The organism is Chryseobacterium gwangjuense, assembly GCF_021311115.1.
GTDB lineage: Bacteria > Bacteroidota > Bacteroidia > Flavobacteriales > Weeksellaceae > Chryseobacterium > Chryseobacterium gwangjuense.
In genome coordinates this window covers 57,672-246,579 of sequence record NZ_JAJTNP010000007.1, presented here as the reverse complement: position 1 = coordinate 246,579, position 188,908 = coordinate 57,672, and the positions used below count along the sequence as shown (strand labels likewise).

Below are 188,908 nucleotides of genomic sequence, written 5' to 3'. Positions count from 1 at the left end.
TGCTCTTAATTCTTCTGGTTTTGTAATGTCTGCTTTTTCGAAAACATAATTGGGTTCATTCTCAATGTCTTTCAGATTTTCAAGGTTTCCGGCATACGTCAAAGCATCAAGATTGATGATGGTAGTTTCCGGATTGTTTTTTACAAATTCTCTCACAACATGAGAACCGATAAAGCCGGCACCACCGGTAATAATTATATTTTTCATTGTAATGTTTTCAAAAAGGAATTTAGCGTCAAAGATATTAAAAGTATTATTAAAATAAGAAACGGACAATACCAAATAAAGAAATCTATATGTTTATGAATATGTGCATGCTGTTGAAACAAGATGAACCAACTGAAAGGCGCTAAAATGGAAAACCAGGTTGTGAAAATCAGTTTTCTGTCAATGTTTTTTATGTATAAATAAATTGAGCATACAATTCCTAACAATATAATTGCTGCAAACGGTATTTTCGTCAATGTAAAATCTTCATTAATGAAGGAATTTCCTAAATATCGGGTAATAATATCTAAATGAAACTTTTTTAATAGGATTAAATAATGTTGGCTTGGGTCATAAAAATAGTCACTGCTTGATCTCCGGGTAAAAGCATCTTGAAGATGATGAATTCCGGTTTGGATATTTCCTGTTAAAAGGTTGAACTGATACAGTAAAAACCCAATGTTAATAAGTAACGGAACAATTAAAATAATGAAATGTCTCCAAATGAAATTCCGGTAAAATGAAACTTTATTTTCAAAAAAATAGTAGAGGTAAGGAATTGAGGACGTGATTAAAAAAACAGTAACAAATTCAAATCCGGTAAACCAAAATTTTAAGAAGAACAAGAATGAAAAAACGAGGAGGTATTTCTTGAAATCTGGGTTTTTATTCCTTTCAAAAAATAGAAGACCATATACAAAAGGAAGGAAGTATACCCAATTGCACCACCAACTGCTTTTTCCATATAAAAATAGCCAATAATTAGGCAGGAGAAGTAGAAAAGTAATGAGTGAAACCGTAAAATTAAATTTCTTACTAATCCAATAAAGAAACAGTGTTAATAAAATACTTAATGAAAGAGAATTAAAGATTCTGAAAAACTCAATATTGATTGCATTATCAAGTCCGAAAGCTTTATCAAATAAACTGTACAGAATTGCCTGACCTCCAATTTGTGTTTTGTACGGATCATAAGCTGTTTTCTTTGGAACTTCGTTGTGAATGTACTTTTCGTAAACCTGCTTTCCGACTACAGATCTTCCGTTTCCGCTGTCTTTAAAATAATAGGTTCCGGTGAATCCACCGTCATCCATAATCTTTCCGTGCTCGGAATTCATGAGTTTCCCAATGACAAGGGTTTCTGATTCTTCAATTTTGCTATATTCAAACTTTTCTTTAGGAATAAGATGAAAGGTATTGAACTGGGTGTTCAAAAAGAAAAGCAGTGCAAAAAGTGAAAACCAGAATGCTTTTTTCATGCTAGTTGGTGTTGTTGTATCGTACTTTGAAATTCTTTTTATCAATAATGCTGATGTTATCCAAAATTAATCCAGTTGCAAGGGAAAGTATGGAGACAATGATGAGCATGATCGAAAAAATTAATGTCGGAACTTTGTATACGTATTGATATTCAAAATATTCTCTGATAGGGATGATCATAAAAAGAATGCCTATAACGAAGAGAATGATAGAAACCATTCCGAAAAATAAAAGAGGTTTGTAAAGTCTTACAAGATTGAAAAAAAGCTTGATCACCTTAAATCCGTCGGTAAATGTGTTCAGCTTTGAAACGCTGCCTTCCGGTCTGTCACGGTAATTGATGGAATATTCTTCTATGGTAAGCCCGTAATGCAAAGCATAAATGGAAAGATCGGTTTCCAATTCAAATCCTTTAATGGAGCTCGCATAGTTTTTAACAAATTTTCTTGAAAAAATTCTGTAGCCTGAAAGGATATCTTTAAGCTCTGAACCAAAGAAAATATTGATGAGATTTCGCACAAGATTGTTGCCAAAATTATGGAATGCCCTTTTGTTTTCTTTCTTATAGCTGTTATTAGAAAGCCGGTCTCCGACAAGCATGTCACATTTGTTTTCGGTGAACTGCTGTACCATTTCACGAATGCATTCTACAGGATAAGTATCGTCACCGTCGATCATGATGTAAAGATCCGCATCGATTTCCCTAAACATTCTGAAGACAACATTGGCTTTTCCCTGTTTTTTTTCATTTCCGATAAAGGCGCCTGTTTTGGTGGCAATCTCTACGGTTTCATCTTTTGAATTATTATCGTAAACAAAAATTTCCGCCTCAGGAATATGCTGCTGAAAATCCTTAACCACTTTTTCAATGGTTAAAGCTTCGTTGTAGCAGGGAACAAGAACTGCTATTTTAGAATTCATCTGTGCTGATATTTTGTTAGTTTTAAGGTGTTGATTCGTAAAATAATTTTAAGAATTAACACCTTATATATCTTTACGGTTTTGTATTTACCGTTTTTCTTCCTATACTTTTATAATAAAAACCATGCTGTTCAGGAATTTCCAATGGATACATATTTCTTCCGTCGAAAATAACCTTGTTTTTCATTTTTTCGCCCATCAGATTGAAGTTCGGATTTTTAAATTCCGGCCATTCTGTAGCAATAAATAAAGCATCTGCATTTTCAAGTGCGTCATACATTGTTTTTGCATATTCGATTTTGTTGCCCAGTACTTTTTGTACATTTTTTTCGGCAACGGAATCATAAGCAACAATTTTTGCTCCTTTTTTAAGTAAAAGTTCAATATTGTCTAGTGAAGATGCTTCTCTAATATCATCTGTATTAGCTTTGAAGGCAAGTCCCCATAAAGCGATGGTTTTCCCTTCAATATTTCCCCCGAAATATTTTTCGATCTCGGAAACCAAAATTACCTTCTGAGAAATGTTGACATTTTCTGTGGCTTCAAGGATTTGAAAATTAAATTCCTCCTCTTTTCCGGATTTAATTAAAGCTTTTACATCTTTCGGGAAACAGCTTCCTCCATACCCAATTCCTGGAAATAAAAAGCGGTGTCCGATTCTGTCGTCACTCCCCATTCCAAGACGTACCTTATCAACATCAGCGCCTACTTTCTCACAGTAATTAGCAATCTCATTCATGAAAGTGATTTTTACCGCTAAAAATGAATTGGCTGCATATTTTGTAAGCTCAGAAGACTTTTCATCCATGAAAATAATAGGAATCCCGGTATTGGTGAATGGCTGATAGATTTTTGCCATAACCTCTTTTGCCTTTTCCGAACTTGATCCTACAACAACTCTCGCAGGATTCATTGAATCTTCAACAGCAAAACCTTCACGCAAAAATTCAGGATTAGAAACGACATCAAAAGGAAGATTGGTTTTTGTTGCAATAACATTTCTTACTTTATCCGCTGTTCCTACCGGTACTGTACTTTTATTAACAATGACTTTGTATTCGGTCATCATTTCGCCAATAGAATTGGCAACCTGCAATACATAAGAAAGATCTGCAGAGCCGTCTTCGCCAGGAGGTGTCGGCAAAGCAAGATAGATGACTTCACTTTTATCTAGTGCTTCCTTTAAATTGGTAGTAAAAAATAAACGTTCTGCCTGTATATTTCTAAGGAACATTTCCTCGAGATTCGGTTCGTAGATAGGAACGATGCCGTTTTTCATTCCCTCAACTTTCTTTTCATCAATATCAACGCAGTAAACCGAATTTCCCAATTCTGCAAGTGTAGTTCCTGTTACCAAGCCTACATATCCTGTTCCTACTATTGTAATATTCAAAGTATATGTTTTTAATAATTCATGACAAAAATAGTAAAAATACTTTCACGGTTTCCGATAATTACGATTTGCTCCTTTGTTCAGAGGTAATAAAGCTTATTGATCTGATTATTAGACTAATTTGTATTTTTAGTAAAAAAGTCTTATATTTGCAAAAGATTTACGGAAAAAATAATGGGAAGGCTTCTAAGGAAAGCCTTTTTTCGTACAGTAAATCATAAGAATTATGGAGTTTAGAAAAAGAATTGAAGAATTATTAAATGATTTCCTTGAGACCAGAAAGGATTTGTTTTTGGTAGATTTAAAAATTTCTGCAGGAGACGATATTACGGTGATTTTGGATGGTGATAATGGGGTTTCTCTTCAGGATTGTCTGGATGCAAGCCGCGCCATAGAGTTTAATATGGATCGTGAAGAACATGATTTTAGTTTGCAGGTAATGTCTGCGGGTTTGAGTGAGCCGTTGGTAACACCTCGACAATTTGCAAAAAATATTGGAAGAGATATTGATATTTTATTGAATGACTCTTCTAAAATTGAAGGTGAACTGGCAAAAGTAGATGAAGAAAAAATTACTTTGGTCCTACGTTACCGCAAACCGAAAGATATTGGTAAAGGTAAAGTAGATGTAGAGGAGGAAAAGGAAATTCCTTACTCTGAGATTAAGAAAGCTTTAGTAGTAATTAAATTTTAAATAAGAAAAAAAGATAAATGGATAATATAGCGTTGATTGAATCCTTTGGTGATTTTAAAGACGAAAAAGGGATCAGTAAGATCGATCTGATGGCAATTATTGAAGATTCTCTTAAGACTCTTTTGAGAAAAAGATATGATTCTGATGATCATTTTGATGTAATTGTAAACCCTGATAAAGGAGATTTTCAGATATTTTTAAATAAAACAATCGTTGAAGATGAAATGTCTGAAGATGATGATCTTGAAATCGAAATCTCTGAAGCAAAGAAAATCGATCCAACCTTTGAAGTAGGAGAAGATTTTACAATGGAGATTCCTGTAGCTCAATTGGGAAGAAGAAATATTCTTACCCTGAAGCAGATTTTGGCTACGAAACTTCAGGAGCATAACAATGCAATGCTTTACGAGCAGTTTAGAGATAAGATCGGAGAGATTGTGGTAGGAGAAATTCACCATATCCGTCACAAACATGTAATTCTTTTGGATGATGAAGGAAACGAATTTATCCTTCCTAAAGAAAACCAAATCCCTTCAGATTTCTTTAAAAAAGGTGAAAACATCAGAGCTATTGTAGAAACAGTAGATTTTAAAGGTTCAAAGCCGCAAATTATTATTTCCAGAACTGCACCAAAATTCCTAGAGAAATTATTGGAGCTGGAAATCCCTGAAATCCAGGACGGAACGATTATGCTGAAAAAGGTAGTGAGAATTCCTGGTGAAAAGGCGAAAATTGCAGTAGATGCTTATGACGACAGAATAGATCCGGTAGGAGCATGTGTGGGTGTGAAGGGATCAAGAATTCACGGAGTTGTAAGAGAGTTGAAAAATGAGAACATCGATGTGATTCAGTGGTCTAAAAACCCTGAGATTTTGGTAAAAAGAGCTTTAGGAAATGTTACCATCAATAAAATTGACATCAATGAGAATGCGAACTACGCGTTGGTTTACACTCCTGTTGAAGAGATTTCTAAAGTGATTGGAAAACAAGGACAGAATATCAGACTGGCTTCTTGGTTGTCCGGATATGAAATCGATGTATACAGAGAGTCTAGTGAAGATGATGATGTTGAATTGAGAGAATTTAATGACGACATCGAACAATGGATTTTGGATGAGTTTAAGAAAGTAGGTCTTACAACTGCTAAATCGGTGTTGGATAAAGATACTGAAAGTCTTCTGAATATGGTAGATCTTGAAGAGGAAACGATTGAAGATGTGAAGCGTGTTCTTAGAGAAGAATTTGAAGATTAAGATTTTGTAAATAAATTTTAATAAACAGTAAAATAAGAAATACTTTAATTTTAAGAATTAAAAAACAGTAAAAATAATAAATGCCAAAAATTAGATTAAATAAAGCGGTTAAGGAATTCAACATTTCGATGTCCAGATTAGTAGAGTTTTTACAATCAAAGGGTATTGAAGTTGAAAGCAATCCTAACGCTCAATTGGAAGAAGCGGCATATTCTGCATTGGAGGCTGAGTTTGCCAAAGACGGTGAACAACGTAAGGCTTCCCATGAGGTGGTAATCACAAAAGTTCCGGAAGAAAAGCTGGAAATTGAAGAGAAGAAAACCCCTGAAGTAATAAGAGCTAAAGCTAATAAACCAGAAACTAAAATTTTAGGTAAAATAGATCTAGAATCTAGTAAGCCTGAAGTGGAAGAGGCTCCTGTTGTTCCTGTGGCAGCAGTGGAAGAAAAGAAAGAAGAGGTTGTTGTACGTGAAGAGGAAGTAGAAGTGAAAGCTGCTCCTGCTGAAAAACAAGAATTCAAAGTTTTAGATAAAATTGATTTATCACAAATTGAATCTAGAAATAGACCTGTAAAAAAAGATAAACCAAAAGTGGAGGAGAAAAAAGCAGAGGAAAAGCCTGTTGAGGAAAAACCAGCAGCACCGGTAAAAGAAATTCCAAAGCCTGTTGTAAAAGAGGCTCCACAAAAAGTTGCAGAGGTGAAAGAAGAACCGAAAAAATCTGAGGAAGAAAGCCAAAACCAAGAACCTCAAAAAATTGAAACGGTCTATCAAAAACTAGATGGTCCTAAAATTGTTGGTGAAAAAATTGACTTGACTCAATTTGCACCAAAAACAGGTCCTGGAGCTAAAAAGAAAAGAAAAAGGATTGAAAAACCTGGAGGAAATAATAACCAACAGGGAGGTAACAATCAACAAGGCGGAAATAACAACCAAGGAGGAGGTCAAGGAAACCGTCCTCAAGGACAAGGTGGTCAAGGAAACCGTCCTCAAGGGCAAGGTGGTCAGGGAAATCGTCCACAAGGTCAGGGAGGTCAAGGTGGAAACCGTTTTGGAAACAATAATCAAGGAAACCGTCCGCCAGGTCAAGGAGGGCAAGGTGGAAACAGAGGAGGTTTCAACAGAGGAGGACAAAACAACAGACCTGGGCAAAGAACTATGCCTGTTGAATTAACCGACGAGCAAGTTAAAAACCAAATCAAGGAAACCCTTGAAAAATTAACGAATAAAGGAGGAAAGTCTAAATCTGCTAAACACAGAAAAGATAAGAGAAATTTCCGTAGAGAACAAGATGAGCGTCAGCAAGAGCTTGATGCGCAGGACAGAACATTAAAGGTTACTGAATTCATCACTGTTGGTGAATTGGCAAGCTTAATGAATGTTTCTCCAACGGAAGTGATTTCTGCTTGTTTCTCTTTAGGTGTTATGGTTACAATGAACCAGAGACTTGAAGCTGATACTTTATTGTTGGTTGCAGACGAATTTGGATACAAAATTGAATTCTCAGATGCGGATCTTGAAGATACAGATTCTGAAGAAGATATTGATACTGAAGAAAGCTTATTGCCTAGAGCACCAATTGTGACGGTAATGGGACACGTTGACCACGGTAAAACTTCATTGCTGGATTACGTAAGAAAAACTAACGTTATTGCAGGTGAATCCGGAGGAATTACTCAGCATATCGGTGCATATAATGTGAAATTGGAGAACGGTCAAAGAATTACATTCTTAGATACACCAGGTCACGAAGCCTTTACCGCCATGAGAGCGAGAGGAGCACAGGTTACCGATATCGCAATTATCGTAATTGCTGCCGATGATGACGTGATGCCTCAAACAAAAGAAGCTATTTCTCACGCACAAGCTGCGGGAGTTCCGATGATTATTGCTATCAACAAAGTGGATAAGCCGAATGCAAATCCGGATAATATCCGTCAGCAACTTTCGGGAATGAATATCTTGGTAGAAGAATGGGGAGGAAATGTTCAGGCTCAGGAAATTTCAGCTAAGTTTGGTAATAATGTAGACGTGTTATTGGAAAAAGTTTTATTACAGGCTGAAATGCTTGAACTAAAAGCAAATCCTGAGCGTGCTGCAAACGGAGTTGTCATTGAAGCTTCTTTAGATAAAGGTAGAGGATATGTTGCAACGATGTTGGTGCAAACAGGTACATTGAGAGTTGGTGATTATGTTGTAGCAGGAAAAAATCACGGTAAAGTAAAAGCATTACTTGATGAAAGAGGGAAGAATCTTACAGAAGCAGGGCCTTCTATTCCGGCAACGATTTTAGGTTTAGACGGAGCGCCTACAGCAGGTGATAAATTCCGTGTTTATGCTGATGAAAGTGAAGGTAAAGCTATCGCAAATAAGAGAGAGCAGCTTCAGAGAGAACTTTCGATCAGAACTAAAAAACATACTACGCTTGAAGAATTAGGTAGACGTATTGCTTTAGGTGAATTCAAAGAATTGAATATTATCCTTAAAGGTGATGTGGATGGTTCTGTAGAAGCACTTTCTGATCAGTTACAGAGACTTTCAACAGAAGAAATCAGTGTGAACATTCTTCACTCTGGTGTTGGACAGATTACAGAATCAGATATCAACCTAGCTGCTGCATCGGATGCGATTATTATCGGATTTAACGTAAGAGCGGGTGCAAACGCAAAAGATCTTGCAGATCGTGAAGAGATTGAAATCAGAACTTATTCTGTTATCTATAAAGCTATCGATGAGGTAAAAGAGGCGATGGAAGGAATGCTTTCTCCGGAAATTCAGGAGCAAGTAATTGGTAATGTTGAAATCCGTGAGGTATTCAAAATTTCTAAAGTGGGAACTATCGCAGGATGTATGGTTCTTACAGGAAAAGTTACCAGAAATTCTAAAGTACGTTTGTTAAGAGATGGTATCGTGAAATTCGACGGAGAACTGGAAAGTTTGAAACGTTTCAAAGATGACGTAAAAGAAGTTACCAAAGGCTATGAATGTGGATTGAACCTGAAAGGATATAATGATATCGAGCAAGGTGATATTCTTGAGGTGTATGAAGAGGTAGCAGTGAAGAAGAAACTGAAATAACTCTACTTTTTTGATATAAAAATTAAAGCCACTTTATTATAAAGTGGCTTTTTTATTTTTTTTGTCTAATTTATAATAATTCTAAACAAATATTGTCTTGCTATCAAAAAAATGTTAAACATAATTTATATGTGAGATTTTTTATAAACAACTTTAAAATTAAAATTTATTTTCTAATATGTTGTTTTTAGCATAATTATATATAATATTAAAAGTAAGTTCTAGTATTTTTTATATAAGTTAAAAAATTGGATATGTTAATATTTATTAACATATTTGCGTTTCTTAAATATTAAAATTTGTTAATATGAATGTTAAATTACGTGTATTAACGGCTGGAGTTTTGTTTTTTACAGGACAGGCTGTGATTGCTCAGAAAGCAAAGAAAGATACTGCTACGAAAGAGCAGCAGATTGAGGAAGTTGTAATGGTGGGATTTGGGCAGAAAAAAACTGTAAAAGAAATCACAGGGGCAACAAGTACAATGACAGCAAAATCTATTGAAGACGTACCAGTTGCTTCAGTAGATAAAATGCTACAGGGAAGAGTGACGGGTGTACAAACAGGAAGTGCATCTGGTCAACCAGGGGGATTTGCTAATGTAAGGGTTCGTGGAATTTCTTCAATTAATGGTGTGACTTCTCCAATTTATATTTTAGATGGAGTTAGAATTGCTAATGGAGACTTAACTACAGCTAGTACAACAGCCAATATTTTGGCTAACTTAAATCCAGATGATGTTGAGAGTATTACCGTATTAAAAGATGCTGTTTCTACGGCTGTTTATGGTGCAGATGCAGGTGCTGGGGTTATAGTAATTACTACAAAATCAGGTAAAAAAGGTAAAGCTAAATTTAATTTCTCTTTTAATTCTGGTTTCAATCAGCAGGCAGTAGATGGGTATAGAGGATATACTACTGATGAGTACAAGACTTATTTAAGAACGCAAGTAAATAATTATCTTGGAACAAACTATACAAATGAACAAATAGCTGGAGGTGCTGTAAATTCAACATTTACTGGTATATTTAATTCTCCGTATAGTACAGATTGGCAGGATATTGTAAGAAAAGATGGTTATCAACAAAATGCTGATTTTAGCATGTCTGGAGGTAATGATAAATTTACATATTATGCATCTGCAAATATGTTTGACCAAAACAGTATCATTAAGAATTCTTTTTTCAAAAGATTGTCTTATACTACAAAGTTAACATATCAGGCAACTGACAAATTGAAAATAAGTTCAGATTTCCAGATTTCACATGGTAAAACAAGAACATTAACTGATGGAGGAGCATTTTCAAACCCAATGCTAGCTCAGTATTTTAATAGACCAAGTGATCCTGCATATAATAACGATGGATCTTGGTATTGGATTCCTTCGACAAAAAGACTGAGCAATGGACAGTTCAATCCAGGATACTTGCTTGAAAACAATTATGTACAGGCAGGAACTTTAAGGGCTTTTGCTAATTTAAGTGCGGAGTATAAAATCCTAAAAAACTTAACTTACAGATTTGTTTTTTCACCTGAATATATAAATGTAGAAGAAGATACGTATTGGAATCCAGTACATGGTGATGGTAATAACTACGGAGGGTACCAAAGAACATCTAATAATAGATATTTCAATTTCAACATACAGAATATTTTAGATTATTCAGTTAAATTCGGAATGCACAACTTAGGGGCTTCATTTATTCAAGAAGCTTATAAGTCAGATAGAAAATTCTTAAGTGCAACAGGAATTACTGTAGGAAACCCAACACTTGAAACTCTTTCAAACTTTGTTGTTCCTTATGGATATGAAGGAAGCAAACTTATATCTTCAAGATATGGGTACGCAGTTACTGGTCACTATGATTATGATAAATTAATTTTAGTTGACGGATCTTATAGACGAGATGTATTGTCTCAATTTTTACCAGGCAAAAAAGCAGGTAATTTCTGGTCTTTAGGATTAGGAGTAGATTTAGCTAGAATTAATTTTGTAAAAGATATTGATGCTATTTCTATGGTTAAATTTAGAGCTTCTTATGGTAAATTAGGAAATCAGGTAACTGCTAATCCATTTGCTCTTTATTCATACACAACAAACTATAATGATTTTGCAGCAGCTACATATTCTGGAATGTTAAATCCTAACCTATCTTGGGAAACTGTTAATCCTCTAAATATTGGATTAGATTTAGGGTTCTTTAGAGATAGAGTAAGAGTAACAGCTGAATATTATAACAAGAAAACGAAGGATTTGATTTATAATCTTCCATTATCTGGTGCTCAAGGATTAACATCTTATGTGGATAATATTGGTAGTTTAGTAAACAAAGGTTTCGAATTTGCTGTGAATGCAGATATTTTTAAAGGTGGTAGAGATCAATTCAACTGGTCAGTTGGTGCGAATTTATCAACTTTAAAGAATGAAGTTACAGAGTTATATGGTGGAACTGTAAATACATCAACAACAACATTAAGAGTAGGAGAAGGTGTACGTACATTTTACTTAAGAAAATGGGCTGGCGTTGATCCTAAAAATGGAGATCCATTATGGTATTTGAATGGAGTTGATGGTGAAACTACTAATGACTATAATAAAGCTCAGCAAGCTGTTCAGGGATCTTTCCTTAGTGATGTTTTTGGAGGCTTTAATACAAGTTTAGCATACAAAGGCTTTAATTTAGATCTTCAGTTTACTTACGGATTCGGTGGGAAAATTTTTGACAACTGGTCTCAGTATACATTCAGTGATGGTCAATACAGTATTAACTATCCTGGTTATGGAGATGTTATGGGTGATTATTGGACTCCGGAAAACCCTAATGCTTCGAATCCAAAACCAGTATATGGAGGAAATAAACTTTCAAATAGAGCTTCTACTAGATTTTTATATGATGCTGATTTCATTAGATTAAGTAATGCAAGTTTTGGTTACACATTTGCAGGAGATATTCTGAAAGGATCAGGTTTGAATAGTGTAAAAGTATATGTTATGGCAAACAACGCTTGGACTCATATGTTTGATGATAGACTTAAATTTGATCCCGAAACGAACATTTCAGGGAATACTAACTTAAGTTTACCAGTATTGAAGACTTATCTATTTGGTGTTAACATTAACTTTTAAAAAAGAAAAAAATGAATAAATTTATAAAAATAGGATTACTGTCATTAGGGGTTGCTACAAGTACTATTGCATGCTCTGATGACTTTGTGGAGAGAGAGTTTTATCAGGATGTTGAACAAGCGCCATTACAAACTACTCAAGAAATGCAGGCTTTTGTTAGAGGTGTATATTCCTCAATGAGAGCTACCTCATATTATGGAGCTGATTTTTTAGCTTTCTCAGAAGTAAGATCTGACGAAATGTATAGTACATTAGCAGGTGGTTATTATCAAAATGTGTATAATTACACAATGTTGTCCAATGATCCATATACTGTAACGACTTATAATCAGATTTATACTGCAGTTGCAAAAGCAAACACTGTTATCAATACAGACTTAGCAGGGATTCAAGGGACTTCTCAAGATAAAGCTTATGCAAAGTTTGCTCAAGGTCAGGCTTATGGATTAAGAGCAATAGCTTTTTTTGATGCTTACAGATTATATGGTCAAAAATATATTCCAAGTGGAACATTGGGAATTGTCTTACCTTTAAAATTTGATCCGAAAGCTTTAATGCCAAGAGCAACAATAGCACAAACAGAAGCGCAAATCGATGCAGATTTTACAAAGGCATTACAAGTAATGACAGCTACTGATGCTGCAAACTATAGCTCGGAAAGTAATAAAACAGAACTTTCGGTAAATGCATTAAAAGGTATGATGTCGAGATATTACCTATATAAGGGTGATTATGCTAAAGTACGTTCATTAACAACAGAATTATATGGTAAATATACTGTAGCAAGTGCAGCGCTTTTACAAACTACATTTAATTTTGTAATGAATGGAGCGGCACCTAACTCTATATTTGAGTTGGCAGTTGGGACTAATGCATCATTATCAACAGGTTCTTACAGACAGAGACTTAATCCACTAGGATATGCTAATATTGCTGTTTCTCCAGCAGCCTTCAATTCGTATACAGCAAGTGATATTAGAAAAAACCTAATCACAACTTCAGGAGGTGTAAGATATATATCGAATAATAACGGTACTGGAAAATATACCAATACAGTTGGTGCGGATAATATTAGAATGCTACGTTATGAAGAAATTTTGTTGAATGGTGTTGAAGCTGAGTTAAATGGTGGTAGCGCAACAAAAGCTCGTGATTATTATAATGAAATTATAACAAATAGAGGATTAACAGCTGTTGCATCAGTAGATATGCAAATGCTTAAGGATGAGAGAAGAAGGGAGCTTTTAGGTGAAGGTTTAAGACAGTGGGATTTAAGAAGATGGGGAGATGCGGTTCCAAGACCTGCAGGTGCTAGTACAGATCAGAGGCTAAATGCCTTCCCAATTCCAAGGGGAGAAACTGATTTAGCGAACTCACCGATTGTGTCTAATCCAGGATATGATAATTAATAATTAGTTTATATAAACTAAAGCCACTTCTTTTAGAAGTGGCTTTTTATTTTTACATTTGTTTAAAATATTCTTTATGAAAAAAATAATTTTAGCTTTATTTGGTTTTATGTCTTTACTGACGAATGCTCAAGTCGGTAACGAAAATATCTCTTATTCTACAGGGAATTTTTTTATGAAAGCTAATAGACCTTCTACAAAAGAATACACTGTTGATGGTAATCCGTATAGCAATGGAGATCAGTTCAATAAAGTGATTATAAAAGATTATAGTAAAAATGTTCAGGATCTTCGATACAATGCGTATGAAGATGAAATGGAATTTAAAAATGGGGATGAATTGTTTTATGCAAACAAGGAAAATAATCTTAAAATACAATTTCCTACATTAAATAAGACATACAAATGTTTTAACTATAATTATGATGGCAAATTTAAATTAGGGTATTTAGTTGTTCTGGTAGATAGTCCAAAATATTCCTTTTTTAAAAGAGAAAAAGTAGAATTATTGAGAGGAGAGAAAAGTCCCAATGCTTATTCTAAAGATGCTAATGATTATTACGCTAAAGAAAAGGATCTATATTTAGTTTCAAAAAATAATACATTATTCAAATTTCCTAAAAATATTGGAGAGGCCTCAGAATTCTTCTCAGTAGATAAAAAAGAATTGGAAAACTTTGCGAAAACAAATAAAATTAATTTTAATAAAGAAGCTGACTTAATAAAGCTGGTTGAGTTTATTAATCAGCATTAATTATTAAAAAAAACATATGTATTTTTGTAACTCAAAATTATATAATGAAATACATATTTCTTATCATACTCTTTCTGGGTCTTACAACTCAAGCTCAAATAGTAAATAATAAAGATAAAAATCAAGCTCCCCAAAAAGAAGGAGACACTTTAATTGTTGATTCCGGGAAAAAAGATTCTTTGAAAATCTTTAAACCTACCATTAATGATTATTTGTATCAAAAACAGTATGCTGAAAAGAAGACTTTTGATACGGTGATGACGTTTGATAAAACGAATGTTTTTTCACAATACAATAATAGAGATAATTTTGGAAAAGCTCAGCTTGCGAATATAGGTTCCGGATTCAATCCATTGTCTTATGAAGTAAATGCTGAACAAAATCTTGCGCTGCTTCCAACAAACAAATCGTATGGTATTTTAGGTGTTGAGGATATTCATTACTATGATGTAAAAACTCCGACTGCAACATTTGTTTATCATAACGCAATGAAAAACGGTGCAGCTCTGAAATCTACATATACCCAAAATATTGGGAAGCGATTTAATTTTGCATTAGAATATATGGGGCTTCGTTCCCAAGGACTTTACAGAAATTCATTAGCAGCGAACAATAATACTTTGTTTTCAGGACATTATGTGTCTAAAAAAGGAAACTATGAATTATTTGCCCATTACTTGCACCAGAATGTAAATAATCAGGAAAACGGAGGAATTGCTATTGACAGTGTATTTCAAAATGGAGATAGTAACTCCAGCAATAGGCAGAATGTTCAGGTTAATTTAGCAACTTCGAGCTCTCAGTTTTCTTATAGAAGATATTATTTGACCCATCAGTTAACTCCATTTAATTCTGAGAAATTTCCGTTTAAAATAAGACATACAATTTCTCATCAGGGAAATAAATATTATTACGGACAGACTGCTTTAGAGTCTTACTGGTATAGCCTTCCTGCAGAGACCATCACTGGAGCACAATATGTTTCAAAAAAATATTCGGATAATTTCAGCAACACATTCAGTTTGGTTTTTGATAACGAAAAGTTTAAACTTGATGCGGGAGTTCGCTATCAAATGTTGAAATTTGGAACTTCGGACATCTCATTGGAAGACTTAGTAATTCCAACTGAGCTTAAAGAAAACAGAATTGGAGCAGTAGGGAATTTACAAGTTAAATTATTAGATAAAATTCAATTGAATTCATTTTTGGAGTTTTCCAATGGAAGCCAGTTTGGAACGTATCTTAAAACAACGAATAATTTAAAATTTGAACCGGTAAAAGATTACTTTGTCAATGCAAAAGTAAATTTCCAAAGTGTGTATCCGTCTTTCAATTATCTGTTGAATACTTCTGTCTATAAAAAGTTTAATTACTACCTTCAGGATGCTAAAAATCAAACGGTGACAGAGATTGGAGGAAATATTAATTTAAAATGGTTCAAAACAGAATTATTTGTCAATTATTTTAGAATTGATAATTATACCTACTTTGACAATACCGCAAAACCCAGACAAAGCGATAGCTCTCTGAATATTTCTCAAATCGGAGGTGATGCTACCTTTAGCTATGGTAAATTCCATTTAAATACAAGATTGCAGTTCCAAAATACACTTACGAATAAAGAACTGTTGCCAATGCCAAGTTTTATTGGGCGAGCGAATTTATTTTATCAGGCAAAAGCGTTCAATAAAGCAGCTGAAGTTCAGATGGGAATTAAAGCCTATTATTTCTCTGAATTTGCTTCAAGAGAATACTTCCCAATACTTAACGAATATATTTTACCGACAGCCAACGCATTTTCGATTGGAGGGCAGCCTATGATTGACGTTTACTTTAATATGAAAGTGAAAAAAATGTTCTTTTTTATAGAAGGGCAGCAAGTTGGGACTCTTCTGTCACATAATAAAGCTTATGCGTTTACACATTATCCAACCTATGATTTTAGATTGAATATTGGAATCGTATGGTATTTGTTCAACTAAAATTTACACCAAAGTTGAAAACTATTAATAAAATATCATTTCAAGATATACAAAGTATTCCTCAATTAGTAAAAGATTTTTTGAATCAGAATATTGAGGGTTTTGAAAATAAAACATTTTCTATTGAGAATTTTCGTCAACAGATTCATCTTAAGAATTCATCATTTTCATTAGAAAAAAGAAAAAACTTAGTTAATGTACTGGAACAACAGCTTGCAGATCTTAAGCTTTCTTCAAAGCAAAAAGAGAATGTAGAAAGTTTAAAACTTCCGAATACATTTACTATTACAACCGGTCATCAGTTGAACCTGTTCTCTGGTCCTGCTTTTTTTGTCTATAAAATTTTACAGACCGTAAAAACCTGTGCCTATTTAAAAGAAAATTTTCCGGATTTTAATTTTGTTCCGGTGTATTGGATGGCTTCGGAAGATCACGATTTTGCGGAGATTAACCATTTTAAAACAGAAGCTGATTATTATGAAATCAATGAAAAATCCGGTGGTGCGGTAGGGAGAATTCATATTAATGATACTTCTTTCATTTTAGAATTTGAAAAAGAATTTAAAGATTCTATTTTCGGAACGGAGCTGATTTTAATGTTAAAAGAATCCTATAAAGTAGGAAATACCTTAACCGATGCGATCAAAATTTTGGTCAACCGATTGTTTTCAGAATTCGGATTGTTGATTGTAGATGGAGATTCAAAAGAACTTAAAACTCAGGTTAAGGAAATTTTTAAAGATGAGCTTCTTAATTTTGGCTTACACAAAACGTCAAAAGAAAAAGTTGATTTTCTGACTGGGAAATACGGAAAAGTACAGGTAAATCCTCGTGAAATTAATTTGTTTTATCTTTCGGAAACCAGAGACAGGATTGATTTTGACGGTCAGAAATATAATATTGTAGATAAAAACAAATCATTTACAGAAGAAGAAATTCTAAGTGAGTTGGAAAATTCTCCTGAAAAATTTAGTCCGAATGCATTGATGCGCCCGGTTTATCAGGAATGTGTTTTGCCCAACTTAGCATACATCGGAGGAAATGCTGAAATCATGTATTGGTTGGAACTGAAAGATTATTTTGCCAAAATAAACATCCCTTTCCCTATTTTGATCCCGAGAAACTCTATGTTGTTTTTAAAAGAAAAAACATTGGGGAAAATTCAAAAGTTGGATCTTAAAATTGAAGATTTTTTTGAAAACTTCACCACGATTATCAATCATAAAATAATTGCAGATAATAGTATTCTGAAACTCTTGGATGAAAAAGAAAACCTATTGGTTACTAATTTTTCTGAATTAAAAGCTGTTGCAGAAACTACAGAAAAATCTTTTGGAAATATGGTGAAAGCAGAAGAAGTGAGGCAGTTGAAATCCTTCAACAGAATGAAAAAACGCCTTCTTCATGCAGAAAAAATAAAGCAAAACGAATTACTGGAAAGACTGGAAAATCTATTTCTGGATGTACATCCTTCCAAAAACTGGCAGGAAAGAGTATACAACTTTAGTGTATTTTTTGCTGACTTTGGATATTCGTGGCTTGAAACTTGTTTAGAAGAAATGGTGGTTCAGGAATCCAAATTGATTATTGTTGCCATTTAATTTTAAAGAAGTATTTTTGTAAATAATAACGATCTATTATGATAAAGAGGTTTTTTATTTTGTCCAGTTTATGTATGGTTTTGGGAGTATCTGCTCAAAAATCGCACACCGTTGTAAAAGGTGATACACCTTATAATATTGCTAAAAAATACGGGATAACTGTTGATGAATTACTTAAACTGAATCCTAAATTTAAAGAAGCGAAATTAGCAATTGGTGATGTTTTAACGGTAAAGTCAAATACCTCAGTTGCTAAAACTGCTGTGGTCGAAAAACCAAAAACAACTGCTTCTACTCAGCAAGGAAAAATCATATTACAGCCTAAGCAGACCATTTACGGAATTACAAAACAATATCATATTTCCGAAACAGATCTTAGAAAACTCAATCCAGATCTTGAGTCTCACATGAAGATTGGGGACGAAATCATTCTGCCTCTTGAAAGTATTAAAAAATATGGAGGAAATCAGCAACAAGTTGCGACGATAGCTCCAAAACCTGTTGAGAAATCTACAGAGGTAGCGGTAACAACAGCAGCTGCAGACGGAGAATATATTATACAGGCAAAAGATAATTATTACAGAGTTTCAAAACAATTCAATATTACCCAAAAAGAATTATTTGCTTTAAATCCGGGATTGGAAGAAAAAGGATTGAAACCGGGAGAAAAAATTATTGTAAAAAAATCAAATACGACTGTCATTTCAGAACCTGTTAACTCAAAAGAAAAAATGGATTCGGGAAGCGAAAAAACAATAGCGACTTCTGAAGCTGTTGCAGGGGATGACTTTGTTACTTATACTGTTCAGCAGGGAGACACCGTTTTTTCTATTGTAAATAAATTTGGAATTTCCATTGATGAATTAATTGCTCTCAATCCGGATTTATCTCACGGTTTAAAAACAGGAATGGTGTTGAAGATTAAAAAACTCGATCCAGCTTATATCAAGAAAAATGGTGATGCATTAAGTGTTGTTTTGATGCTTCCTTTTGGATACAGTACGAATGAAACACAGTACAGAACAATGGCGATGGATTTTCTGACAGGAGCGAAATTAGCAATTGAAAGAAATGCAAGAAACGGACAGAAGCTGGAAATAAAGATTGTGGATTCAGGAAACGAAGGGACATTTAAAAATTCTTTGACACAAATTAATACTGAAAACACAGATTTAATTATCGGTCCGTTCTTCAAGTCGAATGTGGTTGATGTTTTAGACTTTACAAAAAATCAAAAAATTCCTATTGTTGCTCCTTTTGCAAACTCTCCGGAATTATACAACTACAGCAATCTGATTATTGTAGAAACGAACGATCAGACCTATGCTGATAAAATCGTAGACGAAGTAAGAGCTACTTATTCTGACCAAAAAATCTATATTGTTGCAGACAGTAAAAAAACGAATGCAAATTATATTAAGAGCGGATTAGAAAAAGTACTGAAAAAATCTAATGTAGTTATCGTTAATTCCGCTTCTGAAATTCAGTTAGATCAGAATATGATGACAGGACAATCTGCTCCTGTGATTGCTATTTTGGCCAATGACAGTAATGACGTGGGAGAAGCGTTTGCTAGTAAAGTGATTTCACTTTCCAAAGACGTTCAGGGAGTAAAAGCATTCAGTATGTATTATGTTCCTGTTTTTGAGAAAAAAATAGATGAGCTTAGTCAGGCAAACTTAGTTTATCTGATGGATAGAAAAATCAATGCAGATGGTGGCTTCGAAAAAGAAATTTTAGCGGCATATAAAAACAAATATTGTAAAACACCTCCAAAGTATGCGATTATTGGCTTCGATGTAGTGAATGATATGCTAACAAGAGAAAACAGAAAAGGAGAGATTTTCAAACAAATGAATAAAGTACAGACTCAGTTGGCAACTAAATTTGAGTTTGTAAAATCAAAAGCAAACGGTGCTTACGTAAATACGGGGTACAGAGTTATTAGGTTAGTTCCTTAAATGATTTAATTCACTTAAAGGTATTCTTAATTATACTTATATTTGCAAAATATTTAAATCAATACATGAAAGCACTTGTATTTCCTGGGCAGGGTTCTCAGTTCGTAGGAATGGGAAAAGAATTGTATGATTCTCGCAAAGACATTAAGGACTTGATGGAATCTGCCAATGAAATTTTAGGGTTCGATATCCTTTCTATTATGTTTAATGGAACGGATGAAGATCTTAAAAAAACTGAGGTTACTCAACCTTCAATTTTTATACATTCAGTAGCTGCACTTAAAGCCGTAAATGGTCTTGGAGCAGAAATGGTTGCAGGCCACTCTTTAGGAGAGTTTTCAGCATTAGTTGCCAATGGAGTTTTATCTTTTGACGACGGCTTGAAATTGGTTTCTGAAAGAGCTAAAGCAATGCAGGCGGCTTGTGATGCTAATCCAAGCTCTATGGCAGCAATTTTAGGATTGGAAGATGCTAAAGTTGAAGAAATCTGTGCTCAGATCAGCGGAATCGTAGTTCCTGCTAATTACAATTGTCCTGGACAATTGGTGATTTCTGGTGAAACAGCGGCTGTTGAAGAAGCTTGTGCTAAATTAAAAGAAGCGGGAGCAAAAAGAGCATTGTTGTTGCCTGTAAACGGAGCGTTCCACTCACCATTGATGCAACCGGCGCAAGAAAGATTGGCGGCTGCAATTGAGCAGACAAAATTCAGAAAAGCTACAATTCCTGTATATCAGAATATTACGACAACTTCTATTTCTGATCCGGATGAAATTAAGAAAAACCTGATTGCACAATTAACAGGTCCTGTAAAATGGACGCAGTCAGTTCAAAATATGATTAAAGACGGTGCAACTAATTTCGTAGAAGTTGGACCTGGAAAAACGTTGCAAGGATTAATCAAGAAAATTGATGGTTCTGCAAACGTTGCTTCTGCAATCTAATTGAAAAAAATACCATGGGCGAGATATTTTCACCGGGAAAGCTAATGCTTACTTCAGAATATTTCGCAATGGACGGAGCTCTTGTCTTAGCGGTACCAACCAAGCTGGGACAAGAGTTTTCTTTTGATGAGCAGAACGATGAGAAATCATTGATCTTCTGGAATGCCTATCATCAAAACAAATTATGGTTACAGGCTGTCATCGATTACAAAAACTGGCAGATCATAGAAACCAACATTCCTTCAAGTGCTGAATTTATTTTAAAAACATTAAAAAACGTTCAGTCACTTTCTACAACTAAATTCAAAAGTAATTGTACCTATCATCTAAAAACTAACCTTCAGTTTCCTGCAGATTACGGTCTTGGAAGCAGTTCTACCTTAATGAACAATCTTGCGGAATGGGCGGAAATCGACCCTTTTCATTTAAATGCAATAAGTTTGGGAGGAAGTGGATATGATATTGCCGTGGCAAAAGAAAGATCTGCAGTTCTTTTTCAAAATAAACCGGAGATTAAATATGAAAAGGTAAATTTCAATCCTTCCTTTAAAAATGAACTTATTTTTATTCATTTAAATCAGAAGCAGGATAGCCGTGAAGGAATCTCTCTTTACAAGTCTAAAAATAAGTCCCAAAAACGGGTGGATGAATTTTCGAATCTTACAAAAAATATTTTAGTATGTAATGAATTGGAAAATTTTTCTCAGCTAATGTTGATTCATGAACAAAAAATCTCTAATTTTCTTGAAATTCCGACAGTTAAAGAAAGGTTTTTCGCTGATTGTCCGATATTTATCAAAAGTTTGGGCGCTTGGGGAGGAGATTTTGTGATGAGCTCAAAATTTGAAGGCTTTAGGGACTATTTTTGGGGAAAAGGTTTTAATACAATTTTTGAGTATTCCGATTTAATTTATTGATAAACAGTTTTTTATAAACTTGATTTTTTATTTGTCATTCTGACTTATATCATTATATTTAGACCACTTTTAACAAATAATTAATATTAATTTTGTTGAACAAAAAAAGAAATAGAAAATATAAGTAAAATGAAAAACGCTAAGATCATCCAAGATTTAGAAAAATTAGGGATTAAAGGAGACTATGAAGTAATTTATAATCCTTCGTACGAAGAATTATATCAAGCTGAAATTTCTCCTGAAAATCAGGGGTTTGAAGAAGCTGAGCTTACGGAATCTGGTGCAGTGTCGGTAAAAACGGGGATTTTTACAGGTCGTTCACCTAAAGACAGATATATAGTTCAGGATGATGTTACAAGAGAAACAATTTTCTGGGATGGTAAAGTAAATTTGCCAACAACACCGGATATTTTTACATCTTGTAAAGATTTAGTGCTTAACCAACTTTCTGCGTCTAAGAAAATTTATGTGGTTGATGCTTTCTGTGGTACCAATATCGATACAAGATTAAAAGTAAGATTCATTGTTGAAGTTGCTTGGCAGGCGCATTTCGTTACGAATATGTTCATCCGTCCTTCTCACTATGAATTGGAACACTTCGGAGAGCCTGATTTCACAGTAATCAATGGTTCTAAAACGACAAACCCGAACTGGGAAGCTCAAGGATTAAATTCTGAGAACTTTGTAATGTTCAACCTTACTGAAAAAATGCAGATTATTGGTGGAACTTGGTATGGAGGTGAAATGAAGAAAGGAATGTTCGCAATGATGAACTATTACCTTCCATTAAAAGGAATGGCTTCAATGCACTGTTCTGCAAACGTAGGTGAAGAAGGAGATGTTGCTCTATTCTTCGGTCTTTCTGGAACAGGAAAAACTACTTTATCTGCAGATCCGAAAAGATATTTGATCGGTGATGATGAGCATGGTTGGGATAACAATGGAGTTTTCAACTATGAAGGAGGTTGCTATGCTAAAGTAATCGACCTTTCTGCTGAGAAAGAACCGGATATCTTTGCTGCAATCAAGAGAGATGCATTGCTTGAGAATGTTGTGGTAAATAACGGTGTAGCTGATTACACAGACGGATCTATTACTGAGAATACAAGAGTTTCTTACCCTATCTATCATATCAACAAAATCGTTTTGCCTTCAAAAGCAGGACACGCTAAGAAGATTGTTTATCTTTCTGCAGATGCGTTTGGAGTATTGCCTCCGGTTTCTGTATTGAATGAAGATCAGGCTCAGTATCACTTCCTTTGTGGATATACTTCAAAATTAGCTGGAACTGAGAGAGGAATTACTTCTCCGGAACCTTCTTTCTCTCCTGCATTCGGAGAAGCGTTCCTAACATTACACCCAACAATGTATTCTAAGACATTGATCGGTAAAATGAAAGAACACGGAGCTAAAGCATACTTGGTAAATACAGGATGGAACGGTACTGGAAAAAGAATTTCTTTGAAAGATACAAGAGCAATTATTGATGCAATTATCGATGGATCTATCGAAAGCGCTCCTAAAACAATTGTTCCGATCATGAATCTTGAAATTCCTACAGCATTACCAAATGTTTCTGAAGGTATTTTAGATCCTAGAAATACGTATGCAGACGCTTCTGAATGGGAAGAAAAAGCTAAAGATCTAGCGGCAAGATATATCAAAAACTTCGATCAGTACTGCGATACTGAAGAAGGGAAGAAGCTGGTTGCTTCAGGTCCTCAATTACAGGAACAAACAACAAACTAAAAATATAAATCCTCATCAATTTGATGAGGATTTTTTTTATCATAATATTATTTAGATACTTCGTTTATTTCAAACTTAAAATCGCTAATCTATATCCTTCCATTCCAAAGCCGGATAATACCGCATCAGAATTTGCCGCCGTCACAGACTTCTGGCGAAACTCTTCTCTTTTGTAAATATTACTGATGTGTACCTCTATTTTCTGCTTCTGAATATTCTTCAAGCAATCTGCAATGGCATAAGAATAATGAGTGAATGCTCCAGGATTAATTATCAGTGCATCAAAATCATCTTCCTGAAGTCGGTTGATAATCTCTCCTTCAATATTGGATTGGTAATATCGTATTTCATGAGAAGAAAATTCAGATTTTAAATTTTCCAAATAATCCTCCATAGAAACAGTTCCGTAAATTTCGGGCTCTCTTGTGCCTAACAGATTGAGATTAGGACCGTTTACAATTAAAACTTTCATTCTATAAAATTAAAAAGTTTTTTCAATTAAAGCTTAAAAATTTAAATCAAAGTCAAAATTTGATCATTGCATTATTTTTAATGATATTTCTCATGTTTGAAAATTTAACATTTTTTATAACTGTCTATTTTTGTTGATTTTAAAATAAAATTACGTTAATTTTTATAAAAATTATATTTAAAATTTTAAAGTCTACTTGTTTTGTAGACTTTTTGTTTTTAGATTTGCAACGGCTTATAAAGAAAGATGGAGGGAACTGACCCTGTGAAATCTTAACAACCTGCTTAACGTAAGGTGTTACATTCAGCCTTGAAAAAGGAAAGATAAGTAAAGTGTTAATCATGATTATTGATGCTGTTTACTGTCTTTTTTATAAAAGGCTAAAATTTAAATAGTAATAAATAAAAAGGGTTATGATTAACAAAAATTTAATTAGTTCTAAAATTTGGATTCCGCCTGTTGCTGTATTTTTCTTAGGAATGATCAATGTAAAAGGACAGGAAGCAAAAAAAGATACACTTCGAGAAAAAGATATTGATGAAGTTGTGGTAGTGGCTTACGGAAAAGCTAAAAAAACAAGCTATACAGGTTCTGTAGCAACAATTTCGAGTGATAAAATTAACAACAGACCTGTTACGAATATAACAAAAGCATTGGAAGGGCAGGTTCCGGGACTTCAGGCAGTGAGTGCTTCAGGGCAACCGGGGGCTACAGCATCCATCAGAATTCGTGGGATCGGTTCTATAAGTGCTTCAAGCAATCCATTATTCGTGGTTGATGGAATTCCTTTTGACGGAAACATCAATTCCATAAGTCCAAACGATATCGAATCAATCAGTGTTCTTAAAGATGCTACGGCAAGTTCATTGTACGGTTCCAGAGGGGCAAACGGTGTGATCATTATTACCACAAAGTCCGGAAAAAAAGGTGAAGCAAGAGTAAACTTTAATATAAGCCAGGGTTTCTCAACCAGAGCGGTAAAGGATTATGAACAGGTAACGACAGACCAGTATTTTGAGCTGTATTGGGAAGCTTTGAGAAACGGATATAAATCTGGTCAGATTTCCTCTCAACAGGCTGCTCAAATGGCGACTGATAATTTGGTAAACTCATTAGGAATCAATCCTTACGGAGCAAATTATGCAAAACCTGTAGGAACAGATGGGAAACTTTTGCCGGGAGCAACTGCTTTATGGAATGACAACTGGAAAGATATTCTGCAAAGAGTAGCTTCAAGAAATCAGGTGGACCTGGATTTCAGCGGAGGAAGTGAAAAAAGTAATTATTTTTTCTCTCTGGGCTATTTGGATGATAAAGGAATTGCCATAGGATCTGGTTTTAGAAAGTATAACACAAGGTTGAAAATCAATTCTGAAGTTAAAAAATGGCTGAATGTAGGAGCAAACCTGGCGTATACAAACAGTCTTCAGGAAGCACCGCCTTCATCAGATTCCAGAACGGATAATATCATCAATGCAGCGAGAGTGATTCCGTCTTTTTATCCTTATTATGAAAGAAATGCGGACGGGAGTTACAAGCTGGATGCAAGTGGAAATTATATTTATGATTTCGGAAAGTACCGACCGACAAGTGCTTTGCAAAATGAAAATGCGGCGGCAACTTTACCTTTAGATAAAAATGAAAACCGGGAGGATAACTTCTCCGGGAAAGGTTTTGCTGAATTTACTTTTTTGCCTGAGTTAAAATTTAAAACAAGTTTTTCGGTTGATTTGGTGAATTACAACGGACATTATTATACCAATCCGTTGTTGGGACAAGGTGCAGAAATTGGTGGTTCTGTGACGAAAACAAACTCCAGAACGCTTTCCTATACGACGAGTAATATTTTAACCTACGATAAAAAATTTGGTCAGCACCACATTAATATTTTGGGAGGTCAGGAATTTTATCATTATGAATATCAAACGATTTCGGGGAGTAGAAGCCAGTTTTCATTGCCTTACTATTATGAACCGGATGCAGCTGCATTGTTGGGGAGTTTCAGCGGAAACAGTGATACATTAGGTTTATTAAGTTTTTTAGGAAAAGCAGAGTATGATTACCGGAATAAATATTTTGTTTCGGGATCGGTGAGAGCAGACGGTTCTTCGAGATTCTCTCCTGAAAACAGATGGGGAACTTTCTGGTCAGTAGGTGGTTCTTGGAAAGCATCTAATGAAGATTTTATTAAAAATTTAAACTTCTTTAACCAGTTGACGCTTCGTGCAAGTTACGGGGGACAAGGAAATGATAAACTGAGCACTTATTACGCTTACCAGAGTTTGTATGCATTTTACAATAATTTAGGAGAAGGTGGAACAGTTGCCAGTAAATTACCAACTCCGGATTTGAAATGGGAAACGAATTTAAACTTAAATGTTGGATTGGAATTCGCGATTCTGAAAAACAGAATTAAAGGGAATGTAGAATATTTCCAACGTCAGAGCAAGGATCTTTTATTTGATATGCCTTTGGCTCCGTCTCTTGGTTTTAGTGGATTTCAGGCCAATATTGGTGAATTAAAAAATACAGGTTTTGAATTTTCATTATTCACAACTCCGGTTAAAACGAAAGATTTCGAATGGAATGTTGATCTTAATTTGAGTACGTTAAAAAATGAAATTACAAAACTTCCGAAAGGCTCAATTGTAAGCGGAACGAAATTATTGCAAGTGGGTGGATCCATTTATGATTTCTTCATTCCGGAATGGGTAGGAGTAGATCCGACTAACGGAAAGCCGCTTTGGAAAACAATTACGACAGATGCAAGCGGAAATACAGTAGAAGGAACAACTTCAGAGTATGCAAAAGCAACAAAAACATTGCAGGGTTCATCGCTCCCGAAAGTAATGGGAGGAGTAACGACAAGTTTGGCGTATAAAAACTTTGATTTTTCAACATTGATAACATTCAGTATCGGAGGGAAAATTTTGGATAATGATTACACGATGATCATGCATAACGGAAGTTCAGCAGGTCGCTCATGGAGCTCGGAAATGCTGAATCGATGGACGCCAGAAAATCCTTACACGGATGTTCCTGCTTTGAGTACAACAACCAATAACTGGACTTCGGCATCATCAAGGTTTTTATATTCAGGAACGTATGCAAGAGTAAAAAATGTAAGCTTGGGATACACGCTTCCGACAGATTACTTTGAAAAAATAGGATTAAAGAAATTCAGAGTTTATGTTCAGGCAGAGAATCTTTTAACATTCTACAAGCATAAAGGAATGGATCCGGAACAGACCTTAGACGGAACAACCTATTACAGATACCCTGCGATGAGAACGATCACTTTCGGTTTACAGGCAACTCTTTAACATTTAAAATGAAAACAATGAAAAAATTAAAATACTTATCTTTTGCTTTAATCACAGTGTTGTACTTAGTGAGCTGTGCAAACGATCTGGAAACGGCTCCTACCAATCAGGCTAATGAAGCAGAGGTTTTTAAAACGGCAGAAAGTGGGGAAACAGTAATTAACGGAACCTGGGCTAAATTTAATGACGATGGTCCAACTTATGCCAACATCGGATATTCAACGGTATTGAGAACAAGCGACGCTATGGGAAGTGATGGTGCGGTTCTAACCAACAAATACGGATTTCCTGCAGCTTATGCTTTTACAGACCTGGTCAATAGTGCGGGAAGCAGACCGCTTTTCATCTGGAGTCTATTGTATTCTACCATCAATAATATGAATAATGTAATTACCAGAATTGATGGAGTAGAAGGAAGCCAGGATAAGAAAAACCAGGTGAAAGGCCAGGCAAAAGCGTTGAGAGCTTTTTGTTATCTGAATTTGGCAAGTTTTTATCAGTTCAGCTATTTGAAAGATAAAACGGCTTTAACAGCTCCGATTTACACAGAGCCGACCACGACAAATTCTGTAGGAAAGAAAAGAGCAAGTCTGGAAGAAATTTACACTTTAATTAAAAATGACTTAACGGATGCAGATCAATTGCTTCAAAATTACTCAAGAAACAACAAGGATAAAATCGACAGATCGGTTGTAAATGGTTTGTTGGCGAGAGTATATTTAAATACAGGTGACTGGACGAAAGCTGCAGCTTCTGCAAAATTGGCAAGAAACGGCTATGCTTTAATGACTCCGGAAAAATATAAAGACGGTTTCAATGACATCAGCAACGGAGAATGGATTTGGGGACACGGACAAACGCAGGAACAATCGGGTGAAAGTTATGCTTTCCACTTTTTAGACGTATCGTCTTCGGGAAGTTATTATTACAGCTTTATGGCAGATCCTTATTTCAAAGATTTGTTTGATACTAATGATATCCGCTACTCTCTGTTTTCTTGGGATGGACTTCCGGGAAGAGAAGGTTTGCTGAGATATGCTAAGTTTAAATTTAAAGCCAATTTAATTGCAGACATTGTTTACATGAGAGCGGCTGAAATGTATTTAATTGAGGCTGAAGCCGAAGCTAGAAACGGAAATGTGACCAATGCTGTAACGGTTTTAAATCAATTGAAATCGGTGAGAAATGCCAATCCATACAACGGATCTTTGGTGCAAAATGAAGTGATTAAAGAAGTTTTAATTGAGAGAAGAAAAGAATTGTTCGGTGAAGGATTTTCTTTGTCAGACATTATCAGAACACAAGGAAAAGTGGTGAGAAAGCCTTACACCAATTCGAGTGGTCAGCCGATTCAGGTACAGATCACAACTCCGGCGGGAACGGTGAAGAACGTTAACGGAAGAGGTCATTCTATTTTTGCTTTTCCTGATCAGTCAGCTTTTGCTTCGAACAGCAGATATTATTTATTCTCGATTCCGCAGAAGGAGGTGGAGAATAATCCAAACTTATAGTTTAGTTTTTTAAATTTTTAAAGGGAAGTCACTGCTTTATGCGGTGGCTTTTTTTGCTTATATTTTTGATAAATTGAGATAAGTCAAGAAAGAATTATTGAAAAAAAACTAACTTTAATGTGACATAAAAATCAGGCAAAATGAAAACAGATATTGAAAACAAACTCATCGATAAAAACACGAAACCTACAAGTATGAGGATTTTGGTGTACGACTTTTTGAGTTCTCAGGAAGCCGCTTTGTCCTTGTCTGAAATTGAAAATCATTTTGACAATGCTGATAGAACCACTATTTACCGAACGTTAAAAACTTTTGAGGAAAAAGGAATCGTTCACAGTATCCAGGAAAATACGACAACAAAATATAAACTTTGTCATGATGGTTGTGATGAACAAATGCATAAAGATTGGCATCTCCATTTTTACTGTAAAATATGTAAGCAGACTACTTGCAAAGAAGATATTTCTTTCCCTGAAAATATGCAGACCAATTTCAGGATTGATGAAATAAGGCTTTTTGCCAAAGGAATTTGTGAAAGCTGTCTCGAAAGTTTGCAATAGTATTGCATTGCGTTTACGTTTAATTTTGATAAAAATTTAAGTTATGGAAGAATGTTGCAGTACCAAACCTCAAAAAGAAAATCATCACAATTATGAAGGTCATGATCACGACCATTCTCATGACACGGGAGATCAATCTGTATTTCAGATGTTTCTTCCTGCGATCATCTCTTTTGTGTTGCTGATAACCGGGATCGCTTTAGATCATTACATAAAACCTGATTGGTTTACCGGCTGGATTCGTCTGGTTTGGTATTTAATCGCTTATCTTCCTGTTGGATTGCCCGTTTTAAAAGAAGCTTATGAAAGCATTGTAAAAGGTGATGTTTTCTCTGAGTTTTTCTTAATGGGAATTGCAACAGTAGGAGCTTTTGCTATTGGCGAATATCCTGAAGGTGTTGCCGTGATGCTTTTTTATTCAGTTGGGGAAGTTTTTCAGGCAATGGCAGTAACCAGAGCAAAAAGCAATATCAAATCGTTGCTCGACCAGCGTCCTGATGAAGTAACTATTTTAAAAGACGGAAAACCTCAAACCGTAAAAGCAGAAAAAGTAAATATTGGCGAGATTATCCAGTTGAAATCCGGTGAAAAGCTGGGATTGGACGGAGAACTGTTATCCGAAACGGCTTCTTTCAATACCGCTGCACTGACCGGTGAAAGTAAACCAGATACCAAAACCAAAGGTGAAACTGTGTTGGCTGGAATGATTAACCTGAATACTGTAAGTCAGGTAAAAGTGACAACAGCTTACAAGGACAGTAAGCTGAGTAAAATTTTAGAATTGGTTCAAAATGCAACCGCTCAAAAGGCTCCAACAGAACTGTTCATCCGGAAATTTGCAAAGATTTACACCCCGATTGTTGTATTTCTCGCTATCGGAATTACGTTGTTGCCGTATTTCTTCGTAGAAGATTATCAATTCAAAACATGGCTGTACAGAGCATTGGTGTTCTTGGTAATTTCTTGTCCTTGTGCATTGGTAATTTCCATTCCATTGGGATATTTTGGGGGAATCGGAGCGGGAAGCCGAAATGGAATTTTGTTTAAAGGGAGCAATTTTCTGGATGTTTTGGCCAATGTTCAAAATGTGGTAATGGATAAAACAGGAACCATGACGGAAGGCGTGTTTAAAGTTCAGGAAGTGAATTTCAAACATGATTTTAATAAAGATGAAATCCTGAAATTCGTTAATGCACTTGAAAGTAAAAGTTCGCATCCCGTTGCAACCGCTATTCATGAATATGTTGGAGAAATTGATCATTCGGTTCAGTTGGAAAATGTTGAAGAAATTGCAGGGCATGGTTTGAAAGCAACCATTAATGGAAAAGAATTGTTGGTTGGAAACTTCAAATTGTTGGATAAATTCAATATCGGTTATGACATCAACCCTGAAAATATTGTTTATACTTTAATTGCCGTAGCTTATGATCAAAAATTTGTCGGGTATCTTACGATTGCAGATTCTATCAAAGCCGATGCACAATTAACGATTAATAAATTAACCTCACTGAACGTAAAAACGACGATGCTGAGTGGTGATAAAATTTCTGTAGTGAGATACGTTGCAGAGACACTGGGAATTCAAAATGCATACGGAGATCTGCTTCCTGAAGACAAAGTAAATAAAGTCAAGGAAATTAAAGCCAAAAATCAAACGGTAGCTTTTGTCGGAGATGGAGTGAATGATGCTCCTGTAGTGGCTTTAAGTGATGTAGGAATTGCAATGGGCGGTTTGGGAAGCGATGCGACTATTGAAACTGCTGATGTGGTTATTCAGGATGATATGCCAAGCAAAATTCCTATGGCGATCAACATAGGAAAACAAACTAAAAAAATAGTTTGGCAGAATATTATTTTAGCGTTTGCCGTTAAAGCAGTAGTGCTTATTTTGGGAGCAGGAGGTTTGGCAACAATGTGGGAAGCTGTATTTGCTGATGTTGGAGTTGCTTTGCTCGCTATTTTAAATGCGGTCAGAATTCAACGAATGAAGTTTTGATGAGGTTGGAAGGCAGAAGATGGATGCTGGAAGTTTAAGAGATTTTGTTTCAAACTTAAATATAATATACAACTATTTTTAATCATCAATATGAACGGGCTAAGCCCGTTTTTTATTTGGATTTTAACCAAAAATTAAATTATTATAGGTAATTGCACAACCTCTTTTTAATGCAACATAAATATACGAGCAAATCTGTGTGAACTAAAATAACAATGACTTTCATCATGAATTAATCTCTAAAACAAAATTCAGTAGTATATTTGTAGAAGAGAATTAGCCGTTGAAGTTTTTCATTTCCATATTTATTATTTTCACGATCGCAATACGTCCTGTGTTGCCATTGATTAATTATGCGGTTAATTATGATTACATCGTGAAAAATCTTTGTGAAAACAGACAGGTTCCTCAATCTACGTGTAAGGGAAAATGTTACGTTGAAAAAGAACTTGCAAAAACAGAAAAACAATCCAACAATAATCAAAATGTGAAAATCACGGGAATGGATTTTTTTCTGGCCCATGAAATTCTTTTTGTTTCAGATAAAGATAAACTTGATCCTCTGATGAAAAATCCAAATTCGGATTGTATCAATTCTCATACTTCAGAGTTTTTCTCCAGAATATTCCATCCTCCTTTAGCTTAAATTTATTTTCAACTATATTCTTAGTTTGAATTTGACTGTTAAGATGTTCTTAATAGTTCAAGAATATATTTCGCTAATATCATATTGGTTTTAACATCAATCAATAGGTATTCAATACTATTATTAATTTCAATTTAAAAAAATGAAATCAAAAATTATTTTGACGGCATTATTGTCCGTTTCATTATTTGCATGTGCTCAGGAAACTCCTAAAGTAAAGCATAAAAAAAGTTTGACCCCTTCAAAATCAAATATGGCAAAAGTAAAATTTGCCAATGCAGTAGATCCTATTTGTAATATGCCAACAGAAGCAGACATGAAAGATACGGCAGTGTATAAAAATAAAACGTACGGTTTTTGCAGTTCATACTGTAAAGATGAGTTTAAGAAAAATCCTGAAAAATATGCCAAAAAATAAACAGGAAGTCAAAACAAAAAGTAAGGTGATAATTCCTTTAGTGGTTATTGCTTTGCTATTTCTGGGGATTGGTATAGGATTAGGGTATTTTAAAAAGAATCTTTATACCGTGATGAAAGTTCCTGATTTTGAATTGACAGATCAGAACAATAAAAAAATTACCAATAAAGAGATGTTGGGAAAGGTATATCTGGTAGAATTTTTCTTCAGTAAATGCCCGACAATCTGCCCGGTGATGAATACCAATATGAGAGCGATTGAGGATAAAATCAATAATCCTGATTTCGGAATCATCTCTATTAGCATAGATCCTGTAAACGATATTCCGGAATTATTAAAAGAACATGCTAAAAGAATCGGGGTGAAATCCCCGAATTGGCATTTTCTGACCGGAGACAGGGATTATATTGGGAAACTGGCAGATCAGTTTAATATCTATGTCGGAGATAAAGAAGATGAAAGCGAAAGTTTGAATCACAGCGGAATGATTGCACTTGTGGATAAAGAAGGCAATATCCGTTGCAGATACAATAAAGACAATATGCCTATCCTTTATTATTCAGGGTTAAATTACGAAGATCCGGAAGGGAAAACTCCCAAACTAACAGGGAAGTATCATCCTGACAGAGAAATTTTAATCGAGGACATTAAGAAATTATTGAAATAAAGGCTGGAAGCCAGGTGATGGAAGAGGGAAGTTGTTAACCATATTGATTATAAACTTCCAGCCTCCAACTTCAATCTTCCAGCCAAAACATAAACCAAAAAACAAAACGTTATGAAGATTATGAAAATTGCTGCCTTAAGTGCAGTATTTGCGGCGCAGTTTGCGTTTGGACAGTTTAAGCAGACGGCCTTACCTTACGCTTACAATGCGTTGGAAGGAAATATTGATGCGCAGACTATGGAAATTCATTATTCAAAACATGCGGCGGCGTATGTAGCCAATTTGAATAAGGCGATTGCCGGAACTCCACAGGAAAAGCAGACTTTGTTTCAGATTATGTCGAATGTTTCAAAATTGCCACCTGCAGTAAGAAATAATGCGGGAGGTCATTACAATCACGAATTGTTCTGGACGGTTTTAACCCCTGAAAAAAATACGCAGCCATCAGCAAAATTATCAAAAGCGATCAATGATGCTTTCGGAAGTATGGAGGCTTTTAAAGAAAAGATGTCTAAAGCTGGAGCAGATCGTTTTGGTTCAGGTTGGGCTTGGTTGTCTGTAGATAAGAATGGGAAATTATTTGTTTCTTCAACGCCGAATCAGGATAATCCTTTGATGGATGTGGTAGAAGAAAAAGGAACGCCGATTTTTGGAATTGACGTTTGGGAACATGCTTATTATTTAAAATATCAGAATAAAAGAGCGGATTATTTAGCTGCGATCTGGAACGTAACAAACTGGAAAGAAATCAGCAGAAGATACGAAGAGGCGATCAGCAAAAAATAATCATTGAATGAATTTAATTTGCAGCATATTTCTTACTTTATTTGTGGTATTCAGGCCTCTGATTCCACTGGTGGAATATGCTGTAAATTATGATTACATCTCCGGAGTATTGTGTATCAACAAAAGCAATCCTGAGCTTCACTGTAACGGAAAATGTTACCTGAGCAAAGAAATAGCTAAAACAAATGATACCGATTCTTCCCCTTTACATAAAACAAAAAATTCAGGACAGAAATTGTTGGATATCTACGTTCTTCCTGAAATTACAGCAATCTACATAACAGAAAACGCTTTCTTCTCAAATCCTGATTTTCTCTACGAAACGAGATATTCTTTTCTGTTTTTACGACCTATTTTCAGACCGCCGGTTTTTTAAGTCTTTTTCAAATTTTATTTTATCACAGAATTTTTGTGCTTGTTTTAAAATCAACGTGTAGCTGTCATTCCGTAGGAATCTCGGCAAAGTTGTTCACGGCATAATTTTTAAAACACGGCTTAGATTCCTATGGAATGACAAAGCGGGTGCTCTGTGTCACGCAAACTTTTGTGGTTAAAAAACTGAATGGTTTCTATTCAGTATACTTTCTATTAAAAATTTCAACTTAAAAAATCAACAATGAAAATTTATAAATTTTTGTCACTATCCTTTATTGCTTTTACTTTTTTTGCTTTTATCTCTTGCCGGAATAACGATGAGGATGATTCATCAACAGAAACGAAAGGAAATCTTCAGCTCAAGTTTGAGAACGGATTTAATAATCTCGGAGATATTGTTTTGAATCAAACGACACAAGTCTCTTCACAAGGGCAAAAACATCAGTTTTCCAATATCAAATATGTGATCAGCAACATTAGCTTGATCGATGAGAACGGAAATGAATTTAAGTATAACGAGAATAATCCCGATAAAGGAGCCTTCATTATCGACCAGGCCGATGCAGTTGCCGGAATTGTTTATGTGAATTTAAACGAAGTTCCAAAGAATAATTATAAGAAGGTGAAATTCGGATTGGGAATCAGCCAAAATGCTTATTTGCTGGGACAAGACGGACAGGCGGAATTCTGGAATAAAGCGAAACAAAAAGGAATGTCTTGGTCTTGGGCAGCAGGTTATGTTTTCGTGAAGCTGGAAGGGAAATACGGAACAAATTCTCCTGATGTAGCGTTTATGAATCACACAGGAAATATGGGGAATGTAACTGCAAACGGAACGCCGGATCTTTACCGGGAAGTTATACTAAACCTTCCGACAACAGCAAGGGTAACAAGCAAAATTACACCTTTAATTCATATTCTAGCGGATTTTAATCAATATTTAAGCGGAGAAACGTCTTTGGCTTTAAATACGAGCAATGATATGGATATGGGCTCCAGTCAGCATTTGGTGAATGTGACCAATAACTTAACGAAAATGTTTAAAGTAGACCATGTTCACAATGATTAAAATAGTTAAAACAGGTTTAGTCATTTTCTCTTTTCTAAGTTTGGTATCGTGTTCCGATGAGGTGATGGAGCCTTTGGAAAAGAATGAGGCTTATAGTCTTTCATTTCCGTCCTATTTTCCGGAAATGACTTTTGATACCTCCGGAAATCCGGTTACGAGAAATGGAGTAGAACTGGGAAGAAAGCTATTCTATGAAGGACGGCTTTCACGAAATAATACGATCTCTTGTGGTTTCTGTCATATTCAGGAAAATGCTTTTACCCATCACGGTCATACGGTGAGTCACGGAGTTGATGACAGAATAGGAATCCGGAATGCTCCGCCTATCCAAAATATGGCTTTTTTAAAAAGATATATGTGGGATGGAGTAATTCATAATTTGAATGAACAGCCTATTATTCCGATTACGAATGAAGATGAGATGGATAGCTCGATGCCGGAAGTGGTTTCGAAATTAAGCTCAGATGCTAAGTATAAAAAATTATTTAAAGCAGCTTATGGGGATGAAAATATTACGGGTGAAAGAGTATTGAAAGCGTTATCTCAATTTATGACAACAATGATTTCCGCAGATTCCAAATATGACAGAGTAAAACAGGGAAGAGAAAGTTTTTCCTCGGAAGAAACACAAGGAATGAGCTTACTTCAACAGAAATGTGCTTCCTGTCACAGTGGAGAATTATTTACAGACGAAAGCTTTAGGAATACAGGAATGTATTATAATGCACAGTTTAAAGATGCGGGAAGGTATCGTGTGACGCTTGATCAAAACGATTGGATGAAGTTTCGGGTGCCAAGCTTGAGAAATGTAGAATATACAGCTCCTTATATGCATGACGGGAGGTTTTATACGTTGGAAGCGGTTCTTAATCTCTATTCAGATAATGTAGAAAATAATCCTAATCTTGACCCGCAATTGAAACAAAACGGACATATAGGTATTGCAATGAATGCTCAGGAGAAACAATTGATCATTGCTTTTTTGAAAACACTGTCCGATAAGAATTTTATCACTAATCCAAAATTTGCTGAATAATATGAAGAAGGTATTTTCAATAATAAGTCTGAGTCTGTTGAATCTTTTTCAGGCTAAAGCAATCAATGATAGTCTTTGTATTTCCAAAAGTTTTGATCCGATCATTTTTGATGATTGTGATGCGTGTGGCTGTGCTGCGGGTAACGGTTCGTCCGGTTTTGAATCTTTATTGAATCCTCAGTTTATCGGAATTAAATATTTTGCTCAGCATTACAAAGCAAAGGAAAATTTATTTGTAAAAGATCTGACGCAGGATCAATATTTTAATACCCTTCAGATTTGGGTCAAAATTCCGATAACAAAAAAACTGAGTATATATGGAAGTCTTCCGTTTCATTTTCATGAAAAGAAAACCTTGCAAGGAAATATTAACATCAATGGGATCGGAGATTTAAATCTGATGGGAATTTATCAGGTGCTGAATTCAAAAGACAATATTCATCAATTGAATGGGGGAGTTGGGATAAAAGTTCCGTTGGGAAAATTTGATGAAAAAGGAATTTCAGGGGTGAACCCTAGTTTTCAGCTAGGAACTGGAAGTTGGGATTATCAGATGGTGTTGAATTATAAATTTCAGAAAGATAAAGTCGCTGTTTTGTTGAATACAGATTACACGGTTAAAACTGAAAATAAAAAATATTATCAATTCGGAAATCAGTGGAATTATGCTGCAACAGGTTTTTATCAACTTGTAGGAACTGATAAAATAGTTTTCTCAGGAAAGGCAGGTTTGCAGGGTGAAGTTTATGACAGGAACAAACAGTTTGATGAGGTTTTGCCCAATACGGCTGGAAGTGCTTTGTATGGGAAATTAGGTTTCGAAGCTTCTTATCAACGAATCAGCTTGGGAAGTGAGGTGATGCTTCCTGTGTATTCCAATTTGGCAGGAGGCGATATTGAAGCAAAATCACGTTTTAGTATTTTCCTGAATATTGGGATTTAAAATAAAAGTCGTGTGTCTGGAAAACACACGACTTTTAATTATATTTTAGAGTTTAATGCGATGAGTGGCAATTGGGAAAGTACTCAATAATTTGTAGCTTTATTACTATGAAGTATAAATGCAAAAAAGACAAATGATAAATCACTTGTCTTTGTAGCCCGTAGGGGAATCGAACCCCTCTTACCAGAATGAAAATCTGAGGTCCTAACCGATAGACGAACGGGCCCTCTATCTTCCATTAACCGAAATTAATGTGTTAGTTTTTGTTTTTATAAGTTTATCAACTCTTAGTTTTGTAGCCCGTAGGGGAATCGAACCCCTCTTACCAGAATGAAAATCTGAGGTCCTAACCGATAGACGAACGGGCCTACTATACTTATTAAGCTAGTTTATTAACGTGCTTAGTTAATTTGCTTTTCAAGTTAGCAGCTTTGTTTTTGTGGATAATGTTTTTCTTAGCTAATTTATCCAACAAAGAGATAACTTTTGGCAACTGCTCAGCAGCAGCAGCTTTGTCCTCTTCATTTCTTAATACTTTCAAAGCTGTTCTAGCAGTTTTGTGGTAGTATCTGTTACGAAGTTTTCTAGTTTCGTTTTGTCTGATTCTTTTTAATGCTGATTTATGATTTGCCATATCGTTCAAATGTGAGTGCAAAAGTATAAACTTTTTTTTTATCAACCAAATTTATTTTCAAAAATTTTCAAATATTTTGGTTTTTTAAATTTATTCTCTCGCGAGTTAATTTATTTCTTTATTTGGTAGCCTATAGGGGAATCGAACCCCTGTTGCAAGAATGAAAATCTTGAGTCCTAACCACTAGACGAATAGGCCAAATTTTGAGGTTGCAAAAGTATAAATAAACTTTTAAACTTCAAAATTATTTTTTAAACTATTTATAAACTTTTTGGATGACCGTATTCTTAATTCCTTTCTTTTCAAGGTCTTTCTGCAATTTTACAGTATCTTCCAAAGAGTCTTCTTTTCCGTAGGTATAGTAGAATATTCCGTTGGTTTTGGTTCTTTCCACGTCTTTTAGAGATTGAAGTATAAATGAGTTGCTGCTTAGTTTGTCTGAACCGGTATATATTTCAAGGGTATAATATCCTGTGCTTAATTTCTGATTAGGCATAAATCCGACTGCATAGGCATTCTTAAATCCGGCATCTTTAGCGGTTCTGAGGTTGATGTCTTTAACAGAAGCCATATTCGTAACGCCATAATAGTATTTGTAAATACCACCTTCTTTTATCGTAAGAATATAATTAAGCCCTTTTAAAGCAGGATCTCCATCATTATATTTTACGGAAGAAGTGATAAGAAGTATTCTGAAATCATTTTTTAATGCTACTTCTGCCGGTTTTTCCGGTTCCGGTTTTTTTACGATGGTGCCGGATGAAGTTTTTCTGTCGATCGCTTTTTTGTAATCGATGATTGCTTTGTAAATATTTTCAGCGGTTTCCTGTTGTCCTTGTTCGGAATTTAAAAAAGCAGCATCATCATAATTATTGACGAAACCTGTTTCAATTAAGATGGATGGCATGGCACTTCTTCTTAAGATGTGCAGGTTTTCTTGCTTTACTCCACGGGAATATCTGCCTGTTTTAGCAAAATTATCTTCCACAAAGGTTCCTATGATCAAACTATTCTCCAAATATTTACTTTGCTGTAATTTTAGAGCCATTAATGATTCCGGGGAAGACGGGTCGTAAGATGAAAATGTTTCTTTATCTTTTTCATCTAAATAGATTACACTGTTTTCTTGTTTGGCTACCTCCAGGTTTTCTCTGTTTTGAGCGGGTCCTTGTACGAAAGTTTCAGTTCCTCGTGCAGTGGCTGTTTTGCTTGGGGAAGAGTTAACGTGTACAGAGATGAATAAATCTGCCTTGCTTCTGTTGGCGATATTGGTTCTATCTGTTAAAGAAGGATATTCGTCGATCTTACGGGTGTAAATGACCTTAAAATCTTTGTTTTTTTCAAGCATAGCTCCCAGTTTCAGAACTACACCAAGTGTTACATTTTTTTCTTGTACAACACCTATGTCTGAATAATTTCTGTTGGCTCCTATATCACCCCCGCCATGACCTGCGTCTAAGACTACAGTGAATTTTTTTTGGGCAAAGGAAAAGTTGAAAAGGAGTATCGCAAGAAATGATAAAATTATTTTAAAATTTTGTTTGTACATCTTACAGTTTTAAAAATTATATTAATTTTGAACCTTAATTATATAACATAAAATTGGTCAAAACCGTCCCCAAAAATATATTACAAATTTTAATTATCCTAATTTTTAACAATTTTTTAGCACAGAAAACGCCTGAAAAATTGCCTAAAAGTGCGGTTAATGATACTATTATCCAAAAGGATACCATTGTTGTAAAAAAAGAGTCTTTAGATGATGTTCTTAGAACAAAAGCTGATGAAGAAAGAAATGATGTTCAGAAAAAGATGACCTATTTGCTGAGAAATGCTCAGGTGAAATATCAGGATATGCAAATAGATGCAGATTATATCTCGATAGATCATAACAGAAGCCTAATCTATGCAAGAGGAAAACAGGATGCTTCCGGAAAGATTATAGAAAATGTAATTACAAACCAAGGCGGGAAAAAATACGAAACTACCGAATTCAGCTATAATACCAAAACCAAGCAGGCTATTGCCTATAATGCACGTACGGAGGAAAGTGAAGGGGTAATTGTTGCTCAGAAAACGAAAAAATACAGTGATACTGTATTTGCCATGAGAAATGGAGATTATACTACGGATGAGTATTTCATTAAGAAAAAAGACAGTTTGCCCGATTATAAAATGAGGGCTTCGAATATTAAATTAATCAAGACAAAAACCAATTCTCAGATTGTAACAGGCCCGATCAGGATGTATATTGAGGAGATTCCTACTCCTTTGATTATGCCTTTTGCGATTCTTCCGTTTTCCTCTAAAAGATCTGCCGGAATTTTGATTCCGAGTTTTGGAGAGAGGCAAGATGTGGGATTCTTTTTAAATGGTATTGGTTACTATCAGCCGATTGGTGAACATTTTGATTTGAAGGTTTTAGCAGATATTTATACAAAAGGAAGCTGGAATTTACATCCTGAAATGCATTATTTGAAAAAATATAGGTATTCAGGGAATTTCTCGGCAGATGTAGGGAAAACCATAAGAGGAATAAAAGGACTTGATAATTACAGTGAAACAGGAACTTACAGAATTGCCTGGACACACACACAAGATACAAAAGCGAATCCTTTTCTAACGTTTTCTGCTTCGGTAAATGCGACGAGTGAAACATTTTATAATAATACAGTCAATAATAATTATATCATGGATCAGAGTGTTTTAAGAACACAGCAGAATTCTACGTTGACGCTTACCAAAAGATTTCTGAAATTACCGATTACGATTACGGGAACTGCTTCGTATTCTCAAAATTTTGCAACAGGATTTTCTGATTTGAGATTGCCTCAAATGAATGTGGCGGTTAATCAGTTTTACTTATTCAAATCCAAAACAGGAATGAGACAAGGTCTCCTTGAAAATATTACTGTGAATACAGGTTTGAATCTTAATAACTATGTTCAGACAGAAGGAGGGGAGTTATTCAAAAAAGAGATGTGGGATAAAATGCAGACCGGCATAAAGAATAATATTACGCTGGGAACCAATACAACGATTGCCAAATACTTTACTTTCAGCTTAGGAGCTAATATTGATAATGCATTAACGACAAAAACGCTTACAAAGTATTACGATCCTATTGAAAATGTAGAAGTAAACCAGATTAATAATAAAGTGGCAGGATATTCTACTTTTTCTACCACAGCAAGTATTCAGACGACTTTATATGGGATGCTGAATTTTAAAAAAGGTTCCGTAATTGAAGCGGTACGTCACATGGTGATACCAAGTATAGGATTTACCTATTCTCCGGATTTTGGAGATGCAAAGTATGGGTATTATAAAAATTACTACACAGCTAATGGAGCTTTAACGCCATATTCTATCTTCGAGAAAGGAATTGTGGGGTCTCCAACTACGGGAATGGTAGGTGCACTTGGTTATAGTATCGGAAACAATGTGGAGATGAAAATAAGATCAAAAAGTGACTCTACAGGCGTAAAAAAAATAAAAATATTTGAATCCTTAAATATTTCAGGGAATTATAATTTTGCAGCAAAGGATCATCCGTGGTCTATTATTTCGGTGAGTGGACAGTCGTCTTTCTTTAATAATAAACTGAGTGTAAATACAAGTTTATCATTGGATCCTTATAGAATTTTATTTGTACCGGGAGAAGAGACAGGAATCAGAACGGAAGATTTCGGACATTTTAACTTGCAAGGGTTTAATGTACAAATGTCTTACCCTCTAAGTAGTGAAGTTTTTGGTGAAAAGGAAGATAATGCTAAAAAATATCCTTCCAAGGGAGAAATCCGAAATGAAGTGTATTATTTTGATAATGATAATTATGCTCATTTTGATCAGCCATGGACGTTGAATATCAGTGCGAATTATCAATATTCAAAAGGGCTATCAAGAACACCGACTAAAATGGCTTCGTTAGGATTGGACGGAAGTATCAAGCTTACTCCATATTGGAATATTACAGGAAGTACGCATTATGATATGGTGACTAAGGATCTTGCTTATACCCGTATTGGTTTTTCAAGAGATCAGAGAAGTTTTACCATTAATTTTAACTGGGTTCCTTTTGGACAGTATAAAGTGTATGATTTCTTTATCGGGATAAAAGCCAACATCTTAAGTGATGCATTGAAGTATAAAGACAGAAGTTTTACACAGCCTAATGCACCTTTCTAAGATAGAAATGAGATTCGGGAAGAGAAATGGAATATAAATTTTATATTTGCACCCAAAATAAATTCTAATGAAAAAAATAATCAACACAGTTAATGCACCTGCAGCTATCGGACCTTATTCACAAGCTAACTTTGCAAATGGTGTTTTGTATATCTCAGGTCAGATCCCTGTAGATCCTGCAACTGGTAAATTGGTAGAAGGAATTGAAAAAGAAACACATCAGGTGATGAAGAACCTTGAGGCTATTCTTACAGAGGCTGGAATGACATTTAAAAATGTTGTAAAAGCGAGCATCTTCCTTAAAAATATGGATGATTTTGCAGTAATGAATGATATTTATGCTTCTTATTTGGATGCGGATACCTATCCTGCTCGTGAGACCGTTCAAGTGTCTTGCTTGCCAAAGAACGTTGATGTCGAAATTTCTATGATTGCACATCAGGATTAAGAATTCATGAATTTTTTTAGAAATACATTGGCGGTTATTGTAGGGCTCGGTATTGCGGGACTTATTATTACTCTTGGTATAAGAGTGTTTCCACAATGGGTTACTTTCGAAGCTTTTGCTCCGTTTGAGCATTGGCAAAGATTTCTTCAGAGCATGCAGAATGATAAAGCTTTTTTTGGCTTTCTTTTATTTATTTCCGGCTTGGGAACTACAATAGGAGGAGTAGCCACTGCAATTATCGTTAAATATGCCAAAGTAGCTTATGCTATTCTTATCGGTTTTATTATGCTGTTTATAGCGATGTTGGATGTTATTATTTTTCCGTACCATCCTACATTTTATAAGATTTCGATTTTTCTTACCTTTTTCCCGTTTTCCTGGATTGGAGGGAAAATTGTTGAAGTTTTTTATGAACGAAGTAAGAAAAAAAGAATTGCTGAAAAAATGAATAAATCATAACAATAAATCAAAAAAAGCGCTGCAGTTTGCAGCGCTTTTTTTGATATGAATTTAAATTTAGCTCTTTAATTAAGGCATTTTAAATCCTCTCGTATAAATTTGTCCGTAAGCATCTACAAATTTCACCTGTACGTTTCCGGAGTATTTGTCAAGAATTTTCTCAACGTCTTTTTGTGAATTGATCGGTTTACCATTAATTTCGATAACGATGTAATTGTCTACAATTCCAATTTTAGCAATTTCGCTTCCTTCTGCTACATTTTTCGCTACAACACCACTGTTTAATCCGTAATCTGTTTTGAATCTATCGCTTAATGGTTCAAACTCTGCTCCAATTTTTTCAGTAACGCTAAGATCAGCTTTTGTTCTTGTAGAAGTACCTCCTTTTTGGTCTCTAAGAGTAGCAGTCGTTACATTTTCTTTTCCGTTTCTTAAATAAGTAACCTGTACTTTATCTCCCGGTCTTTTGCTTCCGATAGCAGCGGAAAGATCAGCGAAATCTGTGATAGCATACGTGTCAATTTTAGTGATAATATCTCCTTTTTTGATACCTGCGTCTTCAGCCCCGCTATTTTCTCCGAATCCTGTAACATACATTCCAGATCCTGCTTTTATATTGGTCTTCTGATCCTTATTATAAGCTGCGATTAATTGATCGTTAGAAAGATCTAAAGTCGTTACTCCTAAGAATCCTCTTTGTACGATACCGAACTTCTTAATGTCCTCAACAATCTTTCTTGCCAGGTTTGCTGGAACAGCAAATCCATACCCTTGATAATATCCTGTTGTAGATTGAATGGCAGAGTTGATACCAATTAGATCTCCGTTTGTATTTACCAAAGCTCCTCCGGAGTTTCCTGGATTAATGGCAGCATCCGTCTGAATAAAACTTTCAATCGGGTTGGCTGCTTTTCCTTGCGAGCTTAAAATTCCGATTCCTCTGCCTTTAGCCGAAACAATACCTGCCGTTACCGTAGAATTCAATCCAAGTGGATTTCCTACCGCAAGAACCCATTGTCCGACATCAATATTGTCAGAATTCGCAAAGTTTAAATAGGGAAGTCCCTTTTCTTCAATTTTTAATAACGAAATATCTGTATTCGGGTCCGTTCCTATTAATGTTGCGATATAAGACTTTTTGTTGCTTAGAACAACCTCAAGTTTATTGGCTCCTGCAACAACGTGGTTGTTGGAAATAATATACCCGTCCGGCGAAATAATCACTCCTGATCCCATTCCTGAAGGCATATTGTCAGGTGCTTGCTGTTGTTTCTGTCTTTGTTGTCCTCTTCCTCCGAACGGATCTCCGAAGAAGAAATCGAACATATCCTGTTCAGAAGCTCTGCTTGTTGTTCTGGACTGATAGTTTTTAATGGTTACTACAGCCGGAACAGTTGTTTTAGCTGCTTTTACGAAATCATCACCTACCACCGCAGAATTCATTCCTGCGAAGGAAACGTTGGATGCTTTTGTAAAGTATGATTGATCTGTGCTGTTGGAATCATGATTGATGTATTGTAATGCTCCAACGGTAGTAGCTCCTGACATTACGCCTACTACTGCAAATGGTAATAGTTTTTTTAAAGTACTCTTCATTGTATATCTTTCTTTGTTATTTATTGAAGTTATGTTTTCGTTTTACTGTAAACAAATTTAATGCTAAATAGGTATGCAATCGGTATGGAATGTTTCAGTTTTAACTAAAATTTAACAGCAATTGTAATAATTTATATATTATGCCATAATTTTTAAATTCTCAATTAACAAACCTTAAAAATTTATTAAAGATAATATGACCTATAGATGACTGTATGGTAACAAAAGTTAAATTTAATTTCTAATAAAGTTAAGCTAATCAACAAAAATTACGCATGGCTTATAATTCATTATCTCTATCGAAGAGTTTGTGACATTACTCATAATACACTCAATTAAAAATTATTATCTTTGCAAAAATTTTTCTCACTTAAAACGTTTATAGCATGCAACTGTACAACACCTTAAGCGCAGAAGAAAGAGCTCAACTTATTGATGAAGCTGGTAAGGAACGTCTTACATTGTCTTTCTATGCGTATGCCAAAATTGAAGATCCAAAAAAGTTTCGCGACGAATTATTTATAGCTTGGAATGCACTTGATGCATTAGGTCGTATCTATGTTGCTCACGAAGGAATTAATGCTCAGATGAGTGTTCCTGCGGATCATTTTGAAGCATTTCGCGATACGCTGGAAGTCTACGATTTCATGAAAGGAATCCGTTTGAACGTAGCGGTAGATCAGGACAATCATTCTTTTTTAAAGTTGACAATTAAAGTCAGAAACAAAATCGTTGCTGACGGTTTAAATGATGATACTTTTGACGTTACGAACAAAGGAATTCATTTGAAAGCACAGGAATTCAATTCGATGCTTGCAGACCCGAATACGATTGTGGTAGATTTTAGAAATCACTACGAAAGCGAAGTAGGGCATTTTGAAGGAGCGATTACTCCTGATGTAGAAAACTTCAGAGAAAGCTTACCGATTATCAACGATCAGTTACAGGATTTTAAAGAAGATAAAAACCTTTTGATGTATTGTACTGGTGGAATCCGTTGTGAAAAGGCGAGTGCCTATTTCAAACATCAAGGTTTTAAAAACGTATTCCAGCTGGAAGGTGGAATTATCGAATATACCCGCCAGATAAAAGAAGAAGGGATAGAAAGTAAGTTTATTGGTAAAAACTTTGTGTTTGACCATAGACTGGGTGAAAGAATTACAGACGATATTATTGCGCAATGTCACCAATGTGGAAAACCTTGCGATAACCATACGAATTGTGCGAATGATGCTTGCCATTTATTGTTTATTCAGTGTGATGAATGTAAAGAAGCTATGGAAAACACGTGTTCTACAGAATGTCTTGAAACCATTCATTTGCCTTTGGATGAGCAGTTGAAATTGAGAAAAGGACTTCAGGTTGGAAACAAAGTGTTTAGAAAAGGGAAATCTGAAGCTTTGAAATTTAAAAATTCCGGAGATCTTTCTACTCAAACTTTAGCAAAAGCAACAAAAGCTGAAACGAAAGATATCCGTCAGAAAATAAAAGTTAAAAAGACATTAATAGGAAAAGCTGAGCATTATTATTCAAAATCAAAAATTGCGCAGTTTTTAATTGAATCTAAAGAACTTGCTGTTGGAGATAAAGTTTTAATTTCAGGACCTACAACTGGAGATCAGGAAATTACAATTACTCAGATTTTTGTTGATGGAAATTTCAGCGATACTGCAAAAGAAGGGGATCAAATTACTTTTGAACTTCCGTTCAGAGTTCGTTTGTCAGATAAATTATATAAAATTCTGGAAGCTTAAAAACACATAATTACGATGTTAAAAGCTGAGCTTAGAAAAAAATATATGCAAAAAAGAAAAGCCTTGTCAACTGATGAGGCTTTCTTGTTATCTGAAAAGATTTTTGAACATTTCATTACTTATTTTAAACCTAAAGAAGGAGAGAAAGTGCATATTTTTATCCCGATTTTGGAAAGAAAAGAAATTGATACACAAATCTTCATTGATTATTTTTTAGCACATAATATCCGTGTTTTTGTACCGAAGATTGTAGCAGATGAATTAATCAATATCGAAATTTTTACTGATACCGTTTTTGAAACCAGCAATTGGGGGATTTCTGAGCCGGTTTCCAATGAAGATTCCGGAGAGACTTTTTTTCAGTATGTAATTACGCCGCTGTTGTATTGCGATGCAAATGGGAATAGAGTAGGTTATGGAAAAGGTTTTTATGACGGTTTCTTTGAAACTGTTTCTGATGAGGTAAAAAAAATCGGAGTTAATTACTTTAACCCCGATGAAAATATCGATGATGTCTGGGAAAATGATATTCCGCTTGACTATTTAGTGACTCCTGCTGATGTACTGTCTTTCGGTAAAGGTTTGGAATAGAAATTTAAGAAATAAAACTTAAATTCTTTTTTAAACTTTACGGGAGATGATTGTAAAATATACTGTGCGTTTTTCTCAAAAACTCCTATAGACTTGTTTTTATTATCAAAATATTCTACACTGAATTTGGCGAAATCTAAGGTGTCTTTTTTATGAACATCTTTATAGACCTCCAAGTTGTTTACTTTTACTGCTTTTACCTTTAAACTGTCCAGTTCACGAAATAATTTCTTGAAGGTAAGACTGTCTGGTTTATCGAAATAACTTTCCATCTGAGAATAAATGACCGTGTCGATTTCAGTGTCTTTATTTCCTGAAAGATAAAGTGTGGAAAGATCCAGCAATTCCTGAACTTTTTGTTTGGTAATAAAGTTGATAGCTTGTGCGCTATCCATTTGTATTGCAGGATATGTTTTTCTGTTATTACTGTTTCTTAATTTATCTAAATCACTTACTTCTGTGTTCTTTTTGTTACATGATGCTAAACTAAAAAGCATTACTGCCAAGACTAAAAGATTATTTATTGTTTTCATCTGTATTAGCAATTTTAAATTTGATAGATACTATTTTCCCTTTTTCTCTCTTCATTTCAATTACACTTAGGTTTTTAAGAGAAGTCGTAGGTGTGGTTACTAGTGTGATATATTTTTGCTTGTCTAAAGTTTCAATACCATAGGTTGCATTGTCATAAACCTGATAAATGATAGCATTGTTGCTGATGAGGTTGTCAAGCTGTTTACGTTTTTGTTTTAAAAGTTCAGGATTGCCATTAGCGTCTTTTATCGAAAAATAATTGGCTGCCATTTTGTAGTCATCCGGTTTTAGTTCTATCATTTCCTCTTCTGGCGCATTTTCAAGGTTTCTATTGACCTCCAGATCTTCGTAGAAAGGAGCTGTTATTCTTAATTTCAGATTTTTATCTTTAGTAGAATAGCGGAAACATTCACCGGGTTTTATTTTGTACAGAATAGGAGACTCATTTTCTTTGATAACTTTGATCTCAATGGTGTTCATTACAGAAACAGCACGATCAGCATCCGTAAAACAATAAGTATATGTTTTTTGAAAAATAGCATCTTTAAACCCAAGTACTCCTGTAATTAAAATCAAAATTGAAGTAATAATCGCCCAAGCGTTCTTTTTTAAAAAGTTTTTCTTTGGGTTTTGAATTTCAAAAGTAGAAGATTGTGAAATTTCAGTATTTTTATTAATTATCTGATTGTCAGTGTTTGATTTTTGTAAATCAATGTTTTCAGGACTCCTAAACTCTGTTTTTTCTGGTGAAAGTACTTCTTGAGGTAAATTAGGTGACATTGAAACTGTTTTCTCTAATTCTTTAATCTCATTCTCTGTTAAATTCTCATCTTCTGTGAGCAATTCTCCGGCAAAAAGATGTTGCTTTTTGAATTCGTACCAAGACTCATAACCAGTATAAATACTCAATAAATTGAGCATGTCTATACGTGGTAATTTGGTGACGGGAGAAGTTTTGAAGTAAGTGTAAAAAGACTTTTCGCTGATGTTCCCTTTTGCTTTTTTACGAAGATCTTCCTGAAAATATATGATGTCAATACCTTTCCATTTTGAAATATCTTCAAAGGAAGGGGTGTGTTGTTCCAAATATTGAGCCTGTACGTCCTTTTTTAGTTGCTCAAAATGCAATAGATCTAAATCTGTCAATTTTTATTTAAATGATTAAGTTATTGGAATTCAGTTGTGTTTATTTGTAAAATTGTTTTACAAAAGTATTACAATTATTTTTCATAAACAAATTTTCTATCTACTATACCTTTGCCTTGTTCAAATAACAGAACAGAAAAGAGTTTTATAAAACAATATTAACAAAATTAAATTTAATTTATTATGAAAAAGTCATTATTCGTAGCTGCTATCGCTGCTATCTCTTTGGTTGCTTGTAAAAAAGGTGAAGCTACAACTGAAACTACAGATTCTACAGCTGTAACTACAGATTCTACTGCAGTTGCTCCTACTACAGATTCTACAGCTGTTGCTCCTACTGATTCTACAGCTACTAAAGCTGCTGACTCTACTAAAGTAACTACTGAAGTTAAAAAAGAAGAAGTAAAAAAAGAAGAAGTTAAGAAATAATTCTAAACTTATCTTACAATAAAAGAACCGTTTCATTTATGAAGCGGTTTTTTTATGCGTTTAAAATATAAAAAGATGATTTTTAAATCATCTTTTGTCTTAAAGCCTCATAACAAGTAATAGCGACAGCATTGCTCAGGTTTAAAGAATCTATGCTTCCGCTCATCGGAATTAAGGTATTCTGTCCCTTTTGATACCAAAAATCACTCAGTCCTGAATGTTCCGTTCCGAAAAGTATCGCAGACTTCTGCTTAAAATCTCTCAAAGGTAGATTTTCGGCAGTTTCATCCATAATCGTGGTGTAGATATTAAACTTGTTTTTTTCTAAAAATGCTAATGTTTCCTGGTTGTCTGCCTGAAATACATTCATGCCGAATAAACAGCCAACACTGGATCTGATTACATTCGGGTTATAGAAATCTGTTTTTCCGTCAGAAACAATTAGTGCATCAATTCCGAAAGCTTCACAACTTCTTAAAATTGCACCCAGATTTCCGGGCTTTTCTATACCTTCAACAATAATTATGGTAGAGTCTTCTTTCGGTGTGAATGATTGCAGATTTTCATCTTTGGTTTTATAAACACCGATGATTCCTTCAGAACTTCCTCTGTATGCTATTTTTTCATAAACCTTTTCATTCACAAAGTGAATTTTTCCAATAGGTGTTTTGCCTTTGAAAATACTTTCACAGATATAGAATTCCACAGGTTCGAAGTTGAATTTCTGAGCTCTTTCATTTTCCTGATCACCTTCTACCACAAAAACATTCGATTTTTTTCTGTGGCGATTATCAGTAATAAGTTTAGTAAGACTTTTTATCTTTTCGTTTTGAAAGCTTTCTATCATGATAGTTTAAGATTCTAAAGGGTTTTGGGAATTGTCGATCAAGCTTTGAGGAAGTTCTTTTTTATTTTTGATTCCTAAAGATTTCAGTTTTTGGGTCTGGACAATTAAATTGTCGTTTCCTGTATATAATTGTTTGAAGGCATCATTGTAAACATTCTTTGCCTGATCTATATTTTTGCCAACTTTTTCAAGATTTTCTACAAAACTGGAGAATTTATCGTAAAGTTTTGCCCCACGTTCAGCAATTTCAATCGAGTTTCTGTTTTGATATTCTCTTTTCCAAAGATCAGCAATGAGTTTCAAAGAAGTGATTAAATTACTCGGATTTAATAGCAAAATTCTCTTTTCATAGGCAAAATTCCATAAATTTTGATCGGCTTGCATCGCTGCAATATAAGCCGGTTCACTTGGAATGAACATCATCACAAAATCTAATGATTTGCCATAATCATCATATGCTTTCTGACTCAGTTGGGTAATATGATTTTTAATGGACGAAATATGCTGATTAAGCTTTATCTGATAAATCTCGGTATCGGTTTCATCCACAAGTTCTGTAAAAGCGGTTAAAGAAACTTTTGAATCAATAATCACATTTCTTTCATCCGGATATTTTACAACAGCATCAGGACGCATTTTTTTGCCTGAAAATTCCGAAAAAAGAGCTTTGTTATCTTCGTCGCGAAGTTCATGTTCAAGAAAATATTCACGACCTTTTACTAAGCCGGATTTTTCTAAAATACTTTCTAAAATCATTTCACCCCAGTTTCCTTGGGTTTTGCTTTCTCCTTTTAATGCTTTGGTCAGTTTTTTGGCATCTTCAGAAATTTGCTGATTCAGCAGGGCGAGTTCCTTTACTTTTTCAGCCAAAGAAAAACGTTCTTTATTTTCCTTTTCATAGGCTTCATTCACCTTATTCTTAAGGTCGTTGATTTTTTCCTGGAAAGGTTCAAGGATTGTTTTTAACTGAGTATGGTTTAAAGTTGTAAATTTTTCTGTCTTTTCCTCTAAAATTTTATTGGCTAAGTTTTCAAACTGCAATTTCCCTTCCTCCTGAATTTTTGAAATTTCTTCTTTTTGGGTTTCCAGAGATTGTTTTAAATTTAGGTTTAATGCAGAAAGCTCCGCATTTTTAGCAATAAGATCTTGTTTTTCAATGGAAAGCTTTTCAATGTGATTGATTTGGCTGGAAAGAACGGATTTTTGATCCTCGAATTGAGACTGAATAGAAGAGTGTTCTGCCGAAACTTTTGCAAATTCACTTTTCAAATCATCCAAAAGATCGGTTTGAAGTAGATAAGAATCTTTTTCCTTTGAAATTTGAGTCTGAAGATCCTGGATTTTTTCAAGTGAATTTTCAAGATCAGAAGAAATTTTGATGTTTTGACGAGTAAGCTCATCATGAGAAGCTCTGGAAACCATAGATGATTTCATCATGAAATACAGAATGACACCACCTAAAATTCCTCCAACAATACATCCGATGATCAAATAACTCATTTCCATTCGTCAAAATTACAAAAAGAAAAGTAAAATAGAGTTTATTAAACTGTCTCAACTATTTTTTGTCGCTTGAAGAATTTCAATGTTTTTAACAACATCCGTACTCTCACATTTTTTTAATTCTTTTAATAAAGCCGGAGTCAGAATTTTAGGATTTAAAATTTGGGAAGCTACTTTGGCAGCAGCGTAATCTACAATTCCGATCACAGATTCTCTTAGAAAGTTGGGAGTGTTTGAAGCAATCACGGCTGTTGCCCAGGAAGTGTCTCTTGCTTTGGAAATGGCAAAATCTAAAACGATATTGTCTTTTCCATTTGATATTTTATCGATTAATTCTACCGGATAACAGATTTTGTTCAAAGAGTCCTGAACTTTTTGATTGATAGAAGCAATGACATTGTTGATGTTCTCAAAGTCTTTTTTCAGAGGATTTATTTTTCTGTAAGGCATGATAGATGCTGCGGAAATTCCCAGATCCAGATTAATGTGCGCATTCATTCCTAGGAAAATATGCTGTAAAATGAGAAGGTCTTTGTTTTTTGTGGCTTCAAAAGCCAAATACCAAGCATTAGTACATTTTTTGCCTTTCCGGTAATTTTCCCAGGCTTCAAGATATCTTTGAGCAAAGGCAAGATCCAGCAAAGTCATTCTTGGATTGTCTTCAAATTTTTTCTGCTGTATTCCTTTTAAAACCTGTGCAGTCATAATTCTGTACGTGCAGGCGAAATATCCAACCGGACTTTTGTTTTCTTTACTCCAAATAATGATCTCGTCTAATTTTTTCAGAACTTCTTCGATGGTTTTCATATTGGGTTTTTGTTTTTATAAATATAATAAAACCCTACAGATTCTGTGAGGTTAAAAGATTGATAATATTGAGTTTTAAAACTATTGGCTAATTAAAAGAATAAAAAAGATAAAATTTAAAACTGTTGCTAAAAAAGTTGCGATAAAAACAGCCAGATTATCCCTTGTTTTGTTTGTAATTAAACGGATGATAAAATAATTGATGATATAAGCAGGGATAAGTAGAAAGAAATTAAATACAAGAAATGAATTGACAAAATAAAGTAGTAAAATAATTGCAAATGAGCTGAGAACTGATGCTACAATTATTCCTAAAAAACTTTTCAATATGGTGTCCGAATCAACTTTTAAATTTTCAATGTTTTGATGAATGTCTGTATACTTTGTTTCAACAAGCATTTTGATTTCTGTTAGTGAAAGGAATTCTGAATGTAATAGTGAAAAGCATTCCTCTTGTGATGATTTATTTAAATAATGTTGATGAATTTCTCTGATGATTCTATTCCGTTCATTTAATAAGGTTTTCTGATTTTCAATTTTAGCTTGAAAATCTTCAAAAGAACTTCTGGAAGTAATTTCCTCTAAAAGTTCTTTTGTTGCTCTGCCTTGATAGTCAATCTGATTATTGTAAGACTCGATTAAATCTTGGTCAGAAAATTTGGTGTAAAATCCCATTGCTATGGATTCTCTTTTGAAATTTCCTTATGATGTTCAAGGTACATTGGCAATGCGGCAGAACCGTACCAAGGGAAAATCTCATATCCGAAAACTCCTGCCTGAACTGCCGGATCGGTTTTTACCCATTGTTCTGCTTCTTCTTTAGATTTGGTGTTAAAAATAAACATTCCTTCAAAATTTTGTTTATTGTCTTCTCTGAATGGACCAGCGACGATAATCTTTCCTTCGTCTGCTAGTTTTCCAATATTAGCTAAGTGTCCTTTCATCAATTCACCCATTTTAGCTTTGTCTTCGATTTTGGTAGTTCCGGTTGTCAGCATTACGATGGTGTACGCTTTCATTCCGTATTTGTCTGCACCCAATTTTGCGGCAAGCTGCTGATTGAATTTTGGTTTTTCTGGAGTTTTTTGAGCAAATGAAAAAAATGCTGTAAAAAGAGAAAATGCTAAGATGATTTTTGTTTTCATGTGGTTAGTTTTTAATTCTTAAAAATTCTTTGGCCAATTCGATCATTTTTGGATCTCCGGTATATTTTCCGTGTTCATCAGAAAGTTTTACGGTTGGAATCCATTCTTGATTTGGAGCTTGAACGCCTATTAGTTTCATGACGATATTCATTGGTTTTAAGCCGACATCGTTGGTGAGGTTGGTTCCGATCCCGAAAGAAATTCCGATTTTTCCTCTGCAATAATTGGTGATTTCTTCTACTTTTTCCAGATTTAAAGCATCCGAGAAAATGATATATTTAAACAAAGGGTTGATTCCGTGTCTTTGATAATGCGCAATTGTTTTGTCTGCAAATTCTAAGGCATCTCCGCTGTCATGACGAACGCCATCGAAAAGTTTTGCGAATTTTTTATCAAACTGCTGAAAGAAAACATCTGTAGTGTAAGTGTCAGAAAGGGCAACTCCTAAATCCCCTCTGTAAACATCTACCCAATGTTCCAGTGCCAATTCGTTGGCCATTTTAAAACCATATTCCGCTGCATGGAACATAAACCATTCGTGAGCATGGGTTCCGATAGGTTTTACTCCGTATTTCATGGCGAAGTGTACGTTTGAACTTCCGATAAATGTGGAATCTTTTTTTTGATTCAAAGCTTCCATTACCAAATTCTGTACTTTATAAGAATGCCTTCTTCGGGTTCCGAACTCTGCGAAATTGACTCCCAATGTTGCTAATGCATCTGCTTTTTCCAGGGTTTTCTGCATTACAACTTCGTTGGAGTCTCTCTCCATGTGATTCATTTCGTAATGAAGTTCACTGATTAAGGCTAATAAAGGTACTTCCCAAAGAATAGTTCTGTACCAAAGACCTTCTACACTGACTGAAAGTTCACTTCCGGTTTGAACGATTTTTACTTCGGACGGATCATAATGATAGCCTTCAAGAAAATCGAGATAAGGGAGATCTATATATGGACAGGTTCTTGCCATGAATTTTTTTTCTTCCTTCGTCAGTTTAAGTTCTGCCATTTTGTTTACGGCTTCTCTTAAAGCAATGTCAAAGCCTTCCGGAAATTCATGTTTGCCTCTGTTGATGAATTCATATTTTACGATAGAGCCGGGAAATAATTTTACGACTGCATTCTGCATGGTTATTTTGTAAAAATCATTGTCTAGAATGGAGTTTAAACGTACATCGTGCATAATTGTGTTGTTTTAACGCAAATTTATTAATTAAAAATAAAAATCGCCTAAATGTAAGGCGATTTTTTTATACTATTTTGAAGTTTCTGAACGGTTTATTTCCCTAAATATGAATTATACATCCAGACTTCTTTTTCCTGTTCTGTGATGTAGTCGCTCATTTGAGAGTTTGTACCTTCGTCTCCGGCTTTATCGGTGATATCTAAAAGCTCTCTTTGAAGATCGATAACCACTTTAAAGGAATCTAAAATAATTTCTACACTTTTGGTTCCGTTACTTACTTCCTGACTTTCTTTAATGGTTGCAACTTTTAAATAATCGGAATAATTATGTGCCGGTGTTGCTCCTAATGTTAGAATTCTTTCTGCAATTTCATCTATTTTCAGGACTAAACTATTGTAAAGCTCTTCAAATTTCGGATGCAGGGTGAAAAATTGTTCCCCTTTAATGTTCCAGTGAGAACCTCTTGTGTTTTGGTAAAAAACAGAATAGTTGGCCAAAAGGATATTTAATTTTTCTGCAATTTTCTTGCAATCGGCTTCTTTTAATCCAATAATACTTGCGTTTTTCATAGGTTTATTATTTATATACCACAAAGGTAGGAAATACTGTGCCGAACTCTGGTTAAATGTAATAGATGATACTTATCTTTGATATTTTTATAATGTATAAAAAATATGAGGGTAGTTTTTGGAGTACACTTAAAGAGCTTTTTGATAATAGGTATTGTATTCTTTGGGATTTGCTTGGGATATTATCTGAATGTACTTTTGAAAACAGATGCTCATTATGTATACCCTATTGATGATGCTTATATTCATTTGGCGATAGCAAAGAATTTTGCATTATATGATGTTTGGGGAGTGACGAAGTATCAATTTTCTTCCACTTCTTCTTCTCCTTTGTTTACTTATCTCTTAAGTGTCCTGATTAAGATCTTTGGAAATAGCGATCAGATTCCTTTGTATTTTAATGTGGTTTTCGGGATAGGAACTGTTTATTTTCTTAATGAATATTTCTCCGGGATTTTTGAAAAAACAAGAAGTGTTGTTTGTGCTGTCCTTTTCACTTTGTTTTTTTCTGTTTTACATCTGCAGGTGTTGTCGGGAATGGAGCATGTGTTTCATGTCTTTTTGATTGTGCTCAATATTTTCTGTTTTTCAAAAATTCAAAATAAATGGGCTGTTTTCGGATTTTATTCTTCGTTATTATTAATGGGGTTGGTTCGTTTTGAAAGTATGTTTTATTTTGTAATGTTGGCTTTTGTATTTGCTTTAACGAAAAAATGGAAAGAAGCCATTATGGTTTTGTTGGTCGGATTTATTCCGATTTTAATTTTTGGTTATTTTAATGAGCAGCATGACGGGTATTTCTTTCCCAATTCGGTTGTAGTAAAAGGAACGAAACTTAGCTTTGATTCCAATTTATCTGTTCAATTAAAATCAATTCTTTTAGATAACTTTTTATTCAATATAAGCTTTTATAAAATAGGTTTCTTTCCTGTTGTGATAAGTTTAATCCTGATCTTGAGAGATTCTAAGAACAAAAGAAGCTTTAATGAGTTTGTTAAAGATCATTTTCTGATTATCGTATTCTCTTTACTGGTAGTCTGTCATTCAATGTTTGCTGATCTCAAAGGAATGTTTAGGTATGAAGCTTATATTCTTGTTGGTTTTTGTATGGCACTGATTCCTATAATGAAACCTTTTTTTGTGAACTTCAAATACAAGGTGAGGAATGAAAAATTGATTTCCGGATTAATAATAATGAATGTTGTTCTGCTGGGCTACAAATGTTGGGTGGCTCATATGATGTTAGAGAAAGGTGGTAAAAATGTGTACGAACAGCAGTTTCAATCTGCAAGATTTCTTCATACCTATTATAATACATCAAAAGTAGTGGCCAATGATATTGGTGCAATTACTTATTATACAGATATTCATTTATTAGATATTGCAGGGTTGGGATCGGTTGAGACTATCCGTTTTAATGAATCTAAAAAACAGTTTGATCAAAGCTTTAAGATTTTTCTTACAGAATATTGTGATAAAAATAAATATGAAATAGCGGTTGTCTATGAAAACTGGCTTCAGGGAGAAGTTCCGGATGGATGGAAGAAAGCGGCTGTTTTGAAAATCCAGGATAAGTTTAGTGTTGCTCAGGATGAAGTCTCTTTCTATTCTATTGATCATCATAATCTGCAACAGCTTAAGAAGAACATTAAGGCTTTTAATTGGAATAAGAATGTGCAGGTCACAATTGTTGATTAAATCTAAGTGTCTGTTAATTAATTTTTAAATAAAAAGATTATTTCTTCATAACTGCTTGTTAATTAAAAAAATATTGCTATTTTTGCACCCTAAAATAAAAAGCAATTAAATGCCTACTATTCAACAATTAGTAAGAAAAGGAAGAGCCACGCTTGCCAAGAAGAGCAAATCGGCTGCCCTTGATTCTTGTCCACAAAGACGTGGTGTATGTACGAGAGTATATACAACTACACCTAAGAAACCTAACTCTGCACTTAGAAAAGTAGCAAGGGTAAGACTTTCAAACGGTAAAGAAGTTAACGCCTATATCCCGGGCGAAGGACATAATCTTCAAGAGCACTCGATAGTATTGGTTAGAGGCGGAAGGGTGAAAGACCTACCGGGAGTACGTTACCACATCGTAAGAGGTGCTTTAGACACAGCTGGTGTAAATGGAAGAACACAGAGAAGATCTAAGTACGGAGCTAAGAGACCTAAACCAGGACAAGCAGCTGCTGCTCCTGCAAAAGGAAAGAAAAAATAATCATTAAATAAGGTACAAAAGCAATGAGAAAGACAAAAGCGAAAAAAAGACCGTTGTTACCAGATCCGAAGTTTAATGATCAATTGGTAACAAGATTCGTAAACAACTTAATGCTTGACGGTAAGAAGTCAATCGCATTCAAAATTTTCTATGATGCATTAGATATCGTAGAAACTAAAAAAGGAGAAACTGAAAAAACTGCACTAGAAATCTGGAAAGATGCATTAACAAACGTTATGCCTCACGTAGAAGTACGTTCTAGAAGAGTAGGTGGAGCTAACTTCCAGATCCCTATGCCAATCAGAGCTGATAGAAAAATTTCTATGGCAATGAAATGGTTAATTAGCTACTCTAAAAAGAGAAATGATAAGTCTATGGCTTTGAAATTAGCTAATGAAGTAGTAGCTGCTTCTAGAGAAGAAGGTGCTGCTTTCAAGAAAAAATCTGATACTCACAAAATGGCGGAAGCTAACAAAGCTTTCTCACACTTTAAATTCTAATTAGAAATGAGTAGAGATCTTAAATTTACAAGAAACATTGGTATTGCTGCGCACATTGATGCTGGTAAAACTACGACTACAGAAAGAATCTTATTCTATACAGGAGTAAACCACAAAATTGGAGAAGTTCACGATGGTGCTTCTACAATGGACTGGATGGAGCAGGAAGCAGAAAGAGGTATTACAATTACTTCTGCTGCGACTACTTGTTCTTGGAACTTTCCAACAGACCAAGGTAAGCCATTAGCTGATACTAAACCTTATCACTTCAACATTATCGATACACCGGGACACGTTGACTTCACTGTAGAAGTAAACAGATCTTTAAGAGTATTGGATGGATTGGTATTCTTATTCTCTGCAGTAGATGGAGTAGAGCCTCAGTCTGAAACAAACTGGAGACTTGCTGACAACTACAAAGTTGCTAGAATGGGATTCGTAAACAAAATGGACAGACAAGGTGCTGACTTCCTTAACGTGGTAAACCAGGTTAAAGAGATGTTAGGATCAAATGCAGTTCCAATCGTTTTACCAATCGGTGCTGAAGAAGATTTCAAAGGTGTTGTTGACTTAATTAAAAACAGAGCGATCATCTGGGATGAAGCTGGACAAGGTGCTACTTTCGAAGTAGTTCCAATTCCTGAAGACATGAAAGATGAAGTTCTTGAATACAGAGAGAAACTAGTAGAAGCTGTTTCTGAATATGACGAAACTTTGATGGAGAAATTCTTCGAAGATCCAGATTCAATTACAGAAGAAGAAATCAATGCTGCATTGAGAGCTGCTACTATCGATTTATCTATTATCCCAATGACTTGTGGTTCTTCATTCAAGAATAAAGGAGTACAGTTTATGTTGGATGCAGTATGTAAATACTTGCCTTCTCCATTGGATAAAGATGATATCAAAGGTACTGACCCAAGAACTGACGCTGAAATTACAAGAAAGCCATCTGTAGATGAGCCTTTCTCTGCTCTAGCATTTAAGATTGCTACTGACCCGTTCGTGGGAAGATTAGCATTCTTCAGAGCATACTCAGGAAGACTAGATGCTGGTTCTTATATCTTGAACACTCGTTCAGGAGATAAAGAAAGAATCTCTAGAATCTATCAGATGCACGCTAACAAGCAAAACCCAGTAGAATATATTGAAGCTGGTGATATTGGTGCAGCGGTAGGATTCAAGTCTATCAAAACTGGTGATACTATGTGTGACGAGAAAAACCCAATCGTTCTAGAATCGATGGTTTTCCCTGATCCGGTAATTGGTATCGCTGTTGAGCCTAAAACTAAAGCTGACCAGGATAAAATGGGTAACGCTTTAGCTAAATTGGCTGAAGAAGATCCAACGTTTACTGTAAGAACTGACGAGGCTTCTGGACAAACGATCATCTCTGGTATGGGTGAGCTTCACTTAGATATCATTGTAGACCGTATGAAGAGAGAATTCAAGGTTGAAGTAAACCAAGGACAACCTCAGGTAGAGTACAAAGAAAACTTAACAAAAGTTGCTCAACACAGAGAAGTTTACAAAAAACAATCTGGTGGTAAAGGTAAATTTGCTGACATTGTATTTGAACTAGGACCTGCAGACGAAGGTAAAGTTGGTTTAGAATTCATCAATGAGATCAAAGGTGGTAACGTTCCTAGAGAATTTGTTCCTGCAATTGAAAAAGGATTTAAAGCTGCAATGAAGAACGGTCCTTTGGCTGGTTTCGAAGTTGAAGGTATTAAAGTTACTCTTAAAGATGGATCTTTCCACGCAGTGGATTCTGATGCTCTTTCTTTTGAAATGGCTGCTAAATTAGGATTTAAAGAAGCGGGACGTGCTGCTAAGCCAGTAATTATGGAGCCTATTATGAAACTGGAAGTTGTAACTCCGGAAGAATATATGGGTAACATCATTGGTGACCTTAACAAGAGAAGAGGTACTATCAGTGGTCAGGAAGAGAAAAACGGTGCTGTTGTAATCAAAGGTTCTGTTCCACTTTCTGAAATGTTTGGATATGTAACAACTCTAAGAACACTTTCATCAGGAAGAGCTACTTCTTCTATGGAATTAGAGAAGTACCAAGCTACTCCTCAAAACGTTGCTGACGATATCATCGCTAAAGCAAAAGGTTAATTTTTAAATTAAAGAAATGTCACAAAGAATCAGAATAAAACTAAAATCTTACGATTACAACTTGGTAGACAAGTCTGCTGAGAAAATCGTAAAAACGGTAAAGGCTACTGGTGCTGTTGTAAACGGACCAATTCCATTGCCAACGAATAAGAGAATCTTCACTGTGTTGAGATCTCCGCACGTAAACAAGAAAGCAAGAGAGCAGTTCCAATTATCAGCTCACAAGAGACTAATGGATATCTACTCTTCTTCTTCTAAAACTGTTGATGCTCTAATGAAATTAGAACTTCCTTCAGGAGTTGACGTTGAAATTAAAGTGTGATAATTGCATACTTTGCATGATTATAAAAAATCCGTTCCTTTTTGGGACGGATTTTTCATTTATAATACATTTTCATCTTCTTAAAATTGAATTAAAAAACAATTAATACGATGTATTACTGGGTTCAGTTTGTTTTGTATATTTAGTAAAAATATGATCATGAAAAAAATACTTTCATTGTTGGTAATAATAAGTTGCTGCGTAAATGCACAAACACAGAGATTTATTTATGAACTTCAATTCAAAATGGATTCTACTAAAAGCCAGCATGAAAAGGTGAATTTCGTATTAGACGTTAACCCTAAAGATGTAAAATATTATGAATACGATTACTTAAAGTCAGATTCCATTAATAAAGCTACAGGAAATTACGGACGTCGGTATGGGAGTTGGTTTCCCTCATTAAAACATGAAAGAAATTCCTTTAAAAATCAGAATTATGAATTGATAGGCCATGATATGTTTACCTTTCCAACGGAAGATAAAATGTCTTGGAACCTATCGAATGAAACCAAAAAGTTTGGAGAATATACCTTACAAAAGGCGACTACGAATTTCGGAGGAAGAAGTTGGGTGGCGTGGTTCAACAAAAATGTAGCTATTTCTGAAGGACCTTATAAATTTCGCGGACTTCCGGGATTGATTTTTCAACTGGAAGACTCAAGTTCTAATTTCATTTTCACTTTAATTAAAAACACTAATTTGAAGGAGACTTACGATACACTAGGATTTGTGGAAACTTATTATGGAACAAAACCTTTGGAAGTGTCCGAAAAAATAAGAATTAAGAAAAAGCTGGATTTCTATAACGATCCTCTTCAGGATATGAGAAAAGATTTTAAAGAAAATATGCAAGGGGAAATGTTTGTCATGGGAACGAAAATTACCAAAGCAGAACAATTCAATGATCTTAGTAAAAAACTTCAGGAAATGCTTCGCAAAACCAATAACCCGATCGAAAGGGATAAAGCAATGAAATACGAATAAGGAACCAATCAAATTAACCCAGACTCTGCCAACTTCGGCGGAGTTTTTGATATTTATAACCTACCAAAACTAATACAATGGGTAAATCAAACAAAAGTATTTTCGAGAAATTTTCAGATTGGGCAACAAAATTTACAGGCAGTCCTTATGCTTTTATAGGAGCCACGGTTATTGTAATTGCCTGGGCGTTTTCAGGACCTGTTTTTGATTATTCAGAAACCTGGCAATTGGTCATCAATACCGGAACGACCATTATTACTTTTTTGATGGTTTTTCTCATTCAGAAATCACAAAATAAAGATTCGAAAGCCATTCAGATAAAGCTGAACGAATTGATTGCGGCGCATGGAAAAGCAAGTAATAGAATTGTAGATATTGAAGAACTGACAGAAAAAGAATTGGATCAGCTGCACTGCTTCTATGAAAACTTGGCAAAGCTCGCCAAAAACGATGCGGATATCCACACTTCACACTCCATAGATGCAGCAGAGCATAATCAGCATAATAAACATGAAGCCTTCAAAACGAGACATGAAGAATGGCTTCAGAAACAAAATGAAAAAAAGGAATCGAATTGATTCCTTTTCTATTTTAAAAAACTATTTCATAAAGTAACCGAAATAAGAGCAGCTTCCCATAAGATTTTTAGCAGTCTCTGTATTTGCATACTGTGTTCTCAGTAAAGCAAAATAGGTTCTGTATTTTTGATTTTTAATCTGATCCAATTGCTTTTGATGCTCATCTGTTTTTTCAGACCATTGAGGATCGGAATAATCAATATTTGCCTGGTTCTTGGCTTCATATTGATAATATTTTCCTTGTTCGGCACTTGCCATCTGGAAAAGTATTCTTGCTTTTTCTTCTTTGTTAGCAGAAAGAGATAAGGCTTTTTTGTAATAATTAATGGCAAGGTCAAAATTATCTGGCTCGATGAAAGATCTGTCCAGGAAGTTTTTATAATAATACTGATACGGATTTTTTTGTTCCGTTTGCCAGAAATCATACTTTCCTCCATTGCTGTTGTCAATATCCATTACGAAAACTTCTCTGTAATATCCCAAAATAGAAGTATTGTACAAGAGATTTCCAATCAGCTGATTTGCTTTTGCCGATTTCTCATCTTTTCCATTTCCTGCTTTTTTAAGCTGAATTAAAGCATCGGCAAGTTGCAGCTTATTCATTTTAGGTTTAATGAAAGGAAATGCAGTGTAGTTTTCAGCTTTCATACTTTGTTCATCCGGACTTCCGAAGCTTTCCCAAACATTATGTCCGAAAATATAATCAGGAATATTATTGAAACCATCATAATTGGTTCCGTCGTAAACCAGTTTTTCATATTTTCCTGTTTCCTGATTATATGTTTCATAATTTTCTCTAGGAATTCCAGTAAAATTCTGTGCTTTCTGATAATAGGATTTCGCTTTTTCAAAATCGGCAGTTCTCATCGCTCTGTCACCATAAATGGTGGCAAAAAATGCTTCGATATTACCTACATCATCCATGTTTTTGGCAATGATCTGCTGCTCAAGCTGGGTTTTATTTGGTTTTCGGTAGAAGTCTTCCACGCTTTTAACCAAGCTTGAATTCGGATTGTACTGAAGGTCGGAAAGCTTATTATTCATCAGGAACGATTTTCCGTCTTCTCCCTGAAGAAAATAACGATTTGCCAAAACATCTTTCAGGAAGTCGGCAGTTGACGGAACAGAACCGTAATAATCATATTCCTCTGTATTTGTGCTGTCTTTTTTGGCTTCTTTTTCAATAAAATATTCTGCATAGTCTTTCATTAAATGATCTTCATACTCCGCATCTATTTTAGGCTGTGAAACAATATCATTGAGTATTTTCATTCTTTTGATCTGCTCAAGATATTCCGGATTGGTGGTTTCAATGTCTTCTAAAATTTCAGTACTTCCTTTGTAATCCTTTTTCAAAAATTTCAGATAGGCATCTGCAATTTGCCAATATTCGTCTTTAGATTTTTCTTTGGTTTTAGTAGTGAACTTTTCCAAGTCATCCAAATAGTCTTTTGTCTTTTCATCAAACCAATAATTGCTTTTTGTGAAAACCGGAATCCTGTTTGGGTTTTCCAACAATTCATCATCACTCTGATCAGCTTTGTTGTTCTCTTTATTTTTATCAGACTTCGAACCTCCGAAAAGATTTTTAAAAAAGCGAACAATTTTTTGCCAGATAGAAAGTTTCTCTTCTTTTACAACTTTCGTTTCGGATGAAGTTGTAGGAGCTGTGGTTTTTTGAACTGCAGAATTATTATCGTCAGAATAATAATAAATGGGTAGGTAACTTCTTTCAAGTTCATTGATACTCCTTACCGCCATTACTTTTAATATTTCAGAATTCGGATCGATCTCAAACATCTTTTCCATGATCGGAATAGGGTTGTTGAAATCTTCATATCCTAAAAGAAAGTACGCCATGTTTTTCTCTTCATTCGTTCCTGCTCTTTTCATGATATTATTAAAAGAAGCGGTGTCGGAAAGTTTCATGGAGACGAATGCAGATTCCTTACGGCTTTTACTGTTCATGAAAACCTGAAAGAAATTCCAGTTGGCATCGCTGTTCATTTCAAGTCCTCTTTGTGCGCCTGCAAGCTGATCCAAAGCCATAAAATAAGGAGTTCCTTTCAATTTAACCGGTTGAACGTATGTTTTGAAAGCCTGTGTTGCAGCATCGTAATTTCTTGTATAATGATTAAAACGAACGATTTGGTAACCGTAACGCTGCTTGATTTCAGGATTTCTTGCGGCGTTATATAATGAAGTTAATGCAGCAATGGTTTTGTTGTAATCAAGATTCGTAGCATTTTTATCGTTGCCACTTCCACCATAATAAAATGAATTTTCATTCTCTACAAAATTGATCCTCATATAAGGTTCTAAATATTTAGCCTCAATTAAATAATCAATTCCTTCTTTGTATTTCTGATAAAATCCTGTCCCCAGTTTTTTAAGCAACTGATTATTAGGATTTCCTTTTTTTAAATCATTAAGATCGTTCAGGCTGATCTTATGAACAAGGTAATCTGTTTCTGAATAGGAAAGCTGATTGTTGAAGAACTTCTTCCAGGATTCTATATTTTCATCGGGAATCATTCCGGATTTGTATTGGTCATAAAATCTGGTAGAGTAGCTGTGAAGAAACGGTAAGTAAGATTTGTCCTTAATAATACTTTGTGTGAATAAGTTGAAATACTCATAATCCGGATCAGACCATGCACACGCGCTTGACTTTGTATAGAAAAGGGATAAAACTGTAAGTGAAAGAATGTACTTTTTCATTGTATTGTGGTGTTTTTTAGTTTGATTTTAAAAATTAAAATCTTGGTTGATTACAAATTTACTATCTAATTGATAATATATAATGTTAAAATTAGGGATTTTGTTTTCCAAAAACTGAATCACCTCTTTAAGTTGATCATCAGAAATTTCTTCAATCTTTATCATGAAGCCTTTGTTGAAGTAATGCCCGAAATAAAATCCGTCTTTTTGTACTTCGGCTTCATTTTCGGATATTCTTTTGAAATCTGGGTTTTCGAGATCTTTTTTAGATAAAGCATTGATGAGTTTATGCTTTTCTAAATGATTGGTAATAATTCCCCAGGAGTAAATGGGAAGCGCTACTTCAATTTTTTTGATCGGGTATTCATCAATCTTGGAAAGGTATGCTTTCAGGGTATTTACATCCAGAATTGAATTTTTATCAGAGTTCTCTAATGGCGAAGAAGTAGAATAGCACATCAGATATACTTTTTCCACGGGTGGAATTCCGGTCTGGTTTTTATCTTTCACCTGATGAAGCCGGAGCGTACAGGTGATTTCTTTTCCAGATATTTTTTTTAATTCTTTTAAAAATGTAAAGTAATCATCACGGGTTCCGACCGTCCAGTCACAATCGATCTGAATTTCGTTATGAGTTGTAAGATGATATTCTGAAGTTTTCTTTTGAATAAGATCATGAACACTTTTAGCGAGAAAGGTTATTTCTTCCTTTTTGATGTAAAGAAAAGTCCGGTTGGTGATGAAAACCGTGGGGACGATTTTTTTCTGTGTTTCAAAACTTTTGTCTTTGGTAATAATTCCAACAGGCTGAAACTTGTTGTCAATTTTGTCTACATCAAAAAAACGTGTATATAAATAGGGTAATGTTGCTTGGCTCAGTGTTTTCTTTTCCGTATCATTCAAAGCCAGCTTTGTTTTCCAGTAATAGAAACCATACAAATGATTTTCTTTCTTGTTGCAGGAAGTGATCAGGAAGATAAAAAAGAGAAGTAGTATTTTGATGAATTTCATGATGTGGATAGATTATTTTCTTTTCATAAATGATAAAGAGTAAGAAAAATAGAAGATAGAAATTTTGAACAAATATTTAAACCTAGATATTTATTCAAAATTAAAAATATCCTTGCAAAAATTACACCGTAAAATTACGGAGATTGATCTTCAAGAATTGAAATTTTTCCTTATTCTAAGCTTTTTTGTGAATTTTTCTGAAGCTTTTAAAGCAGGGCTCAAATACCAGTATTAAATTAAAATGAACCTATTTTTAAATTTCTCATAAAACAAAAAATAATGTAGCGAAGTTTAAACGAAAATTTTCAGAAAACATCTAAATGATTAAAAATCAAAATATTTTGCTAGAAATATTTGTAGGTTGCAAAATTATTCATACATTTGCACACTCATTTTAGGGGCGTAGTATGCCTATATCAAAAGTAGAAATTACTTCAGACTTCCGAAAAATGGGGATAAATAAAGGATAAATTTTATTATAACATAAACAATGTCAGGTATTATTGGTAAAAAAATCGGTATGACGTCTTTGTTTAACGAAGAAGGAAAAAACATTCCTTGTACAGTTATTCAAGCTGGTCCATGCTCGATTTTACAGGTCAGAACCTTAGAAGTTGACGGTTATTCAGCTGTTCAATTAGGTTTCGATGACAAGAGTGAGAAGAACGTTGGTAAAGCGTTAGCTGGTCATTTCAAAAAGGCTGGTTCTGCTCCTAAAGCTAAATTAGTAGAATTCCACGACGGATTTGCTGAAGCAAAAGTAGGAGAGGAAGTGAAAGTTGATCTATTCATCGAAGGTGAATATGTAGATGTAACTGGTACTTCTAAAGGTAAAGGTTTCCAAGGTGTTGTTAAAAGACACGGATTTGGAGGTGTAATGCAGGCAACTCATGGTCAGCACAACAGACTTAGAGCTCCAGGTTCTATCGGTGCTGGATCTGACCCTTCAAGAGTATTCAAAGGGATGAGAATGGCTGGAAGAATGGGAGGTAAGCAGGTAACTGTTCAAAACCTTCAAGTATTAAAAGTGGATCAAGAACAAAATCTTTTAGTAGTAAAAGGTGCTGTTCCGGGAGCTAAAAATTCTTATGTAATTATCAGAAAATGGAACTAGTAGTATTAAATACATCAGGAAAAGAGACCGGAAGAAAAGTAACTCTAGACGAAACAGTATTCGGAATTGAGCCAAATCAGCACGCGGTTTACTTAGAAGTAAAACAGTACCTTGCTGCACAAAGACAAGGGACTCATAAAGCAAAAGAAAGAAGCGAAATTACTGCTTCTACTAAAAAACTTAAGAAGCAAAAAGGATCTGGATCTGCTAGATATGGTGATATTAAATCTCCAACTTTCAGAGGTGGAGGTAGAGTATTCGGACCAAAACCAAGAGACTACAGATTCAAATTGAACAAAGCTCTTAAGAGATTAGCTAAAAAATCTGTTTTATCTCAGAAAATGAGAGACAACAGCATCAGAGTTTTAGAAGATATGAGCTTAAATGCTCCTAAGACTAAAGATTTCATTACTTTATTAGATGCATTGACATTGAACGGTAAAAAATCTTTGTTCATTCTTCCTGAAGCTAACAAGAATGTGTATTTGTCTTCAAGAAACTTACCTAAAACTAAAGTAATGAACTTCAACGAAGTTAGCTCTTACGATTTAGTAAATGCAGGTGAGATTGTATTCTTCGAAGGTGCAGTTGAAAAATTCCAGGAAAATTTAAAGAAATAAATCATGTCAGTTATTATTAAACCAGTTATCTCAGAAAAGGCTAATTACCTTACAGATTTAAGAGGTTCTTATTCTTTCTTAGTAAACACTAAGGCGAATAAAATCCAAATCAAAAAAGCTGTTGAAGAAGCTTATGGTGTAAAAGTAGCAGACGTTAACACAATGATTTATGCTCCGAAGGTTTCTTCGAAATACACTAAAAAAGGTCTTCAAGTAGGAAAGACAAACAAATTGAAAAAAGCGGTAATCAAACTTGCTGAAGGTGAGGTTATCGATATTTTTGCTGTAAATTAATTATTAATTATAAATAATAGTAATGTCTGTTAGAAAATTAAAACCTATCACCCCGGGACAGAGATTCAGAGTTGTAAACAATTTTGAGGAAATTACTACTAACAAACCAGAGAAATCTCTAACAGTTGGTATTAAAAAGTCAGGTGGACGTAACCAAACAGGTAAAATGACCATGCGTTACACCGGAGGTGGACACAAAAAGAAATACAGAATTATTGACTTCAAAAGAAACAAAGCAAACGTTGAAGCAACTGTAAAATCTGTAGAATACGATCCAAACAGAACTGCATTTATCGCTTTATTAGAGTACGCAGATGGAGAGAAGAGATATATCATCGCTCCAAACGGTATCAAAGTAGATCAGAAAGTAGTTTCAGGTGAAAGCGTAGAACCAAACGTAGGTAACGCAATGAAATTGAAAAATATTCCATTGGGTACTGTAATTTCTTGTGTTGAAATGAAGCCTGGTCAAGGTGCTATTTTAGCAAGAAGTGCTGGTTCTTCAGCTCAATTAACTTCAAGAGATGGAAAATATGCAATCATTAAATTGCCTTCAGGAGAATCTAGAATGATCCTTACTGAATGTATGGCTATGATTGGTTCAGTTTCTAACTCAGATCACCAATTAACGGTATCAGGTAAAGCTGGTAGAAGCAGATGGTTAGGTAGAAGACCAAGAACAAGAGCGGTTGTAATGAACCCTGTAGATCACCCAATGGGAGGTGGTGAAGGACGTTCTTCTGGAGGTCACCCAAGATCTAGAAATGGTATGCCATCTAAAGGTTACAAAACTAGAAAGAAAAACAAAGTGTCTAACCGTTACATCGTATCTAAAAGAAAATAATTATGGCAAGATCACTTAAGAAAGGACCGTTCATTCATCATACTTTAGATAAGAAGGTTCAGGCAAATATAGAAGCTAATAAGAAAACAGTTATCAAAACTTGGTCTAGAGCATCAATGATTTCTCCAGACTTCGTAGGGCAAACTATTGCGGTACACAACGGGAAATCTTTTATCCCTGTTTATGTTACAGAAAACATGGTTGGTCACAAGTTAGGCGAATTTTCTCCAACAAGATCTTTCAGAGGTCATGGTGGTAACAAAAACAAAGGTAGCAGATAATCATGGGATCAAGAAAAAGAGAAAGTGCATTAGCACGTAAATTAACAAATCAGGATGTAGTAAAAGCATTACATAATGATTGCCCGTCTTCTCCAAGAAAAATGAGATTAGTAGCTGATATCATCAGAGGAGTAGAAGTAGAAAAAGCTTTAAGCATTCTAAAATATTCTAAAAAAGATGCGTCAAACAAATTGGAGAAAGTTTTACTTTCTGCAATGGCAAACTGGCAAACTAAAAACGAGGGTGCTGATATTGAAGAAGCAAACCTTATCGTTAAAGAAATTTTTGTAGACAGTGCAAGACAATTGAAGAGACTAAGACCAGCTCCACAAGGTAGAGGGTATAGAATCAGAAAAAGATCAAACCACATTACATTAATCTTAGGTAAAAAAGAAAATTAATCAAGGTATGGGACAGAAGACAAATCCAATTGGTAATAGATTAGGTATCATCAGAGGATGGGATTCTAACTGGTTTGGTGGAAACGATTATGGAGACAGAATCGCTGAAGACTACAAAATCAGAAGATACCTTGAAGCTAGATTATCTAAAGGTGGTATTTCAAAAATTTATATTGAGAGAACACTTAAATTAGTAACAGTTACAATCACTACTGCAAGACCAGGACTTATCATCGGTAAAGGAGGTCAGGAAGTTGATAAATTGAAAGAAGAATTGAAGAAACTTACAGGTAAGGATATTCAAATCAATATTTTCGAAATCAAAAGACCTGAACTAGATGCTGTATTAGTTGCTGATAGTATCGCTAAGCAAATTGAAAACAGAATTTCTTATAGAAGAGCTGTTAAAATGGCAATGGCAGGTACAATGAGAATGGGTGCAGAAGGTATCAAAGTTCAAATCTCAGGAAGATTGAATGGTGCAGAAATGGCAAGAAGCGAATCTTTCAAAGAAGGAAGAATTCCATTGTCTACTTTCAGAGCAGATATCGATTATCATATCGGTGAAGCATTAACTCAATACGGTAAGTTAGGAGTTAAAGTTTGGATCATGAAAGGAGAAGTTTACGGTAAAAGAGAACTTTCTCCACTAGTGGGACAACAGAAGAAAGGACCTGCAGGAGGAGGAAACAGAGAGAGAGGAGACAGAGACAACAGAAAACCAAGAAGAAACAATAATAATTAAAAATTTTAGATTGCAAATTTTGAATTTTAAATTGCCGTTACTTTTTTAAAATCTAAAATCTAAAATCTAAAATCTAAAATTTAGAAAATTATGTTACAACCAAAAAGAACCAAATTCCGTAGAGTTCATAAGATGAAGATGAAGGGGATTGCTCAGAGAGGTAATCAACTTGCTTATGGAACTTTCGGAATCAAAGCAACAGAAGGTGCTTGGATCACTGCAAGACAAATTGAAGCTGCGCGTATCGCTGCGACAAGATATATGAAGAGAGAAGGTCAACTATGGATCAAAATCTTCCCAGATAAGCCAATTACTAAAAAACCTGCGGAAGTACGTATGGGTAAAGGTAAAGGTGCTGTGGAATATTGGGTAGCTGTAGTAAAACCAGGTAAAATTATGTTCGAAATCGGAGGTGTTCCTTACGACGTAGCAAAAGAAGCTCTTAGGCTTGCTGCACAGAAATTACCAGTAGTTACTAAATTTGTAGTTGCTAACGATTTTGTTAAACCTCTATAATCTTTGAATACAATGAAAAAAGCTGATATTAAAAATTTAAGCGCGGGAGATATTCAAACTCAGTTGACTGAAGCTAAAGCTCAATACCAAAAATTGAAATTGGCTCACAAAATCAGCCCAATTGAAAACCCGATTCAAATCAAAGATTTGAGAAAGACGATCGCAAGATTAAATACAGAGTTAACTAACAAACAATAATTTCATTTTAAAATGGAAAGAAACTTAAGAAAAGAAAGAATCGGAATAGTTTCCAGCAATAAAATGGAAAAAACCATTGTTGTAAGTGAGACTACTAGAATCAAACACCCGATGTACGGTAAATTCGTATTAAAAACGAAAAAATATACTGCACACGACGAGAACAACGAATGCAACGAAGGAGATACAGTTCTTATCCAAGAAACTAGACCTTTGAGCAAGAATAAGAGATGGAGATTAGTAAGAATCATTGAAAAAGCTAAGTAATAATGTTACAAACAGAATCAAGATTAAAAGTTGCTGATAACACAGGTGCTAAAGAGGTATTGGTTATCAGAGTTCTGGGAGGAACCAGAAGAAGATATGCTTCAGTTGGTGATAAAATCGTTGTTACTATCAAAGATTCTACACCATCAGGAAACGCTAAAAAAGGTCAGGTATCTAAAGCTGTAGTAGTAAGAACTAAAAAAGCAGTTAGAAGAAAAGATGGTTCATACATCAAATTCGAAGACAATGCTTGTGTATTACTAAACGCAGCAGGAGAAATGAGAGGAACACGTGTTTTCGGACCAGTTGCTCGTGAGTTGAGAGACAAAGAATATATGAAAATCATTTCATTAGCTCCTGAAGTACTTTAATTTTAAAAATTTTTAAAAGAAAATGTCAAAGTTAAAAATAAAAAGAGGAGATAACGTAATCGTAACTACAGGTAAGAAAGGTCTTAAAGGTGGTACAGGTGAAGTTATTGAAGTGATCAAAAAAGAAGGAAAAGACCCTAGAGTAGTTGTTGCAGGACTTAACATCATCAAAAAGCACGTTAAGCCTTCAGCTTCAAATCCTCAAGGAGGAATCGTTGAAAGAGAAGCTTCTATTCATATCTCAAACGTAGCTTTAGTTGGTAAAGACGGAAAAGCTATCAAAATCGGTTACAAAATCGAAGGAGATAAAAAAGTAAGAATCAACAAAAAAACGGGTGAAACTTTATAATTTTAAATAACACATGGAATATATAGCAAGACCCAAAAAAGCATATAAAGAAACGATTGTTCCTGCAATGATGGAAGAATTCGGGTACAAGTCAGTAATGCAAGTGCCTAAATTGGAAAAAATCATCTTATCTCAAGGTTTAGGTGATGCTACTGCAGACAAAAAAATCATTGATTATGCTGTTGAAGAATTAACAAACATCACTGGTCAGAAGGCTGTAGGTACTATCTCTAAGAAAGACGAAGCTGCTTTCAAATTGAGAAAAGGTATGCCTGTAGGTGCTAAAGTTACTCTTAGAGCTAATAAAATGTATGAGTTCTTAGATAGATTAACTTCTTCTGCATTGCCACGTATTAGAGATTTCTCTGGTATCAAAGCTGACGGATTTGATGGTAGAGGTAACTATAACTTAGGTATCACTGAGCAAATTATCTTCCCTGAGATCGTAATCGACAAAGTGAAAAAAATCCAAGGGATGGACATCACTTTCGTTACAACTGCGAAAACAGATAAAGAAGCAAAAGCATTATTAACTCACTTCGGTTTACCATTTAAAAAGAACTAAGAAATGGCTAAAGAATCAATGAAAGCGCGTGAGCGCAAAAGAGAAGCACTAGTTGCTAAATACGCTGCTAAAAGACAAGCTCTTAAAGAAGCTGGTGATTACGAAGGACTTCAAAAATTGCCTAAAAATGCTTCTCCTGTAAGATTACACAACAGATGTAAACTAACAGGTAGACCAAGAGGGTACATGAGAACGTTTGGTATTTCCAGAGTAACTTTCAGAGAAATGGCAAACAACGGTCTTATCCCGGGAGTTAAAAAAGCTAGTTGGTAATAATTACTAATTAAAAATCGGGACAATTAAGTTGTCTAGATACTAAAGATAAAAAATATCAGACCGAAGATTTCTGAAGTCTGATATTTTACTCTTCAAGTCTTTACAATACTGATTGTTCTTTAACCAATAATTTATAAAAGAAAAATGGTAACAGATCCAATTTCAGATTTCCTAACAAGAGTAAGGAACGCACAAAGCGCAGGCCACAAAGTGGTGGAAATTCCTGCATCGAAAATCAAAAAGGAGATTACTAAGATCTTATTTGATCAAGGGTATATCTTAAACTACAAGTTTGAAGATAGCGCTGTTCAAGGTACGATCAAAATCGCTTTGAAGTACGATAAGCAAACTAACAAACCAGCTATTAAGTCTATCCAAAGAGCTTCTAGACCAGGTTTGAGACAGTACAAAGGTTCAGGAGAACTTCCAAGAGTACTAAACGGTTTGGGTATTTCTATCATCTCTACTTCTAAAGGAGTAATGACTGACAAGAAAGCTAGAGAAGAAAAAGTAGGCGGTGAAGTAATCTGCTATGTTTATTAATTTTTAATCAGAGGAAAATGTCAAGAATTGGTAAAGCAATTATAACAATTCCAGCAGGAGTTACAATCACTGAAAACAACGGTGTGGTAACTGTAAAAGGTCCTAAAGGAGAACTTTCTCAGGAACTTACAGCAGGAATTACTATAGAACAGAAAGATGGTGAACTGAATGTAAACAGACCATCTGATGCTAAACAACACAAAGCGCTTCACGGTTTATACAGAGCGTTAATCAACAACATGATTGTTGGTGTAAATACAGGTTTCGAAAAGAAACTAGAACTAGTAGGGGTAGGATACAGAGCTTCACACGCAGGTCAAAAACTTGAGTTAGCTTTAGGATTCTCTCACGGTATTGTACTAGAACTTCCAGGTGAAGTAAAAGTAGATACATTGACTGAAAAAGGTAAAAACCCAATTATTACTTTAACGTCTCACGACAACCAACTTCTAGGGATGGTAGCTGCAAAGATCCGTTCTTTCAGAAAGCCTGAGCCATACAAAGGAAAAGGTGTAAGATTCGTAGGAGAAATTGTTAGACGTAAAGCTGGTAAATCTGCTTAATAAATTATAAGTATTATGGCATTAAGTAAATTAGAAAAAAGAATAAGAATAAAAAGAAGAGTAAGAGGGAAAATCTCTGGATCTTCTGAATTGCCAAGATTATCTGTATACAAAAGTAATAAGGAAATTTACGCTCAGTTAATCGACGATAACAGTGGAAAAACTTTAGCTTCTGCTTCTTCTAGAGAGAAAGGAGTTGACGCTAACGGAACTAAAACTGAAGTTTCTGCTGCTGTAGGTAAAGCTATCGCTACAAAAGCTATCGCTGCAGGAATTGAAAATATTGTATTTGATAGAAACGGTTTCGTATATCACGGAAGAGTTAAGGCTCTAGCTGATGGTGCGAGAGAAGGTGGACTTAAATTCTAATCATTAAATTTCGGAAATATGTTAGGACTAGATAATATAGAAAGAGTAAAACCGGGAGGATTAGAACTTAAAGATCGTCTCGTAGCTGTTAACAGAGTAACAAAAGTAACTAAAGGAGGTAGAGCTTTCGGATTCTCTGCTATCGTAGTTGTAGGTAACGAAGATGGAGTGATCGGTTACGGATTAGGAAAATCTAAAGAGGTTGCTTCTGCAATTGCTAAAGCAGTTGAAGACGCTAAGAAAAACCTTGTGAAAGTTCCTGTAATGAACCACACAATTCCTCACCAAACTACTGCTAGATACGGAGGTGCAGATATCTTCTTAAGACCTGCTTCTCATGGTACAGGACTTATCGCCGGAGGTGCGGTAAGAGCGGTACTTGAGTCTGCTGGTATTCACGATATCCTTTCAAAATCTAAAGGATCTTCAAACCCTCACAACGTGGTGAAAGCTACTTTCAAAGCGTTATTGGATATCAGAAGACCTGAAGAAATTGCTAGAATGAGAGGAGTTTCTCTAACTAAAGTGTTTAACGGTTAATATATAAAACAATGGCAACAATCAAAGTAAAGCAAGTAAGAAGCGCTATTGGAAGAACAAAAACCCAAAAGAGAACGCTTGAAGCATTAGGATTTAAGAAACTTCATCAAGTTGTAGAACACGAAGCTACTCCTTCTATCTTAGGAATGATAGCTGCAGTTAGTCATTTACTTGAAGTTCAAAAATAATTTTTAACAAAAGAAATTAAAATGAATTTAAATAACATAAAACCTGCTGCAGGATCTACTTTCAATTCAAAAAGAATTGGTAGAGGTCAAGGTAGTGGAAAAGGAGGTACTGCTACAAAAGGACATAAAGGACAGAAAGCAAGAGCTGGTTATTCTCAGAAGATCGGTTTTGAAGGAGGTCAGATGCCTTTACAAAGAAGATTACCGAAATTCGGATTCAAAAACGTAAACAGAAAAGAGTTTAGAGGAATTAACCTTGATACAATTCAAACTTTAATCGAGAATAAATCTATCACTGGAGATATTACAAGAGAAGTTATGATTGAGAACGGATTAATTACTAAAAACGAATTAGTGAAAATTATGGGTAGAGGAGAGTTGAAATCTGCGGTTTCAATCTCTGCTGACAAATTCACTAAATCTGCTGAAGAGCTTATTGCTAAAGCAGGTGGAAAAGCAATTACCTTATAATAGTTACTAATGAAAGAATTTATACAAACATTAAAAAATATTTGGAGCTTAAAGGAACTTAGAGATAAAATTATCTTTACTTTAGGTATTATCCTTGTGTATAGATTCGCATCTTATATCTCTTTACCTGCAATTAACCTTGCAGAAGTAGGAGATCTCTTAGAGCATTATAAAAATCAAGGCGGTAACAAGCAAGGAGCAGGTCTCCTTGGCTTGCTTTCGTCGTTTACGGGGGGAGCTTTCAGCCACGCTTCCGTAATGGCGTTAGGTATCATGCCTTATATTTCTGCTTCTATTATTGTTCAGTTGATGGGGATGGCTATTCCTTATCTTCAGAAGCTTCAGAAAGATGGAGAGTCAGGTAGAAATACATTGAACCAAATTACTAGATGGTTGACTATAGGGGTTTGTCTTGTACAAGCACCTTCTTATTTAACTTCTATTACTCAATTATTCTTACCGTATGCTCAATTCGGAACTGCATATTATGTAGAGCCAAATTCTATCATGTTCTGGTTACCAAGTATTGTTATTTTGGTAGCTGGTTCAGTATTCGCAATGTGGTTAGGTGAGAAAATCACCGACAAAGGTATCGGGAACGGTATTTCTATCCTTATTATGGTAGGAATCCTTTCAAGATTACCAGAAGCATTCGTACAGGAAATGGCCGTGCAGAACGGAAAAGGAGGAATGGGATCTATCATGATCCTTATTGAAGTGATTTTCTGGATGTTGGTTGTTCTATTGGCAGTGGTATTATCCGTTGCTGTTAGAAAAATTCCAATTCAGTATGTTAGCAGAGCTCAAGCAAGAGGAGGTGTAAACAGAAATCTTATGCAAGGAGCAAGACAGTGGATTCCATTGAAAGTTAATGCTGCCGGTGTAATGCCGATCATCTTTGCTCAGGCATTGATGTTCGTACCTGGTTTGTTAACAAAAGTAGATGAGTCTAACACTTTTCTTGCAGGTTTCAAGAATGTTTTTAGCTGGCAGTACAATGTATTGTTCGCACTATTAATTATTATCTTCTCATTCTTCTATACTGCGATTACTATTCCTGTAAACCAAATGGCTGATGATTTGAAGAGAAACGGAGGTTTAGTACCGAAAGTAAGACCCGGAAAAGAGACCGCTGATTATTTAGATGATATTTTATCAAAAATTACCTTGCCTGGTGCAATATTTTTATCTATCTTTGCAGTCCTTCCAGCAATTGTGCATGGAAGCTTTGTTCAGACAGATGCGTTCGCCCTATTTTTCGGGGGGACATCATTATTGATTATGGTTGGAGTAATTTTAGATACTGTTCAACAGATTAATACATATCTGCTGAACCATCATTATGATGGCTTAATGCAGTCTAAATTATCAAGAACGACTGGATATTAATTTATGGCAAAACAAAAACATATTGAACAAGACGGCGTTATTACGGAAGCACTTTCGAACGCTCAGTTCCGTGTAGAGCTAGAGAATGGGCATATACTTATTGCTCATATTTCTGGTAAAATGCGAATGCATTATATTAAACTTTTGCCTGGTGATAAGGTAAAATTAGAAATGTCTCCCTATGATTTAACAAAAGGGAGAATCACATTTAGATATTAAAAACAATCTGCCAAATGGAGCGTAAGTTCCATTTGGCTATTGTTAAAAAATAAATACTATCAAAATGAAAGTAAGAGCATCAATTAAAAAAAGAAGCGCTGATTGCAAAATCGTACGCAGAAAAGGTGTACTGTTTGTAATCAACAAGAAAAACCCAAAATTTAAACAAAGACAAGGCTAAAATTAAATTATGGCGAGAATTTCAGGTATTGATTTACCAAAAAACAAAAGAGGCGTTATCGGTTTAACTTACATCTACGGAGTTGGAAGAAGTACTTCTTCTGAAATCCTTAAAGCTGCCGGTATCAGCGAAGACAAGAAAGTCAACGAATGGAATGACGATGAATTGGCTGCAATCAGAACGTATATCTCAGAAAACGTAAAAGTAGAAGGAGAATTAAGATCTGAAGTGCAATTGAACATCAAGAGATTGATGGACATAGGATGCCAACGAGGAATACGTCACAGACTTGGATTACCTTTAAGAGGCCAGAGAACGAAAAACAACTCTAGAACCCGTAAAGGAAAGAGAAAAACTGTTGCTAACAAGAAAAAAGCTAGTAAATAATCGTTAGGAATTATGGCAAAACAAACTAAAGTAGTTAAAAAAAGAAAAGTAAAAGTTGAAGCTATTGGTGAAGCACATATTCAGGCTTCTTTCAATAACATCATCATTTCTTTAACAAATAAAAACGGAGAGGTTATCTCTTGGGCTTCTGCCGGTAAAATGGGATTCAGAGGTTCTAAAAAGAATACTCCATTTGCTGCTCAGATGGCAGCTGAAAATTGCTCTGCTGTAGCTCACGAAGCTGGTTTAAGAAGAGTAAAGGTGTTTGTGAAAGGTCCAGGTGCAGGTAGAGAATCTGCAATCAGAACTATTCACAATTCAGGAATTGAAGTTAGCGAAATCATTGATGTGACTCCTATGCCACACAATGGATGTAGACCACCAAAAAGAAGAAGAGTTTAATTTTTAGAATTTACCCATTATGGCAAGATATATTGGACCTAAAACTAAGATTGCTAGAAAGTTTGGTGCTGCAATCTACGGAGATGACAAAAACTTCGAGAAAAGAAAAAACCAACCGCCAGGACAACACGGTCCTAACAAAAGAAGAGGTGCTAAAAAATCAGAATATGCAGTTCAGTTAGCTGAAAAACAAAAAGCTAAATATACTTACGGTATTTTAGAAAGACAGTTTGCTAATCTATTTGAAAAAGCACACAGAAGTAAAGGTGTAACAGGTGAGGTTCTATTACAGCTTTGCGAATCAAGATTGGATAACGTTGTATACAGATTAGGTTTTGCTAAAACTAGATCTGCTGCAAGACAGTTAACTTCTCACAGACACATCACTGTGAATGGTGAGATCCTTAACATTCCATCTTATTTAGTAAAAGCTGGTGATGTAATCGCTGTAAGAGAAAAATCTAAGTCTCTAGAAGTTGTAGCTGACGCTTTGGCATCAAAGTCAAACTACGAGTGGTTACAATTCAACGATGAGAAGAAAGAAGGTACTTTCGTATCTGCTCCTGAGAGAATCCAAATTCCGGAAGACATCAAGGAACAGCTTATCGTCGAACTTTACTCTAAATAATTTTTTAATCAAATTTTTGCTCAACCCAATAATATGGCAATTTTACAATTCATAAAACCCGATAAAGTAATTTTACTTAACTCTGATGAATTTAAAGGTCAATTCGAATTCAGACCTTTAGAACCAGGTTTCGGGCTTACAATCGGTAATGCTTTGAGAAGAGTGTTGCTTTCTTCTCTGGAAGGATATGCTATTTCATCTATCAAAATAGAAGGTGTAGAGCACGAATTTTCAACTATTCCGGGAGTAATCGAAGATGTTACCGAAATTATTCTTAACCTTAAGCAGGTAAGATTAAAAGCTGCGGCAGAAAACCAGGCTAATGAGCAGGTAGTTGCTAAAGTTTCGGGGCAAACGATCATCACTGCTGGAGATTTAGGTAAAGCAATTAGCGGATTTGGGGTGTTAAACCCGGATCTAGTAATTTGTAACCTGAATTCTGATGTTACTTTCGAAATTACTTTCAATATTGAAAAAGGTAGAGGATATGTTCCTTCAGAACAAAATAAGTCAAACAATGCACCTGTAGGTACTATTGCTATTGACTCTATTTTCACGCCGATCAAGAAAGTACAATACAGCATTGAAAATTATCGTGTAGAGCAAAAAACAGACTACGAAAAACTTGTATTAGATATAGAAACTGACGGATCTATCAGTCCTCAGAACGCTTTAACAGAAGCTTCTAAGATATTAATTTATCACTTCATGTTGTTCTCTGATGAGAGAATCACTTTGGAGACTGAAGCTGTAAAAGCATCTATTCAATATGACGAGGAAACTCTTCACACAAGACAATTACTTAAGTCTAAATTAGCAGATATGGATCTTTCTGTAAGAGCCCTAAACTGTCTAAAAGCAGCTGAAGTAGAAACTCTTGGAGAATTGGTTTCTTACAGTAAGTCTGATTTGATGAAATTCAGAAATTTTGGTAAAAAATCTTTGACAGAACTAGAAGAATTAGTGCATTCAAAAGGTCTTAACTTCGGTTTCGACGTTGCAAAATATAAATTAGACGCTGATAATTAATTAATAATGAGACACGGTAAAAAATTCAATCACTTAGGAAGAACGGCTTCTCACAGAAGCGCTTTACTTTCTAATATGGCTTGTTCTCTAATTGAGCATAAAAGAATCAACACTACTGTAGCTAAAGCTAAGGCTTTAAGAGTATATGTTGAGCCTCTATTAACAAAAGCAAAAGAAGATACTACACACAACAGAAGAATTGTTTTTTCATATCTTCAAAATAAAGAAGCAGTTACAGAATTATTCAGAACTGTAGCTCCTAAAATCGCTGAGAGAAACGGTGGTTATACAAGAATCATCAAGACAGGATTCAGACCAGGTGATGCTGCTGATACTGCTCTTATCGAATTGGTAGACTTCAATGAGCTTTATAATCCTAATGCTGAAGAGAAGAAGACTACAAGAAGAAGCAGAAGATCTACAACAGCTAAAACTGCTGTAGTTGCTGAAGCTCCTGTAGTAGAAGAAAAAGCTGCTGAGCCTACGGCTGAAGCTGCTGATTCTACAGAAGAAAAAACTGAAGAATAATATTCATTCAGGTATAAATAAAAAACCGTTCAGATTTCTGAACGGTTTTTTTATGCCTTAGATTTTGGTCTTTGCCAGTTCTATGATATTGCTTCCCTGATCAAGAATAAGACTATCTTTTGTTACTTTGGCTTTCATATCCATTTTTTCGTAAGTCGTTTCGTTTCCTTTAGATTCAATTTTATTCAGAATGAATGTTTTATTATTGCTTCTGATATTCATTGTTTTTTCCTCATAATCAAATACCACTTTCACCAAGCTTCCGTCAGTCGCTTTATAAACATAATCTGTCTTTATACTTTTCTTCCCGTTGATATCTGTATTGTAACTGATGGTTGAATCAACTTTTCCGTTGTCTGCTAAAATAGCACTTGACTCTCCTGCTTTTAATACATCTTTATTTCCACTTTCGCTCTTTTTACAGCTGATTACCGATAATGCAATAGTCGAAATTGCTATGATAAGACCTTTTTTCATGATGATTATTTTTAATGTATTGATAATTATTATTCTACTATAATAAGAGAATTTTTTGTTAAATTTAATAAAAACAAAAACTAAACCAATACCAGGAAACTCAAAACTTTAAAATTACCCAAACGTGTAATTGTTTCAGCTTTGTTTTCTGTAGAAATTTGTCTTAAACAAAATTCCAAAACATGAGCATTTCCATAGCCATAGTAGAAGATGAAAAAAACTACAACAATGCGTTGAAGAAGGTCATTAATTATCAGGAAGACATGAAAGTTGTGGCTCAGTTTTTTGACGGCAACGATGCTTTAAAAAATCTAACTGATATTTCTCCGGATGTAGTGATGATGGATATCCAATTGCAGGATATGCTTGGAATAGAAATTATCGAGAAGCTGCGCAAGGAAATGCCAAAAACACAGTTCATCATGTGTACAAGTTTTGAGGACGACGACAAAATTTTCAACTCTCTAAAAGCCGGAGCCACCGGTTATCTCATCAAAGGTGAAAGTATGGATAAAATATTGACTTCCATCCGTGATGTATATAACGGAGGTGCACCCATGAGCTTTTCTATTGCCCGGAAAGTCTTAAATCATTTCGAAAGAAAATTACCGGAAATAAAAGGTTTCGATGAGCTTACCGAACGAGAGAAAGAAATTTTGGAACTTTTATCTGAAGGTCTTCTTTACAAAGAAATTGCCGATCAAAAATGTATCAGCATCGATACCGTAAAAAAACATGTCGGAAACATCTACAGAAAACTTCACGTCAATAATAAAGTGGAGGCTATTAATAAATTTAACCATTTTAAAAACTAAAAGCCATGAACAAAAATCAAAATGAACTAAATTCAGTTGTTGATGTAAACGAACAAAATGAGAACCGTTACCGCAATAAGCCGGATAATATTGATTGGAAAAAAATGAAAATTTATGAACAGGTTAGTGATAAAGAGGCTGACTTTGATATCTATCGAAATAAAGGAGGTCAAAAAGGAAACTGGAACGATCCTATAACAAGTAAAATGCCTGCAGAAGATGCTTTTCAAATGCTTCAAGAATTTTATTCAACAGTTTCTGATAAGTATGAAAAACGTATGTTCATAACAAGTGAAGTAGCACGTGATCTTTTTGAAAACAATGAGACTATAAAAATATTTTTAGGGGAGAATAATGACGGTTTATTTTTTATGTCTCAGGATGCCAATGAAAATTACTCTATTATTAGCAATTGCGAAGCAAAAGAAGACATTACAGAAGATGAGTTTTCAAATTATAAATCTGTTTATGATGCAAATCTAAAGGCAACCTTAGATGAATATATTCAGGAAAAACGAAATGATGAGACTGCTCGTAATACAAAACGTTTTATTTTAGGGAATATCGTTTATAATGAATTACTGACACAGCAGGAAGAAAAACCTACGGCTAATATTGTTATTTCCTTTTATCCAGCGATACATATGAGAGATATTGATTCTGAAAGTTTATCGTACAAAAATAGATTTACATTTATTATGATACTGGAAGAGCGAAATGGAACAGAGTTTACACCAATGGGCGAAACAGGAGTTTTTGACAGAAACGGACTTTGCCCTCCTCCGAATGAATCAAATTGTTAGAAAATGAGTTTTTTAGATGCTTTATATTATATAGTTATCTTCTCGAGCTTAGTTGTTTCCATAGTTTTTAAAAAATTATGGAAACACTATTTTTGGCTCTATTTTGCGGTAACTATTATTATAGAATTACTTGTTCAGTGTAAAGTTTCCTTTATAACATCAAGAATTTATAATTATTTAGATATATTTTGTATTGGTTATTTTGGTTTTATTTTTTTTCATGAACTTAAACGAGATGAAATTATTAAAATAGGATCTATTCTATGCATTGTTTTAGGGATCATAGGTATGCTTTTTTCTAAGACACATTATTCTATATTAACAGGTTTTTTATATTCTATCTTTTTGATTTTTATCTCACTATTCTGGTTTTATAGAAAAATATCAGATGAAAACAGAGAAAACAATATTTTAAAACTTGTTTTTTTTTGGATAAGCAGTTCTTTATTGCTTTGGGCTATTTTTTACATTTTCAGAATGTTCCCGATGTACTTTTTTGTAGTCTCAGATTTAGAATTTTCAAATATGCTAAAAATAATCTTTCAGATAGCTACCATTGTTTCTTACATCATTTTTTTTAAAGGTTTAATGTGTGAAAAATGAAAGAACTACCCTTTGAAATAAAATTTATATACCTCACCGCTATCGTTATCATGATATGCTTTGTCATTTTTATTGTATTTGTCGTTTTGATGTACAATAGAAAACAACTTCTTCACTTAAAAGAAAGGCAACTCAAAGAATCTGAGCACCAAAACCAGCTTCTTCAAAAAGAACTTGAAAAGCAAAGATCAATAGAAAAAGAACGGGAAAGAATTTCCCATGATATGCATGATGATCTAGGAGCCGGAATTTCAGCGTTAAAACTTCAGGCAGAATTTTTAAAACAACGAGCACAAGATGAAGATTTGCAAAACGACATCGACGAACTTTTGAAAACCTCAGAAGAAATGAATCTCTCTATGCGTGAAATGCTTTGGAGTTTGAACTCAGGAAACGATACCTTAGGAAGCTTCATTGACTACTCAAAAATATATGCCTATAATTTTCTTAAGAAAACAAAAATTCAGTTGAGTACAGAAAGTGAAAATGTAGTTGCTGAAACAATGATTTCTACAGAGCAAAGAAGAAATTTGTTCTTATGTTTAAAAGAAGCTTTGAATAATGCATACAAACACAGCCAATCCAATCAATTAAAACTTTCGTTCGTTCAAAATGACAAAGAATTCATGATGAAAATCTCCGACAATGGTGTTGGAATCAATCATGAAAAACCTGATGGAAACGGACTTCGAAATATGAAACGAAGAATGCAGGAACAAAACGGACATTGTGAAGTCACCACTGAAAACGGAACTCATTTGTTTTTCAGGATAGATTTGTAAGAATTTTTGACTTTAAATAATCACAGCATCATAAAAATGATGCTGTTTTTTTGTTATAAGAATCACCCATTTGTGTAATTGACATGGCTTTCTATTAAGCGGAACTTTGAGGTAGAAAACTAAAAACTAGTAACCATGAAAACTACAATTGAAAACACGTTTGATGACTTTAAGGCGGCATTAAATAATAATCCGGCGCTTCAGGAACAATTTAGAGAAAATCCTGTTAGAGCTGCAGAAAATCTGGTCACTACAAATCCAAAAGATACAGATTACTGGATATACAGGATTATAGTGATTATGCTTGGATTAGCTATTATAGCTATCATAGCAGGACTTATTCTTCTGTCCTTTTGGAGCGAAGGAGAACCTGATAGTCAGTTGGTAACTATTTTTGCTACTATTTCTTCAGGAGCAATTGGTGCATTAGCTGGTCTTTTGTCTCCTTCACCTAGAAAATAATAAATTAATAACTAAAAACTAATTATCATGGCAAATTTAACATTACAAGTAATAGTTTCAGGAGGTAGCTCTGCTTTCGGAATTACATATGAACTTTATTCTGGCAATCATTTACTGACAGCAGAAACAAAAAGAAAAAGTTTTGTAAAAAGCTTCAATAATCTCAGCGGAAGATATCAGCTTTATATCTACGGCTCAGGACCGAATTCTGATGATAAAAAAGTTGAAATAGAGGTGAGTGGTGATAATATTAATATACTTTCAGGGTCTTCTGTAAATCCTCTAATAGTAACTGATTATGAAGTTAGTGGACATTATTACCTTAAAACAAGTTAATCATGAGAAACATAATACTTTTTTTATTAATTGTTTCAAGTTGCTCTTTTTTTGGACAAAATAATAATCTTAAAAAAGATAGCCTTGAAAAAGATGTTACTAAAAAAGAAATTTTAGAAAATCTGAATGAAAAGAACTCTGCGAACTGGAAAGATGTTTTAACGAACTATTTTCAGATTGCATTAAAAGACTTGGGAGGAGAAGATAAAAAAGTTGAATTCAAGACGACTTTATTTAATCTAAAAGCTCAGGTGAACAAAGACCTCTGGATAGACTATAATTATGAAAAAGAAAGTTTTACCCGAAACTTTCAGATTGATGCTGGGCTATCTCTTAAAGATGATTATAGTCTTAAAGGATTTACATATGGTTTGGGATGGGCTTATAACAAGCGAGACAAAAGCATAAATACACTTGTAGACACAAAATCTGGTGAAATATACAATAAATATAGACATACTTTTACCAAAGCAATTGATTCATATCGTGAAGAGCTCCTTAAAACAAATGATGAAACGAAGACCAATGAAAAATTGAAAGTTATTTTTGATATTGAAAGTAAATACAAATCACCGGATAAAATAATGATTATTCCTTTTAAAGAATTTCCTGAGGAGTTTAGAAAATATTTACCCAAAAATTTCAATAGTTTTTATGAAATTTTTGATGAACAATATGAGGAAGATATAGCTGAAATAGAACGAAAACCATATTTGTTTTTAGGGTTTAATAGTTCTTTCAGTGAGACATCCAAATTTTTAGAAGAGTATAAGATAGAAACTGTTTTTTTGAAAGGAATAAAAACCAAGAACATTAAAATGGAAATTGATTTTAGAAATTCCTTAAATTCTTCCAAGGACTCATTAAATATCAATGAGCGATTTTTTGAATCTCAATTAGGATTGAATATTTCATTTTTAAGTAAAGAAAGATCTGTACTGGAAGTTAAGCCGTCTTTTGAGTTTAGAAGGAATTTTAATAACGAAATTAAAACTCAATCAGAAGGTTTTTATGCTACTTCAGACATAAGAATAAGAGCATATAAAGATGTTTGGATTCCGTTGATCTTGAAGTATGATATTAAAAATGGAAATCTATTTGGATTTTTAAATCTAAGTATTAATTTTAATACAGTAAAAAAAGAATAGCAAATAAAATTATAAGTGAATAAACCTTTTTTGAAACAAATCAAAGAAGGTTTTTTTATGATCTCAAACTAAGAATTATGAGAGTCTTAAAATTAACTAAAATTTAACTGCGAATAAAATAGATAAATTGCCTCTCTATTGCCCTCAAAAGTTAAAAATTGATTAAATTTGTCCGAACTATAAAACAATAAAAAATGAGTTACATTTCTTACATAGAAGCGAGACAAATTTTGGATTCAAGAGGAAATCCTACAGTTGAAGTGGATGTATTTACAGAAAGTGGTGCGATGGGTCGTGCTGCGGTACCTTCTGGAGCATCTACCGGAGAACATGAAGCAGTTGAATTGCGTGATGGTGGTTCAGAATGGATGGGGAAAGGTGTTTCTAAAGCTGTAGAAAATGTAAGAGAAGTAATTGCTCCTGAATTGGTAGGTCTTCCGGTTTTTGATCAAAATCTTATCGATCAGATTATGATTGATCTTGACGGAACTAAAAATAAAGGAAATTTAGGTGCTAATGCAATTTTAGGAGTTTCTTTGGCTGCTGCAAAAGCTGCTGCAACTGAACTAAGATTGCCGTTATATAAATATGTAGGAGGAGTAAATGCAAATACACTTCCGGTTCCGATGATGAACGTAATCAATGGTGGTTCTCACTCAGATGCTCCGATTGCTTTCCAGGAATTTATGGTAATGCCGGTAAAAGCAGATTCTTTCTCTCATGCATTGAGAAAAGGAACTGAGATCTTCCATAATCTTAAGTCTATTCTTCATTCAAGAGGTTTGTCTACTGCTGTAGGTGATGAAGGTGGTTTTGCTCCTACATTTACAGGAACTGAAGATGCTTTGGATACTTTGCTTCAGGCAATTGAAAAAGCAGGGTATAAACCAGGTGATGATGTAATGATCGCACTAGATTGTGCTGCTTCAGAATTCTATAAAGACGGAATTTACGATTACAGAAAATTCCAGACTGCGGATGCAGCTCAGTTTACAAGCAGTGAGCAGGTTTCTTACCTGGCTGAATTGGTAAATAAATATCCGATCATCTCTATTGAAGACGGTATGCAGGAAAATGACTGGGATGGATGGAAAATGTTAACTGAAAAAATCGGTGACAGAGTACAGCTTGTTGGTGATGATTTATTCGTAACCAACGTAGACAGATTATCAAGAGGGGTAAAAGAAGGAATTGCAAACTCAATCCTTGTAAAAGTAAACCAGATTGGTTCTCTTTCTGAAACAATGGCGGCAGTACAGATGGCTCAGCATAACAAATTTACATCAGTAATGTCTCACAGATCTGGAGAAACTGAAGACTCTACAATTGCTGATTTAGCAGTAGCAATGAATTGCGGGCAAATCAAAACTGGTTCTGCTTCAAGATCAGATAGAATGGCAAAATACAACCAGCTATTAAGAATTGAAGAAGCTTTAGGAGAAACTGCAATTTTCCCAGGATTAGAAGCATTTAAAGTAAAAAGATAATTGAATTTATAAATAACGGCGAGCGAAATTTTTTGTTTGCCGTATTTTGTAATAAGTAGTATATTTAAAAAAAATAAATTAAATAATGTCAGACAACAAAGTAATATTGAATTACGAGGGTAATTCATATGAATACCCAATCGTAGACAGTACGATCGGGGACAGAGGAATAGATATTTCAAAATTAAGAGACCAAACAGGTCTTATTACTCTAGATTTAGGGTACAAAAATACAGGAGCAACACTTAGTGATATCACTTATCTTGATGGAGATAAAGGTGAATTATTCTACAGAGGTTATCCTATTGAGCAGGTTGCTGAGAAATCAAACTTCACAGAGGTAATGTATTTATTATTACACGGTGAATTGCCAACTCAGAATCAGTTCAACGGATTCGAAAACAATATCAAAAAATATAACTTCGTAGCAGAAGAGATGAAAAAAATCATCGACGCTTTCCCTCGTTCTGCTCACCCAATGGGAGTTTTATCTTCTTTAACGTCTGCTTTAACGGCTTTCAATCCTAAAGCAGTGAATGTTAATTCAAAAGAAGAGATGGATCATGCAGCAGAATTAATGATTGCTAAATTCTCCCATCTTTGTGCTTGGACTTACAGAAAAACTCTAGGTCTTCCACTTAACCACGGAGATAATAGCTTAAACTACGTAGAGAACTTCTACAAAATGGCGTTCAGAATGCCAAATCAGGAATTCGAAATCGATCCTGTTGTAGTTGGTGCTTTAGATAAATTATTGATCCTTCACGCAGACCACGAACAAAACTGTTCTACATCTACCGTAAGAATGGTAGGTTCTGCTCATACAGGTCTTTTTGCATCTGTTTCTGCAGGGGTTTCTGCACTTTGGGGACCACTTCACGGTGGAGCAAACCAAGCGGTTATCGAAATGCTTGAATTGATTGAAAAAGACGGTGGAGATGTTAACAAATGGGTAGCTAAAGCAAAAGATAAAAACGATAGCTTCCGTTTAATGGGATTCGGACACAGAGTGTACAAAAACTTCGACCCAAGAGCGAAAATTATCAAGAAAGCTGCTGACGATATCCTTAGTGCATTAGGAATTCAGGACAAAGCTCTTGATATTGCAATGCAATTAGAAAAAGTAGCTCTTGAAGACGATTACTTCGTAGAAAGAAAACTATATCCAAACGTAGATTTCTATTCTGGAATTATTTACAGAGCATTAGGAATTCCTACAGAAATGTTTACAGTAATGTTTGCATTAGGAAGACTTCCAGGATGGATTTCTCAATGGAAAGAAATGAGATTGAAAGGAGACCCGATCGGAAGACCAAGACAGGTTTACCAAGGAGCTCAACAAAGAGATTATATCAATATCGGAAACAGATAATATTGACTTTTCATATAAATAAAAATCCCAAAGTTTTTTGCTTTGGGATTTTTTATTGCTGAGAAACTTCAAATTTTTCCAATCACAACATTAGAAATTGAAATTTTTTCGAAAAGATTTTGTATTGTGCAATAGTGGAAATTCAGGTTAATTATATCTGCTAATTTTCATCAAATCAGATGAATTAATTAGGGTTCTGAGAATGTACAAAAGTTATTCAAAATATTCTATTCATGGTGTTTAACTAAAAATTTTTCACTTCAAAGGCGTTTGATTATATTTGCTTAATTCTCATTCTTTATGAAATTAAATATAAAAAACGAAACAGGGCGATTGAGATCTGTGGTTCTGGGACAACCCAATTCAATGGGAGCAGTTCCTACATTGGAAGAAAGCTATGATGCTAAATCATATTATACGATAGAGCACAATATGTATCCGAAAGAAGCAGATATTATCCATGAAATGAGTGCTTTTGAAGCAGTATTGAAAAAATATGATGTCGAAGTTCTTCGCCCGGAAATTATAAAAGATTACAATCAGGTATTTGCCAGAGATGTAGCCTTTGTGATTGATGATAAAATGATCATTTCAAATGTAATTGCAGACAGAGCAGACGAACAGGAAGCTTATAATAAAGTTTATGAGAAAGTAGAATGGCGAAAAATCATTAACCTTCCTGAAACTGCTCATATTGAAGGAGGTGATGTTATTGTCTGGGATGACTTCCTTTTCATAGGTACATGTTTTAGCGAGGATTACAGAAACTATAAGACTGCAAGAACGAACGAATATGCCATCGAAATTCTTAAAGAATATTTTCCGAAGAAAAGAATTATCGATCTTGAATTAAAAAAGAATGATAGAGTTCCGTTTGAAGGAATCTTACATTTGGATTGTACATTTAATCCTGTTGGAAAAGATAAATGTATTATTTACAAAAATGGGTTCGTGGATGAAAGCGATTATCGTCTGATCATTGATATTTTTGGGGAAGAAAACTGCTTCCATGTAACGGATGAAGAAATGTTTGAAATGTTTCCGAATATTTTCTCCATTTCACCGGAAATTGTGGTTTCAGACAAAGCATTTACAAGAATGAATAATCACCTTAGAAACGAATGGGGAATGACTGTCGAAGAGATTCCATATAGAGAGATTTCTAAAATGGGAGGCTTATTGAGATGCTCTACAATGCCGTTGGTGAGAGACTAATAATGTTGAAGAACATAAGATAACTTTAAATCAGATTAAAATGCAAACAACAGATACAGTATTAATGATAGAGCCGATTGCATTCGGTTATAATGCAGAAACGGCAGAGAATAATTATTTTCAGGTTGAACAGAAGGGAGCTGACATTCAATCTAAGGCTTTAGCAGAGTTCAATACTTTTGTTGGGAAGTTAAGAAGTAAAGGAATTAATGTAATTACGATAAAAGATACATTGGATCCACATACTCCGGATTCTATTTTCCCAAATAACTGGGTAAGTTTCCATAAAGACGGAAAAGTGGTTCTATATCCTATGTTTGCTTCAAACCGAAGAGTAGAAAGAAGAGACGATATTATAGAAAGTATCCGAAACCAGGGTTTTGACGTCACTGAAATTGATGATTGGTCTTTACCGGAAATTCAGGGGCATTTTTTGGAAGGAACTGGAAGTATGATTTTCGATCACGATAATAAAATTGCTTATGGATCGGTTTCTTTGAGATTGGATGAAAATTTATTCAGAAAATTTTGTGAAAAGTATGGCTTTACCCCAGTCGTTTTCCACTCGTTTCAAACAGTTGGAGAGGAGAGACTTCCGATTTATCATACCAATGTAATGATGTGTGTTGCCGATAAATTTGTAGTCATTTGTCTTGACTGTATTGATGATGAAGGCGAAAGAAACCATGTAATCGAAACGATTAAAAATTCAGGAAAAGAAATTATTGAGATTTCGGAAGCACAAATGCAGCAATTTGCAGGAAATATGCTTCAGGTTCAAAATAAAGAAGGTGAAAAGTTTTTAGTAATGAGCGAAACAGCTTACAAATCTTTGCACGAAAACCAGGTTTCTGCCATAGAAAAATATTGTGAAATTATTTACTCAGATCTAAATACGATTGAAGTAAACGGTGGTGGAAGCGCACGTTGTATGCTTGCCGAAGTTTTCTTACCAAAAAAATAATTTATATTTGTGTAAAATATAATAATCAATTGGAATCATCAACCAGTAAAGGTTTACATATTCTTCTGACTTTGGAAACAGAGTCAGAAGCTTTGTTATTAGACAGTGAGGGTTTTTTAACATTTACCAAAAGTATTCTTGCAATAAAAGACGTGGAAATTGTAGGAGTTACAAATCATGTTTTTGAAAATCAAAGTTTTACTTCGGCTGTTTGTCTTAAAGAATCTCACCTTTGCATTCATACTTGGCCAGAATTTAAACAGTTCACTTTTGATATATTTCTGTGTAATTACTTACAGGATAATACAGAAAAGGTTGAAAAAATTGCCGATGAAGTTGTAGAATATTTTAGAGCTAAAACCATTCAGAAACACAAAATTTATAGATAAATGCATTACGTTTGCCCGGTCTGTAAAGTTGAAAATAAACATGAGCTTACATTTTCCATTAAGGAATATGTTTGCAAATCCTGTTCAAATCTTATCAATACCGATAAAAATATTTCCGAAAAAGTTGTAAAAAAACCTATTGAAAGTGTAGTTCTGGAAATAGGACAAAAAGGAACTATTGATGATGTAGAATATAGTGTTGTTGGACTTGTTATCAGAAAATATGGATCACATACATTTTGGCGAGAATATTATTTAAAAGACAAAAAAGGAGAAGATGCTTTTTTAAGTGAGAGCGACGGACATTGGATCTTATTACATGAGGTTAATAGAGAAGATGCGAATAAAAAGACTTGGAGCACTATATTTGTAGAGTTCAATTCTATCAATTACCGCAGGTACGAAACTACAGAATGTACAATTTATGCAGCAGCAGGTTTTTTTGAAGATAAACTAAGCTTTGGAGTTGCTACTTATAGAGAATATGTAAACGGAATCCATATGATTTCAGAAGAAAAATCGGCGGGGAATACCCAATATTTTTCTGGAAAACATATTTCTAAATATAAAATAAAAAGGGCTTTCAAGATTAATAACCTACCCAATTATTCAGGAATTGGGATTGTTCAGCCGTTTTATGTCAATTTTACACAAGCGTTGAATATAATGGCCGTAGCAGCATTGATGGTTTGCTTGGTTCAATTATACGTTGTTGTTTCAAGAACCAATAAAACGATTTTTTCACAAGAAGTAAATTTTGCAGATGTAAAAGATAAAGAACTGGTAAGTAAAAGCTTTGAACTATCGGGAGGTTCTGCACCTTTAAAAGTAGCCGTTTCTTCAGAGGTTGATAATTCCTGGGCAAATGTAGGATTGGGCCTAGTGAATGAAAGGACGAATGAAATTACTTTTGCCTCAAAAGACATTGAACAATATCACGGATATGAAGATGGCGAAAACTGGAGTGAAGGAAATCAAAAAGAAGAATTTAATTTCTGTGGAGTTGCTCCGGGAAAATATCACTTTTTAGTCTCTGCTGAAAGACAAGAACCCTTACAGACTTTTGCACCATCAACATTCTTATCTTCAGATGGTCAACTGACTTTATCAAGAGATGCGTATGGAATTATTAATGTTACCAACAACAATACTGCAACAACAACTAGTCAAACTTTTGGAGATTCAAAACTTATAAAACAAGATACTGTAAGTGAGCTCGGAAAACTGGTTCACCAAACTTTGGGAAAAGCAGACATAGATTCTTTGCTAAATGCTAATGCTTTCTTAGGAATTTCCGATGCTGTTCTTGCTGATAACAAATCTGTAAAAATAAAAGCAGAATGGCTTCCTGTGTCTTTCTGGAACTTCGGAATTATTTTGGCACTTATCGTCGGATTTGTAGTAGCATGCTTTTTCGGAAGAAGGTCTTTTGAAAGATCGAAGTGGTTTAACAGTTCAAATTCACCTTACACCTATTCATAAGCAATGGCAAATGTTATTAACTATATAAAAGAAAATTGGATTCTGTGTCTTATCGGAGTTTTTTTTATAGGTTACTTTACCTATCTTACTTTCGATGGAAATCAGTTCTGTGATTGTGAAAAAACAGAAACTTACCGAGATGGAACCACAAGAAGACATCATTCTTCAGGAGCAGGATATTACAGATATTATCACAAATAAAAATATAAACTATGAACCAAATAAACTTTTTCCCAATCATAAACTCTGTGATTTATTCATTTTTAGGAATCGCAATCTTACTTATTTGCTATTTAATCATTGAGAAGCTGACACCGGAAAAAACCTGGCAGGAGATTGTCCGAAACGGAAATACAGCAGTAGCCATTGTTTTCGGAGCTTTTATCATCGGAATTTCAATCATTATAAGTGCAGCAATCCATGGATAATAAAAAGAGGATTCCTCTTGAGTTATTATTGATGTTTTCTGTGTTTGTCATTGCAACTTGCGGACTGATTTACGAATTGGTGGCAGGAGCTTTGGCGAGCTATCTTTTGGGAGATTCTGTAAAACAATTTTCCTTTATCATCGGAGTTTATCTTTTCTCGATGGGGGTGGGATCATATTTTGCAAAATTCATTAAAGGAAATTTAATTGATAAATTCATAGAAATTGAAATTTTAGTCGGAATTATTGGTGGAATAAGTTCTGTAGTCCTATTCATACTGTTTAATACCTTAGCTCATTTTGAAGCGGTTCTGTATCTTTTTGTTTTTTTTACAGGATGTTTGGTAGGGGTGGAAATTCCACTCCTGATGAATATTTTAAAGGACAGGGTTCAGTTTAAAGATTTAGTTTCAAATGTTTTTGCTTTCGACTATATAGGTGCTTTATTGGCTTCCATTTTATTCCCTTTGGTTTTAATTCCTAATCTGGGCATTGTAAAAACACCGTTGTTTTTTGGATTGATCAATATTTCGATTGCTATATTCTTATGTTTCTATCTTAAAAAGGAACTGTCAAAATCTTTTTCTTTAAGAGTAAAATCAATCGGAGCATTTCTTTTGCTCGTTGCTCTTTTTATTTTTTCAGACAAGATTTTATCATTTTCGGAAGAGAAGTTGTATGGAGAAAATGTGGTATATACAAAAAGCTCCCCTTATCAACGAATTGTTTTAACAAGAAACAACCGCGAATTCAGATTATATTTAAATAACAATTTACAGTTCTCTTCCGTTGACGAATACCGTTACCACGAAGCTTTGGTTCATCCCGCAATGTCGATGGCAAAAAAGATCGACAATATTTTGATTTTAGGTGGAGGTGATGGTTTTGCAGTTCGTGAAGTTTTAAAATACAAAGAAGTTAAAAATATCACTCTTGTTGATTTAGATGGTGAAATGACTAATTTTTTCAAAAATAATGAAACGATGCGTCAGCTAAATCAAAGTTCTTTATCAAATCCAAAGCTGAAAGTAATCAATAAAGACGCTTATATTTGGGTAAAAGAGAATACTAAGAAATATGACGTGATCATTATTGACTTTCCGGATCCTTCGAATTATAGCTTAGGAAAACTCTACTCCTTGCAGTTTTACAAAGAACTCGAACGATTGACTACTTTAGAGACTAAAATCGTGGTACAAACAACTTCTCCTTATTTTGCTCCAAAATCTTTTTGGTGCATCGAGAAGACCATCAATCAGATTTTTCCGTTTACTTCGGCATATCATACATATGTACCTTCTTTTGGAGAATGGGGGTTTTCAATGGGGTCTTTTGAACCTATCAATAATAAGATGTACAGAAAAATTCCGGGGTTAAAATTCTACGATTACAATTTTTCTCAGCTTTCTTATTTCACCAAAGATATGAGAACCAAAGATATTGAAGTCAATCGTTTGGATAATCAAATTTTAGTACGCTATTTCGATGAAGAGTGGGGAAAAGTACAGTAGAAAAGATTTCCTGAAAACGATGTTGTTAGGGAGTCTCATGCTTCCTTTTTTACAATATTGCAGTAAAAAAGGAAAATCATTGCTGCTTAAGATTACAGGAACAAATCATATTCTCGGGCATAAACTTTGGGCAAAAGACTTTCCAAAACCTTCAGAAGAAATTTATACAAAATATCTCATCGTTGGTGGTGGGATTTCCGGGCTTTCAGCATGTCGATTTTTTAGTCAAAACAACGAAAATAATTACCTGCTATTGGAGATGGAAAATCATCTAGGAGGAAATTCATCAAACGGACAAAATAAGTTTTCAAAATTTCCTTTGGGAGCACATTATTTACCATTACCTAATAAGGAGAATGTAGAAGTTATCGAATTTTTAAAAGAATGTGGAATTTATCAGGGAAACGATGAGACTGGTGAACCTGTTTTAGATGAATATCAAATGACTTTTCCCCAACAGGAAAGATTGTTTTTTAAAAATGTTTGGCAAAATGATATCGTTCCTCAAAATGGAATTTCTTCAGAAACCAAAAAAGAATTGGATGCCTTTTTCAAAATGATGGATCATTTTCGGGATAAAAAAGATTCGGAAGGAAAATATTGGTTTTCAATTCCGGTTCATGATTCAAGTCAGGAAGATGAGGCTTTACAATTGGAAAAAATAGTTTTTAAAGATTGGCTTACACAGAAAAATTTTAAATCTGAAGAATTGCTTTGGCTGTTAGATTACTCCTGTCGTGATGACTATGGTTTGGGAATAAACTATGTTTCGGCTTGGGCGGGAGTTCATTATTTTGCAGGAAGAAAAAATAACTGGAGCAAAAAATACAAAGATCAGGTTTTCACGTGGCCGGAAGGAAATGCTCGATTAGCAAAGCATTTTTCAAAGTATACAAAACAGAAATTTTTACCGAATCATTTAGTTTTTGATATTAAAATTAATGAAAATGTTGAGGTTTTAAGTTTTGATAATGCTCAAAAAAAGACAAAGAAAATCATTGCAGAAAAAGTGTTGTTTGCAACACCGCAATTTGTGAACGAAAGAATTTTCAATACTAAAAAAACAAGCAATTTTCATAATGTTCCTTGGCTTTTAACTACCATTACATTACGAAATGAATTTGGGGGAGATGAAGAATTGGCTTGGGATAATGTGATTTTTGGTTCAGACGGATTAGGATATATTTATGATCAGCATCAGAATGTCGAACAAATTATGGGGGAAAAAGTAATCACTTATTATCGTAGTTTTTCGACAAGTGACTGTAAAAAAGCAAGAAAAAAGCTATATACTTTAACAGAAGATCAGTTAAAAACTTTGGTGCTGAACGATTTGAAAAAAGCACACCCATTAATTGAAGATTTTATTATTGAAATGCAGTTTCATAAAATAGGTCATGCAATGATTGCTCCGGTTCCTAATCAGATTTTTGGAAACCTTAAAGCTAAAGAGCCGATTGATGAGAAAGTTTTCTTTGCCCATTCTGATCTTTCGGGAATTTCGATTTTCGAAGAGGCTTTTTATCAGGGATTAAGGGCAGCAAAGCAAATGATATGATATCGTTTTATAATTAAAATAATGAACATTCATTTATGAAACAACCTTGGATACATAATGCAAAAATAGACGGTTGGTTTATTCTGTTACCTCCTTTTTTGATCTTGGGAATTATTTTACTTTTTCAGAAACAGGTTCAGGGATTGGAAAATCATTTTTCTTTTTATACATGGCTTTTTCTTATTGTTTTTGTAGATGTTGCTCACGTTTATTCCACCTTATTCAAAACATATTTTGTAAAAGAAGAGGTCAATAAAAGAAGGCTTTTATATTACGGAATTCCTATTTTGAGTTGGGTTTTAGGTTTATTTTTCTATCAATTCGGAAGTTTGGTTTTCTGGTCAGTATTAGCTTTAATTGCAGTTTTTCATTTTATCCGTCAGCAGTATGGTTTTATGAGAATTTATGCAAGATTTGAACCTAATAATTTAAGCAAAAGAATTGATGAGGTTGCCGTATATTCAGCCACAATTTTTCCGATGTTGTACTGGTTTAAAACACCAAGAGCTTTTACATGGTTTGTCGAAAATGAATTTCACTGGCTTCAGAATTTACCGGATTATGTACCATTAATCACGGTTTTATATTTTGTTATTTTAATCATCTGGGGTATAAAAACAGCTTTTGAAATCTTTAAGACAAGGCAATGGAATATTCCTAAAATCGCTTTAATTGCTGGAACTTATCTTTCATGGTATTTTGGGATCGTGTATTTTAACAATGATCTGCTTTTTACGTTTCTAAACGTAGTTTCACACGGAGTTCCTTATATTGCATTAATTTATATCCGGGAAATTAAGCAGAAAAAAAAGACGGAACTTAATACGCTTTCAATCTTTCAATCTAGTTTCGGGATATTTCTATTTATTGCAATCATCTTAGCGTTTGCATTTTTTGAAGAGTTTTTGTGGGAAGTTTTAGTGTGGAACGAACATTTTTCATTGAATCTAAGTCTTTCGAAAAACTGGTTTCAGTTTTTAATTCCGCTGTTAGTAGTTCCTCAATTAACACATTATTTATTAGATGGCTTTATTTGGAAAAACACCAAAAAAGTTACCTAATTTTGTCTCATAAATTAAAAAGTATGACTATGCAGAAGTTCTTTCTTTCATTAATGGTTTTGTTTGGACTATTGGGAGTAAAAGCCCAGCAAAAAACATTCTGTAATCCCATCAATATAGATTATGGATATACGCCTTTCGAGTCTTTTTCAAAACAAGGAAAACACCGTGCAACAGCCGATCCGGTAATTGTTAATTTTAAAAATAAGCTATTTCTTTTTTCTACCAATCAGGAAGGGTATTGGTATAGTGACGATATGCTCGATTGGAAGTTTGTAAAAAGAAAATTTCTCAGAGATAATAAATATATTCATGATCTGAATGCTCCTGCGGTTTGGGCCATGAAAGATACTTTGTATGTATTTGGTTCTACCTGGGAGCAGGATTTCCCGATCTGGAAAAGCACAAATCCAACAAAAGATGACTGGAAAATTGCTGTTGATACTCTAAAAGTGGGAGCTTGGGATCCTGCATTTCATTATGATGAAGACAAAAACAAATTATATCTGTATTGGGGATCAAGTAATGAATGGCCGCTTTTGGGAACAGAAGTAAAGGTAAAAACATTACAATCAGAAGGATTTGTAAAACCTATCTTAAGATTGAAACCGGAAGATCACGGTTGGGAAAGATTCGGGGAATATAATGATAATGTTTTTCTTCAGCCTTTTGTAGAAGGAGCATGGATGACGAAGTATAAAGATAAATATTATATGCAATACGGTGCTCCTGCAACGGAATTTAGCGGGTATTCAGATGGAGTGTATGTGAGTAAGAATCCTTTGGAAGGTTTTGAATATCAACAGCACAATCCGTTTTCGTATAAACCTGGAGGTTTTGCAAGAGGAGCGGGACACGGCGCAACTTTTGAAGACAATTACAAAAATTGGTGGCACATTTCAACGATTTTTATTTCTACCAAGAATAATTTTGAAAGAAGATTGGGAATCTGGCCGGCCGGATTTGATAAAGATGATGTCATGTATTGTAACACCGCCTACGGAGATTATCCGACGTTTCTTCCTCAATATGCTCAAGGCAAAGATTTTTCTAAGGGGTTGTTTGCTGGTTGGATGCTACTGAATTATAACAAACCTGTTCAGGTTTCATCAACTTTGGGAGGATATCATTCGAATTATGCAGTGGATGAAGATATTAAAACCTATTGGAGTGCAAAGACAGGGAACTCAGGAGAATGGTTTCAGACTGACTTAGGAGAAGTATCTACCATTAATGCTATTCAGATCAATTATGCGGATCAGGATGTTGAGTTTTTAGGAAAAACTCTGGGTAAAATGCATCAATATAAAATCTATGGTTCCAACGACGGTAAAAAATGGAATGTTATTGTAGATAAAAGTAAAAATACAAAAGACGTTCCCCACGATTATGTTGAGTTAGAAAAACCGACAAAAGCAAGATTTCTGAAAATGGAAAATCTGAAAATGCCGACAGGAAAATTTGCATTAAGTGGTTTCAGGGTTTTTGGAAAAGGGGCTGGAACTGTTCCTGCGAAAGTCCAGAATTTTGTTCCTCTAAGATCTGATCCTAAAAAATACGGAGAAAGAAGAAGTATATGGATGAAGTGGCAGCAAAATTCTGATGCAGACGGATATGTTATCTATTGGGGAAAATCTCCTGACAAATTATACGGAAGCATCATGGTTTACGGCAAAAACGAGTACTTCTTTACCGGAGCAGACAGAGCGGATTCGTATTATTTCCAGATTGAAGCTTTTAATGCGAATGGAGTTTCTGAGAGAACGGAAGTTGTAAAGTCAGAATAAATTAAGAATATAAACGCCTTGATCATTTCAAGGCGTTTTTGTTTTTATCAATCTGTTTTAGAAATTCATAGATTGAATTGATCACAGAAGAAGCGTTTTTCTCATTACTCCAATCTAAATGATCACCGGAAAACTTATAAGAACGATTATAAACTTTATTCTTATTTAGAACAGAATCTAAAATGTTTTTCTGTGATAAAGGAATAACTTGATCGCGATTTCCATAAAAAGAAATAGTAGGAGGTGAGCTTTCATTGATCCAGAAAACCGGATTAGGGATGTCTTGATTAGTAATATCTGTTGGGGTAGGCTTGGTTAAATCAATCATATGTTTTTCAACAAAAGGATAATCAGTATAATTGGTGAAATCGGGATGAAGTAAATCAGCTGGTCCTACAATATTGACAATAGCTCTTACTTTTGTTCTGTACTTGTTATCAAAAAGATTATTATAGCTATACAACATTGATAGATGTGCACCTGCACTGTTTCCAAGTAAAATAAAGTTAGGATTAAGTTTTATTTCTAATGATTTTTTTACCAGAAAACCTAAAGCACTATCAATATCATCTGTTTGATTGGGAAGAATAAAAGTGTTATTACTGGCTAATCTGTAATTGATATTAGCAAAAGCATAATTAGGAAACTTTTCCATCATAGAAAAAGCAAAATAATTGAGATTTGATTTGTCACCGGCTTTCCAACCTCCACCATGAATAAGGACAAAAATTCCTTTTATTGAATCTTTATGTATTGGAAGATAGAAATCCAATTTTTGTTCAGAGTTATTACCATAAGAGAGATTCTTCTCAACAATAAATGAAACATTGTTTCCAATATAAATAGTTTTTTCTTTTTTACAATTAAAAAGAAGAAGTATGAGAAATGAGAATAACCAATATTTTTTCATAATCTTAAATGTAATAAAAAACCCGCCAATTTCTCGACGGGTCGTTGTACAAAATAATTTATATGAAGAATGATTGTTGTTTTATCGGGTTCTGTTTTTTATTTCGTCTGATGCGCTTTCAATATTTCTTACCTTTTTCACTTTTTGGTTTCCGAAATTATAAGTGATACTAAAAGTTCCTCCTCTTCTGAACTGATCGTTTCTTACAAAATTGTAGTTTCCATCAGCTTGATAATCTTCGATTTCTACGATATTAGTTCTTAAAACATCCGTTAGGTTCAACGCGAACGTCCAGTCGTTCCAGTTTTTCTTAAGACTTACGTCTAAACTCATCAGGTTTTTCAGCATTCCCAGCTCGATTTGTTGCTTGTCTACGAAGAAATAATTGACTCCTAAAAACCATGTTTTATTTTTATCCAATCGAAGAGTGTTATTGGATTGAATCACAATGCTTGATGATTTTTTGTTATTTACATAATTATCAAACACCTGACCTGTTGTTGGGTCTGTATTTAACGTTCCGTCATTAATATTACGTTGAACACCGATATTAAAATTTGTCATTAAATACTGTTTGAAGAATGTTTTTTGTACTCCCACCATGGCAGACATTTCCTGCTTCGTTCCAAAATTAGTTCTGATGTAGGCCAATGATACTTTTTTGATCCCATTTTCCATATATTCTCTCTGCAAAGGAACCTGAGTGATTACATCTTTAAATAAAGAATGGTTCAGGATCAGGAAATAAGAGTTTTTATACATATAAGTCAGTTCCTGATTATAAGTAGAAGAAGCTTTTACAAAAGGGTTATTCTGTGTGTAGTTATCTTGTGTGATGATATTTTTCACAGGATTAAGCTCCCAAAAACTTGGTCTTCTCATTCTGCTTGAAAATGAATAGGAAATATTATTTTTATCATTAATGGCATAGTTGAAACTTGCATATGGTAAAAAATTGCTGTAATTTCTTTCAATTCTGCTATACTCCGGAGAAGCATTGTCTGAAGTTCCCAAACTGTTGGTAATCTCGTATCTTGCCCCTACTTTTCCTGAAAATTTATCAGAAAATTTCTTTTCAAATGTTACATACAGTCCGTAGATATTTTCATCATAAATAAAATGGTTGAAATCTTCTTTCGGTGCTAGTTGATTTCCATTTGTGTCGTAGTTATAAATGTAATTTTTTGTATCGTTATCCGTTTTGGTCTTATTATAATTTCCACCGGCAGAAAAAGTAAAATCTTTTTTAAATTTCTTGATATAATCTACAGTTCCGGAGAAATTATTGATAATTTGTGGTATATTTTGAGTGATTTTTAAGCTGTGTTGAGTGAAATCACTAAATGCACCCGGAACCATTGTATTGTTGTCAGAATACTGAAATCTTTTATAATTAAGATAAGCAGCATTTACATTCAGCTTACTTCCTAAAGAATCCAGTTTCACTTCATAATTTAAGTTGACAGAATTATTATAACTACGGGCATCCTCTTTATTTTTTGTTTGGGTATAAGTGGTTCCCATAATTCCATTTTTAGGCTGTGTTAAAGTATTTAATAAATCAATGGTTGAATTATAACTTTTATTTGCCGAAGAATTCCAAGACAGTGCTAAGTTGCTTTTTTCATTTAATTGATAATCAATGTTTAAATACCCTCCGATATTTTTATTTGGATCATCAATATTTCCTACAGATTCATTTCGGATATCTCCAATCCCGTTTCTAAGAACATACTCTTGTGCCTGAATATTTTCACCTCCATTCAGATTAGCATTGATTCCCAGTTTATCTTTTCTGTAATTGGCTGAAAAACTTGCGGAACTTGCGTTGTATTTATTTTGAGAATTTGCCATTCTCATGTTACCGTTTAAACCGTCACTCATTTTCTTTTTCAAAATGATATTGATGATTCCGTCAGAAGATTCTACCTGATACTCACTTCCTGGAACGGTAATGACTTCAATTTTCTGGATGTTTTCCGCAGGGGTGTTTTTTAAGAATTGTGTCAAAGATTCTGCATCCATATTGGTTTTTCTTCCGTTGATGTAGATCAGAGCGTTATTTTTTCCTGCGATTTTTAAAGTTTTATCGTCAGTTGTTGACAAAAGTGGGGTTTGTCTCAAAAGATCAAACGTGGTATTTCCTTTGGTTACTGGCGAAGCGGCTACATCATATACAAAACGATCGCTTTGTTTTTTGAATATCTGTTTTTTTAAAGTAACTGCTTCTATATCTTGAGTCTTTTCAGTTTCCTGCTTTTTCTGTTGGGCGAAAGCTAATCCGCTGAAAAATAAGGCTGCGATGAGAATTGGCGTTTTCATAATTTTATTTTTAAGAGTGGTTTTGTCTATTAGCTTGTATTTATTATTATTTAACATTGCAAAGATATATAATAAATTTAGTATCATGCAATACAAAGTACTTAAAATATTTTGAAATTAATTTTAACATTCTGATTTTCAGCTATTAAAATTTAATAATAAATTCTTTAAAATCTTGAGTATCTATATTACTAGACAATTATAACATAGATTTTGTTACAATAATGAGTTAAATTTTAGAAATTTTTAATGATTTTAAATAGAAAAGTAAAGATGTATTGATTTTATGATTAATTTAGTAAAAATCAAAAATTAGTAACTTATGAGAAAAATTTATCATTTATTTCTACTATTATTTATATTATTTTCATGCAAAAGTGATTATTATATGGATTCTGAGAATTCCCAAACCCTTCAGTCAAATTATAATTTTGGGAATACTGCTCAAAGAAATTTTCAAGGGCAGGTTTTGGCAACCAACGGAAGTCCTATTTCCGGAGCAACAGTTACGATAGGAGCCACTATGGTTCAAACCAATTCAGAAGGTTTTTTTGTTTTTAAAGATGCGCAGGTGAAAGAAAACTTTGCCCACATTAAAGTAAGCAAGTCAGGGTATATCAATGCTTCCCGTGTTTTGGTTCCTACTAATGGAAATAATAGAGTGAACATTATGATGATTCCGGCAACGGTTACCTCTACGATTGCTTCCGGAGCAACGGCAACGGTTACTTTATCCAATGGAACTAAAGTTAAATTTGATGGAAGTTTTAAAGATGCAAGTGGTAATGCATACAGCGGAAATATAAGCGTTGCTGTATATCATTTGAATCCTTCGAATCCATATCTGAATGAATTAATGCCTGGATCTTTCCTGGCGACCAATTCAAGCGGAGATTCCAGAGTAATGGAAACTTATGGAATGTTACATGTGCAACTAACCGGAAGTTCAGGACAAAATTTGCAAATTGCTTCTGGACATACCGCAGAAATTACTGTTCCTTTAGATGCTGCACAAGTAGCCGGATCACCTGCAACGATTCCTTTATGGTCATATAATGAAGATACGGGAATGTGGAATGAAGAAGGGGCGGCCACTAAAGTAGGAAATACTTATGTAGCTAATGTAGCCCATTTTTCGTGGTGGAATTGCGATGCACAGTTTGCGCAAAGTACTCTTAAAGTGAATGTTAAAAATGTAGCAGGACAAGCGGTAAGCAATATAAAAATTGGTTTAAAAAGGAACAATCAGACTTATGAAACGTATGCTTTAACGGATAATAATGGTTTGGCTTCCGGTATAGTTCCTGCCAATGAAACACTTACTATGAAAGTGTATGATGTATGTAATACAGTGCTTTCTACCACTACAATTGGACCTTTTACAGCAGGGGTTACTACTACATTACCAGATATTATCTTGCCTAATGCCAATACATTTTCCATTCAGGGAGTTTTGAAAACCTGTGCCGGAGCAAATGTTACAGATGGATTTGTAACGCTGAGGTATGCCGCCAGTTCAGGAAATTATTTTCAAACCGTTACTGCATTGGTTACAAATGGAAGCTTTACTATTAATACTTCCGGATGTTCAAGCAGTCAGCAGTTTGTATTACAGGGTTACGATCTTACGAACCTTCAGACGACTGGAGAAATTAATTTTACAGGAGTATCGCCGACTACCAATCTGGGAAATATCACGGTATGTATTGCGGTATCAGAATTTATAAGTTATCAGATCGATAGCCAAGCTGTAAAATATCTTATTTCAGGAATAAATGCCAGCTATGGGGCAAATGGTACAACAGTTCCTAATACTCTTCATATCAGTTCCCAGGCTGCCAATGCATTTTTTAGTTTAAATGCTACGATGAATCCTCCGGCTGTGGGAGCTTATACTACGGGCTTTGTTACAGAGTTTACAGGAGGTAGTTTTAGTGCGAATCCACCTAATAATGTTACATTGCAACTTAATAGCTTTGGGGCAGTAGGTCAGTATATAGACTTTACTATTAATGGAACTTATACAGATTCAACAGGTGCTCATACATTTACTGCAACAGGACATGTAAAGCGTGATTATTAAATAACTTTGATAAAATAAAAAGGACCGAAAGGTCCTTTTTTTATGTTTATTCTCTGTCAAATTGGGCAAGCTTCTTATCAATCCAAATCGTAGCGAACGGGAAAAAAGCTGAGATTAAAGAGAATACGAAATCTTCGTCATCCCAAGTAAATATTTTTCTTACAGAAGGTACAAATAAAAGATAAATGGTAAAGAATAACCCGTGAATACTGCCAATGGTACTAATGTAAACAATAGGAATAATACCGGTAGGATCTAAACGAATCCAGATCATGGCTGTAAATAGAAAAAACCAGGATATTGCTTCGGCTAAACATACTTGTCTAAACCATTTAATAACTCTTTCCTGAGGATATTTTGTGAAAATTTTTTCGAGAAAATTCATTGTATAATTTTATCAGACATCTATTTATAAAAACTACTCCCGTCCAGATATTCAAAAACTTCGGGAGGAAGCATAGGTCTTACATTTTTATTTTCTTTGATCATGTTGCGAATTTCTGTCGCAGAAAGTTCTATAATAGGAGCTTTGATCAAAGAGATGTTTTCATGTTGTTGATATTCAGTTGATTTTGCTTCATCTTCAGAAACTCTTGGGTAAACTATAATGTGATAATTCTTAATTAAATAATCAGCATTTTTCCATTTGTGAAGACCTTTTAAGTTGTCTTCCCCCATAATTAAGCTAAAAGAATATTTAGGATATTTTTCATTCAGATAAGTTAAAGTATCAATTGTATAGCTTGGTTTAGGAAGAGAAAATTCAACATTTGAAGCTTTAATATTAGGATAATTTTTAAGAGCGAGTTCTACCATATCAAGCCGGTTGTGGTCACTCAGTAATGTCTTTTTATCTTTAAAAGGATTTTGAGGGCTTACTACAAACCACACTTCGTTCATATCTGAATTTTCTAAAATATAATTAGCAAGAATCAGATGACCGATATGAATAGGATTAAAAGATCCAAAGAAAAGACCCACTTTTTTCATGATAAACAGAATGATTAATTATCTCTGAACTTTACATCTTTAATATTCAAATAATGGGTAACATTCCCTTTCCAGTGGTTTTCTTCTAAAGTAAAGGCAATGTCGAAACTTTTATTTTTAAACTCTTCTGCAAATTGCCCCAGTTTGAAGCCTACACACTCTATATTTCTGTTTGTAGATTCTTGTCTTATGTAAAATTTAAGATGATTATTATCTTTTCCCATTGTTTTCAAATAACCGGAAAGCATCTGATTACTCATGGAAAAGATTGGTTTCATATTATGTGGTCCGAATGGAGCCAGCTTTCTATGGAAATTGATGAATTCACGATTGATATCTTCAACTTGAATTTCCGTATCAATATTAATAGAAGGTTCTCTTTGATGTTCCTGAATCTTTTCCGAGACTATTTTTTCAAATTTTTCTTTAAAAGCTTCAAACTTTTCTTTCTCCATCGAGAGACCAGCTGCAGCATGATGTCCACCGAATTTTAAGAAAAATTCAGAACACATATCCAAAGCTTCATGTACATCAAAGTCAGAAACAGATCTTGCAGAAGCTACCATTTCGCCATTATTTCCGTCAGTAAAAACCAAAGTGGGTTTATAATACGTTTCAATCAGTCGGGAAGCAACAATTCCGATCACTCCTTTATTCCATTCAGGATGGTAAACAATGGTGCTGTGTTTGGTTTGCTGTTGAGATTCTATAATCTGATTGAGTGCGGAAAGAGTAGAATTCATGTCAAGCTCTCTTCTTTCATCATTAAGATTCATGATATCACTTACAATTTGATGGGCATGTTTCAAATTGTCAGAAACCATAAGTTCTACAGCAGCTCTTCCGTGAGAAATTCTCCCTGCTGCATTTATTTTTGGAGCAATTTCAAAAACAATATTTGAAATTTCAAAATGAGACAGCTTATCTTCAGGGATTAACAATCTTAAACCTAAATTTCTAGTTTTACGCAAGACCTTAAGACCCATTTTGGCTAAAACCCGATTTTCTCCGGTCATGGAAACAATATCTGCAGCAATAGAAATTGCCAGCAAATCTGTTAATTCAAACAACTCTGCCTCAGGAATTTTGTAGATGGTATTTAATCCTTGGCAAAGTTTAAACCCAACTCCGCAACCTGAAAGTTCTTTAAACGGATATCTGCAATCACTTCTTTTAGGATCAAGAACAGCAACTGCATTGGGAATTTCTTCACCTGGTAAATGATGGTCGCAAATGATAAAATCAATATTCAGATCCTTAGCATAGCTTATCATATCCAAAGCTTTGATCCCACAATCGAGAGCAATGATTAATGAGAAACCATTTTCTTTGGCAAAATCTATCCCTTCTGTTGAAATTCCGTAACCTTCAGAATTCCTGTCAGGAATGTAGTAATCCAAATATTTTTTTTCAACGATTTTGCTGAGGTACAGGTACATCAGTGCAACCGCTGTAGTTCCATCTACGTCGTAATCACCATATACCAATATTTTTTCACCATTTTCAATAGCGGTTGCAATACGCTCAACAGCTTTTTGCATATCTGCCATTAAAAACGGACTATGGATATCATTAAGATTAGGCTTGAAGAATTCTCGGGCCTTTTGATAATTGTCTATGCCTCTAAGAACAAGAAGTTTGGATTCAAAAGTTCCAAAACCAAGTGATGAACTTAATCTGTCTACAATATCTTCATCCGGTTCGGGTTTGTAAATCCATTTTTGACTCATTTCACAAAAATAAGGAAAAAAGTTCTAAAAGCCTAAGATAAAAAATACCCTTTCAGGTCTTTGTTGGGTAATTTTAACTTTAAAATTATCTTAGAAATAAGTATCTTCGCGGTCCACAAGTCAAAATAACAATTATGAAAAAAATTACATTCTGCCTGATGTTCATCGGGGCAATGCATTCGATCAATGCTCAAAAAATCAATCTTGGAAAAGCTGCGGGCATGGTATCTAACGGAGCGAAAGCTTTAACTTTCACTAATGAAGACGCTATTAAATTATCCAAAGAATCTGTAGAATGGATGGATAAAAATAACAAGGTTGCAGGTCCAAAAGATCCTTACACTGTTAGATTAAACAAGCTTTTCGGAAAACACAAAAGCCAGGATGGTCTTAATCTTAATTACAAGGTTTATTTAGTTAAAGACATTAATGCTTTTGCTTGTGCAGACGGAAGCGTACGTGTATTTTCATCATTAATGGATATCATGACGGATGATGAATTATTAGCGGTAATTGGTCACGAAATTGGACACGTAAAAAATCAGGATACAAAAGATGCGATGAAATCGGCCTACTTAAAAGCTGCGGCTTTGGATGCAGCTTCTTCGGCATCTAATGCAGTTGCAACTTTGAATGAAAGTCAGGTGGGGAAAATGGCAAACGCTTTTCTTGATGCTTCTCACAGTAAAAAACAGGAATCTGAAGCAGATACCTATTCTTATGATTTTATGAAGGCAAATAAATATAATATAGTAGGAGCCTATACAGCATTTAAGAAATTGGCTTTGCTTTCTGAAGGAGGAACACAACAATCAGGTTTCCAAAAAATGTTTAACTCACATCCGGATAGCAACAAAAGAGCTGAAGCTGTAAAAAAACGTGCTGAGAAAGATGGATTGTGGAAAGATCCAGGAACGGTTTCTTTGCCGACGACTAAGCTTACAAAATAGGTATAGATCAAATAATTAAAAATAAAAAATCCTCAAATTTAATTTGAGGATTTTTCTTTATATAAATTTTAATGTTGTCGAAGATTAAGAGTACATTTTCTCTTTTAATTCTTTTACTTTTTTATCTGCAAGATACTCATCGTAAGTCATTTCTCTGTCGATAATTCCTGTTGGAGTTAATTCGATGATTCTGTTACAGACTGTTGAAAGCATTTCGTGGTCATGAGACGCTAATAAAAGATTTCCTTTGAAGTTAGACAATGAATTGTTCAGCGTAGTGATACTTTCAAGGTCTAAGTGGTTCGTAGGTTCGTCAAGTAAAAGAACGTTAGCTTTCTGGAGCATCATTCTACTGAACATACATCTCATTTTTTCACCTCCGGAAAGTACTTTACAAGATTTTAACGCTTCATCACCAGAGAAAAGCATTCTTCCTAGGAATCCTCTTACGAATTCTTCGTGACGCTCTTCATCATTTTTTGTGAATTGTCTCAACCAGTCAACCAAGCTTAAATCTTCCTGGAAGAAGTTGGTGTTGTCTAAAGGCATATGAGATTGGTTTGTTGTAACTCCCCAAGCAACAGTTCCTTTGTCTGCTTCAACGTTTCCTGCTAAAATTTCAAAAAACTCTGTAATTGCCAATGAATTTTTAGACAAAACAGCAACTTTATCTCCTTTTTTAAGATTTAAATCAATGTTTGAGAACAACAATTCTCCGTCTTTCGTTTTTTCAAGACCTTTTACATCCAAGATCTGATCTCCTGCTTCTCTTTCCATTTCGAAAATAATTGCAGGATATCTTCTTGAAGATGGTTTAATATCATCGATGTTTAATTTATCGATCATTTTCTTTCTTGCAGTAGCCTGTTTAGCTTTTGCAACGTTTGAACTAAATCTCGCGATGAAATCCTGAAGCTCTTTCTTCTTTTCCTCCGCTTTTTTGTTAGCCTGAGCTCTTTGTCTCGTTGCTAACTGAGAAGCTTGATACCAGAAAGAGTAGTTACCCGTATAAAGGTTAAGTTTAGCATAATCAAGGTCACCGATGTGCGTACAAACCGTATCCAAGAAGTGACGGTCGTGAGATACAACGATTACTGTATTTTCATAATCAGCCAAGAAGTCTTCTAACCATGAAATTGTATCAATATCAAGGTCATTCGTAGGTTCATCCAAAATCAATACATCAGGATTTCCGAAAAGCGCCTGAGCCAAAAGAACTTTTACTTTGTCTTTGTTCTCCAGTTCGCTCATCATTTGCCAATGCATATCGTCTGTAATACCAACGTTTGAAAGCATTGTCTGTGCATCAGATTCTGCAGTCCAGCCTCCCATTTCGTCGTAGATTACACCTAGTTCTCCTGCCTTAATTCCGTCTTCGTCAGAGAAGTCTTCTTTCGCATAAAGCGCATCCATCTCTTCTTTTATCTCGAATAATTTTTTATTACCTCTCAAAACCGCTTCAAGTACAGTAAATTGATCATAAGCAAAGTGATCCTGCTCAAGAACTGACATTCTTTTTCCAGGTTCCAAAGATACGTGTCCTGTTGTTGGGTCTTGTTTTCCTGTTAATATTTTAAGGAACGTAGACTTTCCTGCACCATTTGCTCCGATAATCCCGTAGCAGTTTCCTTTCGTAAACATAATGTTTACCTCGTCAAAAAGAACTCTTTTCCCGAATTGTAAAGATAAGTTAGATACTGTTAACATATAGTTTTGTAAATTTGGCGCAAAAATACGAAAAGAATTTGGGTATTTCGTAATAATGTAATATTCAAGTTTTTAAATATGGGGTATTTTTTATATATTTCATTAATTAAATTTAATGAATATGGAGTCTCCATGAGACAACGTAATGAAGAATAGGGGGTAGCCTTATTGAATTATGATAGTATAGTAATTACACGAATTTTAAAATGAAGATTGAAAAGACAGTCAATATAGTAAACAGAAGAGCCAGATTTGAGTACGAAATTCTCGAAGAATATGAAGCCGGAATGGTTTTAACGGGTACGGAAATAAAATCTTTACGTTCTTCTAAAGCTTCTATTGCAGAATCGTTCTGTCAGTTTATTGATAGGGAATTATACATTATTAATATGATGATTGATGAATATAAATTGGGAACTTTTTATAATCACAAAACAAAAAGGGAACGGAAATTGCTCTTGCACAAAAAAGAATTACAAAAACTGGAAAAGAAATTAAAGGATGCAGGAAATACAATCATACCTTTAAAATTATATATCAACGACAGGGGAAAAGCAAAGGTCTTAATTGCCTTGGGTAGAGGGAAAAAACTCTTTGATAAAAGGGAAAGCATAAAAGATAGAGAAAATAAACGAAACCTGGATAGAATATTAAAGAAAAGTTAAAAATCATCTAAAAAACTTTGTATATAAAGAAAAATTATATTTATTTTGCATTATCAATTATTTAATCATTTAATTCTATGAAAAATCTAAAATTAGGAATTTCAGCATTGGCGCTTACTGTTGCTTCTACTGTGTTCGCTCAGACGACCAACAATCCTTGGTTGATCGGAGTTGGTGCTCATGCGGAGAACCACTTGGCACAAAGAGGAAACTTCAGTAATACGTTTTCTGCTAATAATTTGACGAAGACAATGTTCAATGTGAACAACTTCTCTATTACTCCACCATTGTCTAAGCTTACAGTAGCTAGAAACATTGGTAAAGGTTTAGTTATTGACTGGCAGACTTCTGTTGGGAATGTAGAAAACAAGAGATTCAACATGGGTAAAGAATTCATGTTAATGACTGGTCTTGGTTTCCAAGCTAAAGCAGCAGGTCTTTTATGGAATGAAGAATCTTGGTTCGATCCATATTTAAGAGTTGGTGCTAACTACTTAAGACATGACTATACAGGTCTTTCTTTCCCAAGAACAGATGCTAATGGGCAAGTTGTGTCTAACGGAGATAATGGGAATGAAAACGGTAAAGCAAACCACTTTACAGTTTCTACAGGTGCAGGTGTTAACTTTTGGGTAACTAAAAACTTCGGTTTAGGAGTTCAAGGTGACTATGTTTCAACTCCTGGAGATAAATCAACTGTTGCTAACTTCTGGCAAGCTTCAGCATCTTTGAACTTTAGATTTGGTAACAGAGATAGAGATAAGGATGGTATCTTAGATAAAGATGATCTTTGTCCTGATACACCAGGTTTACCAGAATTCCAAGGATGTCCTGATACAGATGGAGATGGTATTCCAGATAAAGACGATCAATGTCCAGAAGTTGCTGGTCCAGTAGAAAACAACGGTTGTCCTTGGCCAGATACAGATGGTGACGGTATTATCGATAAAGATGATGCTTGTCCTACAGTAGCAGGTCCTGCTGAAAACAATGGTTGTCCTTGGCCAGATACAGATGGTGACGGTATCTTAGATAAAGATGATGCTTGTCCTACAGTTCCTGGTTTACCAGAATACAACGGTTGTCCTAAACCAGCTGAACCACCAGTAGTGAAAATCAACGAGACATTGAAAGATATCTTATTTGATTTCAACAAAGCTACAATCAGACCAGAATCAAACGGTAAGTTAGATACTGCTGCTAGAATTATCAAAGAAGCTGATGAGGCTAACTTCCTAGTAGTAGGTATGACAGATGCTAAAGGTTCTGCTGCTTATAACTTGAACTTATCTAGACAAAGAGCTGCTGCTGTAGTAGGAGCATTAGAGGCTAGAGGTATTAACCCTAACACTCTTAAGTCTATCGGTATCGGTTCTCAAGAGGCTAAAGTTCCTGCAACTGCTACAGATGCAGAAAGACAAGCTGATAGAAAAGTTATCGTAAGAGCAATCTCAGGTGCTGATTGGGAAACTTACAAGAAAAATGATATCGTTGTAGCTACGAAACCAGCTAAAAAAGCGGTTAAGAAAAAAGCTCCAGCTAAAAAGAAAAAATAACTTATTTTTCTAAATAATAAATACCTCCATTTTTTTGGGGGTATTTTTTTTTCGTAGACTTTTAATTAATTTTGTGGAAAATTTAAAATAAAAATGGGAAGAGCGTTTGAATATAGAAAAGCTTCTAAAATGGCCAGATGGGACAAAATGGCTAAAACTTTTTCTAAAATAGGTAAAGACATTGCTTTAGCAGTTAAAGCAGGAGGAACTGACCCTGAGTCGAATCCGGCATTAAGAAGATGTATCCAGAATGCAAAAGGGGCAAACATGCCAAAAGATAATGTAGAAAGAGCAATTAAGAAGGCAAGTGGAGCAGATGCAGAAAACTATGAAGAAATTACGTATGAAGGATACGGACAAGGCGGTGTTGCTTTTTTCGTAGAATGTACTACAAACAATACAACAAGAACTGTTGCTAACGTTAGAGCCATTTTTAATAAGTTTGACGGAAATCTTGGAAAAAATGGTGAATTAGCATTTATTTTTGACAGAAAAGGAATTTTCACCATCGATTTATCTCTAATTAAAATGGATTGGGATGATTTTGAAATGGAAATGATTGACGGTGGAGCGGAAGATGTGGAAAAAGATGAAGAAGAAGTAATGATTACAACTGCTTTTGAAGATTTCGGGTCTTTGTCTCATAAATTGGATGAATTAGGTATAGAAGCAAAAAGTGCAGAGCTACAAAGAATTCCAAACAATACAAAAGAAGTGAACGAAGAGCAGTTCAAAGCAAATATGAAGATGCTTGAGCGTTTCGAAGATGATGATGATGTACAAAACGTTTATCACAATATGGAAATCACAGAAGAGTTGATGAACTCTCTATAAAAAATAACATAGCATTCATATACAGTTAATTTTCAATTAGTTTCTTTGCATAAAATCATCTATGAAGAGAAACATTGAGTTGGTTGTCATTTCGGATGTTCATTTGGGGACTTATGGATGTAAGGCTAAAGAATTATTACAATATCTGAATTCTATTCAGCCTAAAACTTTAGTTTTGAATGGAGATATCATTGATATTTGGCAGTTCAAAAAGTCTTACTTTCCTAAACCTCATTTAAAAGTCATTAAGAAAATTCTTTCTTTGGCTACAAAAAATACGGAAGTATTCTATATTACCGGAAACCACGATGAAATGTTCCGGAAATTTACAGATTTCGAGTTGGGAAAATTAAAAGTCTGTAATAAAATCTGCTTGGATATCAATAATAAAAAAACCTGGATTTTTCACGGAGATGTCTTCGATGCGTCAGTACAGCATTCCAAATGGATTGCAAAACTGGGCGGAAAAGGTTATGATTTGCTGATCGTCATCAATAATGTTGTAAATTGGTTTTTAGAGAAAATGGGTAAAGAAAAATATTCATTTTCAAAAAAGATTAAAAATAATGTGAAAAAAGCGGTCAAGTATATTGGCGATTTTGAATTAACGGCTTCTGAACTGGCGATTGACAATCATTATGATTATGTGGTTTGTGGACATATTCATCAACCTCAAATTCGTGAAGTGGTCACTAAAAAGGGATCCTGTACTTATCTCAATTCCGGAGATTGGATAGAAAATTTATCTGCTTTGGAATATCATGATAATGAATGGAAAATTTTTTATTATGATGAACATAAGCACCTGCTAAAAGATGATGAAACCGAAGAAATTCAGGATATTCCCAATGATGAGCTTTTGAAACTGGTAACCAATTTTTCTAAATGAAAATATTATATGCATTTCAGGGAACCGGAAACGGGCATGTAGCAAGAGCACAGGAAATTATTCCTATTCTTAAAAAATATGGAGAAATCGATACTTTAATCAGTGGACACCAATCGCAATTAAAGGCTGATTTTGATATTAATTTCCAACACAAAGGCATTTCCCTTCTTTACAATAAAACAGGCGGTTTATCATATAGAAAAACGTTTTTCGATAATGAATTCTTGAAAGCCGTAAAAACGATCAGAGAGATTGAGCTTTCACAATATGACTTAATCATCAATGATTATGAACCTATAACAGGTTGGGCTTGTAAGTTGAAAAAGCTTCCTATGATAGAACTGAGTCATCAAGCTTCAATGAGTTTTAAAGAAGCTCCAAAGCCTGAGAAAAGAGACTTTTTAGGAGAGTTGATCCTGGAATATTACGTTCCCAGTGAAAGGAAAATCGGGTTTCATTTTGAAAACTATCATCCTCAAATTAAAAAACCCGTTATCAGGAAGAAAATAAGAAATCTTAATCCGGATAAAAAAGGCTTTTACCTGGTATATCTTCCGAGTTTTTCAGATGAAAATATCATTAAAGTTTTAAAACAGATTCCGGTTGAATGGAAAGTCTTTTCCAAATACACGAAACTTCAGTTTAGAGACAGCAATGTTGAGGTGTATCCGATTGACGAAATTCAGTATTTAAGCAGTTTCGAAAATTGTGAAGGGATTTTGTGTAATGCAGGTTTTGAAAGTCCGGCTGAAGCTCTTTTTATGGATAAAAAACTATTCGTTATTCCTATTCATAATCAATATGAGCAAGAATGCAATGCATGTGCTTTAGACAAAATGGGAGTTCCCAATTCAAAGGTTTTACAGCTTGAAGAAATAGAAAACTGGGTGAATAACGACCAGCATCTGAAGGTAGATTATCCAAATGATATTGAAGAGATTCTTGTGAATGAAGTTTTAGTTCTTTAAAAAAATATCTTCCACATCATTCATTCTCATCATTATAGATCTCGCATACGAACAGTGAGGGTAAACTTTCCAATTATTTTCTCTGGCAAATTTAATGGCTTCTTCCACCAGAAACTTTCCCATTCCGCGACCTTCAAATTCAGGGTGAACCAGTACGAAAGAAATGATGAACCTGTTTTCTTCAGGGAAAATCGTGTAGGTCAATCTTCCGACTTCTTTAACCTCATTGTTTAAAGTGAGAACTCCACCGTTTCCGGATTTATGATTTTCAAATTGCATAACTGATGTTTTTTGATATTGATAAAAGTACAAAAATTACACCGTCGGAGTTTTGATGTAGATCAAGAAAAGAATATGAATTGGGGATGGTCAATTCGTTTCACTCGTCAATTTTAAAATCGAATTAAAAATTCACAATTCACTTGCGAAGCAAAATTGACATTAACTGTCTTTCCCAGTATAATAGTTATAATCTTTAATGATGATTCCTATAAATTGCCTCTCAGTCATTGTAGGATCTGTTTCCAGCTTCAGAATGCTTTTAATTTTCTCAGAAAGCTTATTGATAACCTGTCTGTCATCTATCCTTAATGCTTTTTGGTAATTGTCTTTAATGATTCTCATATCATTATCACTTAAAGCAATCACCTGTGGAAAAGTAGGAATATAATCTTCATGTATATTTTCCAGAATAGTATGAGAAATATTGATGCTGTTTTTCAATGAAATAACTGCCGTTCCTGAAGCAATGTCTCCCAAACGTTGATTGTTTTTAGAAACAATCATAGAAATCAAACCGATGACTCCTGCAAATAAGGTGTCAATAATTCTGAATACCCAGCGTATAAGATAATCTCCAAAACTTGCCTGATATCCATCAATTTTTACAACCCTTATTTTTACCACCTTTTTACCGGGAGTTTGCCCTTCCATAAGACTTTCCAGGACTAATGGATAAATGGATACGGGAAAAGTAAGAGCAATATAAATTGCCATTTGAGACCATCGATCCAGCCCATCCAGTAAGTAACCTAAATCCAGAACATTGAAAAATAAATAAAAGATAACGATCACATAAGCGATTTTTATAAGCAGGTCGATGATAAAAGCTAGCATTCTTTCGCCCACGCTTGCAACATTAAAATTAATGTTGACATTTTGTGAGGTGTTAATCGCAATTTGAGACATATTTTTTATTATTTTAGCCTTACAATTATGAGAGAGGTTTATTTCATTAAACAAAATAAAGAAAAATGGTTGGGAATTGAGCAGGTTATTCAGGGGAAAATAAAAAAAAATCCGGACGACCTTTCTTCGCTGTACATTAATCTCATCAATGATCTTTCTTTTGCACAAACGTATTATCCCAAAAGTAACACTACGGTTTACTTAAATCATCTCTCTTCTCAGATTTATCAGAAGATTTATAAAACGAAAAGAGTAGAAGAAAACCGTATTATATATTTCTTTACAACTGAAGTTCCTCTTTTAGTATTTCAATACAGAAGGTATCTTCTCTATGCTTTTCTCTTTTTTATTCTTTTTACTTCTATGGGAGTAGTTTCTGCCATTTATGATAAAGATTTTGCCAATATCATTTTGGGAGAAGATTATGTAAACATGACGGTTGAAAACATTAAAAAAGGAAATGCAGTAGGTGTGTATCAAAGCGGTTCTACATGGGGAAGTACCATCGGGATTATTTTTAATAACATCGGAGTAGGAGCCAAACTTTATCTGTACGGAATTTTCTGCGGGGTCGGAACTTTGTTCGCTTTGTTGTCGAACAGTATTATGCTGGGTTCTTTTCAGTATTTCTTTTATGAGTACGGAGCGTTGAAAGACAGTGCAAGAGGAATCTGGCTTCACGGAGTTTTTGAAATTTTTTCAATGGTTGTTGAGGCCATGTGCGGATTGATTTTAGGAGCTTCCATTTTGTTTCCGAAAACACTTTCCAGATTCAATTCTTTAAAAATAGGATTCAAAGATTCCTTTAAAATATTTCTGAGTACAGTTCCCTTTACCATTTGTGCCGGAATTATTGAAGGATATGTGACGAGACACGCGTTAAAAATGCCTTTGATACTGAATATCATTATTATTTTAGGATCATTGGGAATTATCGGGTTTTACTATTTTGTGTACCCTTCTATGGTGAATAAAAAAATTAATAAAAACATACATGATGCAGTTTTATAAAAAAAGAGATTTTGGAGCATTTATCAGCGATAGCTTCTCTTTCTTTAAACTTTACGGTAAAAATTATTTCAAAAACTATATTTTACTGAACGGACTTCTTATGATCTTGATGGTCGTTGTGTTCATTTTCGGTTTTAAAGAACTTTTTGGGCAGGTTTTAGGTTCCAATATTAGTGGACAGAGTTATTTCCTTGAAAATTATTTTGAGGATAATTTAGGAATGTTTTTAACGGTAGGGATTATCACATTCGTGCTGTTTATCATTTTAATGATTATCAATTATCTCTATCCGGTTTTTTACCTGAAAAGATTGGCAGCAGGAGAAAGCAAAATAAAAACAGACGATATTTTAGGAGATTTTAAAAAGAACTTCAAAAAAATAATCATTTTATGTCTGGGAATGACTTTCATCGTTATGCCTTTGTCATTGATTGTTTTTGGAGTGTCTTATGCATTGATGATTATTGTTATAGGTTTTTTTCTTATGCTCTTTGTAGGACCTACATTGTTTAATGCAATCACATTTTTAATGTATGATTATTTCAACTCTACACGAGGTTTTTTTGAAAGCTTAAGCTATTCTATACGAGCTCAGTTCTCCTATTCAAACGCAAGAGAAGGATCTCCTTATTGGAAATATTGGGGAAGTACTCTTATTATTTCCATCATTTTGTATGTTATTTCGATGATCTTTACGGCTATACCAATGATGATGTTTTTTGCTACATTAACGACTACGGCTCCGGATGGAAACTTTGAACAGAATCCTCTTAGTGGGAATTTCGGAATAGTGTTTTTTATACTTTACGGAATTTCATTATTGGTTTCGTTATTTACTTCAAATCTACTGTATATAAACGCAGGGTTGATGTATTATGATAACAGAACAGATCTTCACCAGAAAATGGAATTGGCAGAAATTGATACGATTGGAGTTAATGAATAAGATCCTTCTTTTTTTACTTCTTATTACGACCGGGTTTTCTTTTGCACAGGAAAGCGAACCTACGTCTGTTGTAGATGTAGAAGCAATCGATTCGTTAAGCGAGGAACATTATAGAGGCATGAATCGTGCAGATTCTGTGTTATTGAAACAGCCTGTTACGGAGAACACGGTTTATCCAAAGAAGATTAAAGAAAATATACAGTCGAGATACAAAGGGAATGAGTTTGATTATTCTACCTCGAAGCCCAGAGAATCTTTTTTTGAAAAGCTTCAGCGAAAAATTATCAAAATCATCGAAAGTATTTTTGGAAAAACCAGTGGGAGCAGCTCCGGAACAATTACAGAAGTGATTATACGCTTGTTTGCCATTGTGTTAATCGGATTTTTGTTATACTTCATCATCAGATACTTGATGGGTAAAGATGGCGGCTTTATTTTCGGCAAGAAAAATAAAAAGCTGGATATTGAAGCGAAAGAACTTCATGAAAATATTCATGAAATCAACTTCCCGGAAAGCATTGCCCGGTTTGAAAATAATGGAGATTATCGGTCTGCAGTTCGATATCAGTTCTTATTTATCCTGAAAAAACTGAGTGATCGTAAAATTATCGTCTGGAATCCTGAAAAAACAAATAAAGATTATGTGGCAGAATTAAAAGAAAACCTATTAAAGAATGAATTTTCAAATCTGTCTTATATTTTCGATTATGTTTGGTATGGTGAATTCAGTATCGATAAAGAAGATTATTCCAGATTTAAACAGCAATATCAATCTTTCAAACTGTAATTAATTTAGAATAAATGAACAAGACTTTCAAAATATATGCTTTGATATTCATCATTATTATGGTGATATTGGCATTGCTTGAAGTGAATAAAAAAGAAGTTACGGATTGGCGCAAAAATTTTGATGTAGATGAAAAATCCCCTTTCGGACTATTCGTTTTCAACCATGAAAGCAAAGATCTTTTTAAAGGAAAACTGAAGAAAGTTGATATTTCAGCTTATGAGTTTTACAATCAGAATAAAAATAAACCGGCTCATAATATTCTTGTCATCGAAAGCGAAATTGATATGGAATCCTGGAAAAAAATAATGGATCAGGTTTCCAAAGGTTCCGATGCGATGATTATTACAAGCCAACTTCCTAAACCCGTTTCAGATAGCATTGGTTATTATGATTCTCAGATTTCTTTCGAAGATGAAAACTATATAAAGCTTACCGATAAAAAATATCAAGGAGACTTTATCCATTTAGATAAATTCCCTTCAGGAAGAGGCTTTTCTTACATAAAACCCGGAGTTGAGGTTCTGGGTAAGACTGTAGAGAAAAATAACTCAGATCAAGCAAACTTTATCAAAGCGAAATTTGGAAAAGGTAATTTCTATGTGCATTGTGAACCGTTGTTCCTCACCAATTATTATTTGCTTAAAAAAGGAAATGTAAAATATTTTCAGGATGTATTTTCTTATCTTCAGGACAGAGATACGCTTTGGTTTGTAGAAAGCAACACGAAAGAATCTAGGTTTTTTATGAGGTTTATCCTATCAAAACCTGCATTGAAATACGCTTGGTGGGTACTTTTAGGAGGCTTGGTATTATTTATTTTCTTTAATGCTAAAAGAAAACAGAGAATAGTTCCAATCATAGAACCGTTGAGAAATACCTCTGCAGAATTTGTAAAAAGTATTGGTAATTTATACCTTCAGGAAGGAGATTTCCATGATATGATGGCGAAAAAAGCCCAATATTTTTTAAATAAAGTAAGACTCGATCTTTTAATAGATACTCAGAATCTGGATGAGGATTTTGCCAAAAAACTTTATTTAAAAACAGGAAAACCTATAGAAATGATTGCTGAGGCAATTACACTGATCAAAAAAGGACAGGATCCTTATTCCAGTGTGATGAAGGAAGACCTTGTGAGGATGAATAAGCTGCTGGATGAAATCATTAAAATATAACAATCTAATAATCTAGTAATGTAACAATATTGAAAAACGTATTCCATTCAATTGGTAAACCGTTAAATTGATACATTGTTAGATTGAAAAACATAATAGTATGGATAATTTTGAAAACCCAAATTTAGACACTCAGATTTCTGTAGATATTGAAAAAAAAGAAGGGAATTTTCAGTCTCGCTTAGACATGATCGAACTTCGTACAAGTTTAGAAAAAGTAAAAACTGAAATTGCTAAAGTGATTGTCGGTCAGGAAGATATGGTCGAACATCTTTTGGCGGCGCTTTTATCGAATGGTCATGTTCTTATAGAAGGTGTTCCGGGAGTGGCGAAAACCATTACTGCAAAATTACTGGCAAAAACAATTGATGTGGATTTCAGCAGAATTCAGTTTACTCCGGATTTAATGCCTTCAGATATTTTGGGAACCTCAGTTTTTAGTGTGAAAAATTCAGAATTTGAATTTAAAAAAGGACCTATTTTTTCAAACTTCGTGTTGATTGATGAGATCAACAGATCACCGGCAAAGACACAGTCGGCTCTTTTTGAAGTAATGGAGGAAAGACAGATCACAATGGACGGAACCCGCTATGTAATGGATGAACCATTCTTGGTTGTTGCGACTCAAAATCCGATCGAACATGAAGGAACGTATCGACTTCCTGAAGCTCAGTTAGACCGTTTTCTTTTCAAGATCAATGTAAAATATCCGAATCTTGAGCAGGAAATAGCGATCATTAAAAATCAGCACGAAAGTAAAAAAGAAGATAAAACAGAAGTTGTAGAGCGTGTGATTACGGCTCAACAGCTTAAAAATTATCAACATCTGGTAAAAGAGATCATTGTAGAATCTCAGTTGATAGAATATATTGCTAAAATCATCATCAATACCAGAGAAAACCAGTTTTTATACTTAGGAGCTTCTCCAAGAGCGAGTTTAGCGTTGTTGACGGCTTCAAAAGCTTTTGCAGCATTAAGAGGAAGAGATTTTGTAACTCCGGAAGACATCAAAGAAGCAAGCTATGCAGTATTAAGACACAGAGTTATTGTTTCTCCTGAAAGAGAAATGGAAGGATTGACTGCCGATGAGATCATTCGACAAATTTTAGAAGGAATAGAGATTCCTAGGTAGGTAGCAGGTAAAAGGTTGTAGATTATAGATTATAGTTTTGCAATTCGACGTTTAAAAGTTTCATGTATGGCTAATTTTAAAGAGCTTTTAGTTTGGCAGAAATCAATTGATTTTGTAACTGAAATTTACAGAATAAGTGAAGCTTTTCCTAAAGATGAAACTTTTGGTCTAAAATCTCAAATTAGAAGAGCAGCAGTTTCGATTCCGTCAAATATTGCTGAAGGAAACTCTAGAAGAAGTAAGCCGGATTACCTTCAGTTCTTAAAAATTTCGAGAGGAAGTTGTGCCGAAGTTGAAACTCAATTAATTATTTCCAGAAATCTTAAATTTTTAGAAGAAGAAAATTATATAAAATTAAATCAGGACATTATAGAAATCTCAAAAATGCTGAACGGACTTATTAATTCATTGAAAGAAACTTAAAACAAGCACTAAAAAACTGCAACCTAAAATCTAAGACCTGCAACCTTAAAAATGAAAAACCTATACATCAATACACGCTTTTTCTTCACACTCATCGGAGTGGGGATTATTTATGTTTTTGCATTTTTCTTTCCTTTCCTGATGATCGTTGCGCATGCTTTATTGTTGATCTGTTTTTTAGCGGTAATGGTAGATTATCTGTTTGTTTTTAATAAAAAAGAAGGAGTCTTATCACAGAGAATATTGCCGGAAAAACTGTCAAACGGTGATGAAAACCCTGTGAAAATTGATATTAAAAACAACTATCGGTTTAAAATTCATGTAAAAGTGATTGATGAAATTCCTTTTCAGTTTCAGAAAAGAGATTTCATGATCGAAAAAAATATTGAAGCAGGCAGGAATTCATTTTTTGAATACATTTTAGAGCCTAAAGAACGAGGTGAATATAGTTTTGGAGCTTTAAATATTTTTGTCTCTTCATCGATAGGTTTAGTTGCGAAAAGATTTACTTTTCAGAAAGATGCGATGCTTCCTTCCTATCCTTCATTTATTCATTTAAGAAAATATGAATTGATGGCGCTTCAAAACGAATTTTTATTGGGAGGAATCAAAAAAATACGAAAACTGGGACATACCATGGAATTTGAGCAGATCAAAGAATATGTTCCCGGAGACGATGTAAGAACGATCAACTGGAAAGCGACTTCCAAAGCCAATAGATTGATGGTGAATCAGTTTCAGGATGAAAAGGCACAACGTATTTTTATGCTGGTTGATAAAGGAAGAACGATGAAAATGCCGTTTAACGGATTAAGCCTTCTTGATTATTCGATCAATGCGACGATGGCCTTGTCACATATCATTCTGAAAAAAGGAGATAGAGCAGGAATGATGACTTTCTCTAAAAAAGCCGAAAACAGAGTTGCTGCAGATAATAAATCCGGACAGCTAAAGAAAATTTCTGAAGCTTTATATAACGTTAAAACAGATTTCTTTGAAAGTGATTTCAACAGGTTATATCAGGATGTAAAATATTCTCTCAATCAAAGAAGCTTGGTTTTGTTATTTACCAACTTTGAAACGTTAGACGGACTGAACAGGCAGTTAAAATATCTTCGTGGAATTGCTAAAAACCATTTGCTGGTTGTAGTATTCTTTAAAAACTCAGAGATACAGACATTGATGCATAAAAATCCTGAAAATATGCAGGAGATCTATGATGAAATTGTCGCTGAAAAATTTGAATTTGAGAAAAAACTAATCATTCAGGAGCTTAGAAAATATGGTATTTATTCAGTCTATACACTTCCTGAAAATTTAAATATTGATGTGATCAATAAGTATCTTGAGATAAAAGCGAGAGGGATTTTGTAATTTTGTACAAATATACTTAAGTGAAAAAGCTCGTTTTACTTTTTCTAATAACATTTTCAACTAGTTTGTGGTCTCAGTCATTAGGCGGAACGATTAATGATACATTAGTTAAAAAAATATATTTGCCCCAGTTTATTTTAAAATTAGTTAATATTTCTAGTAATAATACTTACAAAACCAAAACTGATAGTGAAGGGAAATTTGATTTTGGAGAGATAGAAAAGGGTAAATATAAACTAAACATTATCGAAAATGATGATTATATCAAAAATGAATTTGATATCGAAATTAATGGAGATACGAAAGTGGAGCTAATTGCTAATAAATTTTGTAAATACCGAGAAAATAAAAGCTCAACTTGCCCAATTTGTAACACAAATAAAAATGTTCTTTCTATTTTTTATGGATTAGTTACTACAAGTTTTATGAAAAAAAATAAAAAGAAGTATTATTTCGCAGGCTGTGAAATTACAAATTGTGATCCTAAATTTTATTGCAAGACAGACGACATAAAATTCTAAATGCAGATGTTAGCAGAAATTTAAAACAAACACTCATCAAAAATGAAATTTATAATATTTTTTCTTGGAATTTCTACCTTTTGCTTCTCACAAAAATTTAGTTTTATTTACGAAACAAAATACAAACTGAATTCAGAAAAAGCAGATGATGTTTATTCCGAGAATATGATTTTGGATTTAAAAAATAATATTTCAGTTTTTAGAGATTCACTAGACAAAAAAAACGATTCAATAAAGTTGAATAATGGAAACGGAAGGTATAATATGGGTGTTGAAAATAAATTCTATGTCAAAAAGAATCTTGCTCAAAAAAGAATTGAAAAAGTAATAACTTATTTGGGAACAGATTATTTTCTTCCGATTGAGGAAATATTAGATTGGAAAATAACTTCCGAACAAAAAATTATTGGAAAATATAAATCTCAAAAAGCAGAAACCAATTATGGAGGAAGAAACTGGATTGCTTGGTTTACTACAGAATTACCTTTTGGAGATGGTCCCTATATTTTTAATGGTTTACCTGGACTGATTATTTCTATTCAAGATTTAAACAATGAATATTCATTTAATTTGATAGAAGTCAAAAAAGGCGGGAATATTTTTGACGCACGCAAAAAAGCAATAAAAATTGATTGGGAAAAATATGAAATACTTGCAAAATCATATTATAATGATCCATTTGATATAAATTCAAAAGGTTGGAAAACCGCTACATTTACCGACGCGAAAGGTAATACAGTGGATATTTCTATAAAGAATAAAGAAATGCAAAATAATATTTTACAAGAAAATAATCCAATTGAATTAAATCATAAAATAAACTACAAGTAAAAACTCCCGCTAACATTGCATTGGCAAAATGCTGGACTACGGTTTGAATTGAAAAGTAGAAATATTTATCCACAAATGCTTTTTCGATATAAGAATAAATATTTAAAAATTAAAATTATAAAATGAAAATAACACTTAACAGAATCAACGACGATTTTTTATTTGAATGTACCAACTCTCAAGGGAATTCAATCTTATTAGATAATACTTCTCAGCCGGGAGCAAAAGGAGTTTCTCCCATGGAAAGTGTTCTGATGGCAGTGGCAGGATGTAGTGGAATCGACGTAGTTTCTATCCTGAAAAAACAAAGACAGGAAATTACCGGTTTTAAAGCTGAGGTAGAAGGAGAGCGTGTTCCTGTTGAAGATGCAAAACCATTCAAAGCGATTAAGGTTAAATTTCTTTTAGAAGGAAATATTGATCCTAAAAAAGCACAGAAAGCAGCTCAGCTATCTTTTGAAAAATACTGTTCTGTTTCAAAAACATTAGAGCCTAATGTAGAAATAGGATATGAAGTTTTTGTAAACGGAGAAGAGGTAACTAATTAGAATAAAATTACTAATATTTTAGGGTATCAGAATTTGAACATTTTGTTCGGTTCTGATACCCTAATTTTTTTAATTTATTTACATTAATCTCGGCTTCATCAGCTTTGCCACCGTTGCAGTCCATCCTGTCTGATGCGATGCGCCGACTCCACGACCATTGTCACCATGGAAATATTCAAAAAAGGTGATATAATCTTTAAAATTTTCGTCAAAATTAAACTTCGCATTTCCTCCGTTGAACGGACGCTGTCCGCTTCCATCCTTCAAGAAAATAGAACATAATCTATTGCTGATATTCTGAGCGACTTCATCAAGATTTCGTTTGTCACCGCTTCCGGTCGGGAATTCTACTTTCAAACTGTTTCCGTAATAATAGTGAAAACGCTGTAAACTTTCCACAATCAGGAAATTGATGGGGAACCAAATCGGTCCTCTCCAGTTGCTGTTGCCTCCAAACATTCGGCTGTCACTTTCTGCAGGCGTATAATACACAACATTTTCAACACCATGAACAGAAAATATAAACGGATTTTCTTCATACACTTTCGACATGGCACGGATTCCGTAAGTACTTAAAAACTCTTTTTCATCAAGCATTCTTGTTAATACTTTGCTTAATCTGTTCTTACGGAGAATACTCATAAGATGTTTTCTTCCTTGCCCTTCTTCATCCCAGTGAGAAACGAGCTTGGTAAGCTCAGGTTTATTTTTCAGGATCCATTCCATTCTTGCAGTGAAGTTGGGCATGCTTTCCAATAATTTATGATCAACAATTTCCACAGCAAACATTGGAATCAGGCCCACAATACTTCTTAATCTTAAAGAAACGCTGTCACCATTTCCAAGCTGAAGCACATCATAGAAAAATCCGTCTTCCTCATTCCATAGTCCTTTTGTCCCTTCACCCAGGTTTTCCATCGCTTCTGCGATATAAAGATAATGTTCAAAAAACTTAATGGCCATATCTTCGTAAACCTGATAATACTGAGCCAGTTCCATTGCAATTCGCATCATATTTAAAGCGTACATTGCCATCCAGCTTGTTCCGTCGGCTTGCTCAAGATGTTGTCCGTCCTTTAAAATCATATTTCGGTCAAAAGCTCCGATATTATCGAGACCCAGGAAACCTCCTCCAAAAATGTTTTTACCGTTTTTATCCTTTCGGTTGACCCACCAGGTGAAATTCAGAAGAAGCTTTTGGAAAACTTTTTCTAAAAATAAGAGGTCAGGTTTTCCATTTTGTTTTTCATCAATTTTAAAAACACGGAAACAAGACCATGCATGAACAGGAGGGTTTACATCACTTAAATTCCATTCATACGCAGGAAGCTGCCCGTTCGGATGCATATACCATTCCTTTGTCAATAAAAGAAGTTGTCCCTTAGCGAACTCAGCATCAATAATGGCAAAAGGAACACAGTGAAATGCTAAATCCCAAGTCGCATACCAAGGATATTCCCATTTGTCGGGCATGGAAATGATGTCTTTGTTATGCATGTGATTCCATTCCGTATTTCGAACATAATTGCTGAAATCTCTCGGAGCATCAAAATTAGGATCGCCTTTCAGCCATTTTCCGACATTGTAATGATAAAACTGTTTGTTCCAAAGTAAACCTGCAAAAGCCTGTCGCTGAACATTTCTTTCATCGTTATCCACTACATCACTCTGAATTTCATTATAAAATTCATTAGCTTCATCCAATCTCTGTGTAAATATTTGATCAAACTGATCAAATGGTTCATCCAGCTCATTTGGAGATAATCTGAAATCAAAAGCTTTAGAGGCTCCCGCTTCGATAGTTTCATCGATCAGGAATGAAGCTTTAGTTCCTGTTTTTTCAGGATTTATAGTATTGCTTCCAGAAACGATGTAGTCATTAATCCCATCTTTGAAATAAGTACTTCCCGGATAAGGGGTACCGTACAATTTAGGATTGTTGGTTTCATTATCACAAAAAACACTTTGGGTATTATTGCTTCTTGAATAAAACTTTTTAATGGAAATGCTGTCATGGCTTATGTTGATAGTTCCGTCATTACCTGCATTTAATTGAGCTTTATAGGTATTATATCCCCATTTCCAATTATTTCTAAACCAGATAGTTGGTGCAATCACAAGAGGAGCATTGATCTCACTTCTGTTGCAGACTGTGATTCTTACTAAAATATCGTTATGATCCGCTTTGGCATATTCAATGAAAATATCAAAGTATTCATCCTTGTCAAAAATTTCGGTATCAATGATTTCATATTCGGGTTCTTTATTGCTTCTCTTTGCATTTTCTGAACGAATTTTATCATAAGGGAAAGCATTGATAGGATATTTGTACACCATCTTCATATAACTGTGCGTAGGTGTATTATCCAGATAATAAAAAATTTCTTTGATGTCTTCCCCATGATTTCCTTCAGGGTTGCTCAAACCAAAGAAACGTTCTTTTACGATCTTATCTTTTTTGTTCCAAAAAGAAAAAGCAAAACAGAAAAGCTGCTTTACATCAGAGATTCCGGCAATTCCTTCTTCTCCCCAACGGAAGGCATAGCTTTCTGCAGTGTTATGATTGGCAAAATTCCATGCATCACCGTTTGAGCTGTAGTCTTCGCGTACATTTCCCCATTGTCGGTTGCTTACGTATGGACCCCAGTTTTTCCAGTTCGAATCTTTTAGTCTTTGTTTTTCAGCAGTCATAGTTCAGCATTTTTCAATACGAAGTTAGTTTTTTTAAGAAAAAATTCCAACATGTTGAATCTGAAGAAAAATTAATATTATGTTGTATATCTTTTGCTTAAAGGAATTCTGGCTTTAAAATAATTTTTTTTAATATGTAAAAGAAATGTTCTATCTTTGCACCATTCGTTCATTCAAATATTGAAAATGTTATCAAGAAAGGTTGAGGGATTAGACCCTATGAAACCTTAGCAACCCTTTGTGAAAGCAAAGAAGGTGCTACGTTCTACCGAATTTATTTTTGGACAGATAACTTACTGAAGTTCTTTTCAGCCATTTCCTGTGGCATTTTCAATTGTATTAAAACATAATAGAATTGAAAACAGAACTAAACTATATTAATTTTACGTATCAGACAGATTCTCTAAAGGAATACAATATCTCGTTGAGCTATCAGCTTTTCGGGAAAGACTTGTTTGCTGCACCGATCATTTTAGTGAACCACGCTTTAACCGGAAATTCTAATGTTTCTGGTGAAAATGGCTGGTGGAAACAATTGATCAGAGAAAATCAGGTCATTGATACAAATACATACACGGTTCTATGTTTCAATATTCCCGGAAACGGTTACGATGATTTTTTTATTGATGAATATGAAGATTTCACGCCTTCGGATATTGCGAATATCTTTTTAAAAGGTCTTGAAATTTTAAATATTAAAAGTTTACACGCCATTATTGGAGGTTCTTTAGGTGGTGGAATCGGTTGGGAAATGCTTGCGAAAAATCCGCAATTAACCGAAATTTTTATACCTATTGCCTGCGATTTTAAAACTCATGACTGGCTTCATGCACAATGTCTGGTTCAGAAATTCTTATTAAATCAGGATGATGAACCTTTACAAAAAGCAAGAATCCATGCGATGCTTTGTTACAGAACACCGGAATCTTTAAATAACAGATTTCAAAATAAATATAATCAGGAAAAACAACAATTAGAGTCAGAAGATTGGCTTGTTTATCATGGAAATTCATTAAACGAAAGATTTAGTTTGAAATCTTATAAGCTGATGAACCATTTACTGATGAATATAAATGCTGATGAACAAAAACTGGAGAAAATACAAGCGCGAATGCACCTGATCTCAGTAGATACAGATTTGTTTTTTCCGGCATCAGAGATTCGAATGTGCTTTGAAAAACTGAAAGCGAAAAAAGAAAATGTTTTCTATCACGAGATACAATCAATTCATGGGCACGATGCCTTTTTAATGGAGTATAAACAATTAAATAATATAATAAAACCTATTCTGAAAATATGACAACATCAGATATTATCAACATCTATCAAAACAAAGCATTAGTAAATTTTGAAGGAAAAGACTTCCTTGGACACATCGGAGTGGATTCAAGAATTTTTAGAGTGTTGAACGATACAGGAATTAGTGTAGGAGTGATTTCTCAACAGGCAATTGAGAACGGAATTTCTGTTTTGGTAGATGAAAATGATGCGGAAGATGCAGTACGTGTTCTTTCTGAAGAATTTAAAAACGAAAAAGCAAAAGGAACGGTAAGTAATATCTACAGTATCAATAACGTAGCGGTAATCGGATTTGTATCTGAAAATTACAATAAAATACTTTCCGAACTTCAAAGAAACAAAATTTTCCCATTGTTATTAAACCAAATAGCATCTGCAGGAAGAGTAAATATAGTAGTAACCGATAATCAGACGGAGATTGCAAAAAATATCGTAGAAACTGAAATCTATGGAAAACCAAAAGTAGTTCATCTAGCTTTAATCGGACACGGAAATGTGGGCGGAACCTTGGTAGAACAGATTTTGGATTCTTCACACGATATTTTGACGAGAAAAAGATTGCAGCTGAAAATCGTTGCGATTGCCAATTCTAAAAAAATGGCTTTGAACAAAGGTGGTTTTGGAAGTGACTGGAGACAGAAAGTGAATTACTCCCAAACAGAATCCAGTGTAGAAGGTCTTATTGATTATGCAAAAGAACATCATCTGGAAAATCTTGTGATGGTAGATAACACGGCGAGTAAGGATTTTGTAAAGCATTATGATGTGTTTGTGGATAATGGTTTTGATATTGTTTCATCCAATAAAATCTATAATACACTTCCTATAGCAAGCTATAGAAACTTAAGAAAATCATTAGAGAAAAATAAAAAACAATATTTGTACGAGACTAATGTAGGTGCTGGTTTACCGTTAATTGATACCATAAAATTATTACACCTTTCAGGAGAAAATATTACAAGAATCAAAGGCGTTTTCTCAGGAACATTGAGCTATGTTTTCAATAATTTTTCTTTGAGAAACGATAAATTTTCGACCATTATCAATGAAGCACTGGAAAAAGGATTTACAGAACCTGATCCAAGAGAAGACTTATCCGGAAGTGATGTCGCAAGAAAATTATTGATTTTGGCAAGAGAATTAGATCTGATCAATGAATTTGAAGATATTAACATTCAGAATTTAGTTCCGGAAAGTTTGCTTTCAGTTTCAAAATCAGAATTCCTTTCAAGATTGGAAGAACTGGATGAAGAATATCAAAAAATTAAGGATAATCAGGAACCGGGACACGTGTTAAGATATGTTGGAGATTTACACGGAGACTTACAGAAAGAAAAAGGTGAACTTGATGTGAACTTGGTTTCTGTTCCTGCAACTTCTGCTTTAGGACAGCTGAAAGGTTCAGATTCGATCTTCGAGATTTATACCGAAAGTTATGGTGAAAACCCAATCGTGATCATGGGAGCCGGAGCCGGAGCAAAAGTAACGGCAAGAGGAGTTTTCGGAGATATTTTAAGACTAAGTGAAAAAAAATAAATTAATATAACAATTTAATAATGTTACAGTTGATCAAATATTAATTACTATTGTCATTCTGAATAAAGTGAAAAATCTCATTGCTAAACTGAACATTGCTACATTTTAAAACTATATGGAAAATTTTGAAACCTTCGCGATAAGAACCCAAACTGAAAGAACTCAGTTTGACGAACATTCAACGCCTTTATATCTTACGTCCAGCTTTATTTTTCAGGATGCGGAAGATATGAGAGCGAGTTTTGCTGAAGAAAAACCGAAGAACCTTTACAGCCGATTTTCAAACCCAAATGTAACGGAATTCACAGATAAAATTGCCAAAATGGAAGGTGCAGAAGCTGGATATGCTTTCGCAACAGGAATGGCAGCCATTTATTCAACTTTTGCTACGCTTTTAAATGCAGGAGATCATATCGTAAGCTGTCAGTCGGTTTTCGGTTCTACCCATACGTTGTTTACCAAATATTTCCCGAAATGGAATATCGAAACCACTTATTTCAAAGCCGAAGATGCGGAAAACGTAGAAAAATATATTCAACCGAATACTAAGATTTTATATCTGGAAACACCGACTAATCCTGCGATTGAAGTGTTAGACCTAGAATTTTTCGGACAGATTGCAAAGAAACACAATCTGATTTTCATTGTAGATAACTGTTTTGCAACACCATATTTACAACAACCTCTTAAATACGGAGCAGACATCGTAGTGCATTCCGCTACAAAACTGATTGACGGACAAGGTCGTGTTTTAGGCGGAGTAGCAGTCGGTAGAGAAGATCTGATTCGTGAAATTTACCTTTTTGCAAGAAATACAGGTCCTGCAATGTCCCCTTTCAATGCATGGGTGTTGTCAAAAAGTTTAGAAACATTGGCAATACGAGTTGAAAAACATTGCGAAAACGCTTTAAAAGTAGCCGAGTTTTTAGAAAGCCATCCGAATGTGGAGCTGGTAAAATATCCATTCTTACCATCTCATCCAAGCTATGAAATTGCAAAAAAACAGATGAAGTTAGGAGGAAATATTGTGGCATTCGAAATTAAAGGAGGAATTGAAGGTGGAAGAAACTTTTTAGATAAAATTAAAATGTGTTCACTTTCTGCCAATTTGGGAGATACGAGAACGATTGTAACCCATCCTGCTTCTACAACCCATTCAAAATTGTCTGATGACGAAAGAAATGAAGTTGGAATTACCGCCGGATTGGTTCGTTGTTCAGTAGGTCTGGAGAATGTAGAAGATGTTATTGCAGACTTAAAACAAGCACTGGATTAGTAGGTTCTAAGGTTTGAAAGATTTGATAAAAAGAAAAGAAAATGAAAAATTCAGAACAACTATACAAAGCATTATCCGAAAGAATTTTAATTCTTGACGGAGCAATGGGAACGATGCTTCAGCGATATAAATTTGAAGAAGAAGATTATCGTGGCGAGCGTTTCAAAGATTGGGCACATCCGGTAAAAGGAAACAATGATTTGTTGTCATTAACGCAGCCTCAGGCGATTGAAGAAGTTCACAAAAAATATCTCGAAGCAGGAGCAGATATCATCGAAACCAATACGTTTTCGGGAACTACAATTGCAATGGCGGATTATCATATGGAAGAGCTGGTGTATGAATTGAACTATGAATCTGCAAAAATCGCAAGAAAAGCTTGTGACGAATTCACCGCTCAAAATCCGGATAAACCAAGATTTGTAGCAGGTTCTATCGGTCCGACAAACAGAACGGCAAGCTTAAGTCCTGATGTAAACGATCCTGGTTACAGAGCAATTACGTTTGAGGAATTGAGAGTTGCTTACAAACAACAATGTGAGGCTTTATTAGACGGAGGTTCAGATATTCTTTTGGTAGAAACCATTTTCGATACACTAAATGCAAAAGCAGCACTTTTTGCAATCGATGAACTTCAGGACGAAAGAGGAATCAAAATTCCGATCATGGTTTCAGGAACCATTACCGATGCATCAGGAAGAACGTTGAGCGGACAAACTGCGGAAGCATTTTTAATCTCCGTTTCCCACTTGAATTTATTAAGTGTAGGTTTCAATTGTGCTTTGGGAGCAAATCAATTGACTCCGTATTTGGAAACATTGGCTCACAATTCAGAATTCCATATTTCGGCATATCCGAATGCGGGTCTTCCAAACGCTTTTGGAAAATATGATGAAACGCCGGAAGATATGGCGAGTCAAGTAAAGGAATATGTGGAAAAAGGATTAATCAATATTATCGGAGGCTGTTGCGGAACGACACCGGAGCATATCAAAGCGATTGCAGATTTGGTAGCACAATATCCACCAAGAAAATTGAAGGAATTTGTCTGATTTGATAGAATTTTTTCATTGAATTGATAAGAAAAGGAACGGTTTTTTGTGTTATCTTTAATTACATCGCAAAATGTACGATAATGGAAAAGCCGATTTACTTAAAAGATTCAGAGGATGCAAAGCTGTTTAATGAATTAAGAAAAAAAGTGAACCAGCGTGTAGAAGCCATTCCCGAAAACAGGGACCTGTATATTCAGATCAAAGCTATTCTTTTGCCTTTGGTCTATTTTGGCTTGTATGCGTTTGCTCTTTTGAATGCCGAAAAACCATGGATTTATATTTTGAGTTTTGTGTTGATGGGGATTTCTTTGGTGTTGATTTATTTAAATCTAATTCACGAAGCTGCCCACAACAATATTTATAAAAGCAAAAAATTAAACAGTCTGGTTTTACAGATTTTCGATTTTGTGGGAGCTAATTCCTACATCTGGAAAAAAAGACACATTGCTGCGCATCACGCTTATCCGAATGTTGACGGTTGGGATACAGATATTGAGCAGAGCGGACTTCTGTTAATCGTTCCTTGGATTAAGGCAAAAGGAGTTCAGAAATATCAGCATTTCTTTTTCTTTTTGGTGTATCCTTTATATCTGTTCAATTGGATGTTTATCCGTGATTTTAGAGACTTTTTTGATAATGAAAGAGTGATTCTGAAAACCCAGGGAGCCATTCCTGTACAAGAAAAAATTAAAATGGTGACTTTTAAACTGTTTTACTTTTTCTATCAGATTGCAGTTCCGGTTTTGTTTTTTAAAGTATCTGTTGGTTTGGCGTTGGGAGCTTGGTTTTTACAGGTGATTGCGGCAAGTATTTTTGCCCTTTTTGTACTGTTACCATTACATCCGCTTCCTGATAATGCCTTTCCAAAATTGGATGAAAAGAATGGGCTGCCTTTCAGTTGGCTTCATCATCAGTTTGAAGTCACTAATGATTTACAAGAAAATAATTGGTTCGTACGAAATGTATTGGGGAATTTCAACTTTCATGTTGCCCATCATCTTTTCCCGAACTACAGCTATTTATATTATAATGAAATTACAGAGGAAATCGAAGAATTTGCCAGAGAACATCATTTGGCTTACAAACGGTTTCCGATTTTCACCGCTTTGGGCAAACATGTGGATTTGCTGAAGCAGAATGCGAATAACGCATACTATATTTTAGAAGAATAAGTTGATGAAATATTTAAGATTATCAGGGCTCGAGCCTTTGATTATTACGCCGGAAAGTAACTTTATCAATGTTGGGGAAAGAACCAATGTTGCCGGGTCGAAGAAATTTTTGAGGTTAATAAAAGAAGAGAAATTCGGGGAAGCACTCGATATTGCACGTCATCAGGTTGAAGGCGGTGCCCAAATTCTTGATGTCAATTTCGACGACGGACTGATTGACGGGAAAGCTTCCATGATTAAATTTTTGAATTTAATTGCTTCCGAACCGGATATCGCAAGAATCCCAATCATGGTCGACTCTTCGAAGTGGGAAATCTTAGAAGCTGGATTACAGGTTGCTCAAGGAAAATGTGTGGTGAATTCCATCAGTTTAAAAGGTGGAGAAGAAGAATTCATCAAACAGGCAAAAGCCATTAAAAGATATGGTGCTGCAATGATTGTGATGGCATTTGATGAGGTAGGACAAGCCGATACGTATGAACGTAGAATTGAGATTTCAAAACGTTCTTATGATCTTTTGGTGAATGAATTACATTTCCCTGCAGAAGATATTATTTTCGATTTAAATATTTTCCCTGTTGCGACGGGAATGGATGAGCACAGAAAAAATGCAATCGACTTCATTGAAGCAACAAGATGGGTTCGTCAGAACTTGCCTTACGCTTCTGTGAGTGGAGGAGTGAGTAATGTTTCCTTCTCTTTTAGAGGAAATGATACGGTAAGAGAAGCGATGCACTCGGTTTTCCTGTACCACGCAATCCAGGCGGGAATGAATATGGGAATTGTAAACCCTGCCATGTTGGAGGTTTATGATGAAATTAATAAAGAACTTCTCGAATTAGTTGAAGACGTAATACTTGACAGAAGAGAAGATGCTACCGAGCGACTTTTGGATTATTCTGAAAGACATAAATCTGTTAAAAAAGAAAAAGTTGAAGATCTGGAATGGAGAACAAAGCCATTACAGGATAGAATTACCCACGCTTTGGTAAAAGGGATCGACCGTTTTATCGAAGAAGATGTGGAAGAAGCGAGACAGCAGGCTGCAAAACCGCTTCACGTTATTGAAATTAATCTAATGACCGGAATGGGCGTTGTAGGAGATTTATTTGGAAGTGGAAAAATGTTCTTGCCACAAGTTGTAAAATCGGCAAGGGTAATGAAAAAAGCGGTGGCTTACTTACAACCCTATATCGAAGCTGAAAAAGACGGATCAAAACCAGCCAATGGGAAAATCCTGATGGCCACTGTAAAAGGTGATGTTCATGATATTGGTAAAAATATTGTGAGCGTAGTTTTAGGATGTAACAACTACGAAATTGTTGATTTGGGAGTAATGGTTCCTGCCGAAAAAATTATTCAGACTGCAATAGAGGAAAAAGTAGATGTTATCGGATTAAGCGGATTGATTACACCTAGTTTGGATGAAATGGTGTATATCGCTCAGGAACTGGAGAGACAGAATTTAGATTTTCCTTTATTAATTGGTGGTGCAACAACCTCAAAAGCGCATACCGCCGTGAAAATCGATTTAAAATATAAAAATGCAGTTGTTCACGTAAATGATGCTTCCAGAGCGGTAAACGTGGTAAGTTCATTGTTGGGGGACAGAAATAAAGAGTATGTTGAAGATTTAAAAAGCGACTATTCGGAGTTTAGAGAAAAATTCCTGAATAGACAGGTAGATAAAGACTATGTTTCGATTGAAGATGCCCGAAAAGATAAGTTTAAAATCAACTGGGAAAATGAAGAAATTTTCACTCCGAATCAATTAGGTGTTACGGTTATTGAAAATCAGGATTTGAGAGAATTGCTGTCTTTCATCGATTGGTCTCCTTTTTTCAGAAGCTGGGATCTTCATGGGAAATACCCGAATATTTTAGAAGATGAGGTGGTCGGAGTTCAGGCAAAAGAACTCTTTAAAGATGCACAGGTTATTTTAAACAGAATTTTAGAAGAAAAATTACTAACTGCAAAAGCCATTTTTGGAATTTTTAAAGCAAATTCTAATGAAACGGATGATATTTTGATCTTCAACGAAAATAATGAACAGCAAGTAAAATTCCTGACATTAAGACAACAGGCTCAACGTTCGAAAGGAAAAGATTATCTGGCTTTAAGTGATTTTATTGCTCCTCAAAGTTCAGGAAAAACCGATTATATGGGAGCTTTTTGTGTAACCACAGGTTTCGGGACCGATGAATTGGCCGAAGAATACGAAAAAGCAAATGACGACTACAATGCAATTATGGTAAAAGCTTTGGCTGACCGTTTTGCAGAAGCTTATGCCGAATTTTTACATAAAAAAATCAGAACTGAATATTGGGGATATGCGAATCAGGAAAATTTAAGCAATGAAGAATTAATTGCTGAAAAATACAAAGGAATTCGTCCGGCTCCTGGCTATCCTGCATGTCCTGATCACTTAGAAAAACATGCGATCTGGGACTTATTAAAAGTAGAAGAAAATATCGGGGTGTATTTAACTGAAAGTTTAGCCATGTTCCCAACAGCTGCGGTTTCCGGATATTATTTCGGAAGTCCACACGCAAAGTATTTTGGGTTGGGAAAAATTGCGGAGGATCAGTTAAAAGATTATTCAGAGAGAAAAGGAATTTCTTTACAGGAAGCGAGAAAATGGTTGTCACCGAATTTAGCAGATTAATTTAGTTTCCGTTTTGGGCGGCGGCAAAGCCGCCGCCCAAAACGGAAACCTCATAAATATTAAAAAAAAGACTATAAAATAGATAATGAAAATTACCGACCATATAAAAAACGCAAACGGAAAAACGTTATTCTCCTTGGAAGTGGTTCCTCCTCAAAAAGGAATAGGGATCGAAGATTTATATAGGAATATTGATCCTTTAATGGAATTTAAACCTCCATTTATCGATGTGACGACTTCCAGAGAAGAATATATTTACATTGACAAAGGAAATGGTTTGATGGAGCGTCGTATCACAAGAATGCGTCCCGGAACACTGGGGATTTGTGCAGCGATTCAGCATAAATATAATGTAGATACCGTTCCGCATTTGCTTTGCGGAGGTTTTACAAAAGAAGAGACAGAATATCTTTTGGTAGATTGTATGTACCTTGGAATTGATAATATCATGGCCTTAAGAGGGGATGCAATGAAAGGGTATCAATATTTTGAACCCACTCAGGGAGGTCATGCAAGTGCAATGGACTTGGTTCATCAGATCAATGATTTGGGAAGAGGAAGATATCTGCACAATCAAGACGAAGAATGTGAAGCGCATAATAAATTTTGCATTGGAGTTGCAGGGTATCCGGAAAAACATATGGAGGCGCCTTCCATGAATTATGATTTAAAATGGTTAAAACAAAAAGTAGATGCCGGAGCAGATTATATTGTTACCCAAATGTTTTTTGATAATAAAAAGTATATTGAGTTCGTAAAAAAAGCTCGTGAAATGGGAATTACAGTTCCGATTATTCCGGGAATTAAACCGATTGCTACGAAAAAACATTTAAAAGTTTTACCCCAAATTTTTAAAATTGATTTGCCTGAAGAGTTAATTAATGAAGTTGAAAATGCTAAAAACAATGAAGCTGTAAAACAGATCGGAATTGAATGGGCAATCAATCAATGCAGAGAATTATTGGATTTTGGAGTTCCTGTTCTGCATTTTTACTCAATGGGAAAAAGTGATAATATCAAGAGAGTAGCTGGAGAATTATTTTAAAGCTACTTGTTTTGATGAATTTTTAATCTTGTTTACATTTTCGGCGGCACCAAAGGTGCCGCCGAAAATATATCTTACAATATTGGATGCCTTTCAAATTCCTTATCCCTATCAAACAGATAACGATAAGTCGCTAATTTTCTTGTCACAGTTGTATCCAGATTTTCAGCAATCCTTATCATTTTAGGATTAAAATCACCGATCCACTGCATCTCCGTAACTTTAAAATCGGTATGTTTTCTTAAATGCTGAGTTCCTTCCCAGATCATATACCCTTCAATTCCTTTCCTTTGCCATTCGGGAATGACTCCAAAAACAATTCCGATCATTTTTTCATTTTTCTTAAATCTTTTAACCCAAAGAAATTTAAGTTTTTCCCAAATTCCGAATTTTCCGTTTAGATATTTGAACCATTGATTGGTGTCGGGAAGATTCATCCACATGGCGATTGGCTTTTCGTTTTCATAGACAAACCATGAAATATGTTCATTAATGATGGGTTTCATTATTTTAAACATTTTCAGAGTTTTTGCTTCATCTAAACATTTTCCCTCACCGTGCGCTGCCCATGCTTTATTATAAATTTCTGTGAAATCTTTGGCAAATTTTTCCAGATTACTTTTCGTCATTGGTCGTGCTGAAATATCCGGATTTTTGCTGTGTTTTGCGTGCATTACCGTGAACACTCTTGAAACTTCTGCGAAAATAGGTCTCGAAAAACAAAGCTGTTCAAAGTAAATTTTAAAACCATAATTTTCAAAAAGATCTTTGTAATAAGGAAAGTTATAGTTCATTCCGAATAAAGGTTCTACAAATCCTTCAATGACGAGTCCCCAAAATTTATCACGTTCTCCAAAATTGATAGGACCATCCATTGCTTCTATTTCTCTTTGTTGGAACCAGTTTTTGCAATAATCAAAAATAAAATTGGACGTTTCCTGATCATTAATACAATCGAAGAAGCCGAATCCGCCGGTCGGTTGTTTCTGCTGATAAGTCTCATTAATAAAAACAGCAACTTTTCCTACGGTCTCATTGTGTTTGTTTTTAAATAAAAACCTGGAGCATTCACCACTTTTAAAGAACTTATTTTTTTCAGGATTAAAAACATCTTCAATATCGATATTTCTAGGTCTGATATAGTTTTTGTCATGTTGATAAAGTCTAGCCGGAAATTCTAAAAATTCCTTTTTTTGGTTTTTGTTTTGTACTTCTTCAACAATAATCATAGCTTATAATGAAAGTGGAGGTTAAAAGATGATTTTTTCGACCGGATTCAAATAAATAAAACAGATTTTATCCGTATTTTTGTGCAAATTAAATAAAAATGGTTGATTTTACTGATAACGACGATGATATTTTCACTGGAAAAGAACATACGCCTATAAGGAAAGATGCTTTTGATAAATCGCCACAGGAAAAAATAGAAAAAATTACCGGACTTTTTGGGGAAATTATGGAAACCCTAGGTTTGGATATGACTGATGATTCGTTGAAAGACTCGCCGAAACGTGTTGCCAAGATGTATGTAAATGAAATTTTCGGAGGACTTCTTCCTGAAAATAAACCGGGAATTTCTACATTTTCAAACAAATACAAATACCGCCAGATGCTGGTGGAAAAAGATATTACGGTATATTCATTCTGTGAACATCACTTTTTGCCAATTATCGGAAGAGCACACGTTGCTTATATTTCGAATGGAGAAGTAATTGGACTTTCAAAAATCAACAGAATTGTTGATTATTATGCAAAAAGACCACAAGTTCAGGAAAGACTGACCATGCAGATTGTAGATGCTTTAAAAGAAGCGTTGGGAACAAAAGATGTTGCTTGTATTATTGATGCAAAACATCTTTGCGTAAATTGCAGAGGAATTAAGGATACAGCAAGTTCTACGATTACAGCAGAATTGAGTGGAATTTTCAGAACCAATCCTATTACAAGACAGGAGTTCTTACATTACGTAGGAAGCCATGCTAAACTGGATTATTAATTAAGATAATTATGGACTACCAGATTCTTAAAAATATTGTTAATGAAGAGTTTCAAAGGTTTGAAAATATTTCAGAGAAACAATGGTCAGCTAAAATTTCTCCTGAAAAATGGTCAAAAAAAGAAATTTTAGGCCATCTTTGTGATAGTGCTTTATCAAATATCAGAAGATTTGTAATTACTCAGTATAAAGAAAATGAGAATATTGTCTATGATCAGAATTTTTGGGTGAAAGCGCAGAACTATCAGAATGTTGAGACTTCAGATATTATCAATCTTTGGAAGTTTTTAAATCTTCAGATTGTAAATGTTGTGGAAAATATTCCTGATGAGGATTTGCAAAGAACCTGTGATATGACAAAGACGGAGACTAAAATATTCACATTGGAATATATCATCAATGATTATATTGATCATTTACAACATCATTTAAAAGCAATTTAATAATGATAAAATTTAAAAAAGTTTCAGATAAGATTTTTGTAACAACCATTATTTGTTGTTGCTGTAAATGCTGTAGTTAAAAGATTTAAATCTTTTAATTATTAAAACTTTAAACTAAATTTATAAATCATTACATCTTTTAATTTAAATCAATGCAATTAAAAATATACAACTCGCTTGCAGGCGAAAAAGAAATATTTAAACCCATTTTAGAAGGAAATGTTGGAATGTATGTTTGTGGGCCTACCGTTTACAGCAACGTACATTTGGGAAATGTAAGAACTTTCCTTTCCTTCGATTTCATTTACAGGAGCTTAATGCATCTTGGTTATAAGGTGAGGTATGTAAGAAATATCACTGATGCAGGTCACCTTACTGATGACGGAGATGTAAATAACGATAGATTCGTTAAACAAACCCGTCTTGAAAAGCTGGAACCAATGGAAATCGTACAAAAATATACAGTAGATTTTCATAAAGTTTTGGATATGTTCAATTTATTGCCACCAAATATAGAACCTACAGCAACAGGTCATATCGTTGAGCAAATCGAATTAACTCAAAAATTAATTGAAAGGGGATTTGCTTACGAGAGCAATGGTTCTGTGTATTTCGATGTGTTGGAATACAACAGAAGAGGCTTGAACTATGGTGAACTCTCAAAAAGAAATATTGAAGAACTTTTTGCAAATACCCGTGACTTAGACGGACAAGGTGAAAAGAAAAATCCACAGGATTTTGCATTGTGGAAAAAAGCTTCTCCGGCACACATCATGAGATGGAATTCGCCTTGGGGAGAAGGTTTCCCGGGATGGCATCTTGAATGTACAGCGATGAGTACAAAATATTTAGGAGAGACTTTCGATATTCACGGAGGTGGAATGGACTTGAAATTCCCTCACCACGAATGTGAAATTGCTCAGGGAAAAGCTTGCAATGATGCATCGCCGGTAAATTACTGGATGCACGCCAATATGTTGACGATGAATGCTCAGCGTATGAGTAAATCTACAGGGAATTATATCCTGCCAATGCAATTAGTTACTGGTGAAAATGATTTCTTTGAAAAACCTTTTCATCCGTCGATTGTACGTTTTTGCTTCCTGCAGGCTCATTACAGAAGTGTTTTGGATATTTCTAATGATGCGATGCTGGCAAGTGAAAAAGGATTTATCCGATTAATGGAAGCGATTAAAGTATTGAATTCAATCACTCCGAATGATGAAAAACAATCAGGTTTCAGTCTGGAAGAGTGGAAAAATAAAGCGTACGATGCTTTAACGGATGATTTTAATTCTCCGGTTCTGATTGCTCACTTATTTGAAGCTGTAAAATATATCTTCGCTTTAAATGATGCTAAAGAAACCATCTCAACTAAGGATTTAGAGGACTTGAAATCTACTTTAAATGCCCTTGTTTTCGATGTGTTAGGATTGCAGGCCATTGAAGAAAATAACAATGAAAAACTAGATCAGACATTACAGGTTTTAATTGAATTGAGAAATCAGGCGAGAAAATCTAAGAATTTTGAACTTTCAGATCAAATTAGAGACAGACTTCTTGCTGAAGGGATCGAATTGAAAGACGGAAGAGACGGAACTTTTTATGTTTTGAACTAATATTTTAAAAATAGTTATAGAAACTCTCACAATTTGTGGGAGTTTTTTTTGCGCTATTGTCATTCTGAATGGAGCAACGCGTAATGAAGAATCTGTAAGCTCAAATAGATTCTTCCTTCGTTAGAATGACATACAATACCAGTTAAATAATTTTGTAACCTTAAAATTTTATAATTCAATTTAAAAATTGCGTAACTTAGTCATAATAAAATGATTAAAACAAAATTTATATATTATGAAAAAACATTTATTCCCTTTGTTTTTGCTTTTAATAGGAGCAAACGTTTCAGCGCAACAGGACTTTTTTGCTTTAGTGGGGAAAGAAACTCCCAATATTGTTTTTAATGATTTCCGTGCAATCGATGGAACAAGCGGTATCTCCGGAGAGCAAATCTTTACAGAAACTTCGTCTGCGAGAGTTTTTTCCCAAGGAAGAAATGGAGTGATCACTGAGGATAAAAACTCTTACAACAATTCTCAGGCAGTTTCAATGGCTACATTAGCGTATGATTCTTTCAATAATAATTTGGTATATATGCCAATGTATTCTTCTAATATTTATGTTTTAAATGCCAAAACAAAAGAAATTACATTAGTAGAAAATAATGTTACCAGAGTGACCTCATGTGATATCAATTCTCATATTACAAGAATGGCGACCGGCTATGACGGAAATATCTATGCAATCAACAATGCAGGAACTCAATTTTTACAAATCAGCAGAAAAGGAAACCAATATGTGGTGAATGATCTCGGGATTATTAAAGATGATGCTTCCAATGGTAAAGATTCTTTCACCATGCTGGAAACCGGTTTTGGAGGTGATATGATTGCAGATGCAGATAATAATTTTTATGTTTTTTCCGCTTCGGGCAATGTTTTCAAAGTTTCAACTCAAGAATTAAAAGCAAAATTTGTAGGCAAAATTTCTGGAATTCCTGAAAATTATTCAGTGAATGGTGCTGCAGTGAATTCACAAGGAAAAGTAGTTGTTGCCAGTGCAAAAGGAGCTGCTTTTTACGAAGTTGATCTGAAAAGCTTACAGGCAAAACCGATGGCAGGAGAGCAGAATCTGCATATTTATGATCTGGCGAGTAAATATTTTGCAAATGACAGAATAGCTTCAGGCAATATGCTTGCAAATCTTGATATTTATCCGACTCGTGTAGATGAGCAATATATTAATGTTAACGTTAATGATAAATCGGTAAAAGGAACTCTTAAAATGACTGTCTTTGATTTGTCTGGTAAAAGTATATTGAAACAAAACTTATCCGTAAAAGATGGCTCTTTGAATCAACAGGTATATCTTAAAAATCTGGTGAGTGGAGCTTATTTGGTAAATATTACCGATGAATCCGGAAAAGTATTATTAAACAAGAAAATTTTGGTTACAGAATAATTTTTAACTTTATTTACAACGTAAAAACCTTTTCAAATATCTTGAAAAGGTTTTTTTAATGAATATTTGATATTCAAGAAATTTTATTTTTGAGATTATAATGTACTTTTATAAAAAAATATAAATGAAGCTATACTTTAATGTAGGTTATAGTGTAAAAGTTGGAGAAAAATTACAGTTGGTGATTCATGAAGAGGGTGTTGTATCTCAGACTCATACTATGTTTTGTGTAGAAAACGATTTATGGAAATGTGAAGTTGACTACTTTTCCAAATCGGTTTCTTACCAATATCAGCTTGTGGATGAAAGAGGGAATCTTCTGAGAACAGAGTTTGTTCAGCATCATCTTAACTTTCCTCACAATTATAAAGAATTTATAATTTTTGATGAGTGGAATAACAAAAATTTTCCGGAAAATTATCTGAATAATAAAATTCTTTACAATAAGCTGAATCAGTTTTTTCCGGAGAAAATTTCGGTGTTAAAAAAACATACTCATTTATTCAGAATTGAAGCCCCAATTTATAATCCGAACTGGAAAATTGTACTATTTGGAAGTACAAATTCTTTGGGGAATTGGGAGTATGAGAAAGTGATTCATTTATCTCAGACGGATTTTGGAGTTTGGGAAACATCGATTGAAATTCCGGAGAATGAATTTATTCAGTTCAAATATTGCATTTATGATATTACTGAAGATAAAGTAATTGATGTGGAAAACGGAGAAAACAGATTCGCGGTTCCTAATCAGTCAAAGGATATTCTGCAGATTGTTTCCAATCATTATTTTAAATTTAAATTGTATCAGATGTACCATGATGCCGGAGTTGCAGTTCCGATCTTTTCATTAAGAACGGAGGATGGTTTTGGCGTCGGAGAATTTTCTGATATGAAAAAATTAGCAGATTGGGCAAAAGAAACCAATCTAGGAATCATCCAGATTTTACCGATTAATGATACCACTGCTAATTATTCGTGGACGGATTCTTATCCTTACGCGGCTATTTCCGTATATGCATTACATCCACAATATATTTCTCTTGAAAATCTTGATTTTAAATTACCGAAATATTTAGTTGAAGAATTTCAGGCTGAAAAACAATTACTTAATTCTTTAGAGTTAATTGATTATGAAAAAATGATTTCCGCAAAATGGAAATATTTGAAAGTGGTTTTTAATGAAGATAAAGACCAAATTTATAAGGATAAAGGCTTCAAAAAGTTCATTAAAGATACTCAGAGCTGGCTTCTTCCATACGTTGCATTTTGTGTGTTGAGAGACAAAAATAAAACACCGAACTTTAATGAATGGAAAACTCACAAAAAGTATATTGCAGGAAAAATAACTCCGTTTTTTAGTGTAAAAAGCAAGGATTATGATATCTCAATGCTTCATGCATGGGTGCAATATCAACTTCATAAACAGTTAAAAGAGGCAATCGATTATACCCATAGTTTGGGAATTTCCGTGAAAGGAGATTTACCGATCGGAATTTACCGATATTCTGTGGAAGCCTGGACAGAGCCTGAACTTTTCGGAATGGATTTCCAAACCGGATCACCGCCGGATCAGTTTACAGAATTAGGACAGAACTGGGAGTTTCCGACCTATAATTGGGAAGCTATGAAAGCAGACGATTATACATGGTGGAAAAACAGATTTAAGGCATTGGAACAATATTTTGATGCCATGAGAATTGATCATATTTTAGGGTTTTTCAGAATCTGGAGAATGCCAATTTCGGCAGTGCAGGGAATTCTGGGATATTTTTATCCTGCTGTTCCGGTTACACTGGAAGAGTTCAAAGCATGGAATATTCCTTTTAATTTTGATCGATATTGTAAGCCGTTTATTAATGATCAGATTCTTTGGAATTATTTAGGAGAAAATAGTGGTAAGGCGCTTGAATTCATTCATAATAATCATGACGGTACCTATTCATTCAAAGAAGAATTTGATACCCAGAGAAAATTAGTCGATTTCTTTAAGAAAAATCCACATGGTTTGCTTGAAGAGCAATTGATTTCCCTTTGTGCAAATGTATTGTTTTTAGAGGAAGAAAGAGATGGTGAGAAAGTGTATCATCCAAGATTTAGTGTTTATAGTATAGATTCTTATCAATATTTGTCTGAAGAGGAGAAGAAATCTATTTATGATCTTTACCATGATTATTTTTTCAGAAGACAAGATCATCTTTGGTATGAGAAAGCAATGGAAAAACTTCCGATGATATTGAATGCAACAAAAATGTTGATTTGTGGAGAAGATTTAGGGCTGGTTCCTGCTTGTGTTCCTGTAGTGATGGACGAATTGGGAATTATTGCTCTGAAAATTCAACGTATGCCTTCAGAAAATATTCCTTTTTATAATCCGAAAAATGTCAGTTACCTGAATGTTGTTACGGCTTCTACTCATGACAGTTCTACCTTGAGACAATGGTGGAAAGAAGATCGCGTTTTAATTCAGGAGTATTTTAATCAGCAATTAGTTCAATACGGAAAAGCTCCGGAAGAATTGGACCCTTATTTAGCAGAAATCATTATGAAGCAGCACCTTTATAATGATGCTGTATTGGCTATTTTCCCTATTCAGGAGTTTTTAGCTACAGATAAGGAACTTACCAACCCGAAAATAGACAATGAAAGAATCAATAATCCTGCGGTGTTTCCTCATTATTGGCGTTACAGAATGCATCTGAATCTTGAAGATTTAAAACAAGAAAAATCTTTCAATGAAAAAATTGCAGATTGGGTGAAAGATAGTGGGAGGGTGTAAATTTAACATTTGATTATCAATTAGTTAACAATAAATTAAAAGAAGTTTTATCGTGAGATTTAACTTCTTTTTTGTATTCATATCCAAAAGATAGAATAGAGATATTCTGCTATATTTTAACCAATTAACAACTATTGAAATGAAAAAAATATTAATAGGTTTTGCCATGAGTTTTGCGGCTTTGTCGTTTGCTCAGCAATATCCAAATAATGGGTGGGGAGATGATGACGGATATTATGAAAATGATGGATATTACAGTGATCAGGATGATCAAAATTATTTCCCTGATGATTATTATTACAACTATCCTCAAGATTATTATCCTGGCGACTATTATCAAAGCAATTATAATGATTACAGGAACAGTATTATCAGTATCAACTGGAATGTATTTTTTGCTCAGAACAGATTATCCCGCTGGCAAATTGATCAGGTTTTAAGATTAAATAATCTTTATATAAGTTTTTCCAATTGGAATAATTTTTACAGATATAATCCGGATAGATGGTACTATGATAGATTTTATGCCTTAGAAAGAATTTTAGGACCTAGAGTTTTTGTGGTTTTCCAAAATAATTATTACAGAGGTTATAGTCCGGTTATCTATTTCCAAAATTACAGAAGAACTCATTATGCTTCAATCTGCAGACCTGTACCTCGATACAGAAATGTGAATATTAATATTTACAGAGTGGATAGAGCTAAATTCCGAAGAATGGATAATCCAACCATTAATATTGTGAGAAGCCAAAGACCTAACAATGGATTCAGAGGATCTGTAAGAGATGGAGATAATGGTGGATTCCGAAATCAGGCTGAAAACAGAAATAATAATTCAGGAGGTTTCAGAAATGAAAACAATGGGGGAAGAAATAATGGTGGATTCAGAGGAAATAATGATAATGGAGTAAGAAACAACGGAGGCTTCCGTAATGAAAGAGTTGAGAATAATGGAAATGGAGGAGGATTCAGAGGTGGTGATGGAAGACGGGAAAGTACTCCGAGAAGAGAAAATAATGGCGGTGGTTTTAGAAATGAAGGAGGATCCAGAAAAAATGAAAATGCGGCCCCAAGAGAACAACACAGAGGGAATGAAGGCAGAGGAAATGGAGGTTTCCGAAACGGATTTGCAAAGAATTAAATTTTCATATATTTATATTTAAGTGGTGTGAGGGCAGATTTTAGGATCTGCTCTTTTTTTATTTCTTAGAATTTATTATTTAATATTAAAAATTAACATTATTTATGAATGTTTCAATTTAACTTTAATTTTAACTAATAATCAAACAGATATAAAAAGAATAATTAAATATTTTAAAAGATGAAAAAATTAGTTTTAGCAGTAGCATTTATCGGAATGGGGAGTTTTGCAATGGCACAACAGACAACTACAAACCCACAAGAAAGAGAAGCAAAAAGAGCGGAATTTCAGCAAAAAAGAGCAGAAAAGGAAAAAGAACATTTAGATCAAATGCAAAAGGATTTGAATTTAAATCAGGCTCAGGTAACTCAAATTAAAGCTTTACATGAAAAAAGAAAAGCTGAAATGAAAGCTGAATTTGACAAAAACAAAGACATGAGACAGGCTAAAATGGAGGAGATGAAAGCCAAAAGAGCGCAAATGGATGCAGATATGAAGAAAATCTTAACTCCAGACCAGTACGATAAATGGCAAGCTGACAGAAAAGCTAAAATGGAGCAACGAAAAGTGGCGATGAAGGAAAGAGGAATGAAAGAGAGAAAAATGATGAAAAAGCCGATGACTACGGCTGCTCCTGAAGCGAATTAATAGTTTATAATTTTGATTTTTTAAGGTGAGAAGGGCGGATGTATTTCCGTCCTTTTTGTATTAATTTTAATTAAAATTTTTGATTTCGGGCTTTTATTCCCTAATTTTGAATATAAATTTATTACTTATGGTTAGCGAGAAAATTGCAAAATTAATTAACGAACAGATAGCTCACGAACAATACGCTGCACAATATTACCTTTCAATGTCTGCTTGGTTTTCAAGTAAAGATTTGGACGGAATTGCAAACTACTTCAGAGTTCAGAGCAAAGAAGAATTAATGCATGCTGATAAAATGTTTGATTATTTAAATGATGTAGGAGGCGAAATCATTATCGGAGAAATTGCAAAGCCACCTCACGAATTTGAAAATGCAACAGATATTTTTGAAAAAGCATTAGCTCACGAGAAAATCGTAACAAAAAGTATCTTTAATATTGTAAAAAATGCTAATGAAGAAGGAGATTTTGCGACTACTTCTTTCCTGCAATGGTTCATCAACGAACAGGTAGAAGAGGAAGCGAGTGCATCCCAATTGGTAACTAAAATCAAAATGGTATGTGATAATCCTTCTGCATTGTATCTTTTTGATCAGGAATTGGCACAGAGAGTTTTTACTCCGGATCCAACAGCTTAATGTAGCTTCACAGTATTAACGCTATAAATTTTCGGCGGCACCAAAGGTGCCGCCGAAACATTTTTTATAAATAAATTAACTGCGTTTTTAAAACCTTTCTTCCTAATTTTTCGAGAATATGTTTATAATTCTCAATCTGCTTCTCATTCTTCTCTGTTTCTTCCCCGGTTTTAAAATCGACGATAATATAACCTTCATTACCCTTCAATATTCGGTCGGGACGATACATTCGACTTTCTCCGTTTTCAGAAATCATAATGTCTTTTTCATTGATGACTTCCCATTTTTCATCAAAAAACTCAGCATAGTTTTTAATAATTTGCTCTAACGTATTTTGAATTTCGTCTTTTTCTTCGATAGTAATTTGTCCGTCCAGAACATAGCTTTCCAAGACCTTTGCAATATCTTTTTCGGTATTTATTTTTGATAACAATTCATGTACAAAAAGTCCAATTCTTACCTTTTCGTTTCTCACTTGGTAATTTTTGGAAGGGGTTGCAATTTTGATCGACGTATTTTTTTCGTTGATGTTTTTTAGGTTGTTGATATCTTTAGTTTCAAACAGTGATGTTTTATCCTTCGAATGTTTTTTCAACATTTCTTGATAAACTTCATAGATATCAAATTCATCAAGATTTTCTGTGTTTTTAGATTGTAAAAACTCCAAAAGTTCAAGATTGTTCGAGGTTTTATTGGCTTTTTGAATATAAAAAAACAATTGCTCTACAGGTCGGGTTGTCGCAACATACTGCAAACATAATCTGTCGACAAAATTTTTGTAGGCATTTTGCTTGTTGAACTTTTGAATTTCCTCATCGTAGACTTCAAGATTTTTGCTGAATTGATTAATGTTTACCGATTTCAACGCAGTGTTATCACTTGTGTCAAACCAGTTGGTAAACTCAGCGTCACGGTTTTTGTTCATCATCGGAATAAAGACAATCGGGAATTCCAGTCCTTTTGCTTTGTGAATCGTCATGATCTGGATCGCATCAATATTTTCCGAAGCCTGAATCGTGTAAGTTGAAGCTTCTTCATCCCAATATTTTAAAAATTCTTTAGTACTTGCACCGGCATTTTGGGTGAAATTAAAAAGCATTTCGAGAAAGTTTAATAGGAAGTCAGTCTCTTTGTTTTCAACCGAAAATTCATTGATATAATACTCTACAAAATTGTATAAATTAAATTTTGGGAAACTATCCTGTCTTAGTTGTAAAGAATATTTTTGCTGAATGAATTGCAAAATTTCTTCATGAGTTTCAATCTCCAGAATTTCTTTCATTTCCAGTGTAAAATCTGTCATATGAATTCTCCCCAGCTTATTCAGATGATACATCATCATGATTAAATTGGGTTTATTCTTAGGATTGGTTTCCCATTTCAGGAATTCAATCACAGCTTTCAGGGTATTGGATAATTCCAGCGTGAGTCCTTTATCAGAAATCGTTTTAATATTGGTTTCTTCGCCTTTATAATTAACTTTTAGATTTCCCAGTTTTTGAGAATAGCTGAAAATATCAAAATTTCCTCGACAGAGAATGGTAATATCAGAGAATTTAAAACCATTGTTCAGACTTTCCTGAATGTCGTTTTGCATTCTCGAAGAAGTATCATTGTAGAAATCTTCGTTCGTAAGGTTTTCTATTAAATTAACTTTTACACGACCATCAATTCCGGATTTGGGGTTTTGTGTTCCATCGATTCCGAAAATATGTTGATGTTCTTCTGCAAGCTCTTTTGAATGGAATTCGTACAGTTCATTATTGAACTTCACAATGTTCTTTGCACTTCGCCAATTATCTTTTAAAACTAAAAGTTCGGCTTCTTTAGGAGATATTTCTTTCTTATTGATAATATCCAACATTAGCTTACTTTCACCACCACGAAAACGGTAAATGCTTTGTTTAGGATCACCAACTAAGGTAAATGAAGTATTTTCCGTAGAAACAGAGTGATCTCTCAACGGAACGAAATTCTGCCATTGAAGTTCTGAAGTATCCTGAAATTCATCAAAAAAATAATGCTGAAACTGTGAACCTACTTTTTCATAAATAAAAGCAGAGGGTTCGTTTCGAAGATTTTCATTAATGAGAATATTGAATTTTGAAAGTAACACCAGATCATTCTCTTCCTCAATTTTTTTCAACTCATCCTGAATGTCTTTATTGACTTTTAAAGGGAGGAGCGCCGATAAAATTTTCTCTTTTTTCTGAGTTTCAATATATAAAAGTATCAGCTGCATTCTGTTTTCAAGCAATTGATCCAGAACTTCTAAGATTTCAGCTTCCTTATGCTTGGATTTCGTAGCTGCACCCTTTCTGTAATTATTAACAACAGATTCTTCTGCAGTCGTTGGAAAAGGAAAACCTGCTCTTTTTTGATGATAAAAATCTAAAACTTTAGTAAAGAATCCCCCGATTCCATTTTTTCCCTGTGCGAAATCTTCAATCTCAATATTCCTGGATTTGAATAGATCAATGGATTTTGTAGCAAGTTCTGTAGCTTGTTTTTTGTTAGCTACAATCTCTTTTCGGAGGGTGTCTTTTATATTTTCATAATTCGTGTTATCGAAATCTTTATTATTTTTAAGATGTTCGTAATGAATGTCTTTTACAAATTCTTTCGCCGAATCATAAAGGTTTTTATTTAAATTAATTCTCTCATTATTCTCAAGGCTGTAATCAACATAATCCATAAAGGAATTGGAGATTGCATCGTTTTCTCCGATTTGATCAAGCATTTTATCAACAGCTTCAATCAAAAACGGTTCTGCTTCGATTTCAAGATTGAAGTTTTTTGCCAAGCCCAGTTCGTAAGAAAAACTTCTTACTAATCGGGAGTTGAAACGGTCAATCGTTCCGATATTTAAAGTAGAGTAGTTATGAAGGATATAATCCAGCAATTTTTTGGCTCTGAGATGCAATTCGTCAATAGTAATTCTCAGCCCTTCCTCTTCAAATGCCTTTTGAATATTTTTTAAGTCTCCATTGTCAGCAAAATTTTCCGCAGTAAAATTTCCTAACCACGACAAAATTCTTTCCTTCATTTCATTGGCAGCTTTATTGGTAAAAGTCAAAGCCAAAATATTCCTGATCGATTGCTGCTGATTAGGATACCGAAGACAGATCATCAAAAGCCGCTGAACAAGGGCGTATGTTTTCCCCGAACCCGCTGAAGCATTGATAACTGTATAAGAATTTTGCATGTTTTGAGTAGAATTTAAACTGCAAGTTAGCTAAATATGGCTTAAATTTTAACATATTTCAAGCGCTATTTAACAGTTTTAAAACTAAATTTCTAAAAGAATTCACAAAACACGTTAACTGTGGTTAAACTTATGGATTAATTTAAAAATAACTTTAGTTTTGCTTTATAAAAAACTGTCCGTGAAAATAAAACTACTTTTTACCTTTCTCGTCTTATTTTTCATCAATATGAATGCTCAAAACTATATTTTCGGTAAGATAAATACCGAAGATGGGGTAGAGTTAACAGATGCAACTGTAATTAACATCAGAACCAACGAACGGGTAGTTTCTAATAATGATGGTCATTTCATGATTTCCGGAAGAGTAGGTGATGAGCTTCGTTTTGTAAAGGCGGGCTATGAAAGGGAAAGTAAAAAAGTAAATGAGGATAATATAAAATCTTCTTTGCAAATTACCTTGATTAAAGCTGCTACATTAATTGATGAGGTGGAGATCAAAAAAGGAATAACAGGTGATCTGGCTATTGATTCTAAAAATCTAAATCAACAGAAGAAAGTTCAAAAGTTGAAAGGGGAACTTGCCCTTTATATGTCTCGGAAATCTGATCCCAGAGTTTTGGCTGCAAGGCCGGGAGAATTTGTTCAGCCTAAAGGACAGGGATTTTCTATAGGAAAAGTAAAGAATAAATGGGATGATATTGATTTCATGAAGTATTTGATTTCTGTGCTGGGTGAGCAGTACTTTATAGAGTTAAAAATTGAAAAACCTCAAATTCAACATTTTATATATTATGTTTTTGCAGGAGGGTATGAACGAAAAAACATATTAAAATACGGTTTTTGCAGTGATGCAGATTTAATGCGATTTCAACGTGCAGTATTGGTGAGAATTGCTTCTTACCGAGCTCCTCAAACCCAAAAATAAATGATGAAAACTATTTTTGGATTAATATTTTGTTGTTTCGGAACATTTATTTTGGCACAACAAAAAATCTCAGGATCAATCTCCGACGAGCAAGGCATAACTGTAGGTCAGGTTCTGGTTATCAATATCTCTAAAAACATGAGTACTTACAGTGATTCTTTGGGGAAATTTACTGTTGACGGACAGTTGGGGGATGAAATAAGATTTGTAAAAGAAGGATTTTATCGTTCACAGATTCATGTTTCTGAAGAAAGTTTCAAAACGAATACTCATATTTCTCTCAAACGTTTAGAAATATTAATTCCTGAAGTTAAAATTGAATATAAACCGACTGGTGACCTTAAAAAGGACAGCAAACATTTGAATGATTCCAAAAAGGTTGCTTCCCTAAAATCATCAATGGAGAGCTATATGAAATCTCCTATGACTGAAGTTGTCCCTGAAAATAAAGTTCCGAAAAGTTTTGGAGGACATGATTTCAAGGCGGGACAAGTAAATCTTTTAGGTGTAATTGGAGGCGCAATCGGGTTAATAAATAAGGCGACAAAACCAAAGATTACAAAACCTAATTTCTATGAAACTCAAAATTTTCTTCAAAGAGTTAAGAATGAAGTGGATTTAAACTTTCTGAAGAAATACGGAATGGATGAAGAGCAAATTGATAAGTTTCTTACTTATGCAGAGAAGGTAAGTAAACTGTCAAAAAAATATAGAAAAGACTTTAAAATAGGAGCAATTTCGTTTGAACTGCAGACTATTTTTGCACAATACCAAAAAACAAATAAGTTAAGTGATTAATTAGTTTTTAATAATTGTATTTCGGAATAATAATTGATGATTGAGTAACATCAAATCACAAATTAAAATGAATAAAACAATTATTGCTATCGCAGTTGCTGCATTGGGTTTCATTATCGGTTTAGGGCTTTTAGGAAACGCAATCAAAAACCGGAATAAATCTGAAAATACCATTTCAGTAACCGGCTTAGGAACGAAACAATTTACCTCAGATCTAATCACATGGTCCGGAAGTTTTTCGAAAAATAATCTTGATTTAAAAGCTGCTTACGACGAACTCGCTGCAGATAGAAAAATGATTAATGATTATTTGCTGTCAAAAGGAGTGAAACAAAATGAAATTGTTTTTTCTTCAGTTGATATTCAAAAACAGTTTAGAAATTATACAGATTCGAATGGAAATAATGTTCAGGGAGAATTTTCAGGATATAATTTAACTCAAACAGTTTCAATCGAAAGCAAGGAAGTCGCAAAAATTGAAAACCTCTCCAGAAACATCACGGAAATTATCAATCGTGGAATTGAATTTACTTCCTCTTCACCATCTTATTTTTACACCAAGCTTTCTACTGTGAAACAGGAAATGATCGCTTCTGCAACAAAAGATGCTAAAGAACGTGCTGAAAAAATTGCTGAAAACTCAGGAAGCAGTCTTGGAAACCTTAAAAAAGCAACGATGGGTGTCATACAGATTACTGCTCCGAATTCGAATGAAGATTACTCCTACGGAGGAACTTTTAATACCTCTTCTAAAGAAAAAGAGGCGAGTATTACCATAAAATTAGAATATCAAGTAAATTAAAAAAAAGTCAGAAGACCAACTTCTGACTTTTATATTTTATGATAAACAATATCGTAGATTTCTTCTTTAATTTCTTTTACATTTTCGGGGGAATAGTTTGCCAGGAGCCAAAGCTTAAGAGCATTTTTTCCTTCGCCATAACTTGGCTGTACATACATCTCATCCACTAATCTGAAGTTGTTTCTCTGATAAAACGCATAGCGTCTTTTGGCATCGTCACCTAAATGTTCAGGTTCTATTTCCAAGATAATTCTAGGGTAATTTTTAAATAAATAATCTGTGATGTGAGAACCTAATTTCTGGCTTCTGAACTCAGCAAATACCTCAAAGTGTTCTACAAAAACAAAATGACTAAGTTCCCAGATAATGAGATAACCAATGTTTTGAGCTTCGTGTAAAACTGAAATCACTTTTACGTTCGGATGGCTGAACAGATTGATAAAAGGAATCCAGTCTCTTCTCTCATCTTCCGGAAAGGTCGTCGAATAAGACTTGTAAATTTCCTGAACTCTGTAATCTTCAGGAGAAGTTATTTGTAAAAATTCCATGGTTATAAATCAAAAACATTAGGTCTTCGGGTAATAAAAATATCTTTAATCCAAAGAGTAAATGCTAACCCCAAATAAATCAAAAAGAAAAAGCCTGCGGTTGCAAAAGTAGAGTAAATAAAAAACACTCTTAATTTTGAAACAGGAATTCCCAGTTTAGCACCCGTTCTCGTAAGAACACCAAACCATTCTCTTTCCATTTTGTGTCGGATATTACTCAGCATTGTATGTCTCTTTTAGAATTTTAAAACCAATACCGCAATTTAAGCAATTTTTTGTTTCACAATTGCTTTTGTAATGATAAATGAGGCTTTGGCTTTCCAGTGCCGTATCGGGTTTTAGTTTCAATTTTTTCCAGTTTTCAGTAATGGAATTTTTTTCAGGAGGTAAATTTTTGTAAAAGTTGATGATTTCATCAGAAATTTCCTCGTTATGGTATTTGTGATAGACATATTTTATTGGCAAAACCGTGTTAAGAATGATGAGGTTGATAAATTCTCTGCTCAAAATTTTGGATGGTCTATTGATTGATGCTTTGCCAAAATTGAATTTATCGTCCCAATATTCGGAGGCTTTGACATTTTTGAAAACTTCATATAATTCTTCAGTGGTTTTTGCCAGAATAAGTTTTGAAAAAAGATTTTGATGCTGAAAATAAAGATCAGCCAGCTGAGAAAGACGAATCGTCGGGAAATTCGGAGGTCTTAATCTTAAAAACCTAGGATGAAGCTGAATAGAAGGAAGGTGAAATTTTGTCGTAAGAAAATCAAATTCCCTTTTCCACAGTTTCATCTGGTCATCAACTGGGTTCTCAAGCCAACCCGAAATTCCGAAAAATAAAGCTTCAAGCTGGGTTTTATTTTGTCGGATTTTATTAATAACGGAAAAATCTATACTTTCAGCAATTTGTTTAAAAATGAAAGCATTGACTTTCAATCCGAAAGAATAGGCAAGATGATGAAAAAGTACAGCTTCAAAATTATTTTTTGATCTTGTAAGGTCTTCTTCAATAGAGATCGATTTTTCCTGCAGTTTTTTTAGAATATTTTCTTCATGAAAGTAAAAAGGAATATTGTTAGGAGTAAAGAGATTTTCACAGGAAATAAACTGATTTTCATGAAGTAATTTTTCGTATTTCCCGAGAATATTTTCGTCGATATGTTTTTTAAGTTCTAATGTTGCAATATTTTTAACGGTAAATTCTTCAATTTCTAGGTCGTGTTGGTAAACCACGTGAAGAATGATATTCTGATAATTAGGATCATCAGAATGCTGATGGAAAATCCAGTCTGAAGATTTTATATGCAGTTCAATGTTGCCGGCGAGAATTACATTTTTAGTTTTAATTTTTGCCATCAGGAAATCGGGGCCGGAATCCGTATTCCATTTTCCGGAATGTAGGATTTCAATAGAATTTCCATCAGTATCTTTAAAGTCAAAATTGGTGAAAATCTTGAAGTTCCAAAGATATTGGAGAAGCTTTTCATTCATAATTTGTGTTTGTGTCACAACTAATGTATGAATTTTAATTAAATATATTTGACCCAGTTTACAATAAAAAAACTGCTCAGAGTAATCTGAACAGTTTACATTTTTATAATAAATGAATTTATTCTGAAACCGATGCTTGTGCGGTTAGATTGAAATTTTCGATAGTCGTTTTGTACATCTCTTCGTAAATAGGAAGGATGTTTTTTAGATCAAATTTTACCGCTTGTTCTTTTGCATTCAATTTCATTTTTGCTAAAAGTTCATCATTGCTTAATAATTTGATACAGTAATTACTCATCGCTTCTACGTTTCCGATTTCAGCTAAAAATCCTGTTTCTCCCTGAATATTTACTTCCGGAATTCCTCCTGCGTTGGAACTGATCACCGGAGTGTAGGCCGCCATAGCTTCCAATGCTGCCAAACCGAAGCTTTCCTGCTCAGAAGGCAGTAAAAATACATCAGAAAGCTGAAGAATTCTGTAAAGATCGTTCACTTTTCCTAAAAGACGGATTTTTGAAATCAATTCCGGATTTTCTTCCAAAAACTGATTGATTTTCTCCATATCCGGACCTTCTCCGATGATAATTAATTTAGATTTTACTTTTTTCTCTACATTTTTGAATATCTGTAAAACTTCCTCTACACGTTTTACCGGTCTTAAATTGGAAACGTGGATTAAAATTTTTTCATCAGGATTTGCAAATTGCGTTCTCTGGCATTCATTGCATTCATCAAACTCAGAATTGTCGATAAAATTGGTAATTACCTGAATTTCTTTTTTAATATTGAAAAACTGCAGCGTGTCTTTTTTTAAACTTTCAGAAACAGACGTTATAGCGTCAGATTTATTGATGGAAAACTCTACAGCGTGTTTATAGCTTGGATGTTGCCCTACTAATGTGATATCGGTTCCGTGAAGCGTTGTTACCAATGGAATATCATTATTATCCTCACGAAGCATTTGTTTAGCCGTAAAAGCTGCATATGCATAAGGAATAGCGTAATGAGCATGAAGCAGATCGAGTTTATATAGATTGACGACACGATAGATCATCGAGCTCAGCGCAATATCATAAGGTTGATATTGGAAAAGCGGATACGTCTGAACGTTTACTCTGTGAAAAAAAATATTAGGATTGGTAATATCTAATCTTGCAGGCAGCGCCGAACTGATGAAGTGTACTTCATAACCTTTATTAGCAAGTGACATTCCAAGTTCTGTTGCTACAATTCCGCTTCCTCCGTAGGTTGGATAGCAAAGTATGCCTATTTTCATCTGTAAATATTTTATAATTTATTTGATATGGTCTAATGAATTGATTTTACTTTCAGGTCGATTCCCATTCCCGCTTTCAGTTTGTCATTTACCAAAACCGGAAGTCTGCCTGAAATGTTGGTTTTTCCGTTGAGTGCATTTGCCGTTGCGGTCATAGAGTCGTCATTATTTTCATAAGACACCAAAACGGTTGATACTTTTGAAATATCAATGTCTTTTAATGCATAAGCGCTTCCGAAAACATTAAGAATTACATTTTGTTTTTTTGCTAAATCCTCCAACACCTGTTTCGATTCTGCTGAAATTTTATAAGGTTTGTAAGCTGTAGAATTGTCTTTATGGAATCCTACTATCACTGTGGAATTGGCTGGGATAGTATTAATTTCATTTGATTTTTTAATGATAATATTTGATCCCAATGTATTAACAAAAGTTTGGTAAGGAGCTTCTTCCAAAGGAACATAATAAATTTGTTTTCCGTTTAATGGAAGCAGTTTTTTATCATCTTTTAATAAAGTAAGGGCATTCGAATATAAATTCTGAACCAAAATTTTGTGAGAATCATTGTTAAGATCCTGATTAACGTTTTCAGGATTTTTCGGAGTGTATTTATCTAGCCCTAAGAAATATTTAGTTAAAAGAATTTTCTTTACACTTTCTTCAACTCTTGCTTGTGGAATTTCTCCGTTATCAATCGCTTTCTGAATCAATTTTTTCCCTTCTGCAACCCCCTGAGAGAAAAGCATAATGTCGTTTCCTGCTTTAAAAGCCATGGCATCCAGTTCACCGGGATTGTATTTATTCGCTACAGCTCCCATATTTAAAGCATCGGTGATGATTAAGCCTTTATACCCCAGCTTTTCTTTCAGTAATCCTGTGATAATGTTTTTTGACACCGAAGCAGGGATTCCTTTTCCGGATTCTAAGCTTGGAACATATAAATGAGCAACCATTACACCGCCAATTCCTTTATTCATTAAAGCTTTGAAAGGGGCAAGTTCAATGGTATTAAGTCTTTCTAAATTATGAGAAACAACCGGAAGGTCTAGGTGGGAGTCTGTATTGGTATCACCATGTCCTGGAAAATGTTTAATAGCAGCAAGAATATTGTTATCCTGTAGTCCGTTCGAGTAGGATAGAGCAGAATTAATTACATTCTGAACCTCAGAACCAAAACTTCTGTTACCAATAATAGGATTGTTCGGATTGGTATTAACATCCACAACCGGAGCAAAATCCCAATTGATCCCCATTCTTTTACAATCTTCTGCAATTTTTGCAGCCATCTGATAAATAAGATTTTTATCCTGGATAGCTCCTAAGGTCATTGCCCAAGGAAATTTGTGTGCAGCAGCAATTCTCTGATACAATCCCCATTCTGCATCCATTCCGATCATTAACGGGACTTTAGATTTTTGCTGAAATTCATTAACGAGATTTATTTCTTTTGCAGCATCATCCTGCATTAAAATTAATCCTCCGATTTTATCGTTTGCAACAATGCTTCTTACCTGGTTGATATGATTTTCATCTTTATTGGTGTAAAGGGCAACGATGAAAAGTTGTCCCAGTTTTTCGTCCTGAGAAAGACTATTATATGTTTTATTTACCCATTGTTGAGCTTTATCTAAATCAGCCTTTGATGTATTTTTAGGTTGATATTGTGCATTTGTTGCACAGCTTATTAGCAGAAATATGAAGAGTAAATTAAATACCGATTTGTTCATAACTTTTGAATAAGAACAAAAATACGATTAAAAAAATCACACTAAAGAATGTTTTTGAGTTTTTTGGTATATGTTTTGAATACGCTTTATAAATAATAACTAAACTTTTATAAAATGAAAAAATTTTTTCCACTTTTACTCATAGCTTTTGTTAGCTTATTTATATTTAGTTGTGATAACAACAATGACAATGATAATTTTGTAGATCACGATACCTATTCTCAAATGAGAGATGTTACCGGAAGCTTTACTGCTGCTAATAATTATGCATTTACACAAGGAATTAATATCCAAAGTACAGATGTTGTTTTAGTGTATAGAAATTTAGGAGCTGCATGGCAATTGATTCCGAAAATGATGTATTTACCAGATGCTACGGGAATGCCTGTCAATAGAGAATTCCAATATAACTTTGTTTTTGATAGCCAAACGGTACAAATTAGAATTGATGATGAAAATTTTAATTTGGCAACAGGGTTGACTGCTGCAGAAGCAAATCAATATTTAAATAGCCAGAAATTCAGAATTGTATTGGTTCCTGCAAGTCCTGCAAAAGGTGCTGCAGCTCCAGTAGATTATAGTGATTATAATGCAGTGGTAAAATATTATAATCTTGATGACTCTAAAGTGATAACAACTAAAGTTAATTAATCATTTTTCTAAAGAAATATCTTTTCAGTTTTTTATAAATAATTAAAAAAGAAAGCTCCGGAAGTAATTCCGGAGCTTTTGATTTATGAGTTAATTATCATTATCATCAAGCAGATGACCAAAATAATCTTTCTTTGTTTTTAAGTATCCTTTACTTACTTCATTGGCTGGAATTTGTAAAGGGATTCTTGAGTTGAGGTGTATATTACTTTCCGTAACATATTTTACCTTTTCAGGATTGTTGGTAAGAAGATTAATATCTTTTACATTCAAAAGGTTTAATATTTCTATGGCAACCCCAAAATTTCTGTCATCTGCAGGAAGACCTAATTTTAGGTTAGCTTCTACAGTATCAAATCCTTTTTCCTGAAGAGAATATGCTTTTAGTTTATTGATAATGCCAATGTTTCTTCCCTCTTGTCTAAGGTAAATGATGATTCCTCCATTTTCGTGAATATATTTCATGGCAGCGTCTAATTGCTGCCCACATTCGCATTTTTTAGAATGGAAGACTTCTCCGGTAATACATTCTGAATGGAAACGTACATTCACTGGTTTTGAAAAATCTGTATTTTCAGCTAAAATAGCCATATGTGGCATCCAGTCATTTTCGTTTTCAGAGAATGCAATCATTCGGAAATTGCCGTGCTCGGTAGGAACGTTGGCTTCCGCCTGAATTTTAATCATGAATACTTCTCATTTTAATTTCCTTTTAAAGAGTCTTCTATTACAGAGATATTAGTTTTAAGTCTTACCAAATATCTGTTCAGAACTTCATCATCATCTTTACCCAGATTAGATCTTAGTTTCTGAATTTTTTTATATGACTTTTCAAAGCTTTTAACGGCTCTGTTTTTTCCAGCTGTATTTTTAGATTCGATAGCGTATAAATAATTTTGAAGGCTGTATTTTAAGCTTGTTACTTCCTCATTTATACTGTTACTCTTGAATGTAGGAAAGGTTGAAATTAAATTAGATATTTCTGAGGCATTTACATTTTTCTTGATATCGATCTCAAATGACTTTCCGGATTCTGAGCGATTATCAGATCCTTTAGATTCACTATAGAAATTGCTGGTTAACGGAGAAAGATTAAGCTTTTCCGTTGCACAAGACGAAATCGTTGTGATTAATATTCCAAAAAAAAGTAATTTTTTCATTTTTGTTGCCCCTTTTGATAAAGGATTGGGTTAAGACTTTCATCGTTGTACATTTTCATTTGTTTGTACACTTTCATCTTAACGTTACCGTTCTCAATATCAGTAAGCAACTGATTGATAGAAGTTGATAAATCATCTTTTTGTATAAGGAGAACGTTTAATTTTTCTTGACAATTTAAACGATGTTCCTCAGACGCAGATTCTCTGTTGGCTTCTAACGACATGTGATAAATCTTTAATGCAAGTATTGATAATCTGTCTACTGCCCAAGCGGGAGTTTCCGTGTTTATTTTTGCATTAGATCCGGGAGTTATACTTTCATATTTTTTTAGAAACCAGCCGTCTATAAATTCAACTAAATCAGTTCTTTTCTGATTTGATTGATCAATAGTTCTCTTCAGAAGAAGAGCTTCAGCCGGATCAATATTTTCATCTCTAATTATATCTTCCAAATGCCATTGAACGGTATCAATCCAGTTTTTTGCATACAAAATTCGTTCCAAACTGTCTTTTTCGTATGGATTGTTAATTAGAGTATTAACATTATCAAGTACGTGGTAATCTTCAATAGACTGATTGAAGATGTTCCATGCAATTTCCGTGAAATTCATTTAAAATGAGTTAGAATTTAGTTGCTAGACGTTGTATTGTTATCGTTTGAAGAAGGGTTTTTGTTTTCTGAACCCGGTTTATCTTCTTCTTTTACAGCATCTTTAAATTCTTTAATACCAGAACCAACTCCTCTCATTAATTCAGGAATTTTTTTACCTCCGAAAAGCAATACAAGCAATATTGCTACGATTAAGATATGTTGCCAAGATAAGGCTAATATTGTTAGTGTGTTCATCTCTAAAATTTTTGCAAAGTTAAACTTTTTTAATAAGAAACCCAACCTAATGGATCAACCGGTGTACTGCCATTCCATACCTGGAAATCAAGAGTATATGTTCCGTCAAAATCCTGAGCTACTGTACCCACCGGAGTACCTGCAGAAACTTGTTGATTTTTAGATACAGAGTTACTGCTCAGATTAGAATAAAGGGTAAAATAATCACCGTGCTTTATAATTACTGTTTTCGTTCCGTCTGAAGCAGGAAGTATGGAAGAAACCGTTCCCGGAAATACACATCTTGCAACAGCTCCTTTTGATACAGATATTTTAATACCATTATTTTCTTCCATGATATTTTTAAATACCGGGTGTGGCTGTCTTCCGAATCGGTGAGTAATGGTTCCTGAAATAGGCATTCCTAATTTTCCTTTATTCGCCGCGAAATTATTTCCTGAAGCTGTAGAAACTCCAAAGTTGGTCATTGCTTTAGATTCTGCAGCTTTTTTATCAGCTTCTTTTTTCTTAGCTAATGCATCTTCCGCTGCTCTTGCTGCATTTAATTTATCAGTAGCCTCTTTTGCTTTTAAGGCTGCTTCATCAGATGCTTTTTTTGCAGCAATTTTTCTGGCTTCATCTCTGGAATTTGCTTCTGATTTTGCAGCTTCTTCAGTACGCTTTCTTTCTTCTTCAGCACGTTTGGCTGCTAATTCTGATGCTTTTTTTGCTTCTGCTTCCGCCAATTTTCTTTCTCTTTCCAAAGTTTCTGCTTTCGCTTTTGCTTCTGCTTCTATTCTTGCTTTCTCTCTTTCAGCAGCTATTTTTGCCAAACGAATTTTTTCTGCTTCTGCTTTTTTTCTAGCCTCCTCTTCTGCTTTTGCAATTCTTATTTCTTCTGCAATAATCGCTCTGATTTGCCCTTCTAAAGCTTTAGATTGAGTTTGTTTTTGTTTAAGTTCGGCAGTGATTTTCGCTTCGTTCTTTTTGAATTCGGCTACCAATTGTTCCTTTTGTATACGTTCTACATTGATAGTAGCCAAATCTTTTTTCTGTGTAGTCAAGAGGTTTTCTTTTTCAGTCGCAGATTTCTTTTTCTGTGCGATTGATTTTTGGATTTGTGTTGCTGCTGTAGTTATTTCGGCAGCTTTTTTATCTTGATAGTCTGAATATTGTTTTAAATATTGTACCCTTCTAAGAGCTTCACCCAAATTTTTTGAAGAAAGTATAAAAGTTACTTTGTTCTGGACCCCTTTGTTTTTATAAGCATTTACTAAAACTTCCGCATAGTTTTTCCTTAAAATGGCAAGTTCTCTGTTTTGACGGTTAATCTCCAACTGGCGTAGGTAGATTTCATCTTCAATAAATCTTTTCTCTTTTTGAGTATTGTTATATACTTTTTCTCTTAAGACTAATTTTTTATTAACATTGGTAAGATAAGCAATAGAAAGCTTTGATTCACTTCTTGTTTTTGCTAAATCTGTATTTATCTGTGCAATTTGTTTTTTAAGGTCGGCGTTCTGCTTCTGTAGCTGTTCTTTCTTTTGCCCTTGTCCGTAGTGCAATCCAAACAACAAAATACCTATTAAAAAGCTAAATTTCTTAATCATTTAATTCAATTTTCTTATAATTAGGTGGTACAGAATAGCGTGTATCCATCCTCGAAAAGTCAAATTTCGTATTTTCCAGTAAAATTTGACTGTTTTTGGCTCCTTTTATAATTATTTTAACATTTTTTGGAAGACGAATTTCATTTTGATAAGTTTCCCATCCGTCATACAAAATCTCTAAAGAATCATCGGAATTTACATCTTGAAGGTTCACCTGTATAAGGTCATATTCCGGGGAATATTGAAGAACTATTTTATATTCTCTGGTTGTTTCCCCGGTTGCTATTTTTATGTTGGAAATTGAAGCCAATTGATACCCTTGCATATTTTGGGTGATGCGGGCATTACTACCTTTGATCGTAAAAAAAGTTCTTCCTACCAAAAGTTTTTCCAGGTTTTTATAATCTATGAAATTGACATTCAATAAATTATTAAGATACTCGAAATCAGAATCTATATAATTCTTGTTATACTTATCCATTGCTTTTATTCCTTCAGGAGTAATGAGCGCACGAGCGGCATTGATGAACAAGAAGTTAATAGAAGAATATATCTTTTTATCTGTTTCTATATAAATTGTAGCATCCAAAGGACTTACCCGAATATTATCGGCGGTAATTTTACTGCTAATTTTAAGATATTCAAATTGAGGATGAATGTATACTTTTTCGTAAAAAGTTACAGGATCATGTACATTTTCACCAACATCGATTGGTTTATTATCATCAGGTTTTTGTACTTGAATACTATCTTTTCCTTCTGCATTTTGTTCTACGGTTTTCCTGGTTTTACAAGAAAATAAAACGAGAAGAATAAGTATTGAGGGGATCCATTTGTTCATATTCAAATTTAAATAAATGCTTTGCAATATTAACGCCAAACCACACAAAATCTTTTGTGTGGCCTGTTATTCTAATAAAATAGGGTGGGTTATTTAGATAAAAAATCCAGTACAGAATAATCTCCTAAAGAAATTTCTCTTGCAACCCCGAAATACTGAGCCGAATTTCCGATCATCGAATTGGAAAGATTACCATGATTAATTCTGGTGTTCTCCTGAATCAATGAGTTTTCGATGTTGGAATTAACTATTATTGTATTATTTCCTAAAGAAACTCCGGGACCTACTTTAGAATTTGAAATTTTTACATTTTCCCCGATAAAACAAGGTTGAATAATTAACGAATTTTCTATTTGTGCAGACGCAGGAAAATGAGACATTTCTTCTCTTTCATATTCTAAAATTTTGCTGTTGGTCTCTACAGTCGCATTTTTATTTCCGCAATCCATCCAGTCGTTTACTTTTCCTAAGGTAAACTTTGCCCCTTTTGCTCTTAGGTTTTCTAATGCTGTTGTTAATTGATATTCTCCACCATTTTTAATATCATTATCCATGATATAATTGATTTCATTCATCAGTTTCTCAGCACTGTTGAAATAATAAATACCAATAATGGCCAAGTCTGAAACGAAAGTTGTCGGTTTTTCTACGAAATCTGTAATAAATCCGTAGTTGTCTAATTTTACAACTCCAAAAGCTGATGGATCTTCTACACTTTTTACCCAAATCACGCCATCCGCATTTTTATCTAATTGGAAATCTGCACGGAAAAGAGTATCTGCATAGGCTACAACAACATTTCCTGTCATAGATGCTTCGGCGCATTTTAAAGAGTGTGCTGTTCCCAACGGATCAAGCTGATGATATATACTTCCTTTTGCTCCTAGTTTTTCTGCAATTTGTAATAAAGATTTTTCAATCTCCGGACCAAAATCTCCAATGATAAAAGCTACTTCTTCGATTTTTTCTCCTGCTACTTTAGCAATATCTTCTACCAATCTTTGTACAATCGGTTTTCCTGCGATAGGAATAAGAGGTTTTGGAACTGTTAATGTATGTGGACGCAATCTGGAACCACGTCCAGCCATTGGAACAATAATTTTCATATATGAATGTTTGTTTTGTTTATTATTTTATGCTCTTCTGAGTATCTTATTAATCATTGTTCTTTCATTATAAACAAGGAATGCTATGAATAAAAGAAACAAGCCGTTTCCTATTAAATAATTGTCTCTAAAGTAGTAAAAAGAGACCATAGAGATCGCAATTGATAAGATAAGGTAAATCGAAATTTTCTTTATGTTATAATGTATAGGATATTGTATTTTTCCCCAAATGTAAGAAATAATCATCATGCTGGAGTAAGTAATTAATGCCGCAAAAGCACTTGCCCAATATCCGTACGTTGGAATAAATGTAAAATTGATAAAAATGGTAATGGCAGCTCCAATTAATGAAATGTATAAACCTACTCTGGTCTGATCAGATAATTTATACCAGATAGAAAGATTGAGATAGATTCCCAGAAATAAAGCACCCAGCATGACGAAGGGAATGATTTCTATTCCTTCATAATAAAGAGGATTTTTCAGGTATTTTTCCGAGATCCATTGTAAGTTAACCATCAAGCCAATGTAAATTAAACAGTTGCAGATCACAAAAATATCCATTAAAACAGCATAGGTTTTATGATTGCTTTTGTCTTTAAAGCTTGAGAAAAAGTAAGGCTCAATTCCCAGCTGATAGGCCTGTCTGAATACGGTAATGAAAGTTGCGATCTTATAAACCGCACCATACACTCCGATTTGGTGTTTGGCTTCTTCTTTCGGAAGTAAATATTTTAAAAACTGTCTGTCCAGTGTCTGATTGATAATTCCCGCAAGACCTGCAATCATTACCGGCCAGGAATAATTCATAATTCTTTTCCATAGTTTAAAATCAAACTTACGGAAACTGAAGTTCACAAATTCTTTTCCTACTATAGCTAATGTAATGATACTTTGTACCAAATTGGCGATGAAAACATATCCAACACCAATTTCCGGATCATATTTCAAGCCGAAGATTCCATCGGGATATTTTGGAAGCCATTTAATGAAAAATACTACCAAAAAGTAGTAAGCCAACGATCCGATGACCTTCGAAAGCATATACTGAACAGGCTTTCCTTCCAGTCGTAAAACCGCAGAAGGAATGGTGGAAAATGCATCAAAGGATAAAATGAAAAGGAAAATGACCAAATAATTGACCTGATCAGGAGTTTCAAAAGCGTTGGCAAGATCCTGTCGGAAAACATATCCTAAAAGAAGATAAATAACCCCGGTTCCTAAAACACTTAAAGCACATGTCGAGATCAATGTTTTCTTGTCAATATCTCCTTCCTGTGCAAAACGGAAAAAAGAAGTTTCCATTCCGTGAGTCAGGAAAACGGTAATAACTCCGGCAATTGAATACCAATCCACGAAAGGTGAAGAGGCAGAAGGCCCGAAAGCTTTGGTTACGATTGGCGCAATAAGAAATGGAAAGATTCTTACCAATACGGAACTTAACCCATATACAGCGGTTTGTCCAAATAGTTTCTTATACAATTTTAGGTTTTTAAAATGCAAATGTAAATATTAGAATTCATAATTTTCTGATTGATGTTTAAAAATCACTTTGGAAAATATTAAATTTGTGCAATCTAAATCTTATATATAAAGTCTCCAATGAAAATTCTTATAAAAAACGCTCAAATCGTTAACGAAGGAAAAGTTGTTACAAGCGATATTCTCGTTGAAAATGATCTGATTTCAAAAATAGATTCCAATATTTCTGAAGAAGCAGACCAGATTATTGATGCATCGGGAAAATATCTTCTACCGGGAGTGATTGATGATCAGGTTCACTTTCGTGAGCCGGGTTTAACCCATAAAGGAGATATTGAAAGCGAATCCAGAGCTGCCATTGCAGGAGGAACGACAAGTTTTATTGAACAGCCGAATACGGTACCGAATGCAGTAACTCAGGAATTACTGGCTGATAAATACGAAATTGCTTCTCAAAAATCTTTTGCCAATTATGGTTTTATGATGGGAGGAACGAATGATAATCTGGAGGAAGTTTTAAAAACAAACCCGAGAAATGTTCCTGGAATCAAATTGTTTCTAGGTTCTTCTACCGGAAATATGTTGGTTGACAATCCTGAAACGTTAGAAAATATCTTCAGTAATACCAAAATGCTGATTGCCGTTCACTGTGAGGATGAAGCTACCATCAGAGCCAATACTCAAAAATATCTGGATGAATATGGCGAAGATATTCCTGTGAAATTCCATCATTTGATCAGAAGTGAGGAAGCTTGTTATAAATCTTCTTCAAAAGCAGTTGAACTAGCAAAAAAAACAGGGGCAAGACTTCATGTTTTTCACCTTTCCACTGCTAAAGAAATGGAACTTTTCAGCAATGATATTCCATTAAAAGATAAAAAAATAACAGCAGAGGTGTGTGTGCATCATTTGACTTTTACGAATGAAGATTACGAAACAAGAGGAGGATTAATCAAGTGGAACCCTGCTGTAAAAACTCAGAAGGATAAAGACGGACTTTGGGAAGCATTGCTTGATGACAGAATTGATGTAATCGCAACGGATCACGCGCCTCATACTTGGGACGAAAAGCAGAATGTGTATACAAAATGTCCTTCCGGAGCACCGTTGGTTCAGCATTCTTTGGTGGTAATGCTTGAAAATTATAAAAATGGGAAAATCTCTTTGGAAAGAATCGTAGAAAAAATGGCTCATAATCCTGCGATTTTATTCAGAATTGAAAAGAGAGGTTTCATCAGAGAAGGATATAAAGCGGATTTGGTATTGGTGGATTTAAATGAAAACTGGACGGTAGAAAAAGACAATATCCTTTATAAATGTGGTTGGAGTCCATTGGAAGGGATGAACCTCCATTCTAAAGTTACCCATACTTTTGTTAACGGAAATCTGGTTTACGAAAACGGGAAAATCAATGAAGAAAAATTCGGAGAGCGTTTGCTTTTTGAAGTGGAATAATAAATAAAAAAGGCTTTTCAAATTTTGGAAAGCCTTTTTTATTCTAACAATTAATGGGTTTAAGCAATTACGATACTTTCAATTCCTTTTGCTAAGGCCGTTTCCTGAAGATGAGGAAGTCCCAACCCTTCTGCACGGAAAACGCTCACATCAGTAATTCCGATGAAGCCAAGAACACTTTTCAGATAAGGAACTACAAAATCATACGATTGATAATCTCCTTCAGAAAAAACAGAACCACTGGCAACAGCGATGTATGCTTTTTTGTTTTTTACCAATCCTTCAAAACCATTTTCAGAATATTGGAAAGTCATTCCGCCACGTGCAATATGGTCGATATAGGCTTTCAAAGCAGACGGGATTCCGAAGTTGTAAATCGGAACAGAAATGACAATAATATCTGATGCAAATAATTGTGCAATCGCATCGTCAGAACGTTTTACGGCTTCATTTTGTTCCGGAGTTCTGTTTTCTGCAGGGATAAACCAGGCATCAACCTGCTCTTCTCCCAAATGGGGAAACGGAGTTTTCAATAAATCCAATGTTGTGATTGTGTGCTCAGGATAAGTTTCCTGTAATTTTTCCTCGATGGCATTTCCCAATGTTCTGCTTGCGGAACTGCTCGTTCTTGAGCTTGAAATAATATGAAGTATATTTTTCATTTTTTTGATGATTAAAATTTCTTCAGCAAAATTATGTACATTTGCTTTTGAAAAGTTAGTAGTGAACAAAAGGTTAGTAGTAACCTTTTGGTTAGTTGTTAAATATAAATGCTATGGAAAATCCAATCAATGCTTCGGTTGAAACTCAAGAAGCTCCTTGTAGAGCCAATTGTAGCGAAAATCTTTCGGCTGTAGAAGATGCAATTTATGTAATTGGAGGAAAGTGGAAACTGAAAATCATTATTGTCTTGCAAGAACTGGGAAATGTCCGCTTTAATGAATTACAGAGAATGATACCCGGAATTTCAGCAAAGGTTTTATCCAACGAATTGAAAGATCTGGAACTGAATGGCTTTGTAAAACGAGTTGTACATGCTGAACAGACTCCTGTTGTGGTAGAGTATATTTCGACGGATTACAGCCGGACTTTGAAAACGGTGATTATGTCACTTTCTGAATGGGGAAGGAAGCATAAAAATAATATCAGAGAAGATGTTTTCTAAAAATAATTCTGTGAGATAATGAATTTAATTAAATGATTGCCTGAATTCCAAAGGTGACATTTGTGTTTTCTTTTTAAAAAGTGTACTGAATGATTGTGAATGTTCAAAACCTAGTTCATAAGCAATTTCGCTCACCGATAATTCCGTTGTAGAAAGCTTTTCTTTTGCTTTACTAATCAGTTTTTCATGAATATGCTGTTGGGTATTTTGTCCGGTATGAACCCTTAAAAGATCACTTAAATAATTGGGGGAAAGGTTCATCGCTTCAGCAATTTGATGAACCGTTAAAAGTCTTTTGCCAGAAGATTCCTTATCAAAGTAATTATTAAGATAGGTTTCAAATTTTGTTAAAAGTTGATGGTTTCCACTTTTTCTGGTGATGAATTGTCTTTCATAAAAACGCTTGGAATAATTCAATAATAATTCAATCTGGGACAAAATAATTTCCTGGGTATGGTGGTCGATATGTTGGCATTCTTTGTCAATTTTATACATGATTTCAAGCAAATCATTTTCTTCATCTTCAGATAAATGTAATGCTTCATTCACTGCGTATGAGAAAAATCCGTATGAAGAAATCGTTTTAGCTAAAGCATGTTTCAGCAGAAAATCTTCGTGAAAGATTAAAAGATACCCCGTATTCTCACAATCCATTGTCTTCAAATCAAGATACTGAACCTGACTGGGAGCTGTAAAGCTTAGTACCCCTTTGTCGTAATCGTAATGCTGCTGTCCGTATTTTATTTTTCCTTTGGCATTCCGTTTTAGAGCCACACAATAATATCTGCTTACAAAACCTTTCCAGATATCATCTTCGATAAAAATACTTTCAGAGAGATTGATAACACTTACCATCGGATGTTTGGGTTCAGGAAGAGAAAGTAATTTGTGAAATACTGAAATAGATTTTATGGTGTTCATTATTGTTAGATTTTTTTATTTTTTGGCGCCTATTTCCGTCTTCCACTCCCGCTTTTTTGCTTTGCAAAAAGAGCTCCGTTCAAGCCGGGGCGTGATGTATAGATAATGGAGTTGTAATGTCATTCTGACGAAGGAAGGATCTTAACACAATAAGATTCTTCACTACATTTCATTTCATTCAGAATGACAACAATTTATATAACCTAAAATATTAATTAAAGTTACAAATTAATAATCCAAAAGTCCCATGCTGAATTCATCATAAGGCGCTCCCGTATCTGTTCCTAAAGGCACAATGTTTTCCAGTTTTTGAAGTTCGGTTTCAGATAATTTAATCTTTGAAGCTTCAATATTTTGTTCCAGATATTTTCTGCGTTTTGTTCCCGGAATAGGCAAGATTCCTTTGCTGATGATCCAAGCTAATGCCAATTGTGATGAGGTAATGTTTTTTTCTTGGGCAAGATTTTCGATGGCTTCTACCAACTCAATGTTTTTATGAAAATAGTGTTCCTGAAAACGCGGAATTCCTCTTCTGAAATCATTTTCCGGCAGATCATTTATGGTCTTGATATTTCCAGATAAAAAACCTCTTCCCAATGGAGAATATGCTACAAAGCCAATACCTAATTCATGCAATGTTTTAATGACTCCTTTCTCTTCAGCTGTTCTTTCAAATAAAGAATATTCGCTTTGCACTGCAGAAATTGGATGAACAGCATGTGCTCTTTTTACGGTTTCAGAAGATACTTCCGACAATCCAATATAACCAATCTTACCTTCTTTTACCAGGTCAGCCATCGCTCCCACAGTTTCTTCAATAGGTGTATTTTTATCAAGACGATGCATATAATAAAGATCAATATAATCTGTCTTTAGATTTTTCAAAGAGCGTTCGATAGATTTTTTTACATAGTCTTTGGTTCCCTTGATTTTCCAGGTTATCTGGTCTTTGTCGTCAATTTCCCAGCCGAATTTTGTAGCAATAATATATTGATCACGACTACCTTCAATAGCTTTTGCAATCAATTGTTCATTTTTGAAAGGACCATACAAATCTGCAGTGTCCAGAAAATTGCCACCCAATTCCAAAGAACGATGAATGGTTGCAATAGCTTCTTGTTCATCAGTTTTACCGTACATATCCAAATCGCCAAAGCCAGTCATTCCCATACATCCCAAACCAATATTAGGAACTATTAAACCTTGATTTCCTAATTTTACCTGATTTAATTTCATATCGTTAAATTTTATTGATACAAAATTCAGCAGAAATTAAAAACCGGATGTATGCAAAACCATGGTTGTCGTATGCAAATTACGGATTGTGTATTTTTCTCTTAATTGTTGTCAGAGAAGATCATCTGCGTAATCAACCAAATCTGCGAGAGATAAAATTATAAATGAAGATTCAGAAAAGTTAATAATAAATCTAAAAACAGAATTATTTATCAAATTCTAAGGGAGATTGATACATAATATTCTCATTCCGTAGGAATCTAGGCAATCCTAATTATTTTGCTTAGATTCCTACGGAATGACAACAAAAGGTTTCATTTTTTTGGTGTAGGACTCATATAAAAACTTAATTTCCCACCATTCATAATATCAGAATGCTTCAAGGTGAAGTTTTTAATTTTCTTTCCATTCAAAAGAATTTTTTGAATATATACATTTTTCGGACTCTGATTAATGGCTTCTATTTCAAAAGTTTTTCCGTTTTCTAAATTCAAAATTGCATGGTCAACATTCGGACTTCCGATAACATAATCTTCAGAACCGGGAGCAACAGGATAAAAACCAAGCGAACTCAAAATATACCAAGCACTCATTTGTCCTGCATCATCATTACCACCCAATCCATCGGGAGTTGCTTTGTATTGCATTTCTAAAATTCTTCGGATCTGTGCCTGAGTTTTCCACGGTTGTCCTGCCCAATTGTAAAGATATGCTACGTGATGTGCCGGTTCATTTCCGTGAACATAGCCACCGATGATTCCCTCTCTTGTAATATCTTCCGTATCTGCAAAAAACTCGTCCGGTAAATGCATTGTGAACAATTCATCCAGTTTTGAAGCAAATTTTTTCTTTCCACCCATCAACTGAATTAATTCATCCGGATTTTGAGGAACGAAGAAAGTGTAATTCCATGAATTTCCTTCTATGAAACCTTGTCCGTGTGTACTTAAAGCATTAAAATCTTTCTTAAAACTTCCATCTGACAAACGAGGACGCATAAATCCTGTTGTTTTATCAAAATTGTTTTTCCAGTTTTCAGAACGTTTAATGAATTGATTATATATTTCAGTTTCGCCCAAATGTTTAGCGAGTTGAGCGATTGCCCAATCATCATATGCATATTCCAGGGTATTGGAAACCGAAGTTCCGCTTTTTTCCGCAGGAATATATCCTAAATCAATATATTGCCCGATTCCTTCGTAGTCTCTTTTGTTGGCAGTTGCAATACAAGCTTTCAGTGCTTCTTTTGCATCACCGTCATAATTTCCTTTAATAATGGCATCTGCAACCACGCTTACACTGTGATAACCGCTCATGCACCAGTTATCATTGGCATAATGCGACCAGATTGGCAACATTTTCATAGAAAATTGATCATAATGAGCCATCATCGATTTCACCATATCGCTGTTTCTTTTGGGTTGAATAATATTAAAGAAAGGATGCAGTGCACGATACGTATCCCAAAGGGAGAAAGTGGTGTAATTTGTAAAACCTTCTGCTTTATGAATATTTTGATCCAACCCTTTGTATTCTCCATTTATGTCATTATAGGTTGTAGGATTGATAAACGTATGATACATTGCGGTATAGAAATTCGTTTTTTCTGTTTCAGAACCTTTAATGACGATTTTATTTAATTCTTTATTCCAATTTTCCTGGGTTTGTGCTTTTATTTGATCAAAAGATAAATTTCCGGTTTCTTTGTTTAAATTTTCGAGAGCATTGGTTTGACTTACGGGTGAAATGGCTAATTTAACTTCAATAGCTTCATTCTCATTGGTATCAAAGTCAAAATACATTTTCAAATTTTTTCCTGCGATCTCAGGAAAGTTTTTTGTCTGGTCAAATTTTCTCCAAAAACCGTTGTAAACCTGTTTCCCGTCATAGTTTTTCTGACCGTAAGATTTAAATGGCTTTGAAAATTTCATAGCGAAATAAACCGTTCTTGTTCGCGCCCAACCGTTGGTTTGTCGATAACCGGTAATGGTATTTCCGTTTTCTACACGAACATAGGTCCAGACGTTTTTCCCATCGTAATTGTAAATTCCTGCCATCAAATCTAAAATAATATGTGTTTGATCAGACTTCGGAAACGTATAGCGATGAACTCCAACTCTTGTAGTTGCTGTTAGTTCTGCTAAAATATTAGAATCATCCAGTTTTACTTTGTAATATCCTGCTTCTGCGGTTTCGTTCTGATGTGAAAATCTGCTTCTGTAACCTTTTTCAGGATTGGTTGCTGTTCCCGGATTCAATTGTAATTTTCCAACAGTTGGCATTATTAAAAAATCTCCCAAATCAGAATGTCCGGTTCCACTAAAATGAGTAGAACTAAATCCTACGATGGTTTTATCTTCATAGCGATAGCCTGCACAATATTTGTAGACTTCACCATTATATTTTCCGTTCAGTTCGTAAGAAATAGTATCTGTTTCGGGACTCAGTTGAACAGCTCCAAATGGAGCGGTTGCGCCGGGATAGGTATGTCCCATTTTTTCGGTCCCGATCAAAGGATTTACATATTGATAAAGTCTTTCAAATGTTTGGGCTTTACCATATAAACTAAAAAACAAGAGAAATAGAAAAATAGGAGTTCCTGATCTTTTCATGTATGAATATTTTTCGAAGAGTAAATGTAGAGAAAACTCATGGATTATTTTTCCGAGAAACGGAAACCAATTCCATGTAAGTTTTCGATGATGATATTTTGATCGTCTGCAAATACTTTTCGTAATCTTGAGATAAAAACATCCAGGCTTCGCCCCATAAAATAATCGTCATCGCCCCAAACAGCCTTCAAAATATCTTGTCTTTTCAACACCGTATTTTTATTACGGATGAAATATAGAAGCAGTTCAGATTCTCTTTGGGTAAGGGTGATCGTATTTTCCTGATCCTGTAAAGTATAATTCTTCGGGTCAAAATTGTATTTTCCGATTTGGTATTTTTGTGGCGAAGATTCTGTTTTTTTTGAACGTTTCAGGAAAACTTCAATTTTTAAAATGAGTTCTTCAATACTGAAAGGTTTTACGAGATAATCATCTGCACCAATTTTCAATCCTTTAATTCTATCTTCCTTTAAAGCTTTTGCCGAAATAAAAATGATCGGGATTTCAGCGTTTTTTTCACGAATATGCTGTGCGACTTCAAAACCGTTCATTTCAGGCATCATGATATCCAAAAGACAAATGTCAAAACTTTCATTATTAAATGCTTCAAACGCAGATTTTCCGTCTGCATAACAGGAAATATCATAATAACTTTCCAGACTGTCCTGAATCAGAAAAGCTATAGTTTTATCGTCTTCTGCGTATAGAATTTTAGATTTTCCCATGAATTGCACATTAATTGGTTTAAAAAGGTAAAAACAGGGTAATGGTAATTCCTTGATCCTGATTATTTTCAACTGAAATCTTCCAGTTATGTTGCTGGACAATCTTTTTTACATAAAATAATCCTAGCCCAAAACCATTCACTTCATCACTTTTCTTTGTGTTTACCCTGTAAAATTTATCAAAAATATGAGGAAGGTTTTTAGCCGGAATTCCCATTCCATTGTCTTTAAACTTTAAATATAAACCTTTTGAATCTTTATTTGAAGAAATTGTGATGTTGGGCTCGGTTTCACAATATTTAATGGAATTATCTAAAATGTTGTAAATGATGTTGGTAAAGTGAAATTCGTCTGCAATGACCGAAATAGTACTGTCAATGTTTATTTCAATGGATAAATTCTCATTCTTTTGCTTTATGGTGTCCACAATTTCCTGAATAAAAGAGAGTAAAATTATTCTTTGAGGTTTTAAAGACAACCCGGAAGCATCATTTTTGGCAATATTCAGTATTTTTTCGATGTGATTATTAAGTTTATGACTTTGATCGGTGATAATGGAAGTATAAGTCTGCAGCTTAGGATTTTCTTTTACCAAATCCTGTTTTGTTAATGCTTCGGAAGCCAGAAGTATGGATGAAAGGGGAGTTTTGAACTCATGGGTCATATTATTGATAAAATCCCTTTGCAGTTCAGAGAATTTTTTTTGCTGAATAATGGTGTAAATTGAGTAGACATACACCAAAAGGATAATAATTAGGGCAAAAGTAAGCAAATACCAAAAACGTAATGAACTGATCAAATACGTTGTCTTATCAGGAAAACGAATTGAAAAATAATAGACCAAATTCTTATGTTTTGGAAATTGTATTTTAGTATTGGGACTTTCCTGATTTTTGGATATATATTTTCCATAGATCATTTTATCGCTATGGCAATTATATAAAGCGTAAACGTAATTGGTATTGATTTGAAAACGTGTGAATTCTGTTTTTAAATAATGTTCCAAAACTGCAGGATGAAATTCATTATTAATATTAACCACATAATAATCATTGGATATATTCTGCACAGGATTTTCCGTGAAAGAAGTTTTTCCTCCGGACAGCTTTTCCGCAACTTCAAGCAGAGCAATGTTTACTTTTTGATTAAATTTTTGATTTTCGAGATTATAAGCTTGTCGGGTCCATAAAAGCTGCGCTATCAAAATTCCGATAATAGCAATAAACCCGAGAGTGATAATAATATTAAGTCTTTTTATTTCCATTTGCAGAAACAATATTATCCAAAAATATCTATTAATTTTTTATCATTAACAACTTATTAACAAATGTTTGATAGCGGTTAACAAGTCATATTCATATTCAGCTTACATTTGCTGTAACAAAAATAAAAATCGGTTATTTTAACTATTAAAATTTATACTCATGAAAAATTTAAAAATCACAGCACTTTTAGCAGTTTTGGCATTTTCTCCATTTTATGCAAATGTACTTCCTACGGATAATTCTCCTGTAGTAAGAGTACTTGCAGACGCCATTAAATGGAAATCTGAATCAATTGAAGTAGGAAATATTCCTCAAGGTAAACCAAAAGTAATCAGATTTGAATTTACCAATACATCAAACAAGCCTATCGTTATCGAAAATGTAGCGCCGTCATGTGGTTGTACAACAGCAGATTATACAAAAACTCCGATCCTTCCGGGGAAAAAAGGATTTGTAGAAGCTAGCTATAATGCTGCAACTGCAGGTCCGTTCATGAAAACAGTGAACGTTACAACTAGCGACAGCAAAACTCCAAAAACACTTACATTTAAAGGAACAGTTGTTGCTTCTTAATTAATTTAATCTTGTTCAATATAGAAATAGCCTGACGAATTATTTGTCAGGCTGTTTTTTTGATAGTATGTAAAATAATTATTTGTAGCATTATTTCTTAGTCTATTTTAAAGGATTACGTTTCAATATTTATTATTTTTAAGAAAAAATAAAACGTATGAATCTTTATACACAACCTATGTTGCGTGAGGACGCACTAAAAGATAAAGTAGCGATTGTTACAGGAGGAGGAAGCGGCCTTGGAAAAGCAATGACCAAATATTTCCTTCAGCTAGGTGCGAAAGTGGTGATCACTTCCAGAAATATTGAAAAATTACAAGGAACTGCAAAAGAATTAGAAGAAGAAACGGGTGGAAAAGTTCTTTGTGTTGCCTGTGATGTGAGAAACTGGGAGGAAGTGGAAGCTATGAAGGAAGCTACTTTAAAAGAATTTGGAAAAATTGATATTTTATTAAATAACGCGGCAGGAAATTTCATTTCGCCAACAGAAAGACTAACGCACTCAGCATTCGATTCTATTTTAGATATTGTATTGAAGGGAACAAAAAACTGTACACTATCCATTGGAAAACACTGGATTGATTCTAAAACTCCGGGAACAGTTCTAAATATCGTGACTACTTATTCTTGGACGGGTTCTGCATATGTTGTTCCATCGGCATGTGCAAAAGCAGGAGTTTTAGCGATGACAAGATCTTTAGCGGTTGAATGGGCAAAGTATGGAATCCGTTTCAATGCTATTGCTCCGGGACCTTTCCCTACCAAAGGAGCTTGGGACAGATTGCTTCCGGGAGATTTGCAGGAAAAATTTGATATGAGAAAGAAAGTTCCACTGAGAAGAGTAGGTGAACATCAGGAATTGGCTAATCTTGCAGCGTATCTGGTTTCCGATTATTCCGCGTACATGAATGGTGAAGTAGTAACCATTGATGGAGGTGAATGGTTGCAAGGAGCCGGTGAATTTAATATGCTGGAAGATATTCCGCAGGAAATGTGGGATGCGTTGGAAGCAATGATTAAAGCTAAAAAATCGAATTAATTTATTTTGAATATTTAAAGAATTCAATACGCATTTTTCATTCTGATCTGAACGAAGTGGAGTGAAGAATTTCTATTAAAAAAGTATAGATTCTTCCTTCGTCAGAATGACAAATTGATTGAAAAATATAATAATGAGTTTAGTTTAAAATTTATAAAACCCTTTAAACAAAGCAAAAAATAGATTCTCATCGGGGAATCTACTTTTTTTTATTTGGTGGTTTTACGGTTTGATTTTTAGGTGATTTACTGAGATCGTTCACTTCAAAGCGACATAAATTTGCAGTACAAAATTTTAATAACCAAAACAAACCAAAAAACATGGAAACATTAAAGTCGGTGTTGGAAGCAAACTACACCAAGAAAACAAAAAATGAATTAATTGACCTTTTAATGGGTTTAGAAAAATCATTAACACCTGCAGTTTACGAAAAAGTTTCAGGAATTGAAACGTCTGAATTGGCTGGTCTTTCAAACAAAGAATTATTAAGCATCATCGATGATTTTAAGAAAAACTACGACGAAAAGTGGGAAAAATCTTTCGCAAATGTATCTACGGATGTCTTGAAAATGATCGCAGGCAGAATGGCTGCAGACGATCAGGTTTTCAAAACTTCGGGAGCAGAAAGCGCAGACTTCGCTGCAGAGTTGGGAAGTATCGATTTCGCGAAAATCATTGGAGGACCGCTTAATGCTTGTGTTACAGCTCAGTCAAACGCTTCGATCAGTACAGTAAATTTCATCAAGGAAGTTGGTTTCGAAAAAGACGGAGATGATGACAAACTTCGTATGGCGGAATTCAAGTACAAAAAAAACGTACCCAATCCGAATTACAAAAACGAAACAGATACTCCGGACGAAGAGCCAACAATGGAACAGGAGGTTGAAATTTCAGTTCCTTTTATCGCATTGTTGAACGTTCCGAGCTTTAGAATCGAAACTTGTGAGGTTGATTTTAACGTAAAATTAAATTCAACATACACAAAAGACGTAAGCGATGAATTCGGGATCAAAGCGGGAGCTTCAGGAGGTTTCGGACCAGTGAAATTCAATGTGGATGTTTCTTACAAGAGAACTTCAAGCACAGGAATTAAAGTGGAAAAAGAATATTCTCTTGGAGTGAAAGTGAAGGCTACCAACGACGAAATGCCTGCAGGATTGGAAAAAGTTCTTGGATTACTTGCTCAATAAGACTTTTACGAGTAATGATTAAGTTATCAGATTACCTGGATTATCTCAATAACGAGATAATTCAGGCTCGTAAAAAAGCAGACGAAAATGCAGTCATGATTGCAAAAGAGTATGCTCAACACGAGTATTTAAAATATTTTAAAGTTCCAAGATATTCGCTTCCAAGCGTTAAAATGGATATCCCCATCAAAATCACAGATATTGATTCTGATGCGGACAGGAATTTTATATTAAATGAAACCAAATTTGTTCAGGATGTGAATGAAAGAATTTTGTTGATCAATAAAGAAAAGCAATTCAATATTCAGCCGATTTCGACCAAAAATATTCTGACAGAAGACTTTAAAGTGATCTTAAATTATGTAAGAGGGGGAGTTCCACTAAGCAGACTTGTGAAAACAGAAACAACGATACAGACTCCGAAGACCAAAACTCCGCCAACAAGAGCCATTGTTGCAGACCCAAAAACTCCATCAATTCCTAGATTGCCCATTGAAAGACCAATCGAAGGAACTTCTACAGAAGCCGAATCTGAAGCGTTGAGAACAATTTACACGGATGTTTTGAACAAATACAGTTTAATGAATTCAAAATTAAACAACATTTACATCGATCCAAACACCAATTCTGCTGAAGATAAGGATAAATTATTCATTAATCTTCATGTGGAAATGGAAGAGGAAGGCATCAGAATCGTCTCTTATACCGATAAAGACGGAAAAACTGTCGAACAGATAACTTTTGAATAATGCAGGAACTCGTTCATCATACGATACAGAAAATTCAGGAATTGCTTGAACATTTTAATAAAGTTCAGGAGCTTTATCTGTTGAAATCCTTTGATTTTGATGGACGGTTTGAAGCATTTCTCAACGAATTTTTAGAATATTTAAGAACAAAAGGAAATGCCACCTACGAGTCTGAAGTCTTGAAGGTTATGAATATGATTGCCACGGTAAAAAGAGGTTTCAATCCTGTTCAGATGGAAAAAATTACGTCTGGAAAGCGTGAAACTCTTTCGGGATTTTCATTTAACGGAATGGAAACCATTCACGGATTTTTGATGGAAATGTATGCAAAAGAAAAAAAGAAGCTGGACGAAGCTGAAGAATTGCTTTCCGGATTGATGATCTCATTGTATCAAAACAGTGTTTTGGATGATGATAAAGTAAAAGACCTGAATTCTATACCTAAAATTGAAGTATTCTGGAATTCTTTAGTCAATCATAATACGCAAATCTCCGGAATTAATAAAAAACTAAGACTAAGTATGATTTCGGAAGATATTTTCTTATTGCTTGAAAAAGTTCTTCTGAAATTAATCTAAAACTGACTGCCATGGAAAAAGAAAGATACATTGTTGTTCTTGAAGATCAACAGAAAAGTTCCCTCAGAAAAGTGGAGCGCGAATTTGATGTTACCATCACCTCATCAGAATTTCTTTCATCGGAAAACCGTTCTTACGAAGTAATCGATAATGACAACGGGGTTTTATATAAAAATTTAGGGGTTCTTGTTGTCGAAAATATGGATGAAGAACAACTGAAAAGTGCCGTAAAAAACGATTCGAACCCGATCGTTTATTTTGAAAAAGAAAGAGAATTTTTTTCAGCCGATGAATTTTCGATCATTAATGAATTGAAAAAACAGTCAACAGATTTGGCGAATAAAATTACCGAGCTGGAAAAATATATCATAAATAAACCTCTGCCGCAAAAACCTTTGGTAGAAATGGAGTGGGGCTTGAAAGCCCTTGGTCTTGGAAATTCCCTGTATACCGGAAAAGGGATTGATATCTGTATTTTGGATACCGGTCTGGACTTGTCTCATCCTGATTTTTCAGGCAGAGAAATTGAAGGTAAATCTTTCATCGCCGGAGAAGACTGGAATCGCGATCCGAACGGCCACGGAACGCATTGTTCAGGAATTGCAACTGGAAATATCAGACTCGATAACGGAAAACGCTACGGAATTGCAAAAGAGGCTAATTTAAAAATAGCAAAAGTCCTTTCCGATGCAGGAAAAGGAACAACAAGCAGTGTAATTGATGCGATTGATTGGGCAATTACTAAAAAATTCAGGATTTTATCCCTGTCATTAGCTTCTGCGGTAAAATTAAATGATAAGCCTTCGCTACTTTTTGAAACGGTCGGAGCAAAAGCTTTGGAGAATAATTGTGTCATTATCGCAGCTGCAGGAAATGACAGCAGCCGACCTTCGATGCCTTTACCGGTTTCATCTCCGGCAAATGCAGTTTCCATTATGGCAGTCGGAGCCATCGACGGACAAATGAAAATTGCCAAATTTTCCAATGCAGGACTGAATCCTTCTACGGGAGGAAATGTGAATATTTGCGCTCCGGGTGTTGATATCGTCAGTTCTTATCCTAAAAATTCGAAAAATAAAAGCGGCAATTATTACGCAATGAGCGGAACAAGTATGGCAACACCGCACGTTTCGGGACTTGTTGCATTATACATGGAACAGTTTCCCGAAAAATCGGCAAAAGAAATATGGGAGTTAATAGAAACTAAAGCAAAACCGATTGACGGTTTGAAATACAGAGACATCGGAAACGGATTAATACAGGCATAAAAGATGAAAACTTATTTAGCTGTTCTTAAAAAAGAGATTAATAGTAAGGATCTGGAAGCAGAACTTAAAAAGAAAAATATAAAATGGGTGGCTCACTATAAAACAATAGGAGTAGTAAAATTAGAAAGTGAAAAGCCGGTTTCCCAAAAAGATTTTGAAGAATATTTTCTCTCGATAGAGGAGGATAAAGAAAATTTAACAATATAATTTGTCAATAAGACTTTTCTATTCGGAGAAGTCTTATTTTTGTTTAATTTGTTAATTAAAAAGAATTAATATGAATTTTAAAATTCCAAATCTTGTTTCTGCTGTAGCTGTGGTGCTTTTTTCACAATCGGCATTTGCTCAGGAATCTCCTAAATATGATTATGTAGAAGCCTTTAAACCATTTTTTTATCCGCAAACCGGTACTTCAACCAGATCTGCAAGTGGACAACCGGGACATGCTTATTGGCAAAATTCGGCTGATTATCATCTGAATGTAAGTCTTGATGAGGCTAAAAATGAAATCGCGGGAACAGCGGAAATTACATATACTAATAATAGTCCGGACAGAATGGGTTTTCTATGGCTGCAACTGGATCAGAATTTATTTGAAAAAAACTCCAGAGGAAATGCTGTTGTTCCGATGTCAGGAAGCAGAAACGGAGCTCATGGTGAGGAGTTTGAAGGCGGATATAAGATAAAATCTGTAAAATATAATGGTAAAGAGGTAAAATATACGATTACCGATACCAGAATGCAGATCGATCTTCCGGAAGAGCTTAAATCTAACGGAGGTGTTGCGAAAATAAAAGTGGAATATTCATTCCTTTCCCCGAAATACGGATCAGACAGAATGGGAATTCAGGATACCAAGAACGGAAAAATATTCACCATGGCTCAATGGTATCCGAGAATGTGTGTATATGATGATGTGCTGGGATGGAATGCAATGCCTTATTTAGGAGCATCTGAATTCTATCTGGAATACGGAAATATTACAGCCAATATAACCGTTCCTGCAAATCAATATGTAGTCGCTTCAGGAGAGCTTTTGAATGCAAAGGAAGTGTATACAAAGGAACAGAATAAAAGATGGGAGGAAGCAAAAAATAGTGATAAAACGATTGTTATTCGTTCGGAATCTGAACTGGGGAAAAATGAATCGACAGGAACGAAAACATGGAAATTTAAGATCAATCAGGCAAGAGACTTCGCTTGGGCGTCTTCGGCTGCTTTCATTTTGGATGCAGCAAAAATTAACCTCCCTAGTGGTAAAAAATCATTGGCAATCTCAGCTTATCCTGCAGAAAGTGCTGGAGAAAAAGCATGGGGAAGATCAACAGAATATACGAAAGCTGCAATTGAGCACTATTCGGCAAAATGGTACGAATATACTTATCCTGCTGCTACCAATGTTGCAGGAAATGAAGGCGGGATGGAATATCCGGGAATTGTTTTCTGTCATATGGATTCTAAAGGAGAAAGTCTTTGGGGAGTTACTGATCATGAATTTGGACACAACTGGTTCCCGATGATTGTAGGTTCTAATGAGAGACTATTTGCATGGATGGATGAAGGTTTTAATACTTTTATTAATGAACTTTCAACAGAAGCTTTTAATAAAGGTGAGTATTATGAGAAGAAAAATGTTGCTCAGATGGGAGGTTTCCTGATGAGTGATAATTTTGAACCGATTATGGTGGGGCCGGACAATATGAAAGAAAATAGTATTGGTATTTTGGCTTATTATAAACCGGGGCTTGGATTAGGAGTACTAAGAGATGCTATTTTAGGACCAGAGAAATTTGATAAGGCATTTAGAACATACATTGATCGTTGGGCTTTTAAACATCCTACACCTTGGGATTTTTTCCATACAATGGAAAATGTTTCGGGGGAAGAGCTTAATTGGTTCTGGAGAGGTTGGTTTATCAATAAATGGAAGATCGATCAGTCTGTAAAAACTGTGAAATATGTAAACGGAGACTTTAAAAACGGAGCACAAATTACTGTTGAAAATCTTGGACAGTTGCCTATGCCGACGACAGTTCAGGTGAAATTCAAAGATGGAACCGAACAAATCGTAAAATTGCCGATCGAAGTTTGGAAAAGAAATAAGGAATGGACCTTTAAAATTAATTCAACGAAAGAAATTTCATTGGTAAAATTAGATCCTAACTCACAAATTCCTGATGTTAATTCTAAAAATAACAGTTGGAATGGCTCTGATGCTGCACCTGTTGAAAAAATAAATATCAAAGACTTCACGGGTACATTCGGAAGTAAAGACATCCCTTTGAAGCTTACTTTTACGGAGAAAAACAATCAACTTTTCGGACAGGCGGCCGGTCAGCAGGAATTCGCTCTTGAATATGCAGGGAATAATACTTTTACTTTTGATCAGGCAGAAATTTCAATGACCTATAGTCAGGATAAGAAGATGATTACTTTCAAACAGGGTTCAAAAGAATTTAAATTTACTAAAGAAAAATAATTATAATAGCTAAGCTCCGGAAAAACTTTCCGGAGTTTTTTATTTCTGAACATCACTCGTAGAATAAATCAAAATCATTGCTTCTTTATGAAACATATGTTTTATTTTTGTTTAACTTTTTAATTAAGAATAATGAAGTTTAAATTTTCAGGACTATTTGTATTGCTTTTTATCCTCAACTTTTCTCAGGATTTTAAAGTAATGAGTTTCAACATCAGACTTCAGGTAGAATCGGATAAAGATAATGCCTGGACACAGAGAAAACAGGATGCAATAGACTTATTAAGTTATTATCATCCGGATTATTTCGGAGTGCAGGAAGCACTTCCGGAACAGATGAAAGACATTAAGAACGGATTAAAAAACTATAATTATGTAGGGGTTGGAAGAGATGATGGTAAGGAAAAGGGAGAATTTTCAGCTATTTTTTATGATACGAACAGACTTCAAGTGTTAAATTCCGGAACTTTCTGGTTATCTGAAACTCCTGAAAAGCCTTCAAAAGGTTGGGATGCAGCGTACAACAGAGTTTGTACCTATGCTGTTTTTAAAGATAAGAAGTCTAAAAAAGAATTTATGGCACTTAATCTACATTTTGATCACGTAGGAAATGTAGCGCGAGTGAAATCTGCAGATTTAATTTTAAAGAAGATTAAGGAAATTAATCCTAAAAACTTACCGGTAACATTAAGCGGAGATTTTAATCTGACAGATGATTCGGAACCGATTAAAATTCTTTCTCAAAATTTAACAGACACTTTCTATCACTCAGAAACCAAACATTATGGTCCTGTAGGAACATTTACGGCATTCAATGTGAATGAAGTCCCCAAAGACAGGATAGATTATATCTTCGTAAAAGGATTCAAGGTGAAATCTCATAGACATATTAATGACAGAAGAGAGAATCTCCTATATCCGTCGGATCATTTTCCGGTGTTGGTAGATCTTTCCTTTTAAATTAAAGATTAACAGGGAAATTAACTTAAAATCCAATTTCGTATCAGAGTTGGATTTTTTTGAACTGTAAACTGTAAAAACAACCCCAAATCTAAATTTTGCGATGAAAGAACCTGCTTTTGTCTATTACATTTTTCATAATTTTGATGTATCTAAAATAAGAGATATGAAGAGATTTCTTTCCGGCTTACTAATGATCATTTCATTGCAACAGATCTCCGCTCAGGAGCTCTATATGCCAAGAAATATAAAGAAGGCATATGAAAACGGAACCAGAAGTGTATCGGGAGCACCAGGAAAAAACTATTGGCAGAATAAAGGAATTTATAATGTTGAGGTAAAAGTAGATGCCGGAACAAAAACAGTTTCCGGAAAAGAAACTATTATTTACAGTAATAATAGTCCGAATGATTTGGTTGAGTTGGCAATACGATTTGTGAATAATTTACATAAACCTCAATCGCCAAGATCAGGATTTGTTTCTAAAGATTTTTTATCATCAGGTTTAGAAATTAAATCATTTATTGTAGATGGTGAAAAATATGAGATCAATAGTGATGACTGGGGAACGGTAGAAAAAGTAAAACTGAATTCTGTTTTAAAATCTAAGTCGAAAGCTGAAATTAAAATAGAGTGGGAATATCCCCTTTCTGTTCAGAGTGGAAGAGAAGGGCAAATTGATCCTGAAACGTTTTATGTAGCTTATTCTTTCCCTAGAATTTCAGTATATGATAATTACAATGGTTGGGATATGCTTCCGCACTCAGACAGACAGGAGTTTTATAATGATTTTAATGATTATTCTTTTGCGATCACTGCACCTAAAAACTATGTGGTATGGGCAACCGGAGATTTTTTAAATCCTGAAGCCGTTCTTCAGCCTGAATATCTGAAAAGATACAAAGCTTCTTTAAAAAGTGATAAGGTAGTAAATATTGCTACGGAACAGGAAATGAGGTCCGGGAAAGCCACTAAACAAAACAAATGGAATGTGTGGAAGTTTAAAGCCAATCATATCACGGATTTTTGTTTTGCCTTAAGTAAACATTATGTTTGGGATGCAGCAAGTGTACAATTGAAAACAAAAAGAGTAAGTGTTCAGGCCGGGTATAAAACCGGAGCAAAAGACTTTGAGCATTATGTAGATTGGATGGGGTATAATCTGGATTGGTTTTCAAAAAACTGGCCGGGAGTTGAATATCCATATAATGTGATGACAGCCATTCAGGGATACGCCGATATGGAATATCCTATGATGATTAATGATACAAGTATTCCGGATGATCTTCAGGATGCAAGATTAACGGCAGATCACGAAATTGCACATACTTATTTCCCTTTTTATATGGGAATTAACGAAACGCGTTATGCTTTTATGGATGAAGGTTGGGCAACCACTTTGGAATATCTGATTGGAATCGATGAGAACGGAGAAACAGCGGCAAAAGAATTCTATAAAAATTTCCGGGTAAAAAGATGGATTAATGATCCTTCTTCAGAACAGGATCAGCCTATTATTACCATGAGTACTCAGGTAAGTGGAGCAGGTTATGGAAATAATTCTTATGTAAAATCTTCTTTATCTTATTTAGCCTTAAAAGATTATTTAGGAGATGAGCTGTTTAAAAAAGCACTTCACCATTATATGGATAACTGGAATGGAAAACATCCGATTCCATGGGATTATTTTAATTCAATGAATACGGCTTCTGGTAAGAATTTAAACTGGTTTTTTAATAATTGGTTCTATACCAATAACTATATTGATTTAAAAATAGATGCTACGGCCCAGCAAAATAATCTGCTTTCCATTAGTATTGCTAATGTAGGTGGTTTTGCCATTCCTTTTGATGCAAAAATTAATTATGAGGATGGAGCAACAGAAGCTATTCACTTTTCGCCCTCCGTTTGGGAAAAAGATCAGACAAAGACGGTTCTTACAATCCCTACCAAGAAAAAAGTAAAATCGATATATTTGGATGGGGGTCTTTTTATGGACTATACCCCGGAAAATAATTCGAAAAACCTATAAAAAATAAGCCTGAGAATTTTCTCAGGCTTATTTTTTAGTATCAAGGTTAATTTTAATATACTCTTAATCCAGCTCTCGCACCGGATGAAGCAACTACAGATTGCATTCTTGTTTTCTGTCCTCCTGAGAACATAAACATGGCAGCATCATCTACATAATCCATATAGTTCATGAACATTACAGATCTTTTTACACCTGTGCAGGTGTTATAAAGAGGGTAGGTTGGTTTTCCATAATTAGCCGTTGTTTGTGTAGGAGTGTCTGCTACCAAATCATTTCCACAATTCGCATCTCCCCAAATATGTCTTAAGTTCAGGTAATGTCCTACTTCATGAGTTGCTGTTCTGCCTAGATTAAAAGGAGAAGAAGCACCTGTTTTTCCAAAGAAAGGGGCAGCAATCACTACACCGTCATTCCATAAACCGGCAGATTCCGGGAAGGTTGCATATCCTAAAATAGTACTTCCCTGGCTGGTCATTTTACCTACCACCCACATATTAAGATAATTGGTAGGATTTGTTGCGTCAATTCCTCCCGTAGAAGCTTTTTTCATAGCGTCATTGGTTCTCCAGCTTTTAGTGTTGGTTTTTTTTCTGATGGTATTTACTAATCTGAATTTAACTTTAGTATCACCGGAACTTACTGTCTGAAACTCAGTAGGAATTTTATTAATATCACTATTTGTAGCTGTATAATCTGAATTCAGTACTGCAATTTGCTCTGCAATTCTTGCATCTGAAACATTTTCTGCTGTGGTATTATAGAGTACATTTACAACGACAGGAATTTCTACTGTTCCGTCAGCAAGTACTTTTCCTAATTTTAAATCATTAGCAAATTTTTCTGTATTGGCTTCCAAAGTCGCAAATTTCTGTCTTAGCTCAGGGCTGTTTTTTAAAGCTTCCTGTCTTATTTCTTCCGATGGACAGCCTCTTTTTACTAAATTAGAAGATTCTGTGCCATTGGATAAATCTTCAGATTGATTGGTAATATTATCACTATTACAAGATGATATAGATCCTAAAACTAGGATACTCAATAATAATTTTTTCATAACCATTATCTTTAAAATTTGTTTAAGTGAATTTAGAATATTTGAAATTGATATGCAATAATAATTTTAAATATATGGTGTTGGTTTTTTAATTATTGTGATTTAAAATTATGTTATTTTTATTAATTTTGTATTTCTGTTGGTTTTATGGTTTTTTAAATTTGCGAAATAAACATTAAAAAAACCTTCCTCTAAAAATAGAGAAAGGCTTCCTTGAGTTAAATATATAATTGAATGTGTTTATGGGTCTTAATTAAGATTCTGCAAAACCATTTTTAATGGCATAGATAGCTAATCCAACGCGCGTTTTTAGTTCTAGTTTTTCGCAGAGCTGATCACGGTAGCTTTCCACGGTTCTTGGACTGCAGAACATTTTTTCTGCAATTTCTTTGTAGCTGAGTTCTGTCACAGTATATTTTAAAAATTCTTTTTCCCGATCAGAAATTTTTATATTGCCCTCTGAACCATGAGGATTATTTAGATTGGAAAGAATGATTTTTGAAGCCCATTCCGGATAAAAATAGCCGTCCTTATTAAGTCTGGTTAAGGCATCTTCCAGGTCTTTTGGATGAGTGTTTTTTAGCAGGTAGCCTTTTGCTCCGTTTTTAACCATTTTTATCACGCTTTTATCATCCCCCTGCATGCTGAGAGCCATTACTTTGATGTCAGGATGATTTTCCTGAAGCCATAATACCGTTTCAAAGCCATCCATAATAGGCATACTGATGTCTAAAAGTATAATGTCTGGAATCGGTTTTTTATCTTCAAACTTTTGAATAAGATCTTTCCCATTTTCTGCAACATAAATAACTTCGAAGTCACTAAAATTATCAATAATTCCTTCCAAAGCTTTTGCAATAAGGACGTGATCATCTACAATTACTATTGTCTTTTTCATGGCTGTCTTTTTAAAATTATTTTGACTCGTGTTCCTTTGTTTTTCTCACTTTCCATAGTGAAATCAGCATTAATGATTTTCGCTCTGTTCTTCATATTGGTAAGACCAATTCCGTTGTTCTGGGTTTTTGAAATATCAAAACCTATTCCATCATCGTTAATCTCGAGCTCCCAAAGAAAATCTTCAGAGGTATCTAACCGGATATAAATATTCTTGCATTGAGAATGTTTTATACTATTCTGAATAAATTCCTGAGTAATTCTTAAAAGCACATTTTTGTGCACAAAACTTAGGTCTAATCGTTCGAAGTTATGCTCAAAAAGTATAGTACATTTTTTAAATGAGTTCGTATTGTCTACTTCTTCCTGTATGAGTGTTACAATTTCTTTTTTATTAATGTTGTCATCCGTTAGTGTTTTTGAAAGACTTCGAAGATCCTGTAACGACTGATTGATGATATTTGAAACCTGCTCAATTCTTTCACTGGCTTCCGGAACTTTATTTTCATACAACATTTGTTGGGTGTAGAGACTTACCAAAGTAAGCTTTTGTCCTATATTGTCGTGCAGTTCTCTCCCGATTTGATGCATGGTTGCTTGCTGAATTTCTAGCTGAGTAGCAAGCAATTCTTTCTGATGAATTTCGTTATTGATTTCGATCTCATTTAAATATTCCTTTTTTCTCTGTTGGTATTTTCTAATGTAGATCATTATGGCTACAACAAAGAATACAAAGAATAGATTAAATAAGATAATCGTTAAGAATAATTCTGTTTTCCCCATATAAATGAACTTGCAAATAAAATATACGTAATAACGCCCGACACCAGAAAATAACTAAAATAAATATTCCAAATTTCTTGATATTTTACCAATAAGGACATCAGTGCCATAAAAGGTAGTGTTCCTATATAGGATAAAGTAATTCCAAGATTAATATAAAACATTTTGTTTTTATTAAAATTGAGAATGTCCTGTGAGGTAATTTGTTTATAATACTCCATAATTAC

The 188,908-nt window shown here is 34.4% G+C and carries 186 protein-coding genes, 3 tRNA genes and 2 riboswitches (1 of these 191 running past the window's edge); of the genes, 132 read left to right on the top strand and 57 right to left on the bottom strand.

Annotated features, from left to right (window positions below; genetic code table 11):
- The 4 genes from LV842_RS15290 to LV842_RS15275 all read right to left on the bottom strand — a co-directional run.
- The coding region (locus tag LV842_RS15290; protein WP_233112068.1) for a GDP-mannose 4,6-dehydratase at positions 1 to 207 on the bottom strand (207 nt) is incomplete at its 3' end.
- Positions 204 to 1,466: a hypothetical protein gene (locus tag LV842_RS15285; protein ID WP_233112297.1), complete on the bottom strand. Its 1,263-nt coding sequence runs from the start codon at positions 1,464 to 1,466 to the stop codon at positions 204 to 206. The genes LV842_RS15290 and LV842_RS15285, both read right to left, overlap by 4 nt.
- A 1-nt stretch (position 1,467) precedes the next feature.
- On the bottom strand, positions 1,468 to 2,388 hold the full coding sequence (locus LV842_RS15280; protein WP_233112296.1) for a glycosyltransferase family 2 protein: 921 nt from the start codon (positions 2,386 to 2,388) through the stop codon (positions 1,468 to 1,470).
- 73 nt (positions 2,389 to 2,461) lie between these two features.
- Positions 2,462 to 3,781 (bottom strand): UDP-glucose dehydrogenase family protein, encoded by a 1,320-nt coding sequence (locus LV842_RS15275; protein ID WP_233112295.1) that lies wholly within the window; start codon positions 3,779 to 3,781, stop codon positions 2,462 to 2,464.
- Positions 3,782 to 4,007: 226 nt separating this feature from the next.
- On the opposite strand from LV842_RS15275, the gene rimP reads away from it, so the two are divergent.
- From rimP to pckA, 12 genes are all read left to right on the top strand, one after another.
- Positions 4,008 to 4,475 carry a ribosome assembly cofactor RimP gene (gene rimP, locus LV842_RS15270; protein WP_233112294.1) on the top strand — a complete coding sequence of 156 codons (468 nt, stop codon included), beginning with the start codon at positions 4,008 to 4,010 and terminating at the stop codon, positions 4,473 to 4,475.
- A gap of 17 nt (positions 4,476 to 4,492) precedes the next feature.
- Complete coding sequence (nusA, locus tag LV842_RS15265) at positions 4,493 to 5,728, top strand: transcription termination factor NusA (RefSeq protein WP_233112293.1); 1,236 nt, start codon at positions 4,493 to 4,495, stop codon at positions 5,726 to 5,728.
- 80 nt (positions 5,729 to 5,808) lie between these two features.
- Positions 5,809 to 8,805, top strand: a complete 2,997-nt coding sequence (gene infB, locus LV842_RS15260; RefSeq protein ID WP_233112292.1) for a translation initiation factor IF-2 — start codon at positions 5,809 to 5,811, stop codon at positions 8,803 to 8,805.
- A gap of 307 nt (positions 8,806 to 9,112) precedes the next feature.
- On the top strand, positions 9,113 to 11,932 hold the full coding sequence (locus LV842_RS15255; protein WP_233112291.1) for a SusC/RagA family TonB-linked outer membrane protein: 2,820 nt from the start codon (positions 9,113 to 9,115) through the stop codon (positions 11,930 to 11,932).
- A gap of 11 nt (positions 11,933 to 11,943) precedes the next feature.
- Positions 11,944 to 13,341, top strand: a complete 1,398-nt coding sequence (locus LV842_RS15250) for a RagB/SusD family nutrient uptake outer membrane protein (protein ID WP_233112290.1) — start codon at positions 11,944 to 11,946, stop codon at positions 13,339 to 13,341.
- A 76-nt stretch (positions 13,342 to 13,417) separates the two neighbouring features.
- Positions 13,418 to 14,095 (top strand): hypothetical protein, encoded by a 678-nt coding sequence (locus LV842_RS15245; protein ID WP_233112289.1) that lies wholly within the window; start codon positions 13,418 to 13,420, stop codon positions 14,093 to 14,095.
- A gap of 44 nt (positions 14,096 to 14,139) precedes the next feature.
- The gene (locus tag LV842_RS15240; RefSeq protein WP_233112288.1) at positions 14,140 to 16,077 is read left to right on the top strand and encodes a putative porin; all 1,938 of its coding nucleotides are present in this window, start codon (positions 14,140 to 14,142) and stop codon (positions 16,075 to 16,077) included.
- A 14-nt stretch (positions 16,078 to 16,091) separates the two neighbouring features.
- On the top strand, positions 16,092 to 17,678 hold the full coding sequence (gene bshC, locus LV842_RS15235) for a bacillithiol biosynthesis cysteine-adding enzyme BshC (protein WP_233112287.1): 1,587 nt from the start codon (positions 16,092 to 16,094) through the stop codon (positions 17,676 to 17,678).
- A 38-nt stretch (positions 17,679 to 17,716) separates the two neighbouring features.
- Entirely contained in the window at positions 17,717 to 19,639 is a 1,923-nt protein-coding gene (locus LV842_RS15230; protein ID WP_233112286.1) for a LysM peptidoglycan-binding domain-containing protein, read from the top strand.
- A 65-nt stretch (positions 19,640 to 19,704) separates the two neighbouring features.
- Entirely contained in the window at positions 19,705 to 20,580 is an 876-nt protein-coding gene (fabD, locus tag LV842_RS15225; protein ID WP_233112285.1) for an ACP S-malonyltransferase, read from the top strand.
- A 14-nt stretch (positions 20,581 to 20,594) separates the two neighbouring features.
- Positions 20,595 to 21,497, top strand: a complete 903-nt coding sequence (locus LV842_RS15220; protein WP_233112284.1) for a GYDIA family GHMP kinase — start codon at positions 20,595 to 20,597, stop codon at positions 21,495 to 21,497.
- Positions 21,498 to 21,626: 129 nt separating this feature from the next.
- Positions 21,627 to 23,246, top strand: coding sequence for a phosphoenolpyruvate carboxykinase (ATP) (gene pckA, locus LV842_RS15215; RefSeq protein ID WP_233112283.1), 1,620 nt, complete (start codon positions 21,627 to 21,629; stop codon positions 23,244 to 23,246).
- A 64-nt stretch (positions 23,247 to 23,310) separates the two neighbouring features.
- Here pckA and LV842_RS15210 read toward each other — a convergent pair whose 3' ends face one another.
- The gene (locus LV842_RS15210; RefSeq protein WP_233112282.1) at positions 23,311 to 23,718 is read right to left on the bottom strand and encodes a type II 3-dehydroquinate dehydratase; all 408 of its coding nucleotides are present in this window, start codon (positions 23,716 to 23,718) and stop codon (positions 23,311 to 23,313) included.
- A gap of 231 nt (positions 23,719 to 23,949) precedes the next feature.
- Positions 23,950 to 24,048, top strand: a riboswitch (SAM riboswitch).
- A gap of 83 nt (positions 24,049 to 24,131) precedes the next feature.
- On the opposite strand from LV842_RS15210, the gene LV842_RS15205 reads away from it, so the two are divergent.
- The 12 genes from LV842_RS15205 to LV842_RS15150 all read left to right on the top strand — a co-directional run bounded on the left by LV842_RS15205 (position 24,132) and on the right by LV842_RS15150 (position 37,048).
- Positions 24,132 to 27,041, top strand: coding sequence for a SusC/RagA family TonB-linked outer membrane protein (locus LV842_RS15205; protein ID WP_233112281.1), 2,910 nt, complete (start codon positions 24,132 to 24,134; stop codon positions 27,039 to 27,041).
- 17 nt (positions 27,042 to 27,058) lie between these two features.
- Positions 27,059 to 28,552, top strand: a complete 1,494-nt coding sequence (locus LV842_RS15200; RefSeq protein WP_233112280.1) for a RagB/SusD family nutrient uptake outer membrane protein — start codon at positions 27,059 to 27,061, stop codon at positions 28,550 to 28,552.
- Positions 28,553 to 28,692: 140 nt separating this feature from the next.
- A complete protein-coding gene (locus LV842_RS15195; protein ID WP_233112279.1) occupies positions 28,693 to 29,112 on the top strand; it encodes a Fur family transcriptional regulator in 420 nt (139 codons plus the stop codon).
- 43 nt (positions 29,113 to 29,155) lie between these two features.
- Positions 29,156 to 31,108 carry a heavy metal translocating P-type ATPase gene (locus tag LV842_RS15190; protein WP_233112278.1) on the top strand — a complete coding sequence of 651 codons (1,953 nt, stop codon included), beginning with the start codon at positions 29,156 to 29,158 and terminating at the stop codon, positions 31,106 to 31,108.
- A gap of 283 nt (positions 31,109 to 31,391) precedes the next feature.
- A complete protein-coding gene (locus LV842_RS15185) occupies positions 31,392 to 31,754 on the top strand; it encodes a hypothetical protein (protein ID WP_233112277.1) in 363 nt (120 codons plus the stop codon).
- Between the two features lie 142 nt (positions 31,755 to 31,896).
- Entirely contained in the window at positions 31,897 to 32,172 is a 276-nt protein-coding gene (locus tag LV842_RS15180; RefSeq protein WP_233112276.1) for a YHS domain-containing protein, read from the top strand.
- Positions 32,159 to 32,839 (top strand): SCO family protein, encoded by a 681-nt coding sequence (locus tag LV842_RS15175; protein ID WP_394801217.1) that lies wholly within the window; start codon positions 32,159 to 32,161, stop codon positions 32,837 to 32,839. The genes LV842_RS15180 and LV842_RS15175 overlap by 14 nt, the downstream gene beginning before the upstream one ends.
- Before the next feature lie 111 nt (positions 32,840 to 32,950).
- Positions 32,951 to 33,625, top strand: coding sequence for a superoxide dismutase (locus LV842_RS15170; RefSeq protein ID WP_233112275.1), 675 nt, complete (start codon positions 32,951 to 32,953; stop codon positions 33,623 to 33,625).
- A 7-nt stretch (positions 33,626 to 33,632) separates the two neighbouring features.
- Positions 33,633 to 34,001, top strand: coding sequence for a hypothetical protein (locus tag LV842_RS15165; RefSeq protein WP_233112274.1), 369 nt, complete (start codon positions 33,633 to 33,635; stop codon positions 33,999 to 34,001).
- A gap of 240 nt (positions 34,002 to 34,241) precedes the next feature.
- On the top strand, positions 34,242 to 35,069 hold the full coding sequence (locus LV842_RS15160; protein ID WP_233112273.1) for an MbnP family protein: 828 nt from the start codon (positions 34,242 to 34,244) through the stop codon (positions 35,067 to 35,069).
- Positions 35,062 to 36,105 carry a cytochrome-c peroxidase gene (locus LV842_RS15155; protein ID WP_233112272.1) on the top strand — a complete coding sequence of 348 codons (1,044 nt, stop codon included), beginning with the start codon at positions 35,062 to 35,064 and terminating at the stop codon, positions 36,103 to 36,105. The genes LV842_RS15160 and LV842_RS15155 overlap by 8 nt, the downstream gene beginning before the upstream one ends.
- A 1-nt stretch (position 36,106) precedes the next feature.
- The gene (locus LV842_RS15150; protein WP_233112271.1) at positions 36,107 to 37,048 is read left to right on the top strand and encodes a transporter; all 942 of its coding nucleotides are present in this window, start codon (positions 36,107 to 36,109) and stop codon (positions 37,046 to 37,048) included.
- A 154-nt stretch (positions 37,049 to 37,202) separates the two neighbouring features.
- On the opposite strand, the gene LV842_RS15145 is transcribed toward LV842_RS15150, so the two are convergent.
- From LV842_RS15145 to LV842_RS15125, 5 genes are all read right to left on the bottom strand, one after another.
- Positions 37,203 to 37,274 (bottom strand) — tRNA-Glu (locus LV842_RS15145).
- Between the two features lie 70 nt (positions 37,275 to 37,344).
- Positions 37,345 to 37,416, bottom strand: a tRNA-Glu gene (locus LV842_RS15140).
- Between the two features lie 11 nt (positions 37,417 to 37,427).
- A complete protein-coding gene (rpsT, locus tag LV842_RS15135; protein WP_233112270.1) occupies positions 37,428 to 37,682 on the bottom strand; it encodes a 30S ribosomal protein S20 in 255 nt (84 codons plus the stop codon).
- Positions 37,683 to 37,805: 123 nt separating this feature from the next.
- Positions 37,806 to 37,880 (bottom strand) — tRNA-Glu (locus LV842_RS15130).
- Positions 37,881 to 37,938: 58 nt separating this feature from the next.
- Positions 37,939 to 39,231, bottom strand: a complete 1,293-nt coding sequence (locus LV842_RS15125) for an N-acetylmuramoyl-L-alanine amidase family protein (protein ID WP_233112269.1) — start codon at positions 39,229 to 39,231, stop codon at positions 37,939 to 37,941.
- Positions 39,232 to 39,284: 53 nt separating this feature from the next.
- Here LV842_RS15125 and LV842_RS15120 point away from each other — a divergent pair, with 53 nt between their 5' ends.
- The 3 genes from LV842_RS15120 (at position 39,285) to LV842_RS15110 (ending at position 42,777) form a co-directional block, all read left to right on the top strand.
- A complete protein-coding gene (locus LV842_RS15120; protein WP_233112268.1) occupies positions 39,285 to 41,870 on the top strand; it encodes a putative LPS assembly protein LptD in 2,586 nt (861 codons plus the stop codon).
- 67 nt (positions 41,871 to 41,937) lie between these two features.
- Entirely contained in the window at positions 41,938 to 42,318 is a 381-nt protein-coding gene (locus tag LV842_RS15115; protein ID WP_233112267.1) for a RidA family protein, read from the top strand.
- Positions 42,319 to 42,324: 6 nt separating this feature from the next.
- Complete coding sequence (locus LV842_RS15110; RefSeq protein WP_233112266.1) at positions 42,325 to 42,777, top strand: hypothetical protein; 453 nt, start codon at positions 42,325 to 42,327, stop codon at positions 42,775 to 42,777.
- 69 nt (positions 42,778 to 42,846) lie between these two features.
- On the opposite strand, the gene LV842_RS15105 is transcribed toward LV842_RS15110, so the two are convergent.
- The gene (locus LV842_RS15105; RefSeq protein WP_233112265.1) at positions 42,847 to 44,373 is read right to left on the bottom strand and encodes a trypsin-like peptidase domain-containing protein; all 1,527 of its coding nucleotides are present in this window, start codon (positions 44,371 to 44,373) and stop codon (positions 42,847 to 42,849) included.
- Positions 44,374 to 44,759: 386 nt separating this feature from the next.
- On the opposite strand from LV842_RS15105, the gene trhO reads away from it, so the two are divergent.
- Both trhO and LV842_RS15095 read left to right on the top strand, forming a co-directional pair.
- Entirely contained in the window at positions 44,760 to 46,127 is a 1,368-nt protein-coding gene (gene trhO, locus LV842_RS15100; protein WP_233112264.1) for an oxygen-dependent tRNA uridine(34) hydroxylase TrhO, read from the top strand.
- Between the two features lie 15 nt (positions 46,128 to 46,142).
- Positions 46,143 to 46,718, top strand: coding sequence for a 5-formyltetrahydrofolate cyclo-ligase (locus tag LV842_RS15095; protein WP_233112263.1), 576 nt, complete (start codon positions 46,143 to 46,145; stop codon positions 46,716 to 46,718).
- Here the strand turns inward: LV842_RS15095 and LV842_RS15090 are convergent.
- Both LV842_RS15090 and LV842_RS15085 read right to left on the bottom strand, forming a co-directional pair.
- A complete protein-coding gene (locus LV842_RS15090; protein ID WP_233112262.1) occupies positions 46,667 to 47,251 on the bottom strand; it encodes a hypothetical protein in 585 nt (194 codons plus the stop codon). The two genes, LV842_RS15095 and LV842_RS15090, sit on opposite strands and share 52 nt — an antisense overlap.
- Positions 47,235 to 48,398, bottom strand: coding sequence for a hypothetical protein (locus tag LV842_RS15085; RefSeq protein WP_233112261.1), 1,164 nt, complete (start codon positions 48,396 to 48,398; stop codon positions 47,235 to 47,237). Before LV842_RS15085 ends, LV842_RS15090 begins: the two co-directional genes overlap by 17 nt.
- Before the next feature lie 183 nt (positions 48,399 to 48,581).
- Between LV842_RS15085 and LV842_RS15080 the strand changes: the two genes are divergently transcribed.
- Entirely contained in the window at positions 48,582 to 48,827 is a 246-nt protein-coding gene (locus LV842_RS15080) for a hypothetical protein (protein WP_233112260.1), read from the top strand.
- An 82-nt stretch (positions 48,828 to 48,909) separates the two neighbouring features.
- Here the strand turns inward: LV842_RS15080 and LV842_RS15075 are convergent, their stop codons facing one another.
- From LV842_RS15075 to LV842_RS15045, 7 genes are all read right to left on the bottom strand, one after another.
- Positions 48,910 to 49,674: a TrmH family RNA methyltransferase gene (locus LV842_RS15075; protein WP_233112259.1), complete on the bottom strand. Its 765-nt coding sequence runs from the start codon at positions 49,672 to 49,674 to the stop codon at positions 48,910 to 48,912.
- 6 nt (positions 49,675 to 49,680) lie between these two features.
- On the bottom strand, positions 49,681 to 51,174 hold the full coding sequence (gene rmuC / locus LV842_RS15070) for a DNA recombination protein RmuC (protein ID WP_394801218.1): 1,494 nt from the start codon (positions 51,172 to 51,174) through the stop codon (positions 49,681 to 49,683).
- A gap of 54 nt (positions 51,175 to 51,228) precedes the next feature.
- Positions 51,229 to 51,984, bottom strand: coding sequence for a DUF5995 family protein (locus LV842_RS15065; protein WP_233112257.1), 756 nt, complete (start codon positions 51,982 to 51,984; stop codon positions 51,229 to 51,231).
- Positions 51,985 to 52,065: 81 nt separating this feature from the next.
- Positions 52,066 to 52,659 (bottom strand): hypothetical protein, encoded by a 594-nt coding sequence (locus tag LV842_RS15060; protein ID WP_233112256.1) that lies wholly within the window; start codon positions 52,657 to 52,659, stop codon positions 52,066 to 52,068.
- Positions 52,660 to 52,661: 2 nt separating this feature from the next.
- Positions 52,662 to 53,129 carry a YciI family protein gene (locus tag LV842_RS15055; RefSeq protein ID WP_233112255.1) on the bottom strand — a complete coding sequence of 156 codons (468 nt, stop codon included), beginning with the start codon at positions 53,127 to 53,129 and terminating at the stop codon, positions 52,662 to 52,664.
- A 4-nt stretch (positions 53,130 to 53,133) separates the two neighbouring features.
- The gene (pncB, locus tag LV842_RS15050; RefSeq protein WP_233112254.1) at positions 53,134 to 54,312 is read right to left on the bottom strand and encodes a nicotinate phosphoribosyltransferase; all 1,179 of its coding nucleotides are present in this window, start codon (positions 54,310 to 54,312) and stop codon (positions 53,134 to 53,136) included.
- Positions 54,313 to 54,407: 95 nt separating this feature from the next.
- Complete coding sequence (locus LV842_RS15045) at positions 54,408 to 54,884, bottom strand: Dps family protein (RefSeq protein ID WP_233112253.1); 477 nt, start codon at positions 54,882 to 54,884, stop codon at positions 54,408 to 54,410.
- A 105-nt stretch (positions 54,885 to 54,989) separates the two neighbouring features.
- Between LV842_RS15045 and LV842_RS15040 the strand changes: the two genes are divergently transcribed.
- The 7 genes from LV842_RS15040 to LV842_RS15010 all read left to right on the top strand — a co-directional run bounded on the left by LV842_RS15040 (position 54,990) and on the right by LV842_RS15010 (position 61,616).
- Positions 54,990 to 56,582: a hypothetical protein gene (locus tag LV842_RS15040; RefSeq protein WP_233112252.1), complete on the top strand. Its 1,593-nt coding sequence runs from the start codon at positions 54,990 to 54,992 to the stop codon at positions 56,580 to 56,582.
- A gap of 109 nt (positions 56,583 to 56,691) precedes the next feature.
- Positions 56,692 to 57,105 (top strand): 30S ribosomal protein S12, encoded by a 414-nt coding sequence (gene rpsL, locus LV842_RS15035; protein WP_002983146.1) that lies wholly within the window; start codon positions 56,692 to 56,694, stop codon positions 57,103 to 57,105.
- Positions 57,106 to 57,128: 23 nt separating this feature from the next.
- Positions 57,129 to 57,605 carry a 30S ribosomal protein S7 gene (gene rpsG, locus LV842_RS15030; RefSeq protein ID WP_034677991.1) on the top strand — a complete coding sequence of 159 codons (477 nt, stop codon included), beginning with the start codon at positions 57,129 to 57,131 and terminating at the stop codon, positions 57,603 to 57,605.
- A gap of 6 nt (positions 57,606 to 57,611) precedes the next feature.
- The gene (fusA, locus tag LV842_RS15025; protein ID WP_233112251.1) at positions 57,612 to 59,729 is read left to right on the top strand and encodes an elongation factor G; all 2,118 of its coding nucleotides are present in this window, start codon (positions 57,612 to 57,614) and stop codon (positions 59,727 to 59,729) included.
- Between the two features lie 16 nt (positions 59,730 to 59,745).
- Entirely contained in the window at positions 59,746 to 60,051 is a 306-nt protein-coding gene (gene rpsJ / locus LV842_RS15020) for a 30S ribosomal protein S10 (protein ID WP_002661363.1), read from the top strand.
- A gap of 159 nt (positions 60,052 to 60,210) precedes the next feature.
- Positions 60,211 to 61,038 carry a GLPGLI family protein gene (locus LV842_RS15015; protein ID WP_233112250.1) on the top strand — a complete coding sequence of 276 codons (828 nt, stop codon included), beginning with the start codon at positions 60,211 to 60,213 and terminating at the stop codon, positions 61,036 to 61,038.
- Between the two features lie 77 nt (positions 61,039 to 61,115).
- The gene (locus tag LV842_RS15010) at positions 61,116 to 61,616 is read left to right on the top strand and encodes a low affinity iron permease family protein (protein ID WP_233112249.1); all 501 of its coding nucleotides are present in this window, start codon (positions 61,116 to 61,118) and stop codon (positions 61,614 to 61,616) included.
- 21 nt (positions 61,617 to 61,637) lie between these two features.
- Here the strand turns inward: LV842_RS15010 and LV842_RS15005 are convergent, their stop codons facing one another.
- Together LV842_RS15005 and LV842_RS15000 are read right to left on the bottom strand one after the other, a co-directional pair.
- Positions 61,638 to 64,337, bottom strand: coding sequence for a hypothetical protein (locus LV842_RS15005; RefSeq protein ID WP_233112248.1), 2,700 nt, complete (start codon positions 64,335 to 64,337; stop codon positions 61,638 to 61,640).
- A gap of 27 nt (positions 64,338 to 64,364) precedes the next feature.
- Positions 64,365 to 65,348 (bottom strand): hypothetical protein, encoded by a 984-nt coding sequence (locus tag LV842_RS15000; RefSeq protein WP_233112247.1) that lies wholly within the window; start codon positions 65,346 to 65,348, stop codon positions 64,365 to 64,367.
- Positions 65,349 to 65,838: 490 nt separating this feature from the next.
- Here LV842_RS15000 and rplC point away from each other — a divergent pair, with 490 nt between their 5' ends.
- The 28 genes from rplC (at position 65,839) to rplQ (ending at position 79,626) form a co-directional block, all read left to right on the top strand.
- Complete coding sequence (gene rplC / locus LV842_RS14995) at positions 65,839 to 66,462, top strand: 50S ribosomal protein L3 (RefSeq protein WP_233112246.1); 624 nt, start codon at positions 65,839 to 65,841, stop codon at positions 66,460 to 66,462.
- Complete coding sequence (gene rplD / locus LV842_RS14990) at positions 66,453 to 67,082, top strand: 50S ribosomal protein L4 (RefSeq protein WP_076444040.1); 630 nt, start codon at positions 66,453 to 66,455, stop codon at positions 67,080 to 67,082. The genes rplC and rplD overlap by 10 nt, the downstream gene beginning before the upstream one ends.
- Positions 67,083 to 67,085: 3 nt before the next feature.
- Complete coding sequence (rplW, locus tag LV842_RS14985; protein WP_233112245.1) at positions 67,086 to 67,376, top strand: 50S ribosomal protein L23; 291 nt, start codon at positions 67,086 to 67,088, stop codon at positions 67,374 to 67,376.
- A 22-nt stretch (positions 67,377 to 67,398) separates the two neighbouring features.
- On the top strand, positions 67,399 to 68,220 hold the full coding sequence (rplB, locus tag LV842_RS14980; RefSeq protein WP_233112244.1) for a 50S ribosomal protein L2: 822 nt from the start codon (positions 67,399 to 67,401) through the stop codon (positions 68,218 to 68,220).
- Positions 68,221 to 68,222: 2 nt separating this feature from the next.
- Positions 68,223 to 68,501 carry a 30S ribosomal protein S19 gene (rpsS, locus tag LV842_RS14975; RefSeq protein WP_034678015.1) on the top strand — a complete coding sequence of 93 codons (279 nt, stop codon included), beginning with the start codon at positions 68,223 to 68,225 and terminating at the stop codon, positions 68,499 to 68,501.
- Between the two features lie 2 nt (positions 68,502 to 68,503).
- On the top strand, positions 68,504 to 68,902 hold the full coding sequence (gene rplV, locus LV842_RS14970) for a 50S ribosomal protein L22 (RefSeq protein ID WP_233112243.1): 399 nt from the start codon (positions 68,504 to 68,506) through the stop codon (positions 68,900 to 68,902).
- 7 nt (positions 68,903 to 68,909) lie between these two features.
- Positions 68,910 to 69,647 carry a 30S ribosomal protein S3 gene (gene rpsC, locus LV842_RS14965; RefSeq protein WP_233112242.1) on the top strand — a complete coding sequence of 246 codons (738 nt, stop codon included), beginning with the start codon at positions 68,910 to 68,912 and terminating at the stop codon, positions 69,645 to 69,647.
- A gap of 90 nt (positions 69,648 to 69,737) precedes the next feature.
- The gene (gene rplP / locus LV842_RS14960; protein ID WP_233112241.1) at positions 69,738 to 70,163 is read left to right on the top strand and encodes a 50S ribosomal protein L16; all 426 of its coding nucleotides are present in this window, start codon (positions 69,738 to 69,740) and stop codon (positions 70,161 to 70,163) included.
- A gap of 12 nt (positions 70,164 to 70,175) precedes the next feature.
- Positions 70,176 to 70,361: a 50S ribosomal protein L29 gene (rpmC, locus tag LV842_RS14955; RefSeq protein ID WP_233112240.1), complete on the top strand. Its 186-nt coding sequence runs from the start codon at positions 70,176 to 70,178 to the stop codon at positions 70,359 to 70,361.
- Between the two features lie 12 nt (positions 70,362 to 70,373).
- Positions 70,374 to 70,628 (top strand): 30S ribosomal protein S17, encoded by a 255-nt coding sequence (rpsQ, locus tag LV842_RS14950; RefSeq protein ID WP_233112239.1) that lies wholly within the window; start codon positions 70,374 to 70,376, stop codon positions 70,626 to 70,628.
- A gap of 2 nt (positions 70,629 to 70,630) precedes the next feature.
- Positions 70,631 to 70,999, top strand: a complete 369-nt coding sequence (gene rplN, locus LV842_RS14945) for a 50S ribosomal protein L14 (RefSeq protein WP_007839504.1) — start codon at positions 70,631 to 70,633, stop codon at positions 70,997 to 70,999.
- 22 nt (positions 71,000 to 71,021) lie between these two features.
- Positions 71,022 to 71,348, top strand: coding sequence for a 50S ribosomal protein L24 (gene rplX / locus LV842_RS14940; protein ID WP_233112238.1), 327 nt, complete (start codon positions 71,022 to 71,024; stop codon positions 71,346 to 71,348).
- Positions 71,349 to 71,361: 13 nt separating this feature from the next.
- A complete protein-coding gene (gene rplE / locus LV842_RS14935; RefSeq protein ID WP_039364081.1) occupies positions 71,362 to 71,913 on the top strand; it encodes a 50S ribosomal protein L5 in 552 nt (183 codons plus the stop codon).
- A gap of 3 nt (positions 71,914 to 71,916) precedes the next feature.
- On the top strand, positions 71,917 to 72,186 hold the full coding sequence (rpsN, locus tag LV842_RS14930; RefSeq protein ID WP_029297771.1) for a 30S ribosomal protein S14: 270 nt from the start codon (positions 71,917 to 71,919) through the stop codon (positions 72,184 to 72,186).
- Positions 72,187 to 72,333: 147 nt separating this feature from the next.
- Positions 72,334 to 72,732 (top strand): 30S ribosomal protein S8, encoded by a 399-nt coding sequence (gene rpsH, locus LV842_RS14925; RefSeq protein WP_116095828.1) that lies wholly within the window; start codon positions 72,334 to 72,336, stop codon positions 72,730 to 72,732.
- 17 nt (positions 72,733 to 72,749) lie between these two features.
- Entirely contained in the window at positions 72,750 to 73,295 is a 546-nt protein-coding gene (rplF, locus tag LV842_RS14920; RefSeq protein WP_233112237.1) for a 50S ribosomal protein L6, read from the top strand.
- Positions 73,296 to 73,310: 15 nt separating this feature from the next.
- A complete protein-coding gene (rplR, locus tag LV842_RS14915; protein WP_233112236.1) occupies positions 73,311 to 73,664 on the top strand; it encodes a 50S ribosomal protein L18 in 354 nt (117 codons plus the stop codon).
- An 18-nt stretch (positions 73,665 to 73,682) separates the two neighbouring features.
- Positions 73,683 to 74,204 carry a 30S ribosomal protein S5 gene (gene rpsE / locus LV842_RS14910; protein WP_062162717.1) on the top strand — a complete coding sequence of 174 codons (522 nt, stop codon included), beginning with the start codon at positions 73,683 to 73,685 and terminating at the stop codon, positions 74,202 to 74,204.
- Positions 74,205 to 74,215: 11 nt separating this feature from the next.
- A complete protein-coding gene (rpmD, locus tag LV842_RS14905; RefSeq protein ID WP_007839493.1) occupies positions 74,216 to 74,392 on the top strand; it encodes a 50S ribosomal protein L30 in 177 nt (58 codons plus the stop codon).
- A gap of 21 nt (positions 74,393 to 74,413) precedes the next feature.
- Positions 74,414 to 74,863 (top strand): 50S ribosomal protein L15, encoded by a 450-nt coding sequence (gene rplO / locus LV842_RS14900; protein WP_233112235.1) that lies wholly within the window; start codon positions 74,414 to 74,416, stop codon positions 74,861 to 74,863.
- A 9-nt stretch (positions 74,864 to 74,872) separates the two neighbouring features.
- Positions 74,873 to 76,252, top strand: a complete 1,380-nt coding sequence (secY, locus tag LV842_RS14895; RefSeq protein WP_233112234.1) for a preprotein translocase subunit SecY — start codon at positions 74,873 to 74,875, stop codon at positions 76,250 to 76,252.
- Positions 76,253 to 76,255: 3 nt separating this feature from the next.
- The gene (gene infA / locus LV842_RS14890; RefSeq protein WP_034684855.1) at positions 76,256 to 76,471 is read left to right on the top strand and encodes a translation initiation factor IF-1; all 216 of its coding nucleotides are present in this window, start codon (positions 76,256 to 76,258) and stop codon (positions 76,469 to 76,471) included.
- 64 nt (positions 76,472 to 76,535) lie between these two features.
- On the top strand, positions 76,536 to 76,652 hold the full coding sequence (gene rpmJ / locus LV842_RS14885; protein ID WP_007839480.1) for a 50S ribosomal protein L36: 117 nt from the start codon (positions 76,536 to 76,538) through the stop codon (positions 76,650 to 76,652).
- Positions 76,653 to 76,661: 9 nt separating this feature from the next.
- Positions 76,662 to 77,039 (top strand): 30S ribosomal protein S13, encoded by a 378-nt coding sequence (rpsM, locus tag LV842_RS14880; protein ID WP_007839478.1) that lies wholly within the window; start codon positions 76,662 to 76,664, stop codon positions 77,037 to 77,039.
- Between the two features lie 12 nt (positions 77,040 to 77,051).
- On the top strand, positions 77,052 to 77,441 hold the full coding sequence (gene rpsK / locus LV842_RS14875; RefSeq protein ID WP_100377191.1) for a 30S ribosomal protein S11: 390 nt from the start codon (positions 77,052 to 77,054) through the stop codon (positions 77,439 to 77,441).
- A gap of 19 nt (positions 77,442 to 77,460) precedes the next feature.
- A complete protein-coding gene (rpsD, locus tag LV842_RS14870; protein ID WP_233112233.1) occupies positions 77,461 to 78,069 on the top strand; it encodes a 30S ribosomal protein S4 in 609 nt (202 codons plus the stop codon).
- Positions 78,070 to 78,102: 33 nt separating this feature from the next.
- A complete protein-coding gene (locus tag LV842_RS14865) occupies positions 78,103 to 79,098 on the top strand; it encodes a DNA-directed RNA polymerase subunit alpha (protein WP_233112232.1) in 996 nt (331 codons plus the stop codon).
- Between the two features lie 6 nt (positions 79,099 to 79,104).
- A complete protein-coding gene (rplQ, locus tag LV842_RS14860; RefSeq protein ID WP_233112231.1) occupies positions 79,105 to 79,626 on the top strand; it encodes a 50S ribosomal protein L17 in 522 nt (173 codons plus the stop codon).
- A gap of 57 nt (positions 79,627 to 79,683) precedes the next feature.
- Here rplQ and LV842_RS14855 read toward each other — a convergent pair whose 3' ends face one another.
- A complete protein-coding gene (locus tag LV842_RS14855; RefSeq protein WP_233112230.1) occupies positions 79,684 to 80,103 on the bottom strand; it encodes a hypothetical protein in 420 nt (139 codons plus the stop codon).
- Positions 80,104 to 80,285: 182 nt separating this feature from the next.
- Between LV842_RS14855 and LV842_RS14850 the strand changes: the two genes are divergently transcribed.
- The 19 genes from LV842_RS14850 to LV842_RS14760 all read left to right on the top strand — a co-directional run bounded on the left by LV842_RS14850 (position 80,286) and on the right by LV842_RS14760 (position 98,305).
- Positions 80,286 to 80,918 carry a response regulator gene (locus tag LV842_RS14850; protein ID WP_233112229.1) on the top strand — a complete coding sequence of 211 codons (633 nt, stop codon included), beginning with the start codon at positions 80,286 to 80,288 and terminating at the stop codon, positions 80,916 to 80,918.
- 5 nt (positions 80,919 to 80,923) lie between these two features.
- Positions 80,924 to 81,721 (top strand): hypothetical protein, encoded by a 798-nt coding sequence (locus tag LV842_RS14845; protein WP_233112228.1) that lies wholly within the window; start codon positions 80,924 to 80,926, stop codon positions 81,719 to 81,721.
- A gap of 3 nt (positions 81,722 to 81,724) precedes the next feature.
- The gene (locus LV842_RS14840; RefSeq protein WP_233112227.1) at positions 81,725 to 82,324 is read left to right on the top strand and encodes a hypothetical protein; all 600 of its coding nucleotides are present in this window, start codon (positions 81,725 to 81,727) and stop codon (positions 82,322 to 82,324) included.
- The gene (locus tag LV842_RS14835; RefSeq protein WP_233112226.1) at positions 82,321 to 83,106 is read left to right on the top strand and encodes a sensor histidine kinase; all 786 of its coding nucleotides are present in this window, start codon (positions 82,321 to 82,323) and stop codon (positions 83,104 to 83,106) included. Before LV842_RS14840 ends, LV842_RS14835 begins: the two co-directional genes overlap by 4 nt.
- A gap of 135 nt (positions 83,107 to 83,241) precedes the next feature.
- On the top strand, positions 83,242 to 83,568 hold the full coding sequence (locus LV842_RS14830) for a hypothetical protein (RefSeq protein WP_233112225.1): 327 nt from the start codon (positions 83,242 to 83,244) through the stop codon (positions 83,566 to 83,568).
- A gap of 27 nt (positions 83,569 to 83,595) precedes the next feature.
- A complete protein-coding gene (locus tag LV842_RS14825; RefSeq protein WP_233112224.1) occupies positions 83,596 to 83,904 on the top strand; it encodes a hypothetical protein in 309 nt (102 codons plus the stop codon).
- 2 nt (positions 83,905 to 83,906) lie between these two features.
- A complete protein-coding gene (locus LV842_RS14820; RefSeq protein ID WP_233112223.1) occupies positions 83,907 to 85,052 on the top strand; it encodes a hypothetical protein in 1,146 nt (381 codons plus the stop codon).
- Between the two features lie 194 nt (positions 85,053 to 85,246).
- Positions 85,247 to 86,539 carry a phosphopyruvate hydratase gene (gene eno / locus LV842_RS14815; RefSeq protein ID WP_233112222.1) on the top strand — a complete coding sequence of 431 codons (1,293 nt, stop codon included), beginning with the start codon at positions 85,247 to 85,249 and terminating at the stop codon, positions 86,537 to 86,539.
- Positions 86,540 to 86,624: 85 nt separating this feature from the next.
- Entirely contained in the window at positions 86,625 to 87,911 is a 1,287-nt protein-coding gene (locus tag LV842_RS14810) for a citrate synthase (RefSeq protein ID WP_233112221.1), read from the top strand.
- Positions 87,912 to 88,211: 300 nt separating this feature from the next.
- A complete protein-coding gene (locus LV842_RS14805) occupies positions 88,212 to 89,126 on the top strand; it encodes a dimethylarginine dimethylaminohydrolase family protein (RefSeq protein WP_233112220.1) in 915 nt (304 codons plus the stop codon).
- A gap of 40 nt (positions 89,127 to 89,166) precedes the next feature.
- A complete protein-coding gene (gene ctlX, locus LV842_RS14800; RefSeq protein ID WP_233112219.1) occupies positions 89,167 to 90,090 on the top strand; it encodes a citrulline utilization hydrolase CtlX in 924 nt (307 codons plus the stop codon).
- 29 nt (positions 90,091 to 90,119) lie between these two features.
- Entirely contained in the window at positions 90,120 to 90,479 is a 360-nt protein-coding gene (locus tag LV842_RS14795) for an S-adenosylmethionine decarboxylase family protein (protein ID WP_233112218.1), read from the top strand.
- Positions 90,480 to 91,961, top strand: coding sequence for a DUF4178 domain-containing protein (locus tag LV842_RS14790; protein WP_233112217.1), 1,482 nt, complete (start codon positions 90,480 to 90,482; stop codon positions 91,959 to 91,961).
- 3 nt (positions 91,962 to 91,964) lie between these two features.
- Positions 91,965 to 92,162, top strand: coding sequence for a hypothetical protein (locus tag LV842_RS14785; RefSeq protein WP_233112216.1), 198 nt, complete (start codon positions 91,965 to 91,967; stop codon positions 92,160 to 92,162).
- A gap of 11 nt (positions 92,163 to 92,173) precedes the next feature.
- Positions 92,174 to 92,389: a DUF350 domain-containing protein gene (locus tag LV842_RS14780; protein ID WP_233112215.1), complete on the top strand. Its 216-nt coding sequence runs from the start codon at positions 92,174 to 92,176 to the stop codon at positions 92,387 to 92,389.
- On the top strand, positions 92,382 to 93,899 hold the full coding sequence (locus LV842_RS14775; RefSeq protein ID WP_233112214.1) for a polyamine aminopropyltransferase: 1,518 nt from the start codon (positions 92,382 to 92,384) through the stop codon (positions 93,897 to 93,899). Before LV842_RS14780 ends, LV842_RS14775 begins: the two co-directional genes overlap by 8 nt.
- Positions 93,874 to 95,457: an NAD(P)-binding protein gene (locus LV842_RS14770; protein WP_233112213.1), complete on the top strand. Its 1,584-nt coding sequence runs from the start codon at positions 93,874 to 93,876 to the stop codon at positions 95,455 to 95,457. The genes LV842_RS14775 and LV842_RS14770 overlap by 26 nt, the downstream gene beginning before the upstream one ends.
- Before the next feature lie 35 nt (positions 95,458 to 95,492).
- Positions 95,493 to 96,518, top strand: coding sequence for a hypothetical protein (locus LV842_RS14765; protein WP_233112212.1), 1,026 nt, complete (start codon positions 95,493 to 95,495; stop codon positions 96,516 to 96,518).
- Between the two features lie 29 nt (positions 96,519 to 96,547).
- Positions 96,548 to 98,305, top strand: a complete 1,758-nt coding sequence (locus tag LV842_RS14760; protein ID WP_233112211.1) for a discoidin domain-containing protein — start codon at positions 96,548 to 96,550, stop codon at positions 98,303 to 98,305.
- A 22-nt stretch (positions 98,306 to 98,327) separates the two neighbouring features.
- Here the strand turns inward: LV842_RS14760 and LV842_RS14755 are convergent, their stop codons facing one another.
- Both LV842_RS14755 and LV842_RS14750 read right to left on the bottom strand, forming a co-directional pair.
- Positions 98,328 to 99,215 carry an alpha/beta hydrolase gene (locus tag LV842_RS14755; RefSeq protein ID WP_233112210.1) on the bottom strand — a complete coding sequence of 296 codons (888 nt, stop codon included), beginning with the start codon at positions 99,213 to 99,215 and terminating at the stop codon, positions 98,328 to 98,330.
- A gap of 81 nt (positions 99,216 to 99,296) precedes the next feature.
- Positions 99,297 to 101,537 carry a TonB-dependent receptor domain-containing protein gene (locus LV842_RS14750; RefSeq protein ID WP_233112209.1) on the bottom strand — a complete coding sequence of 747 codons (2,241 nt, stop codon included), beginning with the start codon at positions 101,535 to 101,537 and terminating at the stop codon, positions 99,297 to 99,299.
- 388 nt (positions 101,538 to 101,925) lie between these two features.
- Here LV842_RS14750 and LV842_RS14745 point away from each other — a divergent pair, with 388 nt between their 5' ends.
- Positions 101,926 to 103,620, top strand: coding sequence for a carboxypeptidase-like regulatory domain-containing protein (locus LV842_RS14745; RefSeq protein WP_233112208.1), 1,695 nt, complete (start codon positions 101,926 to 101,928; stop codon positions 103,618 to 103,620).
- 46 nt (positions 103,621 to 103,666) lie between these two features.
- Here LV842_RS14745 and LV842_RS14740 read toward each other — a convergent pair whose 3' ends face one another.
- Genes LV842_RS14740 through recJ form a run of 3 tightly spaced genes read right to left on the bottom strand, consistent with a single transcriptional unit; the run spans position 103,667 to position 106,340 of the window.
- Entirely contained in the window at positions 103,667 to 104,005 is a 339-nt protein-coding gene (locus tag LV842_RS14740; protein ID WP_233112207.1) for a DUF3817 domain-containing protein, read from the bottom strand.
- 20 nt (positions 104,006 to 104,025) lie between these two features.
- Positions 104,026 to 104,610, bottom strand: a complete 585-nt coding sequence (nadD, locus tag LV842_RS14735; RefSeq protein WP_233112206.1) for a nicotinate (nicotinamide) nucleotide adenylyltransferase — start codon at positions 104,608 to 104,610, stop codon at positions 104,026 to 104,028.
- Positions 104,611 to 104,624: 14 nt separating this feature from the next.
- Entirely contained in the window at positions 104,625 to 106,340 is a 1,716-nt protein-coding gene (gene recJ / locus LV842_RS14730; protein WP_233112205.1) for a single-stranded-DNA-specific exonuclease RecJ, read from the bottom strand.
- 134 nt (positions 106,341 to 106,474) lie between these two features.
- Between recJ and LV842_RS14725 the strand changes: the two genes are divergently transcribed.
- On the top strand, positions 106,475 to 107,290 hold the full coding sequence (locus LV842_RS14725; RefSeq protein ID WP_233112204.1) for a M48 family metallopeptidase: 816 nt from the start codon (positions 106,475 to 106,477) through the stop codon (positions 107,288 to 107,290).
- A gap of 84 nt (positions 107,291 to 107,374) precedes the next feature.
- Here LV842_RS14725 and LV842_RS14720 read toward each other — a convergent pair whose 3' ends face one another.
- Positions 107,375 to 108,997, bottom strand: coding sequence for an ABC-F family ATP-binding cassette domain-containing protein (locus LV842_RS14720; protein WP_233112203.1), 1,623 nt, complete (start codon positions 108,995 to 108,997; stop codon positions 107,375 to 107,377).
- 206 nt (positions 108,998 to 109,203) lie between these two features.
- On the opposite strand from LV842_RS14720, the gene smpB reads away from it, so the two are divergent.
- The 5 genes from smpB to LV842_RS14695 all read left to right on the top strand — a co-directional run bounded on the left by smpB (position 109,204) and on the right by LV842_RS14695 (position 113,909).
- The gene (gene smpB / locus LV842_RS14715; protein ID WP_233112202.1) at positions 109,204 to 109,662 is read left to right on the top strand and encodes an SsrA-binding protein SmpB; all 459 of its coding nucleotides are present in this window, start codon (positions 109,204 to 109,206) and stop codon (positions 109,660 to 109,662) included.
- 77 nt (positions 109,663 to 109,739) lie between these two features.
- Positions 109,740 to 111,218: an OmpA family protein gene (locus LV842_RS14710; protein WP_233112201.1), complete on the top strand. Its 1,479-nt coding sequence runs from the start codon at positions 109,740 to 109,742 to the stop codon at positions 111,216 to 111,218.
- Positions 111,219 to 111,311: 93 nt separating this feature from the next.
- A complete protein-coding gene (locus tag LV842_RS14705; RefSeq protein ID WP_233112200.1) occupies positions 111,312 to 112,052 on the top strand; it encodes a YebC/PmpR family DNA-binding transcriptional regulator in 741 nt (246 codons plus the stop codon).
- A gap of 61 nt (positions 112,053 to 112,113) precedes the next feature.
- On the top strand, positions 112,114 to 112,941 hold the full coding sequence (locus LV842_RS14700; RefSeq protein WP_233112199.1) for a UDP-2,3-diacylglucosamine diphosphatase: 828 nt from the start codon (positions 112,114 to 112,116) through the stop codon (positions 112,939 to 112,941).
- Positions 112,938 to 113,909, top strand: a complete 972-nt coding sequence (locus tag LV842_RS14695; protein ID WP_233112198.1) for a glycosyltransferase family protein — start codon at positions 112,938 to 112,940, stop codon at positions 113,907 to 113,909. The genes LV842_RS14700 and LV842_RS14695 overlap by 4 nt, the downstream gene beginning before the upstream one ends.
- Here LV842_RS14695 and LV842_RS14690 read toward each other — a convergent pair.
- Both LV842_RS14690 and LV842_RS14685 read right to left on the bottom strand, forming a co-directional pair.
- Positions 113,898 to 114,188, bottom strand: a complete 291-nt coding sequence (locus tag LV842_RS14690; RefSeq protein WP_233112197.1) for a GNAT family N-acetyltransferase — start codon at positions 114,186 to 114,188, stop codon at positions 113,898 to 113,900. The two genes, LV842_RS14695 and LV842_RS14690, sit on opposite strands and share 12 nt — an antisense overlap.
- A 162-nt stretch (positions 114,189 to 114,350) precedes the next feature.
- The gene (locus LV842_RS14685) at positions 114,351 to 115,097 is read right to left on the bottom strand and encodes an RDD family protein (protein ID WP_233112196.1); all 747 of its coding nucleotides are present in this window, start codon (positions 115,095 to 115,097) and stop codon (positions 114,351 to 114,353) included.
- 27 nt (positions 115,098 to 115,124) lie between these two features.
- Between LV842_RS14685 and LV842_RS14680 the strand changes: the two genes are divergently transcribed.
- From LV842_RS14680 to LV842_RS14635, 10 genes are all read left to right on the top strand, one after another.
- The gene (locus tag LV842_RS14680) at positions 115,125 to 116,108 is read left to right on the top strand and encodes a stage II sporulation protein M (protein ID WP_233112195.1); all 984 of its coding nucleotides are present in this window, start codon (positions 115,125 to 115,127) and stop codon (positions 116,106 to 116,108) included.
- Complete coding sequence (locus LV842_RS14675; protein WP_233112194.1) at positions 116,095 to 117,054, top strand: DUF4013 domain-containing protein; 960 nt, start codon at positions 116,095 to 116,097, stop codon at positions 117,052 to 117,054. The genes LV842_RS14680 and LV842_RS14675 overlap by 14 nt, the downstream gene beginning before the upstream one ends.
- The gene (locus LV842_RS14670; RefSeq protein ID WP_233112193.1) at positions 117,047 to 117,841 is read left to right on the top strand and encodes a DUF4129 domain-containing protein; all 795 of its coding nucleotides are present in this window, start codon (positions 117,047 to 117,049) and stop codon (positions 117,839 to 117,841) included. Before LV842_RS14675 ends, LV842_RS14670 begins: the two co-directional genes overlap by 8 nt.
- A gap of 14 nt (positions 117,842 to 117,855) precedes the next feature.
- On the top strand, positions 117,856 to 119,019 hold the full coding sequence (locus tag LV842_RS14665) for a hypothetical protein (protein ID WP_233112192.1): 1,164 nt from the start codon (positions 117,856 to 117,858) through the stop codon (positions 119,017 to 119,019).
- Between the two features lie 100 nt (positions 119,020 to 119,119).
- Entirely contained in the window at positions 119,120 to 120,151 is a 1,032-nt protein-coding gene (locus LV842_RS14660; protein WP_233112191.1) for an AAA family ATPase, read from the top strand.
- A 66-nt stretch (positions 120,152 to 120,217) separates the two neighbouring features.
- Complete coding sequence (locus tag LV842_RS14655) at positions 120,218 to 120,574, top strand: four helix bundle protein (RefSeq protein ID WP_233112190.1); 357 nt, start codon at positions 120,218 to 120,220, stop codon at positions 120,572 to 120,574.
- A 51-nt stretch (positions 120,575 to 120,625) separates the two neighbouring features.
- Positions 120,626 to 121,948 carry a DUF58 domain-containing protein gene (locus tag LV842_RS14650; RefSeq protein ID WP_233112189.1) on the top strand — a complete coding sequence of 441 codons (1,323 nt, stop codon included), beginning with the start codon at positions 120,626 to 120,628 and terminating at the stop codon, positions 121,946 to 121,948.
- A 20-nt stretch (positions 121,949 to 121,968) separates the two neighbouring features.
- Positions 121,969 to 122,469 (top strand): hypothetical protein, encoded by a 501-nt coding sequence (locus tag LV842_RS14645; RefSeq protein ID WP_233112188.1) that lies wholly within the window; start codon positions 121,969 to 121,971, stop codon positions 122,467 to 122,469.
- Between the two features lie 42 nt (positions 122,470 to 122,511).
- Positions 122,512 to 123,300, top strand: coding sequence for a GLPGLI family protein (locus LV842_RS14640; RefSeq protein WP_233112187.1), 789 nt, complete (start codon positions 122,512 to 122,514; stop codon positions 123,298 to 123,300).
- Between the two features lie 122 nt (positions 123,301 to 123,422).
- A complete protein-coding gene (locus LV842_RS14635; protein ID WP_233112186.1) occupies positions 123,423 to 123,848 on the top strand; it encodes an OsmC family protein in 426 nt (141 codons plus the stop codon).
- Between the two features lie 78 nt (positions 123,849 to 123,926).
- Here the strand turns inward: LV842_RS14635 and LV842_RS14630 are convergent, their stop codons facing one another.
- Positions 123,927 to 126,539, bottom strand: a complete 2,613-nt coding sequence (locus LV842_RS14630) for an MGH1-like glycoside hydrolase domain-containing protein (RefSeq protein ID WP_233112185.1) — start codon at positions 126,537 to 126,539, stop codon at positions 123,927 to 123,929.
- 186 nt (positions 126,540 to 126,725) lie between these two features.
- Positions 126,726 to 126,834, top strand: a riboswitch (SAM riboswitch).
- 60 nt (positions 126,835 to 126,894) lie between these two features.
- Here LV842_RS14630 and LV842_RS14625 point away from each other — a divergent pair.
- The 7 genes from LV842_RS14625 to metF all read left to right on the top strand — a co-directional run bounded on the left by LV842_RS14625 (position 126,895) and on the right by metF (position 136,587).
- Positions 126,895 to 127,839, top strand: a complete 945-nt coding sequence (locus LV842_RS14625; RefSeq protein ID WP_233112184.1) for an alpha/beta fold hydrolase — start codon at positions 126,895 to 126,897, stop codon at positions 127,837 to 127,839.
- Positions 127,836 to 129,374, top strand: a complete 1,539-nt coding sequence (locus LV842_RS14620) for an ACT domain-containing protein (protein ID WP_233112183.1) — start codon at positions 127,836 to 127,838, stop codon at positions 129,372 to 129,374. Before LV842_RS14625 ends, LV842_RS14620 begins: the two co-directional genes overlap by 4 nt.
- Positions 129,375 to 129,489: 115 nt before the next feature.
- The gene (locus tag LV842_RS14615; protein WP_233112182.1) at positions 129,490 to 130,650 is read left to right on the top strand and encodes an O-succinylhomoserine sulfhydrylase; all 1,161 of its coding nucleotides are present in this window, start codon (positions 129,490 to 129,492) and stop codon (positions 130,648 to 130,650) included.
- 41 nt (positions 130,651 to 130,691) lie between these two features.
- Positions 130,692 to 131,702, top strand: coding sequence for a homocysteine S-methyltransferase family protein (locus LV842_RS14610; protein WP_233112181.1), 1,011 nt, complete (start codon positions 130,692 to 130,694; stop codon positions 131,700 to 131,702).
- An 83-nt stretch (positions 131,703 to 131,785) separates the two neighbouring features.
- A complete protein-coding gene (locus LV842_RS14605) occupies positions 131,786 to 132,877 on the top strand; it encodes a fatty acid desaturase family protein (RefSeq protein WP_233112180.1) in 1,092 nt (363 codons plus the stop codon).
- A gap of 4 nt (positions 132,878 to 132,881) precedes the next feature.
- On the top strand, positions 132,882 to 135,542 hold the full coding sequence (gene metH, locus LV842_RS14600) for a methionine synthase (RefSeq protein WP_233112179.1): 2,661 nt from the start codon (positions 132,882 to 132,884) through the stop codon (positions 135,540 to 135,542).
- An 85-nt stretch (positions 135,543 to 135,627) separates the two neighbouring features.
- Positions 135,628 to 136,587, top strand: a complete 960-nt coding sequence (gene metF, locus LV842_RS14595) for a methylenetetrahydrofolate reductase [NAD(P)H] (protein ID WP_233112178.1) — start codon at positions 135,628 to 135,630, stop codon at positions 136,585 to 136,587.
- Positions 136,588 to 136,661: 74 nt separating this feature from the next.
- On the opposite strand, the gene LV842_RS14590 is transcribed toward metF, so the two are convergent.
- A complete protein-coding gene (locus LV842_RS14590; protein WP_233112177.1) occupies positions 136,662 to 137,816 on the bottom strand; it encodes a hypothetical protein in 1,155 nt (384 codons plus the stop codon).
- A 98-nt stretch (positions 137,817 to 137,914) separates the two neighbouring features.
- Here LV842_RS14590 and folE point away from each other — a divergent pair, with 98 nt between their 5' ends.
- The 8 genes from folE to LV842_RS14550 all read left to right on the top strand — a co-directional run bounded on the left by folE (position 137,915) and on the right by LV842_RS14550 (position 147,249).
- Entirely contained in the window at positions 137,915 to 138,583 is a 669-nt protein-coding gene (gene folE / locus LV842_RS14585) for a GTP cyclohydrolase I FolE (RefSeq protein WP_233112176.1), read from the top strand.
- Positions 138,584 to 138,594: 11 nt separating this feature from the next.
- The gene (locus LV842_RS14580; RefSeq protein ID WP_233112175.1) at positions 138,595 to 139,026 is read left to right on the top strand and encodes a DinB family protein; all 432 of its coding nucleotides are present in this window, start codon (positions 138,595 to 138,597) and stop codon (positions 139,024 to 139,026) included.
- Between the two features lie 152 nt (positions 139,027 to 139,178).
- The gene (gene cysS, locus LV842_RS14575) at positions 139,179 to 140,645 is read left to right on the top strand and encodes a cysteine--tRNA ligase (protein ID WP_233112174.1); all 1,467 of its coding nucleotides are present in this window, start codon (positions 139,179 to 139,181) and stop codon (positions 140,643 to 140,645) included.
- 235 nt (positions 140,646 to 140,880) lie between these two features.
- Positions 140,881 to 142,047, top strand: coding sequence for a T9SS type A sorting domain-containing protein (locus LV842_RS14570; protein ID WP_233112173.1), 1,167 nt, complete (start codon positions 140,881 to 140,883; stop codon positions 142,045 to 142,047).
- A 124-nt stretch (positions 142,048 to 142,171) separates the two neighbouring features.
- Positions 142,172 to 144,823, top strand: coding sequence for a 4-alpha-glucanotransferase (locus tag LV842_RS14565; RefSeq protein WP_233112172.1), 2,652 nt, complete (start codon positions 142,172 to 142,174; stop codon positions 144,821 to 144,823).
- Positions 144,824 to 144,962: 139 nt separating this feature from the next.
- Positions 144,963 to 145,964 (top strand): hypothetical protein, encoded by a 1,002-nt coding sequence (locus tag LV842_RS14560; protein WP_233112171.1) that lies wholly within the window; start codon positions 144,963 to 144,965, stop codon positions 145,962 to 145,964.
- 180 nt (positions 145,965 to 146,144) lie between these two features.
- Entirely contained in the window at positions 146,145 to 146,612 is a 468-nt protein-coding gene (locus tag LV842_RS14555; RefSeq protein ID WP_233112170.1) for a hypothetical protein, read from the top strand.
- A 127-nt stretch (positions 146,613 to 146,739) separates the two neighbouring features.
- Entirely contained in the window at positions 146,740 to 147,249 is a 510-nt protein-coding gene (locus LV842_RS14550) for a ferritin (RefSeq protein ID WP_039364280.1), read from the top strand.
- A gap of 64 nt (positions 147,250 to 147,313) precedes the next feature.
- On the opposite strand, the gene LV842_RS14545 is transcribed toward LV842_RS14550, so the two are convergent.
- A complete protein-coding gene (locus tag LV842_RS14545; RefSeq protein WP_233112169.1) occupies positions 147,314 to 150,454 on the bottom strand; it encodes a UvrD-helicase domain-containing protein in 3,141 nt (1,046 codons plus the stop codon).
- 181 nt (positions 150,455 to 150,635) lie between these two features.
- Here LV842_RS14545 and LV842_RS14540 point away from each other — a divergent pair, with 181 nt between their 5' ends.
- The 3 genes from LV842_RS14540 to LV842_RS14530 all read left to right on the top strand — a co-directional run bounded on the left by LV842_RS14540 (position 150,636) and on the right by LV842_RS14530 (position 152,982).
- Positions 150,636 to 151,382, top strand: a complete 747-nt coding sequence (locus LV842_RS14540) for a hypothetical protein (protein ID WP_233112168.1) — start codon at positions 150,636 to 150,638, stop codon at positions 151,380 to 151,382.
- Between the two features lie 3 nt (positions 151,383 to 151,385).
- Positions 151,386 to 152,180, top strand: a complete 795-nt coding sequence (locus LV842_RS14535) for a hypothetical protein (RefSeq protein ID WP_233112167.1) — start codon at positions 151,386 to 151,388, stop codon at positions 152,178 to 152,180.
- A gap of 67 nt (positions 152,181 to 152,247) precedes the next feature.
- Positions 152,248 to 152,982 carry an SIMPL domain-containing protein gene (locus LV842_RS14530; protein ID WP_233112166.1) on the top strand — a complete coding sequence of 245 codons (735 nt, stop codon included), beginning with the start codon at positions 152,248 to 152,250 and terminating at the stop codon, positions 152,980 to 152,982.
- 29 nt (positions 152,983 to 153,011) lie between these two features.
- Here LV842_RS14530 and LV842_RS14525 read toward each other — a convergent pair whose 3' ends face one another.
- The 5 genes from LV842_RS14525 to LV842_RS14505 form a co-directional block, all read right to left on the bottom strand.
- Complete coding sequence (locus LV842_RS14525) at positions 153,012 to 153,530, bottom strand: GNAT family N-acetyltransferase (RefSeq protein ID WP_233112165.1); 519 nt, start codon at positions 153,528 to 153,530, stop codon at positions 153,012 to 153,014.
- A gap of 2 nt (positions 153,531 to 153,532) precedes the next feature.
- Positions 153,533 to 153,754 carry a PspC family transcriptional regulator gene (locus LV842_RS14520; RefSeq protein WP_233112164.1) on the bottom strand — a complete coding sequence of 74 codons (222 nt, stop codon included), beginning with the start codon at positions 153,752 to 153,754 and terminating at the stop codon, positions 153,533 to 153,535.
- The gene (locus LV842_RS14515; protein ID WP_233112163.1) at positions 153,744 to 155,021 is read right to left on the bottom strand and encodes a DUF2851 family protein; all 1,278 of its coding nucleotides are present in this window, start codon (positions 155,019 to 155,021) and stop codon (positions 153,744 to 153,746) included. Before LV842_RS14515 ends, LV842_RS14520 begins: the two co-directional genes overlap by 11 nt.
- Positions 155,022 to 155,139: 118 nt before the next feature.
- Entirely contained in the window at positions 155,140 to 156,297 is a 1,158-nt protein-coding gene (gene bshA / locus LV842_RS14510) for an N-acetyl-alpha-D-glucosaminyl L-malate synthase BshA (protein ID WP_233112162.1), read from the bottom strand.
- 32 nt (positions 156,298 to 156,329) lie between these two features.
- Positions 156,330 to 158,024, bottom strand: a complete 1,695-nt coding sequence (locus LV842_RS14505) for a glycoside hydrolase family 3 protein (protein WP_233112161.1) — start codon at positions 158,022 to 158,024, stop codon at positions 156,330 to 156,332.
- Positions 158,025 to 158,138: 114 nt separating this feature from the next.
- On the opposite strand from LV842_RS14505, the gene LV842_RS14500 reads away from it, so the two are divergent.
- Complete coding sequence (locus LV842_RS14500) at positions 158,139 to 158,675, top strand: hypothetical protein (protein WP_233112160.1); 537 nt, start codon at positions 158,139 to 158,141, stop codon at positions 158,673 to 158,675.
- 90 nt (positions 158,676 to 158,765) lie between these two features.
- On the opposite strand, the gene ribA is transcribed toward LV842_RS14500, so the two are convergent.
- The 8 genes from ribA to LV842_RS14460 form a co-directional block, all read right to left on the bottom strand.
- Positions 158,766 to 159,362, bottom strand: coding sequence for a GTP cyclohydrolase II (ribA, locus tag LV842_RS14495; protein ID WP_233112159.1), 597 nt, complete (start codon positions 159,360 to 159,362; stop codon positions 158,766 to 158,768).
- 14 nt (positions 159,363 to 159,376) lie between these two features.
- Positions 159,377 to 159,835 carry a hypothetical protein gene (locus tag LV842_RS14490; protein ID WP_233112158.1) on the bottom strand — a complete coding sequence of 153 codons (459 nt, stop codon included), beginning with the start codon at positions 159,833 to 159,835 and terminating at the stop codon, positions 159,377 to 159,379.
- Positions 159,832 to 160,446, bottom strand: coding sequence for a DUF4254 domain-containing protein (locus tag LV842_RS14485; RefSeq protein WP_233112157.1), 615 nt, complete (start codon positions 160,444 to 160,446; stop codon positions 159,832 to 159,834). Before LV842_RS14485 ends, LV842_RS14490 begins: the two co-directional genes overlap by 4 nt.
- Before the next feature lie 17 nt (positions 160,447 to 160,463).
- A complete protein-coding gene (locus LV842_RS14480; protein WP_233112156.1) occupies positions 160,464 to 160,682 on the bottom strand; it encodes a twin-arginine translocase TatA/TatE family subunit in 219 nt (72 codons plus the stop codon).
- A 29-nt stretch (positions 160,683 to 160,711) separates the two neighbouring features.
- The gene (locus tag LV842_RS14475) at positions 160,712 to 162,271 is read right to left on the bottom strand and encodes a murein hydrolase activator EnvC family protein (RefSeq protein ID WP_233112155.1); all 1,560 of its coding nucleotides are present in this window, start codon (positions 162,269 to 162,271) and stop codon (positions 160,712 to 160,714) included.
- A complete protein-coding gene (locus LV842_RS14470; RefSeq protein WP_233112154.1) occupies positions 162,264 to 163,112 on the bottom strand; it encodes a DUF4292 domain-containing protein in 849 nt (282 codons plus the stop codon). Before LV842_RS14470 ends, LV842_RS14475 begins: the two co-directional genes overlap by 8 nt.
- An 89-nt stretch (positions 163,113 to 163,201) precedes the next feature.
- The gene (locus tag LV842_RS14465; protein WP_233112153.1) at positions 163,202 to 164,218 is read right to left on the bottom strand and encodes a sugar phosphate nucleotidyltransferase; all 1,017 of its coding nucleotides are present in this window, start codon (positions 164,216 to 164,218) and stop codon (positions 163,202 to 163,204) included.
- 27 nt (positions 164,219 to 164,245) lie between these two features.
- The gene (locus LV842_RS14460; protein ID WP_233112152.1) at positions 164,246 to 165,700 is read right to left on the bottom strand and encodes a lipopolysaccharide biosynthesis protein; all 1,455 of its coding nucleotides are present in this window, start codon (positions 165,698 to 165,700) and stop codon (positions 164,246 to 164,248) included.
- A gap of 120 nt (positions 165,701 to 165,820) precedes the next feature.
- On the opposite strand from LV842_RS14460, the gene LV842_RS14455 reads away from it, so the two are divergent.
- The gene (locus tag LV842_RS14455) at positions 165,821 to 167,155 is read left to right on the top strand and encodes a dihydroorotase (RefSeq protein ID WP_233112151.1); all 1,335 of its coding nucleotides are present in this window, start codon (positions 165,821 to 165,823) and stop codon (positions 167,153 to 167,155) included.
- A gap of 59 nt (positions 167,156 to 167,214) precedes the next feature.
- On the opposite strand, the gene LV842_RS14450 is transcribed toward LV842_RS14455, so the two are convergent.
- On the bottom strand, positions 167,215 to 167,817 hold the full coding sequence (locus LV842_RS14450) for an FMN-dependent NADH-azoreductase (RefSeq protein WP_233112150.1): 603 nt from the start codon (positions 167,815 to 167,817) through the stop codon (positions 167,215 to 167,217).
- Between the two features lie 113 nt (positions 167,818 to 167,930).
- Between LV842_RS14450 and LV842_RS14445 the strand changes: the two genes are divergently transcribed.
- Positions 167,931 to 168,320, top strand: a complete 390-nt coding sequence (locus LV842_RS14445) for a winged helix-turn-helix transcriptional regulator (RefSeq protein ID WP_233112149.1) — start codon at positions 167,931 to 167,933, stop codon at positions 168,318 to 168,320.
- Positions 168,321 to 168,344: 24 nt separating this feature from the next.
- On the opposite strand, the gene LV842_RS14440 is transcribed toward LV842_RS14445, so the two are convergent.
- The 5 genes from LV842_RS14440 to LV842_RS14420 all read right to left on the bottom strand — a co-directional run bounded on the left by LV842_RS14440 (position 168,345) and on the right by LV842_RS14420 (position 175,078).
- A complete protein-coding gene (locus tag LV842_RS14440; protein WP_233112148.1) occupies positions 168,345 to 169,241 on the bottom strand; it encodes a helix-turn-helix domain-containing protein in 897 nt (298 codons plus the stop codon).
- Between the two features lie 228 nt (positions 169,242 to 169,469).
- The gene (locus LV842_RS14435) at positions 169,470 to 170,477 is read right to left on the bottom strand and encodes an aldo/keto reductase (protein ID WP_233112147.1); all 1,008 of its coding nucleotides are present in this window, start codon (positions 170,475 to 170,477) and stop codon (positions 169,470 to 169,472) included.
- A gap of 314 nt (positions 170,478 to 170,791) precedes the next feature.
- Positions 170,792 to 173,089 carry a GH92 family glycosyl hydrolase gene (locus LV842_RS14430; protein ID WP_233112146.1) on the bottom strand — a complete coding sequence of 766 codons (2,298 nt, stop codon included), beginning with the start codon at positions 173,087 to 173,089 and terminating at the stop codon, positions 170,792 to 170,794.
- Positions 173,090 to 173,133: 44 nt separating this feature from the next.
- A complete protein-coding gene (locus tag LV842_RS14425; protein WP_233112145.1) occupies positions 173,134 to 173,814 on the bottom strand; it encodes a response regulator transcription factor in 681 nt (226 codons plus the stop codon).
- A 19-nt stretch (positions 173,815 to 173,833) separates the two neighbouring features.
- Positions 173,834 to 175,078 carry a sensor histidine kinase gene (locus tag LV842_RS14420; RefSeq protein ID WP_233112144.1) on the bottom strand — a complete coding sequence of 415 codons (1,245 nt, stop codon included), beginning with the start codon at positions 175,076 to 175,078 and terminating at the stop codon, positions 173,834 to 173,836.
- A gap of 160 nt (positions 175,079 to 175,238) precedes the next feature.
- Here LV842_RS14420 and LV842_RS14415 point away from each other — a divergent pair, with 160 nt between their 5' ends.
- The 10 genes from LV842_RS14415 (at position 175,239) to LV842_RS14370 (ending at position 185,947) form a co-directional block, all read left to right on the top strand.
- On the top strand, positions 175,239 to 175,652 hold the full coding sequence (locus LV842_RS14415; protein ID WP_233112143.1) for a DUF1573 domain-containing protein: 414 nt from the start codon (positions 175,239 to 175,241) through the stop codon (positions 175,650 to 175,652).
- Positions 175,653 to 175,809: 157 nt separating this feature from the next.
- Positions 175,810 to 176,691 (top strand): SDR family oxidoreductase, encoded by an 882-nt coding sequence (locus tag LV842_RS14410; RefSeq protein WP_233112142.1) that lies wholly within the window; start codon positions 175,810 to 175,812, stop codon positions 176,689 to 176,691.
- 320 nt (positions 176,692 to 177,011) lie between these two features.
- The gene (locus LV842_RS14405; protein WP_233112141.1) at positions 177,012 to 177,881 is read left to right on the top strand and encodes a DUF2589 domain-containing protein; all 870 of its coding nucleotides are present in this window, start codon (positions 177,012 to 177,014) and stop codon (positions 177,879 to 177,881) included.
- A 14-nt stretch (positions 177,882 to 177,895) separates the two neighbouring features.
- A complete protein-coding gene (locus LV842_RS14400) occupies positions 177,896 to 178,630 on the top strand; it encodes a hypothetical protein (protein WP_233112140.1) in 735 nt (244 codons plus the stop codon).
- The gene (locus LV842_RS14395) at positions 178,630 to 179,208 is read left to right on the top strand and encodes a hypothetical protein (RefSeq protein WP_233112139.1); all 579 of its coding nucleotides are present in this window, start codon (positions 178,630 to 178,632) and stop codon (positions 179,206 to 179,208) included. The genes LV842_RS14400 and LV842_RS14395 overlap by 1 nt, the downstream gene beginning before the upstream one ends.
- 11 nt (positions 179,209 to 179,219) lie before the next feature.
- On the top strand, positions 179,220 to 180,476 hold the full coding sequence (locus LV842_RS14390) for a S8 family peptidase (RefSeq protein ID WP_233112138.1): 1,257 nt from the start codon (positions 179,220 to 179,222) through the stop codon (positions 180,474 to 180,476).
- 3 nt (positions 180,477 to 180,479) lie between these two features.
- Positions 180,480 to 180,683 carry a hypothetical protein gene (locus LV842_RS14385; RefSeq protein WP_233112137.1) on the top strand — a complete coding sequence of 68 codons (204 nt, stop codon included), beginning with the start codon at positions 180,480 to 180,482 and terminating at the stop codon, positions 180,681 to 180,683.
- A gap of 70 nt (positions 180,684 to 180,753) precedes the next feature.
- Positions 180,754 to 182,955, top strand: a complete 2,202-nt coding sequence (locus LV842_RS14380) for a M1 family metallopeptidase (RefSeq protein WP_233112136.1) — start codon at positions 180,754 to 180,756, stop codon at positions 182,953 to 182,955.
- Positions 182,956 to 183,087: 132 nt separating this feature from the next.
- A complete protein-coding gene (locus LV842_RS14375) occupies positions 183,088 to 183,915 on the top strand; it encodes an endonuclease/exonuclease/phosphatase family protein (RefSeq protein WP_233112135.1) in 828 nt (275 codons plus the stop codon).
- 166 nt (positions 183,916 to 184,081) lie between these two features.
- A complete protein-coding gene (locus LV842_RS14370; RefSeq protein WP_233112134.1) occupies positions 184,082 to 185,947 on the top strand; it encodes a M1 family metallopeptidase in 1,866 nt (621 codons plus the stop codon).
- A 52-nt stretch (positions 185,948 to 185,999) separates the two neighbouring features.
- Here LV842_RS14370 and LV842_RS14365 read toward each other — a convergent pair whose 3' ends face one another.
- The 4 genes from LV842_RS14365 to LV842_RS14350 all read right to left on the bottom strand — a co-directional run.
- Entirely contained in the window at positions 186,000 to 187,001 is a 1,002-nt protein-coding gene (locus tag LV842_RS14365; RefSeq protein ID WP_233112133.1) for a zinc metalloprotease, read from the bottom strand.
- Positions 187,002 to 187,254: 253 nt separating this feature from the next.
- The gene (locus LV842_RS14360) at positions 187,255 to 187,899 is read right to left on the bottom strand and encodes a response regulator transcription factor (protein WP_233112132.1); all 645 of its coding nucleotides are present in this window, start codon (positions 187,897 to 187,899) and stop codon (positions 187,255 to 187,257) included.
- On the bottom strand, positions 187,896 to 188,681 hold the full coding sequence (locus tag LV842_RS14355; protein ID WP_233112131.1) for a sensor histidine kinase: 786 nt from the start codon (positions 188,679 to 188,681) through the stop codon (positions 187,896 to 187,898). The genes LV842_RS14360 and LV842_RS14355 overlap by 4 nt, the downstream gene beginning before the upstream one ends.
- A protein-coding gene (locus tag LV842_RS14350) for a hypothetical protein (RefSeq protein ID WP_233112130.1) crosses the window boundary here: on the bottom strand, positions 188,657 to 188,908 show its 3' end. 396 nt of this gene lie beyond the right edge of the window; 252 of the gene's 648 nt are visible here — the last part of the coding sequence; its start codon lies off the right edge, out of view — the gene reads right to left on this strand; it ends in the stop codon at positions 188,657 to 188,659. Before LV842_RS14350 ends, LV842_RS14355 begins: the two co-directional genes overlap by 25 nt.

Bases quoted from the DNA above. Each gene is read 5' to 3' on its own strand.
- LV842_RS14840 (WP_233112227.1), top strand. From the start codon at position 81,725: ATGAGTTTTTTAGATGCTTTATATTATATAGTTATCTTCTCGAGCTTA.
- LV842_RS14805 (WP_233112220.1), top strand. From the start codon at position 88,212: ATGAAATTAAATATAAAAAACGAAACAGGGCGATTGAGATCTGTGGTT.
- LV842_RS15115 (WP_233112267.1), top strand. From the start codon at position 41,938: ATGAAAAAAATAATCAACACAGTTAATGCACCTGCAGCTATCGGACCT.
- LV842_RS15220 (WP_233112284.1), top strand. From the start codon at position 20,595: ATGGGCGAGATATTTTCACCGGGAAAGCTAATGCTTACTTCAGAATAT.
- infB (WP_233112292.1), top strand. From the start codon at position 5,809: ATGCCAAAAATTAGATTAAATAAAGCGGTTAAGGAATTCAACATTTCG.
- LV842_RS14725 (WP_233112204.1), top strand. From the start codon at position 106,475: ATGAAAAAAATTACATTCTGCCTGATGTTCATCGGGGCAATGCATTCG.
- LV842_RS14720 (WP_233112203.1), bottom strand. From the start codon at position 108,997: ATGTTAACAGTATCTAACTTATCTTTACAATTCGGGAAAAGAGTTCTT.
- LV842_RS14630 (WP_233112185.1), bottom strand. From the start codon at position 126,539: ATGACTGCTGAAAAACAAAGACTAAAAGATTCGAACTGGAAAAACTGG.
- LV842_RS15230 (WP_233112286.1), top strand. From the start codon at position 17,717: ATGATAAAGAGGTTTTTTATTTTGTCCAGTTTATGTATGGTTTTGGGA.
- rpsL (WP_002983146.1), top strand. From the start codon at position 56,692: ATGCCTACTATTCAACAATTAGTAAGAAAAGGAAGAGCCACGCTTGCC.
- rpmD (WP_007839493.1), top strand. From the start codon at position 74,216: ATGGCAACAATCAAAGTAAAGCAAGTAAGAAGCGCTATTGGAAGAACA.
- LV842_RS15190 (WP_233112278.1), top strand. From the start codon at position 29,156: ATGGAAGAATGTTGCAGTACCAAACCTCAAAAAGAAAATCATCACAAT.
- rpsM (WP_007839478.1), top strand. From the start codon at position 76,662: ATGGCGAGAATTTCAGGTATTGATTTACCAAAAAACAAAAGAGGCGTT.
- LV842_RS14580 (WP_233112175.1), top strand. From the start codon at position 138,595: ATGGACTACCAGATTCTTAAAAATATTGTTAATGAAGAGTTTCAAAGG.
- LV842_RS15285 (WP_233112297.1), bottom strand. From the start codon at position 1,466: ATGAAAAAAGCATTCTGGTTTTCACTTTTTGCACTGCTTTTCTTTTTG.
- LV842_RS14640 (WP_233112187.1), top strand. From the start codon at position 122,512: ATGAAATTTATAATATTTTTTCTTGGAATTTCTACCTTTTGCTTCTCA.
- LV842_RS14590 (WP_233112177.1), bottom strand. From the start codon at position 137,816: ATGATTATTGTTGAAGAAGTACAAAACAAAAACCAAAAAAAGGAATTT.
- LV842_RS15240 (WP_233112288.1), top strand. From the start codon at position 14,140: ATGAAATACATATTTCTTATCATACTCTTTCTGGGTCTTACAACTCAA.
- LV842_RS14565 (WP_233112172.1), top strand. From the start codon at position 142,172: ATGAAGCTATACTTTAATGTAGGTTATAGTGTAAAAGTTGGAGAAAAA.
- LV842_RS14500 (WP_233112160.1), top strand. From the start codon at position 158,139: ATGAAAAAATTTTTTCCACTTTTACTCATAGCTTTTGTTAGCTTATTT.
- LV842_RS15150 (WP_233112271.1), top strand. From the start codon at position 36,107: ATGAAGAAGGTATTTTCAATAATAAGTCTGAGTCTGTTGAATCTTTTT.
- rpsQ (WP_233112239.1), top strand. From the start codon at position 70,374: ATGGAAAGAAACTTAAGAAAAGAAAGAATCGGAATAGTTTCCAGCAAT.
- rpsS (WP_034678015.1), top strand. From the start codon at position 68,223: ATGGCAAGATCACTTAAGAAAGGACCGTTCATTCATCATACTTTAGAT.
- rplO (WP_233112235.1), top strand. From the start codon at position 74,414: ATGAATTTAAATAACATAAAACCTGCTGCAGGATCTACTTTCAATTCA.
- LV842_RS14555 (WP_233112170.1), top strand. From the start codon at position 146,145: ATGAAAAAATTAGTTTTAGCAGTAGCATTTATCGGAATGGGGAGTTTT.
- LV842_RS14670 (WP_233112193.1), top strand. From the start codon at position 117,047: ATGAATAAGATCCTTCTTTTTTTACTTCTTATTACGACCGGGTTTTCT.
- LV842_RS14455 (WP_233112151.1), top strand. From the start codon at position 165,821: ATGAAAATTCTTATAAAAAACGCTCAAATCGTTAACGAAGGAAAAGTT.
- rplC (WP_233112246.1), top strand. From the start codon at position 65,839: ATGTCAGGTATTATTGGTAAAAAAATCGGTATGACGTCTTTGTTTAAC.
- LV842_RS15090 (WP_233112262.1), bottom strand. From the start codon at position 47,251: ATGAAAACAATAAATAATCTTTTAGTCTTGGCAGTAATGCTTTTTAGT.
- folE (WP_233112176.1), top strand. From the start codon at position 137,915: ATGGTTGATTTTACTGATAACGACGATGATATTTTCACTGGAAAAGAA.
- LV842_RS15205 (WP_233112281.1), top strand. From the start codon at position 24,132: ATGATTAACAAAAATTTAATTAGTTCTAAAATTTGGATTCCGCCTGTT.
- LV842_RS15040 (WP_233112252.1), top strand. From the start codon at position 54,990: ATGAGGGTAGTTTTTGGAGTACACTTAAAGAGCTTTTTGATAATAGGT.
- LV842_RS14420 (WP_233112144.1), bottom strand. From the start codon at position 175,078: ATGGAAATAAAAAGACTTAATATTATTATCACTCTCGGGTTTATTGCT.
- LV842_RS14370 (WP_233112134.1), top strand. From the start codon at position 184,082: ATGAAGAGATTTCTTTCCGGCTTACTAATGATCATTTCATTGCAACAG.
- LV842_RS14365 (WP_233112133.1), bottom strand. From the start codon at position 187,001: ATGAAAAAATTATTATTGAGTATCCTAGTTTTAGGATCTATATCATCT.
- LV842_RS14755 (WP_233112210.1), bottom strand. From the start codon at position 99,215: ATGAAAAAATATTGGTTATTCTCATTTCTCATACTTCTTCTTTTTAAT.
- LV842_RS14465 (WP_233112153.1), bottom strand. From the start codon at position 164,218: ATGAAAATTATTGTTCCAATGGCTGGACGTGGTTCCAGATTGCGTCCA.
- LV842_RS15170 (WP_233112275.1), top strand. From the start codon at position 32,951: ATGAAGATTATGAAAATTGCTGCCTTAAGTGCAGTATTTGCGGCGCAG.
- LV842_RS14685 (WP_233112196.1), bottom strand. From the start codon at position 115,097: ATGTCTCAAATTGCGATTAACACCTCACAAAATGTCAACATTAATTTT.
- LV842_RS14355 (WP_233112131.1), bottom strand. From the start codon at position 188,681: ATGGGGAAAACAGAATTATTCTTAACGATTATCTTATTTAATCTATTC.
- LV842_RS15125 (WP_233112269.1), bottom strand. From the start codon at position 39,231: ATGTACAAACAAAATTTTAAAATAATTTTATCATTTCTTGCGATACTC.
- secY (WP_233112234.1), top strand. From the start codon at position 74,873: ATGAAAGAATTTATACAAACATTAAAAAATATTTGGAGCTTAAAGGAA.
- LV842_RS15245 (WP_233112289.1), top strand. From the start codon at position 13,418: ATGAAAAAAATAATTTTAGCTTTATTTGGTTTTATGTCTTTACTGACG.
- rplD (WP_076444040.1), top strand. From the start codon at position 66,453: ATGGAACTAGTAGTATTAAATACATCAGGAAAAGAGACCGGAAGAAAA.
- LV842_RS15045 (WP_233112253.1), bottom strand. From the start codon at position 54,884: ATGAAAAACGCAAGTATTATTGGATTAAAAGAAGCCGATTGCAAGAAA.
- ribA (WP_233112159.1), bottom strand. From the start codon at position 159,362: ATGATTAAAATTCAGGCGGAAGCCAACGTTCCTACCGAGCACGGCAAT.
- LV842_RS15160 (WP_233112273.1), top strand. From the start codon at position 34,242: ATGAAAATTTATAAATTTTTGTCACTATCCTTTATTGCTTTTACTTTT.
- LV842_RS14515 (WP_233112163.1), bottom strand. From the start codon at position 155,021: ATGAATGAAAAGCTTCTCCAATATCTTTGGAACTTCAAGATTTTCACC.
- LV842_RS14655 (WP_233112190.1), top strand. From the start codon at position 120,218: ATGGCTAATTTTAAAGAGCTTTTAGTTTGGCAGAAATCAATTGATTTT.
- LV842_RS14750 (WP_233112209.1), bottom strand. From the start codon at position 101,537: ATGAAAACGCCAATTCTCATCGCAGCCTTATTTTTCAGCGGATTAGCT.
- LV842_RS14450 (WP_233112150.1), bottom strand. From the start codon at position 167,817: ATGAAAAATATACTTCATATTATTTCAAGCTCAAGAACGAGCAGTTCC.
- LV842_RS14525 (WP_233112165.1), bottom strand. From the start codon at position 153,530: ATGGAATTTTTACAAATAACTTCTCCTGAAGATTACAGAGTTCAGGAA.
- LV842_RS14660 (WP_233112191.1), top strand. From the start codon at position 119,120: ATGGATAATTTTGAAAACCCAAATTTAGACACTCAGATTTCTGTAGAT.
- bshA (WP_233112162.1), bottom strand. From the start codon at position 156,297: ATGAAAATAGGCATACTTTGCTATCCAACCTACGGAGGAAGCGGAATT.
- LV842_RS14570 (WP_233112173.1), top strand. From the start codon at position 140,881: ATGAAAAAACATTTATTCCCTTTGTTTTTGCTTTTAATAGGAGCAAAC.
- LV842_RS14530 (WP_233112166.1), top strand. From the start codon at position 152,248: ATGAATAAAACAATTATTGCTATCGCAGTTGCTGCATTGGGTTTCATT.
- LV842_RS14475 (WP_233112155.1), bottom strand. From the start codon at position 162,271: ATGATTAAGAAATTTAGCTTTTTAATAGGTATTTTGTTGTTTGGATTG.
- LV842_RS15000 (WP_233112247.1), bottom strand. From the start codon at position 65,348: ATGAAATTCATCAAAATACTACTTCTCTTTTTTATCTTCCTGATCACT.
- LV842_RS15095 (WP_233112263.1), top strand. From the start codon at position 46,143: ATGTTAAAAGCTGAGCTTAGAAAAAAATATATGCAAAAAAGAAAAGCC.
- LV842_RS15055 (WP_233112255.1), bottom strand. From the start codon at position 53,129: ATGAAAACAAAAATCATCTTAGCATTTTCTCTTTTTACAGCATTTTTT.
- LV842_RS14785 (WP_233112216.1), top strand. From the start codon at position 91,965: ATGGCAAATGTTATTAACTATATAAAAGAAAATTGGATTCTGTGTCTT.
- LV842_RS14560 (WP_233112171.1), top strand. From the start codon at position 144,963: ATGAAAAAAATATTAATAGGTTTTGCCATGAGTTTTGCGGCTTTGTCG.
- LV842_RS14620 (WP_233112183.1), top strand. From the start codon at position 127,836: ATGACAACATCAGATATTATCAACATCTATCAAAACAAAGCATTAGTA.
- LV842_RS14360 (WP_233112132.1), bottom strand. From the start codon at position 187,899: ATGAAAAAGACAATAGTAATTGTAGATGATCACGTCCTTATTGCAAAA.
- rplV (WP_233112243.1), top strand. From the start codon at position 68,504: ATGGGATCAAGAAAAAGAGAAAGTGCATTAGCACGTAAATTAACAAAT.
- trhO (WP_233112264.1), top strand. From the start codon at position 44,760: ATGCAACTGTACAACACCTTAAGCGCAGAAGAAAGAGCTCAACTTATT.
- LV842_RS14440 (WP_233112148.1), bottom strand. From the start codon at position 169,241: ATGAACACCATAAAATCTATTTCAGTATTTCACAAATTACTTTCTCTT.
- LV842_RS14635 (WP_233112186.1), top strand. From the start codon at position 123,423: ATGAAAATAACACTTAACAGAATCAACGACGATTTTTTATTTGAATGT.
- LV842_RS14680 (WP_233112195.1), top strand. From the start codon at position 115,125: ATGAGAGAGGTTTATTTCATTAAACAAAATAAAGAAAAATGGTTGGGA.
- LV842_RS14740 (WP_233112207.1), bottom strand. From the start codon at position 104,005: ATGAATTTTCTCGAAAAAATTTTCACAAAATATCCTCAGGAAAGAGTT.
- eno (WP_233112222.1), top strand. From the start codon at position 85,247: ATGAGTTACATTTCTTACATAGAAGCGAGACAAATTTTGGATTCAAGA.
- LV842_RS15155 (WP_233112272.1), top strand. From the start codon at position 35,062: ATGATTAAAATAGTTAAAACAGGTTTAGTCATTTTCTCTTTTCTAAGT.
- nadD (WP_233112206.1), bottom strand. From the start codon at position 104,610: ATGAAAAAAGTGGGTCTTTTCTTTGGATCTTTTAATCCTATTCATATC.
- LV842_RS14835 (WP_233112226.1), top strand. From the start codon at position 82,321: ATGAAAGAACTACCCTTTGAAATAAAATTTATATACCTCACCGCTATC.
- LV842_RS14825 (WP_233112224.1), top strand. From the start codon at position 83,596: ATGGCAAATTTAACATTACAAGTAATAGTTTCAGGAGGTAGCTCTGCT.
- LV842_RS14615 (WP_233112182.1), top strand. From the start codon at position 129,490: ATGGAAAATTTTGAAACCTTCGCGATAAGAACCCAAACTGAAAGAACT.
- rpmJ (WP_007839480.1), top strand. From the start codon at position 76,536: ATGAAAGTAAGAGCATCAATTAAAAAAAGAAGCGCTGATTGCAAAATC.
- LV842_RS14380 (WP_233112136.1), top strand. From the start codon at position 180,754: ATGAATTTTAAAATTCCAAATCTTGTTTCTGCTGTAGCTGTGGTGCTT.
- LV842_RS14605 (WP_233112180.1), top strand. From the start codon at position 131,786: ATGGAAAAGCCGATTTACTTAAAAGATTCAGAGGATGCAAAGCTGTTT.
- LV842_RS15060 (WP_233112256.1), bottom strand. From the start codon at position 52,659: ATGGGATTTTACACCAAATTTTCTGACCAAGATTTAATCGAGTCTTAC.
- rplP (WP_233112241.1), top strand. From the start codon at position 69,738: ATGTTACAACCAAAAAGAACCAAATTCCGTAGAGTTCATAAGATGAAG.
- rpmC (WP_233112240.1), top strand. From the start codon at position 70,176: ATGAAAAAAGCTGATATTAAAAATTTAAGCGCGGGAGATATTCAAACT.
- LV842_RS14665 (WP_233112192.1), top strand. From the start codon at position 117,856: ATGAACAAGACTTTCAAAATATATGCTTTGATATTCATCATTATTATG.
- LV842_RS15175 (WP_394801217.1), top strand. From the start codon at position 32,159: ATGCCAAAAAATAAACAGGAAGTCAAAACAAAAAGTAAGGTGATAATT.
- LV842_RS14490 (WP_233112158.1), bottom strand. From the start codon at position 159,835: ATGAAAAAATTACTTTTTTTTGGAATATTAATCACAACGATTTCGTCT.
- rplE (WP_039364081.1), top strand. From the start codon at position 71,362: ATGGAATATATAGCAAGACCCAAAAAAGCATATAAAGAAACGATTGTT.
- LV842_RS15075 (WP_233112259.1), bottom strand. From the start codon at position 49,674: ATGATAGAAAGCTTTCAAAACGAAAAGATAAAAAGTCTTACTAAACTT.
- LV842_RS15180 (WP_233112276.1), top strand. From the start codon at position 31,897: ATGAAATCAAAAATTATTTTGACGGCATTATTGTCCGTTTCATTATTT.
- LV842_RS14375 (WP_233112135.1), top strand. From the start codon at position 183,088: ATGAAGTTTAAATTTTCAGGACTATTTGTATTGCTTTTTATCCTCAAC.
- LV842_RS14810 (WP_233112221.1), top strand. From the start codon at position 86,625: ATGTCAGACAACAAAGTAATATTGAATTACGAGGGTAATTCATATGAA.
- LV842_RS14695 (WP_233112198.1), top strand. From the start codon at position 112,938: ATGAAAATATTATATGCATTTCAGGGAACCGGAAACGGGCATGTAGCA.
- LV842_RS14710 (WP_233112201.1), top strand. From the start codon at position 109,740: ATGAAAAATCTAAAATTAGGAATTTCAGCATTGGCGCTTACTGTTGCT.
- LV842_RS15110 (WP_233112266.1), top strand. From the start codon at position 42,325: ATGAATTTTTTTAGAAATACATTGGCGGTTATTGTAGGGCTCGGTATT.
- LV842_RS14545 (WP_233112169.1), bottom strand. From the start codon at position 150,454: ATGCAAAATTCTTATACAGTTATCAATGCTTCAGCGGGTTCGGGGAAA.
- LV842_RS14405 (WP_233112141.1), top strand. From the start codon at position 177,012: ATGGAAACATTAAAGTCGGTGTTGGAAGCAAACTACACCAAGAAAACA.
- LV842_RS15105 (WP_233112265.1), bottom strand. From the start codon at position 44,373: ATGAAGAGTACTTTAAAAAAACTATTACCATTTGCAGTAGTAGGCGTA.
- LV842_RS15195 (WP_233112279.1), top strand. From the start codon at position 28,693: ATGAAAACAGATATTGAAAACAAACTCATCGATAAAAACACGAAACCT.
- rplR (WP_233112236.1), top strand. From the start codon at position 73,311: ATGGCATTAAGTAAATTAGAAAAAAGAATAAGAATAAAAAGAAGAGTA.
- LV842_RS14745 (WP_233112208.1), top strand. From the start codon at position 101,926: ATGGATTCTGAGAATTCCCAAACCCTTCAGTCAAATTATAATTTTGGG.
- LV842_RS14705 (WP_233112200.1), top strand. From the start codon at position 111,312: ATGGGAAGAGCGTTTGAATATAGAAAAGCTTCTAAAATGGCCAGATGG.
- LV842_RS14395 (WP_233112139.1), top strand. From the start codon at position 178,630: ATGCAGGAACTCGTTCATCATACGATACAGAAAATTCAGGAATTGCTT.
- rplN (WP_007839504.1), top strand. From the start codon at position 70,631: ATGTTACAAACAGAATCAAGATTAAAAGTTGCTGATAACACAGGTGCT.
- LV842_RS14865 (WP_233112232.1), top strand. From the start codon at position 78,103: ATGGCAATTTTACAATTCATAAAACCCGATAAAGTAATTTTACTTAAC.
- infA (WP_034684855.1), top strand. From the start codon at position 76,256: ATGGCAAAACAAAAACATATTGAACAAGACGGCGTTATTACGGAAGCA.
- rpsJ (WP_002661363.1), top strand. From the start codon at position 59,746: ATGTCACAAAGAATCAGAATAAAACTAAAATCTTACGATTACAACTTG.
- LV842_RS15080 (WP_233112260.1), top strand. From the start codon at position 48,582: ATGAAAAAGTCATTATTCGTAGCTGCTATCGCTGCTATCTCTTTGGTT.
- LV842_RS14425 (WP_233112145.1), bottom strand. From the start codon at position 173,814: ATGGGAAAATCTAAAATTCTATACGCAGAAGACGATAAAACTATAGCT.
- smpB (WP_233112202.1), top strand. From the start codon at position 109,204: ATGAAGATTGAAAAGACAGTCAATATAGTAAACAGAAGAGCCAGATTT.
- rpsN (WP_029297771.1), top strand. From the start codon at position 71,917: ATGGCTAAAGAATCAATGAAAGCGCGTGAGCGCAAAAGAGAAGCACTA.
- LV842_RS14760 (WP_233112211.1), top strand. From the start codon at position 96,548: ATGCAGAAGTTCTTTCTTTCATTAATGGTTTTGTTTGGACTATTGGGA.
- rplQ (WP_233112231.1), top strand. From the start codon at position 79,105: ATGAGACACGGTAAAAAATTCAATCACTTAGGAAGAACGGCTTCTCAC.
- rimP (WP_233112294.1), top strand. From the start codon at position 4,008: ATGGAGTTTAGAAAAAGAATTGAAGAATTATTAAATGATTTCCTTGAG.
- fusA (WP_233112251.1), top strand. From the start codon at position 57,612: ATGAGTAGAGATCTTAAATTTACAAGAAACATTGGTATTGCTGCGCAC.
- LV842_RS15005 (WP_233112248.1), bottom strand. From the start codon at position 64,337: ATGAAAAAGTACATTCTTTCACTTACAGTTTTATCCCTTTTCTATACA.
- LV842_RS15280 (WP_233112296.1), bottom strand. From the start codon at position 2,388: ATGAATTCTAAAATAGCAGTTCTTGTTCCCTGCTACAACGAAGCTTTA.
- rplX (WP_233112238.1), top strand. From the start codon at position 71,022: ATGTCAAAGTTAAAAATAAAAAGAGGAGATAACGTAATCGTAACTACA.
- LV842_RS14445 (WP_233112149.1), top strand. From the start codon at position 167,931: ATGGAAAATCCAATCAATGCTTCGGTTGAAACTCAAGAAGCTCCTTGT.
- pncB (WP_233112254.1), bottom strand. From the start codon at position 54,312: ATGCACGATGTACGTTTAAACTCCATTCTAGACAATGATTTTTACAAA.
- rpsK (WP_100377191.1), top strand. From the start codon at position 77,052: ATGGCAAAACAAACTAAAGTAGTTAAAAAAAGAAAAGTAAAAGTTGAA.
- recJ (WP_233112205.1), bottom strand. From the start codon at position 106,340: ATGAGTCAAAAATGGATTTACAAACCCGAACCGGATGAAGATATTGTA.
- rplW (WP_233112245.1), top strand. From the start codon at position 67,086: ATGTCAGTTATTATTAAACCAGTTATCTCAGAAAAGGCTAATTACCTT.
- metH (WP_233112179.1), top strand. From the start codon at position 132,882: ATGAAATATTTAAGATTATCAGGGCTCGAGCCTTTGATTATTACGCCG.
- LV842_RS14520 (WP_233112164.1), bottom strand. From the start codon at position 153,754: ATGCTGAGTAATATCCGACACAAAATGGAAAGAGAATGGTTTGGTGTT.
- LV842_RS14775 (WP_233112214.1), top strand. From the start codon at position 92,382: ATGGATAATAAAAAGAGGATTCCTCTTGAGTTATTATTGATGTTTTCT.
- LV842_RS14820 (WP_233112223.1), top strand. From the start codon at position 83,907: ATGAGAAACATAATACTTTTTTTATTAATTGTTTCAAGTTGCTCTTTT.
- LV842_RS14650 (WP_233112189.1), top strand. From the start codon at position 120,626: ATGAAAAACCTATACATCAATACACGCTTTTTCTTCACACTCATCGGA.
- LV842_RS14855 (WP_233112230.1), bottom strand. From the start codon at position 80,103: ATGAAAAAAGGTCTTATCATAGCAATTTCGACTATTGCATTATCGGTA.
- LV842_RS14850 (WP_233112229.1), top strand. From the start codon at position 80,286: ATGAGCATTTCCATAGCCATAGTAGAAGATGAAAAAAACTACAACAAT.
- nusA (WP_233112293.1), top strand. From the start codon at position 4,493: ATGGATAATATAGCGTTGATTGAATCCTTTGGTGATTTTAAAGACGAA.
- metF (WP_233112178.1), top strand. From the start codon at position 135,628: ATGAAAATTACCGACCATATAAAAAACGCAAACGGAAAAACGTTATTC.
- rpsT (WP_233112270.1), bottom strand. From the start codon at position 37,682: ATGGCAAATCATAAATCAGCATTAAAAAGAATCAGACAAAACGAAACT.
- LV842_RS14550 (WP_039364280.1), top strand. From the start codon at position 146,740: ATGGTTAGCGAGAAAATTGCAAAATTAATTAACGAACAGATAGCTCAC.
- LV842_RS14830 (WP_233112225.1), top strand. From the start codon at position 83,242: ATGAAAACTACAATTGAAAACACGTTTGATGACTTTAAGGCGGCATTA.
- LV842_RS15065 (WP_233112257.1), bottom strand. From the start codon at position 51,984: ATGAAAACCATCGAAGAAGTTCTGAAAAAATTAGACGAGATCATTATT.
- LV842_RS14535 (WP_233112167.1), top strand. From the start codon at position 151,386: ATGAAAACTATTTTTGGATTAATATTTTGTTGTTTCGGAACATTTATT.
- LV842_RS14435 (WP_233112147.1), bottom strand. From the start codon at position 170,477: ATGAAATTAAATCAGGTAAAATTAGGAAATCAAGGTTTAATAGTTCCT.
- LV842_RS14845 (WP_233112228.1), top strand. From the start codon at position 80,924: ATGAACAAAAATCAAAATGAACTAAATTCAGTTGTTGATGTAAACGAA.
- ctlX (WP_233112219.1), top strand. From the start codon at position 89,167: ATGCAAACAACAGATACAGTATTAATGATAGAGCCGATTGCATTCGGT.
- LV842_RS15010 (WP_233112249.1), top strand. From the start codon at position 61,116: ATGGGTAAATCAAACAAAAGTATTTTCGAGAAATTTTCAGATTGGGCA.
- LV842_RS14415 (WP_233112143.1), top strand. From the start codon at position 175,239: ATGAAAAATTTAAAAATCACAGCACTTTTAGCAGTTTTGGCATTTTCT.
- LV842_RS14690 (WP_233112197.1), bottom strand. From the start codon at position 114,188: ATGCAATTTGAAAATCATAAATCCGGAAACGGTGGAGTTCTCACTTTA.
- LV842_RS14505 (WP_233112161.1), bottom strand. From the start codon at position 158,024: ATGAACAAATCGGTATTTAATTTACTCTTCATATTTCTGCTAATAAGC.
- rplF (WP_233112237.1), top strand. From the start codon at position 72,750: ATGTCAAGAATTGGTAAAGCAATTATAACAATTCCAGCAGGAGTTACA.
- cysS (WP_233112174.1), top strand. From the start codon at position 139,179: ATGCAATTAAAAATATACAACTCGCTTGCAGGCGAAAAAGAAATATTT.
- pckA (WP_233112283.1), top strand. From the start codon at position 21,627: ATGAAAAACGCTAAGATCATCCAAGATTTAGAAAAATTAGGGATTAAA.
- LV842_RS14390 (WP_233112138.1), top strand. From the start codon at position 179,220: ATGGAAAAAGAAAGATACATTGTTGTTCTTGAAGATCAACAGAAAAGT.
- LV842_RS15015 (WP_233112250.1), top strand. From the start codon at position 60,211: ATGAAAAAAATACTTTCATTGTTGGTAATAATAAGTTGCTGCGTAAAT.
- LV842_RS14700 (WP_233112199.1), top strand. From the start codon at position 112,114: ATGAAGAGAAACATTGAGTTGGTTGTCATTTCGGATGTTCATTTGGGG.
- fabD (WP_233112285.1), top strand. From the start codon at position 19,705: ATGAAAGCACTTGTATTTCCTGGGCAGGGTTCTCAGTTCGTAGGAATG.
- LV842_RS15165 (WP_233112274.1), top strand. From the start codon at position 33,633: ATGAATTTAATTTGCAGCATATTTCTTACTTTATTTGTGGTATTCAGG.
- rpsD (WP_233112233.1), top strand. From the start codon at position 77,461: ATGGCAAGATATATTGGACCTAAAACTAAGATTGCTAGAAAGTTTGGT.
- LV842_RS14770 (WP_233112213.1), top strand. From the start codon at position 93,874: ATGAAGAGTGGGGAAAAGTACAGTAGAAAAGATTTCCTGAAAACGATG.
- rpsG (WP_034677991.1), top strand. From the start codon at position 57,129: ATGAGAAAGACAAAAGCGAAAAAAAGACCGTTGTTACCAGATCCGAAG.
- LV842_RS14470 (WP_233112154.1), bottom strand. From the start codon at position 163,112: ATGAACAAATGGATCCCCTCAATACTTATTCTTCTCGTTTTATTTTCT.
- LV842_RS14610 (WP_233112181.1), top strand. From the start codon at position 130,692: ATGAAAAATTCAGAACAACTATACAAAGCATTATCCGAAAGAATTTTA.
- LV842_RS15250 (WP_233112290.1), top strand. From the start codon at position 11,944: ATGAATAAATTTATAAAAATAGGATTACTGTCATTAGGGGTTGCTACA.
- LV842_RS14480 (WP_233112156.1), bottom strand. From the start codon at position 160,682: ATGAACACACTAACAATATTAGCCTTATCTTGGCAACATATCTTAATC.
- LV842_RS14485 (WP_233112157.1), bottom strand. From the start codon at position 160,446: ATGAATTTCACGGAAATTGCATGGAACATCTTCAATCAGTCTATTGAA.
- LV842_RS15255 (WP_233112291.1), top strand. From the start codon at position 9,113: ATGAATGTTAAATTACGTGTATTAACGGCTGGAGTTTTGTTTTTTACA.
- rpsE (WP_062162717.1), top strand. From the start codon at position 73,683: ATGTTAGGACTAGATAATATAGAAAGAGTAAAACCGGGAGGATTAGAA.
- LV842_RS14410 (WP_233112142.1), top strand. From the start codon at position 175,810: ATGAATCTTTATACACAACCTATGTTGCGTGAGGACGCACTAAAAGAT.
- rmuC (WP_394801218.1), bottom strand. From the start codon at position 51,174: ATGAGTTATTTGATCATCGGATGTATTGTTGGAGGAATTTTAGGTGGT.
- LV842_RS14780 (WP_233112215.1), top strand. From the start codon at position 92,174: ATGAACCAAATAAACTTTTTCCCAATCATAAACTCTGTGATTTATTCA.
- LV842_RS14790 (WP_233112217.1), top strand. From the start codon at position 90,480: ATGCATTACGTTTGCCCGGTCTGTAAAGTTGAAAATAAACATGAGCTT.
- rplB (WP_233112244.1), top strand. From the start codon at position 67,399: ATGTCTGTTAGAAAATTAAAACCTATCACCCCGGGACAGAGATTCAGA.
- LV842_RS15200 (WP_233112280.1), top strand. From the start codon at position 27,059: ATGAAAAAATTAAAATACTTATCTTTTGCTTTAATCACAGTGTTGTAC.
- LV842_RS14400 (WP_233112140.1), top strand. From the start codon at position 177,896: ATGATTAAGTTATCAGATTACCTGGATTATCTCAATAACGAGATAATT.
- LV842_RS14765 (WP_233112212.1), top strand. From the start codon at position 95,493: ATGAAACAACCTTGGATACATAATGCAAAAATAGACGGTTGGTTTATT.
- LV842_RS14385 (WP_233112137.1), top strand. From the start codon at position 180,480: ATGAAAACTTATTTAGCTGTTCTTAAAAAAGAGATTAATAGTAAGGAT.
- LV842_RS14675 (WP_233112194.1), top strand. From the start codon at position 116,095: ATGCAGTTTTATAAAAAAAGAGATTTTGGAGCATTTATCAGCGATAGC.
- rpsC (WP_233112242.1), top strand. From the start codon at position 68,910: ATGGGACAGAAGACAAATCCAATTGGTAATAGATTAGGTATCATCAGA.
- LV842_RS14430 (WP_233112146.1), bottom strand. From the start codon at position 173,089: ATGAAAAGATCAGGAACTCCTATTTTTCTATTTCTCTTGTTTTTTAGT.
- LV842_RS15210 (WP_233112282.1), bottom strand. From the start codon at position 23,718: ATGAAAGTTTTAATTGTAAACGGTCCTAATCTCAATCTGTTAGGCACA.
- rpsH (WP_116095828.1), top strand. From the start codon at position 72,334: ATGGTAACAGATCCAATTTCAGATTTCCTAACAAGAGTAAGGAACGCA.